Raw genomic sequence first — 178,059 nt, forward strand, 5'->3', positions numbered from 1 at the left:
TGTGAGACTCTTGATACTTTCGCTATCTGATCCGAAGATCAGCTCGCTGCCATCAAGCGCCCACACTTATCGGCTGTTAATTTTTAAAGAGCATTCTGCGAGAAACCTTCTGTTTCTCAGCAGCGCTGCGTTTTCAGCAGCAGAGAAGCGAAATTATGAACCGTCTTTCTTCGCTCGTCAACAACTTTCTGAACTGCTTCGTTGCGACGGCGAGGGGTTCAACTTCGTGTGCGCCGGGGTTCCTACAGCAACCTTCGTCAGCACCGCTTCCCTTTCCTCCCGCGCCGTGTTTCCGTTAGCGCGAAAGAGGCGTGATTCTAAGCACCCGCCCCTGTCCACGCAACCCCTTTGTGAAAATATTTTGAAAAACCCCCGTGCGCTGCCGCGCACGGGGGTTTGAGGTTCGTTGCACCAAGGAGATCCTGCCGGCGACCGACACCCGTCGCCACCGGATCAGCGGTTCTTGAATACCGGCTTCCGCTTCTCGACGAATGCCGCCATCCCTTCCTTCTGATCTTCGGTCGCAAACAGTGAATGGAACAGTCGACGCTCGAAATGAACGCCCTCGGCCAGCGTCGTCTCATACGCACGGTTCACCGACTCCTTGACCATCATGACCGCCGGCAGCGAAAACTCGGCGATCGTCGTCGCCGCGGTAATCGCTTCGTCGAGCAACTTGTCGGCCGGCAGCACGCGCGAAACGAGCCCGGCCCGCTCAGCCTCGGCCGCATCCATGAAGCGCGCGGTCAGGCACATGTCCATCGCCTTCGCCTTCGACACCGCGCGCGGCAGGCGCTGCGTGCCGCCCGCACCCGGCATCACGCCCAGCTTGATTTCGGGCTGGCCGAACTTGGCTGTATCCGCCGCGAAGATGATGTCGCACATCATCGCGAGCTCGCAGCCGCCGCCGAGCGCGAACCCCGCCACGGCAGCAATGATCGGCTTGCGGATCTCGCGGACCGTCTCCCAGTTACGCGTGATGTAGTCGCCGCGGTACACATCCATATAGGAATAGGTGGCCATCATGCCGATGTCGGCCCCGGCCGCGAATGCCTTCCCGCTCCCCGTCACGACGATCGCGCCGATCTCGTCGTCCGCGTCGAACGCTTTCAGCGCAGCGCCCAACTCATCCATCAACGCATCGTTCAGCGCATTGAGCGCCTTCGGGCGGTTGAGCGTGACCAGCCCGACACGCCCCCGGGTCTCCACCAGGATGTTCTCGTAAGACATCTATTTCTCCTCGATCAATGAAATGAGAAACGCCTCGCACACGCGAATAGTTTGATGCTACCATTCTCCGACCAACCGGTCGGTTAATTAATCGATCCAATCCCTCTCAACGTCCATCAGGCTGCCGTCATGACCCATGCACTGTTCACGAAGCACGAAGACACGCTGAAACACGCCCTCGCCGCCATCGAGAGCCGCGGGTACTGGAGCCCGTTCGCGGAGATGCCGAGTCCCAAAGTGTACGGGGAAAGCGCCAACGCGGAAGGTGAAGCGGCGTTCAAAGCACACCTCGGCAACACGTTCGTGCTCGACCAGCCGGCGTCCGGCGGAACCGTCGGCGCGCAGCAGTCGCCGTACGGGATCGCACTCGGCATCCGCTATCCGAAATCGACGCCCGACGAGCTGATTGCAGCCGCGGCCGCTGCCCAGCGGGCATGGCGCGAAGCCGGCCCGAGCGCGTGGATCGGCGTCAGCCTCGAAATCCTTGCGCGGCTGAACCGTGCAAGCTTCGAGATTGCCTACAGCGTGATGCACACCACGGGCCAGGCGTTCATGATGGCGTTCCAGGCCGGCGGCCCGCATGCGCAGGATCGCGCACTCGAAGCGGTCGCCTATGCGTGGGACGAACTGCGTCGCATCCCTGCCGATGCGCACTGGGAAAAGCCGCAAGGCAAGAACCCGCCGCTCGCGATGCACAAGCGCTATACGATCGTCCCGCGCGGCACCGGCCTCGTGCTCGGCTGCTGCACGTTCCCGACCTGGAACGGCTACCCCGGCCTGTTCGCCGACCTGGCGACCGGCAACACGGTGATCGTCAAACCCCACCCGGGTGCGATCCTGCCGCTCGCGATCACGGTTCGCATCGCCCGCGACGTGCTGCGCGAGGCCGGGTTCGATCCGAACGTCGTCACGCTTCTCGCAACCGAACCGAACGACGGCGCCCTCGTCCAGGACCTCGCGCTGCGTCCTGAAATCAAGCTGATCGACTTCACGGGCAGCACGCAAAACGGCACGTGGCTCGAACGCCATGCCCATCAGGCCCAGGTGTATACGGAGAAGGCCGGCGTCAACCAGATCGTGATCGACTCGACCGACGACCTGAAGGCCGCGGCCAAGAACATCGCGTTCTCGTTGGCGCTGTACTCCGGCCAAATGTGCACCGCACCGCAGAACATCTACGTGCCGCGCGACGGCATCCGGACGGCGGACGGCCACGCGAGCTTCGACGAAGTCGCGCAGGCGATCGCCGTGTCCGTGCAGAAGCTGACCGGCGACCCGGCTCGCTCGGTCGAACTGATCGGCGCGATCCAGAACGACGGCGTGACCGCGCGCATCGACGACGCCCGCAAGCTCGGCCGCGTGCTCGCCGACAGCCAGACGCTCCAGCACCCGGCGTTCGCCGACGCGCGCGTGCGCACGCCGCTGGTGCTGCAGCTCGACGTGGCCGACCGCGCGAAATTCACGCAGGAGTGGTTCGGCCCGATCTCGTTCGTGATCGCGACCGACTCGACCGCCCAGTCGCTCGATCTCGCCGGCGAAATCGCCGCGGAGCATGGCGCGCTGACGCTCTCCGTCTACAGCACCGACGAGAAGACCCTCGACGCCGCGCACGATGCGGCGGTGCGTGGCGGCGTCGCGCTGTCGATCAACCTGACGGGTGGTGTGTTCGTCAACCAGTCGGCCGCGTTCTCCGACTTCCACGGCACCGGTGCGAATCCGGCCGCCAACGCGGCGCTGGCCGACCCGGCGTTCGTCGCCAACCGGTTCCGCGTGGTGCAAAGCCGTGTCCATGTTGCGCCGAAGGCAGTGCCCGCGGAAGTCGGCCCGACTGCATAACCCGAATGGCCGACGTGCAAACGCCGCCACATTCCCTACCATGAACGAATCCGCCACCCGGCGGGTTCGTTGCACATCGACACACCCATGACCGACGCCTACATCTGCGACGCGATTCGCACCCCCATCGGCCGCTACGGCGGCGCCCTGAAAGACGTTCGTGCCGACGATCTCGGCGCGGTACCGCTCAAGGCGCTGATCGAACGCAACCAGAACGTCGACTGGTCGGCGATCGATGACGTGATCTATGGCTGCGCGAATCAGGCCGGCGAAGACAACCGCAACGTCGCGCGCATGTCCGCGCTGCTCGCGGGCCTGCCGACCGCCGTGCCGGGCACGACGCTGAACCGGTTGTGCGGCTCGGGCATGGACGCCGTCGGCACGGCCGCGCGCGCGATCAAGGCTGGCGAGGCACGCTTGATGATCGCGGGCGGTGTGGAAAGCATGACGCGTGCGCCGTTCGTGATGGGCAAGGCCACCAGCGCATTCGCGCGCCAGGCCGCCATGTTCGACACGACGATCGGCTGGCGTTTCATCAATCCGCTGATGAAACAGCAATATGGCGTCGATTCGATGCCCGAGACGGCCGAGAACGTCGCGGTCGACTACAACATCAGCCGCGCCGACCAGGATCTGTTCGCGCTGCGCAGCCAGCAGAAGGCCGCGCGTGCGCAGCAGGACGGCACGCTCGCCGCTGAAATCGTCCCGGTCACGATTGCGCAGAAAAAAGGCGACGCGCTCGTCGTATCGCTCGACGAGCATCCGCGCGAAACATCGCTCGAAGCGCTCGCGAAGCTGAAGGGTGTCGTGCGTCCCGACGGCTCGGTAACGGCCGGCAACGCGTCGGGCGTCAACGACGGCGCATGCGCACTGCTGCTCGCCAACGCGGAAGCCGCCGATCAATATGGGCTGCGCCGCCGCGCGCGTGTCGTCGGCATGGCGAGCGCCGGCGTCGAGCCGCGCGTGATGGGTATCGGCCCGGCGCCGGCCACGCAGAAACTGTTGCGCCAGCTCGGCATGACGATCGACCAGTTCGACGTGATCGAGCTGAACGAAGCGTTCGCGTCGCAGGGTCTCGCGGTGCTGCGCATGCTCGGTGTCGCCGACGACGATCCTCGCGTGAACCCGAACGGCGGTGCGATCGCGCTCGGCCATCCGCTCGGCGCCTCGGGTGCGCGGCTCGTGACCACGGCGCTTCACCAACTCGAGCGTACGGGCGGCCGCTTTGCGCTCTGTACGATGTGCATCGGCGTCGGCCAGGGCATCGCGATCGCGATCGAACGCGTGTAACCGACGCGCCGCGCGCCTATAACGAAGTCATGAAGGAGACTCTGCATGTCATATCAGGCGATCCAGCTGGATATCGATCAGGCGGCCCGCGTGGCCACGATCACCCTCAACCGTCCGGACAAGCTGAACAGCTTCACGCGGGCGATGCACCGCGAACTGCAGTCGGCACTCGATGAAGTCGACGCGAGCGGCGCGCGTGCGCTGATCCTGACGGGTGCGGGGCGCGGCTTCTGCGCGGGCCAGGATCTGGCCGACCTCGACTTCACGCCAGGCGCGTCCACCGACCTCGGCACGCTGATCGACGAGCATTTCAATCCGCTGATCCGCCGCCTGCAACGCATGCCGATTCCGGTGATCGCCGCCGTGAACGGCACGGCGGCCGGCGCCGGCGCGAATCTCGCGCTCGCATGCGACATCGTATTTGCCGCGCGCTCGAGCAGTTTCATCCAGGCCTTCGTCAAGATCGGGCTCGTACCCGATTCGGGCGGCACCTGGTTCCTGCCGCAACGCGTCGGCATGGCCCGCGCGCTCGGGCTCGCCCTGACCGGCGACAAGCTCGGCGCCGAACAGGCCGAACAATGGGGCTTGATCTGGCGCGCGGTCGACGACGATGCGCTCGCCGCGTCGGCCCGTCAGGTCGCCAACCAGCTCGCGCAGCAGCCGACGCTCGCGATCGCATCGATCAAGCAGGCGATGCGCGACAGCATGACGAATACGCTCGACCAGCAGCTCGACCTCGAGCGCGACCTGCAGCGCAAGCTCGGCCAGTCGGCCGACTACGCGGAAGGCGTACAGGCGTTCATCGAGAAGCGCGCGCCGCGCTTCGAGGGGCGTTGACATGACCACGTCCACCGACACGCTCGCCCCCGATGCGCTCGCCCGTGCGACGGCGCAGGCGATGTACGATGCGGACGCGTGCAGCCGCGCGTTCGGCATGGAAATCGCCGAAGTGCGCGCCGGCTACGCTCGCCTGCAGATGCGCGTACGGCCGGAATTCCTGAACGGACACCAGACCTGCCACGGCGGCATCATCTTCACCCTCGCCGATTCGACGTTCGCGTTCGCGTGCAACTCGTACAACCTGAATACCGTCGCGGCGGGCTGCTCGATCGAATACCTGCGTCCCGTATACGGCAATGATCTGCTGACAGCCGAGGCGATCGAACAGACGCGCAACGGCCGGTACGGCATCTACGACATCCGCGTCACGAATCAGGCAGGCGAAACGGTCGCCATGTTTCGCGGCAAATCGGCCCAAATCAAGGGCACGGTCCTCCCGGAAGACCGCTGACGCGCACGGCTCGCTCATAACAATCACTGGAGACACGCATGACCACCCCGCTACCGCTCGAGCCGATCGAGACCGCCTCACGCGACGAGTTGACCGCGCTGCAACTCGAACGCCTGAAATGGTCGCTCCGGCATGCGTATGAGCATTCGCCCGTCTATCGCCGCAAATTCGACGAAGCGGGCGTGCATCCCGACGACCTGAAAACGCTCGCGGATCTGTCGCGCTTCCCGTTCACGACCAAAAGCGACCTGCGCGACAGCTATCCGTTCGGGATGTTCGCGGTGCCGCAGGACCAGATCTCGCGCATTCACGCGTCGTCGGGCACGACCGGCAAGCCGACCGTCGTCGGCTACACGGCGCGCGACATCGACACGTGGGCGAATCTCGTCGCGCGCTCGATCCGCGCGGCCGGCGCGCGCCGCGGCGACAAGGTTCACGTCAGCTACGGCTACGGGCTGTTCACGGGCGGGCTCGGCGCGCACTACGGCGCCGAACGCGCGGGGCTGACGGTGATCCCGTTCGGCGGCGGCCAGACCGAGAAGCAGGTGCAGCTGATCCAGGATTTCCGCCCCGACATCATCATGGTGACGCCGAGCTACATGCTGTCGATCGCCGACGAGATCGAGCGCCAGGGCCTCGATCCCGCGCAAAGTTCGCTGCGCATCGGCATCTTCGGCGCGGAACCGTGGACCAACGACATGCGCGTGGCCATCGAGCAGCGCATGGGCATCGATGCGGTCGACATCTACGGGCTGTCCGAAGTGATGGGTCCGGGCGTCGCGTCGGAATGCGTCGAGACCAAGGACGGCCCGACCATCTGGGAAGACTACTTCTATCCGGAAATCATCGATCCCGACACCGGCGAAGTATTGCCGGACGGCCAACTCGGCGAGCTGGTGTTCACGTCGCTGACGAAGGAAGCGCTGCCGATCGTCCGCTACCGGACACGCGACCTCACGCGTCTGCTGCCCGGCACCGCGCGCACGATGCGCAGGATGGAAAAAATCACCGGGCGTTCGGACGACATGATGATCGTGCGGGGCGTCAACGTCTTTCCGACGCAAATCGAGGAACAGCTGCTGAAGCAGCGCGCGCTCGCGCCGCATTATCAGATCGTGCTGACGAAGGAAGGGCCGCTCGACGTGCTGACGCTCAACGTCGAGCCGTGTCCCGAAACGGCCCCCGACACGGCGGCGATCCATGCGGCCAGGCAGGCGCTCGCGCACGACATCAAGTCGCTGATCGGCGTGACGGCCGTGATCAACGTGCTGCCCGTGAACGGGATCGAGCGCTCGGTCGGTAAGGCACGCCGCGTGATCGACAAGCGCAAGGGCTGACATTCGCCGCGGCCCACTCGCCCCGCGAAGCAGCAATCGCGTGCACAAAAAAACAGCCCGAACCGGCCAATAAACCGATCGGGCTGTTTCGTCTCGATGCCCGGCTACACGTGCACGCCGGCACCGCCGCGCATCACGAACATCACGAATTCGGAAACAGCAGCCACATCCGGCCGGTCTGCTTCATCCGCCCGGCCTGATCGCCGGCGTCGTCGCCGAGCCCCCAGAAATAGTCGGCCCGCACGCCGCCCCGGATCGCCGAGCCCGTATCCTGCGCGAACACGAGCCGGTTCATCGGCGTATTCGTCAACGGACGCGTGGTCTGCAGGAACACGGGCGTGCCGAGCGGGATCGACGACGGATCGACCGCGATCGAACGCTCGGGCGTGAGCGGCACGCCGAGCGCGCCGATCGGGCCGTCCGCGCCGCCGTGCGGCGCATCTTCCTTGGTCGGCATGTCACGGAAGAACACGAAGCGCGGATTCGTGTCGAGCAACGCGTCGACGCGAGTCGGGTTCGCCTTCGCCCACGCCTTGATGCCCTGCATCGTCGCCTGTGCAGGCGTCAACTCGCCGCGATCGAGCAGCCACTTGCCGATCGAGCGGTACGGCTGGTTGTTGGTGCCGCCGAAACCGACCCGCATCACCGAACCGTCGTCGAGCAGCACGCGCCCCGAACCCTGCACCTGCAGGAAGAACGCCTCGATCGGATCGTCGACCCACACGAGTTCGTTGCCGTTCAGGATGCCGGCGCGCTCGAGCTGCGCGCGAGCGGGCAGCGCGGCGCCGGCGCGATAGCCTGCCGGCCAGCGGTACAGCGCGTACTGGTAAGGACCGCGACGCACGCGCGAGCCGTGCAGCAGCGGCTCGTAATAGCCGGTCACGAGCCCGTCGAGCGTGCCGTCGGTGTTCGCCAGCTGGAACGGCGTGAAATACGTTTCGAAGAATGCCCGCGCGCCGCTGACGTCGAGTTCGTCGAGGCGATCGGCCGCCGCGCACGCGCGCTGCCACGCCGGCTGGCGCGCGAGCCGCACGCAGTTCTGCCGCAGCGCGGCCGCCGCGCCGATCAGCGAATCGTCCTGCCAGCCGGGCACCTGCTGCCAGGCGACCGGCGTCAGCCGCTTCGCGGCGATCTGCCCCGGCACGATCGCCGTGCCGGTCGGCGGCTTGAGCGTCGACGTCCGCGTCGGCGCGCCGCCGCACGCGGCAAGCAGTGCGGCCGTCGCGGCCGCCGCAATCCAGCCGGCCAGCCGGGACCCAAACCACATACAATGTCCGTTCTTGATGGAAACCGCCATGTCAGATTTTCTCGACCAATATCCGATGCTCATCTTCGCGCTCGAAGCTTTCGTAGCGCTCGCCCTGCTGATCTTCATCGTCGTGTGGACGTCGTCGGGCAGGAAGAAGCATGCCCGCGGCAACGATCGCCAGCCGCGCTGACCGCCCCGCCCGCACGCTCAATGCAGCGTGCGCGGCATGTGCAGCGCAAATTCCTCGACCGGCGCCTCGAACCGCTCGCCGTCCTCCGCCACGCAGAAGTACGCGCCGCGCATCGTGCCGACCGGCGTCGCGATCACGGCCCAGCTCGTGTATTCGAAGTGTTCGCCCGGCTGCAGCAGCGGCTGGTGCCCGACGACGCCGAGCCCCTTCACTTCCTGCACGTGGTTTTCGCTGTCCGTGATGATCCAGTGACGCGCGATCAGCTGCGCCGCGACCTGCCCGGTATTGCGGATGGTCAGCGTGTACGCGAATGCGTATTGACGTCGATCGGGGTCGGATTGTTCCGGCAGGTAGCTGGTTTTCACCGAAACGGTGAACTGATACTGACTCATGATGTTTCCGCTGTAGGTAAGCGCCCGCGCCGATTCGAGCGGCCGGGCCGCGGGCGCGCCGCATTGGTTCGGCATTCTATGCGGAATCGGGCGGCAACCGCACGGCCCGTCGCCGCGCAGCGGGTCGCCGGACGGTAGAATGACGGTTTTGCGCCGCAGCGTCCCCGCTCCCCTGTCATGACTCAATTCCGCATCGCTCCCAGCATCCTGTCGGCCGACTTTGCCCGGCTCGGCGAAGAAGTCCGCAACGTGGTCGCCGCCGGCGCCGACTGGATTCACTTCGACGTGATGGACAACCATTATGTGCCGAACCTGACGATCGGCCCGCTCGTGTGCGAGGCGATCCGCCCGCACGTGCAGGTGCCGATCGACGTCCACCTGATGGTGCGCCCGGTCGACCGGATCGTGCCCGATTTCGCGAAAGCCGGCGCGAACCTGATCAGCTTTCACCCGGAAGGCTCCGACCACATCGATCGTACGCTGTCGCTGATCCGCGATCACGGCTGCAAGGCCGGCCTCGTGTTCAATCCGGCCACGCCGCTGAACTACCTCGACCACGTGATGGACCGCCTCGACTTCGTGCTGCTGATGTCGGTGAACCCCGGCTTCGGCGGCCAGTCGTTCATTCCGGAAACGCTGAACAAGCTGCGGGAAGCGCGTGCCCGCATCGACGCGTACACCGAGCGCACCGGCCGCGAGATCCTGCTCGAGGTGGACGGCGGCGTGAAGGCCGACAACATCGCGGAAATCGCGGCAGCCGGCGCGGACACCTTCGTCGCGGGTTCGGCGATCTTCGGCAAGCCCGACTACCGCGCGGTGATCGACGAGATGCGCGCCGCGCTCGCCACCGTCGAGCGGAGCTGACGCCGTGGCCGATTCCTCGCTGGCGGCTCGGGCACCGGCCGAAGCCGACGGCCCGATCCGTTTCGCGGCGCCGCGCATCGATGCAGCGCTGATCGACCTCGACGGCACGATGGTCGATACGGCCGACGATTTCACGGCCGGGCTGAACGGCATGCTCGCGCAGCTCGGTGCGCCGGCCACGTCGCGCGACGAGGTGATCGGCTACGTCGGCAAGGGCTCCGAGCATCTGATCCAGAGCGTGCTGAAGCCGCGCTTCACGCCCGACGAAGCGCACGCGCGCTTCGACGACGCACTCGCGATCTACCAGACCGAGTACGCAAAGATCAACGGCCGTCACACGCGCCTCTATCCCGAGGTCGCGGCCGGTCTCGACGCGTTGCGCGCGGCCGGCATCCGGCTCGCGTGCGTGACGAACAAGCCGCACCGCTTCGCGGTCGAGCTGCTCGAGCAATACGGGCTGGTCGATCGCTTCGGCATCGTGCTCGGCGGCGACAGCGTCGCGCGCAAGAAGCCCGATCCGCTGCCGATGCTGACGGCCTGCGACGCGCTCGGCGTCGCGCCGGACGCGGCGGTCGCGATCGGCGACTCGGAAAACGACGCGCTGGCGGGCCGTGCGGCCGGCATGGCGACGCTGACGGTGCCGTACGGGTACAACCACGGCAAGGCTATACAAACGATAAATTCGGATGGTATAGTCGATTCGTTGCTGGTCGCAGCACGCGCGATCGCCGCGCACAACGCCGGCCGGCCAACCATCTGATTATTTCTTCCATCCGCATGTTTCTGAATAAAAAACGGAGTCTGAGCAGCATCGACCGGGGAGCCTGGCCCTGGCGTCGCTGGTCGCGCTAACCTCTTCGATGAGGTACGCTGAGGCACGTCTTCAGCGCCGTTTTTTATCTCGCTGCGCATCCGCGCGCCGATCGTCGCACCACCTCGAGTTCCACCGCGCCCGAATGCTTGCGTTCAGGATCGGCCGCAGGCTCGCGACGCTCACGCCCGGAATGCCGGCCGGCAACAGGCACTTCTCGATCGACCGCCCTTTCGCCGACGGCAGCCCGCGCAGCGTCAAGTGATCCCTGGCGCACACCGCCGCTCGTCCCGAACAGGACCGGAACATGACCGAACTCGAATTCCAATCGCTCGCGAACGAAGGCTACAACCGTATCCCGCTGATCGCGGAAGCGCTCGCCGACCTCGAAACACCGCTGTCCCTCTACCTGAAGCTGGCCCAGCCTGAACGTGCGGGCGCCAACTCGTTCCTGCTCGAGTCGGTGGTCGGCGGCGAACGCTTCGGCCGCTATTCGTTCATCGGCCTGCCCGCACGCACGCTGGTGCGCACCCGCAACGGCGTGTCCGAAGTGGTGCGCGACGGCGAGGTCGTCGAGACGCACGACGGCGACCCGTTCGAATTCATCGAGTCGTTCCAGGCGCGCTTCAAGGTCGCGCAGCGCCCGGGCCTGCCGCGCTTCTGCGGCGGCCTCGCCGGCTATTTCGGCTACGACGCGGTGCGCTACATCGAGAAGAAGCTCGCGAACACCGCGCCGCGCGACGATCTCGGCCTGCCCGACATCCAGCTGCTGCTCACCGAAGAAGTCGCGGTGATCGACAACCTCGCCGGCAAGCTCTACCTGATCATCTATGCGGATCCGGCCCAGCCCGAGGCCTATACGAAGGCGAAGCAGCGCCTGCGCGAGCTGAAGCAGCGCCTGCGCACGACCGTGCAGCCGCCCGTCACGTCGGCGAGCGTGCGCACCGAGACGTTCCGCGAATTCAAGAAGGACGACTATCTGGCCGCCGTGCGCCAGGCGAAGGAATACATCGCGGCCGGCGAACTGATGCAGATCCAGGTCGGCCAGCGGCTGACGAAGCCGTACCGCGACAATCCGCTGTCGCTGTATCGCGCGCTGCGCTCGCTGAATCCGTCGCCGTACATGTATTACTACAACTTCGGCGATTTCCACGTGGTCGGCGCGTCGCCGGAAATCCTCGTGCGCCAGGAAAAGCGCGGCGAAGACCAGATCGTCACGATCCGTCCGCTCGCCGGCACGCGCCCGCGCGGCAATACGCCCGAACGCGACGCGGAACTCGCGACCGAACTGCTGAACGATCCGAAGGAAATCGCCGAGCACGTGATGCTGATCGACCTCGCGCGCAACGACGTCGGCCGCATCGCGCAGATCGGCTCGGTGCAGGTCACCGACAAGATGGTGATCGAGAAGTACTCGCACGTGCAGCACATCGTCAGCTCGGTCGAAGGCAAGCTGAAGCCCGGCATGACGAACTACGACGTGCTGCGCGCGACGTTCCCGGCCGGCACGCTGTCCGGCGCGCCGAAGGTGCGCGCGATGGAACTGATCGACGAGCTCGAGCCGGTCAAGCGCGGGCTGTACGGCGGTGCCGTCGGCTACCTGTCGTTCTCGGGCGAAATGGATCTCGCGATCGCGATCCGCACGGGCCTGATCCACAACGGCAACCTGTATGTGCAGGCGGCGGCCGGCGTCGTCGCCGATTCGGTGCCCGAATCCGAATGGCAAGAGACCGAAAACAAGGCGCGCGCGGTGCTGCGTGCGGCCGAACAGGTCCAGGACGGCCTCGATAGCGACTTCTGACCGGAGACTGACCATGCTGCTCATGATCGACAACTACGACTCGTTCACCTACAACCTGGTCCAGTACTTCGGCGAACTGGGCGAGGACGTGCATACGTACCGCAACGACGAAATCACGCTCGACGACATCGCGCGCCTGAACCCCGACGCCATCTGCCTGTCGCCCGGCCCGAGCAACCCGCAACACGCGGGCATCACGCTCGACGTGCTGCGCGAATTCGCGGGCAAGAAGCCCATTCTCGGCGTCTGCCTCGGCCACCAGGCGATCGGCGAAGCGTTCGGCGGCCGCGTGGTGCGCGCGAAGACCATCATGCACGGCAAGGTGAGCCGGATCGAAACCGACTGCCGCGGCGTGTTCGCCGACCTGCCGAAGCATTTCGACGTCACGCGCTACCACTCGCTCGCGATCGAACGCGAGTCGCTGCCCGACTGCCTCGAGGTGTCCGCGTGGACCGACGACGGCGAGATCATGGGCGTGCGCCACAAGACGCTGCCGATCGAAGGCGTGCAGTTCCACCCGGAATCGATCCTCTCCGAGCACGGCCATGCGCTGCTCGAGAATTTCCTGAAGCAGAATCGCGCAGCGGCCCACGCGGCCGCGCCGGCCGCCTGACGGGAGACGCACGATGACGATTACCCCGCAGGAAGCGCTGCAGCGCACGATCGAGCACCGCGAAATCTTCCACGACGAGATGCTGCACCTGATGCGGCTCATCATGCGCGGCGACATGTCGCCCGTGATGGCGGCCGCGATCATCACCGGGCTGCGCGTGAAGAAGGAGACGATCGGCGAGATCGCCGCCGCCGCGACCGTGATGCGCGAATTCGCGAATCACGTCGAGGTGCAGGACAACTCGAACTTCGTCGACATCGTCGGCACGGGCGGTGACGGCTCGCACACGTTCAACATCTCGACCGCGTCGATGTTCATCGCGGCAGCGGCCGGCGCGAAGGTCGCGAAGCACGGCAACCGCGGCGTGTCGAGCAAGTCCGGCAGCGCCGACGTGCTCGACGCGCTCGGCGTGAACATCGACCTGCAGCCCGACCAGGTTGCCGCGTCGATCGCCGAAACCGGCATGGGCTTCATGTTCGCGCCGAACCACCACCCGGCGATGAAGAACATCGCGGCCGTGCGCCGCGAGCTGGGCGTGCGGACGATCTTCAACATTCTCGGCCCGCTGACCAATCCGGCCGGCGCGCCGAACCAGCTGATGGGCGTGTTCCACCCCGACCTCGTCGGCATCCAGGTGCGCGTGATGCAGCGTCTCGGCGCGCAGCACGTGCTGGTGGTGTACGGCAAGGACGGGATGGATGAAGTGTCGCTCGGCGCCGCGACGCTCGTCGGCGAATTGCGCGACGGCCAGGTGCACGAATACGAGATCCATCCGGAGGATTTCGGCCTGCAGATGGTGTCGAACCGCACGCTGAAGGTGGAAAATGCCGAGGAATCGCGCACGATGCTGCTCGGCGCGCTGGACAACCAGCCGGGCGTCGCACGCGAAATCGTTACACTGAACGCGGGCACCGCGCTCTACGCGGCCAATATCGCCGAATCGATCGCGGACGGCATCCAGCTCGCCCGCGAAGCGATCGCGAGCGGCAAGGCGCGCGCGAAGGTCGACGAACTCGTGCGCTTCACGCAGCAGTTCAAGCGCTGACTCCCCTTACGAATCAAGCAGGAACCCACATGAGCGACATTCTCGACCGAATCATCGCCGTCAAGCGCGAAGAAATCGCGGCGGCCATGCGCAGCGCGCCGCTCGAGGCACTGAAACTGGACGCATCGGCGCGCGACCTGCGCGACTTCGTCGGCGCACTGCGCGCGAAGCAGGCGGCCGGCCACGCGGCGGTGATCGCCGAAGTGAAGAAGGCGAGCCCGTCGAAGGGCGTGCTGCGCGAGCATTTCGTGCCGGCCGACATCGCGCGCTCGTATGCGGCCCACGGCGCCGCGTGCCTGTCGGTGCTGACCGACGAGCAGTTCTTCCAGGGCAGCGTCCGCTACCTCGAGGAAGCGCGTGCGGCCTGCACGCTGCCGGTGCTGCGCAAGGACTTCATCGTCGACGCGTACCAGATCCTCGAAGCGCGCGCGATGGGCGCCGATGCGATCCTGCTGATCGCGGCCGCGCTCGACACGCCGCTGATGCAGGACCTCGAGGCGTATGCGCACTCGCTCGGCCTCGCGGTGCTGGTCGAAGTCCACGACCGCGACGAGATGGAACAGGCGCTGACGCTGAAGACACCGCTGCTCGGCATCAACAACCGCAACCTGCGCACGTTCGAGACGACGATCCAGACCACGCTCGACATGCTCGACATGATTCCGCCGGAACGCATCGTCGTGACCGAGTCTGGGATCCTGTCGCGCACCGACGTCGACACGATGCGCGCGGCGAACGTGAACGCGTTCCTCGTCGGCGAAGCGTTCATGCGCGCCGAGCAGCCGGGCGAGGAACTCGCGCGGATGTTCTTCTGATGGCGATCGAAACGGAAATCAAGCTCGCGCTGCCGGCCGGTCAGGCCGATGCCGCGCGGCGCTTTTTCGAGACACTGACCGGCGAAGTCGGCAACGTCATCACGCTCGCGAACGTCTACTACGACACACCCGATCTCGCGCTGGCCCGTTCGAAGAGCGCGGTGCGCGTGCGCCGCACGCCGCATGGCTGGCTGCAGACATTCAAGACGGTCGGCAGCGCGCAAGACGGCCTGCATAGTCGCCATGAATGGGAGTTGCCCGTTGCCGGCGATGCGCTCGAAATCGACGCGCTCGTCGCCGCGTGCGACGTGCCGGACGCTGCCGCCGCCCTGCGCGACGCGGCGCCGGCGCTGCACGCGCTGTTCCGGACGGATTTTTCGCGTACGCTGTGGCGCATCGCAATCGGCGGCGCAACCGTCGAGGCCGCGGTCGACGTCGGCGAGATCGTCGTCCAGACGGAAAACGATACGCGCCGCGAACCGATCAGCGAAATCGAACTCGAACTGATCGACGGCCCGGAAGCGGCGCTCGCGACGCTCGCCGCCGAACTGCAGCAGGCGCTGCCGGGCCTCGTCCCCGAAAACATCAGCAAGGCGCAGCGCGGCTACCGGCTGCGCGCGCAATAAACACGCATCACGCATGGCAACCCGCAAGACTCTCCGCACGCCGCAGCAGGCGTCGCTGTTCGACGATCCCGTGCCGGAAACGGCGCAGGACGATGTTTCCGCCATGGCGCCCGCGCCGGCCGCTGCCGGGCGCAAGCCCGCAAGGAAGGCCGCGGCAGGCGCCCCGGTTTCCGCCGCGCCGCAGCCCGCGCGCCCCGTTGTCGCGAACATTCCTCACCTCGCCGCGCAGTTCGACGCGCTGCCGGCCGCCTGGCGCGACGTGTTGAAACCGTTCACCGACAGCGACGCGTATGCGCCGCTGTGCCGCTTCGTCGACGACGAGCGCGCGGCCGGCAAGACGGTCTACCCGACCGACGTGTTTCGCGCGCTGCGCCTGACGAGCCCGGACGACGTGAAGATCGTGATCCTCGGCCAGGATCCTTACCACGGCGACGATCGCGGCACACCGCAGGCGCACGGCCTGGCGTTCTCGGTGCCGCCGGCCGTCCGCACGCCGCCGTCGCTGCGCAACATCTTCAAGGAAATCGCCGCGAATTTCGGCCACGACACGCCGCGCCACGGCTGTCTCGACACGTGGGCGCGCCAGGGCGTGCTGCTGCTCAACACCGTGTTGACGGTCGAGCGCGGCGCCGCCGCGAGCCATGCGAAGCGCGGCTGGGAGCAATGCACGGACACGCTGATCCACGAACTGGCCAATCGCCATCGCGGACTCGTATTCATGCTGTGGGGCGCGCACGCGCAGGCCAAGCGCGCGCTGTTCGATGCGAGCGCCCACTGCGTTCTCGAGGCGCCGCATCCGTCACCGCTGTCCGCACACCGCGGCTTCCTCGGTTGCCGCCACTTCGCGCTCGCGAACGACTATCTCGTCGAAGCGGGCCGCGAGCCGGTCGACTGGCGCTTGCCGGAAGTGGCCGAAACGCTCGCGTAATCGCGTTCCGCTTTTACCCGCACCACGCAAAACGCCGCGCCCTTTCGGGACGCGGCGTTCTTTCATTCGGCGACGCAACGCGGGCGCGATGCACCCGCGCCGGCGTTACGCGGCAGCGATCGCTTCGCGTGCGCTGGCGAGTGCCGCGCTCTGCGAATCCGGCCCGAGGTTCAGGCCTTCCGCGTGGATGAAGCTCACGTCGGTCAAGCCGATGAAGCCGAGGAACGTGCGCAGGTACGGCGTATGGCTGTCGTTCGGGGTACCGAGGTACTTGCCGCCGCGCGCCGTCACCACGTAAACCTTCTTGCCCTTGATCAGCCCTTCCGGACCGTTCTCGGTGTAGCGGAACGTGACGCCTGCGCGGGCGATCCAGTCGAAATACGCCTTCAGTTGCGACGACACGCCAAAGTTGTACATCGGCGCACCGATCACGATGATGTCGGCGGCTTGCAGTTCGGCGATCAGCGCATCGCTCTTCGCGACGATCGCATTCTGTTCCGCGCTGCGCTGGTCGGCCGGCGTGAAGAATGCGCCGAGTACCGATTCGTCGAGGTGCGGCAGCCCATCGGCCAGCAGGTCGCGAACCACGACGTTGGCGCCAGCGTTCGATTGTTGCAGCTTTGCCGTCAGTTCGTTGGCCAGCAGCGTGGATTGCGCACCTTGCGAGCGCGCCGCGGAATTGATTTGCAGAATGGTCGTCATGTCAGGCTCCAGTTGGGCTGCGCTTCGGTAGCGCGAGTGACGCCATTGTGCGTGGCCGCATCGTCGCGAAAAAGCGGCTCAGGGGCGACGGATTGTTGCACCAGCAGAACAATCGATGGTCGCGCCCCTAAAGCCGCTCGTGCAGGATCAGGCCTTCAGCCACGCTTCCCGGGACTTGCGTGCGGCGGCCGGTTTCGCGTCCGCTGTAAGCCGGTAGCGCATGATCTCAGGCCCGTCCAGCTTCAGCTTCGCGGTCCGCAGCTCGTCGCGGCGGAATGCGTGCACTTCGACCTTGTCGCCCGGCCGGTAGCGCGCGAGCAGCGCGTCGAGATTCGTGCCGGTGACGCGCAGCCCGTCGAGCGCGATCAGCGTGTCGCCGGCCGACAGCCCCGCGCGATGCGCGCCGCCGCCCTCGTACACCGCCGCCAGCGTGCAGTCCGCACCGCCGCGCAGACGCGCGCCGATCGTCGGTTTCGCGGCCGCGCCAGCCGCGACTTCGGGCGCGAGCGTCACGCCGAACGGCGCGAGCAGTTCGGCGAGCGGCAGATCGCGCGTGCCGTGCACGGCGTCGGCGAACAGTCGGCCGAGGGCCACGCCCGTCGCTTCCTCGATCAGCGCCTCGACCTCGTTTTCCTCGACGCCCGCCTGCTTGCCACGATAGAACTCACGGCCGTAGCGCTGCCACAGCAGACGCATCACGTCGTCCAGCGACTTGCGGTCGCGCGTCTGCGCGCGGATCGCGAGATCGAAGGCGAGCGCGACGAGCGAACCCTTCGTGTAATAGCTGACGATCGCGTTGGTCGCGTTCTCGTCCTGGCGGTAATACTTGATCCACGCGTCGAACGAGCTGTCCGCGACGCTTTGCTTCAGGCGCCCCGTGCCGCGCAGCACGCCGCCGACGGTACGGCCGAGCGCCGCGAAATAGTCGTCCTGCGACATCAACCCGCTGCGCACGAGCATCAGGTCGTCGTAATACGACGTGAAGCCCTCGAACAGCCACAGCAGCGATGTGTAGTTCTCCCGCGCGAGGTCGTACGGCACGAACGCGGCCGGCTTGATGCGCTTCACGTTCCACGTGTGGAAATACTCGTGGCTGCACAGGCCGAGATACGTGCGATAGCCTTCCGTCGTTTCCGGCCGGCCCTTCACCGGCAGGTCGGTGCGGTTGCAGATCAGCGCGGTCGACGCACGGTGCTCGAGGCCGCCGTAGCCGTCGCTGACCGCGAGCGTCATGAACACGTAGCGGTCCGTCGGCGCCTTCTTCGATTTCGGCTCGAACAGCGCGATCTGCGCTTCGCACACGCGCTTCAGGTCGGCGCGCAGCCGCTCCATGTCGAGCTGCGTCACGCGCCCGGCGATCACGATGTCGTGCGGCACGCCGTGCGCGTCGAACGTCGCGAGTGCGAATTCGCCGATCGTCACCGGGTGATCGGTGAGTTCGTCATAGTTCGCGGCTCGATATGCGCCGAACCCGTAGCGCCTGGTACCGCGCGCCTCGGGCAACGACGTGCCGACGCGCCACGTGCGGAACGCCGCGCCCGCCGGTTTCGCGATGTCGACTTCGCACGGTGCATCCTCGCGGCCGGCGACGCTCAGGAACACGGCCGTGGCGTTGAAGAAGCCGCCCGATTCGTCGAGATACGCGGAGCGGACCGACAGATCCCACGCGTACACGTCGTAGCGCAGCGTCAGCGTGCCGTTCACTGGCGCCGCCTGCCACGTGTTCTTGTCGGTTTTTGCGATCCGCACCTTGCGGCCCGCGTCGTTGAACGCGGCGAGCGTCACGATGTTGCGCGCGAACTCGCGCACGAGGTAGCTGCCGGGAATCCATACCGGCAGCGAGAAGCGCTGACCTTCGGGATCGGGATCGGTGACCGTCACCGACACTTCGAACAGGTGCGCGGCAAGATCTTTCGGGGCAATCGAATAACGGATCGGCTGGGTCATCGTGGCAATCGGTCGGAAATCGGACGGAATATGGCGGCGGAAACGAAGAGAGGCGCCGGCAGATACCACGGGCGCCCCTCGCTGGCCGGGCCATGCGGCCCGGCGTGCCGGTCGGTTACTTGCTCGACGCGAGCGCCTGGTTCAGCTGATCGGCCGACACCGCGCCCGGCAGGCGACGGCCGTCGGGCAGGAAGATCGTCGGCGTGCCCGTCACGTTCATCCCGCGGCCGAGCGCGAGGTTCTTGTCGAGCGCGCTCGTATCGCAGTTGCCGGCGCCGGACGGTGCGCGATGCTCGAGCATCCAGCCCTCCCAGCTTTTCGCGCGGTCGGTCGCGCACCAGATCGCCTTCGACTTCGTGGTCGAATCGGGCGACAGCACCGGGTACAGGAACGTGTAGACGGTCACGTTGTCGACCGACTGAAGCGTCGTCTCGAGCCGCTTGCAGTACGGGCAGTTCGGGTCGGAGAACACCGCGATCTTGCGTGCGCCGTTGCCCTTGACGACCTTGATCGCGTTCGCGAGCGGCAGGCTCGCGAAGTCGATCTTGTTCAGGTCGGACAGGCGCGCGTCGGTCAGGTTCTTGTGCGTCTTGGTATCGACGAGGTCGCCGAGCAGCACGTAGTCGCCGGCTGCATCGCTATAGATGATCTGCGTGCCGAGGTTGACTTCGTACAGGCCCGCGACCGGCGATTTCGACACGCTCTTGATCGGCGCGTCGCTGCCCAGACGCGCTTGCAGCGTGGCTTTCAACTTGTCGGTGGTCTGGTCGGCCTGCGCGGTGCAGCCAAGCGTCGCCATCGTGACGGCCAGCGCCAGCGACGCGATGCGGATCGTTTTTTTCATCCTGTTGTTCCTTCAGCTCAATCGGAGTGCACGTCACAGTGTACGCCGTAACGGAGCCCTGTCCGACAGGCCGGGCGCGCGAAGGTTCGATCAGCCGAGCGCGGCCGACACGAGCCAGCGCTTCACGAGCGGCTGCGCGCCGACGAACGCCATGCCCGCGTTGCGCACCGCCTTCGCGAACGAGCCGGGCACCGCGAACAGCCGCTGCAGCCCGTCGGTCGCGACCATCAGCGCGCGGATGTCCTCGCGGCGCGAACGCTCGTAGCGGCGCAGCAGCACCGTATCGCCGAGGTTGCGGAAGGATTCCTTGTTCGCGATCGCATCGGCGAGCGCCGCGACGTCGCGCAAGCCGAGATTCATCCCCTGCCCCGCGAGCGGGTGGATCAGGTGTGCGGCATCGCCGACGAGCGCGACGCGCGGGGCGATCAGCTTGTCGACGGTCTGCAGCGCGAGCGGGAAACCGGCGGCCGGCGTCACGCATTCGAGCGTGCCGAGCTGCCCGTGCGATACGCGCTCGACTTCGGCCGCGAGTTGCGCGGGATCGAGCGCGAGCAGTTCGTCCGCGTGCGCGGTGTGCGCGGACCACACGAGCGACACGTGACCATCCGGCAGCGGCAGCAGCGCGATGATTTCGCCGTCGCGGAACCATTGGGTGGCGGTCTCGCGGTGCGGAAGCGATGCCTTGAAGTTCGCGACGACGCCCGTCTGCCGGTAATCGCGCCGCTCGATCCTCGCCCCCATTTGGGAACGCACCCACGAATGCGCGCCGTCCGCGCCGACCACGAGATCCGCTTCGAGCACTTGCCCCGACGACAGCGTGAGCACGGCCGCGTCGTCGCGCACGTCGAAACCTTGTGCGCGCGCATCGAACCACGTGAGGTTCGGCTGGAACCGCAGCGCGGCGTCGAGCGACGTCTCGATCAGCGACGATTCGGCGATCCACGCAAGCTGCGGTACGGACGCCTGGTACGCGGAGAAATGCAGTTCCGCATGGGCGTCGCCGTACACCCGCATGTCGTAGACCGGCGCGAGCCGGCCATGGTCGAGCGCCTGCCAGACCCGCAGCCGCTCCAGCAATGCCTGCGAACTGGACGACAGTGCGTAGATGCGCGTGTCGAACGCGAGATCGGCGGGGCGCGGCGCCGCCGGCTGGGCGAGCAAGGCGGTCTTGTAGCCGGACTGGGTCAGCGCGAGCGCGGCCGTCTTGCCGACGAGCCCGCCGCCGACCACGGCGACGTCGAAGGTGTGGTGGGCAGTCATGGCGGGCATTATAGCCGCGGGGCCAATCCCTTACGCGGCCGGACTTTGCGGGAAATCAGCAGAATCGCGGGCCGGCCCGGCGGCGCGGCGGCCCGTCGCATCGGGTGTTCGGGGGAAGGCCGGAAACCGGGGCGTCGGCACGGTACAATAGCGGCTTCGAACATCGGCCCGCCGCATCGCAGGCGCCGGCCGTCCCTATTTTTCCCGCGCCGCCGCGCTTTGTCCGGCCGCGCCGCCTCACCGGTCCGAAGGATTCCATGAGCCTCAAATGCGGCATCGTCGGCTTGCCCAACGTCGGCAAGTCCACCCTGTTCAATGCGCTGACCAAGGCCGGCATCGCCGCCGAGAACTACCCGTTCTGCACGATCGAGCCGAACGTCGGCATCGTCGAAGTGCCCGACACGCGCCTGAAGGCGCTGTCGGAAATCGTGAAGCCCGAGCGCGTCGTGCCGGCCGTCGTCGAATTCGTCGACATCGCCGGCCTCGTCGCGGGCGCGAGCAAGGGTGAAGGCCTCGGCAACCAGTTCCTCGCGAACATCCGCGAAACCGATGCGATCACGCACGTCGTGCGCTGCTTCGAGGACGACAACGTCATCCACGTCGCCGGCAAGGTCAGCCCGATCGACGACATCGAAGTGATCAACACCGAGCTCGCGCTCGCCGACCTCGCCACCGTCGAGAAGGCGCTCACGCGCTACTCGAAGGCCGCGAAGTCGGGCAACGACAAGGAAGCGGTGAAGCTCGCCGCGGTGCTCGAGAAGGTGCGCGCGCACCTCGATCAGGGCAAGGCCGTGCGCGGCCTCGATCTGTCGGACGAAGAGCAGGCGCTGCTCAAGCCGTTCTGCCTGATCACCGCCAAGCCGGCGATGTACGTCGCGAACGTGAAGGACGACGGCTTCGAGAACAACCCGCACCTCGACGCGGTGCGCAAGTACGCGGAAAGCGAGAATTCGCCGGTGGTCGCGGTGTGTGCGGCGATCGAGGCGGAAATCGCCGATCTCGACGATGCGGACAAGGAAGCGTTCCTCGCCGACATGGGCATGGAAGAGCCTGGCCTCGACCGCGTGATTCGCGCGGGCTTCAAGCTGCTCGGCCTGCAGACCTACTTCACCGCGGGCGTGAAGGAAGTGCGCGCGTGGACGATCCACATCGGCGACACGGCGCCGCAAGCGGCCGGCGTGATCCACACCGACTTCGAGCGCGGCTTCATTCGCGCGCAGACGATCGCGTTCGACGACTTTGTTTCCTACAAGGGCGAACAGGGTGCGAAGGAAGCCGGCAAGATGCGCGCGGAAGGGAAGGAATATGTCGTGCACGACGGGGATGTGATGAACTTCCTGTTCAACGTCTGATACGCGAATCGCGATGCCGTGCGATATGCTCGGCATCGCATGATGTGCATCCGGCACGAAAAGCAAATGGGCCGATTGGCAAACGCCAATCGGCCCATTTTTCATCAAGGTGCCCGCTCCGCGAGCCGAAGGCGAGGACCCTGCCCGCCTTCGGCTCGTCGGTTCATCAGGTCGCCGACACCTGCCGCCCCGCTCCTGCCCGCGCATCACGCCCCCGCTTGTTCACCCATGCGGCAAACAGCACGATCAGCGCCAGCACGGCCGTCGCCCCCACTTCCATCCGGTGTTCCTCGCTGACGAACATCACGGTCAGCGTGCCGCAAATGAACAGGATCACCGCCCACGTGAGCCACGGGAACAGCCACATCCGCAGCGGCAGGTCGGCGCCGCCCGATTCGAGCGTCTTGCGCATCCGCAGCTGCGAGATCGCGATCACGAGATACACGAGCAGCGCGATCGCACCCGACGTCGCCAGCAGGAAGCCGAACACCTGTTCCGGCATCAGGTAGTTGGCGATCACGGTCAGGAAACCGAACGCCGTCGATGCGAGCACGGCCGCACGCGGCGTGCCGGTCGAATCGGTGCGGTGCAGGAACGCGGGCGCGTCCTTGCGCCGGGACAGCGAGAACAGCATCCGCGACGCGGTGTACAGCGCGGAATTCAGGCAGCTCGCGACCGACACGAGCACGATCACGTCGATGATCGCCTTCGCGTTCGGCACGCCGATCAGCTCCATCGCACGCTGATACGAGCCGTGCGTCGGCAGCAGCGGATCGTTCCACGGCACGATGGCCGCGACGACGAGGATCGAGCCGAGATAGAACAGCGTGATCCGCCAGATCACCGAGTTCGTCGCACGCACGATCTGGCGTTGCGGGTTATCCGATTCGGCGGCCGCGATCGTCACGATCTCGGTGCCGAGGAACGAGAACATCGTCGTCAGCATCGCCGCGAGCACCGCGCCGGCGCCGTGCGGCATGAAGCCGTCATGCGCAAACAGGTTCGACACGCCCGACACGGCCGGCGCAGGAACGATGCCGACGATCGCCGCACCGCCGATGCACAGGAACACGACGATCGCGACGACCTTGATCAGCGCGAACCAGAATTCGAATTCGCCGTAGTTCTTGACCGAGAAGAGATTGGTGATCGTCAGCAGCAGCGTGATGCCGAGCGCGAAGATCCAGGTCGCGACGCCGGGGAACCACGCGTTGAGAATGGTCGCGGCGGCCGTCGCCTCGATCGGGATCACGAGCACCCAGAACCACCAGTACAGCCAGCCGATGGTGAAGCCTGCCCAGTGGCCGATCGCGCGATCGGCATAGGTCGAGAACGAACCGCTGTCCGGATGCGCGACGGCCATCTCGCCGAGCATGCGCATCACCAGCACGACCAGCACGCCCGCGATCGCATACGCGAGGATCGAAGCCGGGCCGGCCTCGGCGATCGCGTGGCCGGAGCCGACGAACAAGCCCGCGCCGATGACGCCGGCAATCGACATCATCGTCACGTGACGCTGCTTCAGGCCCGTGCCGAGGCCTGTGTTGCTTCCACTCATATGTCTCTCTCCAAAAAACGGTTCCGGTACGACCGGGGGTCTCGTGAAGGCGGCGCGGGGAGTTGTCGTTGTTGAACCCGGCAGCCCGCCGCGCTTGCGCGGCATGCGGGCAGGAAGCCGGATCGAGCCTGTTTCGGTCGGTGCGCAACGCAGTCTGCGAAGCTGCGGGTGCGATGCGGCACGCGGGGATGCCGGCGCATCGCGTGCGCCCTTTCCGTCGGCTGTCGGTCAGCCGCCTTCGAAGCGAACGAGTGTAAGCATCAAACGGTTCTTCACTAAGAACCAATTGAAGAATTTCGATGGAACCACTTGTTGCATCGATGTGAATCGATGCAACGGTTGGTCCGGTTGGTATCCGCTTGGCGCGCCCGCCGGGATCGGGCAATCGAAGGCGAGGCTGCTCCCCGGTATCGCGGCGGCCCCGTTCCGTCGAAAAGGTTCGTTCGCCGCGCGCAGGCGCCGCCCCGGACGCTCAATTCGCCGCGCCTGGCCCTTCGTCCCGCCATTTGGCCGGCACGATCGCCTGCCATTCTCGCAGAAGGAGATTTTTCACGGCGTCGGGATGCGCGGCCGACAGGCGCACCAGCACGATGGGCCAGCCCGCGTAGTGGTCCGTCACGTAATAGACGTCGGGCTCCGATTCGATCAGCCACGCGCGCTCGTCGGGGCCGACGCCCTTCACGACGAGCGTGTCGCCGTCCTCGCGCAGGCGCGCGAGCATCTTGCCCTTCACCTTGAGTGCGGGCGTGCCGTACGACGTGCCCTCCTCGACACCGCGCCATGCCAGCGCGATCCGTCGAACTTCGTCGAATGTCACGATGCGCCTCCGTCCGTCGATGATCGACGCCCCGCACACCGTAGCGGAAATCGTGGATGACGCCTAGCTGCGAGGTGTCAGGCCGCGCGACCGGTGACGCGTGCCTAGCGGCCGGCCGCGCGCGCCGTCAGCGGCGCGCGTCCGGTAGTGGCGACGATCGCGAACGCAATCGCATTGGCGGCCGCGCTGGCCAGGATCGGCACGAGATAACCGCCGCCCGCGTCGTAGATGAAACCGGCCGCGGCGGGCCCGATCAGCGTGCCGAACGCAACGCTCGTGTACAGCACGCCTATGATCGCGCTCACGTTGCGGCCGCCGAAGTAGTCCATCACGACGGCGGGCAGCACGGCGACCCAGCCGCCGTAGAACACGCCGAACACGAGTGCGAACGCGGCGAGCGTCGCGACGCTCCCGGCGCCGGCCCACGCAACGAGCGCGACGGCCATGCCCGCGAACATCGCGAGCAGCGACGCGCGGCGGCCGAAGCGATCGGCGAGGCCGCCGAGGAAGAACCGTCCTGCCGTGCTGCCGACGCCGATCGCGCCGAGCAGCAGCACGGCCGTCGACGGCGCGACGCCATGATCGAGCGCGTACGGCACGAGGTGCACGAACGGCACGAAGACGCCGAACGAGCACACGAGACACGCCGCGTAGAGGCTCGCGAACGGCCGCGATGCGACGGCCTCGCGCACGGTCGCACCGGCCGGAACCGATGACGCGGCACCCGGCAGCGCATCGCCCCCTTGCTTACGCGCCACATCGCCGTCGGGCAGCAAGCCGCGCCCGCGCGGGTCGTTCTCGATCAGCAGCGACATGCCCGCGCCCACCACCACCGCGATCGCCGCCAACGTGACATACGCGCCTCGCCAGCCGACGTGCGCGATCAGCGCGGACGCGAGCGGCGGCATCACCAGCGTGCCGACGCCGATCCCTGCGACCGCGAGCCCCGACGCGAAGCCGCGCCGCCGCACGAACCAGCGTTGCACGGCCCCGACGGCCGGCACATACGCGCAGCCGACGCCGAAGCCGACACCGAGCCCGTACGCGACATAGACCTGCAGCAGCGTATGCGCGGCACCGGCCGCAGCGAGACCGGCGGCCGTCAGCAACATGCCGGCGACGGCGAGCCGTCGCGAGCCGAAGCGATCGGCAAGCGGGCCGCTGACGATGCCGAAGCCGAAATACAGGAAGCCGGCCAGCGAGAACACGAGCGATATCTGCCCGCGCGACGCGGCGAAATCCCGCTGCAGCGATTCGACGAACGCGCTGAACGTGTACGCACTGCCGAAGCCGACGAACGTGACGGCGAACGCGGCCGCCACCACATACCAGCCGTAGAAGACGCGCGATGCGCGCGGGCCGCTCATGACGATGCTCCTCCCGGGTTCCGCCGGACGCCGCGCGGCGCCCGGATTGCCTGATGGATATAGTTGAACTATGTTGATCGCATCGATCGCCGCAAGTCAGTCGCGGCGAATGCGATCCGATGCGACAACGGTACTCGCGCGTACTCATTGCCTCAAACGATATTTCGTCGGCCTTTCGCTTTAGAAAAACTGAATGAACCGTTCCCGCCTGCCGCCCCTCAACGCGCTGCGTGCGTTCGAGGCGGCGGCCCGCCACCTGTCGGTGAAATCCGCGGCGCAAGAGCTGTCGGTCACGCCCGGCGCGGTGAGCCAGATGATCCGCACGCTCGAGCGCCACCTCGGCGTGCAGCTGTTCGAGCGCGTGAACCGCGGCATCCTGCTGACCGCCGCGGGCCGCGACTACCTGCCGCCCGTGCGCAACGCGTTCCGGCAGATCGCCGACGCGTCGCAGCGCGTGTCGGGGGCCGCCGACAGCGGCGTACTGACGGTGAGCGTCACGCCGTTTTTCGCGTCCGCGTGGCTCGTGCCGCGCCTCGCGCAGTTCCACGACGCGTGCCCGGACATCGACCTGCAGATCGCCACGAGCCATGCGCTCGCCGATTTCTCGCGCGACGGCGTCGACGTCGCGATCCGCCACGGTCTCGGCCGTTACATCGGCTTGTGCAGCGAACGGCTGCTGACGGTGGAGATCGTCGCGCTTGCCGCACCGGCCCTCGTCGCGCGGCTGGGCATGCCGGCCACGCCCGCCGACCTGGCCGGATGGCCGCATCTGCACGACGCGGAGCGCAAGGGCTGGCACATCTGGTTCGACGCGCAGCGAATCGACGATTTCGGTCCGCCGCGCGGCCCCGCGTTCGACGATTCCGGCCTGTTGCTGCAGGCGATTCTCGCCGGCCAGGGCGCGGGCCTGCTGCCCGCGGCGATGGTGCGCGACGAGCTCGCGAGCGGCCGGCTCGTGCAGCTTGCCGACATCGCGTGGCTCGACGACTTCGCGTACTACCTCGTCTATCCGCCGCATCATGCGGAACGCACGAAAGTCGCCGCGTTCCGCCGCTGGATTCTCGAGGCCGCGCAAGCCGACGGCGCGGCATCGATGACCGGCGCCGCGTAGCGTCGCCGCACCTCGGCGCAGCGGCACCGATCTTCGGCCGATCGGCTAACATGCGGCCCGGGATCGACAGCAGATAACAACATCCGGAGAGAGACCATGCCTGCCCAGCTCCGCCGCGCGATGCGCATCGCGACCCTGTCCGCCGCGCTGTTCGCCGCGTGCGTTGCCGCGCCGCCTGCGGCGCACGCGTATCGCGCGTCGCCCGGCCACGGCTACAGCAACGAAGCCGACCTCGACCGGCACGACACGTACCGCAATCGCGACGGCGACACCGTCCATGCGCCGGCCCATTCGAAATCGGGCCGCGTGCCCGAGGGCGCGAGCGCGCGCTGCCGCGACGGCACGTACAGCTTCAGCCGCCATCGGCGCGGCACCTGTTCGGGGCACGGCGGCGTCGCCGCGTGGCTGTGAACGCGGGTCGGCCGAATGGCCGGCGCGGTGCCAGCGGCAGCCGGCGGCGAAGTACAATACGCGCTCGCGCCGCCAACCCGCGGCGACACCGCCACGCCCCGCGCGGCACGCTCCGTACCGAATCACCCGACGCCACGCAGGCCCATGCGCCGCGAGGCAGTCTCAACCCATTCTGACTTTCACACCCAAATGGCCCAATACGTTTTCACGATGAACCGGGTCGGCAAGATCGTGCCGCCCAAGCGCCAGATCCTGAAGGACATCTCGCTGTCGTTCTTTCCCGGCGCGAAGATCGGCGTGCTCGGCCTGAACGGCTCGGGCAAATCGACGCTGATCCGCATCATGGCGGGCGTCGACAAGGACATCGAAGGCGAAGCGACGCCGATGCCGAACCTGAACATCGGCTACCTGCCGCAGGAACCGCAGCTCGACCCGACGAAGACGGTGCGCGAAGCCGTCGAGGAAGGCCTCGGCGACCTGTTCCAGGCGAACAAGAAGCTCGAGGAAATCTACGCCGCGTACGCGGAGCCGGACGCCGACTTCGACGCGCTCGCGGCCGAGCAGGCGAAATACGAAGCGATCCTCGCGTCGAGCGACGGCGGCAGCCCTGAGCAGCAGCTCGAAGTGGCCGCCGACGCGCTGCGCCTGCCCGCGTGGGACGCGAAGATCGAGCACCTGTCGGGCGGCGAAAAGCGCCGCGTCGCGCTGTGCAAGCTGCTGCTCGAGAAGCCGGACATGCTGCTGCTCGACGAGCCGACCAACCACCTCGACGCCGAATCGGTCGACTGGCTCGAGCAGTTCCTGGTGCGCTTCCCGGGCACCGTCGTCGCCGTCACGCACGATCGCTACTTCCTCGACAACGCAGCCGAGTGGATTCTCGAACTCGACCGCGGCCACGGCATTCCGTGGAAGGGCAACTACAGCAGCTGGCTCGACCAGAAGGAAGAGCGCCTGAAGCAGGAAGAAGCATCGGAATCGGCGCGCCAGAAGGCGATCAAGAAGGAACTGGAGTGGGTGCGCCAGAACCCGAAGGGCCGCCAGGCGAAGTCGAAGGCGCGTATCGCGCGCTTCGAGGAGCTGAACAGCCAGGAATACCAGAAGCGCAACGAAACGCAGGAAATCTTCATCCCGGTCGGCGACCGCCTCGGCAATGAAGTGATCGAGTTCAAGAACGTCAGCAAGGCGTTCGGCGATCGCCTGCTGATCGACAACCTGAACCTGAAGATCCCCGCCGGCGCGATCGTCGGCATCATCGGCCCGAACGGCGCCGGCAAGTCGACGCTGTTCCGGATGCTGACCGGCAAGGAACAGCCGGATTCGGGTGAAGTCGTGATGGGCCCGACCGTGAAGCTCGCGTACGTCGACCAGAGCCGCGACGCGCTCGATGGCTCGAAGACGGTGTTCGAGGAAATCTCGGGCGGCGCCGACGTGCTGACGGTCGGCAAGTACGAAACGCCGTCGCGTGCGTACATCGGCCGCTTCAACTTCAAGGGCGGCGACCAGCAGAAGATCGTCGGCAACCTGTCCGGCGGCGAACGCGGCCGCCTGCACCTCGCGAAGACCCTGATCTCCGGCGGCAACGTGCTGCTGCTCGACGAACCGTCGAACGACCTCGACGTCGAAACGCTGCGCGCGCTGGAAGACGCGCTGCTCGAGTTCGCCGGCTCGGTGATGGTGATCTCGCACGATCGCTGGTTCCTCGACCGGATCGCGACGCACATCCTCGCGTTCGAAGGCGATTCGCAGGTCACGTTCTTCGACGGCAACTACCAGGAGTACGAAGCCGACAAGCGTGCACGCCTCGGCGAGGAAGCCGCGAAGCCGAAGCGCCTGCGCTACAAGCCGATCAGCCGCTGAACGGCGCGGCCCGGGCATCCGGCACTGCGGCAACGTGGGCCGGATGCCGAAAGCGGCCGCCACCGGATCGGCAAAACGAAAAAGCGGGCCGCTGGCACGCTTTTTTTATCCGGCTGTCGTTCGGCCGCCTACGCGAGCGCGCCCAGTTCACGCAGGCGCGCCTCGGTCGCGGCCGCGCTCGTGTGATGAATCCCATGCCAGCCGAGCGCCGTCGCGGCCGCCGCGTTCTTCGCGTTATCGTCGATGAACACGAGCTCGTGCGGCGCGATGCCCGGCAGATGCGGATCGATCCGCGCATGCATTTCGCGATAGATCGCCGGATCGGGTTTCACGAGCTTCACGCGGCCCGACACGACGATGTCCTTGAAGCGCCGCAGCACCGAGAAGTTGTCCCATGCATACGGAAAGGTCTGCGCGGACCAGTTGGTCAACCCGAAGAGCGGCATCCCCTGCGCGTCGAGGCGGTCGACGAGCGCGGCGCCTTCGTCGAGCACACCACCGATCATCTCGTGCCAGCGTGCGTAGAACGCGCGGATCAGCGCCTCGTGCTCCGGAAACTTCGCGACGAGCTCGCTCGTTCCCTCGTCGATCGTCTGGCCGCCGTCCTGGCGGATCACCCAGTCCATCGCGCACACGTGCGTGAGGAACCAGCGGCGCTCGGTTTCGTCCGGAATCAGTTGCCGGTACAGATATTCGGGGCTCCAGTCGATCAGCACGCCGCCGAAATCGAACACCACGGCCTTGATCGTCATGCGAACTCCGTTGCAAGCACGTCCGCGAGCGGACGCGGCCGCACCGCGTTGCCCGACAGCGTATTGTTTTCCCAGACGAAGTGATGATGCGCGACGATCTGCGCGGCCGACAGGTGCGTGCGCTCGTTCGTCGTGTGCAGATCGGAGACGACGGTCGTCCGGTAGCCGAGCAGTGCCGCGCGGCGCGCGGCCGAATCGACGCAGAACTCGGTCGCATAGCCGCAGATCAGCACCGAACGGACACCGTGGCCGTCGAGCTGCGCGGCGAGCGGCGTGTCGTGGAACGAATCGCTCACCTGCTTGCGGATGCGCCAGTCGGCGCCTCCGACGATCAGCGCCTCATGCAGTTCCCAGCCGGGCGTGCCGGGCACGATGTCGTCGTCCGCATCGCCGTCGTGCTGCACGAAGCACACGGGCGCGTTGGCCGCGCGCGCCGCTGCCGTCAGCCGGTTGATGCCCGATACGACGTCGTCGAGCCGGTACGCGGGCCTCGCCCGCTGCACCAGCCCGCGCTGCATGTCGATCACGATCACTGCGGTGTCTGCCATCGGTTGCCCTCTCGGTCATGGTCCGGCCGTCGTGCGGCCGGTATCGCGTATTGCGTCAGATCGGCTGCGCGCGCGCGTCGAGCCACGCCTTCGCGTCGCCGCTCACGTGCCGGCCGACACGCTCGCGCACGGTCGCGTGATACGCGTTCAGCCACGCGCGCTCTTCTTCATGCAGCATCTCGACGAGCACGCAGCGCGTGTCGATCGGGCACAACGTGAGCGTCTCGAACGCGAGGAAGTCGCCGAACTCGGTCTGCCCGCCCGCGCGGTTCACGACCAGGTTCTCGATCCGGATGCCCCACTTGCCGGGCCGGTACACGCCCGGCTCGATCGACGTGATCATCCCTTCTTCCATCGCTGTGTGCGGCTCGGCGGGCGCGTAGTGCGAGATGACCTGCGGGCCCTCGTGCACGTTCAGGAAGTAGCCGACGCCGTGGCCGGTGCCGTGGCCGTAGTCGAGCCCGGCCGCCCACATCGGCGCGCGCGCGATCGCATCGAGCATCGGCGAGCGGATGCCGCGCGGGAAGCGTGCGCGCGACAGCGCCATCATCGACCTGAGCACGATCGTGAAATCGCGGCGCTGCAGGTCGCTGAGCGTGCCGACCGGCACGACGCGCGTGATGTCGGTGGTGCCGGTCGTGTACTGGCCGCCCGAATCGACGAGCAGCAGCCCGTCGCCGGCGATCGTCGCGTGCGACGCGGGCGTTGCGCGATAGTGCGGCATCGCGCCGTTCGCGTTGAAGCCGGCGATGGTGGCGAAGCTCGGCGACACGTAGCCGGGGCGCCGTGCGCGCGCGGCCGTGAGTTGCTCGTCGATCGTCAGCTCGGTGATGGTCTCGCGGTTCACCGCCTGCTCGAACCACGCGAAGAATTCGGCAAGCGCGGCGCCGTCGTGCTCCATCGTCACGCGCACGTGCTCGATCTCGGCGGACGTCTTGCGCGACTTCGCGAACGTCGACGGGTTCACCGCCTCGATCAGCTTCACGCCGGCCGGCACGGCCTCGAGCGTGCCGAACGTCACGCGGCGCGGATCGATCAGCAGCGACGCGCCGTCGGGCAGCGCCGCGAGCGACGCGGGCACGGCGTCGTACGCACGGACCTCGACGCCGTCCCGCGCGAGCGACGCGGCCAGCGCCGGCGACACCTTGCCGTCGGCGACGAACAGCGTCGCGCGATCGGCGCCGATCAGCGCGTGCGCGACGAACACGGGATTGAAGTTGACGTCGGCGCCGCGCAGGTTGAACAACCACGCGAGATCGTCGAGCGTCGACACGAAATGCCATTGCGCGCCCTGCGCGTGCATCGCGCGGCGCACTTCGGCGAGCTTGCTCGCGCGCGTCGTGTCGGCCTGCGGCGCCAGGTGCTCGAACACCGCGTCGCCCGGCAGCCCCGGGCGCTCCGGCCAGATCGCGTCGAGCAGGTCGAGATCGGTGCGCAGCGCGATGCCGCGCGCGCTCAGCGCGGCCGTCAGCGCGCGGGCCGCCGTAACGCCGAGCACGGCGCCGTCGACGCCGACCGTCGCACCGGCCGGCACGTTCTGCGCGAGCCAGTCGACGTGGGGCGCGCTCTGCTGCCCGCCCGTCATCTTCATCAGCTGGACGCCCGTGCCGGCGAGTTCGGCCTCGGCCTGCACCCAGTAACGGCTGTCGACCCACAAGCCCGCGAAATCCGCGGTCACGACCAGCGTGCCGACCGAGCCCGTGAAACCGGACAGCCAGCGGCGCGCCTGCCAGCGCTCGGGCAGGTACTCGGACAGGTGCGGATCGGCGGACGGCACGAGATAAGCGGCCAGATCCTCGCGGACCATCGCGCCGCGCAGCAGCGCGAGGCGGGCCGGCACCGGCGAGACTTCGGGGAGACGGGCATTCATGATTTCACCTGAGCGCTTTCGCGACGGGCCGACAGGGCGACCGTCACGGCTACGGCGAGGAACGCGACGCCGGTGCAGACCGGCCATTCGAGCGTTTCGCCATCGTAAAACAGTCCCGAGAGGTTGCCGGCCATGCGCGCGGCGGCGGCCCCCGCGATGCCGACCAGCACCACGATCCACCATGCCGGCCGGCCCGTGCGCCGCATCGGATGCAGCCACCGGCCGAACAGCCCGACGGCCGCTCCCAGGACAAGGATTCCAAACCAGTTCATTCGACGCCTTCTATAAATTCAGATTCGTCCCATAGGCGTGAACGTTGCCAGCGGCTAGCATCGATTCATCCATCGAACCCGAGATCAGCCGGGCGCCGCGAACATTCGAGTGTAGGGGCCGACCCGACGTTATGGCAAGCGCGCACCGGCAGCCGTATTGAAGAAATCCTCATGCGAATCGCCCTGATCGAGCCGGAGGCACGTCATGCTGCGCTCCTGAACCGCCTGCTCTTCGCCGGCGGTCACGTGTGCCACGCGTTCCCGTCCAGCGCGGCGTTCTTCGAGTGGCTCGCCACCGATACCTGCGACATGCTGATCACCGGCAACTGGGCCGGCGATCAGCCCGCGGAGGAAGTCATTCCGCGCGCGCAGGCGATCCTGCCCGGGCTGCCGGCCATCGCCGTGATGCAGTTGCCGCGCGAAAGCGAGGTCGTGTCGTGCCTGCACGCGGGCGCCGACGACTGCCTCGTGCGCCCGGTGAGCGGGCCCGAGCTGCTTGCAAGGGTCAATGCGCTGAGTCGGCGCGCCGGCGTCCGGCGGCCGCCGAATCGCTCCCGAGAAATGTTCGGAGAATACGCATTCGACGCGACCCACAGCCTCGTGCGCTTCGGCGACGCGGTCGTCGCACTCACGCCGAAGGAGTTCCGCTTCGCGCAGCTGCTGTTCGCGAATCTGTCCCGGCCCGTGTCGCGCGCCCATATCCTCGAAACCGTCTGGGCCCGCCGGCGCGACATGAAGTCGCGCACGCTCGACACCCATGCGTCACGGCTGCGCAGCAAGCTACAGCTGCTTCCGGAGCACGGCTACCGGCTTCTGCCGCTCTACGGCTACGGCTATCAGCTCGACCGCGTGCCGATCGAGCCCCCAAATTCGAGGCCACGCCACGCTGATGCCCGGTATGCCGCGAGTGAGGAAATCGCCGAAACGCTATAATATGGGGCTAAACGATAGCCCGCGATATGCAACTCCTCACGATCGGAATCAACCACCACACTGCGCCTGTCGCTCTGCGCGAACGCGTGGCGTTTCCGCTCGAGCAAATCAAGCCGGCTCTCGTCACGTTCAAGAACGTGTTCCTCGGCCCGCACGCGCCCAATGCGCCGGAAGCGGCGATCCTCTCCACCTGCAACCGCACCGAACTCTATTGCGCGACCGACGATCGGGCCGCGCGCGAGGGAGCGATTCGCTGGTTGTCGGAGTACCACCGGATTCCGGTCGACGAACTCGCACCGCACGTCTACGCGTTGCCGCAGTCGGAAGCCGTCCGGCACGCATTCCGCGTCGCGTCGGGCCTCGATTCGATGGTGCTGGGCGAAACGCAGATTCTGGGCCAGATGAAGGACGCAGTACGCACCGCGACGGAAGCCGGCGCACTCGGTACCTATCTGAACCAGTTGTTCCAACGCACGTTCGCCGTCGCGAAGGAAGTGCGCGGCACGACCGAGATCGGCGCGCAATCGGTGTCGATGGCCGCCGCCGCGGTGCGTCTCGCGCAGCGCATCTTCGAAACGGTGTCGGATCAGCGCGTGCTGTTCATCGGCGCCGGCGAGATGATCGAGCTTTGCGCGACGCACTTCGCCGCGCAAAGCCCGCGCGAGCTCGTGATCGCGAACCGCACGGCCGAACGCGGCCAGCGGCTCGCCGAACGCTTCAACGGCCGCGCGATGCCGCTGTCGGACCTGCCCACGCGGATGCACGAGTTCGACATCATCGTGTCGTGCACCGCGTCGACGCTGCCGATCATCGGCCTCGGCGCGGTCGAGCGTGCGGTGAAGGCGCGCCGCCACCGGCCGATCTTCATGGTCGACCTCGCGGTGCCGCGCGACATCGAGCCCGAAGTCGGCAAGCTGAAGGACGTATTCCTCTACACCGTCGACGATCTCGGCGCGATCGTGCGCGAAGGCAACGCATCGCGTCAGGCCGCGGTCGCGCAGGCCGAGACGATCATCGAGACGCGGGTACAGAATTTCATGCAATGGCTCGACACGCGCAGCGTCGTGCCGGTGATTCGTCACATGCATACGCAGGCCGACGCGCTGCGCCGCGCGGAAGTCGAGAAGGCGCAGAAGCTGCTCGCACGCGGCGACGATCCGGCCGCCGTCCTCGAAGCGCTGTCGCAGGCGCTCACCAACAAGCTGATCCACGGCCCGACGAGCGCGCTCAACCGCGTGAACGGCGCCGACCGCGATTCGCTGATCGACCTGATGCGCGGCTTCTACCAGCACGCGCCGCGCTCGAACGACCAGTCCGGCCACTAGCGCCGCCCGGTTGCCCTGCCGCCGGCCGCGCGCCGGCCTATCCTTTCCGAATACCCCTTTTGCCCGGGAGCGCCGCTCCACACCATGAAGACGAGCATGCAACGCAAGCTCGACCAGCTGTCTACCCGGCTGGCCGAACTGAACGACCTGTTGAGCCGTGAAAACGTCACGGCCGACCTCGACCAGTACCGCAGGCTCACGCGCGAACACGCGGAACTCGGCCCGGTCGTCGAGCAGTATGCGCTGTGGCGCCAGTCGCGCAACGACGAGACGGCCGCACAGGAACTGCTCGCCGATGCATCGATGCGCGACTTCGCCGAAGACGAGATTCGCAGCGCACGTGAGCGCATGGTCCGTCTCGAAGCCGAATTGCAGAAGATGCTGCTGCCGAAGGACCCGAACGACGATCGCAACATCTTCCTCGAAATCCGCGCGGGCGCCGGCGGCGACGAATCGGCGCTGTTCGCGGGCGATCTGCTGCGCATGTACCTGCGCTTCGCGGAGCGCCAGCGCTGGCAGGTCGAGATGATGTCGGAAAGCGCGTCGGATCTCGGCGGCTACAAGGAAGCGATCGTGCGGATCGCCGGCCAGGGCGCGTACTCGCGCCTGAAGTTCGAGTCGGGCGGCCATCGCGTGCAACGCGTGCCGGCCACCGAAACGCAGGGGCGCATTCACACGTCCGCCTGCACGGTCGCGGTGATGCCGGAAGCCGACGAGATCGGCGAGGTCGAGATCAATCCGGCCGACCTGCGGATCGACACGTTCCGCGCGTCGGGCGCGGGCGGCCAGCACATCAACAAGACCGATTCGGCGGTGCGCGTCACGCACATCCCGACCGGGATCGTCGTCGAGTGCCAGGACGACCGTTCGCAGCACAAGAACAAGGACCGCGCGCTGAAAGTGCTCGCCGCGCGCATCAAGGACAAGCAGTATCACGAGCAGCACGCGAAGGAAGCGGCGACGCGCAAGAGCCTGATCGGCTCGGGCGACCGCTCGGAACGGATCCGCACGTACAACTTCCCGCAGGGCCGGATGACCGACCACCGGATCAACCTGACGCTGTACCGGCTCGAGGCGCTGATGGACGGCGATCTCGACGAACTGATCGGCGCGCTCGTCACAGAGCACCAGGCCGAACTGCTCGCGTCGCTCGGCGACACCGACTGAGGCCGCGATGCCCGACACCACCGCCGACGATCTGCTGCGCGCGTCGCCGCTCGATGCGGTCGATGCGCGCGTGCTGCTCGCGCACGCGCTCGGCTGGACCCGCACGCAGCTGATCACGCGCGGCGACACCCCGCTCGAGCCCGCGTCGATCGAGCGCTACCGCGCGCTCGAAGCGCGCCGCGTGGCCGGCGAGCCGGTCGCGCAGCTCGTCGGGATGCGCGAATTCTTCGGCCGGCCGTTCGATGTGACGCCCGACGTGCTGATTCCGCGCCCGGAAACCGAACTGCTCGTCGAAGCCGCGCTCGACGCGATCGACGGACGGCCGCATCCGGCCGTGCTCGATCTCGGCACCGGCAGCGGCGCGATCGCCGTGTCGATCGCGGCGGAACGGCCCGACGCACGCGTATGGGCGCTCGACCGGTCGCCGGCGGCGCTCGACGTCGCCCGGCGCAACGCGGACAAGCTGCTCGACGCGCGCCGCCCCGGCGGCCCGCTGCACTGGCTGCAGAGCAACTGGTATGCGGCGCTCGATCCGGCGCTCGCGTTCGACACGATCGTCAGCAACCCGCCGTACATCGCGCAGCAAGATCCGCACCTCGCGCAGGGCGACCTGCGTTTCGAGCCGCGCGGCGCGCTCACCGACGACGCCGACGGCCTGAGCGCGATCCGCACGATCGTCGCAGGCGCCGGCGCTTTCCTGAAACCGGGCGGCACGCTCTGGATCGAGCATGGCTACGACCAGGCCGAAGCCGTGCGCGCGCTACTCGTGTCGCGCGGCTTCGTCGCAGTCGAATCGCTCGCCGATCTGGCCGCGATCGAACGCACGACCGGCGGCCGCCGGCCCGGCTGACGGCCGGCTCGCCCGGTTGAAATCCGCTATCATTTCGATCTAACGCCCCGCAAACGCAAGGTCAGTCATGGACACCCAACAACGTATCAAGCAAATCGTCGACGAAAACCAGGTCGTGCTCTTCATGAAGGGCAACGCGCAATTCCCGATGTGCGGCTTCTCGGGCCGCGCCGTGCAGGTGCTGAAAGCCTGCGGCGTCGACCAGTTCAAGACGGTCAACGTGCTGGAAGACGACGAAATCCGCCAGGGCATCAAGGAATTCTCGAACTGGCCGACCATCCCGCAGCTGTACGTGAAGGGTGAATTCGTCGGCGGCTCGGACATCATGATGGAGATGTACCAGTCGGGCGAACTGCAGCAACTGTTCGCCGCCGCGTAACGCCCCCTTCCCGATGGCATCTCCCAGCGCGCCGCCACGCCGGCTGATCGTCGCGATCACCGGCGCCACCGGCGCGGTGTACGGCGTGCGGCTGCTCGAATTGCTGCGCGCCGCCGGCGGCGTCGAAACGCATCTGCTGGTTTCGAACGCCGGCTGGCTCAATATCCAGCATGAACTGCAGCTGACAAAGGCCGAGGTCGAAAGCCGTGCGGATGTCGTGCATTCGGTGCGCGATGTCGGCGCGACGATCGCGTCGGGCTCGTTCGCGACCGACGGAATGGTGATCGCACCCTGCTCGATGAAGACGCTTGCAAGCGTCGCGCACGGGCTGTCGGACAACCTGATCACGCGCGCGGCCGACGTCACGCTGAAGGAACGCCGCCGTCTCGTGCTGATGGTGCGTGAAACGCCGTTCAACCTCGCGCATCTGCGCAACATGACCGCCGTGACCGAAATGGGCGGCATCGTGTTCCCGCCGCTGCCCGCGTTCTACGCGATGCCGAAGACGATCGAGGAACTCGTCGACCAGACGGTCACGCGCGTACTCGACCTGTTCGCGCTCAGTGCGCCGATGACGACGCCGTGGGCCGGCATCCGGCCCGCATAGTAAGCTGCTCGACTTGGCGCTTTTGCGCCGTTTCTCACGCATCTTCGCCGATTCAGCCGGCTTCCGGCTCGATCCAGCCGCTCCAAGCTCCCGCCTCCCCTCACGCACGCGGAAGCAGCCGCATTAACAACCATAACGATTCAATTAAATTCCGCCCGGCCGATTTATCAATGCGTGGTGCGCGCCTATAGTCACAGGCAAACCCTTTTGCAGGCTCCCCACCATGAATCGCTTGCCTTCGCTTTACCTGTCCCACGGCGCGCCGACGCTGCCGATCGACCCGACGCTGCCATCCGGCGCGTTCACGCACCTCGGTGCCGAATTGCCGCGCCCGCGTGCGGTGCTGATGCTGTCCGCACACTGGGGCACGCAGCAGCCGGTCGCGAGCGTGGCCGCGCATCCGGAAACGATCCACGACTTCCATGGCTTTCCGCGTGCGCTGTACGAGATCCGCTATCCGGCCCCGGGCGCGCCTGAGGTCGCCGAGCGGGCGGCCGCGCTGCTGAACGCGGCCGGCATCGCGACCGCGACGACCGAGCACGGCCTCGACCACGGCGCGTGGGTGCCGATGCTGCTGATGTTCCCGGAGGCCGACGTGCCGGTCGCACAACTGTCGATCCAGCCGCGCGCGGACGCCGCCCATCACTTCGCACTCGGCCGGGCGCTGCGGCCGCTGCGCGACGAAGGCGTGATGGTGATCGGCTCGGGCCAGATCACGCACAACCTGCGCGCCGCGGATTTCGGCGCGGCGCCGGAGGATGCGGACCCGCGCGTCGCGGAGTTCACCGACTGGTTCGAGGCGAAGCTCGCCGCGCGCGATGTCGACGCGCTGCTCGACTATCGCCGCCAGGCACCGCACGCGGTGCTGATGCATCCGACCGACGAACACCTGCTGCCGGTGTTCACCGCGCTGGGTGCGGCCGACGACGACTACCGGCTCGGCATCCAGTCGCTCGGCACGTATCAACGCGTGCTCGCGATGACGAACTACGTGTTCTCGAGCGCGGCCGCCTGAGTCCAGCGGAACCGGCACAACCGGCGCCCCAAACAAAAAGCCCGCCCGAGCATCGCTCGGACGGGCTTTTATGCGCTTTCCGCCACCGCCGATTCCGGTGGCAGGTCAGGCGTCAGACACCGACCCCTTCGAGGATCTCGTCATGCGCTTCGCGCTCGTCGAGATATTGGGTCCGGTAGCCCGTGTTCACGCCCCAGAAGTAGAACACCAGCGAGATCGCCGCGACGATCACCATGTCCCAGCCGTACGGCATCAGACCATGGCCGCCGAACTCCTTGCTGCCGATCAGCGACAGCACGGCCATCGTCGGCAGATACGCGACCAGCCACCATGCGGCCTTCAGGTCGGCGCCCCAGCCGCTCCAGCCGGACTTGGCCTGGAAGAAGAAGTACACCGGCAGCGCGACGATCATCAGCAGGATGATTTCGCCGGTCAGCGGCCACTTCGCCCAGTACAGGATCAGCGACGCGCAGACGAACGCGAACGGCGCGATCAGCTTCATCAGCGGAATCGACAGCGGACGCTCGATGTCGGTCGCCGCGCGGCGCAGCGCCATCAGGCTGATCGGGCCGGTCAGGTACGAAATCACCGTCGCCACCGAGATCACCGCCGCGAGCGAGCTCCAGCCGCGGAAGAAGAACAGGAAGACGAACGACACGAGCAGGTTGAACCACATCGCCTGGCGCGGCACGCCGTAGATCGGATGCACGTTGCCGAACATCTTCGGCATCGTGTTGTTGCGCTCCATCGCGTAGATCATCCGGGTGGTCGTCGCCATGTACGTCGTGCCGGTACCGCTCGGGCTGACGAACGCGTCGACATACAGCAGGATCGCGAGCCAGTTCAGGTTCAGCGCGATCGCGAGTTCCGCGAACGGCGACGAGAAGTTGAAGTGCTCCCAGCCCTTCGCGACGTCGACCGGATTCACCGAGCCGATGTACGCCATCTGCAGCAGCACATAGATCACGAGTGCCAGCAGGATCGACGTGATCACCGCGAACGGCACGCTGCGCGACGGATCGCGCGCTTCGCCGGCCAGGTTCACCGGGCTCTGGAAGCCGTTGAACGCGAACACGATGCCGCTCGTCGAGACTGCGGTCAGCACGGCCGACCAGCCGTACGGCGCGAAGCTCGCGTTCGATGCGGTGCCGAGGTTCTCCGAGTGGAAGCTCGCGAGCATCAGGCCGAGGATCGTGAGGCCGGGGATCAGGAACTTGAAGATCGTGATCGCGGTGTTCGCCCGCGCGAAGGCCTTGACGCCCCAGTAGTTCAGCATGAAATAGATCACGACCAGCACGGCCGACAGCAGCAGGCCTGGTGTCGTCAACTCGCCGTTCACGAACAACGCGTGCGCCCATGGATACGGCCACGTGCTCATGTACTGGATCGACGCTTCCGCCTCGATCGGGATCACCGAGACGATCGCGATCCAGTTCGCCCATGCGCTGATGAAGCCCACCAGCGAACCGTGCGAGTAGCGCGCATAGCGCACCATGCCGCCGGACTCGGGGAACATCGCGCCCAGTTCGGCGTACGTCAGGGCAATCGCGAGAATCACGACCGCGCCGATGATCCATGCGCAGATCGCCGCCGGACCGGCGATCTTCGCGGCCTTCCAGGCACCGAACAGCCAGCCCGAGCCGATAATCGAACCCAGTCCCGTCAGCATCAGTGCAAACGGGCCGATGTTCCGTTGAATAGAACTCTTCACATCCTCTCCTGTGTCTCAAAAAGCGTGGTCGGCCAGCTGTCCGGGATCGGCTCGGACAGCACCGCGCGCGTCATTTTGGGGGAAGGGATTACCCGATCAGGGCAACCCCTCCAGCGGCGCGTAGTTTAACGGTTGCACCTCCAAGATGGCGCCAAAATCGTTCGTCCCCTACAAAAAATTCGCGTCGCTTGCAAGGTTTGTAAACCTGAACTCCGCAATAACCCTGAGTGTATGGAAATCCGGTTGACCGCGTGAGCGATTAGCCGTATAAACAACGTTGCAGGATTTCAAGCGGCGAGTGAATTGGTTCTTTCGTAGTTCGCCCATCAACGGTACTCCGGTTGGTCCTATTACCCCCTTCCTTGATTTTCCGCACCCCATGGGCCTCGGCCCCGTTTTATCTTTTTAGGAATAAGTAACATGGCAACCGGTACCGTCAAGTGGTTCAATGACGCAAAGGGCTTCGGCTTCATTACCCCGGAAGGCGGCGGCGACGATCTGTTCGCGCACTTCTCGGAAATCCGCGTCGAAGGCTTCAAGACGCTGCAAGAAAACCAGAAGGTTGAATTCGAAGTGAAGACGGGCCCGAAGGGTCTGCAAGCTGCGAACATCCGTCCGGTCTAAGTTCGGCGCGATTAATTCGTGTAAAAAAGCCCCGCTTCGGCGGGGCTTTTTGTTTTATGGCGCGGCAGTGATGCTGCCGCTGCCCGTCCGGCTTATCTTCGTTCAGCCGAACAGCCGCTGCGCGTGAATGCCGAGCCCCGTCGCGACGCTCGCGAGGCGATCGCCGAACACCGGCTGCGCGTCCGGGAATGCGCCGGCGAGCGCACCCGACAGAAACGCGAGCCCGGTCGAGCCGCCGGTGAAATACAGCGCGCCGAGGTCGCGCGGCGCAACGCCCGCCAGCCGCACCGTTTCGCGGGCGGCGTCGACGATGCGCGCGGTGTCGTCGACGCTCGCATGGACGAGGCGTTCGGCGTCGAACGCGATCTGCAGATCCTCTTCCACGTCGTTCAGGTCGATCATCGTCTCCCCGCCCGCCGCCACGCCGATCTTCGCCTCTTCCGCGCGTGCCATCAGCGCATGCCCGAGCCGCTGTTCGACCACACGCGTGAGCCGGTCGTACTGCCGCCCGTCCTGGTACAGATGCTTCATCAGCTTCAGCTCGCCCAGCCGCTTCGGCGTGTAGACCGTGTTGATCAGATGCCAGGTCGCCAGGTCGAAGTAGATCCGGTTCGGCAGCTCGCGCCCCTCGGGATCGAGCGCGCGATAGCCGAACGCCGGCAGGATCGCCGCCAGTTCGACGCGGCGGTCGTAATCGGTGCCGGCGACGTGCACGCCGTGGTGCGCGAGCACGTCGTCCTTGCGCTCGAGGCGCGCCATCCGCTCCGGCCCGACCCGCACGAGCGAGAAGTCCGACGTACCGCCGCCGATGTCGGCAACCAGCACGAGCCGTTCGGCCTGCTGGCGCGACTCGTAGTCGAACGCGGCCGCGATCGGTTCGTACTGGAAATGCACGTCGGTGAAACCGACCGAGCGCGCGGCCGCTTCGAGCTGGTCCTGCGCGAGGCGGTCGGCACGCGGATCCTCGTCGACGAAGAACACCGGCCGGCCGAGCACCGCGCGGCCGATCGGCGCGCCCGCGCGTGCCTCGGCCTTGCGCTTCAGGTGCGTCAGGAAGCGCGCGATGATCTCCGTGTACGCCATCGCGCTGCCGTCGCCGAGATCGGTCGTGGTTTCCGCGAGCGGCGAGCCGAGGATGCTCTTCATCGAGCGCATCAGCCGGCCGTCGAAACCGTCGATATACGACGCGAGCGCCGCGCGGCCGTATTCGACCGTCTGCTCGTCGTTGTTGAAGAAGATCGCGGTGGGCAGCGTCAGGTGGTCGCCCTCGACGGGCGCGAGGCGCATTCCATCGCCGTCGGGCAGCGCCACGGCGGAATTGGACGTGCCGAAATCGATCGCGCAGTAAGTCATCGGAAGGTGCCGCAGCATGGCCGGCGCGGAAAACGGAAAGGACGGGCTTTTTAACATGAAGCCCGCCGGATCACAACCGGGGCCGGCCAGCGGTACGGTGCAACCGGCCCGCGGGCGCAGATGGGTGCGCCGGCAGGCGCGTCAGCGGCGACAGGTGCGGTCGGGGGCCAAACGCATCCGCCGCCTGCCCGGGGAATCAGGCTGCCGCTTCGAAACCCTTCTTCCATGCACCCGCATAGACGACCTCGCCGAGCGCATGGCGCGTGCGGGGCGCCTTTTCGCGGTCGCGCAGCACCGGATCGAGCTTGTCGACGTTGCCGTAGTGGCCGAGCGAGATGAGCGCCGGAATGGCGACGTCGGCCGGAATCTCGAACGCGTCGCGGAACGCCTTCGCGTCGAAGCCGCTCATCTGGTGCGCGGCAAGGCCCAGCGCGTGCGCCTGCAGCACCAGCGACATCGCGGCCGCGCCTGCGTCGTACAGCGCGGTCGACGCCGGCTCGCCCTTCGGCGTGAGCGTGTGCGAAGTCACGGCGATCAGCACCGGCGCCGGCGCATTCCACGCCTGGTTGAACGGCACCAGCGTCGCGAATGCGCGCTTGAACGCCGCTTCGTCCCGCGTGCGGTCGAATACGATGAAGCGCCACGGCTGCGCGTTGTACGCGGACGGCGCCCAGCGCGCGGCTTCGAGCACCGCGTGCAGATCGGCGGCGCTGATCGGCTCGTCCGAATACGCGCGCGGGCTCCAGCGGCCCGCGATCAGTTCGTGAATCGAAACAGTGGTGGGAGCAGGTTTGACAGACATGCGGTTCCTCGCTGACATCGATGAAGGGGCGCGAACGCGCGCCGAACCGCAAGCATAACCGCTTGAGCCATCACGCGCCCGATCGTCCCGCGCAATGCAAATCACCGATCCTGCATTGACCGGCCGCCCAACTTCCGTTCGGCCAGGGGAAGCTCCGTCTGCCGTCCCGCCTCGGAACGACGGCTCGGCTTCCTCGACGCGGCCGCACCGGCCGCGCAGCCGCGCACGGGCCGGCCGAAGCGCCGCTCAGGCGGCCTGCGCGGCGGCGCGGGACGGGCCGCGATTGATTCGCAGCACGATCAGCGCGCCGACGATGCAGAGCCCGCCCGAGATCATCGACGCGATCGTATAGGTGCCGAGGCTCGCACGCAGCAACCCTGCGCCGAGCGCCGCGAATGCCGCGCCGAGCTGGTGGCCGGCGACGATCCAGCCGAATACGACCGGCGCCGCGGCCTTGCCGAACACATCGGTGGCGAGCCGCACGGTCGGCGGCACGGTCGCGATCCAGTCGAGCCCGTAGAACATCGCGAACAGCGGCAGCCCGAAGAAATCGATGCCGAACGCATGCGGCAGGTAGATCAGCGACAGCCCGCGCAGCCCGTAGTACCAGAACAGCAGCACGCGGTTGTCGTAGCGGTCGGACAGCCAGCCCGACAGCGTCGTGCCGAACAGGTCGAACACGCCCATCGCGGCGAGCAGCGACGCGCCCTGCACTTCGGTCATCCCGTAGTCGCTGCACATCGCGATCAGGTGCGTGCCGACATAGCCGTTGGTGCTCGCGCCGCAGATGAAGAAGCTGAAGAACAGCAGCCAGAAATCGCGCGAGCGGCTCGCCATCAGCAGCGTGCGGAACGCGACCGCGAGCGGGTTCTCCTTCGTCGCGTCGGGCGCGGCCGGCGCATCGGCCGGCTCGCCGTACGGGCGCAACTGCACGTCCGCCGGCCGCTCGGGCAGGAGGAAGGCAACCAGCGGAATCACGATCGCGGCCGCGACCGCGACGACGAGCACGACCGGCCGCCAGCCGTGGCGCTGCGCGATCGCTGCGAGCATCGGGAGGAACACGAGCTGGCCGGTGGCCGTGCTCGCGGTCAGGATGCCCATCACGAGGCCGCGCCGCGCATGGAACCAGCGCGTGACGAAGGTCGCGGACAGCGTCAACGCGACGACGCCGGTCGAGCAGCCGACCATCAGCCCCCAGATCACGACCATCTGCCAGCTCTGCGTCATCATCGACGACAGCGCGACGCCCGCGCCCATCGTCACCAGCGCGGTCAGGATCGTCGGCCGCAGCCCGAAACGCTGCATCGCCGCGGCCGCGAACGGGCCCGTCAGGCCGTACAGCGCGATGTTCACCGATATCGCCAGCGAAATCGTCGCGCGGCTCCAGCCGAGTTCGCGCTCGAGCGGCACCATGAGCACGCTCGGTGTCGCGCGCGTGCCGGCCGCCGCCAGCAGGATCAGGAAAACCACCGCCGCCGCGAGCCATCCGTAGTGGAAGCGCCCGCCGATTCGTGTCACCGCCCAATTCATGTTGTCGCTCTCCAGTTGCCGGCCCGGCGCCCGCGCGCCCGCCCCGCCTCACCACCAGGCCACCTCCGCCGCACGCTGCATCGGCTGACCCGGGCCGACACTGGCATTTGTCTGTTGATCCGCCCGGCATTGTTACCGCTCGGTCACAAGTGTGTTGCGATCGTAGTTACCAGTCGGTAACATGTCAAGCAATTCCATCACGCAGTCGAGGGTCATCATGTCGGGCATCGAGGCCGTCAACAAGCCGCCGGCACGCCGCACGCGCCGGCCGATCGCCGCGGCCGCGGCGCACGAACATCTGCTGCGCGCCGCCGAGGAGCTGTTTTACAAGGAAGGGGTGCGCGCGGTCGGTGTCGAGGCGGTCGTGGAACTCGCGGGCGTCAACAAGATGAGCCTGTACCGCCAGTTCTCGTCGAAGGACGAGCTGATCCTCGCGTATCTGGAACGGATGGATGCGTGCTTCTTCGCGCGTTTCGATTCGAGCATCGCGAAGCATCCGGGCCAGCCGAAGGCGCAGTTGATCCAGTATTTCGTCGATCTCGCGGAGCGCGCGACGCAGAAGGACTATCGCGGCTGCCCGTTCGTCAACGTCGCGGCCGAATTCCCCGATGCGTCGCACCCGGCGCGCGAGCGGGTCGCGCAGAACAAGGAACAGCTGATGAAGCGGCTCGTCGCATTGTGCGAAAGCGCCGGCGCACGGCAGCCGCAAGCGCTCGCCGATGCGCTCGCGCTGGTGGTCGAAGGCATCTACGCGGCCAGCCAGACGTACCGGCACGGCGAAACGCCGATCGGCACCGCGCCTGCGCTGGTCACGCAGCTGATCGAAGCCGGCTGCGCGTGACGGGCGGCGCACGCCCGAACCCCGCCGATCCGCTCCCGCTACAATGCGGCCCTCGCTGCCGCTTCGCCCGATTGCCTTCGCCATGACCGACACCCGCCCCGACTCGCACGACGACATCCTCGCCGCCACGCGGCACTGGCTCGCGCGCGCGGTGATCGGACTCAATCTGTGCCCGTTCGCGAAGAGCGTCTATGTGAAGGAACAGGTGCGCTATGCGATCAGCGAAGCGACGACGCTCGAAGACGCACTCGCCGACCTCGAAACCGAGCTGCGCGCGCTCGAGGCGGCGGATCCGCAGCAGGTCGACACGACGCTCGTGATCTATCCGCGCGCGTTCGCGGATTTCGTCGACTACAACGATGCGCTGTTCTTCGCCGAGCGGCTCGTGCAGCAGTTGCGGCTCGACGGCGTGCTGCAGATCGCGAGCTTCCATCCCGAATACCGGTTCGAAGGCAGCGAAGCCGACGACATCGAGAACTACACGAACCGCGCGCCGTATCCGATCCTGCACCTGCTGCGCGAGGACAGCATTGCGCGCGCGGTCGACGCGTTTCCGGACGCGTCCGCGATCTACGAGAAAAACCAGGAAACGCTGCGCCGCCTCGGTCACGACGGCTGGCGTGAATGGATGCGCCGGCCGGGCGACGACGTCTGACGCGTCGCACTAAGGGCCGCTACCGCGCGGCCGACGGGCCGCGCGCGTCAGTCGACCGCAGTCGGCCTCAGTCGGCGGCCGGCTCGACGGCCTCGCCTTCCGCCGCCGCGGGCGCCGGCACGAAGAAGCGCTCGTTCAGTTCGGCGAGCCCGAACATGCCGAGGATCTCGTTCAGCCGCTCGCCGGGCTTGCGGCGCGGCAGGTTCTTGTACTGCGCGATGATCAGCTCGTTCTTCATCGAATGCTCCCAGCCGACCAGCTCGGTCACGCTGACCTGGTAGCCGTGCGCCTCGAGTTGCAGACAGCGCAGCACGTTGGTGATCTGGCTGCCGAATTCGCGCGTATGCAGCGGATGCCGCCACACTTCCGTCAGCGCATTCGCGAGCGACTTGCCCTTGTTCCTGCGCAGCACGCCCGCGACCTCCGCCTGGCAGCACGGCACCAGCACGATGTGCCGCGCGCGCTTGGCGAGCGCGAAACGGATCGCGTCGTCGGTCGCCGTGTCGCACGCATGCAGCGCCGTCACGACATCGACCGTTTCGGGCAGCTTCGGCGACGTGATCGAGTCGGCGACCGACAGGTTCAGGAACGACATCCCGCCGAATCCGAGTCGCGCGGCGAGTTCGGCGGAGCGCGTGACGAGCTCTTCGCGCGTCTCGATGCCGTACACGTGCGACGCGAACGCCGGCGTGCCGTGCCCCGGCTGCTGCTTGAAGAACAGGTCGTACAGGATGAAGCCGAGATAGGACTTGCCGGCGCCGTGATCGACGAGCGTGACGGCGCCCTTGTCGGCCTGCACGCTCGCGAGCAGCGGCTCAATGAACTGGAACAGGTGATAGACCTGCTTCAGCTTGCGGCGGCTGTCCTGGTTCAGCTTGCCGTCGCGGGTCAGGATGTGCAGTTCCTTCAACAGCTCGACGGACTGCTCCGGACGGATTTCGTGGGTCTTGTTCGACATCGTGAAGCGGCGCCGGGCCATGGTCGGGTGACCACGGCCCGGCGGCGTGAATTCGTGAGGAATGGCGACAGTTTACCGAAAATGCGCGATCAGGCCCGCGCGCCGAGCCGCCAGAGCGACGTGAGCTCGGCGCGGCGTGCCGCGTGCAGCGGATCGTCCGCGTCGGTCGACTTCGGATGCGCGGGGCGGATGTCTTCGCGGCCGAGCACGACGAGACCGGCTTCATCGATCCATTTCAGCAACGTTTCACGCGGCCGCAGGCCGAGATGCTCGGCGAAATCGGACAGGATCAACCAGCCTTCGCCGCCCGGTTGGAGATGCTCGGCGAGCCCGGCGAGGAAACCGCGCAGCATGCGGCTGTCGGGATCGTAGACCGCGTATTCGATCGGCGCGCTCGGGCGAGCCGGCACCCACGGCGGGTTGCACACGACGAGCGGCGCGCGGCCGGCCGGAAACAGGTCGGCTTCGACGACCTCGACGCGATCGGCATGGCCGAGCCGCGCGATGTTCTCGCGTGCACACGCGAGCGCGCGCGGATCCTGGTCGGTCGCGACGATACGTTCGACGCCGCGCGATGCGAGCACGGCCGCGAGCACGCCGGTGCCGGTGCCGATGTCGAACGCGAGCGACGTCGCCGGCAGCGGCGCACGCGCGACGAGTTCGACGTATTCACCGCGCACCGGCGAGAACACGCCGTAATGCGGATGGATCGGCGCACCGCCGAGCGCCGGAATCGGCACCCCCTTCTTGCGCCATTCGTGCGCGCCGACGAGACCGAGCAGTTCGCGCAGCGACACGACCGACGGCGCGCCGCCCGGCCCGTACGCTTCCTCGCACGCGGCGCGCACGTCGGGCGCGCGGCGCAGCGGGATCGTGTAGTCGGCATCGAGCGGGATCAGCAGCATCCCGAGCGTGCGGGCGCGCTGCGATTGCGCGAGCCGGTGCAGGTTGAATGCGTCGGCGCCGGCCGCGGCCTTCGCCTTCTTCGGCTTGCGTTCGACGCGGCGGGCCATCGCCTGCACGAGCTGGCGCGCATTCTGGAAGTCGCCCTGCCAGACGAGCGCGGTGCCCTCGCATGCGAGGCGGTACGCGGCATCGGCGGTGAGGCGGTCGTCGGCCGGCACGGCGCGCTTCGGCGGCTGCACGCCGGCTTCGGAGCGCCAGCGCACGGCATGTTCGGCGCCGTCGGCGTCGGTCCAGTGGAAAACGGGGAAATCGGTCACGCGAGCTCGGCTACGGTTGGCTTCAGACAGGCGGCGCTACAGGTGCGCGCCGCGCGGACCACACCATACCGCGCTTTGCCCGCGCGGCAAAGCGCGGGCTCCGGCACCGTTCGGCGGCCGCGCCGGCGCATCGCCTACCCGCCCCATCCCGGCGTCGCCGGCATGCGCAACGTGCCCGCGTCGCGGAAATGCACGCTGCCGAGCACACCGCCCGCGAGCCGCCCGCGCAGCGCATACGGCAGCTCGCCGCTGGCCGCCGCGCCAGGCAGGTTCCACGCCTGCCGCGCGGCGGCCAACGCCGAGACCGAAACGGGCACGTCGATCACCGCCTCGCCGAAACGCGGCACGACGCCCGAGCGATCGCTGACGCCGCTCGCGAACGGCGTGCCGTTCAGGTCGAGCGCGACCGAAATGCCGTCGTATTCGATCGGCGCGTCATTCGGGTTCTGCACGCGCAGCTTCAGGCTGAAGCGCATCTCGAGGCCCTGCCCGACCAGCGGGTCGAGCCCGGCGACGGACACGCTCACGGGCTCGCGCGTGAAGCCCGCACAACCGCCGAGCGCGAAGGCGGCGGCGAACAGCAGCAGCGCGGCACGCAGCGGCGCGATAAGGAACAGGGCTCGTGGCATCGGCTAGCCTCCTTGCGGCAATCGATCGACAGGTTGTCGATGCATTGTACCGAGCGTGCCTCCGCCACCCCGGAGTTCGTAGTTTTCGCGCAGCGCCGCGATCGTTAATAGATTAAAACTACGGAAAGCGGCGACTAAACGGAAAGTGAATTAATGCCCGCCTACATTCAATGGCACACGGAAAATTCAATTGAGTCACTTTCTAATTTTTTCGTTTCCTTAACCCAAAACCATCAAGTATATTTACGCATCCTTCGAGCAGGCCGACAAACCTTGATGCCGCATGACGGCGATTTTACGGAACGGCGACACGCCGTCCTTCCGTCCGGCGGCCTGGTACGGCCAGCCCCGTGGGTCGTCGGTTCAAAGGGAATGCCCGCCCGTGCAGGGCGGGCGGCCGCGTGTCGTGCGCGCGAAATCAATTCAGTACAACACGCGCACGGCCATTTTGAACCGGCAAGTTAACCGACATCCGGAAACACAGAGGGGGCAGTAAACGATGATTACCTTCACGTAGTCGACTGACCGTCTTTTCGAATAATCCGTCATTGGCATTTCTCATCGCCGCTGATTAACGGCGAGGGATTGTCTTTGCCGGCGTTTTCGCAGCACTGAACGATTCTTTCAACAATCGAGGTTTCAGTCATGTCGATCAACATTCACAAGATGCGTTATCTACCGCTGGTCGCCGCACTCGTACTCGCCGGTTGCGGCGGCGACGACGGCGGCGTGGGCTCGGCTTCCGCACTCAGCTCGGCCGGCGCGCCGCACTCGGGCTCGGCGCCCGCCGCCAACACGCCGCCGAGTGCCTCCAACGTCGACAAGAGCGTGTCGCCTGTCGAGCTGCCGGACACCGTGGTACCGGTCAACTACCGGCTGTGGTTCCGCCCGAACGACGCGCTGGACGCGTTCGACGGGCGCGCCGACGTCGAAATCAAGGTGCTGAAGCCGGTCAACAACATCGTGATCGCCGGCCACCGGATCAAGTTCACGAACGGCCGCATCACGCTGCAGCCGGGCAACATCCAGCTGATCGCGACGCCGCAGGACAAGGGCGACTTCTACCAGCTGCGCCCCGCCGCCGGCACGATCGCGCCGGGCAACTATTCGCTGCACATGGAGTGGTCGGGCATCATCAACTTCAAGTCGTACGACGATCCGGCCACGCAGACGGGCGGCAGTTGCGGCGACGATCCGTATCCGGGCTGCTCGGCTGCGGAAGGCGTATTCCGCGTCGACCTGAAGGGCACCGACGGCAAGACGAGCGGCGCGATCCTCACGCAGGGCGAAACCAACCTGTCGCGCCAATGGTTCCCGGGCTGGGACGAGCCGGCGTTCCGTCCGACCTATGAAGTGACGGCCGAAGTGCCGCAAAGCTGGCGCGTCGTGTCGAACGCGGCCGAGAAGCCGGCGACCAACGTCGGCGGCGGCTACAAGCTCGTGCAGTTCGAGAAGACCCCGCCGATGCCGTCGTACCTGCTGTTCTTCGGCGGCGGCATGTTCGACACCTACGAGGACGATTTCTCGAGCCCGCTGCCGGGCGGCAAGGGCGGCCTGCACCTGCGCGTGTTCACGCCGCCGGGCATGAGCGACTGGGCGAAGCCCGCGATGGACCGCACCAAGCAGGCGCTCGATTACTACTACCGCTACACGGGCATCCCGCTGCCGCTGACGAAGTTCGATACGGTCGCCGCGAACGACGCGTTCAAGGAGCAGAAGGACCTGAACTTCGGCGGGATGGAGAACTGGGGGTCGATCCTCGAGTTCGCCGACGACATCCTGCCGCAGCCGGGCCAGCCGATGTCGCGTTACGGTAACGAGGTGCTCACGCACGAAGTCGCGCACCAGTGGTTCGGCGACCTTGTCACGACCGACTGGTGGGACAACGTCTGGCTCAACGAGTCGTTCGCGACGTTCTTCGAGACGAAGACGACGATCCAGTTCTTCCCCGACGAGTTCAGCTGGCTCGACCAGGTGAAGAACAAGTACCGCGTGATCAATCGCGACATCGGCCCGAACGCGTTCCCGGTCGCGCCGAACTTCAACGACTGGGCGTCGAACGACTTCGTGCTGAGCGCGAGCGCGTTCACGTACGACAAGGGCGGCCACGTGCTGAAGACGCTCGAGAACTATCTGGGCGAGCAGACGTTGCGCCAGGGCCTGCAGCAGTATCTGGTCGACTACTCGTTCGGCAACGGCACGCCGAAGCGCCTGTGGGATGCGCTGTCGAAGGCGAGCGGCCAGTCGGTCGGCCCGATCGGCGACAGCTACGTGCGCCAGACGGGCGTGCCGCTGATCTCGCTCGACACGCAGTGCGACATGACGAAGAACCAGACGATCGTCACGCTGAAACAGCAGCCGTTCCCGAACAAGAACGCGTATCCGGGCCTGCAATGGACGGTGCCGATCACGCTCGCGTACGGCCAGGGTCTCGCGAAACACACGACGCTCGCGCTGAAGGATACGCAGGCGCAGACGCGGATCGACGGCTGCACGGGCGTGGTCGCGGATCCGAGCGGTCTCGACTACTACGTCGTGAACTACAGCGACGCCGCGTGGAGCGGCCTGCTCACGCAGGTCAACGGCTCGACCGATCCGGTGCTGCTCGCGAACCTGAAGAGCGAGGCCGCGCTGCTCGTCGCGAACAACCTCGCGCCGGCTTCGCGTTCGACGTCGATCGGCTCGGTCGCTTCGCCGGCCGCGATGAAGCTGCGCCAGACGCCGAGCTTCGGCGGCATCGCGCCGACGGCGAAGGAACGTCCGTCGCTGCGCTATCAGGGCATGTTCAAGCCGCGCAAGACGCTGGTTCAGTAACGTTGTCCGGCCGGCCGGTGCCGCGCGGTTCGCGGCGCCGGCCGGCGTTCAAGTCCTCACGTCCTTCGGCAGGCCCCGCATGCGGGGCCTGTTTTTTTGTCGGTATCGTTCGCGCCGCACCGGCAAGGACTAGCTAGCGATCGTCGCGCCGACGAAACGCCCACCATGCGGCGAGCGCGGTAAAGCCCGCGACGAGCAGCACCATCAGCCAGAAGCCGTGCTTGTTCTCGGAGAACGGCACGCCGCCGACGTTCATCCCGAAGAAGCCCGCGACGATGTTGATCGGCAGCGCGATCACGGTGACGAGCGTCAGCGTGAACAGCGTTCGGTTGTTCTGCTCGTCGAGCCGTGAGCCGATCTCTTCCTGCAGCAGCTTGATCCGCTCGTTGAGCCCGGACAGATCGGCGAGTACGAGCGAGAACTCCTCGGTCGACTCGCGCAGCTCCTGCACGTCTTCGGGATGCAGCCACGCGGGCGGTTTCGCGAGCAGCCGGAAGATCGAGCCGGGCTCGGGCGCCAGCATGCGCTGCAGGCGCGTCAACGTGCGGCGCATCGCGCCGAGTTCGACGCGATTCGACGTGAGCCGTTGCGACAGGAAGCGATCCTCGATGCGATCGACGTCGACGCTCGTGCGCCGCATGATCTGGATCAGCAGGTCGGCTTGGTCGTGCAGCAGGTGCACGAGCAGTTCGACCGGCGACCGAAACCGTTCGCCGTCGCGCACGCCCGCGCGCAGCGTGTCGACCGAGCGCAGCGGCTTGAGCCGCGCGGTGACCATGATGCGCCGTTCGACGTGGACGAACAGCGTCGCGATTTCCGACGGCGTCAGTTCGAGGTTGAACATCACGTCGTTGACGATCGCACGCAGTGCGCCGTCCTCCTGCTCGATGCGCGTCGAGCGCGACCCTTCGTGCAGGAATTCGAAGAAGCTGTCGGGCAATCCGAGGTGCGTGCGCATCCAGCGCTCGCTCGCGCCGTGCGCGAGATTGAAGTGCAGCCAGACGAAATCGTCCGAGGCGCTCGCATCGCGCGCGCGGCACGTGCGCAGCCATGCCGCGGCCGCTTCGGCGTCGAGCATCACGCCCGCTCCGCCCGGGACGAAGCGGAATCCGCATACCATGCCGGACGTATCGGCACCGTAAGTCTGTACGATCAGGTCCATCGTGTCGAAGGTCGTGCGGCGCGCGCCGCGCCGCGCATCGCGCATCGCGGCGCCACGCCGGGAAAAGAAACGAAACGTATGCCCGACGGATGTGACGTTCTCGTGACACTGTCACATACGCCCCGTCCCGGCCTCGTCAGCCTATCCCAAAAAGCAATGCGCCGCCCCTTGGGCGGCGCATGTGCGATAAGCGAGCCGGCGCGAAGCCGAAGATTACTGCCGCGGCTCCGACTGCGCGGCGGTCGGGCAGGCCGGATCCTTGCCCCAATGGCCGTCGCAGACGCGCCAGCGGCACAGCTGATCCTCGAAGAAACCGCGCTCCGAGCAATCCTTCACGCGCGATGCGAGCGAACCGCCCGTCGTGGCGGCGGCCTTGGTCGGCACGGCCTGCCCCTTCTGTGCAGCGGCCTTCTTGTCGGCTGGCTTCGTGCGTGCGACGAGCGCGGCGAGCAGATCCGCATCCGGATCGTCCTTGCCGGACGCCTTCGCGCTCGCGGTGCGGGTCGTCGCATCGCGACGCTTCTTCGCCTGCGCGAGCTCGGCCTGCTGTTCCTTGTGATGCTTGCGGGCGTCTGCCTTCGTTTCGGCCTTCGCGTCGGCCTTGCCGCGTGCGGCGATCTTGTCGCCCTTCGCGGTGTCGGCCTTCGCCGTTTTCGTCGCCGCTGCGGCGGCGGCCGTGGCAGCGCCTGCTGTGGCAGCGCCTGCTGTGGCGGCGCCTGCCGTGGCTGCGCCCGATGCATCGTCGGCACCGCTCGCGAGCGCGCGCGACAAGCGGCTGCTGTCCGCGCCCGACGCAGAGGATGCGGACGCAACGGTCTGGGACGCGGCATCGTCATTGACGATCGTCGCGGGTTGCGCGGCGGGCGCGGCCGACCCTGCATTCTGCGCGACCTGCGGGGCGGCACCGCTGGCCGTCTCGACCTTCGCCGGTGCGGGCACGGGCGCGGCGGCCACGACGGCCTGCTCGCCCGATTGCTGCTGCCAGCGCCACGCGCCCCAGCCGCCGACGGCGACCACGAGCGCGACGACGGCCGCGATCGGCCCCTTCAGCGAACGGCGCGGGGCCTCGGCTGGCGGCGTGACACGTCCTTCCAGATTCGCGAGAATGCGCGATTGCTGCGGCCCGCTCCCGCCTGCCGGTTTGGTATCGGACAGCAGGCTGGGCGGGGTTTTCGAATTTGAATTTTCCGGCGCACTCATTCAGCGTCTCATTGAATCCTGGTTTAATTCACCGCGATAATATAGCCCGGCCTCTCAAGGCAGCCTGATTCTAAGAGCAAGCATTGCAAAACACAATCAATTCCAATTTCCGGGGATTTCCTTGATTGCCGTCGCACTCGTCGCCTATTTCGCCCTTGCCGTCGCGGTCGCGGCCCTGTTGCTTTTACCGGGTATCCGTGCGACCGTTTTCGAATCCGTGGCCCAGTTTCACGGCCGCATGACGCGCCGCGCGAACGATCGCGCCGCACGCACGCGCAGTCAAATTGTTAAATCGGCAACCGCGACGCGCGGCGCATTAAGTGGCGTGCAAAATTTACTGGTTCGGCGGCGCTTGATGATTATGGTGTCGGCAGGTATTCTTGCGACGCCGCCATTGGTGGCCATTGCGTTACGCGGTCGGCAATTATTTCAGTACGACGACACGGCGCGCGTGCCCGACGAGAAGATCGCCGCGCTGTTGCAGGGCGAACAACTCGTGCCGCCGCCGCCGTTGCCGCCGGAAGTCTTTGCCACGAAGGAAGTCGAACAGGTGCGGCCGGCGCTGAAGGATGCGAGCCGCGACTGGAACCTGCTGGATCCCGATTTCCGTACGCGTTTGCTGCTGGTCTACAAGATCATGCACGAACAATATGGTTACGAGATGGCGCTGCTGGAAGGTTATCGGAGTCCGGAACGGCAGAACCGGCTCGCGCAGATGGGCACCAACGTGACCAATGCGGCGGCCTTCCAGAGTTATCACCAGTTCGGGCTCGCGACGGACAACGCGTTCCTGCGCGACGGCAAGCTGGTCATTTCCGAGAAAGATCCGTGGGCGATGCGCGGCTACCAGTTGTACGGCCAGGTTGCCGAGCAGGTCGGACTGACCTGGGGCGGCCGATGGAAGATGATGGATCTCGGGCACGTGGAATACCATAAACCCGGTTTTAAACTGGGACGCGGCAGCTAGTCACGGCTGCCGAACAAGAAATAATGAGGGCGGCATGGGGCTTTTTAATCACCCGGCAGGAAACGATTTGGGCGGCGCAATCGATCGGGCATTCCGTTGCACGATTTTTTCAGGCCGCCGCATCCGTTTTAATTCTCACAGCGTCCTTTCGTTATTGCGCGCGCCTTCTCCGATGCCGCGGGCGCATTGATGCCAGCCCCCTTCATCCCGTTTGACAGCATGGCGACACATCGCAGCGCCACCCTTGCCGCTCGGCGCGCCTGCGTCGCCTCACTGAATCGCACCGGAACCTGAACGTCCTATGCAACGCATCCTCAACGTGCTGACTCATCCGCGTACGCTCTCGATTGTCGGGATCGTCGCGCTAGCGGCGATTCTCTTCATCGTCGCCGACATGCTGCAGCTGCCGCTCCTGTGGGCGGCGCTCGCCTTCGCGGCGATCCTCGTGCTGTGGCTCGGCGTCGCGTTGTGGCGCCGCTGGCGCGTGAAGCGCGCGAACCAGCAACTCGGCCAGGTGCTGGAAGAGCAGGCGGAAACCGGCAAGATCGCCGCACCGGCCGCCGCCGCGCTCGCGCCCGACTCGAAGACCGCCGACCTCGACGTGCTGCGCACGCGCCTGTCCGACGCGGTGAAGACGATCAAGACGTCGAAGATCGGCCAGGTATCCGGCGGCTCCGCGCTGTACGAACTGCCGTGGTACATCGTGATCGGCAACCCGGCCGCGGGCAAGAGCAGCGCCGTGCTGAACTCCGGCCTCCAGTTTCCGTTCGCGGACAAGAACAGCGCCGTGATCCACGGCATCGGCGGCACGCGCAACTGCGACTGGTTCTTCACGACCGAGGGGATCCTGCTCGACACGGCCGGCCGCTACTCGGTGCACGAGGAAGACCGCAGCGAATGGCTCGGCTTCCTCGGCCTGCTCAAGCGCTACCGTCCGAAGGCGCCGATCAACGGCATCATCGTCACCGCGAGCATCGCCGAACTCACCGGCAACCGCCCCGAATTTGCGATCAACCTCGCGAAAAACCTCCGTCAGCGCGTTCAGGAGCTGACCGAAAAGCTCGAGGTGTTCGCGCCGGTCTACGTGATGTTCACGAAGGCCGACCTGATCACCGGCTTCACCGAATTCTTCAGCAGCAGCGACAAGCATGAGTACGACCGCGTGTGGGGCGCCACCCTGCCCTACGAGCCGGACGAGAAGCGCGACGTCGTCGCGCTGTTCGACGAGCGCTTCGAGGAGCTGTACGAAGGGCTGAAGGAGATCAGCGTCGCGCAGCTGTCGCTGTCGCGCGGCAACCAGCTGTCGCCGGGTCAGCTGAGCTTCCCGCTCGAATTCTCGACGATCAAGCCGTCGCTGCGCGCGTTCCTCGCGACGCTGTTCGAGAACAACCCGTTCCAGTACAAGCCGATCTTCCGCGGCTTCTACTTCACCAGCGCGCTGCAGGAAGGCGAAACCAACAGCGCCGCCGCGCAGCGCATCGCGCACCGCTTCGGCCTCGACGCAAACGCGCTGCCGAAGCCGCACAGCGCGTTCTCGAAGAACGGCTTCTTCCTGCGCGACCTGTTCTCGAAGGTGATCTTCGCGGACCGCCAGACCGTGCGCCAGTTCGCGAGCCCGACCAAGACCCGGCTGCGCTACGCGACCTTCTTCGGCTTCGTCGCGGCCCTCGCGCTCGCACTCGGCGGCTGGACCTGGTCGACGATCGGCAACCAGCAGCTCGTCGCGAACGTGCAGGCCGACCTCGACAACGTCACGCGCCTTCAGCAGGGCCGCAACGACCTGCAGTCGCGTCTGCAGGCGATGGACATCCTCGAAGACCGGATCGAACAGCTCGAACAGTTCCGCCGCGACAAGCCGGTGTCGGTGTCGCTCGGCCTGTACCAGGGCGACCGTCTCGAGCAGCATCTGCTGACCGAGTACTACAACGGCGTGCGCCAGATCCTGCTCGCGCCGGTCTCGCAGAACCTGGCGTCGTTCATGAAGGACGTGAACGCGCACCCCGAGCAGCTCGTGCCGATGACGCGCCCGCCCGAATCGGGTGCCGTGCAGGGCGGCGCGGTGCCGGTCTCGACGAACCCGCCGGGCGCCGCACCGCCGGCCGGCGCCGCGCAAGGCGCATCCGCCGCAACGGCCGCCGCGCCGCAACAGCCGGCTGCGCCGCAGGGCGGGCTGTACAGCGACGCGTCGCCGACCAACGTGCAGGACGCGTACAACGCGCTGAAGACCTACCTGATGCTGTCCGACAAGCGTCATGTCGAACAGGCGCACCTGACCGACCAGCTCGCCCGCTTCTGGCGCGGCTGGCTCGAGACGAATCGCGGCAACATGCCGCGCGACGAGATGATCAAGAGCGCCGAGCGCATGATCTCGTTCTATCTGTCGCGCGTGACCGACGACGACTGGCCGATGATCGACGCGAACCTCGCGCTCGTCGACCAGACCCGCGAGAACCTGCGCCGCGTCGTGCGCGGCATGCCGGCCCGCCAGCGCGTTTACGAGGAAATCAAGGCCCGCGCGTCGACCCGCTTCGCGCCGATGACCATCGCGCGCATCGTCGGCGACGGCAACCAGGGGCTCGTCGCCGGCAGCTACGCGATTCCGGGCACGTTCACGCGTGAGGCATGGTTCGACTACGTGCAGCCGGCGATCCGCGACGCGGCGACCAAGGAGCTGCAGGCGAAGGACTGGGTGCTGAACACGTCGACGCAGGACGACCTGACGCTGGAAGGCAGCCCCGAGCAGATCCAGAAGACCCTCGTCGGGATGTACAAGACCGAATACGCGCAGCACTGGCAGAAGTTCATGCAGGGCATCGCGGTGCAGGGCTTCAGCAGCTTCGGCCAGGCCGTCGACGGGATGAACCGCCTCGGCGACCCGCAGGATTCGCCGATCCGCAAGATCCTCGAGACCGCGTACGACCAGACGTCGTGGGACAACCCGTCGCTCGCGAACGTGACGATCAAGAAGGCGCAGACGGGTGTCGTGAACTGGGTCAAGCAACTGTTCACGCGCTCGCAGGCCGGCCAGATGGCGGCCGCGAACATCGACATCAACGGCAATCCGGCCGAGGTGCCGATGGGTCCGATCGGCCAGGAGTTCATCGGGCTCGCGCGGATCGTCGCGACGCACGACGGCACGTCGATGCTCAAGGGCTACATGGACTCGCTGTCGAAGGTGCGCACGCGCTTCAACGTGATCAAGAACCAGGGCGACCCCGGCCCCGGCGCGCGCCAGCTGATGCAGCAGACGCTCGACGGCAACGGCTCGGAACTCGCCGATTCGCTGAAGTTCGTCGACGAGCAGATGCTGACCGGCCTCACCGATTCGCAACGCAAGTCGCTGCGTCCGCTGCTGGTGCGCCCGCTGATGCAGGCGTTCTCGGTCGTGATCCAGCCGGCCAGCGCCGAAGTCAACAAGGTGTGGAACGCGCAGGTCTACCAGCCGTTCCAGAGCTCGCTCGCGACGAAGTACCCGTTCGCCGCGAATGCGAAGGTCGAGGCCGGCGCAGGCGAAATCGCGCAGGTGTTCGGCCCGGACGGTGCGATCGCGAAGTTCGTAGGCACGACGCTGGGCCCGCTCGCGGTGCGACGCGGCGACACGCTCGCGGCCCGCACGTGGGGCGACATGGGCATCGGCCTCACGCCTGACTTCACGAACGGCTTCGCGCGCTGGGTCGCCCCGCTCGCCGGCGGCGCCGCAGGCGGCGCGGCCGCGGCGGCCGAACCGCAGACCGTGTTCCAGATCCTGCCGCAGCCGAGCACGGGCACGACGGAATACACGATCGCGATCGACGGCCAGCAACTGCGCTACCGCAACACGCCGCCGCAGTGGACCAATTTCGTGTGGCCGAACCCGCAGGGGTCGCCGGGCGCGACGCTGTCCGCGACGACCTTCGACGGCCGCACGGTGCAGCTCGTCAACGAGCCGGGCCGCTACGGTCTCGAGAAGCTGATCAACTCCGCGCAGCGCAAGCGCCGTCCGGACGGCACCTTCGATCTCACGTGGATCCAGGGCAGCGTGAACGTGTCGGTGACGATGCGTATCATCAGCACGTCGCAGCCGACGGGCGGCGGCGGCGACCAGCCGCAGCAGCAGAGCCTGCGCGGCCTGCAACTGCCGTCGTCGGTCGCCGACGCGAGCGCGGGCGCGGCACAGAACGCGACGCAGGCCGGCAACGGCGCGCCGGCCGCGGCACCGGCCGTCACGGCCGCCACCGCAACGAATGCACAGGGGGCGCAATGACGCAAACCGTTCAGGCGCAGATCGCCTACTTCGGCAAGATTCCGTCGCGCGGCGACTTCGTGAAGAGCCCGCACAATCCGCAGTTGCTGCAGACGCTCGATCGCTGGATCGCGCAGGCGCTCGAACTGCTCGCGGAAGATCCGCGCTGGAAGATCGTCTACGAGGATGCGAAGCCGATGCATTTCGCGTTCCTCGGCTCGCGCAGCAAGCTCGCGATCGCCGGCCACATGGTCGCGAGCCACGACGTGTCGATGCGCCGCTTCCCGTTCCTCGGCGCGACCGCGCTGGAAGTCGACCGGCCGCTCGCGTTCCTCGCGCGCAGCCCGCTCGCGTTCGCGCGGCTGTGGTCGCGCGTCGCCGCGCAGATCCCGCCGCTGCTGGCCAAGGAGGAACCGCCCGGCGCGTTGCAGGCGCTCGGCGACACGCAGGTGCCGATCGACGTCGGCGGCCCCGGCACGTCGCATGACGGCACCTTCAACGACTTCATCGAACACCAGTCGCTGTACGGCCTGCAGCAGATGCTGCTCGAAAGCGGCCATCCGGTCCGGCTGCGCGGGGCGATGCTCGCGCTCGGCTCGCTGTTGCGGCCCGTGATGCAGAGCGGTTCGTCGCACATCGAGCGCGGCCTCACGCTGCCGCTGCCGGTCGATCCGTTCTATCGCAGCCTCGTCGCCGCGTTCTGGCTCGAACTGATCGCTCCGTTCGTCGCGCAGGCCGACTTCGAGCTCGCGATCTTCATCGGCTCGATCGCCGAGCGCGAGCGGTTGATCATCGGCTTCAACGGTGCGTCTTCGAAGACGCTGCTGAGCGTCGTCGACCCGCAGACCTACGCCGCCCACAACATCGACATCGACGATCCCGAGTGGATCGACGCCCATGCGCAAAACGATCATCAGATCAGCAAGCTCGTCAGCTACCTCGACCAACCGCAACTCTCGCTGCGCGTCGCCATCGACGCATTCCGCGAAGCGTTCATCGGAGGCTGACCGGATGCAACGCACGATTCACATCCGCCGCGCGCGCTTGTCGCACTTCTCGCCCTTCGTGGCCGCCCTCGTCGCCGCCGGGCTCATCGGCAGCGGCGCGGCCTATGCGCAGAACACGGGCGGCGCGACCGTCACGCCGGTCGGCAACGGCACGGTCGCGACCGCCGCCCTGCCCGCGAATACCAACCCCGCCGCCGCGCCGGCCGCGGGGTCCGGCACGGTGGTGCACGGCACGGCCGGCACGATCGCGCCGCCCCCCGCGAACGCGACGCCCGGCCAGGTGGTGGCCGGCGGCAAGGTGCCCGACGAGGCGACCAAGGCCGCCGTGTTGCAGAAGCTGCGCGACACCTACGGCGCGGCGAACGTGGTCGACCAGATCGAGGTCGGCGACGTCGCGACGCCGCCGAACTGGAGCGCGAACGTGCAGAAACTGCTCGGCGCGCAGCTCAAGCAGATCAGCAAGGGCCAGTTGAAGATCAACGGCACGCAGATCGAGGTGAAGGGCGAGGTGCACAACGAAGCGCAGCGCCAGCAGCTCGCGAGCGACATGGCGAACACGCTGAACCCGACGTATACGATCAAGAACGGGTTGCGCGTGTCGGCGTCCGAGCAGGGGCTGCTCGACCAGACGCTCGCGAACCGCACGATCGAGTTCGAGACGGGCAGCGCGACGCTCACGCCGCAAGGCAGGCAGATTCTCGATCAGATGGCGGCCGCGTTGTCGAAGTTGCAGAACCGCACGGTCGACATCATCGGCCACACCGACAACTCGGGGAACCGGACGTCGAACATCGCGCTGAGCCAGGCGCGCGCGGATGCGGTGAAGGGGTATCTGATCACGAAGAGCATCCCGCCGCAGCAGATGACGACGACAGGGGTCGGGCCGGATCAGCCTATTGCGCCGAATGATACGGCGGACGGACGGGCGAGGAATCGACGGATCGAGTTTCGGGTGGGGCAGTAGGCGGCGATTCCGCGACATGGCGAACCGGGGCGGGATAGCGGCAGACTCGTTTCGCGGATTGCGCGGGCCCCATCTGCTCCGCTGTATCAACGCGCCGGTCGCCGGGCCGACCGACTACTGAATTCCGCCATATTCCAGTGAAATACGCACTGCGCTGCTTGCGGTCGGCCATTCTTCTGTTCGTCGGTGGGTCCGTCGTGCTGATGGGTGCAGCTGCCGCGATCAATTCGGCCATCCTCGTTCGCGCTCGTGCGTGGCCTCACGTCCCCGCCATTGTCGAGCGATGTGAGGTGTCGCTGCGATATGGCAAATCCGATGTGACATGGGAGGCGCGCGCACTCTTCCGCTACGGCGCGGGCCAGACGCAGCAATACGATACGACGTGGCAGCCTGCCGGGTCGCCGGTGTATTCGCGTTCGGCCGCCTCGAACATCAGCCACGAACAGTTTGTTGCGTTCACGAAGACGTATTGCAACGCGGCCGCGAACGACGGCCTGCGCGTTTCGTCGATGTTTCCGGGTATTGCCCGGCGAAACGACGCGGTGGTGGGCGGGGCGTGGGTACGGGAAATCGGATTCGGTCTGTTCGCTGTGGTCGGCGGGTTGATGTTGTGTGCGGTGGGTATTTCGCTGCTGCCGTGGATTGAGGAGCGCAAAAAGCCGTCGATGAATCGGAAAGCGCGGCGTGCACGGAATCGCGTCAGTGGTTCGTGATCGGGGGACGTGCTGACTGGTTTCGGATCACGCTTCGTCGCCTCGAACGCGTTGCATCGAGAACCTTCTTGCCGATCATTTTCCCCGCTACGAGGGAGGCATTGAGCCGGACGTACGACTTGGTATCCGCGTCGAGATTCGTCCCGGGGCGCGAATAGTAGAGCTGGAACCAGAACTGATTCACGTGACGGTCGATGTCCATGTTGGTGCGGTGCGCATCGAAACGACGCGAGATGTTCGAGTACAGCCTGCTCTCCGGATCGAGTCGAATGGCGTTTCGATCGTTAGCTCCGGCCATGGCTATTGTCCTCACGTGGTGACGGCACCAGCCCCGCAGGAATCGACGGCACCGCTACCGCCTGGAATCGGTTCTGCCCAAGCTCTTTCACAACCGTCGGCGACAGGACGGCGGCTGCCTTCGCGAATGCGCCCGGCTTCCCCTTGCTTGACTGGATGAGTCTCTGCACCTCCGGGTGCGCGTCGAACCGAGGATTTACTAGCAGCGCGTAATACGCGTATTGCTCGAGATCGCCGCGATCGGTGAAGCGGTACTTGATCCACGCTTCCGCAACGGTTCTCGAAATCCGGCGGTGCGACTGGGGGTCATTGTCCTCGTACTTCTTGTCGAGCCGCTTGCCGTATCGCTTCGCCAGATCACGCGACACGTCCACGATCGGCAACCGTGTACTGCCCAGCATCTCGCCAGGAAATGCCAGTTCGACATGACGGTCGGGGTAGAAGTGAACCTCGAGAATGCGCGAACCGATCGAATCCGGCTCCTTGGTCGGCGGCAACGACACGTCCGTCTCCGCCCGCTGTTTCTTCACCTGCTCGCCCGGTCGCCAGTCGTCCGCATCGTAATAGGTCCACTGAACCTTGAAATCAGTGCCCTTCAGCAAGTAACAGCAGGCGATGCTGCCTTCACCTGCCCCAGGTTCAAGATCACCGCCACCGCGTGCCTTGTTGCCAAACTGATCGGTGATCGTGAACCGAACAAGGTTGTACGGCAGGTAGTTCAGCGCCTCGGTTGAAATGCTGGTGTAGATCGGATCGGACTTGCTGCACGCCGCCATCGACACGAACAGCAAGCCTGCCGCTACAACTCGCAACGCGGCAGAGAATGGTCCGCGAGCGGCGCGTGCATCGCGACAGCCCTCCTTCATCGCGAACCCGCCCGCGCTCTCAGGTTTCAAAGCCGTCGCCCACGACTACCTCACGACTGCTCATCAGGCCTCACACCCAGCAGCTCGCGGATATGCGACAGCGACCCGTCGTCCTTCACGACGCTCTCGAGCCACTTGTGCAGCGGCATGTCGGCCCATTCGGCGGCCTTGTCCGCGAGATACGCGACCGGGCTGTGCGGCTCGGTCTGCCGGAAGTAACGCGCGACGGCGCGCAGCTGGTCGACGGCCTGCGCGCGGTTCTGGATACCGGCAATCATTTGCGTCATCGGAGGACGCGGAGCGGTCTGCGACTGCACATGGGTCTCCTGGATGGGGAACGCGTCGCCGAAGCTCGGCTCGAGGCGCTCGGGCTGCGCCTGTGGTGCCGACGGCGCATGCGGCGCGCTGCCCGTATAGCCCTGCTCGCGCGCAAAGCGCTCGGCGAGCCGGTACACGGTCTCGAACGCGTCGCGCGCCTGCCGGAAGCTCGGCGCCGAATCGCCCGCACGTTCGACGAGCCGCTCCTCGAACGCATCGAGCGAGAACTCGAACGCCTTCAGATTCGCGAGCAGCGTCGTGTAGAACGCAATCGGCGTCACGCGCCGCGACGCATCGACCTGCTCGACCGACGGTTTGCCGCGCGCGATGTCGTCCGCGTGTTCGGGGTCGCGCTTCACGGCCTGCGCCACATGCTGCGCGACTTCCCAGTCGAGCGTGGTGAACGCGTTCGACGCGCCTTCCGTCACGGGGATGCCGCGCAGCAGCTCGGCCGTGCGGCCGGACAGCCACGCGACGTTGCCGAGCCGGTATTCGACGTCGTCGCCTTCGGGCAGCGGATGCACCGTGTCCCAATAGTCGCGGCACAGGCCTTCCAGCAGCGCATAGCCTTCGGTGAGGCCGGTGATGCCGTCCTCCAGCGCGAGCGCCTCGGTCAGCCACACGGCGAGCCGCAGGTCCTTGGTGCGCGTGCGCAGCAGCTCGCCCGCGTGATCGACGACGAAGCCCCAGTCGGCCTCCTTGATCTCGGTCACCCACTCGCCCTGGTCGAGCGTCGGATCGTCGTAGCGCCGCGCGTCCTGGATCGCGTCGAATTCGTTCGAGAACAGCAGGTCGTCGCCGCTGGGCGACGCATCGCTGATCGGCGTCAGCAGCTCGGGAAGATTGATCGGCATGGTTCGGTCAGTTCATCAATGCGTGTTGCGCGGCCGTGCTCATTCGACGGTGTAAGCGAATTCGCCAGCCTCGTCCGCGCGCACCGCGATGCGCGCGATGGCCGCACCGTCGGCGATCCGGCCGAGCACGTGGCCCGCGATCTCCGGCAGCAGCGTGCCGTTCAGGATGTGGTCGACGTTGCGGGCGCCCGAGTCGACCTCGGTGCAGCGCGCGAGCACCGCATCGACGAGCGATTCGTCCCACTCGAACGCGGCCTTGTGGTTCGCGTCGATGCGGCGGCGGATCCGTTCGAGCTTCAGCTCGATGATCTCGGCCAGCACGTCGTCGGAAATCGGGTAGTACGGCACGACCTTCATCCGGCCGAGGAACGCGGGCTTGAACGTCTTGTACAGCTGCGGGCGCAGCGCCTCGGCGAGCGCGTCCGGATCGGGCAGCTCCTCGGCCGGCTTGTTCAGGCACGCCTGCATCACCGCGGCCGACCCGACGTTCGACGTCAGGATGATCAGCGTGTTGCGGAAGTCGATCTCGCGCCCTTCGGCGTCATCCATCGTGCCCTTGTCGAACACCTGGAAGAACATCTCGAGCACGTCCGGGTGCGCCTTCTCCACCTCGTCGAGCAGCACGACGGAATACGGGTTGCGGCGCACGGCCTCGGTCAGCACGCCGCCCTCACCGTAGCCGACGTAGCCCGGCGGCGAACCCTTCAGGCCCGACACGCTGTGCGCTTCCTGGTACTCGCTCATGTTGATCGTGACCATCTTGCGCTCGCCGCCGTACAGGATGTCGGCCAGCGCGAGCGCCGTCTCGGTCTTGCCGACGCCCGACGGCCCGACGAACATGAACACGCCGCGCGGCTTGTTCGGATCCTCGAGGTTCGCGGTCGCCGTGCGCACGCGCTGCGCGATCGCATCCAGCGCATGGTCCTGGCCGATCACGCGCGCGCTCAGCAGCGGCTGCAGGTTCAGCACGGTGTCGATCTCGTCCTTCACCATCCGGCCGAGCGGAATGCCGGTCCACGCGGCGACGATCTCGGCGACGACGTGGCCGTCGACCTGCAACGGCACCATCGGCTCGCCGCCCTGCAGCGCGTGCAGCGCCGCGACGCGCTCCGTCAGCTTCTCGCGGGTGGCCGACACGTCGACCGGCTCGCCGTCTTCCGACGGGCCGCGCGCCTTGTCGAGCGTGTCGCGCAGCTCGGTGATCTCGGCGACGATCACGCGCTCGGCTTCATAGCGCGCCTCGTCCTCGGCCAATTGCGCGAGCGCCGTGTCGCGCGCGCCGCGCAGCTCGCCGAGCCGCTCGTCGTGCGACGCGCCGCCCGCCGATTCGCGCTCCAGCGACGCGATTTCCGCGTCGATGCGCTCGATGCGCTTCTTCGTGTCGTCGATCGCCGCCGGCGTCGCGCTGTGCGCGAGCGCGACCTTCGCGCATGCGGTGTCGAGCACGCTGATCGCCTTGTCCGGCAGCTGGCGGCCGCTGATGTAGCGATGCGACAGGCGCACGGCCTCGGTGATCGCGTCGTCCAGGATCCGCACGTTGAAGTGCTTCTCCATCAGCCCGGACATCCCGCGCAGCATCGCGGCCGCGAGCGGCTCGCTCGGCTCCTCGACCTTCACGACCTGGAAACGCCGCGCCAGCGCCGCATCCTTCTCGAAGTACTTCTTGTATTCGCTCCACGTCGTCGCGGCGATCGTGCGCAGCTCGCCGCGCGCGAGCGCGGGCTTCAGCAGGTTCGCCGCGTCGTTCTGGCCGGCCTGGCCGCCCGCGCCGATGATCGTGTGCGCCTCGTCGATGAACAGGATGATCGGGTGCGCGCTCTTCTTCACCTCGTCGATCACGCTCTTCAGACGGTTCTCGAACTCGCCCTTCACGCTCGCGCCGGCCTGCAAGAGGCCCATGTCGAGCACGTGCAGCGCGACGCCGCGCAGCGGCGGCGGCACGTCGTCGGCCGCGATCCGCAACGCGAGACCCTCGACGACCGCCGTTTTGCCGACGCCGGCCTCGCCGGTCATGATCGGGTTGTTCTGGCGGCGGCGCATCAGGATGTCGATCGCCTGGCGGATCTCCGCTTCGCGGCCGATCACCGGGTCGATCTTGCCGTCGCGCGCACGCTGCGTGAGGTTGGTCGTGTACGTGTCGAGCGCGGGCGTCTTCGACGGGGCCGCCGCGGGCGCGGCGCCGTTGGCGGCCGGCGCGACGTCGCCATCTTCCGCATCCGGCTGGCGCGGCTCGGCCTCGCTCGAGCCGCCCATGATCTCGTCGAACTTGTGCTTCAGGTCCGTCACGTTCATTTCCGCGAACTGCGGCGACATGCGCTGCGCGAACTGCGCGAGATCGGGCGCGGTCAGCAGCGCGAGCAGCAGGTGTCCCGAGCGGATGCGGCCGAGCTGCGAATCGAGCGACGCGATCAGCCACGCCTGCTCGAACAGCGCGATCAGATGCACGGAAAACACCGGCGTGCGCGTGTTGCCCGTCTTCAGTCGCGTGAGTTCGCGCTCGAGATCGGCACGCAGCGCATGCGGATCGACGCGGCTCGCGCGCAGTGCGAGCGGCAGGTCGCCCGTCGCTTCATCGAGCAGCGCGAGGAACAGGTGCTCCAGATCGACCTCGTAATGGCCGCGCGCCAGGCACGCGCTCGCCGCACGCTCGGTCGCGTGCCGGCACAGCGGATTCAGTTTCGTGATCAGGGTCTTCAGAGGCGTGCTCATGGCGTCGATCTCAGGTTCGATTGCGTGTTTGTTGTCGTTTGGAATCAGTGAATCACATGCAGTTCGTAGCGGGCGTCCGAGCGGTCGTGGAGCGCGTCGCGCGTGCAGAGGAACGCGTCCCAGCCGAGCCGCGAGCCCGCGCCGAGCACGCTCGCGCCCACCTCGGTGCGCTTCAGCACGAGCTTCACCTCGTATTCGAGCGTGACGCCGGCGAGCAGCGTCAGCATCCGTTCGAGCGCGATGGCGTGCGCGCCGCCGGGCAGGAACGCCTCGTAGTCGCGCTTGGACAGCGGGCCGACGACGATCCGCGCGCGCATGTCGCGCTGCCACACACGTTCGCCGACGAGCGCCGTCGCGCCGAGCACCGCGTTGACCTCGCCAAGCACGCTCAACTGGTCGGGCGGCACGTCGTACCATTTGCCGACGAACTGGTCGATCTTCACCGGCACGCGGAAGTAGTCGGACAGCGCGCGCTGCAGGTACGCGGCCGACATCGGCCGGTGCCGCGCGGCGAGCGCGTAGCCGGCGACGGCCTCGTCGAGCACGCCGCCCGCGCCGGCCGCGAGGTTGTCGCGGATCTCGTCGCTCGGCACGCCGGCGATCGCGAGCAAGAGCGGCAGGTAGCGCTCGTCGCGATCGAGTTCGTAATGGAACGGCAGCCGGTATTTCTTCCACGCCGCGTAGAACAGCGCGGTCGCGCGGTTCGAGAACACGTCGAAGAACGCGCGTGCCGCGTGGTCGCGCTTCAAATGCTCGCGCGCGACGATCTGCTCGGTGTAGTGCAGCGGCAGCGCGCCCTGAGCGCCGAGCAGCCCGAAAAACGCGGGCGTCAGCTCGACGTGACCGAGCTCGCCGGCCGCGAGCGCCGCGCCGCGCTCCTCATCCGAATCGAGCAGCGCGCCGCCGTCGTGGAACGAGCGCGCGCCTTCGATCTCGCTCGGCGGAAAGCCGAGCGACAGCGTGTTGCGGAATTCGATGTGCTGCGCGACGACGTCGCCCTGCCGCCATGCGCCGGGCGCATCGGACGCCTGCCGCGCGAACAGCCCTTCGAGCACGCGCACCGCCTGGAAGAATTCGAAGCGGTGCGGCTCGTCGAGCAGCGCGTCGACTACGCCAGGATCGATTCGCCGGTTCGGGGCTTGCATCGGATGATCTCCTCGCCGGTGCGCTTCGACACCACGACTAGTTGAACGAAACTGTTGAGGTGGACATACAGCCCGAAGAAGCTGTCGAGCACGCGCACGAACGACGCGAGGCTCGCGCCGACGAAGTGCTCCTCGTCGATCGTCAGCCGGATCTCGATGCCGCGCACGAAGGTCGCGAACGGCTTGCCGGGCAGCCACTGCACGGCGCCGCGCTGCTCGACGCCGGCGAGGCCGTCGATCTGGCGCATCGACACGGCGGTGCGCCGCAGGTCGTACAGCGTCAGCATTTCCTTGAGCGGCGCGAGCCCGTGCGCGACCAGCGACACGTGGTTCAGCGCGAGGTGCGACACGAGCCGCCAGTGCGCGGCGCGGCCGCGCTCGAAACGCACGCTCTGGGTCGGGCGCCGCAGCAGCGAGATGCCGCTCGTCTGCGCACCGCCTTCCTGGAACAGGTCGCCGCCTTCGAGGCCGAACGCGAGCATCGACGGCAGGTCGCGGTTCGTGCAGGTGAGGTCGAGGCTCAGCGTGTCGGTCTGCGGCGACGTCGGCTCGAAGTCGATGTCGACGATCGAGATCTCCGTTTCGTATCCGGGGCTTTTCTGCGCGACCCAGTCGTTGCGGCGCGCGAACCAGTAATGGCCGATCCGCGCCGATTCGCCGTGATGCAGCGAATAGAACGGCCGGAACTCGATCACCGATTCCTCATGCGCCTGCTGCCGAACGAGCTTCACCGAATCGATCGAGTACACCTCGTACGCGAACGCCCGGCGCGCTTCGGCGATCACTGGATACGACACCGCGCGGTGCGTGATGCGGATCGGCTCGCCGTGCTGGCGGAACAGGTTGACGATCGGCGTGCAGAACAGCCGGAAATGGCTGGCCGTCAGCAGCTCGAGCAGCCGCGCGACGTGCGAATCGCTGCGCACGTCCTGCAGCACCAGATGCAGCGTCGCGCGCTGGCAGCGGCCGGCCGCGCGCGCGATCGCCGCGACGTCGAAATCGACGAAATCGAACTTGTCGGGGAACGCAAAGTATTCGGTGAGCAGGCGATAGGCGGGGTGCGACTTCGCCGGGTAGTCGATCAGCGCGTCGTCCTCGTCGAAGCCGGCGTGCGCGATCGGCAGCTTGCGCAGCGCGGTCCAGCGGCCGTTGCGTTCGGGCTCGACATACGCGCCGAGCACGTTGACGAACAGGCAGTCGGTCAGCGCGGCGACGAACGACTGTTCGCCGTGCAGGTGCGCGCGCAGCGTCGGCAGCTTCAGCGCGCCGAGATCGAGCTGCGCGGCGAGCGATTCGAACGTGATCGAGATCACGCCCGTCGCGTTGGACGGCAGCACCGTCGCGCTCGGCGCGAGCGCGACCGGCATGTAGCGCGCCTCCGAAATGCGGATCGGCGCGAGCGTCACGTCGTACGCGGTGCGGAACCGGCACTGCACGCCGCGGATCGGACGGCTCTTCAGCTCGGTGCCGCGGTCGATCACGACCGGTTCCGTCTGCTGGCCGGGCGAAGCCGGCGTGAATTGCGCGATCGAGCACGACGGGAACGGCCGCAGGTAGTGCGGATACAGCACTTCCAGCAGCGCTTCGGTGAATTCCGGGTAGTCGTCGTCGAGCTTCTTGTTGATGCGCGCGCCCAGCAGCGCGAACGACTCGATCATCCGCTCGACGTGCGGATCCTCGCAGTGCTCGCCGGACAACGCGAGCCGCGCGGCGATCTTCGGATAGCGTTCGGCGAAATCTCGCGAATAGCGCCGCAAAAACGATAATTCGCGCTCGTAATACGGCAGCAATTCTTCCATCGACGACCCCGAACCTCAATATTTCCTGCCGGACCCTGTTCCTCCACCGGGCGGTCCGGCCCGCTCGGCGGCTTGACTCACAGCATTCTTGCCGCGCGTGTGCGCGTGACCGAATACTGCAGCGTCGACGGCTGCAGCATCGCGTCGAAACTCACCGGCTCCTCGGCCGGATGCACGACGAGCAGCGCCTGGATCGCGAAGTAAAGCGCGTTGGTCGACTGCTCGTTCAGCTCGAACGTCACCTGCACCTGCTGCAATCGCGGCTCGTGGCGCGCAATGGCCTGCTGGATCGACTTGCAGATGAACGCGCGGTCGTAATGACTCGCGAGGCTCAGCCCCGCGAAATCGTTCAGCCCGTAGGTCAGCACCGACTTCTGGCATTCCGGCAGCTCCGCCAGCTCGAGTTCGGTGTGCGCGATACGGGTGTTGAGGATCGCCTCGACGTCGCGGGCGACCGTGTTCTTGAGCTCGTCCAGCGACAATTGCCGCATCGCTGCCGAGGCCGGCAGGTGCGGTTCGTCGTCGAACAGCTTGTCGAGAAAACTGGGTTCGAATCGTTTCATCAGCCGGCTCGCACAGCGAAAACGGCAACGGGACGCAGCGCGCCCCGTTGCCGCAACCGACCTTAGACCGCGTAGGTCTTGTCGTTCTTCGTCAGACTCCAGGCGCCTTGCGTGTTGCCGCCCTGGTTGCCGCCGATCTTCTGCTGGGTTTGCTTCCACTGCACAGCTGCGTACTTCAGCGAGAACGTCTCGAGCGGCAGACCTTCCTCGCGAACGCTCGGGGCGATGCTCGAGATGATCACGTACTTGAGCTTGACTTCCAGATACTGCACGCGCTTGCCTTCACCGTCAGCGCGCGAGAAATGGACCGTCACCTCGTCGAACGTGGTGCCGCCCGAAGCGTGTTGGTACAGCAGCGGGCTCGACGAATCGATTTCCTTCGTGAAAATCATGTCGCCGTGCTCGCAACGCGTCATCGTGTGACCGCCAGCGGTCGATGCGGTTGCCGAACGCGGTTGAACGATCGAGTGATCCCACGATTTCAGCTCGATCCAGCCCTGGTGGTCCTTGTCCGCGGACTCGCCCTTCACCGCGGGACTACCAAACTGCAAGTGCATATGTAACATGGCCCTTCGACTCCCCAAAGAGGTGGTTTTAACGTCCTACCCAGGCGGCCCGCCCGGGCGATTTGCTCGCTTATGAATTTGCCGGTTTGGGCAGATCAGCGACAAGTCGCAGAGAAATCGAGAGTTCGTCGAGCTGAAAGTGCGGGCGCAGGAACGCGACCGAACGATACGAGCCCGGCTTCCCCGGAATCTCTGACACTTGTATGGATGCCTCGCGCAGCGGGAATTGCGCCTTCTGTTCCTGCGATGCGTTGTCGTCGAGCAGGACGTACTGCGAAATCCACCGGTTGAGGAAAGTCTCCACGTTCTGCGCCGATGCGAAGCTGCCGATCTTGTCCCGCATCATCGCCTTCAGGTAGTGCGCGACGCGCGATACCGAGAAGATGTACTGAAGCTGGGCGGACAGGACGGCATTCGCATTCGCGCTGTCGGTGCTGTATTTTTTCGGTTTCTGCACCGATTGCGCGGCGAAGAACGCAGCGTAATCCGAGTTCTTGCAATGAACGAGCGGGATGAAGCCGAGGTCGCTCAGCTCCTTCTCGCGGCGATCGGTGATCGCGATTTCGGTCGGGCACTTCAGCGCGACTTCACCGTCGTCGGTCTTGAACGTGTGGGTCGGCAGATCCTCGACGAGGCCACCGCCTTCGACGCCGCGGATCGCCGCGCACCAGCCGAAGTCGTCGAACGCGGCGGTCAGGCGTGCCGCGAATGCCCATGCCGCATTGCACCACAGGTACTTGTCGTGCTCGGTGCCGTCCACGTCCTCGACGAAGTTGAAGTTCTCCGCGGTCTGGCCGTCCTTCGGATTGAACGGCAGGCGGCCGAGGAAGCGCGGCAGCGTGAGGCCGACGTAGCGCGAATCCTCGGAGTCGCGGAACGACTTCCACTTCGCGTATTCGACCGTGTCGAACACCTTGCCGAGATCGCGCGGCTTGCCGAGGTCGGAGAACGACTCGAGGCCGAGCAGCTCCGGCGACGCCGACGCGATGAACGGCGCGTGCGCGGCGGCCGCGACGTGCGACATCTGCTCGATGAAATACATGTCTTCCGGCTGGCGCGAGATCTCGTAGTCGCCGATCAGCGCACCGAACGGCGAGCCGCCGAACGTGCCGAACTCTTCTTCGTAGACCTTCTTGAACAGCGCGCTCTGGTCGAACTCGCTCGCGCCCTTGAAGTCGCGCACGAGGTCGCGCTTCGGGGCGTGCAGCGCCTTGATCTTGATCGTCTGGCCCGTGTTGCTTTCCTTGACCAGGTAGTCCATCCCGCGCCACGTGCTTTCCAGGCGCTGGAATTCCGGCGCATGCATCACCGCGGACAGCTGCGTGGAGATCAGGCGGTCGAGCTCCGCGACGCGCGCGTCGATCGTCGCCGACAGGTTGTCCGACACGATCACCGTGCCGTCGAGCACCTGGTGCACGAGTTCGCCGATCAGGTCCTTCGCACGCGCATGCTCGGAATCGGATTTCGCGACCTTGCTCTTCTCGACGATGTCGTCGAGCAACGAAGTCCCGGCGGCGTATTCCGCGCCGCTCGCTTGGGCCGCAGCCGTTTGCTGGTTCATCTCAATACTCCGTCGTCATTCGCCGTCTTTGTCGCCGCCCGTGCCCTTCGCGAGCTCCTGCAGCTGCTGCGTGTTCTTCAGCACTTCCGACAGCAGATCCTCGAGCTTGTCGTTGCCGGCGAGCTTGTTGCGCAGGTCGGCGAGCTTCGAACGCGCGTCGAGCAGGCGGCGCAGCGGCTCGACCTGTTCGACGACTTCGTCCGGGCTGAAATCCGACAGCGAACGGAACTTCAGGTCGACCGCGAACTTGCCGCCTTCCGGGCTCAGGCGGTTTTCCACCTGAAACGCGGCGCGCGGCTCGATTGCCTTCATCACGTCGTCGAAGTTGTCGCGGTCGATATTGACGAACTTGCGGTCGCGCAGCTTCGGCTGCTCGATTTCCGACTGGCCCGCCAGATCGCCGACGACCCCGACGACGAACGGCAGTTCCTTCACCTCGATCGCGTCGCCCTTCTCGACCTCGTAGGTCAATTGGACGCGCGGCGGCCGAATTTTCTGCAAGCTTTTCTGAATGCTTTCTTTCTTGGCCATCTCGACGGCTCCCAGGTTAGTTGTGGTTATCGCGTCAGTTGCGGTCAGTTGCGCAGCGCGCTGAATGGATCGGCTCCGCCCTTCTGCCCCGCGGCGGCCTGCGGTGCCGCAGGCGGCGTCGGCGCGGTCGTTGCCGCTTCAGCGGCCGGTGCCGCACCGGCCTTCGGACGATGAACGATACGGCGCGGCGTACGCGCCTTCGTGACGCGTTGCTCCGGCGGGAACAGCGCCGATTCGCCGAGCGTGTCGCGCAGCTGCTTCGCGAGCGCCTGCGCGTCCGACTTCGCGTCGCCCGCGAGCGACGCGTCCTGGCGCAACTCGCCGAGCGACTGCGTCGCGATCCGCAGGCCCGCGACGGCCAGCACGCTCTTCGCCTGGCGGTCGGTCGCGTCACGCTGCAGCGCTTCCTGCGCGGCGACGATCGCCTGGCCATAGTGGTTCTGGGCAAACTGGATCTGCGCGATGCGCGACCACGGCTCCTCGCGCGTCGGATCCGCCTTCGCGAGCTGCTGGTACAAGCCGAGCGCCTTGTCCTGGTCACCCGACTTCGCAACGGCGTCCGCATCGGCCAGCGACTTGTTGAACACCTCGGCAGTCGGCGCCGGCGGCTGGCTCGCGCAACCGGCGATCACGCCGCAAGCCAGCACTACCCCAGAAAGTTTTGCGAAGAGACGGTCTTTCATCTTATATCCACCGGCGCGTGAGTATTAAAATCGTTGAGAATCTGGTTCTTTTGCTTTGCATGAAGCGCGCGGGTATAGTACCGATCAATTTTTCATAATTCAATCGCTGCGTGCAGAGTAATTCCTTTTAAAACCGAGCGCTACCCCTCGAAACGCCTCCGGCAAAGGCCCGGCGGCGGCTTTCCCATCGACCGGAATGCGCAAGTTTTACTTGGCCAGCCAGGCGCCGCCGGGGCGACGGAAAAATTTTCCGGGGGCGCGCTGCGCCGCACGTTTGCTTAATAGTTGAACACCAGATAAGCCGGACAGGCGCGGAGCGCGCGGAAGGCCCGGTAGTTTTGACAGGGGAGTTAAAGGCGGCACGCCGGAAATACGATGAGATCAATGATTCGCTATGCGCTGCCGCTGATTGCCTGCGCGCTCCTGGCCGGATGCGCGGCCGCCCCGTTGCTCGGCTCCGCCGCGAGCGCCGTGCTGCAGGCTGCCGGCGTCGGCAAGCCCGATTTGCCGGATGCCCAGAAGCCCCCGCGCAACATCGGGCTCACGCTCGCCGCCGCGCCCAACCTGAATGCCGCGAACGATCGCAAGCCGCTCGCATTAGTGGTAAGACTCTACGCGCTGAAGGATCCGACGTCGTTCCAGCAAGCGCCGTTCGACGCGTTCACCGATCCGACCAAGGAAAAGGCCGCGCTGGGCGCCGATCTGCTGAACGTGCGTGAAATCACGCTGATTCCGGGCCAGCGCTATATCGCGACCGAAAAGGTATCGCGCGAAGCGCAGGCATTCGGCATCGTCGCGCTGTTCCGCGATCCCGCCATCCAGCGATGGAAACTGACGTTCGACCCGGCGAAGTCGGAGAAATCCGGCATAATCATCGGCCTGCATAATTGCGCGATGACGGTCACCGATGGCTCCGTGATCGCCCCGCAACAAGGGGCGCCTTCGCAACCGCTGAATTTGCTTTCGTCGGTCAGCTGCGGTTAAAGACATGACGCGCGAATGTCAATTAACAAGAGTTAACAATTGGCGAGTTAATTCGGGCATGACCAAATCGATTACATCGCAACGCCACATTAACCGGATTTGACATGAGTTATTCGGCCAAGGTGCTGTGGGGGGAAGGGCTGTTCCTCCGGCCTCAACACTTTCAGCGGCAGGACGCCTACCACGAGGCGCGCCTGTTCGAATCCATCCAGGCGATCCAGCCGTACAACTGGGGCGTGCGCTCGGTGCGCATCGATCGCGATGCGCTCGGCAGCAACGTGCTGCGCGTGGCCGAGCTCGCGCTCGTGTTCCCGGACGGCGCGCTGTATGCCGCGCCGCAGGCCGACGACCTGCCGCCGCCGATCGCGCTCGACACGCTGCCCGACGGCATCAACGAATTCGTGTTCTACCTCGCGCTGCATCCGCTGCGCGAGAACGGCACCAACTACAGTGACGATCCGGCTGCGGGCTTCATGACGCGCTTCGTCAGCGAGCAGACGAGCGTCGCCGACAACTTCACCGACGCCGCCGAAGCCGACATCACGTTCCTGAAGACGCAGGTCAAGCTGATCGCGCACAGCGAGCCGCGCGACCAGCTGCTGTCGGTGCCGCTCGTGCGCGTGCGCCGCACCGCGACGTCCGGCTTCGAGATCGACGACAGCTTCGTGCCGCCGTGCCTCGCGATCGAGGCTTCGCCGATCCTGCACCAGCGGTTGCGCCAGCTGGTCGACGCGCTGCAGGCCAAGGTCAACGCGCTGTACGGCTTTCACCGCGAACCGTCGAAGAACATCATCGAGTTCCGCTCGGGCGACATCGCGTCGTTCTGGCTGCTGCATACCGCGAACGCCGCGTTCGCGACGCTCGCGCACTTGCACCAGCATGCGGCGCTACATCCGGAACGACTGTTCCAGGAACTGCTGCGCCTCGCGGGGCAACTGATGACGTTCTCGAAGGGCTATACGCTCGCCGATCTGCCCGTGTATCGCCATGACGATCCCGGCCCGAGCTTCGCGCGTCTCGACCTGATGCTGCGCGAGCTGCTCGACACCGTGATTTCGACGCGCTACTTCGCGATCACGCTCGACGAGGTGCGTCCGTCGTTCCACCTCGGGCGCCTCGATTCCGGCAAGATCGACGACAAGACCGAGTTCTACCTGGCCGTGTCCGCCGACATGCCGAACGTCGAGCTCATCGATGCCGTGCCGGCCCGCTTCAAGGTCGGTGCGCCTGACGACGTCGACAAGCTCGTGCTGTCGGCGATGCCCGGCGTGCGGCTGTCGTACACGCCGCAGGTGCCGCCCGCGATCCCCGTGCGGCCGGGCGCGTGCTATTTCTCGCTCGATTCGCGCGGCGCGCTGTACGAGCGCATGCTGCAGGCCCAGTCCGCGATGATCTACGCGCCGACTGGCATCAATGACCTGAAATTCGAACTGATCGCGGTCACCTCATGAGCTACGCGCCCTCCCTGTTCGGCGACAACACGCCGGCACCGCTGCAGACTCCGGCGTCGACCGACGCCGCGTTCCAGGCCCGTTCGCTGGTCGACCTGCTGTACGACGGGTTCTTCATGCTGTTCCTGCTCAAGAACGGCCGCGAGCCGGACAGCGCGAGCGAGTTCAGCACGAAGATCCAGGAATTCCTGTCGGATTTCGAGCGCGGCGCGAAGAAGCTGAATATCGCCGCGGAAGACGTGTACGCCGCGAAGTTCGCGTATTGCGCGGCGGTCGATGAAATGGTGCTGTCGTCGCAGTTCAAGATCCGGACCGACTGGGAGCGCCGGCCGCTGCAGCTCGTGCTGTTCGGCGAGCAGCTCGCGGGGGAGAAGTTCTTTCAGTATCTCGAGGAATGCCGCGCGCAGGGCGCGGCGCGGTTGCAGTCGCTCGAGGTGTTTCATATGTGCCTGCTGCTCGGCTTCCAGGGCAAGTATCTGCTCGAGGGGCCGGAGAAGCTGGCTTATCTCACCGCGCGGCTGGGCGACGAGATCGCGCATATGAAAGGCAAGCGCGCGCCGTTCGCGCCGCATTGGCCGCTGCCCGATCAGATCGCGCATCGGTTGAAGCGCGAGGTGCCGGTTTGGGCGATCGGGGCGGTGTTCGCGCTCGTCGCGCTGCTGGGGTTTCTCGGGCTCAATACGTATCTGAAGGACAAGACGCTGCAGGCGTTGGCGCCTTACTCGCAAGTCGTCAAGGTCGGACCGGAGTCTGCGAATTTGACGATTTCGTTGCCTTGAGGGGCTGGTTTCGTTCTGCGCTGATGCTTCATCGAAAAAGGACCGCTCGGCGGTCCTTTTTTACTGTGGCGCATGGCACGTTGCGCGCGTCGTCAGAGCAGGATGAACTCGTCGTTGTCGACGTAGAACACGAATGCATCGAACAATTGCGCGACCGTTGGTTCGTCGACCTGGTCATGGGCGTTGATCACGATGTCCTCTATCGTCGCGCTGTTCAGGGTCACGTGCCAGTCGGGTTGTGTTGCGATCGCGGACGGCGTGGCGGCATCGGAGAACGCGCCCTCTGTCTCAAGCGTCCATGGCATCGGCGGCAGGCAGAGCCATCCGGAGAAATCGCCGGGGTGTTCGAGGATATGCTTCAGCGACGCGGTGGTCGCGGTGATGGTCGACATGGGTAGTGCGTTTGTAACGAGGATGAGTTTTGCTGGGCGCCGCAGTGTCACGTTGGCAGGCCGTCATTATGCCGATTCCGCGACGGGGGAATTGGTCGGGCTTGATCATCCTGCGGCGTGCGAGTGCTGAGGGAAGCGGCTCGCCGACAACACCCTTGGAAGCCCGCCATCTTCTAGCACGTCAAAATCCGAGCAATGTCCTCAAGCTCATCAACAGAAAAATCACTCACCGCCTCAAGAGAAACTCCGTAATCAAGATCAAATTTCACATTGAACGGCTTTCCCATATACTCGCAGCACAAAATATCAGCCTCCGGCAGACGGACCACTTTTTGGAGGGAAATTCCACCCTTTCCCCCGAGCAATGCACTGCGAACGCTCTCGAAATCCAGAGCATCCAAACCTTTCGAATTAAATTTCCGCATCGTTAAGTACCTTATCGCAGTCAAGATCCCCGATCGTCATCTTGTCAACACCGGGCCTCGATCGCGGCAGCCCGATCGGGTCTTTGCTGATGAACTGTCCGTTGCTTGAATCACGCGCCGGTTATAGATCATCTCCCGTTATGCCGCCGTCTCGAATGCTAGTCAATCCGTCGACAAGGTCGCGAGCCAAAGGCTTGATTTCATCTTCTGTGAGCGCGCCAAGCGGCACAACAACGAAGCGTTCGCCTCCTCTGAGATCGAGGGCAAAGCAGTAATCCCCGCCATCCGTACCAATACCCACGAACCCGTGCCCCACGCGCTTCGTGATTGAATACAAGGCATTAAGTTCGACGATCTGCTCGACGGTCCACAGGGCCAGATAGAGGTCACCAACCTCTCCCTCGCCCCCGTCCGACCACAGGAGGAGATCCTTATAGTTCGGTGGAAGCGAAGCGCACAGACTCGTTTCCAGGCTCGCGATGGCCGCCGGTGTGGACGGGGCGTTTCTGTGAAAGCCAGCGCCCAGCAATGTGGTGAAGTCCGTCATTTGATGGCTCCGCGTCGATCGAAGTATTTATCCGCGTTCTTCAAGGCACGCTTGCGGCAAGCATCCGAGATTCCGGCGGGGGCGTGCGGTCCTGATCTCACCTCTCCCCAAGCGTCAAGCCTTTGAGATTCACCAACAGATCGGTAAGGCGTAGCACTCCACATACTGCGGCTCTTTACCTTTACTCCTTACTCCATCTTTTTATATCTATCAATCGAACCCCGTCCATCTCGAAGAAATCGAAATCAACAGCCAAAGACATGTCGGCCGATATAAAAACAAGATCATCCAATATCTCAGTCCAAAATTCGAGCGCTACGTTTAGCAACCCTATCACCCCAACCTTCAGCAAGCCGCAATACTTCCAGTCCTCGTCAATCAGAACATAAAATTCGCGTCCAAAATTTTTAATGAGCGAAAATTCAGAACGAACTTCCTCCACAGGAATGCGCATTATTTCCAGACTAAGTCCAGCACGAATCAGCCTGAACCGCTCTAAAATCGAATCTGTTTCCTCAAGGGAAAGCAATTCTGGACGATCAAGCGATGGAAATAACGCCGCCACCTTGGAAAGGTAAGTGCCGCAAATCTTCTTTCCGTTGGCCCTCCTGAAAAGAAGCTCCTTCCGGTACTCACTTACATGGTTTTCACTCACTGACACCTCCTAATTGGCATTTTTTGGCAGCGGATCGTTCTCCGGTACATAGCGGTCGTACTCTTCCACTCCGGCGCGGTGCCCCCTCAACCGGTTCTGCCACATCTACGCCAGCGGCACAAATGTCCCCGCTCGTAGATTTCGTGTGTCCCCCGCTCACCGTCGCTTTCGTACACCAACGTGTCACCATCCCACCCGAACATCGGCCGCTCGCCGTACGCCTTCGCAATACGGCGACCGAACGTCGACTCCTTCGCGATAGACCGTCTCAAGTGCGGACGTTCTACCGATGTGGTTCGGTGCAACTTCGCCTCATAAGGATGTGTTCCTTCGCGGAGTTACTCGTATTGCTCGCGTTCCCGTCTGATCAATTTTTTGAGGTCCACCGGCGACATGAGTGTCCCGCGATCGCCCGGTGCCGCGAAGACAGCACAAATTCGCTGATCATTCGCCATCCCTGGCAGCCATCGCTCTAGAAAATCCTCTAGGGCAATCGCCTTTGGGCGAAATCCTTGCCATTGATCAGTCGCGCACAACGTTGCGAACGCCTCCTCAGGCCAGAAAGGCACCACCGTCGTCGCGCCGGCGCTGGCCGTGGCCCATCCCTGATCAAAGAGGCTCCAGACAACTTCAGAGTCGGCGACCTTGCGGAGGAAATATTCGCATCGGGATTGCGCATCGAGTCGTAGCACGTTCTCTATCTTCTTTGGATGTGCTGACATTAGTAACTTCCGATTTGATGCTGAGTCTTATGTAGGTGGGCGTAGCGTGGGCTAAGGCTCGCTTTATTTAGCATTGAATTCCTCACATTTACACGTCGCCCCAAACCCACCGCCACTATCGAATGATTTGACTCAGAAAATCACCCTCCACCAATTTCTTACCCCACTTGAAGGTAAAATCTTCCAAAATTACCTCCATCATGGCCACCGCCATCCGATAAAAACAAATACCCAATCCCATCAGACAAAATACCAGTCGTTAATGGAAGCGCCAAATCGAGATCACCGCCGTATATCGAAAGCCGACGCCGAAACCCTTCGATATTGATCGGCGACTGGAGCCAAGCATCGACACCATCAACCTTGGACGCTAAATTTTCATCATCGTCGATTTCTTTACTCATCGCCCTCTCCATTCTTCCACGTTCCAGCACAACACCCTGGCTTTCGCTTCGCTCAGAATCACCTTCACCATAAGCAATCACGACCGCATCAGATCGCCCGTCTCGCGCGCGAAGTTTTCTGTAATGAGTTACAGTGCGCATCTCATAAGGAATAAACACGGATATCCATCGCGCACCGCTCACTTGATCGGAGAACCATGTTGCCGGCACGCTAAAGAGGTGGACCAAAGGCTCCCCGTCAGCGCCAGTTGGCCATTGAATTCCTGAAGGGAGCTTGACGCCGCCGCCGACATATCCATCTCCTGGCGTAGGTCCCTTGTTGCTAAAGATCACTTCGGTATACACAATCGCCACCCCCATATCATTCGCCAAATCAACACTTGAGCCACTTCAAATATGCGACCGAAATCGATTGATTTATCAATTAATGGCTCCCGACATATCCCCAGGTAACGCCCTCAATACGAATCCAATCGCATGAGAATTTCAACGCAACTTGGTTCTTGCAAGAAAACCGAACGGACACCCGATCGTCCATATCCTTTAAATCAATCTCTTCCACGATATTTTTTTGCCCCCATTGGAAAAACGAAAAATTGCACACCCCAACAAACGAAATTCCGATATAAACCTCATCGTAATTCTGCGGCCACCGCGTAGGGTGCTTTGTTGGTTTTTGTCCCGTTGCGAGCCTAATTGATATCCTTGGCTCGTCTCGAGCGACACGAACCTCGGTTAGCTCTGTTCCGACAAGGGAAGGAAATTCTCCATAAATTGAAGTGATCGCCTTGGGATTCATCACTTTCGTTGTCGTATTCATTTCCTGTTTTGATAGTTGCAGCAGTAGTGATCATTCATATGTTCGCGCACCAGATTGCCGACCGCATCGAAGAAAAACTGCACGCGGCTGTATCGATTCACCGCGTCGATCAGCCTGCCGCTCCGATCGTAGGCCAACCGTTTCTCCCTTGTTCTCGCGTTCTGCCAGCTCGAGGGCCGGCCATCACCTCGCCGGCCCTCGAGCCGCTGCCTGACGCGCTACAGTTTGTCTTTTCTTCTTCATCGGCATATCCATGACCTTTACCTCTCATGATATGCCCCGCCCACAAAATGACGGATAGGTCCGCCCCTCCCCTGACCTATTCTTCTGAGTTGAGTTCGGCGACCCATGTTGCAGACATGCTCTAATCGACCGCACGAACTGATCGCTATCCTGCAAATGGAACGATCTTTGAGGTGCCCGCTCCACAAACTCACACCCGACTAGCTTTCCGTCCAGTACAAAGCAAGAACCCGTATATGCCCCGTTCTTAATCCCATAATTCTGCAATGGTGTATCGGGCGGCAACGCCTCCAACTCCGTTATCAAACTAGCTAGTCCAAACGTTTTCAGTTTGAGACTCGCAGTATTGGACTGGCGCGACTTCGCTTGAGCAAGGACAAAAGACGCTCGCTCAACGCGAGGATAGCCAGGAATCTCAACCACATCCGCCGAGATCAGAATGGAATCTAGAGCGTCCTTCCATTCGTTGGCGAACATGTTCGCCAACATCATCGTGATGCGTTCGATTCCGCTCGTCATCGACATCCCTCCCGCGAAACATGCACACCTGTACGGGTACCTGTTTGCAACATTTCTGCCTCAACCATTGATATGCGTCCAGCCCCATGTCCAAGAATCGCCATGCGCAAGCGCTCCCCGCGCCCGGAAAGGACAAAGGCCGATCATGCGACTCCCAACTAAAAGTAGGTCTGAATCTCTGGATACTCGTCCAAGAAAGCTGCACTATGTATGAACTTGTTCAGGTCACCCTGCGTGCTTTTGGCGGCATCTACTATCGCCCGCATTTTCTCTGCGTCGTTCGAATTCACAATCCTGCCGACCAACAGTAGCGGCCACTCCTGTGCGCTCGCGTTTCGGAGAAAGTCTGGAAATTTGATTGCAAGTCGCTCTGCATACAGCTTTGCATCGGCTTTATCAAGGACGACCAAAATTGATTCCTGTATCCCGTAGTCGTCGTCATCGCCAAAAGTATCCAGCAACGTATCTGTAACACGTCCGTCGAGCTGGTCCTGAACATCTCTTGCCAGCTTCACGAACGTCCTCGCGTCTGTCGGATTCTCATAGCGCGTCAACGAAAGCAGGTTATTTCGCCATTGCTCGAATTCGGTTTCGGTCATGGGAAATCCTCTACTTGGTTAAGAATCTACTGATGCCACACATAGCGGCACCGTTGGCCGAGCAGATCGTACGTATGATGTTCGCGCACCAGATTGCCGTCCCAACCACCACTAACAACAAGGGCCGCTCGCGCGGCCCGTTTTTCTTATACCTGTGATTCAAAATACCAAATCAAGAAGTCATTAAATGTGGCCCAGCGAGCTTGGACCCTCCCTTTTATGAAATCATTTAGAACCAGAATATCGAGATCATAGACAGCACCATCGTTCTTGCTGTATAGGTACATCCCTTCACCTTCATCCGAAGTCAAGGCTAGATACTGCTCCGGAATACCATATCGATCCCTTACATACTCTGTTTGGTCCGGAATTGTGGGAATAGACGACCCCTCGATATCAAGCAACTCTGCAACAGGTCGAGGACTTATAAAGCTGCCCCGATATTTAAGATAAAACTAGCCAAAATCAGTACCTGGCGCAACGCCCAGATCCTGAAGCGCCCTAATGACTGTCTTCGGATCACCTCTAGCAATATCTCCCGTAGATCCGGCCAGATACTGGTCGACTGTTGCTGGAATCACAGATTGCATCCTCCATTTTTCGAGGTGTTCGCCTTTGCCGCGTGATCCTGCCAGTATTGCTTTCGATCAATGTCAATCCGCTTGGCTTGAGTCGCTTCAAAAAAGAGAGCTGGGTACCGTATAAAAAAGTATAGGCCTCACACACTGCTTTTCCAGCAGGACATTGATTTGGATATGGAGCATCGAAGGAATACTAATTTGCAACGAGCAATGGAAGGCCGCGCACCATTTATGATGAAAGATTGTGCACCCCAGCAATCAATTGCATCTCCATCAATAAATCGACTCACTGCTCCGCCGCCCTACTTAATTCGATCCCTACAAACCAATCAAGTACTTCGAGACTGCGGGATACTCGTCCATGAATTCGCTAGATTTCAGAAATGAGATAAATCCCGCCCTCTCTTCATCGCTCGACTGCAACACATTTCCCATCAAAAACTCAAAATCCCCGTATTCCGACTCGATCCCTACAAGCGTAACTGCCCATTGTTTTTGCGGAGCTCGTTCAATTATTCCTCTAAGCTCACGAATCAATGCAGGATAAAATATGTGGCGATCGGCTGCCTCCACGACATTTCGAGTTCGCTCTTGAATTCCAAAATCGTCTGCATCCGAGAACGTTCTAAGAAGTTCCACTACGACTTCGTAGCTCATGTTCTCCTCAGCTGCTTTCAATAGCTCTAAGAATTCATCGCATTTTTCTTCGCTTGCGAAATCCGCACAAGCATGTAAGCGGTCACGCCATGGATCAAAAGAAAAATAGGTTTTCTGTCTTTTTAGCATTTCAGATGTGCTTGCACGTCACAGCACTTCCGCCAAGCACTTCGCACAAACTGCAGTAAATAGCCCTATCGCCTTCTCCATCGCATGCTCATCGGTAAACCTGCACATTTCTACCGACTCCCAAATCCCGCCCATACCTCGAAGAACAGACAGGTCCTCCGCCATTCCGTAGCCGGGATATTCCAACTCCTCATAAACCAACGTTATGGGAAAAACGCGCCCCGCGGCGGGCTTCACGCCCGACCGGATCATATCGAGAACGTTTCTGGTTACCAACTCGGCAGGTTGAGAGCCGTGTGTTTCACATATCGCGTGAGCCATATTACCTAACCTTCATTTTAAATCCACGTTGCGTAAGATACCTCGACTGACCCAGCGGTCCCGAGGGAACGGCCTCGCCACCAGCCCGCAACACGTTAGCAACGTGGTCAACGCAGCTATTCGATCTCTCATCATATTGACCCAATTCGCGTCCGATTTGGGACTGCTGATAAGCGATCGCCGCATTGGCGTTGGGAAGTGGCACTTCCGTAGTGTGCAAGACAGGATCGTTAACCATCAGCCTTTCACGTGTCTCGTTTACCACCGTCGTAGTCGTATCGCCCGTGATGACATGATGCGTATGAACGGACGCAGTCGGGCCCTGGACTTCAACCGTATAGTGCCTCGTCGACTACCAGTGTCGTAGCGTCGGATCACTGCTTTACCGGCGCATGGTGTGAGCCCGAGAGGATCGACCCATTCACGATAGGCCTGCAAGCGCCATTTACCGGGTCGCTGAATCCCCAGCGCCCGGAAAGGACAAAGGCCGATCGTGCGACTCCCGACTAAAAGTAGGTCTGAATCTCTGGATACTCGTCCAAGAAGGCTGGGCTATGTATGAACTCGTTCAGGTCACCTTGCGTGCTATTGGCGACATCTACTATCGCCCTCATTTTCTCTGCGTCGTTCGAATTCACAATCCTGCCGACCAACAGTAGCGGCCACTCCTGTGCGCTCGCGTTTCGGATAAGGTCTGGAAACTTGATTGCAAGTCGCTCTGCATACAGCTTTGCATCGGCTTTATCAAGGACGACCAAAATTGATTCCTGTATACCGTAGTCGTCGTCATCGCAAAACGTATCCAACAACGTATCTATAACGCGTCCGTCGAGCTGATCTTGAACATCTCTTGCCAGCTTCACGAACATCCTCGCGTCTGTCGGATTCTCATAGCGCGTCAACGAAAGCAGGTTATTTCGCCATTGCTCGAATTCAGTTTCAGTCATGCGAAGTCCTCTACTTGGTTAAGAATCCACGGCACTTTGAATATGCAAGCATCTCCTGCATAGCTTCGTTGTACTTCTTCGGGTCACCGACCTGCGCAGCGACACGCCGAACATCCCGGATCTCCATCGCCATTGCTCCACGCCAGTTCCCCCCTTCCAGTTGACTCTTGATCAGGGCACGATATTCCTTGCCAGCATTCCCCTGATAGCCATGACTCATCGTCATTTCATGATCTTCAGGAGCCATCTGAATTGCTGGACCTTGGCTACGCGCAAGCGGGCTAACACTGGCGGCGGGCATATGGTGAGATTCAATTCCTGATGCAGTCGTTCCGCCATACGATCCTCCACGGTACGGCCCCGTCCCCTCAGGATTCCCCTTCTTCAAGCAATCACACGGGCAGCGAGCCAGCCCGAGCGGATCAATCCACCCGGTTGGATTGGGCGCGTATTGATAAACGTTGGTCCCCCCTTGGAGCCCTATCGGATCGTTACTGACAAACCGGCCGGTACTCGGATCATAGTACCGGTGCCGGTTATACGAGAGCCCCGTCTCATCATCAACCTGCTGCCCCTGAAACCGCAACGGATTCTTCACCACAATCCCCGCCGCCTTCGACGCCCGCGCAATAACCTCCCGCGCTTCCCCCCAAGCCTTATACGACGCCTCCCACACCACGTCACCATCGCCGTCAGTCAGCAGCTGCGGCGTGCCAATCTGGTCACAGTGATAATAGAACAGCGCCGCGCCGCCTCGCCGCTCCGGCACCTTCTGCAGCGGATCCTCCTCCGGCACATACCGATCGGTACTCTTCCACTCCGGCGTCGCGATCCCCTCGACCGGCTCCGCCACATACTGCGCCAGCGGTACAAACGTCCCCGGCTCGTAGATATAGTGCGTGCCCCGCTCGCCATCGCTCTCGTACGCGAGCGTGTCCCCATCCCACCCGAACACCGTCCGCTCGCCGTTCACTTCCTTCGCAATGCGCCGACCAAACGCGTCATAGAAATACCGCGCCTGACTCTGCCGCGACGTCTCCGCAACCCGCGCGGACAGCAAGCGATTGAACTCATCCCACTCGTATTCCTGCTCGCCCGCCGGCGTACGCTTGCGCATCAGATTCCCGCGCGCGTCGTACTCGAAGTGCATCCCCGCATACGCCTTCAGCAGGTTGCCCAGCACCTTCGGCACCTCGACCGGCAACGTGCTTTCCGGCCGCACCGGGCTCGGACGAGAGGCCGGCGTCTCCGTGGTCCGCACCGGATCGATGATGTTGCTCGCCGGATCGAACGCGAACCGTTCCTTCGCGACCGGACTGATCGCCTCGATCAACCGTCCGACCGGATCGTATCGATAGTCGATCCCGCCCTTGCGGCTATCCTCGATGCGCGACAACTGCCCCGCCGCGTCATAGCGATACCGCCGCTCGGCAAGCGGCGCGGGCGACGTCGACCGTTGAATCGTCTGCTGCAGCACGCGCCCCGCCGGATCGTAATGCGTGCGCTGACCGATCTTGCTCGACAGCACGCGCACCGTCTCGCGATGAAGATCATCGCGCTCGAACTGCACGCGCTCCTCGCCATCGAGCAGCATCCCGTGCACATGGCCGGAACCGTACATCAGCCAGTCGACGGCATGCCCATCCGGCCGCACGGTCCGTCGCCGGTTGCCGAGTTCGTCGTATTCGTGATGCCACACGTAGCTGCGTCGTTCGCCGAACAGATCGTACGCGTGATGCTCGCGCACCAGATTGCCGACCGGATCGAAGAAGAACTGCACGCGGCTGTATCGATTCGCGGCGTCGATCAGCCGGCCGCTCGGGTCGTAGGCAAACCGCTCCTCGCTCTCCCCCGCGACCCGCTTCAGCAGACGGCCGTTTGCGTCGACGTCGATCGCCGTCACGCAACCCGCTTCGTCGACCGAAACAAGGCGGCCGCTGTCTGGATCGTATTGATAGCGCGTCGACTTGCCGTCGAACGCAACTTCCTCGATCAGCCGCCCGGCCGGATCATAGTGGAACTGGTACGTCGCGAAGTTGGCATCGGTCAGCGCACTCAACCGGCCGAGACGGTCGTAGCGATACGCAATCGTCTGGCCGAGCGCATCCGCGCGGCTCGCAATGCGGCCAACCGCATCGTAGCCATATCGCGTCGATCGATTGAGTTGATCCGTATGCCCGAGCATTCGCCCTTCGGCGTCGTACTGCACGTGTTCGACACCGGCCGGCGAGCGAATCTCCGTCAATTGGCCATTCGCACCATAACCGTACGCAACCACGCCACCGGATGCGTCCTTGGTCTCCGTCACGCGGCCAATATCGTCGTACCGCCACTCCGTCTTCTTTCCGGAGCAGTCGGTATAGCTGGTGACCTGGCCCGCCTCGTTGTACTCGAGCGCCTTCGAGCCGCCCTTCGCGTCGGTGATCTGCGTCGGCAATCCCTTGTCGTTGTATTCGTACTTCGTCGAGTGCTCGAGCGGATCGATCTCCTCGACGAGGTTGCCCGCATCGTCGTACTTGCGCTGCCACACGTGTCCGTTCGGATCGACGAGCCGGATCATCTGATCCTTGTCGTCGTATGCCATCTGGACGACGCTGCCGTCCGCAAGCTCATGCTCGACCAGATTGCCGCGCGCGTCGTATTCCCGCCGCTCGATGCTGCCATCCTGGCGGATATGCAGCACCAGATTGTGATGCGCATCGCGCCGGAACCACTCCTGGTTGCCGTCCGGATACACGATCCGGTACACGTAACCATGGATATTGAAGTAGTAGCGCGTCATCTGACCGAGCGCGTCGGTCACATAGGTCAGGCGGATATTCGGGTTCCACGCGAGCCGGAGATCGAGGCTGCCGTCATCGGCATATTCACGGATGCATTTCGCGTCGGCGTTGTCTTCGGCATCCGCGCCATCCCATTCGAGCGTCATCCCGCGGCCGGTGCGGTCGGTGTAGCGCGTCACGAGGTGACGTCGATATTGATACGTCCGCGCATTGCCGTGCCGATCGACCGCGCGCACGAGGTCGCCTGCCGCGTCGTATTCGTAGCTCGCCAGCGTACGGCGTGCACCGTCCTTGAGCACGTGCTCGATCTGCAGGATCCGGCCATGCTTGTCGTGCTCGAACGCGAGCACATTGCCGCTTGCGTCGATGAGGCGCGCCAGGCGATCAAGCGCATCGTAGTCGAGCGTGATCGTATTTCCCGCGCGGTCCTTCTGCATCGCGAGCCGGAACGCGTCGCCGCGGCGCTCGTACACATGCAGCACGGCGTGGCCGTATGCGATCGTCACCCACGTATCGTCGAGCCGCGACAGCGTCAGGTTCTCCGACAGATCGTCGTGCACCGCGCCGGCCGCAAGCGCCGGATACTCGATGCTGCGCCCTTCCGCATCGCGATAGATCCACTGACCGTTCTTGATGTCGATTCGCGTCGTATAGGGGGTAATCCACCGCGCACCCAGTTCGCCGTCGTCATACGCGGAAAGCCGGGAACGGTACGTACGCTCCCAGATGAGCGGCAGCGCGCCCGGCAGGTCGAAATCGACATGCGAGAACGTTTCGTCACCAAACGCGAAATCGATGGATGCGGGCGATGCTCCGACACCGCAAGACTTGCACGCGCTCTTCCCCGGCCCTTCAGACGGTGCTTGCCCGTTGGTTTTCTCCAGCCCCTCCTGTCCGCGCGTCTTCTTCGCCTGGCTCGTCCCCGCCGCCTTGACATCCGCACTCTGCTCATGGAGCTTCGCGCGTGCCTTGACGCGTGCGACAGCCTCCATCAACTGCACGACCAGCCACATCATCTTGCCTTCTTCGCTGCCCGCAAGCGAACGGATCGACGTCGCGATCTTCGGCGCCTCGGTCCGCAGGAATGTCACCGTGCCGCGAAACGGCTCGAGCCATGCATCGGGCGCGAGCGTCGCCATGGTGCCCGCAGTCTTGTTCACGGCCTTCTTCCCGAGCGCCTTGGTGCCTTCGTACGCGAACTGGATGCCGTCGCCGACACGGCTCGGGCTGTACCACGGCCGGGCGTCCGCCAGCTTTTTGGCGAGCTGCTGCTGGCGCCTCAGATTGGCGTTGGCGTCGAAGAGCTGCCCGTGCAGCGCTTTGTCCATGCCCGTCGCCAGCGCGAGCATGATCTCCTCGGCTTTCGATGCGCATCCGTCGAGCAGCTCGACGAGGCCGGCCTTCAGCTTGTTGAGAAAATCCTCGATCTCGGTCGCGCAAGTCGCGTTGATATGCGTGACCAGCACCGAGATGATCGCCGCGCCGAGATTGCTGCGCGTCGCCAGCAATTCGTGACGAACGAGCGCGAGCAGCGGGCGCGCCGACATCCGGAACGGCGCGAGCGTCGGCGGAATCGGAATGATGCCGAGCAGGTTGATCGCGAGGCTCATGTAGTCGAGCACCTGACCGCCGCGCTTCTCGACGATCTCGGCAATATCGCCGAGCGCGTCGACCATCGCCATGATGTTGCCGACGATCGGCACCGCGCCGGCAAAGGTCTTTACATCCTCGAACGTGATGTGGTTGCCGCTGATCCGTCGCAACCACGCATCGAAGCGGTTGCCGCCCGCGGCGACATCCTTGGGGGAAACATCGCTGAGCCAGGTAACGGCCTGTTCCTTCTCGGCGCCCGGTGGAAGTTGTTGTGCCATGTCGTTTTTCGTTCAATTCGTTTTTTTTAGACGGCTGACAAGCCGCCCTCTCAGGATTTCAGCGGTCCGCCAAACCCGGGGGTCGGCAGCTTCATGCCGCCCGCGGCTGACGCCACCGTCGTGGCGCCCTTGCCCGCGATTCCAGTGACGCCGGGCAACGCACCCTGCAGCGCCCCGGACGCGGCATTCGCGGCCGGCGCGGCCAGCGCCGCAAGCCCACCCTGACGCGCGGCCTGCACCATCCCGGCCACCTGCTTCGCTGCACCGCTCAGGCTGGACGCCGTCTGCAACGCGGACACGACGCCCGCCCCACCGAGTGCACTCGCGGCAGCCGGCAATGCGGAACTCGCGAGCCCGCCGAGCGCAGCGCCCGCGCCGCCGCCGCTCGCGAGCCCCATCGCCGCGGTGGTCGCCGCGGGCGCCATTCCCTGCAACTGGCTCGCAAGCTGCCCGCTCGCCGCTGCCTGCGCGGCTTCCGGCGACGGCTCGACCGGCTCTGCCGGCCACTTCGCCTGCTTGAAGTAATTCGCCGGCTGATCCGACTCGCGCGGGTCCTTCCCGAACTCGACGCGCACCGCGCCCGGCGGCAAGCCACTCACGACCGTATAGCCACTGTTGTCGAGCGCGCCCTTCTTCAGCACGGCACCGTTCACGTCTTTTACCGTGAACAACCCGCCCTTCACCGCTTCGCCGTTTACATACTTGTGAATCAGTTCGAGCTGCCCCGGCTGATCCGGCCGCGGGCTCGGCAGCGGATAGCCCATGCTTGCCGGCCCCGCGAACGTATGCGACGCGCCCTTCACGTCCACCGCGCCCGGCGTATGAATCTCGATGTTGCCGCCCTGGATGCGGATATACCCGCCGCCGCTGGTCAACAGAATCCCTTGATCGGCCGCGATCTCGATCCGATCGGTTGCGGACACAACCTTCACCGCCTTCTGCGCGGTCACCTCGACGTTGTCCGACTGCGCCTGGATCTCGACCTTGCCCTTGCCCGCGAACAGCTTCATCCCCGCGTTCTGCACGAACAGGCTCAGCTTCTGCCCGATACTGCCGATCAGCGACTTGCCGGCCGCGACATGCACGCTCTGTCCGCTCGCGACGTTCACGTGATCGTTCGCTGCCATGTGCAGCGACTGCTGCGTCGACATCCCGATCCCGGACGGGCTGCCGAACAGCATCACCGGCTCCTTGAATGCGTTCGCGCTGCCCGTGCCGCCGCCTGCCGTTCGCCCACCCGACGTGCTGCCCGATACGTTGTTCTGCGTTGCGTCGGTGAACGCGCGCATCGTGTCTTGCGCGTCCTTCAGGCTCTCCGCCTGATGCTGCTCGCTCACACCCGACATCGCCTCGACCAGGCTCTCGCCCGTCACGAGCTGCTGCTGCGCTTCCTTCACGTCGAGCGGCTGGCTGTTCGGCGCCTTCGGATGGGTGGTGACGTACAGGCCCTGGCTCGCCCGCACCGCGCCATACGCATCCGAGCGCAGGTCGAACCCGCTGCCCAGATACGAGCCGCGCGAATTGCCGTTCTGATCGATGATGTAGCCCAGATGCAGCAGGCTGTTCGCGCTGCTACTCATCAGCTGCACGCGGTTCTGCCCGGTCGCGTCGTCCATCACGAGCTGGTTGTAGCCGCCGCCCGAATACTCTTTCGACCGGTATCCGGACAGAATCCCGTCGCTGTGCCACTGCGGCTGGTTCGCGCCGTTGTACACGCGCCCGACCGCCAACGGCCGGTCGCAATCGCCGCCGACATAGTCGATCAGCACTTCCTCGCCGATGCGCGGCACATGCACGCCGCCGTAGCCGCCACCGGTATCCGACTGCACCACGCGCACCCAGCACGACGCGTTCTCGTTGCCCGGGTTCAGACGGTCCCACACGAACTGCACGCGGATCCGGTTCAACTCGTCGGTATAGACTTCCTCGCCCTGCGGCCCGACGACGATCGCCGTCTCGAGATGCATCTTCGGCTTCTCGTGTTCGAACGGGCTGCGATACGGCACGCTCACGCGCTGCGCTTCGACTTCGACGAGGTAGAAGCCGACCGAGCCGTCATCATGCGGCACGCGAAACGCGGGATCGGCACCGTAGCCCTCCTGCGCTTGCGTCAATGCTTCGCGCAGGCTGTACGGAAAGTCCGCGCTACTGCTCGCGACAGGCAGGTTGTTCTCGATCCACCACTCGACACCGATCGCCGCGAACTCGCGCTGGTCTGCCGGATCGCGATCGTGCTCGGGATGATCCGACAGCACGAAGCGCCGGCCGGCATCGATCGCGCGCACGCCGCCCGCGCCATGGAAGCGCTTCGCCTGCGACTCCCATTCCTCCATCCTGATCTTCGTCAGATGGTCGCCGCGCGTCTGGTCCAGATACGTGTACGCCCCGGTGTACTCGTAGACTTCGAGCTGATCGGGCAATTCGCCCTGGCCGCCCATCGTCGGCAGCGTCGTGCCCTTCGGGTTCGATGGTTGCGACGGATTCTTGTAGTCGAACGTGCGCGTCGTCCGCGTCACGCTCTGCAGCGTGCGCGTGCCCGACCATTGCGTGAACGCGTCGGCTTCGCTCGCCGCGCCGCCGCGATAGAAGCGCACGGTTTCCGGCGACAGCGACGCGAACGCCTGCAGATTGTCGGTGATCACGAGCGTATGCGACTTGCCGTCGTCGGCCTGCTGCCACGTGCTGTAGAGGCCTTCGCTCTCCATCAGCCTGTGCACGAAATGCCAGTCGGTGTCGTGCTGACGCGTGTATGAACGGCTCGGCAGCGGCTTCGACAGCGCGAACCGAAAATGCCCCTGCGCCTGCGGATGCTGATTCAGCACATCGCTGATGATCTGATCGACGGTCGTGTCGTTCCAGAGGCGCTGGTCGCGACGAAACTTCAGGAAATGGGTGAAATCGGCGAACGTGAGCTGATAAGTCGTGAGCCCGCCGTCGGCGCCTAGGCGGCGCGCGGTATGGACGTAGCCGTTGACCGGCCGGTAGCTGCGATCGCCTTGCTGGATCCACAACGTAACGGGCTGCGCGATCAGTTTTTTGAGTTCCAGATCGCCATCGACCGACAGCACGTCGAGCGTGAATTCGTATGCGCGCCCGATGTGCGAACGGCCGACCGCCCGCTGCACGGTCAGCACGTTGGCCCCCAATGGCGTATCGAGCTTCAGCAGCCGGTCCTGCTGAAGCAACCCGCCGCGCAATGCGGCAATCGTGTTCTGCATGTTCATGGCAACGGCCTTTTCTTCTTGTGACGCGCCCTCGGATGGCGCGCAATGCGATTTCGCTCGCGCGATTTTACAGACAAATTACGGCATGAAAGGAAAAATGGCCCTGATTTAAAAGCGCATTTCTAAACGCATCCCATGCCGCGTCGTCACGCTGCACCGCACCGCCGCCCGCTGAAATCGATTGCAATCAGGGCCAATTCGACTTCCGGCGCGCGCTGGTTGCGAGTAGTGTCTACGTGCCCGTATTCCGGCCCAGCCCGGGCACGCTCGATGCCCGGCGCACCATTACCACATTGAACACTGGAGATCTGCGATGAAACGTTCGAAGTTTCTGCTGTCGGGGCTGCTGCTCGCGTCGGCCCTCGGTTTCACGGCCGTCGCCGCGCACGCGGAAGACCTGCTCGACTCGGTGAAGAAAGCCGGCGTGCTGCGCGTCGGGCTCGAAGGCACGTATCCGCCGTTCAACTCGCGCGGCACCTCGGGTCAGCTCGAGGGCTTCGACGTCGACGTCGCGAATGCGGTCGCCGGCAAGCTCGGCGTGAAGACGCAGTTCATCCCCACCGAATGGAGCGGGATCATCGCGGGGCTGCAGGCCGGCAAGTTCGACGTGATCGTCAACCAGGTCACGATCACGCCGCAGCGCAAGGAAGTGCTCGACTTCAGCCAGCCGTACACGTACTCGGCCGCGCAGCTGATCCAGCGCAAGGACGACACGCGCAACTTCAAGTCGCTCGAGGATTTCAGGGGCAAGAAGCTCGGCGTGACGCTCGGCACCAACTACGACCAGATGGCGCGCAGCGTGCCGGGCATCGAGGTGCAGACGTATCCGGGCGCGCCGGAAAAGCTGCGCGACCTCGCCGCGGGCCGGATCGAGGCGACGCTCGACGACCGCCTGATGCTGCCGTACATGATCAAGACGTCGAACCTGCCGCTGCGCTCGGGCGCGGTGCTCAACGGCGGCAAGCAGGAAATGGCGATCCCGTTCCGCAAGGGCAATCCGAAGTTCGAGAAGGCGATCAACGATGCGCTGGATTCGCTGCGCAAGGACGGCACGTTGAAGAAGATCTCGATGCACTGGTTCGGCAGCGACGTGACGGTGCCGCTCGCGCAGTAAGCGGTTCGCCGCGCTTTCATCCGTCACGTCCTTCGCTGCGGCGAAGGCGTGACGCTCTTCCGCGGGTCTGTTCGTTTTCCCTCAGGCAGCTTCATCGAAGCGCGCGAGCAGCAGCTGTCCAATCGGCGTCAGCGCCGGGCGTGCAGCCACCGCATTCACGCGTACCTGCGTATCGTCGACGAGCCGCTTTTCGACGAGCACGGCGAAAGCCGGGTTCGACGGGTCGACGCTGTCCGGCGCGCGAGCAATGCGCAGCAGCATCGAAAATTCATGTGGACTCAGCATGGTCCGTGTCTCCTGATCGTCCGCGATTCAACTCAATCGGCGTCGATCGTGTTTTCGAATGGAATGGCGCGGTAAATGGTCGGTGCGCTGTCGGGAGCGAGATCCCGGTTGGCCGCTTGCGCGACGCGGGCACGGCGTCGCGTGCGGAGTGCACACGCCCGGATCGCGACGATGGTGCCGCGACGGGAATGTGCAACGTTAGGGGTGCAGCGTGACGCGGGCGTGACAGGGGAAGGGGGCGGAGCGGGGCGTGCTGGTTGGCGGAAATGCCCATAGTGGGAGGCGTACCCTTCAGCGCGACGTGGCAGATGGAGGTGGATTGCGCCGAAAAGAAAAAAGGGGTTACGGAAAAATTCCGTAACCCCTTTTCGGATTTGGTGCCGGCTGCAGGACTCGAACCCGCCACCCGATGATTACAAATCAACTGCTCTACCAGATGAGCTAAGCCGGCGTAAGCGCGAGATTCTACCTCATTTCACGATCTTGAGGCGAGGTCTGCTACCGCCTTTCGAGCCGTCGCCGTCGGTTTTCGGCGGTTCGTCGGCGCCTTCGGACGGCTCCTCGTTCGCGCCGATATCGACGACAGGCGTCAATACGGCAGGCGACTCTTCACGCGACGCCTCGTCGGCCGGCGCGGCATCGTCTTCGAACGCACCCGAATCCGCGCCCTCACCCGCCACCGCATCGACCTGGAACGCCATCCCTTGCCCGTTCTCCCGCGCGTAGATCGCGAGCACGTTGGCCACCGGAATCTCGATCTTGTGCGCCTTCCCGGAGAACCGGGCGGTGAACTCGATCCACTCGTTACCCATCTGCAGCTGGCTCGTCGCCTCGAAGCTGATGTTGAGCACGATCTCGCCGTCACGCACGAACTGACGCGGCACGCGCGTCGAGTTGTCGACCCTCACCGCGATATGCGGCGTGTAACCGTTATCGGTGCACCACTCGTACAGCGCGCGCAGCAGATATGGCTTCGTTGAAATCTCTTGCATCACAATCCTCGAACCCGGAGCGGGCACGCGGCACGCCGCGCCGCCCGCTCCGTCATGCCTTCATTGCATCATCAACGACGCATGACCTTTTCGGACGGCGTCAGTGCTTCGATATAGGCCGGGCGGCTGAAGATCCGCTCGGCATACTTCATCAGCGGCGCGGCGTTCTTCGACAGCTCGATGCCGTAGTGATCCAGACGCCACAGCAGCGGCGCGATCGCGACGTCGAGCATCGAGAACTCCTCGCCGAGCATGTACTTGTTCTTCACGAAGATCGGCGCGAGCTGCGTCAGGCGATCGCGGATCGCGAGGCGCGCCTTCTCGTGATTCTTCTCCGCCGCCTTGCCCTTCTCGTTCTCGAGCGTGCTGACGTGAACGAACAGCTCCTTCTCGAAGTTCAGCAGGAACAGGCGTGCACGTGCGCGCTGCACCGGGTCGGCCGGCATCAGTTGCGGGTGCGGGAAGCGCTCGTCGATGTATTCGTTGATGATGTTCGATTCGTACAGAATCAGGTCGCGCTCGACCAGAATCGGCACCTGACCGTACGGGTTCATCACCGAGATGTCTTCCGGCTTGTTGAACAGGTCGACGTCACGGATCTCGAAATCCATGCCCTTCTCGAACAGCACCAGCCGGCAACGCTGGGAGAACGGGCAAGTTGTGCCGGAATACAGAACCATCATATTTGCGTTTCCTCAAAAAAGCCGAGGGCCGGCACGCGGCGCAACCCCTTTCACGGGTTCCGCCTTGCGCCGGCCCCACGCCGGTCAGGCGTGTTTACTTGATATCTTTCCAGTACGCGGCATTGAGCCGCCAGGCCAGGAAAGTCAGGACACCGAGAAAGATCAGCACCCACACGCCGAGGCGTTTGCGGGTCTGCTGGGCCGGCTCGGACATCCATGTCATATAGGCCACCAGGTCGGCCACCGCAGCGTCATAGTCCGGCGGCGACAACGTCCCCGGCGTGACCTGCTGGAAGCCGACGAGCGTGTGGACCTTCTCGCCCGTCTCCTCGTCCGTCTTGTCTTCGAATTTGGCAGTGCGCTGCCCCTGCAGTTGCCACAATACATGGGGCATGCCGACGTTCTCGAACACCGCGTTGTTCCAGCCGGTCGGCCGCGTATCGTCGCGGTAGAAACTCCGCAGATACGTGTACAGCCAGTCGCGGCCGCGCGCCCGTTCCTCGACCGACAGGTCGGGCGGCAGGGTGCCGAGCCAGTTCTTCGCGTCTTCGGGCCGCATCGCGACGGACATCGTGTTCCCGACCTTGTCGGTCGTGAACAGGAGATTCGTTTCGATCTCCTTCTGGGATATGCCCAGATCCGTCAGACGGTTGTAGCGCATCAGGTTCGCGCTGTGGCAGTTCAGGCAATAGTTTACAAACAATTGCGCGCCGTGCTGAAGCGAAACGAGATTTTCCGTGTTATCGGGCGCCCGGTCGAGCGGAAAATTACCTTCCGCGCGCACGGCCGGCGCCGCCAGCAGCGCCACGGCCGTCGCCCCGATCAGTGCGAGCGTCGAAAGCAGTTTCTTCATGTCGTTCTCTCCTCGCTCACATTAATGGGGCTTGAAGCGCACCCGCTCCGGCGGCTGCTTGAACGTGCCAAGCGGCGTCCAGACGGGCATGCCGAGGAAGAACGCGAAGTAGATCAGCGCGCAGCCCTGCGCAATCAGCGTCGCGACCGGCGATGGCGGCCGTGTGCCGAGGAACGCGAGGGTCAGGAACGCCACGACGAAGATCCCGAGAAACACCTTGTGGAAGAACGGCCGGTACCGGATCGACTTCACCGGGCTGCGGTCGAGCCACGGCAGGAAGAACAGCGTGATCACCGCCGCGCCCATTACGACTACGCCCCAGAACTTCGACTCCGTCAGGAACATGAACACGACGATCGCCGCGGCCAGCACCGGCAGGCCGATCTTCCACTTGCCGCGCGCGCGGACCAGCGCGAGCACGCCGAGCAGCGCGATCACGATCATCAGCACGATCTTGAACGGGTCGGTGGTCGCGCGCAGCATCGCGTAGAACGCGGTGAAGTACCAGACCGGCGCGATCTCCGGCGGCGTCTGCAGCGGGTTCGCCGGCACGAAGTTGTTCGACTCGAGGAAGTAGCCGCCCATCTCCGGCGAGAAGAACACGATCAGCGCGAACACCATCAGGAACACGCAGACCCCGAAGAAGTCGTGCACCGAGTAGTACGGATGGAACGGAATGCCGTCGAGCGGAATACCGTTCGCGTCCTTCTTCGCCTTGATCTCGATGCCGTCCGGGTTGTTCGATCCCACTTCGTGCAGCGCGACGAGGTGCGCGATCACGAGGCCGACCAGCACGAGTGGAATCGCGATCACGTGGAACGCGAAGAAACGGTTCAGCGTGACGTCGGACACCACATAGTCGCCGCGGATCCACAGCGACAGGTCCGGGCCGACGAACGGGATCGCCGAGAACAGGTTGACGATCACCTGCGCACCCCAGAACGACATCTGGCCCCACGGCAGCAGGTAGCCGAAGAATGCCTCGGCCATCAGGCACAGGAAGATCGCGCAGCCGAAGATCCACACGAGCTCGCGCGGCTTGCGATACGACCCGTACATCAGCCCGCGGAACATGTGCAGGTACACGACGACGAAGAACATCGATGCGCCGGTCGAGTGCATGTAGCGGATCAGCCAGCCCCACGGCACCTCGCGCATGATGTATTCGACCGACGCGAACGCGAGCGTCGAGTCGGGCTTGTAGTTCATCGTCAGGAAGATGCCCGTGACGATCTGGTTGACGAGCACCAGCAGCGCGAGGGAGCCGAAGAAGTACCAGAAGTTGAAGTTCTTCGGCGCGTAGTACTCGGAAACGTGCTTCTTCCAGGTGGACGTGAGCGGGAAGCGCTGGTCGATCCAGCCGGTGAGACCTGTGGTGGAGACTTCCTTGTTGTCGACGGCCATCACGCTTCTCCTTTCTCGTCCTTGCCGATCACGAGGGTCGTCGCCGACGTGAACATGTAGGGCGGGATGTCGAGATTCTGAGGCGCCGGCTTGTTCTTGAACACGCGACCGGCGAGGTCGTAGGTCGAACCGTGGCACGGGCACAGGAAACCGCCCGGCCAGTCGTCCGGCAGGTTCGGCTGCGGACCCGGCGTGAAGCGTTGGCTAGGCGTGCAGCCGAGGTGCGTACAGACGGCCATCACGACGAGAATGTTCTTGCGATCGGTCCGCGCGCGATATTCGTTCGCGCAATACGCGGGCAACGGCATCGAATACGGGGATTTCGTGGTCGGATCGGCCACTTCCTTGTCGGCCTTGACCACATCGGCCAGCATCGAATCGGTGCGATTCAGGATCCAGACGGGCTTGCCGCGCCACGGCACCGTCACCATCTCGCCGGGCTTCAGGCTGCTGATGTCGACCTCGACCGGCGCACCGGCCGCTTTCGCTCTCGCGGACGGCGCAAGCGACGCCGCGAAAGGTACAACGGTGGCAACACCTCCCACGCCACCTGCTACGGATGTCGCAATCAGCCAGGTACGGCGGCCGCTGTCGACGCGTTTCTCTTCCTTGTCTCGCATCACACGCCCCACTTCTGAGTTGGATTTTCCGTCACGACTTTCCATTCCGCCGCTAGTTTGCTCGAATGGAGTCGTCATTTACAAGGCCCGGAGATGAAAATCCCTTCGAAGTGATTGATAGTTAAGGGTTTTCCCGCACTATCTGAGCAATTAAATCATCTCACTTTTAAGCACTTGCTACATTGTGAAATTTCGATGCGCTGCCGCAAATCCGTCGTTCAGACCGGATTATGAATATCGATAAAAAGGTGTTCGATATCGAATTCTTCGGACAAGTGGCGCCCCAGCGCCTGGATTCCGTAGCGTTCGGTGGCATGGTGCCCTGCCGCAACGAACGCAACGCCGCTCTCCGCGGCCGCGTGCGTGACGGATTCCGACACCTCGCCGGTTAGGAACACGTCGGCGCCGGCATCGATCGCGGCATCGAAATAGCTTTGCGCGGCGCCGGTGCACCACGCGATGCGGCGCAGTTGCATGTCCGCATCGCCGAGCACGAGCGGCGTGCGGCCGAGCGTGCGCTCGACCTTCGCGACGAAGTGCTCGAGCGTGACGGGCATCGGCAGCGTCGCCATCCAGCCGAGGTCGCCGTCGCCGAAACGCTGATCGCCGATCAGCCCGAGCTTCTGGCCGAGCTGCGCGTTGTTGCCGAGCTCGGGATGCGCGTCGAGCGGCAGGTGGAACGCGAACAGGTTCAGGTCGTTCGCGAGCAGCAGCTTCAGGCGCTGGTACTTGCGGCCCGTGATCTGCGGCGCCTCGTTGCGCCAGAAATAGCCGTGATGGACGAGCACCGCATCCGCCCCCCATTCGAGCGCGGCTTCGAGGAACGCGACCGACGCCGTCACGCCGGTGGCGATCTTCTCGATCTTGCGGCGCCCCTCGACCTGGAGGCCGTTCGGGCAATAGTCCTTGAAGCGCGCGGTTTCAAGGGTATTGTTCAAGTACAATTCAAGTTCGATCCGATCCATATAAACCTCTAATCCATTCAGATGCTTAGACGCTTCTGGCTGTTCTTCGCGCAGGCGGTGACCGTACTGCTCGCGCTGATGTTCATCGTCGTGACGCTCAAGCCGCAATGGCTGCAACGGCAAGGACAGCTCGGCAAGCAGCTCGCCACGCCGATCGTTGCGCTGCGGGAAGTGGCGCCGGGCATTGGCGGCGCGCCGGCGACCACGTCGTACGCGGAGGCCGCGCAAAAGGCGATGCCCGCCGTCGTCAACGTATTCTCCAGCAAGGACGGCTCGCTGCCGCCCGATCCGCGGGCGAAGGATCCGCTGTTCCGCTACTTCTTCGGCGACCGCAACGCGCGCAAGCAGCAGGACGAACCGGCCGCCAACCTCGGCTCCGGCGTCATCGTGAGCCCTGAAGGTTACATTCTAACGAACCAGCACGTCGTGGACGGCGCCGACCAGATCGAAGTCGCGCTCGCCGACGGCCGCACGGCCACCGCGAAGGTGATCGGCAGCGACCCCGAGACCGATCTCGCCGTACTGAAGATCAACATGACGAACCTGCCGACGATCACGCTCGGCCGTTCCGACCAGTCGCGGGTCGGCGACGTCGTCCTCGCGATCGGCAACCCGTTCGGCGTCGGCCAGACGGTCACGATGGGGATCATCAGCGCGCTCGGCCGCAATCACCTCGGCATCAACACGTTCGAGAACTTCATCCAGACCGACGCGCCGATCAACCCCGGCAACTCGGGCGGCGCGCTGGTCGACGTGAACGGCAACCTGCTCGGCATCAACACGGCGATCTATTCGCGCTCGGGCGGCTCGCTCGGCATCGGCTTCGCGATCCCGGTATCGACCGCGCGCACCGTGCTCGAAAGCATCATCACGACCGGCTCGGTCACGCGCGGCTGGATCGGCGTCGAGCCGCAGGACGTCACGCCGGAAATCGCCGAGTCGTTCGGGCTCCAGCAGAAGACGGGCGCGATCGTCGCGGGCGTGCTGCAGGGCGGTCCGGCCGACAAGGCCGGCATCAAGCCGGGCGACATCCTCGTGAGCGTGAATGGCGACGAAATCACCGACACCACCAAACTGCTGAACACCGTCGCGCAGATCAAGCCGGGCACGTCGACCAAGGTGCACGTCGTGCGCAAGGGCAAGGAATTCGACGTGAACGTCGTGATCGGCAAGCGCCCGCCGCCGCCGAAGCAGGCGCTCGACGAACAGGACAGCGACAGCGAGTGACATCCGGCAGGCGGCGCGTCCGCGCCGCTTGCACGCAGCAGCCGGAAACGAAAAACCCCCAAGTGCTGGAATGATGTCCAACGCTTGGGGGTCGACTTAATTCGCGGGCCTTCCGCTTTGCAATGAAGCGCTTTCGTCGCGGTGAAGCCGTGTTCTCGCCGTCACCACCGGCCCTTCCGCCCCCTCGCGCGGCCGCGATGTTGCTTGCCGAAAGGCCGAATCGACGGCAGCCAGCATGCCGGCCACCGCGCACCGTTTCCTGCTCAACTGGCGGCGCCGTTCTCCGGCTCGGGTTCTTCCGTCGTCGGCTTCGGCACGAAGAACCGCGCGGCCAGCAGCCCGACCTCGAACAGCACGATGAGCGGCAGCGCGAGCATCAGCTGCGAGAACACGTCCGGCGGCGTGACGACCGCCGCGACGACGAACGCGCCGACGATCACGTACGGCCGCATTTCCTTCAGCTTCTTCAGCGTCAGCACGCCCATCCGCACGAGCAGCACGACGATGATCGGCACCTCGAACGTGACCCCGAATGCGATGAACATCCCGAGCACGAAGCTCAGGTAGTTGTCGATGTCGGTCGACATCTCGGCGCCGAGCGGCGCGTTGTAGTGCGCCATCACGCGGAAGATCGTCGGGAACACGAGGAAGTACGCGAACGCCATCCCGCACAGGAACAGGAAGTAGCTGCTGCCGACGAGCGGCATGACGAGCTTCTTCTCGTGCTGGTACAGGCCCGGCGCGACGAACGCCCAGATCTGGTACAGCACGATCGGCAACGCGATCACGAGCGCGACGAGCATCGTGACCTTCATCGGCACGAAGAACGAGCCGGTGACGTCGGTCACGATCATCCTGCCGCCCTTCGGCAGGTTTTCCATCAGCGGCCGCGCGAGCAGCCGGAAGATGTCGGGCGCCCAGTACACGAGACCGAGGAACACGACGATCACGGCCAGCCCCGCGCGAATGATGCGGTCGCGAAGCTCGACGAGATGGGAAATGAAGGTTTCTTCCGGGGCGTCGCCCGGGTTCTGCTGGGGGTCGCTCACACCGGCCCTCGGTAGGATTGACGAGCGAGCATGCGCTCGGCTCAGAGAAAGCGCGTCGGCCGGCGCAGGCTGGCCGGCTGGTGGCGCGCGACACGCGCGGCGCCCGACTGCACGTGCGTGCGGCGGGTCGTCGCGCGCTTGTACCAGACAGGCATCGCCGCCTGCTTCACGCGCCAGTTGCGGCGCTTGCGCGCGAGCGCGGCCGTACTGCCGCGCCACGACGGCGCCGCGGGGGTGTCGGAGCCGTACGTGCCGGCATCGACCGAGCCTTCGTTAAGACCGCCGACCGCGGAATGCCACGTGTCGTTCAGTTCCTTCTCGTGCTCGCGCAGGTTGTCGTGAATCGTTGTCTCGACGTTGCGCGCGGCCGACTCGAAATCGGTCTTCATCGTCCGCAGCGCGTCGAGTTCGATTTCGCGCGAGACCTCGGACTTCACGTCGTTGATGTACCGCTGCGCGCGGCCAAACAATGCGCCGGCCGTACGCGCGACGCGCGGCAGGCGCTCGGGGCCGAGCACCACGAGCGCGACGACGCCGATCAGCGCCATCTTCGAAAGACCGAGATCCAGCATCGCGTATGCCTGTCAGCTTGCCGGCGTTACGCCTTGTTCGAGTCGGAACGCGTCGTTTCCTTCGCGTTGACGTCGACCGTGCCCGTGCGCGGCAGTTGCTGCGCGTCCGCCGGTGTCTCGCCTTCCTTCATGCCGTCCTTGAAGCCCTTCACGGCGCTGCCGAGGTCGTTGCCGATGTTGCGCAGCTTCTTCGTACCGAAAACCAGCGCGACGATCAGCAGCACGATCAGCCAGTGCCAAATGCTCAATCCACCCATGATGAAACCTCTCCTCAACCATGCCGCGTGGCGGCGCAAATCGCCGGCGGCACGCCGGCTTCGACTATCGATGCGGGGAAACGCCCCGCTACGTCAACCCATCCGCAGCCACGGGCGCGGACCGGCCAGGATATGCGCGTGCAGGTGGTAGACCTCCTGCCCGCCGCCGGGGCCCGTGTTGATCACCGTGCGAAAACCGGTTTCGCCGCCCGTGTAGGCCACCCCGAGCTGGTCGGCCAGACGCGCGACGAGCAGCATCAGCCGGCCGAGCATCGGCGCATCGGCCTCGCTCGCCGCCGACAGCGTCGGCAGGTGCCGGCGCGGAATCACCAGCACGTGCGTCTCGGCCGCCGGCCGGATGTCGCGAAACGCGACGAATTCGTCGTCCTCGTGCACCTTCTCGCTCGGGATCTCGCCCGCCGCGATCTTGCAGAACAGGCAATTCGGATCGTGACTCATGTTGCTCCTGCGAAACGCCCCGCGCGCCGGTCAGAACCAGGCCTGCGGATCGAGCGTCTTGTTGTCGTTCAGGTACAGCCAACCCTTGATGATACGGTACAGCGTCCAGATCCACGTGACAAACATGATCACGAATCCCACCACCACGAACATCAGCGCGAAGCCGATCACGTAGGCGATCAGCGCGCGCCAGAACGTGCGGATCTGCCACTCGAAATGGTCGGCGTACTGCGTGCCGGCCACGTCGTCGCGCTTCACGTAGTTGATGATGATCGCGATGATGCCGGTCACGCCGCCCGTCAGCCAATGAATCGCGTAGAGGCCGTACAGCACGTGCGTCAGCGTGCGCAAGCCCTTCAACCGCTCGGCGTCCGCTGCGCCCGGCAGCGACGGCGTCGGAAACTCGCTCGGCGTATCGGTCATGATGCTACCCCCGTTAGATGACAATTCTTACAGCTTACCGCACTGTTGCCGGCGCGGCAGGCCGTGAGCCGTCACCCGCCGTTTTCCTCGCGCTCGCGGCGCTTGCGCAGCGCCTTTTCCTCGATGCCCGACAGCCCTTCGCGGCGCTCGAGCTCGCCGATCACGTCGGCCGGGCTCAGGTCGAAATGCGACAGCATCACGAGGCAGTGGAACCACAGATCGGCCACTTCGCCGACCAGCGCCGTCGGCGCGCCGCCCTGGCGCACGTCCTTCGCGGCCAGCACGACTTCGGTCGCTTCTTCGCCGATCTTCTTCAGCACCGCGTCGTCGCCCTTGTGAAACAGGCGCGATACGTACGATTGATCGGGGTCGCCACCCTTGCGGCTATCGATCACGGCCGCGAGGCGCAGCAGCGTGTCTTCGGTCGATTGCGTCATTTGTAGATGTGTTCGGGGTCTTTCAGCACCGGATCGACCGCGACCCAGTCGCCGCCGTCCACCGTGCCTTCGAATTTCTGGAAGAAGCACGAATGCCGGCCGGTGTGGCATGCGATGCCCGACACCTGCTCGACCTTCAGCAGCACGACGTCCTCGTCGCAATCGAGCCGCACCTCGTGCACGTGCTGCACGTGGCCGGACTCTTCGCCCTTGAACCACAGGCGCTTGCGCGAACGCGAATAATAAACCGCGCGCTGCGTTTCGATCGTCTTCGCGAGCGCCTCGCGATTCATCCACGCGAACATCAGCACGTCGTTCGTCGACGCTTCCTGCGCGATCACCGGCACGAGGCCGTTGTCGTCCCAGCGGACCTTGTCGAGCCACGCGGGCAGCGCTTTCGTTTCCGTATTCATCACAGCCTCACCGGAATGCCCTGATCGGACATGAAGCGCTTCGCCTCGCCGACCGTGTGCTCGCCGTAGTGGAAGATGCTCGCGGCCAGCACCGCGTCGGCGCGGCCGTCCTTGATGCCGTCGGCCAGATGCTGCAGCGAGCCGACGCCGCCCGACGCGATCACCGGCACCGGCACCGCGTCCGACACGCCGCGCGTGAGCGCGAGGTCGAAGCCCGACTTCGTGCCGTCGCGGTCCATGCTCGTGAGCAGGATCTCGCCCGCGCCGAGCTCGGCCATCCTGCGCGCCCATTCGATCGCGTCGAGGCCCGTGTTCTTGCGGCCGCCGTGCGTGAACACTTCCCAGCGCGGCGTCTCGCCGTCGGCCGACACGCGCTTCGCGTCGATCGCGACGACGATGCACTGCGAGCCGTATTTATCGGCCGCGTCGCGCACGAGCTGCGGGTTCGCGACCGCCGACGAATTCATGCTGACCTTGTCCGCGCCCGCGTTCAGCAGGCGCCGCACGTCCTCGACGGCGCGCACGCCGCCGCCGACGGTCAGCGGAATGAACACCTGCGACGCGACGGCTTCGATGATCGGCAGGATCAGGTCGCGCTGGTCGGAGGTCGCGGTGATGTCGAGGAACGTGAGTTCGTCGGCGCCCTGGTCGTCATAGCGGCGGGCGATTTCGACGGGGTCGCCGGCATCGCGCAGCTCGACGAAATTGACGCCCTTGACGACGCGCCCGGCGGTCACGTCCAGGCAGGGGATGATGCGTTTAGCTAGAGCCATGATGTTGCGCCAAAGGCCGCGATGGGACGGCCGGTTACGGAAGCCTCGCGCGAGGCTTCCGGTCGGGGCCGCCCGCAGGCAGCCCCGGCGAACGGGACAACCGCGCTTACGCGTTGTCGAGTTCGCCGTTCAGTTCGTCCGCGCGCTTTTGCGCGGCCGCGAAATCGAGATCGCCGGAGTAGATCGCACGGCCGCAGATCACGCCTTCGACGCCGTGCTCTTCCACTTCGCACAGGCTGTCGATGTCCGCGAGGTTCGACAGGCCGCCGCTGGCGATCACCGGAATGCCGACCGCCTGAGCGAGCTTCACGGTCGCCTCGATATTGATGCCCTGCAGCATCCCGTCGCGGCCGATGTCGGTGTAGACGATCGATTCGACGCCGTAGTCCTCGAACTTCAGCGCGAGATCGATCACTTCATGGCCCGTCAGCTTGCTCCAGCCGTCGGTCGCGACCTTGCCGTCCTTCGCATCGAGGCCGACGATGATGTTGCCCGCGAACGCGGTGCACGCATCCCGCAGGAAGCCCGGGTCCTTCACGGCCGCAGTGCCGATGATCACGTAGGACAGGCCGGCGTCGAGATACTTCTCGACCGTCTCGAGGCTGCGGATGCCGCCGCCGAGCTGTACGGGGATTTCGTCGCCGACTTCGTCGAGGATCGCTTCGATCGCGTCGAGGTTCTTCGGCTTGCCGGCGAATGCGCCGTTCAGGTCGACCAGATGCAGCCGCCGGGCGCCGAGATCGACCCACTTGCGGGCCATCGCCGCCGGGTCCTCGGAGAAAATCGTGGCCTGGTCCATATCGCCCTGTTTAAGGCGCACACACTGACCGTCTTTGAGATCGATGGCCGGAATCAGCAGCATAGCAATCGGGTGTCGTCGTGGAAGAAGAAAAGAATCCGGCGCGCACCGGTCGATCCGGTACCGCGCCGCCTCGCTAGTTTAGTACAACTCTTTCGGCGCTTTCGTGTGCGCGCATCGTGCGACAGGCCGTTCCGGCCCGCCGACTGTGGCACGCACGCGACGCTCACGGCTTCCAGTGTACGAAGTTGCGATACAGACGCAACCCGACTTCCGCGCTTTTCTCGGGGTGGAATTGGGTCGCGAAGAGATTGTCCCGCGCGACCGCGGACGTAAACGGCGCGCCATATGCCGTTTCGCCGACCGTGTGTGCCGGGTTGTCCGGCCTCACGTAATAGCTGTGTACGAAGTAAAAATATGCGTCGTCGGGCACGCCGTCCCACAGCGGGTGCGGCTGCGACTGGCGCACGCGGTTCCAGCCCATCTGCGGCACCTTGAAGCGCGAGCCGTCGTCCTGCAGCCGGCCGTCGAGCTCGAAGCGCACGACCTTGCCGGGCAACAGGCCGAGGCCCTTCGTGTCGCCTTCCGCGCTCCAGTCGAACAGCATCTGCTCGCCGACGCACACGCCGAGCAGCGGCTTCGTGCGCGAGGCCTCGATCACCGCGTCCTGCAGCCCCGATTCGCCGAGGCAGCGCATGCAGTCCGGCATCGCGCCCTGGCCGGGCAGCACGACGCGGTCGGCCGCGCGAATCGCGGCCGGCGTGTCGACGATCGCCACGTCGGCGGCCGGTTCGGCCTTCTTGAGCGCCTGCGCGACCGAGCGCAGGTTGCCCATCCCATAATCCACAATCGCAATCGAAGTTTTCATCTCAGTGCAGGCAGTAGCGCCCTCAGTCCGTTGACGATGAATTCCACCGCCAGCGCCGACAGCATCAGACCCATCAGCCGCGTGGCGATGTTGATGCCGGTGCGGCCGATCCAGTTCGCGATCGGCTCGGCGAGCCGCATCGCGACGAAACACAGAAAAGCCAGGGCCGCGCCGATCGCGACCAGCCCGGCCCGCTCATACCAGTGATGCGAGTTCGCCGCATAGATGATCACCGTGCTGATCGAGCCGGGGCCCGTGAGCAGCGGAATCGCCAGCGGCACGACCGCGATGTTGTCCTTCGACTCGGCCTCGTAGCGCTCCTCCGGCGTCGATCGCGTATTGCCGATCTGCGCGTTCAGCATGTTGATCGCCATCAGCAGCATGATGATCCCGCCGCCCACTTCGAGCGAGCCGACCGAAATGCCGAAGAAGTCGATGATCTGCTGCCCGAGCAGCGTCGTCACCGTCATCACGCAGAACACCGACACCGACGCGATCCGGATCGTGCGGCGCCGCTCGCCGTCCGTTTGCTGCGCGGTCAGGCTCAGGAAAAACGGCACCGCGCCGACCGGGTTGATCAGCGCCAGCAGCGAAATGAACGATTTGAGCAGATCCATCGCAAGCCGGCGCGTCGCGCCGAAGCCGTGAGGTTGTCCCGGGCTTGCGCCCGTCCGGAAGGTTAGAGGCTGCCCTTCGTCGACGGAATCTGCCCCGCCGCGCGCTCGTCGAGCTCCACCGCCGCACGCAGCGCCCGGCCGAAGGCCTTGAACACCGTTTCGAGCTGATGGTGCGCGTTGATTCCGCGCAGGTTGTCGATATGCAGCGTGACGCCCGCGTGGTTCACGAACCCGCGGAAGAATTCGATCGACAGGTCGACGTCGAACGTACCGATGCGCGCACGCGTGAACGGCACGTGGAATTCGAGACCCGGCCGGCCCGAGAAGTCGATCACGACGCGCGACAGCGCCTCGTCGAGCGGCACGTACGAATGGCCGTAGCGGCGAATGCCCTTCTTGTCGCCGATCGCCTTCGCGACGGCCTGGCCGAGCGTGATACCGACGTCCTCGACCGTGTGGTGGTCGTCGATATGCGTATCGCCATGCGCTTCGACCTCGAGATCGATCAGACCATGGCGCGCGATCTGATCGAGCATATGGTCGAGAAACGGCACGCCGGTGGCCAGCTTCTGCCGGCCCGTACCGTCGAGATCGAGCTTCACACGGATCTGCGTTTCGCTGGTATTGCGAACGACTTCCGCCACACGCATGGCAATTCCTTGATTGAGTCTGATGTAAATGGGGATTGATCGTCGCGCGCCGCCGCGCCCTGGGCTCAACCGGGCAGCGCGAGTTTCAAGGCAGCCAGCAGGCGCGCGTTTTCGTCGGGAGAACCGACGGTCAGCCGCACGCATTCGGCCAGCAACGGATGCATTTTACTCACGTTTTTGATCAGCACCCGCTCGGTGAGCAGCGCATCGAACACCGCCGCCGCGTCCGGCACGCGCACCAGCAGGAAATTGCCGGCGCTCGGGAACACCGTCGTGCCCGGCAGCGCGGCCACGGCCTGCGCGAGGCGCGCGCGTTCCGCACGCAGTTCGGCCGCCTGCGCATCGAGCACGTCGAGGTGGTCGAGCAGGAAATCGGCGCTCGCCTGGGTCAGCACGTTGATGTTGTACGGCGGGCGCACCTTGTCGAACTCGGTCAGCCAGGTGGGCAGCCCGGCAAGATAGCCGAGGCGGATGCCGGCCAGGCCGAGCTTCGACACCGTGCGCATCACGACGACGTTGTCGAACTCGGCGGCGCGCGGCAGCCATGAGCGCTCCGCGAACGGCTGATACGCCTCGTCGATCACGATCAGGCTGTGTTGCGCGGCCGCGATGATCCGCTCGACGTCGGCTTCGTCGTACAGCGTGCCGGTCGGGTTGTTCGGGTACGCGAGATAGACGAGCGCGGGCCGGTGCTCGGCGATCGCCGCGACCATCGCGTCGGCATCGAGCGTCAGGTCTTCCTTGAGCGGCACGCCGACGAATTCGAGCTGCGCGAACTTCGCGGACAGCTCATACATCACGAAGCCCGGCACCGGCGCGAGCACCTTCGCGCCCGGCTTCGCGCATGCCACCGACATCATGCTGATGATTTCGTCCGAGCCGTTGCCGAGCAGCACGTCGCACGCGGCCGGCACGCCCATCGCGCGGCGCAGCTTGTCGAGCAGCGCGCCCGGGCGCGGCGCCGGGTAGCGGTTCAGCGCGACCTGCGCGAGGCGCTCGCCGAGCGCGGCCGCCAGCGGCGCGGGCAGCGAATACGGATTCTCCATCGCGTCGAGCTTCACGAAGCCGCTCGCGTCGGGCACCGGGTAGCTCGTCATCGCGAGCACGTCGCGGCGGATGATGTCTTGGGGCGTCGTCATGGTCTCAAGCCGGCGTGCTTCGCGCCGGCGTCAAATGGTCTCGGCACGGCGGCGGCTGCCGCCGTGCGCAGGGTCTCCTCGTCGACCGCGGGCCGGTGCGTCGGCACCGGCCGCGGCGCGTGTCACCCCTTCATCCGCAGCTCGGCGCTGCGCGCGTGCGCCTGCAGCCCTTCGCCGTACGCGAGCTCGGATGCGATTTCACCCAGCGTCTGCGCCCCTTCGGCGCTGACCTCGATCAGGCTCGAGCGCTTGATGAAGTCGTACACGCCGAGCGGCGACGAGAAGCGCGCGGTGCGCGACGTCGGCAGCACGTGGTTCGGGCCCGCGCAGTAGTCGCCGAGGCTTTCGCTCGTGTAGCGGCCGAGGAAGATCGCGCCGGCGTGGCGGATCTGCTGGCCCCATTGCTGCGGCTCCAGCGCGGAAATCTCGAGGTGCTCGGGCGCGATGTCGTTCGCGATCCGGCACGCTTCGGCCATGTCGCGCACCTTGATCAGCGCGCCGCGGCCTTCGAGCGACGCACGGATCACCTCGCGGCGCGGCATCGTCGGCAGCAGCTCGTCGATCGCCTTCTCGACGCGCTCGAGGAACGCGGCGTCCGGGCACAGCAGGATCGACTGCGCGAGCTCGTCGTGTTCGGCCTGCGAGAACAGGTCCATCGCGACCCAGCTCGGATCGGTCGTGCCGTCGCACAGCACGAGGATTTCCGACGGGCCGGCGATCATGTCGATGCCGACCGTGCCGAACACGCGGCGCTTCGCCGATGCGACGTACGCATTGCCCGGCCCGCAGATCTTGTCGACCGCCGGCACCGTGGCCGTGCCGTAAGCGAGCGCACCGACCGCCTGCGCGCCGCCGATCGTGAACACGCGATCGACGCCGCCGAGCAGCGCCGCGGCGAGCACGAGCTCGTTCTTCACGCCGTCCGGGGTCGGCACGACCATCACGATCTCGCCGACACCCGCGACCCGCGCGGGAATCGCGTTCATCAGCACCGAAGACGGATAGGCGGCCTTGCCACCCGGCACGTACAGGCCGACGCGGTCGAGCGGCGTGACCTTCTGGCCGAGCACCGTGCCGTCGCTTTCCGTGTACTGCCAGCTATGCGTGCCGCACTCGATCTTCTGCTTCTCGTGGTACGCACGCACGCGTGCGGCGGCCGCTTCCAGCGCCGCGCGCGCCTTCGGCGCGAGGCCGTCGAGCGCCGTCTGCAGCGCGTCCTGCGGCAGTTCGAGCGCGGCGACGCTGCTCGCGTCCAGCCGGTCGAAGCGGTTCGTGTACTCGAGCACCGCGGCGTCGCCGCGCGACTTCACGTCGGCGAGGATCTGCGCGACCGATTGCTCGATCGCTTCGTCCTCGCTCGCCTCGAACGCGAGCAGCGCGCGCAGCGCGGCGCCGAAGCCGTCGCTCGTCGAATCGAGTTTGCGGATGGTGATGGCCATGGGAGTTCCGTTACGGTGATGCGCTCAATTGCCATTCTGCGACGCGCGTTCGAACGCGTCGAGAATCGGCTTGAGCGCCGCGCGCTTCAACTTCAGCGCAGCCTGGTTCACGACGAGGCGCGACGAGATCGCCATGATCTCCTCGACCTCGACCAGATTGTTCGCCTTCAGCGTGCCGCCCGAGCTGACGAGGTCGACGATCGCGTCGGCCAGCCCGACCAGCGGCGCCAGCTCCATCGAGCCGTACAGCTTGATCAGGTCGACGTGCACACCCTTCGCGGCGAAGTGTTCGCGTGCCGTTTCGACGTACTTGGTCGCGACCCGCAGGCGCGCGCCCTGGCGCACCGCGTTCGCGTAGTCGAAGCCGGCCGGCACCGCCACCGACATCCGGCAGCGTGCAATGTTCAGATCGATCGGCTGGTACAGGCCCGAGCCACCGTGCTCGACCAGCACGTCCTTGCCGGCCACGCCGAAATCGGCCGCGCCGTATTCGACATAGGTCGGCACGTCGCTCGCGCGCACGATGATCACGCGCAGGTTCGGATCGGTGGTCGGCAGGATCAGCTTGCGCGACGTTTCCGGATCCTCGGCCACCTGCACGCCGGCGGCGGCCAGCAGCGGCAGGGTTTCCTCGAAAATCCGGCCCTTCGACAGGGCGAGGGTCAGCGGCGCGGTCATGCTTGGCTCCCGGAGAGGCGGCGCACGTTCGCGCCGACGGCGGTCAGTTTGGTTTCCATGCGGTCGTAGCCGCGGTCCAGGTGATAGATGCGGTCGACGAGCGTTTCGCCTTCGGCGCGCAGCCCGGCGATCACGAGGCTCGCCGATGCGCGCAGGTCGGTCGCCATCACGTTCGCGCCGGACAGCTTGTCGACGCCCGTCACGAGCGCCGTGTTGCCGTCGATCGTGATGTTCGCGCCGAGCCGGTTCAGCTCCTGCACGTGCATGAAGCGGTTCTCGAAGATGGTCTCGACGATCTGCGCGGTGCCCGTCGCGACCGAATTGAGGGCCATGAACTGCGCCTGCATGTCGGTCGGGAACGCCGGGTATTCCGACGTGCGGATCGTCACCGCCGACGGGCGGCGGTCCATCCGCACGCGCAGCCAGCTGTCGCCCTCCTCGATCGACACGCCGGCCTCGCGCAGCCTGTCGATCACCGCGTCGAGGATGTGCGGGCGCACGCCCGTCAGCAGCACGTCGCCGCCGGCCGCCGCGACCGCGCACAGGAACGTGCCGGCCTCGATGCGGTCGGGAATCACCGAATGGCGCGCGCCGTGCAGCCGCTCGACGCCCTGGATCACCAGGCGGTCGGTGCCGATGCCGGTGATTTTCGCGCCCATCGCGACCAGCAGGTGTGCGAGATCGCTCACTTCCGGCTCGCGCGCCGCGTTCTCGATCACCGTCTCGCCGTCGGCCAGCGTCGCGGCCATCAGCAGGTTTTCCGTCCCCGTCACCGTGATCATGTCGGTCACGATGCGCGCGCCCTTCAGGCGCTTCGCGCGCGCTTCGATGAAGCCGTGCTCGATGCTGATCTCGGCGCCCATCGCCTGCAGACCCTTGATGTGCTGGTCGACCGGACGCGCGCCGATCGCGCAGCCGCCCGGCAGCGACACCTTCGCCTCGCCGAAGCGCGCGAGCAGCGGCCCGAGCACGAGAATCGACGCGCGCATCGTCTTGACGAGCTCGTACGGCGCGACGAGATTGTCGACGCGCGACGCGTCGAGCTGCACGCGGCAGCCGTCCGTTTCGCTCTTCACGCCCATCTGGTTCAGTACCTTCAGCGTGGTGCGCACGTCCTTCAGGTTCGGCACGTTGTCGAGCTCGACCGGCTCGGCGCTGAGCAGCCCCGCGCACAGGATCGGCAGCGCCGCATTCTTCGCGCCCGACACGACGATCTCGCCCGAAAGCCGGCGACCGCCCTCGACCACCAGCTTGTCCATCCCGTGTCCCTGCGATTCCCCGTTGGCGGCCGGGTGTGCCGTGGCGACGCTCTGGACGGCGTCGCGCTCGTTGACGGTGACTTGCACTCAGTGGTTCCGGTTATGCGTTCTGCCATTCGGCGGGCGTCAGCGTCTTCATGCTGAGCGCGTGGATTTCCTGTTTCATGCGATCGCCGAGCGCCGCATAGACGAGCTGGTGCCGCTGGATCGGCCGCTTGCCTTCGAAGGCCGCCGACACGATCGTCGCGAAGAAATGCTGGCCGTCGCCTTCGACTTCCAGATGAGTGCAGGCGAGACCGCCGGCGATGTATTGCTTGACCTGTTCGGGAGTCGGCAACATGAGGGGGCTCCTGTCGGCGCGCGCCGCCCGGGGGCGGCCGCTGCCTGTCGATATCAATGACGCAGTTTGTAGCCGGTCGCGAGCAGCCGCATCGCGAAGATCGCGAGCAGCACGAAGAAACCGGTGACGATCGCGAGGCTCGCGAGCGGGTTGATGTCGGACGCGCCGAAGAACCCGTAACGGAAGCCGTCGATCATGTAGAAAAACGGGTTGAGACGCGAGATCTCGCGCCACACGGGCGGCAGCGAGTGCGTCGAATAGAACACGCCGGACAGGAACGTCAGCGGCATGATCAGGAAGTTCTGGAACGCGGCGAGCTGATCGAACTTCTCGGCCCAGATCCCGGCGATCAGCCCCAGCGTGCCGAGGATCGCCGAGCCGAGCAGCGCGAATGCGATGATGAACAACGGCGCCGCGAAATGCATCGGGACAAACCAGATCGTCACGACGAACACGCCCGCGCCGACCGCGAGGCCACGCACGACGGACGCGAGCACGTACGCGCCGAAGATGTCGCGGTACGACAGCGGCGGCAGCAGCATGAACACGAGGTTGCCGGTGATCTTCGACTGGATCAGCGATGACGAGCTGTTCGCGAACGCGTTCTGCAGCACGCTCATCATCACGAGGCCGGGCACGAGGAAGCTCACGTACTCGACGCCCGGATACACCTCGACGCGGCCCGAGAGCGCGTGGCCGAAGATCGTCAGATACAGCAGCGCCGTCACGATCGGCGCGCACACCGTCTGGAACGACACCTTCCAGAACCGCAGCAGTTCCTTGTAGAACAGCGTGCGAAACCCGCTTCCCGCCACGACGGCGGGCTCGGGCGTTTGCAGGGAACGGGGCGGTCGCGCCTCGCCGGGCGAATGCAGTTCGCGTGTGGGTTGTTGATTCATGCCAGCCCCTCGATCACCTCGGCCCCGTTCATCACCTGGACGAACACGTCTTCGAGGTCGGCCTTGCGGACCTCGATCTCGTCGAACGTGCAGCCCGCCGCGCGACACTGCGCGAGGATGCGCTCGACATCGTCGTAGTTCGTCAGACGCAGCAGGTGCTCGCCCGGCGCGCGCGCGGCCGGATCGGTCTCCAGCCCTCGCAGCTCGGCGGGCAGCGCGCCCGTCGCGAGCCGCAGGTACAGCTGCAGCCCCGCGAAGCGGCGCAGCAGCGCGTCGGTGCGGTCGAGCGCGACGACTTCACCGCGACGCAGCATCGCGATGCGGTCGCACAGCGACTCGGCTTCCTCGAGGTAATGGGTGGTCAGGACGATCGTGTGACCCTCGCGGTTCAGCCGCGAGATGAATTTCCATAGCGTCTGGCGCAGTTCGACGTCGACGCCGGCGGTCGGCTCGTCGAGCACGATCACGGGCGGGCGATGTACGAGCGCCTGCGCGACCAGCACGCGGCGCTTCATCCCGCCCGACAGCGCGCGCATGTTCGCGTCGGCCTTCTCGGTGAGGTCGAGATTGGCCATCACTTCGTCGATCCAGTCGTCGTTGCGGCGCAGCCCGAAATAGCCGGACTGGATCCGCAGCGTCTCGCGAACGGTGAAGAACGGGTCGAACACGAGCTCCTGCGGCACGACGCCGAGCGCGCGGCGCGCACCGCGGAAGTCCTTGACGACGTCGTGGCCGAGCACGGAGATACTGCCTTCATCGGCCCGGGCGAGCCCGGCGAGGATACTGATGAGCGTGGTCTTGCCTGCGCCGTTCGGGCCGAGCAGACCAAAAAACTCGCCTTCCTCGACCGACAGGCTGACGCCCTTGAGCGCCTGAAGCGATTTGTAGCGCTTCTTGACGTGACGGATTTCTATGGCTGACATGACTGTGCGCGACGCCAAGGCCGCGACGCCTATTCTGTGCTTGCTGCGGATGAAAATGGGGGCCGGACGCCGATTGGCTGCCCCGCAAAACGCTTGATTATAGGGCAAACCGGCTGGAGAGGCCGGCGCTGAAGGCGCGCGGCCTGAAGCGTGCGCGCGCCGGCTGGCGCGGCAGGCTTCGATCGGACAGGGTCAATGTCGCCCGGTGCCTTCGATGAGCGCGTCGACGCCGTAGGCGTTCGCGAGGCTGGCGAGCTTCGGGGGGAGATTGAGGATGTCGAGGATCGCGCCGCGGGCTTTCGCGGCGCGTTGCCATGCGAGCAGCACGGCGAGCGCGGACGAGTCGAACTGCGTCAGCGCCGCGCAATCGACGGCGGTGGCGCCCGCGTCGATACGCGCGAGACCGTCCGCGAGCGCGGACTTCGCGCTCGCGACGGTCAGCGAGGAGCCGGCCGCGAAGCCGCTCACGAAGCTTGCTTGCCCGCGGCAAGTTCCTGGTTGCGCTGCGTCAGGAACTTGATCAGGCCGTCCACGCCGCTTTGCTGGATCTTCTCGTTGAACTGCTGCTGGTACGTCTGGATCAGCCACGCGCCGAGCACGTTCAGGTCATACACCTTCCAGCCGTTGGACGTCTTGTACAGGCGGTAGTCGATCTGGACCGGCTGGCCGTTGTTCAGCGCGACCGTCTTCACGACGACGTCGGTGTCGGCCGGATCGGCGCGGAACGGCGGGTACTGGATTTGTTGATCCGGCTTCAGCTGCGCGAGCGCGCCCGAATACGTGCGGATCAGCAACAGCTTGAACTGCTCCTGAATCTGCTGCTGCTGCTCGGCCGACGCCGCGCGCCAGTTACGGCCCATCGCGAGCTGCGTGGTGCGACGGAAATCCGTGTACGGCAGGATGTCCTTGTTGACGATCGTGATGATGCGGTTGGTGTCGCCCTGCTTGATCGTCTGCTGCTTGACCTCGTCGAGCACCTGCTGGGTCGCCGTCTTGATCAGCGCCTGCGGGTTCGACTGGTCGACTTGCGCGTGAGCTGCGCTGCCGAACGAGAACAGCGCCGCGAAAACGGGAATCAGGAACAGTTTTTTCATCATAGTGACCTGCATGAAGAGTCGATGCGGAGGTTGGAGCCGGTAGCTTACGCGCAAGTTCGCGAACGCTACCGACTGAATCGTTTCCGGCTGTAACGAATGTAAATGGGTCAGTGCAGCCGGATGCTCGGGAAGCGGAACCCGCCCGGCGACGGCGGCGCCACCTGCATCGCCGGCACGTTCGTTTCGCTGGCCGGGTTCGGCGCTTCGGGCGTGCCCGACGCCGGTGCGGGCGCCGCCGCGCCCGATGCGCCCGCCGGCGCCGTCGCGCCACCCACCGCCGCCGCGCCCGCCGTACCGGCCGCGCCGGCTGCCGCCGGTGCCGCGCCGTCGTCCGGCAGCTCGTACTTCGGCAGCGCGTCGTTGCTCGACGTCGCGGCGGCCTCGCCGCGCGCGTTGCTGATCAGCATCTGGCGGCGTTGCAGGTACGCGTTGCGTACGAACGAGTACTTGTCGAGCGCCGCGGCATCCAGCACGTCGCCCGCGCCGAGCAGGTTCGCGCGCGTGTTGACGAGGTTCACGCCGAACAGGCCCCAGCTCAGGCCGTCCGGCTTCACGTAGGTGAGCGGGTTGCCGACGTAGTCGACGCCGAGGCCGGCCGTGTCGCGCAGCGTGCTCGGGCCGAGCAGCGGCAGCACGAGGTACGGGCCCGACGGCATGCCGTAGCGGCCCATCGTGATCCCGAAGTCGGCCGTGTGCTTCGGCAGTTTCGCGATCGTCGCGACGTCGAACAGGCCGCCGACGCCGAACACCGTGTTGATCACGACGCGCATGATGTCGCCGACGCCGTCCGCGATCCGCAGCTGCACGATGTTGTTCGCCGCGATGTAGACGTCGCCGATGTTCGAGAAGAAGTTCGTCACGCTGTCGCGCACCGGCTGCGGCACCACGTACTGGTAGCCCTTCGCGACCGGCTTCAGCGCATACGTGTCGACCGTGTCGTTGAACTTGTACATCGACCGGTTGAAACCTTCGAGCGGATCGCCCTTGGTCGGCGTCTGTACGGTCGCGCAACCGCTCAACGCGGCGACTGCCGCCACTGCGAGCGCGGCGTGCCTGATGCGGATCGTCTGCATGGTCATTCCCTCTTGTCTTTCTCTCGTGTGGTTATTGGGCGGCCGAGCCGGCCACCGCGGACGCCGGCACCGCGACCGGTGCGGGCGCGGCCGGTGCTGCCGGTGCAGCCGATGCGCCGGATGCCGGCTTCGCGCCGCCCGCGTCGGCCGCCTTGCTGTACAGGAACTGGCCGATCAGATTCTCGAGCACGATCGCCGACTGCGTCATCGTGATCGTATCGCCCGACTTCAGCATTTCGGTGTCACCGCCCGGATCGAGGCCGATGTACTGCTCGCCGAGCAGGCCGGACGTCAGGATCTTCGCCGACGAATCCTTCGGGAACTGGTATTGGCCGTCGACGTCGATCGTCACGAGCGCCTGATACGTATTGCTGTCGAAGCCGATCGCCTTCACACGGCCGACCACGACGCCCGCGCTCTTCACGGCCGCGCGCGGCTTCAGGCCGCCGATGTTGTCGAATTTCATCCGCACCGAGTAGGTCGGCTGAAAGGACAGCGAGCTCATGTTGCCGACCTTGAGCGCCAGGAACAGCACCGCAAGGAAGCCCACCACCACGAACAGGCCGACCCAGAAGTCGAGAGCAGTCTTTTTCATCGTCATCCCAAAATTTGGCTTGGCTGAGGCTTAGCTGAACATCAGCGCGGTCAGCAGGAAATCGAGGCCGAGTACGGCGAGCGACGCGAATACGACCGTCTTGGTCGTCGCGCGCGACACGCCCTCGGGCGTGGGCTTCGCTTCATACCCTTGAAACAGTGCAATGAAGGTCACGGCGAACCCGAACACGATGCTCTTGATCACGCCGTTGCCGACGTCGGCCCACACCTGGACCCCGCCCTGCATCTGCGACCAGAACGCGCCCGGATCGACGCCGATCAGCACGACGCCGACGAAATACCCGCCGAGCACGCCGACCGCGTTGAAGATCGCGGCGAGCAGCGGCATCGCGATGATGCCGGCCCACAGGCGCGGCGCGATCACCGTCTTGATCGGGTCGACGGCCATCATCTCGAGCGCGGTGAGCTGCTCGCCGGCCTTCATCAGGCCGATCTCGGCCGTGAGCGACGTGCCCGCGCGGCCCGCGAACAGCAGCGCGGTCACGACCGGGCCGAGCTCGCGCACGAGCGACAGCGCGACCAGCAGGCCGAGCGCCTGCTCGGACCCGTAGCGGTTCAGCGTGTAGTAGCCCTGCAGGCCGAGCACGAAGCCGACGAACAGGCCCGACACGGCAATGATCACGAACGAATAGTTGCCCAGGAAGTGGATCTGCTTCGTGACGAGCCGCGGCCGGCGCAGCAGCGGAAAGAATTCCAGCACGAGGCGCACGAACAGCCGCGTGCCGTAGCCCGCGCGCTCGAGGCCGCCGATGACGTAACGTCCGATCGCGCTGATCATGCGCGCCCTCCGCCGAGCCCGAAATCCGCTGCCAGCGGCGGGCTCGTGTAATGAAATTTGAACGGGCCGTCCGGCGCGCCGTCGATGAACTGCCGCACGCTCGGCTCGGTGGACGCGCGCAGCTCGGCGGGCGTCCCCTGCGCGAGCACGCCGCCGTTGGCCAGAAAATACACGTAATCGGCGATCGCGAAGGATTCCGGCACATCGTGCGTGACGAGGATCGACGTTGCGCCGAGCGCCTGGTTCAGCGTGCGGATCAGGTTCGCGGTGATGCCGAGCGAGATCGGATCGAGGCCCGCGAACGGCTCGTCGTACATGATGAGCTGCGGATCGAGCGCGATCGCGCGCGCGAGCGCGATACGGCGCGCCATCCCGCCCGACACCTCGGAGGGCATCAGGTCGCGCGCGCCGCGCAGCCCGACCGCATTGAGCTTCATCAGCACGAGGTCGCGGACCAGGTCTTCGGGCAGGTCGGTGTGTTCGCGCAGCGCGAACGCGACATTCTCGAACACCGACATGTCGGTGAACAGCGCGCCGAATTGAAACAGCATGCCCATCTTGCGGCGCAGCGCGTACAGGCCGTCGCGCGTCTGCGCGCCGACGTCGGCGCCGTCGAACAGCACCTGGCCGCGGCTTGCACGCACGAGGCCGCCGATCAGGCGCAGCACGGTCGTCTTGCCGCAGCCCGACCCGCCCATGACAGCGACGACCTGGCCGCGCCCGAAGCGCAGGTTCAGGTTCGACAGGACGAGGCGCTCGCCATAGCCAAAGTCGACGTCGCGAAGTTCCAGCAGAGTCTCGGTAGGAGTGGGGCTCACGGAGCGGACAGTCCTTTAACGCAGAACGCCGAATTATAGGGCCTGCATTGGAATGATGTCGTGACGCCGTTCCGGGCCCTGCGGTCAATGATTGTCAAATTGTCGGGCAAAACATTGCTGCAACGCAACAACCGCCGCCCGATAATCGCTAGCGCCCGTGATCGCACTGACGACCGCGACGCTGCCGACGCCCGTCGCGAGCACGTCGGGCAACGCGTCGAGGCCCACGCCGCCGATCGCGACGAGCGGCGCCCGCGCCTCCGCGAAGCGCGCATAGCGGGCGATCCGCGCGAGTCCCTGCGGCGGCGCCGCAACCGCCTTGGTCGCGGTCGCGTACACGGGGCCGAGCGCGAGATAGCTCGGGCGCCCGTGCAACGCCCGCAACATTTCGTAATAGCCGTGGCTCGACAGGCCGAGCCGCAGGCCGGCGTGCGCGATCGCGGCCAGATCGGCCGTCTCCAGGTCTTCCTGGCCCAGATGTACGCCGTACGCCCCCTCTTCTACCGCGATCTGCCAGTGATCGTTGATGAACACGCGCGCATCGGGATAGCGGCGCCCGGCCGCGACCGCACGCGCGATTTCGCCGCGCAACGCGGCAGGGTCCGCGCCTTTCACGCGCAGCTGCACGGTCCGCGCGCCGCAATCGAGCACGCGCTCGACCCATTCGGCGTCGGGGACGACCGGATACAGGCCGAGTTGCGCGGGGCACGGCGGGAATGCGGGCTCCGGCGCGGCGGCCAGGCCGGCGACGCGCGGAAATCGCGCGGCGTCGACCGGCCACGCATCCGCGCCGCGCGTTTCGTCGCCGTCACGCCACGCGAGTGCCAGCACCAGCGCATCGATCGGCGCGAAACCGCAATCGAGGAATGCGGCGAGTGCCGCGATCCAGTCGTCGCCGAGCGGATGCGCGGCTTCCAGCGCATGGCGCACGCCCGCGGCATGCAACGTCGCGCCGTGCTCGTCGAACTCGATCGCGACCGCATCCGGCGCCGCGGGGCGCGATGCGGCCGACACGCGCGCCTGCGCGGCACGATCGCCGGCCGACACGATCAGCACGTCGCCGTCGACCGGCACGTCGGGCGCCGCGACGCACAGCCGCCACGGCGTCGTGCCGGCCAGCCAGTCGCCCAGGCGGGCGCGAATCCGCTCGGCCGCTTCGGCCAGCTCGTCGGCCGGTGGCCAGAACGCATCGGCGAAACGCGCGCTCATGCGCCGCCTCCGTCCTGGTGCCAGAACGGCATCCCGACGACCGGCGTGCTCGCGTGCGCGGTCTCGCGCGCATCCATCGGCCCGGCGAGGTAGGCCGCACGGCCGGCCTCGACACCCTGCGCGAATGCACGCGCCATGATCTCCGGATGCGTGGCCTGCGATACGGCGGTGTTCAGCAGCACGCCGTCGAAGCCCCATTCCATCACCTGGCACGCATGCGACGGCACGCCGAGCCCGGCGTCGACGATCAGCGGCACGTCCGGCAGCCGCTCGCGCAGCACGCGCAGCCCGTACGGGTTCACGACGCCCTTGCCGGTGCCGATCGGCGCGCCCCACGGCATCAGCGCCTCGCAGCCTACGTCGAGCAGGCGCCGGCCGATCACGAGATCCTCGGTGCAGTACGGCAGCACCTTGAAGCCGTCCTTGACCAGTTGCGCGGCCGCCTCGATCAGCCCGACCGGGTCGGGCTGCAGCGTGTAGTCGTCGCCGATCAGCTCGAGCTTGATCCAGTCGGTCTCGAAGACCTCGCGCGCCATGTGCGCCGTCGTCACCGCCTCGGCGACGGTCTGGCAACCGGCCGTGTTCGGCAGCAGCGGCACCGCGTGACGCTTGAGCAGGTCGAAGAAGCCGGCTTCGGCGGTGCCGCCCGTCATCTGGCGGCGCAGCGCGACCGTCACCATTCCCGGACGCGACGCGGCGATCGAATCGGACAGCGACTGCAGCGACGGATAGCGCGACGTGCCGAGCAGCACGCGGCTTGCGAAGGTTTCGCCGTACAGCGTCAGCGCGTCGGCGGAAGTGAGGGACGTCATGTCGTTTTCCTGGAAGAGCGGGGGCGAACCGGCGGCGCTCAGCCGCCCGCGACGGGGTGCACCACGTCGAGCTTGTCGCCCGTCGCGAGCGCGCGCGCCGCATGCTGCGTGCGCGCGACGAAATTGCCGTTCAGCGCGACCGCGTACGGCGGACGCGCGCCGAACGCGACGAGCGCGTCGGCCACCGTCGCGCCGTCGGGCAGCGTCAGGGTCTGTTGGTTGATCTGGATATCCATGAGGCTTGATCGAATTCGGTCGGCGGCGCGCATCAGGCCGGCTGGCGCGCGTCGTCGCGGTGATGAAGGAGCGCCGGCCAGCGCGCGGCATCGCGCCACGCGGTGAACGCATCGGCATCGGCGAACGCGCCGCCGAGCGCGGCCTGCGCGAACGCGACCGCCGCATGCGCGACTTCCGGCGCGATCATGAAGCCGTGCCGGTACAGGCCGTTGACGGCGAGCGTCGTCGCGCCGTCCCAGATCACCGCCGGGCGGTGGTCGGGCAGCGTCGGGCGGCACTGCGCATTGAGTTCGAGGATGCGCGCCTCGCCGAACGCCGGGTGCACGGAGAACGCCGCGCTCAGCAGTTCGAGCGCGGAGCGCACGCTGACGGGCGACATGTCCTCGCCCTCCACCTCGGTCGCGCCGATCACGTACAGGTCGTCCTGCTTCGGCGCGATGTACAGCGGATAGCGCGGATGCAACAGCCGCACGGGCCGCGTGAGCCCGATGCCCGGCGCGCGCACCCGCGCGACTTCGCCGCGGATGCCGCGCAGCGCGGGCAGCGCGGCTTTCGCGCCGAGGCCGCGGCAATCGATCGTGAAATGTGCGTCGGGCCGGTTCGCGTCGTCGATCGTCGCGTGCCAGTGCAGCTCGACGCCGCGCTGCGCGAGGCCCGCCGCCAGCGCGCGCAGCGCCTGCCGGTTGTCGAGCTGCCCTTCGCGCGGCAGCAGCAGGCCGCGCGCGAAGCGCCCCGCGAGCGCGGGCTCGGCCGCGTCGACCTGCGCGCCGGCCAGCGTGACGAAACCGCCGTCGAACAGCTCGGCCGGCGCGTTCGCGCGCACGCGCCGCTCGAACAGCGGCGCCTCCGCCCGATCCGCGTGATGCCAGACGACGAGCGTGCCGTGATGCTGGAAGAACACCGGTTCGGGCAGCTCCGCGAGCCATTGCGGCCAGCGCGCGAGCGACGCGGCGCCGAGCTCGGTGATCAGCAGCTCGGCGCTCGCCGCCTCGGCGAGCGGCGCGAGCATCGCGGCCGCGATCCACGCGGCCGACTGCTCGCCGTCCGGGCCGCCGCGCTCGTACAGCGCGACGCGATGCCCGTCGCCCGCGAGCCGCCAGGCGATCAGCCGGCCGACGAGGCCGCCGCCGAGCACCGCGAAATCCGGCCGGGAAGCGTGGACGTTCATCGCGCACCCTCCCCGCGAACCGCGCGGGCTCGTGCGACGGACGTCGACGCGCGCGCGCCGTCCCGTGCCAACGCACGCGACAGCGGATCGGGAACAGCGCAAAAGACTGAAGATTGAGCGGTCATCATTCCTTCCGTAACGCGCAAAGCGCGTACCCAAAAGGACGAAACCGGCAGCAAAGGCCGGCCGGGCGGGACTCGGGCGCTGACCATGTGGGATGGCGGCCAGCGCGGCCCGGCGGGATCAGAAACTTCCCTCGCCGGTATTACCCGGATCGGGTGCGAAGGGTCTTTCTCAGCCTCGCCGCGTCGCCCGGAATTAACCGTCGGCCGCGCTCGAAGCACCCCTGTTTCGTCGTCGGCCATTAGACCATAAAAGCGGAAAGCGCCGCAAACTGTCCCCCTTGCGGCAAATTCGCCGTCGCGCCGCGCCGCTCTGGCACAATGCCCGCAGGCCGGCCGCGCGAGCGGCCGGTTGCCGCGTCACCGCCGGCCCTTAAGCGCCGTTTAAGACGCGCGGGCGACCATCCGTGCGCCCGCCGTCAGTCGGCGCCGCGCCCCGGCATGCCTTATCGCGGCGCGCGCCCGGCTTCGCCCGGCCCGCGCGCCGGCTACTCATCAGGAAGCACATGACCCAATCGATCGATCCCGTCCGCTCCGCCTCAGACGCGCCGCAGGACGAGCGCCCGGTATCCGCATGGAGCCTCATCAAGCCCTACTGGGTGTCGTCCGAATGGAAAACCGCGTGGGGGCTGCTCGTCACGATCATCGTGATCAATCTCTGCGTCGTCTGGATCAACGTCAAGCTGAACAAGTGGAACGCGCAGTTCTACAACGCACTGCAGTCGAAGGACGTCCACGACTTCCCGAACCTGCTGATGCAGTTCTCGGCACTCGCGTTCGGCTTCATCATCCTCGCGGTGTACGGCCGCTACCTGCGGCAGATGCTCGGGTTCCGCTGGCGCCAGTGGCTCACTGACCGCTTTCTCGGCCAGTGGCTCGGCGATCGCGCGTTCTACCGGATCGAACGCGACCGCCTCGCCGACAACCCCGACCAGCGGATCACCGACGACCTCCAGTCGTTCGCGACGACGACGCTCGCGCTGTCGCTCGATCTCCTGTCGACGGTCGTCACGCTCGTGTCGTTCATTACGATCCTGTGGTCGCTCGCCGGCGCGCTGACGCTCTCGCTCGGCGCGACGCCGATCACGATCCCCGGCTACATGGTGTGGGCGGCCGCGTTGTACGCGGTGGTCGGCTCGCTGATCATCCAGAAGGTCGGCCACCCGCTCGTGTCGATCAACTACCAGCAGCAGCGCGTCGAGGCCGATTTCCGCTTCGGGCTCATTCGTGTGCGCGAGAACGCCGAGCAGATCGCGTTCTACGACGGCGAGAAAACCGAGACCCGCAACGCGCAGGGCCTGTTCATGCGCATTCGCGACAACTGGTGGCGCGTGATGAAGTACACGAAGCGCCTCACGTTCGTGCTGAGCTTCTACGGGCAGATCGCGATCATCTTCCCGCTCGTCGTCGCCGCGCCGCGCTATTTCGCGGGTGCGTTCTCGTTCGGCGTGCTGATGCAGATCTCGTCCGCGTTCGGCACCGTCAGCGATTCGTTCTCGTGGTTCATCAACAGTTACTCGACCCTCGTCGAATGGCGCGCAACCGTCAACCGTCTGCGCGAATTCAAGCGCGTGATGGGGACGTCGCACCTGAAGGAAAGCCTGTCGCCGGCAACCGAGCACGGCGGCATCAACCTGCACTACGTCGATGCCGCGAAGCTGTCCACATCGTCGCTGACGCTCGCGCTGCCGAACGGCACCGCGCTCGCGAACATCGGCAACCTGACGATCGAACCCGGCTCCCGCTGGCTCGTGATCGGCAAGTCGGGTTCCGGCAAGAGCACGTTCATGCGCGCGCTTGCGGGCCTGTGGCCGTTCGGCGACGGCGCGATCGACGCGCCGGTCGGCGCGCGGATGATGTTCGTGCCGCAGACGAGCTACTTGCCGATCGGCACGCTGAAGGCCGCGCTCACCTATCCGGCCGCGCCCGACGCGTTCACCGACGACGCGTGCCGCGACGCGCTGCGCGCGTGCCGCCTCGAAGACTACGTCGGGCGCCTCGACGAGACCGGCCACTGGACGCGCGTGCTGTCGCCCGGCGAACAGCAGCGTCTCGCCGGCGCGCGCGTGCTGTTGCACAAGCCGGACTTCCTGTTCCTCGACGAAGCGACGAGCGCGCTCGACGCGGACAACGAAGCACGGCTCTATCACCTGTTCGCCGAACGGCTGCCGAAGGCCGCGATCGTCAGCATCGCCCACCGCGAGTCGCTGGCCGCGTTCCACGTCGGCATGATCAACGTCGAGCGCGTGACCGATACCGACAAGGTCGCCGCGTAAGCGCAAAAACAAAAGGCCGGCGCACACCGCGCCGGCCTTCTCTCGTTCGTCCTCCCCTCTTCCCGCTACGCCCGCCCGATCGGCACCGACACGATCGGCACATGCGACACACCGTCGTGCGACAGCCGGCTTTCGAACAGCGTCAGCGCGACGAAGCGCACCGCGACCGGCCGACCGGTCGCGCCGCCGTGCGCGGGCTGTCCGTCGGCATCGCGCGGCAGCCGCGCGAGCGTCACATGCGGCCGGAACGGCCGGCGGTCGGCCGGCACGCCCAGCTCGCGCAACAGCACGGATAAATCGGCATTCAGCGCCGTACAGGCGGGATCGGCGGCGAGTTCCGCGACGATCAGCCGCGCGCGCGGCAGGCTCGGCCACCACGCGATCCGCTCGACCCGCTGCAACGGCAGCGCATGCGCGCTCGCGAGCGCCGGCAACCGCTCGGCCAGCGCGTCGCACCGCGCACGTTCGATCGCGCCGATGAACGCAAGCGTTACGTGCAGTTGCGCGGGCAGCGTGCGCCGTGCGCCGCGCGTGACCGGCAGCGCGTGCAGCGCGTCGCGCGATGCCGAATCGGGCATCAGCGCGACGAACGCACGGAGCCGGTCGCCGTTCATGACTCGCGCACCGCGACGCGGGCTTCGGCCACCACGTCGTTCACCGCATCGCCTGAAGCCGGACGCAGCGGCAGCGGGCCGTGCTCGCCCCACACGTCGGCCGGCAGCACGCGTGCGAGCTCGGGAATCGTGTTGCGCGTGAACACCGGTTCGGCAATGCCCTGCGCGCGCTGGTGGCGATAGTCGCGCCACGAGGCATGCGCATACTTGCCGAGCGCGAGAATCGCGACCAGGTTGATGATCGCCATCAGCCCCATGCTCGTATCGGCCATCGCCCACACCAGCGGCAGTTGCCCGACGCTGCCGAACATCACCATCCCCAGCACCGCGATGCGGAACAGCGGCAGCACGCCGCGCCGCTTCGTGATGAACTCGACGTTGCCTTCCGCATACGCGTAGTTGCCGATCACCGACGAGTACGCGAAAAAGAAGATCGCGACGGCCATGTAGATGCTGCCCCAACCGCCGACGTGGCTCGCGATCGCGCGCTGCGTGAGCGCCGCGCCTTCCATGCCGGTGCCGAGTTCGTACTGGCCCGACAGCAGGATCACGAACGCGGTCGCGCTGCAGATCACGATCGTGTCGACGAACACGCCGAGCATCTGGATCAACCCCTGCACGACCGGATGCCGCACGCTCGCGGTCGCGGCCGCGTTCGGCGCGCTACCCATGCCGGCTTCGTTCGAGAACAGCCCGCGTTTCACGCCCATCGCGACTGCCTGGCTGACCGCATAGCCGGTCAGGCCGCCCGCCGCCTGCTCGAGCCCGAATGCGCTCTTCACGATCAGCGCGAGCACGCCCGGCACCAGCGCCGCGTGGGTCGCGACCGCGTAGACGGCCAGCGCGAGGTAGCCGATCGCCATCACCGGCACGATCACCTGCGCGACCGACGCGATGCGACGAATGCCGCCGAAGATGAGCGGCGCGGTGAGCAACACGAGGCCGAGGCCGACCGTCTCGCGGCCCCAGCCGAACGACGTGTGAAATGCATCGGCGATCGCATTGGCCTGCACCGCGTTGAACACGAAGCCGAACGCGAGGATCAGCGACAGCGAGAACAGCACGCCGAAGCCGCGCGAGCGCAGGCCTGTCTGGATGTAGTAAGCGGGGCCGCCGCGATAGCTGCCGTCCGGATGCGACACCTTGAAGATCTGCGCGAGCGTCGCCTCGACGAACGCGGACGACATGCCGACGAGCGCCGTCATCCACATCCAGAAGATCGCGCCCGGCCCGCCGACCGTCAGCGCGACCGCGACACCCGCGATGTTGCCGGTGCCCACGCGGCTCGCGAGGCCGGTCGCGAACGCCTGGAACGACGAGATGCTGCCCGGCTCGCCCTTGCTGCCGACCAGCTTCATGCTGAGGAACAGCGCCTTCAGCTGGATCATCCGGAACCGCAGCGTGAACCACGCGCCCACGCCGAGCAGCAGCGCGATCAGCACGTAGTTCCACAGCACACCGTTGACGGCATCGATCAGCCCTTGCACGAATGCTTCCATCCAGAATCCTTGTAAACGGGTAAGTCATATTCGGCGGTCGCGCGAACGCTGCCGGTGGGGCGACATGATATGACAGTTTCCAAGGATTATTACAAAACGAAAGGAAGCGGAATCGGGGAAAATCAACGTCATTGATGTGATCAGGTTAGGCGACGCTTCGGGGAGATGATGAGGAGTCGGAGCCGCCGCAAACCCGCACGGCCGGGGGGCATCGACGGCCGACGCCTGCGACACCTCCAGGCGCCGGCCATAAAAAAACCGGGCGCCCTTTCGGACGCCCGGCTGGTACGGCAGTGGCCCACGAACCGCGCTTATCGCGGCAGGTTCGAATGCCCCATCAGATACGCGTCGACCGAGCGCGCGCACTGGCGGCCTTCGCGGATCGCCCAGACGACGAGCGACTGGCCGCGGCGCATGTCGCCGGCCGCGAACACCTTGTCGACCGACGTGTAGTACGAGCGATCGCCTTCGGTTGCCGCACGCGCGTTGCCGCGCGCATCCTTCGCGACGCCGAACGCCTCGAGCACGGTGGCTGCCGGCTGCGTGAAGCCCATCGCGAGCAGCACCAGGTCGGCCTTCATTTCGAACTCGGAGCCCGGCACTTCCTGCATCTTGCCGTCCTTCCATTCGACGCGCACCGCGATCAGCTTCTCGACCTTGCCGTTCTTGCCTTCGAGACGCTTCGTCGCGACCGCCCAGTCACGCTCGCAACCTTCTTCGTGCGACGACGACGTGCGCAGCTTGATCGGCCAGTACGGCCACACGAGCGGCTTGTTTTCCTCTTCCGGCGGCTGCGGCAGCAGCTCGAACTGCGTGACCTGCTTCGCGCCGTGACGGTTCGACGTGCCGACGCAGTCCGAACCCGTATCGCCGCCGCCGATCACGATCACGTGCTTGCCCTTCGCGAGCAGCTGGTCGACGAGCTTGTCGCCCGCGTTCACGCGGTTCTGCTGCGGCAGGAAGTCCATCGCGAAATGGACGCCGGCGAGCTCGCGGCCCGGCACCGGCAGGTCGCGCGGCGTTTCCGAACCGCCCGCGATCACGACCGCGTCGAATTCTTCCTTCAGCTGCTCCGGCGAAATGGTTTCCTTCGCGAGGCTGCCGATCGACTCGGGCAGCGGATCCTTGCCGATGAACACGCTGGTGCGGAACGTCACGCCTTCCGCTTCCATCTGGCGCATGCGGCGATCGATCAGCCACTTCTCGAGCTTGAAGTCGGGGATCCCGTAACGCAGCAGGCCGCCGATGCGATCGTTCTTCTCGAACACCGTCACGTCGTGGCCCGCACGCGCGAGCTGCTGCGCGACGGCGAGGCCCGCGGGGCCCGAACCGACGACCGCGACCGTCTTGCCGGTCTTGTGCTCGGGCGGCAGCGGCTTCACCCAGCCTTCCGCCCAGGCCTTGTCGATGATCGCGTGCTCGATCGACTTGATGCCGACCGGATCGTCGTTGATGCCGAGCGTGCACGCCGCCTCGCACGGCGCCGGGCAGATGCGGCCCGTGAACTCGGGGAAGTTGTTGGTCGAATGCAGAACTTCGATCGCATGCTGCCAGTCCTGGCGATAAACGAGATCGTTGAAGTCCGGGATGATGTTGTTGACCGGGCAGCCGTTGTTGCAGAACGGGATGCCGCAATCCATGCAGCGCGCGCCCTGGACCTTCGCGTCCGCGTCGGTCAGCGCCGCGACGAATTCCTTGTAATGCTTCACGCGCGTGAGCGGTGCTTCGTACGCCTCGTGGCGGCGTTCGAACTCCAGAAAACCGGTTGCCTTGCCCATAAGGTGCTCTTCTGTTCGGTGTATCGGGTGGGGGAGCCGCGCGCGGCAGTCATGCGCGCGCGGCATTCGCTATGTCGTTCGTCGCTCAGGCGGCCAGCACTTCCTTCGCCGCCTTCTTCGCACCGATCTCGCCCAGCGCGCGCTTGTATTCGTGCGGGAACACCTTCACGAACTGGCGGCGCGCCGCGTCCCAGTTTTCCAGCAGCGACTTCGCGCGCGGCGAACCCGTGAACTGGAAATGACGCTCGACGAGCCCCTTCAGCAGCGCTTCGTCCGTCATGCCTGCATGCCAGAGCGCGCGGTCGACCGTACGCTCCTGCTCGGCCTGCTGCAGCACCGGATCGAGTGCGACCATCGACTTGTTGCACTTCGCCGCGAACGTGCCTTCCGGATCGTAGATGTACGCGAGACCGCCCGACATGCCGGCCGCGAAGTTGCGCCCGGTTTCGCCGAGCACGACGACCGTGCCGCCCGTCATGTATTCGCAACCGTGGTCGCCCGTGCCTTCGACGACCGCCGTCGCACCCGAGTTGCGCACGCAGAAACGCTCGCCCGCGACGCCGCGGAAGAACGCCTCACCTTCGATCGCGCCGTACATCACCGTGTTGCCGCAGATGATGTTTTCCTCGGACTTGCCGCGGAAGTCGTTGGTCGGACGGATGATGATCCGGCCGCCCGACAGGCCCTTGCCGACATAGTCGTTGCCGTCGCCGACGAGGTCGAGCGTCACGCCCTTCGCGAGGAACGCGCCGAAGCTCTGGCCGGCCGTGCCCTTCAGCTGGATGTGCACCGCGTCGTCGGCCAGGCCGTCGTGGCCGTGCTTCTTCGCGATCACGCCCGACAGCATCGCGCCGACGGTACGGTTCACGTTGCGCACCGGCTGGATGAACGACACATGCTCGCCGCTCTCGATCGCGGCCTTCGCCTTCTCGATCAGCACGTGGTCGAGCGCGCGCTCGAGGCCGTGATCCTGCACGTCGACGTGACGCCGCGCGACTTCCTCGCACTCCTCCGGCTGGTAGAACACGCGCGAGAAGTCGAGGCCCTTCGCCTTCCAGTGCTCGACGCCCTTGCGCGTATCGAGCAGGTCGGCGCGGCCGATCAGGTCGTCGAACTTCGCGATGCCGAGCTGCGCCATGATCTCGCGCACTTCTTCAGCGACGAAGAAGAAGTAGTTCACGACGTGCTCGGGCTGGCCCTTGAACTTCGCGCGCAGCACCGGATCCTGCGTCGCGACGCCGACCGGGCACGTGTTCAGGTGGCACTTGCGCATCATGATGCAGCCTTCGACGACGAGCGGTGCCGTCGCGAAGCCGAATTCGTCTGCGCCGAGCAGCGCGCCGATCACGACGTCGCGGCCCGTCTTCATCTGACCGTCGGCCTGCACGCGAATCCGGCCACGCAGGCGGTTCAGCACCAGCGTCTGCTGCGTTTCGGCCAGGCCGAGTTCCCACGGCGTGCCCGCATGCTTGACCGACGACAGCGGCGATGCGCCCGTGCCGCCGTCGTGGCCCGCGATCACGACGTGATCGGCCTTCGCCTTCGCGACACCGGCCGCGACCGTGCCGACGCCGACTTCCGACACGAGCTTCACCGAGATGCTCGAGCTCGGGTTCACGTTCTTCAGGTCGTGGATCAGCTGCGCCAGATCCTCGATCGAGTAGATGTCGTGGTGCGGCGGCGGCGAGATCAGGCCGACGCCCGGCACCGAGTAGCGCAGCTTGCCGATGTATTCCGACACCTTGTGGCCCGGCAGCTGGCCGCCTTCGCCCGGCTTCGCACCCTGCGCCATCTTGATCTGGATCTGATCGGCCGATGCGAGGTACTCGGCGGTGACGCCGAAGCGGCCCGACGCGACCTGCTTGATCTTCGAGCGCAGCGAATCGCCGTCCTTCAGCGCAATGTCGCTGACGATCTCGTCGCCGATCACCGACTTCAGCGTCTCGCCCGACTTGATCGGAATGCCGCGCAGCTCGTTGCGATAACGCTTCTCGTCCTCGCCGCCTTCGCCGGTGTTCGACTTGCCGCCGATCCGGTTCATCGCGATCGCGAGCGTCGCGTGGGCTTCGGTGCTGATCGAACCGAGCGACATCGCGCCCGTCGCGAAGCGCTTGACGATGTCCTTCGCCGACTCGACGTCGTCGATCGGGATCGCCTTGGTCGGCTCGACCTTGAACTCGAACAGGCCGCGGAACGTCATGTGACGCTTGGTCTGATCGTTGATCAGGTGCGCGTATTCCTTGTACGTCTGGTACGAGTTGCTGCGCGTCGCGTGCTGGAGCTTCGCGATCGAGTCCGGCGTCCACATGTGGTCTTCGCCGCGCACGCGGTACGCGTACTCGCCGCCCGCGTCGAGCATGTCGCGCAGGACCGGGTTGTCGCCGAACGCATCGCGGTGCAGGCGGATCGCTTCTTCCGCGACTTCGAACAGGCCGATGCCGCCGACCTTCGACGCCGTGCCCTTGAAGTACTTCTCGACGAGGTCGCTCGACAGGCCGAGCGCTTCGAAGATCTGCGCGCCGGTGTACGACATGTACGTCGAGATGCCCATCTTCGACATCACCTTCTGCAGACCCTTGCCGACCGCCTTCGTGAAGTTGTAGACGGCCTTCTCCGGCGACAGGTCGCCCGGCAGGCCTTCGGCCATCTGCGCGAGCGTTTCCATCGCGAGGTACGGGTGCACGGCTTCCGCGCCGTAGCCCGCGAGCAGCGCGAAATGGTGCGTCTCACGTGCCGAGCCCGTCTCGACGACGAGGCCCGTGCTCGTGCGCAGCCCTTGCTGGACGAGGTGCGTGTGGATCGCCGACGTGGCGAGCAGCGCCGGAATCGCGACGTGCTCGGCGTCCGTCTTGCGGTCCGACACGATCAGCATGTTGTAGCCCGACTTGACCGCGTCGACGGCTTCCGCGCACAGCGACGCGAGGCGTGCCTCGATGCCTTCCTTGCCCCATGCGACCGGGTAGCAGATGTTCAGCTCGTATGCGCTGAACTTGCCGCCCGTGTACTGGTCGATCGCGCGGATCTTCGCGATGTCCTTGAAGTCGAGCACCGGCTGCGACACTTCGAGACGCATCGGCGGGTTGATGTTGTTCGTGTCGAGCAGGTTCGGCTTCGGGCCGATGAACGACACGAGCGACATGACCATGTTTTCGCGGATCGGGTCGATCGGCGGGTTCGTGACCTGCGCGAACAGCTGCTTGAAGTAGTGATAGAGCGTCTTGTTCTTGTTCGACATCACCGCGAGCGGCGAGTCGTTGCCCATCGAACCGACGGCCTCCTCGCCCTGCTGCGCCATCGGCGCCATCAGGAACTTCAGGTCTTCCTGCGTATAGCCGAACGCCTGCTGGCGGTCGAGCAGCGCGGCGCCCTGCGTGCGGCCGGCCGCGACGTCCTCGGCCTTCGGCTCGATCTCGTCGAGCTTGATGCGCACGGCGTCGATCCAGCTCTTGTACGGCTTCGCGTTCGCGAGGTTGTCCTTGAGCTCCTTGTCGTCGATGATGCGGCCGTGTTCCATGTCGATCAGGAACATCTTGCCCGGCTGCAGGCGCCACTTCTTGACGATCTTCGATTCGGGGATCGGCAGCGTGCCGGCTTCCGACGCCATGATGACGAGGTCGTCGTCCGTGACGATGTAGCGCGCCGGGCGCAGGCCGTTACGGTCGAGCGTCGCGCCGATCTGGCGGCCGTCGGTGAACGCGATCGCGGCGGGGCCGTCCCACGGCTCCATCATCGCGGCGTGGTATTCGTAGAACGCGCGGCGGTTGTCGTCCATCAGCGTGTGCTGTTCCCACGCTTCCGGAATCATCATCATCACCGCGTGCACGAGCGGGTAGCCGGCCATCACCAGCAGTTCGAGACAGTTGTCGAACGACGCGGTGTCCGACTGGCCCGGGTAGATCAGCGGCCAGAGCTTCGGGAGGTCGTCGCCGAGCACGTGCGATGCGATCGCGCCGGTACGCGCGTTCAGCCAGTTCACGTTGCCCTTCACGGTGTTGATCTCGCCGTTGTGCGCGATCATCCGGTACGGGTGAGCGAGTTCCCAAGCCGGGAACGTGTTGGTCGAGAAGCGCTGGTGCACGAGCGCGAGCGCCGACACGACGCGCGCGTCCTGCAGGTCGCGGTAATACACGCCGACCTGGCCTGCCAGCAGCAGCCCCTTGTAGACGACCGTGCGCGCCGACATCGACGGCACGAAGTATTCCTTGCCGTGCTTGAGCTTCAGCGCCTGGATGCGGTGGCTCGCGGTCTTGCGGATCACGTACAGCTTCCGCTCGAGCGCGTCCGTCACCATGATGTCCTTGCCGCGGCCGATGAAGATCTGGCGGATCAGCGGCTCGCTCGCCTTTACCGTCGGCGAGATCGGCATCGCATGGTCGACCGGCACGTCGCGCCAGCCGAGCACGACCTGCCCCTCGGCCCGCACCGTCCGCTCGAGCTCCTGCTCGCACGCGAGACGCGATGCGTTTTCCTTCGGCAGGAAGATCATCCCGACCCCGTATTCGCCGGCCGGCGGCAGCGTCACGTCCTGCTTCGACATTTCCTCGCGATAGAACGCGTCCGGAATCTGGATCAGGATGCCGGCGCCGTCGCCCATCAGCGGATCGGCACCGACGGCGCCGCGGTGATCGAGGTTCTCGAGGATCTTCAGACCCTGCTGAATGATCTCGTGGCTCTTCTTGCCCTTGATGTGAGCGACGAAGCCGACGCCGCAGGCGTCGTGTTCGTTTTGCGGGTCGTACAGACCTTGTGCGGCGGGCACCGCGGCGAGCGGCTTCTGGTGGTCGTTCATGGGGACACCGTCGTAAAGGGGGCCTAGAGGGCCGTTGAACCATTTTTTGTTGCCGTCGATCCCGCTCCCGACGGGAGACGGCACGGCCGACAGTGGTTGGGCGAGCTTCACCCGGGCCACCGGAATTCGGAATATACGCGACGAATCAAAGGAATAGCAACAAAAACCGCTTGATCGAACCCCAATTAAAGCCGCGCGCTGATCTGGTGCTGTTTTATTGGGGCCGTATCGTTTTGGTGCAAAAAGAAGCGGCGCCCGCGGCGCCGCCTCGTTATCCGCCTGTCCCGCGCTATTGCTGGATGGGCGGCGTGTTTTCACGCACCTTTCTGGGGCGTCCGCGCGGCAGCGGCGACACGCGACGGTTCGCGGTGCGGGCCGCCCACTCGCGGTAATTCTCGCCGCCGAGCACCCAGCCCTTCAGCGTCGCTTGTTGAAGCTGATCGGCCTGCCGCTCGTCGAGCGGCTGTTCGCACAGCTCCTTGTACGCACGCTGCCGGTCGAACGGCGTGTTGCCGAGCGCCCAGTAGAGCGGATGGTCGGTGATCAGGCTGTCGACGGTGAGCCCGACGTGGTGCCGGTAGCTCGACCAGCGATAGGCGTCGGGCGTCGCAACCAGCTGCGCGCGCACCGGGCTCATCTCGACCACGCGGCTCGCGAGCAGGAAATAGCGCTCGCCTTCGATCACGGTCGCCCGATAGCGGCCTTCCCACAGGGTGCCGCGACGCGAATAACGCCGGTTGAAATGCGCGACGTAGCGGCGGCCGACCGCCTGCATCGCCTTCGGCAGGCTCGCCTCGTCGCTCGGCGTCACGAGGAGCTGCACCTGACGCGGGAGCAGCACATAGGCATGCACCGAAAGATGGTGATCGCGTGCCGCGGCCTTCAGGCAATCGATGAAGAGTTCGTAGTCCTGGTCGTCGACGAACGCGGGTTGCTGATCCAGGCCGCGCAGTATCACGTGCTGCGGCTGGTCGGGAACGTAGAGTCGTGCTAACCGTGCCATGCTGAATGTCCGTTTGAACGCGTTAGGAAATACCCGAAGGTCCGAAAGTGCGCACCTGCGTAGAATGCCTGTCCCTACGGGGCGCGGAAGCGTACGGTCGTGCGAATCCTAGGGAGAAAGCTCTAACTTGCGAGCTTGTTTGGTTTTAAACGCAGTCGTCATAATGAGCACGCCTTTGATCGGAGGAGACACAATGAAACGAAAACTGGCCATTACGGGGGCCGCAGCGCTCGCATTCGCATTTGCGGGCGGCCCGGCACACGCACAATCCGCAGGTGACTTCTACGTCAGCACCGGCTGGCTGCACCTGTCACCGCAGGACAGCAGCGACCCGCTGTTCGTCTACCGCGTCGGCGGCACGCCCATCAACCAATCGATTCCCAACACGGGCGCCGGCATCAACGACGCCGATACGCTCGGCCTCGCCGCGGGCTACTTCGTTACCGACCACATCTCCACCGAGCTCGTCATGGGGATACCGCCGAAGTTCGACATCACCGGCAAGGGTCGGTTCGAAAACTTCGGCGTACTCGGCCGTGCGTACCAGTGGAGCCCCGCCCTGTTGCTTCGCTACCACTTCAACGACGCCAACGCGAAGTTCCGTCCGTATCTCGGCGTCGGCGCGACGTATGTCTGGTTCACCGGCGCAAAGATCACGAACAGCAGCTTCGAGAACGGCGTGCTCGGCGGCCCGACCAGCGCCACGACCAGCAACCAGTGGGCGCCCGTGCTCAACGCCGGCTTCACGTACAACTTCACGAAACACTGGTTCGGGGGCCTGTCGATCTCGTACATCCCGGTCAGCGTGACCGCCACCTTCACGACGGCCCGCAGAACGCCGGTCGGCACCCTGACCGAAACGTCGAAAGCGAAGATCTCGCTGAACCCGATCGTCACGTACCTGAACGTCGGCTACCGCTTCTAAGCGTAGTCGAATATTTGGGGAATGGTTAATCCTGCTGCAATTTGTAGCGGATTTTTCCCGACGTAACGTCTCCACGATGCAAAACGCCCCGGCGGGAATCCCGCCGGGGCGTCGTTTTTTCGCGTCACGCAGGTTCCCGGACAGAATTTTGCCCGGGGTAAGCGGCGCTATACGAGGTCGTCGAGTGCTGTCGGGCCGATCAGGTCGATCCGGTCCGTGCAGACCGCGTCGACGCCCCAGCGCACGAGTTCGCGCGCCCGGGCGAGGTCGTTGACCGTGTAGACCAGGATGCGCAGCCCGGCCGCCTTGATCGCCCGCACGAGCGGTTCGTCGAGCCGTTTGTGGTCTGCATGCAACGAAACGCAGCCGAGCGCCCCGACGACCTGCGCGTGCCAGTCGTCCGGCACGGCTTCGTAGAGCATCCCGCGCGGCAGCGCCGGCACGGTCGCGCGCGCCTGTTGCAGCGCATCGAACGAAAACGACGACAGCAGCGGCGGCACCGCGGCATCGCGCCAGTACGCCGCCGTGTCGGCCGCCACGCGCTGCCCGGTTTCGCGCTCGCGGCCCGGGCACGGCTTGATCTCGACGTTCGCCGCCAGCCCGTGCGCGATGCAGCGCGCCGCCGCCGCCTCGAGCGTCGGCATCCGCTCGCCCGCGAAGCGCGCGTCGAACCACGCGCCCGCGTCGAGCGCGGCCAGCGCCGCATAACGCATGCCCGCCGCCGGCCCGCTACCGTTCGACGTGCGGTCGACCGTGTCGTCGTGCAGCAGGAACGTCACGTCGTCGGCGGACAGCTTCGCGTCGAACTCGACCATCCGGTGCCCGCGCCGCGCGCCCTCGTCGAGCGCGGCGAGCGTGTTCTCCGGCGCGAGCGTGCCGCCGCCGCGATGGGCGACCACGCGCGGATAGGGCCAGTCGGTACGGGAAGTCATCGTGCGCCTCGCAGCGGGTTCGTCAGGGTCAGCCGGCGCGCTTGCCGGTCTCGGGATCGAAGAAATGCAGCCGGTGCGCGGGCAGCGCGGCGCCCAGCGCCGTGCCGCGCGCGGGACGATCCGCGTGCGGCAGGCGTACCACGACGTCGTGGTTGCCCCAGCGGCCGTGCGCGAGGTTGTCCGCGCCGAGCAGCTCGCACGAATCGACTGGCAACGATGCCTGCGCGACGCCCGGCTGCGGCGTCATGTGCTCCGGGCGCACGCCGAGCACCCAGTCGCGCCCGGTGGCGATCGTGGTGCCGATGCCGGGCGCGCCGGCGACCGGCAGCGCCGGGCCACCGCCCGCGACCGCAAAGGTCGCGCCATCCTCGGACAGCCGGCCATGCATCAGGTTCATCGCCGGCGAGCCGATGAAGCCCGCAACGAACACCGTCTCCGGCTTCTCGTACACGTCGACCGGCGCGCCGATCTGCTCCGCATAGCCGCGGTTCATCACGATCACGCGCTGCGCGAGCGTCATCGCCTCGATCTGGTCGTGCGTCACGTACACGCTCGTCGTCGCGAGCCGCGCATGCAGCCGCTGGATCTCGAGCCGCATCTGCACGCGCAGCTTCGCATCGAGGTTCGACAGCGGCTCGTCGAACAGGAACACCGACGGCTCGCGCACGATCGCACGCCCCATCGCGACGCGCTGCCGCTGGCCGCCCGACAGTTCGCGCGGGCGCCGCGCGAGCAGCGGCTCGAGTTCGAGGATCTTCGCGGCCGCGGCCACCCGCGAGTCGATCGTCGCGCGCTCGATGCCGCGAATCTTCAGCCCGTAGCCCATGTTCTGCGCGACCGTCATGTGCGGATAGAGCGCGTAGTTCTGGAACACCATCGCGATGTCGCGATCCTTCGGCTCCAGCGCGTTGACCACGCGGTCGCCGATCGCGATCTCGCCGTCCGTCACCGTCTCGAGCCCCGCGATCATCCGCAGCAGCGTCGACTTGCCGCAGCCCGACGGGCCCACCAGCACGACGAATTCGCCGTCGGCGATTTCCACGTCGATGCCGTGCAGCACGTGCTGCTTGCCGTCGTAGGATTTCCTGACGCCCTTCAAGCTCAGCGCAGCCATACTTGGTCTTTCTCCCGGTTGCCGTCCGTGGTTCACTTCTCGGAATCGACGAGGCCGCGCACGAACCAGCGCTGCATCGCCAGCACGACGACGAGCGGCGGAATCATCGCCAGCAGCGTCGCCGCCATCACGTATTGCCATTCGGTCGCGGCGTCGCCGCTCGCGATCATCGTCTTGATGCCCACCACCGCCGTCGACAGCGACGCCTCCGTCGTGATCAGGATCGGCCACAGATACTGGTTCCAGCCGTAGATGAAGGTGATCACGAACAGCGCCGCGATGGTCGTCTTCGACAGCGGCAGCACGACGTCCCAGAAGAAGCGCATCGGCCCCGCGCCGTCGATGCGCGCGGCGTCCATCAGCTCGTCGGGCAGCGTCATGAAGAACTGGCGGAACAGGAATGTCGCCGTCGCCGACGCGATCAGCGGCAGCGTGAGCCCCGCGTAGGCGTTCGTCAGGTGCAGCGTCGACACCACCTGCACGGTCGGGAAGATCCGCACCTCGACCGGCAGCATCAGCGTGATGAAGATCAGCCAGAACGCCGTGTTGCGGAACGGGAAGCGGAAATAGACGATCGCGTACGCGGACAGGATCGACACCGCGATCTTGCCGACCGCGATCCCGAGCGCCATCACGAAGCTGTTGACGAGCAGCCGGCCGAACGGCGCGGTCGTGCCGCCGCTGCCGTGCCCCCAGATGTACGCGATGTTCTCCAGCAGGTGCGTGCTCGGCACCAGCGACAGCGGGATCGTGAACACTTCCTGCGCGTTCATCGTCGCCGCGCAGAATGCGACGTAGACGGGGAACACGATCGCCACGACGCCCGCGATCAGCACCGCGTGGCAGAACAGGTCGAAACCCTTGCGATTTTCGATCATGCGTATTGCACCCTGCGTTCGACGAAGCGGAACTGGATCACCGTGAGCCCGACGACGATGATCATCAGCACGACCGACTGCGCGCCCGAACTGCCGATGTCGAGCCCCTGGAAGCCTTCCGTGAAGATCTTGTAGATCAGCGTCTTGGTGCTTTGCGCGGGGCCGCCCGCGGTGGCCGCGTCGATCACCGGGAACGTGTCGAAGAACGCGTAGACGAGGTTCACGACGAGCAGGAAGAAACTCGTCGGCGACAGCAGCGGCAGCACGATGTTGAAGAAACGCCGCACCGGCCCGGCACCGTCGATCGCCGCCGCCTCGATCAGCGAGCGCGGAATCGCCTGCAGCCCCGCATAGAAGAACAGGAAGTTGTAGCTCACCTGCTTCCACACCGACGCGAGCACGACGAGGAACATCGCCTGGCTGCCGTTCAACGCGTGATTCCAGACAATGCCGCCCTTTGCGAGCGCATAGGTGACGAGGCCGATGCTCGGGTTGAACAGGAACGCCCACAGCACGGCGGCGATCGTCGGCGCGACCGCATACGGCCAGATCAGCAGCGTGCGGTACACGCGCGCGCCGCGGATCACGCGGTCGGCGCACGCGGCGAGCAGCAGCGACACGACGAGCCCGCTGACCGTGACGAGCGCGCTGAACACCAGTGTCGTGCGGAACGAGTCGAGGTACAGCGGATCGGCGAACAGGTGCGCGAAATTCGCGAAGCCGACGAATTCGCTCGACGTGCCGAACGCATCCTGCATCTGCGTCGACTGCCACAGCGCGACGCCGGCCGGCCACAGGAAGAACACGGCGGTAATCGCGAGCTGCGGCGCGATCAGCAGGTACGGCAGCAGGCTCGCGCCGAAACGGGAACGGGATTGCATCGCGGGCATCCGGTCAGGCGAAACGGAAAGGGAACCGCGCCGCCGGCCCGCGCGCATGCGCGAGGCGGCGGCCGGCGGCACGGACGCGATGCGGGATCAGCCGCCCGACTTCTCGAAGCGGCGCAGCAGCTCGTCGCCGCGCGAGGCGGCCGAGTCGAGCGCGTCCTTCGGCGACTTCTTCTGCGCCCAGACCTGCTCCAGCTCTTCGTCGACGACCGTGCGGATCTGCGGCATGTTGCCCAGACGCAGCCCCTTCGTGTAGGGCAGCGGCGGCTTGTTCAACATCTGCTTGATCGCGGTTTCCGCGCTCGGGTTCTTCGCATAGAAGCCCTGCTGGCGCGTGAGGTCGTACGCGGCCGTCGTGACCGGCAGGTAGCCCGTTTCCTGGTGCCACTTCGCGGCGACCGGCGGCGAGGCGAGGAACGCGAGGAATTTCGCGACGCCCTTGTAGGTCGCCGGATCCTTGCCGGCCAGCACCCACAGGCTCGCGCCGCCGATGATCGCGTTCTGCGGTGCGCCCTTCACGTTCGCGTCGTACGGCATCATGCCCGTGCCGTAGCTGAACTTCGCGAATTTCTGCACGTTCGCGAGCGCACCCGACGACGTCGTCAGGATCCCGCAGTCGCCGCTGTAGAACTTCGCCGACGCTTCGTCCTTGCGGCCCGCGTACGTGAACGTGCCGTCCTTCTGCATCTGCTGCAGGAACGCGATGTGGGCGATCTGCTGCGGCTTGTTGAATTCGAGCACCGCGTCGGCGCCGTCGAAGCCGTTGTTGCGGCTCGCGAACGGCAGCGCGTGCCACACGCTGTAGTTCTCGAGCTGGATCCAGCCCTGCCAGCCGGTCGTGAAGCCGCAGGTCATCCCGGACTTGCGCAGCTTCTCCGCAGCGGCCTGCACGTCCGCCCACGTCTTCGGCGGCTGGTTCGGATCGAGCCCGGCCTTCTTGAACGCGTCCTTGTTGTAGTACAGCACCGGCGTCGAGCTGTTGAACGGCATCGACACGAGATGGCCCGTCTTCGCATCGCTGTAGTAGCTCGCGATGGTCGGCACGAACGCCTTTTCGTCGAGCGGCACGCCGGCCTGCTTGAACACGTCGTAGACGGGCACGACGGCCTTCTTCGCCTGCATCATCGTCGCGGTGCCGACTTCATAGACCTGGAGGATCGCCGGCGCGTTACCGCTGCGATAGGCGGCAATGCCCGCCGCGAGCGCCTGGTCGTAAGTGCCCTTGAAGACCGGCACGATCTTGTAGTCGCTCTGCGATGCGTTGAACTGCGTGGCGAGCTCGTTTACGCGCTCGCCGAGCGCCGACTCCATCGCATGCCAGAACTGGATCTCCGTCGCGGCGAACGCCGCATGCTGCACACCGAACATCAGCGCGCCGCCAAGCGCGATCGAGCGAATCGTGGTCCCCGCAGGCTTCTTCTTCATCGACCTCTCCTATGAAAACGTTACCAACAGCGTGTGCAACATTCCCGTCGCCATTGAACCGGCGAAGTCTAGTGATCGTTTGTGACAGTCAGTTGTCGTTGACGACGAACAGGCGCTGGTATTCCTTCAGCGCGAAGCGGTCGGTCATGCCGGCGATGTAGTGCCCGACGAGGCGCGGCTGCTGCGCTTCGTCGTCCGACTGGTACGGCGGCGGCAGCAGGCGCGGATCGTCGATGAACGCGTCGAACAGCCCGGTGACGACGCGCTGCGCCTTGTTCGCCATGCGCATCACCTTGTAGTGGCGGTACAGGTTCTTGAACAGGAAACGCTTGAGGGCGGCGGCCTGCGCGGCGACCGCTTCGCTGTGCGCGACGAGCGGCGGCGCCGCACGCACGTCGTCGAGCGACGCGGGCGCGACGCGCATGAGATTGCGCGTGGTCTCGTCGATCAGGTCGACGATCAGCGTGTTGATGATGCGGCGCACCGTCTCGTGCACGAGGCGGCGGCCTTCGAGATGCGGGAATTCCGCCAGCGCGGCCTCGTAGTGGCGCTGCCAGAGCTCGACTTCGGCGAGCTGCCCGATCGTGATCAGGCCCGAGCGCAGGCCGTCGTCGACGTCATGGTTGTTGTAGGCGATTTCGTCCGCGATGTTCGCGAGTTGCGCCTCCAGCGACGGCTGGCGCCCTTGCAGGAACCGTTCGCCGAGCGCGCCGAGCTTGCGCGCATTCTCGCGCGAGCAGTGCTTGAGGATGCCTTCGCGCGTCTCGAAACACAGGTTCAGGCCGTTGAACGCGCCGTAATGCTCCTCGAGCTCGTCGACGACGGCCAGGCTCTGCAGGTTGTGCTCGAAGCCGCCGTGCTCGCGCATGCATGCATTCAGCGCGTCCTGCCCGGCATGGCCGAACGGCGTATGGCCGAGATCGTGCGCGAGCGAGATCGCTTCGACGAGATCCTCGTTCAGGCGCAGGTTGCGCGCGACCGAGCGCGCGATCTGCGCGACTTCGAGGCTGTGCGTGAGGCGGGTGCGGAACAGGTCGCCTTCGTGATTGACGAAGACCTGCGTCTTGTATTCGAGCCGGCGAAACGCGGTCGAATGAACGATGCGGTCGCGGTCGCGCTGGAATTCGGTGCGCGCCGCCGGCGGCGTTTCCGGATGGCGGCGGCCGCGCGACTGCGACGCGTGGGCGGCATACGGAGCGAGATGGGCTTCCAGCGCCGCCAGCGTCGGCGGCTCGACCAGCGTCGCGACGGATGCGCGGCCGGCCTCGGGCAGTTTGCTGCTGGATGTCTCGCTCACGTCTGCTCCATGTCAGTGGCGCCGGGGCATCCGGGGCGCCGTTACCGGGTCGTCTGCGCCAGTGTAGCGAACACCGCTTCGTCGGGCGCCTGGGTGATCAGCGTATCGCCGAATCGCTTCAGCAGGATGAACTTGATCGCGCCGGCTTCGGCCTTCTTGTCGACACGCATCAGGTCCATGTAGCGCGCATCGCCGAGTGCCGGCCCGCGCACCGGCAAGTGCGCGGCGGCAATCACGGCATCGAGCCGCTGCCGCGATGCTTCGTCGAGGAGGCCGAGCCGCACCGACAGGTCGGCCGCCATCACCATCCCGCAGCCGACCGCTTCGCCGTGCAGCCATTCGCCGTAGCCGAGCCCGGCCTCGATCGCATGGCCGAACGTATGGCCGAAGTTCAGGATCGCGCGCAGGCCGCCTTCGCGCTCGTCGGCCGCGACCACGCTCGCCTTGATCTCGCACGAGCGCTTCACCGCATGCGCGAGCGCGGCCGGCTCGCGGCGGTTCAGCGCGTCGACGTTCACTTCGATCCAGTCGAAGAATGCCGCATCGGCGATCGCGCCCGTCTTGATGACCTCGGCCACGCCGGCCGCCAGCTCGCGATCGGGCAGCGTGGTCAGCGCGCCGATATCGGCGATCACCGCCTGCGGCTGATAGAACGCGCCGATCATGTTCTTGCCGAGCGGATGGTTGATGCCGGTCTTGCCGCCGACCGACGAATCGACCTGCGACAGCAGCGTCGTCGGCACCTGGATGAACGGCACGCCGCGCATGTAGCATGCGGCGGCGAAGCCGGTCATGTCGCCGATTACGCCGCCGCCGAGTGCGACGAGCGTCGTCTTGCGGTCGGCGCGCTCGGTCAGCAGGCCGTCGAAGATCAGGTTCAGCGTTTCCCAGTTCTTGTAGGCCTCGCCGTCCGGCAGCACGACCGTCGATACGCGCTTGCCGAGCGGCGCGAGCGCCGCGCGCAGCGCGTCGCCGTAGAGCGGATCGACCGTCGTGTTCGTGACGATCGTGACCGACGAACCGGTGATATGAGGGGCGAACAGTTCGGTGCGGCCGATCAGGCCGGCACCAATGTGAATCGGGTAGGCGCGCTCGCCCAGGTCGACGTTGACGGTAATCATGCTTGTAGCGGCTTGGCGATGACGCCTGCGAGTTCGAGTTGCATCAGCACCATGTTGACGAGGCCGTTGACCGACGGACGGCCGGTCTCGATGATGAAGTCCGCGCATTCGCGGTACAGCGGGTCGCGCACTTCGTAGAGCGCTTCGAGACGCGCCTTCGGGTCGCCGGTCTGCAACAGCGGGCGGTTCTTGTCCTTGCGCGTGCGCAGCCACAGATCGTGCGGATTGGCGCGCAGATAGATGACGATGCCGTGGCCTTTCAGGCAATCGCGATTTTCGGCGCGCAGCACCGCGCCGCCGCCCGTCGCGAGCACGATGTTCTCGCGCTGCGTGAGATCGGCGATCACCTGCGATTCGCGGTCGCGAAAGCCGGCCTCGCCCTCCATCTCGAAGATCACCGGAATGCGCGCACCCGTGCGAGCCTCGATTTCGTGGTCGGAGTCGAAGAACGTCCTGTCGAGCCGGCGCGCGACCGCACGGCCCACGGTGGTCTTACCCGCTCCCATAAGGCCGACGAAAAATACGTTTGCGTGTGGGTCCCGCGCTTGCAACGGCTTCCTCTGCTTGAATCTGCTGGTGTGTGGCGCAGCTTACTGGCAAAGCGGCTGCCTTGTCGAGCCTGCGCCACCGGCTTCCGGCCCCCTTTTTCCCGCGTCCGCATCGCCCGCGCCGGACGTCTCGCACTGCGTGCCGACGACCGTCGGCGTGATGAAGACGACCAGTTCGCTGCGCTGGTCGCGCCGCGCGCGGTGCCGGAAAAGCGCGCCCAGTACCGGTATTTTGCCCAAGAGCGGCACCCGCGTCACATCATCCCGGTTCAACTGCTCGTAAATCCCGCCGATCGCGACCGTCCCGCCGTTTTCGACCTCCACGCGCGTCTGGACGTGCTTCGTATGAATCGCCGGGCCGGCCGCGGTCGGCTCGCCGATGCTGTCCTTCGTCACGTCGAGGTCGAGCACGACGCGCCCGTCGGGTGTGATCTGCGGCTCGACCTCGAGCTTCAGCGTCGCGCGGCGGAACTGCACGCCGCTCACGCCGTTGCCGACCTTGGCCTGATACGGCAGCTCCGAGCCCTGTTCGACGATCGCCTTCACGCGGTCGGCCGTGACCACGCGCGGGCTCGAGACGATCTGGCCCCGCCCCTGTGCCTCGAGCGCGCTCAGCTCGACGTCGAGCACGCGGCTGAGCGGCGCGGCGAACAGTGTGAAGCCGGCCGTCGCCGCCTCGAAGCCGCCGAGCGGCCGCGCGGCGAGGTCGAGCGCGTTGCGCGTGTCGGTCGCGGATGCCGCGCCGTCGGCCGTGGGCGCCCGTCCCTGCGCGCGCAACGCGATGCGAGCGCCGAGGTTACGCGAGAAGCCCTGTTCGCCTTCGACGATGCGCGCCTCGATCCGCACCTGTCGCGACGGCCGGTCGATCGCGTCGATCAGCCCCGCGATCTGCGCGAGGCGCGGCGCAAGATCGGTGACGAACAGCAGGTTCGTGCGCGGATCGGCCGCCGCGGCGCCGCGTTTCGACAGCAGGCGCTGGCCGGTCGCACCGGCCAGCAGCCGCTGCACGTCCAGCGCACGCGGGTAATGCAGCGCGAAGGTCCGGCTCGCGAGCGGCTCCAGCTCGGCCGCACGGGCGTGCGTTTCGAAGCGCTCGCGCTCGCGCGCGGCGAGTTCGGCCGCCGGCGTGACCCAGATCACGTTGCCGCGCCTCGACATGGCCAGCCCGTGTGTGTCGAGCAACGTATCGAACGCATCGCGCCAGCGGACATTGTTCAGACGTAACGTCACGGTGCCGCGCACCTGTTCGCCGACGATGATGTTGAGCCCGGTGAATCGTGCAAGCGCATCGAATGCGGCCGCGAGCCCGGCGCCTTGCAGATTCAGCGAGATCCGCCGCCCGTCGTCCGCATCGCCGGGGTGCCGCGCCGCGGCGTCGCTCATGCGCGTCGGCGGTGGCAACGGGATCGGCGGCCCTTCCAGCAACGGTACCGGCGCGGTCGTGCCTGCCCGAACGGCTGCACGCGCGGCCTGATCGAACGGCTGTGGGCCGTCCTGTGTGGATGCGGCACCATTCATGCCGTCCGCGCCATCGAGCGCGCCCTGCGGCAGCGGTGTGTCCTCGACAGACGCTGGCATCGATGCGATCGACCAGCCGGCCGGCGGCAAAGGGGGCAACGGCGGCAAAGGCGGTAGCGCCGCGTGTGCCGTGGCCACGCATGATGCGACCTGGAATGCGATCGCCCACCATCCGTATTTCGTCATGGACGACCTCCGTCGTCCATGACGAACCGGCGCGCGCCATCGGCCGTCGCAAGCGTCACGGCGTCGGCATCGACGCGCATTAGCCGCGCGGCCCCAAGCGCTTCACCCCGCGCAACGGTCGCGAATCCGCCGTCACCGGCGTCGAACAACGCGAGCCCGGCGCGCGCGTCGCGAATGGTGCCGGCCAGACGCGGCACCGCATCGTCATCTACCGTGAGCGACCCCGCGCCGCCGAATGGATCGTCGCCTGACGCACCGGCGAGCATGGGCGCCGCGCCACCCGGCAAACGGGCTCCCGGGAGCGCCGGAAATACGTCGATCGTCATGTCGACCCGCGCCGTGGGCGGTTTTCGCTCGATATGCAGGACCGACGGCACCACCAACGCGGGCAAACCAGCCAGCCCACCCATCAGTCGCAGCAGCGCCGGAAAGCCGCCGTCCGCGACGATCCGCACCGTGCGCCGGCCATCCGGTGCCGCGTCGTCCGCGCGCTGCGGTTCGATCGACACGATCCGCAGTCCGCTCGCTCCGGCCAGGTCGGCCAGCTCCAGCATCAGCGCGGGCCACGCCGGCGCACGCGTCGCGCTGACATTGCGCCCGGCAGCCGAGCCCGGGGCCGGGTCGTGCCTTTGCGTGGCGGCGAGTGCCCGCTGGGTGTCGGCGGCACGCGCCTGTGCCGTTGCCAGCAACGCGCGACTGCGCGCGAGCCCGCTCCAGTCGCCTGCATCCATCAGATGAATGCCGCCCAGCAGCACGGACACGAATGCCACCACGCAGCCGACGGCGTGCGCGGTGGCCGGCGATACCCGCGTCACGCGGCCGAGCGCCCCGGCAACGCCTGGCACGGACCTATGCACGATCGCCGTCATGCGCCGCCTCCCGCTGCGCCTTGCGGCGACGCGTCGTGCCAGCGCACCTGTACGGAAAACCGGAACGGCGCGGCTGAAGCCGTGACCGGCGTGGCCGAAGCCTGTGTCAGCTCTCCGATATCGAATCGCCAGTCGCGCTGCTCGGCCGCGATCCGCGCGAGCCAGCGCGCGGCCGCCCGGTAACTCGTCGCGCGCGCGTCGAGCACGGCGCCGGACGAAGTCGTGCGCAATGCGTCGAGCCGCACGGTGTCGTCGCGCACCTGCGCCAGCGTCGCGAGCAGCCCGGTGGCACGCCGGTAAGGCGCGGCAAGCACGACCGACCGCGCATCGCGTTGCGCGAGGTCGGCGGCCGCGCCGGCGGCACGCCGGACGGCCGCGACCTTGGGCTCCAATTGCCGCAGTTGCGCCTCCACACGCGCACGCTCGGCATCCACGCCCCATCTCCACACAGTCTGCGCGCCCGTCCACACGCAGGCCCCGAATACGCCGAGCAGGATCGCTGCTCCGCACTGCGTGGCACGGCGGCGCCGCAACGCGTGCGCCAGCCGCTCACGGTACGGCAGCAGATTGAAGCCGCCGAGCGCGGCGTGGCCGACGATGGTCCGCCCGAACCCCGTATCGGCCATCATTCCCACACCCCGCGTAGCGCCAGCCCGACCGCGAGGGCAAATGCCGCAGCGTCCGGCACACCGCCGGGCTCGCCCGGCAGCCCGTTCCATCCCGTGCAGTCGAACGGCACCGCCGCCACCCCGAGTGCATCTCCGATGTCGGCGACCGACGTACCGCAGCGGGCGATGCAGCGCGCGTCGCCGGCCACGAGCACGCAGCGCACCGGCCCGAATACGCACTGCCGCAATGCGTCGGGGAGCGCCGCCTGCACGTCGCCGGATACCGCGAGCACAGGTGCGGCGACCGGGCCGTCGACCCGCCAGCCGCGCACACCCGTGTCGCTGAACCAGATTGCGGCGTACGGGCCGTGCGCGTCGAGCTCGAACTGCGCGGCATGGCGCAATGCGCGCAGCGCGGCGGCCGACTCGCCGTCAACGGCCGTCAGGTCGATGCCGGCCTGCGCGGCCACGTCGATCCGCCGCTCGAGCAAGGCCTGCGGCGCCACGGCGACCGCGATCTCGCCCGAATGCGCGCCGTCTTCCTGCCGCCAGTCAAACGCGAAACTGTCCGGCGCCAGCCCCGAGATGCGTTCGGCCGCCTGCCGGGCGGCGTGGGCGACGTCCTCGCGCCCGGCAAGGTCGAGCGTTGCCGTGCGCATCTCGTCGTCGCGCAGCGCCATCACGCCATGCGCGCCGCAGCGTACGCCTGCCGCCGACAGCCGCGACACGGCTGCCGCCAATGCCCGTGCGACCGCGGCCCAGCGCGCGTCCTCCGGCCCGTCCGCGACTCCCACCGGCTCCCGCTCGAGCCCTTCGACCCGCACATCCGCGCCCCGGCCACGCCGGCTCAGCACGGCTACTCTCACCTCGTCCGCCCCGACGTCGATGCCCGTCGAACGGTGCCTGCCCGGCGCGAACCGCGCCGCCCATCGTGCTGTCATCCCAGCCTCCCGCGCTCGTTGCGGCCCACGCCGCGTTTCCGATGCCTGATTCTGCAAAGCGGCGCGTGCCCGCGACAGTCGGCCGGACGGCCAGGCATGGCGCGCGGCGGCCGCGCGGACGTTATGCTGGCGGCACCGCGATGCGCCGCTTTTCGCCGGCCACCCGTCGCGTCAGGGCCGGTCTTACCGGGCAGCTATAATCGCGGGACTGTTTTCCGGTATGCCTATGCAATCCACGTCTCCTACGTCCCCGCCTCCCCCGCCGGAGCCGAAGAAACGGCCCTGGTGGCAGAAAGCCCTGATCGGCGTCGCCGCGATGTGCGTGGCCCTCGTCGTGGCCGGCGGCCTCGTGCTTGGCTACGCGCTCGTCGTCGCGTGGCCGAACATGCCGTCGCTCGACGCGCTGACCGACTATCGTCCGAAGGTACCGCTGCGCATCTACACGTCCGATCACGTGCTGATCGGCGAATTCGGCGAGGAACGCCGCGACATCGTCCATTTCAAGGAGGTGCCCGACTCGCTCAAGAAGGCGATCCTCGCGATCGAGGACGCGCGCTTCTACGATCACGGCGGCGTCGACCTCACCGGCATCGCCCGCGCGGGTTTCGTCGCGCTGACGAACGGCCATGCGTCGCAGGGCGCGAGCACGATCACGATGCAGGTCGCGCGCAACTTCTTCCTGTCGAGCGAGAAGACCTACACGCGCAAGATCTACGAGATGCTGCTCGCGTACCGCATCGAGCGCGCGCTGACGAAGGATCAGATTCTCGAGGTCTACATGAATCAGATCTATCTCGGCCAGCGTGCGTACGGCTTCGCGAGCGCCGCGCGCGTGTATTTCGGCAAGGACCTGAAGGACATCACGCTCGCCGAAGCGGCGATGCTCGCGGGGCTGCCGAAGGCGCCGTCCGCGTATAACCCGGTCGTCAACCCGAAGCGCGCGAAGGTCCGCCAGGAATACATCCTGCAGCGGATGCTCGAGCTGAACTTCATCACGCGCGAGCAGTACGACGAGGCTGCCGCGCAGCCGCTCGTCGTCAAGGGCGCGGGCCGCGAGTTCAGCGTGCACGCCGAGTACGTCGCGGAAATGGTCCGGCAGATGATGTATGCGCAGTACCGCGAGGAAACCTACACGCGCGGCTTCAACGTCGTCACGACGATCGATTCCGCCGACCAGCAGGTCGCGTACACCGCGCTGCGCAAGGGCATCATGGATTACGAGCGCCGCCACGGCTATCGCGGGCCGGAAGGCTTCATCGAGCTGCCGGCCGGCGCCGACGATCGCGAACAGGCGATCGACGACGCGCTGCTCGAGCATCCCGACAACGGCGAACTGATCGCGGCGGTCGTCACCGCAGCCACCCCGCGCCAGATCACGGTGGCCTTCATCGACGGCAGCACCGCGACGATCGAAGGCGACAACCTGCGCTTCGCGTCGAGCGCGCTGTCGGCCAACGCGCAGCCGAACCGCCGCATCCGCCCGGGCGCGATCGTCCGTGTCGTGAAGAACGACGCCGGCAAGTGGTCGATCACGCAGTTGCCGCAGGTCGAGGGCGCGTTCATCTCGATCGTCCCGCAAGACGGCGCGATCCGCTCGCTCGTCGGCGGCTTCGACTACAACAAGAACAAGTTCAACCACGTCACGCAGGCGTGGCGGCAACCGGGTTCGTCGTTCAAGCCGTTCATCTACTCGGCGTCGCTCGACAAGGGCCTCGGGCCGGCCACGGTGATCAACGACGGCCCGCTGTATTTCAGCGCCGCGGAAACCGGCGGCCAGCCGTGGGAACCGAAGAACTACGGCGGCGGCTTCGAAGGTCCGATGTCGATGCGCACCGCGCTGCAGCGCTCGCGCAACCTCGTGTCGATCCGGATCCTGAACCAGATCGGCACGAAGTACGCGCAGCAGTACATCACGCGCTTCGGCTTCGACGCCGACCGCCATCCGGCCTACCTGCCGATGGCGCTCGGGGCGGGCCAGGTCACGCCGCTGCAGATGGCCGGCGCGTACTCGGTGTTCGCGAACGGCGGCTTCCGCGTGAACCCGTATCTGATTGCCGAAGTGACCGATCCGAACGGCGCGATCGTCGCACGCGCGCAGCCGCTCATCGCCGAGCAGAACGCGCCGCGCGCGATCGACGCACGCAACGCGTACGTGACGAACAGCCTGCTGCAGAGCGTCGCGCAGCGCGGCACCGGCGCACGCACCAACGTGCTGAAGCGCACCGACCTCGCGGGCAAGACCGGTACGACGAACGACTCGCACGACGCGTGGTTCGCCGGCTACCAGCACACGCTCGCGGCGATCGCGTGGATCGGCTACGACAACCCGCGCAGCCTCGGCGATCGCGAAACCGGCGGCGGCCTGTCGCTGCCGGTGTGGATCGAATACATGGGTGCGGCGTTGAAGGGCGTGCCGGAGTTCAAGCCGACGATGCCGGACGACGTCCAGTCGATCGGCGGCGAGCTGTACTTCACCGAGTTCACGCCGGGGCACGGCTTCGTGTCGACGGTCGGCGTGCCGCAGGCGCCGGCGGTGCAGGACACCGAGGAACCGGTGCCGCACGTCGACGAGCAGGAAAAGCAGGACATCATGAACCTGTTCCGCGGCCACTGACGAACGGCCCGGCCATGAAAAAAGCGCCCCGCTGGGGCGCTTTTTCTTTGTGCAGTGATCCGACGTATCGGCGCCCGACGGGCGAGCGTCGTTACGCGCGGAACGTGATCGGCAGGCCGGCCTGCTGCGTCGCGTAGTCGGTGAGCGCCGAGAAGAACTCGGTGCCGGTGCGCGTATCGCGCCATTCGCCGTCGACGAAACGGTAATGGAATCCGCCCGCCTTCGCGGCGATCCACAGCTCCTTCATCGGCGGCTGCAGGTTGATGATGATCTTCGAGCCGTTCTCGAACGTGAGCGTCAGCACGCTGCCGTTGCGCTCCAGATCGATGTCGTGATCGCCGTCGTTCGCGGCGTCCACGGTACGTTCGACGGACGCCAGCACAGCCTCGGCACGGGCCAGGTATTCAGTATCGGACATGCTAAACTCTATCGGTTAAATAATTGCTCAGGGACGATCATGCGAGTCGTTTTCCGGATGAGCGCGATTGTAGCGGCTTTGGCGATTCTTGCCGGCTGCGGGCAACGCGGTCCGCTCTATCTGCCTACCGTGCCCCCGTTGCCGGCGAAGCCCATCCAGCAGCAGGACACGCCGCCGTCGGACGTCAAGCCGACCGATGAAAACGCGTCCGACAGTATTCCCGATTCTTCTGGCACGCCGCTCACGCTGTCGCCCGAGCTGTCGAGCAGTGCGCCGAAGCCCGCCACGCCGGCATCAAGCCCGGCCGCCGCGCAGTAGTCGCGCGCCGCCGCCGCGGTTTCTCTCGCGCCCCAAGGCGATGACTTCCGGTCATCGCCTTTTGTTTTTTTCAGGCCCGCACGTCAGGTACGGACGCGCCGCCAGCCCCATGCAAGCAACCGCCAGCCCAGCAGCACCGCGACGATCGTCGCGTAGAGCTTCGGCTGCGCGAGATCGTGCTTGCCGGCCCGCATCCACCAGAAATGCAGCACGCCGAACAGCGCGATCGCATAGATCGCGCGATGCAGCGTAGCCCAGCGACGGCCGAGCCGGCGCACCATCGCACGCGGCGATGTCACGGCCAGCGGAATCAGCAGCACGAATGCAGCGAAGCCGACCGTGATGAACGGACGCTTGCCGACATCCTTCAGGATCGCGAACACGTCGAACCACTTGTCGAACCACAGGTACGTCGTGAAATGCAGCGTCGCATAAAAGAACGCAAACAGGCCGATCATCCGGCGAAAACGCAACAACGCGGGAACGCTCGTCACGTGCCGAAGCGGCGTGATGGCGAGCGTGATGCAGAGCATGACCAGCGTCCAGAGGCCCGTCGAACGCGTGATGAATTCGATCGGGTTCGCACCGAGCCGGTCGGTCAGCCCGAACAGCACGAGTCGCGCGAGCGGATAGAGGCCGGCTGCAAAAACCAGGACCTTGGCGGGCACCAGCCAGCGCGGCGGCGTCGTGCGCACGGCGCCGGCCCGGGAGCTGCCCGCGGCTGCCGTGCGCGTGCCCGACGCGCGCACCGGCTCCAGTGTCGAAGGAGGCATGTCGTTTCTCACCGTCGCGCTCAGAAATTCTTTTTCAGATCCATGCCCTGATACATCGACGCGACGAGATCGCCGTAGCCGTTGAACATCAGCGTCTTGCGCTTCGGCGTGAAGAAGCCGTCCTCGCCGATCCGGCGCTCGGTCGCCTGGCTCCAGCGCGGGTGGTCGACGTTCGGATTCACGTTCGAATAGAAACCGTATTCGTTCGACGCATACGTGTTCCAGCTCGTCTTCGGCTGCTTGTCGACGAAGCGGATCTTCACGAGCGACTTCGCGCTCTTGAAGCCGTACTTCCACGGCACGACGATGCGCACCGGCGCGCCGTTCTGGTTCGGCAGCACCTGACCGTAGACGCCCATCGTCAGCAGCGTCAGCGGATTCATCGCCTCGTCCATCCGCAGCCCTTCCGAGTACGGCCAGTCGAGCACCGGCGTCGACAACCCCGGCATCTGCGACGGATCGGCCAGCGTGATGAACTGCACGTATTTCGCGTTGCCGGTCGGCTGCACGCGCTTGATCAGCTCGGACAGCGGCACGCCGATCCACGGAATCACCATCGACCAACCCTCGACGCAGCGCAGCCGGTACACGCGCTCCTCGAGCGGCGCGAGCTTCAGCAGTTCGTCGAGATCGAACACTTTCGGATGCAGCACCTCGCCCTCGACGCTCACGCGCCACGGGCGCGGCCGCAACGTGCCCGCGTTCTGCGCCGGGTCGCCCTTGTCCGTGCCGAATTCGTAGTAGTTGTTGTAGGACGTGATGTCCTTGAACGGCGTCACCTTGTCGGCCGCGACGAACTTCGGGTTGGTTTTCGCCGCGAGCTTCGCGGCCCGCGCGTCGGGCGACGCATACGCGGCGAACGCCGCGCCGCTGCCGCCCAGCAATCCGCCCGCCGCCGCCAGGCCGGCGGCTTGCAATACGCGCCGCCGGTTCTCGAACACCGCGCGCGGCGTAATCTGGCTCTGCGCGATATCACCGCCGGTCAGTACGGTGTGCAAAGGGGTTTTGATCCACATCGTGCTGCTCCTCCTGCATGCGCGGCGCGCACGCTTCATCAGCGTTCGACCCGGCCGACCATGCGCCGTTCGATGGCCGGGCCAGCCGCCCGTTACAAAACAAAACCGCCGGGCACGCAGTGCGCCGGCGGTCTTTTGTCGGACCAGCGTCGGAAATCTTACAGCTTGCCGTAGCTGTGCAGCCCGGACAGGAACATGTTGACGCCGAGGAACGCGAACGTCGTCACGAGCAGGCCCGTCAGCGCCCACCAGGCGGCGACCGCGCCGCGCAGGCCCTTCATCAGGCGCATGTGCAGCCAGGCCGCGTAGTTGAGCCACACGATCAGCGCCCAGGTTTCCTTCGGGTCCCAGCTCCAGTAGCCGCCCCATGCTTCGGCGGCCCAGAGCGCGCCGAGGATCGTCGCGATCGTGAAGAACGCGAAGCCGACCGCGATTGACTTGTACATCACGTCGTCGAGCACCTCGAGCGTCGGCAGGCGATCGGCGAGCACGCCGCGCTCCTTCATCAGGTACGCGACCGACACCATCGCCGACAGCGCGAAGCTGCCGTAGCCGATGAAGTTCGCCGGCACGTGGATCTTCATCCACCAGCTCTGCAGCGCCGGCACGAGCGGCTGGATCTGCTGCGCATCGCGCGCGACCGAGTACCACATCAGGAAACCGACGGCCGCGCTGATGACCAGCAGCACGAACGCGCCGAGTGCACGCGTGCCGTAGTGGCCTTCGTAATAGAGATAAAGCAGCGCGGTGATCAGGCTGAACAGCACGAACACTTCATAGAGGTTCGATACGGGGATATGCCCGACGTCGGCCCCGATCAGGTAGGACTCGTACCAGCGCACCATCAGGCCGGTGAAGCCCATCAGCACGGCGACCCATGTGAGCTTCTGGCCGATCGCGGAGCCCGACTCCGAGCGTGCGAGCAAGCCGATCCAGTAGAAGATCGTCGCGAGCACGAACAGCGCGCTCATCCACAGGATCGCGGACTGGCTCGACAGGAAGTACTTGAGGAAGAACGCCGAATCGGCGCGCGCGAGATCGCCCTGGTAGATCTGGATCGACAGCAGCGACAGCACCGCGATCGACGCCATCATCAGCCGGGCGGGCTTCCAGCGCCAGCCGAGCACGACAAGCGCCGGCACCGTGCCGATCATCACCGCCTTGTCGTAGTAATTCATGTGTTCGTTGTAGTGCACGAACGCATAGCCCGCGCCGACCACCAGCGCCAGCGCGAACAACCAGTCGATGATCGACAGGCGGGCGAGGAACGGACGGTCGTCGAACAACGGCGCCGGATTCGAGGCCTGGACCGGCCCCGAGCGGGAAGAGGAAACTTGAGTGAGATCCATGATGTTACCGGGTGGAGTTCTCGGAATCGGAATCGGAACCGCCGCCGGCGGGCGGACGGGTAGTCGCTGCCGCGCCTGTGGGCGCGGCGTCGCGCGGTGCGGCGCGCAAGGCGGCGCCGGCCGCGTCGCGCGTCTGCACGAATTCTTTCTCGAAATCGAAGGTCTTGCGGGCCGTGGACATCGCCATCACCACATCGACGCCCGAACCGGCATCCTTGAGCCAGAACCAGAGGCGCCGCTCGCGCACGTAGAACATCGAGAAGATGCCGGCGACCAACAGCAGGCTGCCAAGATACACCAGATTCTTGCCAGGTGCGCGCGTCAACTGAAATACCGAAGCTTGCACCTGCTTGAAGGAGTCAAGCTGCAAATAGACCGGCGATCCATACAAAAAGCTGTCCGATAGCGCATTGATCGCGTTCTGCACGAAGCGGATCGTGTCGGTGCCCTGCTGGGCGGCCGGCTCGCCGGCGCGCTCGCGCGCGATCTGCCAGACCTCCCACATCGAGCCCTCGAGCATGCGCAGCAGCAGGCTCGCCGCCTTTTCCTGCTCGGCCTTCGGCACCGACCGGTCGATGAACGTCGCCACCGCCTGGAAGCCGCCGATCGGCTGGCCGTCGGCACCGCGCCCCACGCTGTCGTCGCTCGCCGCGAAGAGGGTCAGCACCTTGAAGGCGCTGTCCTGCAGACGGCCGCGCAGCGACGCTTCGGTCGTCGGCAGCGAACGCTGCGCGAAACGCGCGGCGGCGTCGGCGCGCACGGCCGGATCCTCGAGCGCGGCGCGCAGGCGCATCCATTCGCCGATCGAATCCTGGCTGTCGGCCGGAATCCGCATGTAGCGGAACGGATCGTTCGGGCTCCCGCGCACGCCGGCGAGGAACACGCGCGTGCCGCCCATGTCGACGGGCAGCATGTAGTTGTTGAACTCGCGCGCCTGGCCGTCCTTGCCGCGAATCTTGTACTGCACCGACGGGCCGATGTTGTGGAGCTGCATCGGCTTCGACGTCTTCGCGCCCGAGCCGAGCCGCTCGTCGAACACCTCCTTCAGCGACTCCGTCTTCGCGACGCCGCGCACGTCCGGCTTGCCGTTCGCGTCGGCCATGTTTTCGACGTTGATCGCACGGAAGTCGGAGAACTCGATCGTGTCGCCGTCGCTGCCCGGCATCTGCAGCGGCGCCGTACTGCCGATCGTGCCCTTTACCGCGAAGGACTTCGCGTTGTCGCCCGTCATCGGGTAGGCCGTCATCTGCATCTGCGAGCCGCCGTCCTGGAAGCTCGACTGGTAGATCGACACGCCCTTGTACGTGAATGGCTTGTTGACCTCGACGCGCGCCGGGATCTTCTGGCCCGTCTCGCGATCGATCACGACGATGTCGCTCGCGAACAGCTTCGGCATCCCCGTCGTGTAGTAGTCGACGATGAACTTGTTGAGCTGGATGGAGAACGGCAGGTCCTGGATCAGCGAGCCGCTCGGCTGGTTCAGGATCGCGGTCGACACGAACTGGCCTTCCGGCACCCACGCGTAGCCGCGGAACGTCGGGTTCGACGTGGACAGCCGGTGGTCGGGCGAGATCTCGCTGATCGTCGCGCTCGTGTTGACGGGACTCTTGCCGAACATCCGCATCTGGAATTTGATCGGCAGGTTGCTGTCGAGCAGGCCGCCGATACAGATCACGACGATCGCGAGGTGCGCGGAGATGTAGCCCCACTTCGTCAGCGCGCCGCGCTTCGCGGAGATCAGCGTCGCGCCGTCGGTTTCGCGCACGACATGCTTGTAGCCGGCCTTCGCGACGAACGTGGCAAGCGTGGCCGCGACGGTCGCACGCGTGCCGGACGCCGTGTATTCGGCCTTGTGATGGAACGCGCGCAGGCTGCCTTCGCGGACCTTGTCCTTCCAGCTCTTCGCATCGGCGAGCATCTTCGGCGCGTTGCGGATCACGCACAGCGAGATCGACGTGACGAGGAAGATCAGGATCAGCATGAACCACCACGCGCTGTACACGTTGTACAGGCCCAGCGAGCGGAAGATGTCCGCCCAGAACGGGCCGAACTGGTTCACGTAATTCGGATACGGGTCATCCTGGGTCAGGACCGTGCCGATGATGCTCGCGATCGACAACACCACCAGCAGCGCGATCGCGAAGCGCATCGAGCTCACCAGCTCGATCGCGCGCCTGGACGCACTTTGACCCGACTTCGACTGCAACCCCGACGTGGTAACGCTCATTCAAACTCCGACTTTGGGGGAAACAGCCCCCACGCTCACTTTGTTCGCTGCCCCGGAAGGGGCGTCAGCACTCCCGGGGCGGCCCGGCGAATGCCGACAAAAAAGGGCGAGGCCACCGCGATCGCGCGGCGCCCCACCCTTTTCTTGTTCTGACTCCGGCCGCCCTTCGGGCGCCGGTCATTCCATTCGCGACGGCCCGTTCAACGCAGGCCCGCGATGTAATCCGCGACGGCCTTGATCTCGTTGTCCGACAGACGCGATGCGATCTGATGCATCGCCTCGTTGTTGTTGCGCGCGCCGGCGCCCTGCTGGAACGCGGTCAACTGGGCAACCGTGTAATCGGCCCACTGCCCCGACAGACGCGGGTACTGGACCGGCAGCCCCTGCCCCGTCGGCCCGTGACAGCTCGCGCAGGCGGGGACACCCTTTTCCGCGATGCCGCCGCGATAGATCTTCTGGCCGATCGGCACGGTCGCCGCATCGCGCGCGGTGCCGAGCTTCGTTGCCTGCGAGCCGTAATAGGCGGCGACGTTGCGCATGTCGTCCGCACTCAACGCGCTCGCGAACCCAACCATCACCGGATTGGTCCGCGCCGGCCCCTTCGCGCCCGACTGGGTCTTGAAGTCGTTCAACTGCTTGACCAGATATTCGGGATGCTGGCCGGCGAGCTTCGGGAAACTGCCCGACGCGCTGTTGCCGTCGGCGCCGTGACACGACGCACACACCTGCCCGGCAATCGCCTTGCCGCGGTCCAGATCCGGCTTTGCCGCATCCGCCGCGTTTGCCTCCGCTACGAAACCTACGAACCCTGCTGCAACCTGAAGCACCATCAGAGACTTGCACAGTCGATTCATTCGCACACCCTGTTTCGTCTTGTGGGAATTTGAGGTTCTGCAAAAAACGACGTCGACCAGTCTACCGCAGAAGCTACATAAAAGCGCGAGGCAGGCGCCCGCAACTCTTCGGCAAAACCGGCGTATTGTACAATATCGCGCTGAAAGCTCCCGCGCCTATCGGGGCTACCCCGCCTCCACCCCAGCGGCTCGCGCCGCCCCGTCCCACCGGTTCCCCATGGCCTTTTTGCTCCATCAAGCCCGCTTCTATACGACCGTCAATCATCTGCGCGACCTGCCGCCGACGGTCCAGCCGGAAATCGCGTTCGCGGGCCGCTCGAATGCCGGCAAATCGACGGCGATCAACGTGCTGTGCAACCAGAAGCGGCTCGCCTTCGCGTCGAAGACGCCCGGCCGCACGCAGCACATCAACTACTTCTCCGTCGGCCCGGCCGCCGAGCCCGTCGCGAACCTCGTCGACCTGCCCGGCTATGGCTATGCGGAAGTGCCGGGAGCCGCGAAGGCCCACTGGGAAATGCTGCTGTCGTCGTACCTCGCGACCCGTTCGCAGCTGTGCGGCCTGATCCTGATGATGGATTCGCGCCGTCCGCTGACCGATCTCGACCGCCGGATGATCGAGTGGTTCGTGCCGACCGGCAAGCCGATCCACACGCTGCTGACGAAGTGCGACAAATTGACGCGACAGGAAAGCATCAATGCGCTGCGTAACACGCAAAAGGGGCTCGACGCGTACCGCGACCAGGGCGTGAAGGGCAAGCTGACCGTCCAGCTGTTCTCGGCGCTGAAGCGCACCGGGCTGGATGAGGCGCACGAACTGATCGAGAGCTGGCTGCGACCGTCCGTCGCCGACGAAAAAAGCGAGCCTGTAGCACAATGAGCGGGCAACGCGCGGCCAGGATTGGCTGTGCGCACCTGACGGCACCTGCGGATTCGGCCGGCTCATAAAAAAACCCGCCGTCGAACGGCGGGTCAAACAGCCTAATCGAATAACGACAGGCACCCGCTCAGGGAGGAGAAGCGGGGAGCAACACGCGACGCGTGCCGCTCGATCGCTATCATATACCAACGGTCTCGAAAATGACCTAAGGGTTCCGTAAGGTTCTTCTTGCCCTGATTTCTGCCAAATCGCCATGAGCTTCCATCCGCTTCATCGTCCGCGCCGGATGCGCCGCGACGACTTCTCCCGCCGCCTGATGCGCGAAAACCGCCTGACCACCGACGACCTGATCTATCCGGTGTTCGTCGTCGAAGGCACCAACGAACGCCAGCCCATACCGTCGATGCCCGGCGTCGAACGCGTGTCGGTCGATCTGCTGATGCAGGTTGCCGAGCAGTGCGTCGAACTCGGCGTGCCCGTGCTGTCGCTGTTCCCGGCCATCGAGCCGTCGCTGAAAACGCCCGACGGCCGCGAAGCGGCCAATCCGGAAGGCCTGATCCCGCGCGCGGTGCGCGAGCTGAAGAAGCGCTTCCCCGAGCTCGGCGTGCTGACCGACGTCGCGCTCGATCCGTACACGAGCCACGGCCAGGACGGCGTGCTCGACGAAAACGGCTACGTGATCAACGACGACACGATCGAGATCCTCGTCGATCAGGCGCGCGCGCAGGCGGAAGCCGGGGTCGACATCGTCGCGCCGTCGGACATGATGGACGGCCGTATCGGCGCGGTCCGCGAAATGCTGGAAAGCGACGGCCACATCCATACGCGCATCATGGCCTACTCGGCCAAGTTCGCGTCGGCGTTCTACGGCCCGTTCCGCGATGCGGTCGGCTCGGCGTCCAATCTGGGCAAGGGCAACAAGATGACCTACCAGATGGATCCGGCGAACAGCGACGAAGCGCTGCGCGAAGTCCGCCTCGACATCGACGAAGGCGCCGACATGGTGATGGTCAAGCCCGGCATGCCGTATCTCGACATCGTGCGCCGCGTGAAGGACGAGTTCCGCTTCCCCACCTACGTGTACCAGGTGAGCGGTGAATACGCGATGCTGAAGGCCGCCGCGATGAACGGCTGGCTCGACCACGACAAGGTCGTGCTCGAATCGCTGCTCGCGTTCAAGCGCGCGGGCGCCGATGGCGTGCTCACGTACTTCGCGCTCGATGCCGCGCGTCTGCTGAAAGCGCAGCGCTGAGCCGCGCGCCGGCAGGCACAATGAAAAACGGCGGGACACTTCGGTGTCCCGCCGTTTTTCATTGGTAGTCCGGTCGACGCAAAGGCCGCCGGTGCACGCGGACGAGCGCGTTACACCGTCGGTACCGCTGCGCGATCGAGGCTGCGCAGGAATGTGTCGGCCGCCTGATAGCCGACCACGCGGCCGATTTCGTGGCCGTTGCGATCGAAGAAGATGATGCCCGGCGGCCCGAACAGGTTGAAGCGCTTGAGCAGCGCCTGGTCGTCCGGATTGTTCGCGGTGACGTCCGCACGCACCAGATGAAGCTGCGCGAGCCGCGCCTGCACGCGCGAATCCGTGAACGTCAGATGCTCCATCTCCTTGCAGCTCACGCACCAGTCGGCGTAGAAATCGAGCATCACGGGCCGGCCCGAGGTCTTCAGCAACGTATCGAGCTCGCCACTGGAGCGCACCGATGCGAACGCAGGCCCCTGCTGTGCGGCCGCCGCTGCATCGCCCGACGCAGCCGTGCGCGCCGCGAGGACGGCCAGCGGCTTCACGGGGTCGTTGGAACCAGCCGCGAGACCGACGAGCAGCGTCGCGGCCCAGATCGCGAGCGCCGCACCGAGACCGCGGCCGAGACGGCGCCAGATCGACGCGGCGCCGGCATGCGGCGTGAACAGGCCGAGCGCCGCGGCAGCAACCAGCAGCCACAACGCGGCGAGAACCATCTTCAGGCCGCCCGCGAGCACCGGCCACACGATCCACAGCGCGGCGGCGAGCAGCACGATGCCGAAGAACACCTTGACGCTGTCCATCCATGCGCCCGCGCGCGGCAACACCGTACCCGCGCCGATGCCGACCACGAGCAGCGGCACGCCGAGCCCCAGCCCCATCGCGAACAGCGCGGCGCCGCCGAGCAACGCATTGCCGGTATGCGCGATGAACGCGAGCACCGCAAACAGCGGCGCCGTCATGCATGCGCCGACGACCAGCGCCGACAACGCGCCCATCGCGGCGACGGCGATGAAGTGGCCGCCCTGGCGGGCGCTCGATGCTTCGGCCGCGCCGTTCTGCCAGCGCTCGGGCAGCGCGATGTCCTTGCCGGAAATCAGCGATACCGCGAATGCGGTGAGGAGCACGCCGAACGCGCCGAGCACCCACGGGTTCTGCAGCCACGCACCGAGGCTCTGGCCGACCAGCGCGGCAGCGATGCCGAGCACCGTATAAACGAGCGCCATGCCGACCACGTAGGTAAGCGACAGCGCAAAGCCGCGCGCATGCGTCGCGCGCGTGCCCTGACCGATGATGATCGCGGATACGATCGGAATCATCGGATACGAGCAGGGCAGCAGACTCAGCACGACGCCCGCGACGAAATACAGCGCGACGATCGTGAAGAAGCCGTGCCCCTCGAGCAGCGACTGCGCGAAATCCGCGCTCGTGACCTTGTCGAACCAGTTGCCCGAAGCCGTCGCGCCACCGGCCGGCGCGCTCGCGCCCAGCGCCGCGCCGTCGACCTTCACGACATGCTCGGCAGGCGGATAGCAGATCCCTTCGTCGGCACACCCTTGCGACGTCACCGCGAGCTCGAACGGCCCCGCCGCCTGCTTGACCGGCACGTGAATCACGACCTCGTCGCGATAGGTCTCGACTTCCTTCTGGAACGTCTGGTCGAACTTCACGTGTCCGGGCGGGAATGTCGGGGCGCCGAGCGTCGCCTGCCCGCTCTTCACCGCGAACGCGAACCGCTCGCGGTACAGGTAGTAGCCGTTGGCGACCTTGAAGCGGACGTCCACCTGCCCCGGCGATTCACTCGCGCTGAACTTGAACGCCACCGACGGATCGAGAAAATCGTCGGCCGCACGCGCGACCGACAGGCAGCCCAGCGCGAAAAAGAACGACAACAGGATCGCGAGGAATCGCGGTGCGCGCATGCGCACGGAAAGCGCCATACCGTTAAACATGAAATAGACGTTGAGTTTCGCTGGTCACCCACTGGCCGTACCCGGCCGAGGCCGTCGCCTGCCATGAGACGATTTCCGGCGTCTCGTACGGATGATGCGCGAGAATAAATCGCTCCAGTTCGAGCGAGCGCACGGGGCTCGTCTTGAACAGCAACTGGATCTCGTCGGCCGTTTCGACCTTTCCCTGCCAGTGATAGCGCGACTTGATCGCACCGAGCTCCGACACGCATGCGGCCAGCCGCGCGTCGAGCGCACCGTCGGCGAGCGCTGCGGCCGTCGCCGCATCCGGCACCGTCGTCAGCATCAACACCACCACCATACGCCCTCCTGGCTGGTTTACCGGCTTTCGCCGCCCGCGATCGCGCGAGTACCCGCGCCGACCGTCCCGTATCGTAGCGCAGCGCGCGCGACGCTGCCGGCACGGGGCTGCGACAATCGATCGCAGCCAGTCGGCCGCCAAAAACAAAAAGGGCCAAGCAATTGCTCGGCCCCTTTCAGATACTGCTGCGTACGGGAAGCTTACTCAGCTTCTTGCACGGTTTCCGTTTCGTCGACTTCCGGACGATCGAGCAGCTCGACCAGTGCCATCGGTGCGTTGTCGCCAACGCGGAAGCCGAACTTCAGCACGCGCAGGTAGCCGCCCGGACGGTTCGCGAAACGCGGACCGAGCACGTCGAACAGCTTCGCCACCGAGTCACGATCGCGCAGGCGGTTGAACGCCAGGCGACGGTTTGCCAGCGACGGCTTCTTGCCGAGCGTGATCAGCGGCTCGACGACTTTACGGAGTTCCTTCGCCTTCGGCAGCGTCGTCTTGATGACTTCGTGCTCGATCAGCGAGTTGGACATGTTACGGAGCATAGCCAGACGGTGGCTGCTCGTGCGGTTCAGTTTCCGCAGACCATGACGATGGCGCATTTCAGTTTCCTTGATTCAAAGTTTTGATCCAGCTCTTCTATCGCACCGCTGGGGTGCACGGGCCGGTAACGAAAAAAGCAAGATGCGGATCTTAAAGGAAAATCCGCATCTTTGCCAACTACAGCAACAACCGGGCTTACTTGTCGAGACCAGCCGGCGGCCAGTTTTCGAGCTTCATGCCCAGCGTGAGACCGCGCGAAGCGAGCACTTCCTTGATCTCGTTGAGCGACTTGCGACCGAGGTTCGGCGTCTTCAGCAGCTCGTTTTCCGTGCGCTGGATCAGGTCGCCGATGTAGTAGATGTTCTCGGCCTTCAGACAGTTCGCCGAACGAACCGTCAACTCGAGATCATCCACCGGACGCAGCAGGATCGGATCGATCTGCGGCGCGCGCGACGGTGCTTCGGCAGCCGTTTCCGTGCCTTCCAGTGCCGCGAACACGGACAGCTGGTCGACCAGGATGCGGGCCGATTGACGGATCGCCTCTTCCGGGGTGATCACGCCGCTCGTCTCGATGTTCATCACGAGCTTGTCGAGGTCGGTACGCTGCTCGACACGTGCGCTTTCAACGGCATAGCTCACGCGGCGAACCGGCGAGAACGATGCGTCGAGGACGATGCGACCGATGATCTTGGCCGTGTCTTCGCCGTAGCGACGGACGTTGCCGGGCACGTAGCCGCGACCCTTTTCGATCTTGATCTGAACGTCGAGCTTGCCGCCCTTCGACAGGTGTGCGATCACGTGATTCGGGTTGATGACTTCGCAATCGTGCGCCAGCTCGATATCGCCGGCCGTCACGACGCCTTCGCCTTCCTTGCGCAGGGTAACCGTCACTTCGTCACGGTTGTGCAGCTTGAACACCACACCCTTCAGGTTCAGCAGCAGGTTGACGACGTCCTCTTGCACGCCATCAAGCGTCGAGTACTCGTGCACCACGCCCGCGATCGTGACTTCGGTCGGCGCGTAGCCAACCATCGACGACAGCAGCACGCGGCGAAGCGCATTGCCCAAGGTGTGGCCGTAACCGCGTTCGAACGGTTCCATGACCACCCTCGCGTGGTTCTCGCCAAGCGATTCCACGGCGATGATCTTGGGTTTCAGCAAACTGGTTTGCATGGGCTTTCCTTTTCAATACCCTCGGCTCGTTACACCGATAAGGCTGACCGGTAACAACCAGAAAATAAACAGCCGAGGCCCCCCCTTGCGAAACGCAATCGGGGTACCTCGGCCGTCAATCGGATTAACGCGAATACAATTCGACGATCAGGCTTTCGTTGATGTCGCCTGCGATGTCAGCGCGTTCCGGCATTTGCTTGAACGTGCCTTCGAACTTCTTCGCATCGACTGCAACCCAGCTCGGCATGCCGCCTTGCTCGGCCAGCGACAGCGCTTCGACGATACGCGCCTGCTTCTTCGCCTTTTCGCGGATCGCGACGATGTCACCCGCCTTCACTTGCTGCGACGGCACGTTCGCGACGACGCCGTTCACGGTGATCGACTTGTGGCTCACGAGCTGACGCGCTTCAGCGCGGGTCGAGCCGAAGCCCATGCGATACACGACGTTGTCGAGACGCGACTCGAGCAGTTGCAGCAGGTTTTCACCCGTGTTGCCCTTGCGGCGGTCGGCTTCAGCGAAGTAGCGGCGGAACTGACGCTCCAGCACGCCGTAAATACGCTTGACCTTCTGCTTTTCGCGCAGCTGCGTACCATAGTCGGACGTGCGTGCGCCCGAGGTACGGCCGTGCTGACCCGGCTTGCTGTCGAGCTTGCACTTGTCGGCGAGCGAGCGGCGCGCGCTCTTCAGGAACAGGTCGGTGCCTTCACGGCGGGACAGCTTGGCCTTGGGGCCGATATAACGTGCCACGTTGCATTCCTTTATCAATCAGTCACGCGGATCGCAATCCGCGCTAGTTCGCGCCCTTTGGGGCGAACGGTGGGCTTAGTCAATCAAAAAAGCAACGCCCGTCGACGCTACGCGGCGACAGGCAAATGCGCCAGCACGAACGTGCCAGCAGCATTCTTAGATGCGACGGCGCTTCGGCGGACGGCAGCCGTTGTGCGGAATCGGGGTGACATCCGAAATCGCGGTGATCTTGATGCCGAGGCCATGCAGTGCGCGCACTGCCGACTCACGACCCGGGCCAGGGCCCTTGATCCGCACTTCCAGATTCTTCACGCCGTATTCCATCGCCACGCGACCGGCCGACTCAGCAGCAACCTGAGCAGCGAACGGCGTCGACTTCCGCGAGCCCTTGAAGCCCTGGCCGCCCGACGTCGCCCATGCCAGTGCATTGCCCTGGCGATCGGTGATCGTGATGATCGTGTTGTTGAACGACGCGTGAACGTGCACCACGCCTTCAGCGACGTTCTTCTTAACCTTCTTGCGAACGCGTTGCGCCGCGGTATTCGAAGCCTTAGCCATTACGTTTTCCTGTAACTGTCAGTTCCGCTTACTTCTTCAGCGCTTGCGCTGCACGACGCGGGCCCTTACGGGTACGTGCGTTCGTACGCGTACGCTGACCGCGCATCGGCAGGCCCTTGCGATGACGGACACCACGGTAGCAACCGAGGTCCATCAGGCGCTTGATGTTCATCGTCACTTCACGGCGCAGATCGCCTTCGACGATGAACTTGCCCACTTCTTCACGCAGCTTTTCGAGGTCTGCGTCGGTCAGGTCCTTGACCTTCTTCGAGAATTCCACGCCAGCTGCCGAGCAGATGCTGCGCGAGCGCGTGCGGCCGATACCGAAGATTGCCGTCAGGCCGATCTCGGTATGCTGGTGATTCGGGATGTTAACCCCTGCGATACGAGCCATTGTTTTTCCTCAAACAAAAAGCGCAAACAAACGCGCGGTCAGCCTTGGCGCTGCTTGTGGCGCGGATCCGAGCTGCAGATCACGCGAACGACGCCTTTGCGCTTGATGATCTTGCAATTGCGGCAAATGCGCTTAACCGATGCCATCACTTTCATGATAATACCCTTTTTTCAAATCACTTCGCCCGGAACACGATCCGCGCACGAGACAGATCGTAAGGCGTCAATTCAACCGTGACCTTGTCGCCCGGCAGGATGCGGATGTAGTGCATCCGCATCTTCCCGGAGATATGCCCCAACACGACATGGCCGTTTTCCAGCTTCACGCGGAAGGTAGCATTCGGAAGGTTTTCAATCACCTCACCCTGCATCTGGATTACATCGTCTTTGGCCATAGTCCTGAATTAACGCATTGGGATGTTGCCGCCCTTGAAGTTTGCCTTCTTGAGCAGCGACTCATACTGTTGCGACATAACGTACGACTGCACCTGCGCCATGAAGTCCATCGTGACGACGACAATGATCAGCAGCGACGTTCCACCAAAATAAAACGGCACGTTCCAGCGCAGCACCAGGAATTCCGGCAGCAGACACACGAAGACGATGTAGATCGCACCAGCCAGCGTCAGACGCGTGAGGATGCGGTCGATGTATCGTGCGGTCTGATCGCCCGGACGAATACCCGGAACAAACGCCCCGCTCTTCTTCAGGTTGTCCGCGGTTTCCCTGCTGTTGAACACCAGTGCGGTGTAGAAGAAGCAGAAAAACACGATTGCCAGCGTGTACAGCAGCACATAGACCGGCTGACCCGGCTTCAGCGCCTCCGCGACGTTATGCAACGTGTTGGAGATCCAGCTCCCCGTCGGCTGACCCGTGCTGAACCAGCCGAGAATCGTGGCCGGAAACAGGATGATCGACGATGCGAAGATCGGCGGAATCACGCCCGACATGTTCAGCTTCAGCGGCAAGTGCGACGACTGTCCACCGTAGATCTTGTTGCCGACCTGGCGCTTCGCGTAGTTCACGAGGATCTTGCGCTGACCGCGTTCGATGAACACGACCAGGTAAGTCACCGCGGCAATCAGAACGACGATGATGATCGCCGAAATGATGCTCATCGAACCCGTACGCACCAGCTCGAACAGCCCACCGACGGCATTCGGGAACCCTGCTGCGATCCCGCCGAAGATGATGATCGAGATGCCGTTGCCCAGACCACGCTCGGTGATCTGCTCACCCAGCCACATCAGGAACATCGTGCCGGTAACCAACGTCACAACCGTCGTCAGTCGGAACAGCATGCCGGGGTCGATCACGAGGCCAGGCTGGTTTTCCAGCGCAGCCGCGATACCGAACGCCTGGAAGGTCGCGAGCACCACGGTGAAATACCGCGTGTACTGCGTGATCTTCCGTTGCCCTGCCTGCCCTTCCTTCTTCAGCGCCTCGAGCTGCGGCGAGACGATCGCCAGCAACTGCATGATGATCGACGCCGAGATGTACGGCATGATCCCCAGCGCAAAGATCGTGAAGCGGGAAAGCGCACCACCCGAGAACATGTTGAACATGCCCAGGATGCCGCCCGCCTGGCTCTGGAACAGCTTCGCCAGTTGATCCGGATCGATGCCCGGCACGGGGATGTGCGCGCCGATGCGATAGACGATCAGCGCCAGGAGCAGGAACATCGCTCGCCGACGCAGATCGCCGAATTTCGCCGTGCTTCGACCGGGTTTTGCAAGACTCGGGCTGTTAGCCAAGTACCTTCTCCGATGAATGCAAGTAACGACGCGCTACGCGTGTCACTCGGCGAACGAACCGCCAGCCGCTTCGATCGCAGCGCGCGCACCCTTGGTGGCACCGAGACCCTTCACGACGATCTTGCGCTTCAGTTCGCCCGTCGCGATGATCTTTGCGCTCTTCGTCAGCTCGCCGACCAGGCCGGCTTGCTTCAGTGCGAGCAGATCGATCTCATCGACCGGCAGCTTCTCGAGGTCGCCCAGGCGCACTTCACCGACGAATTCCTTCGTCAGCGACGTGAAGCCGCGCTTCGGCAGACGACGTTGCAGCGGCATCTGACCGCCTTCGAAACCGACTTTGTGGAAGCCGCCCGAACGCGATTTCTGACCCTTGTGACCACGGCCAGCCGTCTTGCCGAGGCCCGAACCGATGCCACGGCCGACGCGACGCTTGGCGTGCTTGGCGCCAGCGGCCGGCTTCAGGTTATTCAATTCCATATCAACTCCTTGATCCGTAGGGCCGCTTACGCGATGACCTTAACGAGGTACGAGACCTTGTTGATCATGCCGCGGACCGCCGGCGTGTCCTGCAGCTCGCTAACCGAGTTGAGTCGGCGCAGGCCCAGGCCACGCACGGTCGCGCGGTGCGATTCGCGGGTCCCGATCAGGCTCTTAACGAGCTGAACCTTGACAGTTTTTTCAGACATGGTGACCACCCGGGCTTAGCCCAAAATATCTTCGACGGACTTGCCGCGCTTCGCCGCGATGTCTGCCGGGGTCGACTGCTTGCGCAGACCGTCCAGCGTGGCGCGAACGAGGTTGTACGGGTTCGTCGAACCGTGGCTCTTCGCCACGACGTTCTGAACGCCCATCACGTCGAACACTGCGCGCATCGGGCCGCCGGCGATCACGCCCGTACCTGCCTTCGCCGGAGCGAGGAGGACAGCGGATGCGCCATGCTTGCCGTGCACTTCGTGCTGCAGCGTGCCGTTCTTGAGGGGCACCTTGAACATGTTGCGGCGAGCTTGTTCCATTGCCTTCTGGACAGCGACCGGCACTTCCTTCGCCTTGCCCTTGCCCATACCGATGCGGCCATCGCCGTCGCCAACCACGGTCAGTGCGGCGAAGCCGAGAATACGGCCACCCTTCACGACCTTGGTCACGCGGTTGACCGAAATCATCTTTTCGCGAAGGCCGTCGTCGCGCTCGTCAGCCTGAACTTTCGCTTGCATCTTTGCCATGACGAATTCCTTCCTTAGAACTTGAGCCCAGCTTCGCGAGCTGCCTCAGCCAGCGCCTTGACGCGGCCATGGTAGCGGAAGCCCGAGCGGTCGAAGGCGACGGATTCGATGCCGGCGGCCTTTGCCTTCTCGGCAATACGCTTGCCGATCAGCGTCGCAGCATTAACGTTGCCACCCTTGCCCGACTTGTCGGCCAGTTCGGCGCGCACTTCTGCTTCGAGCGTCGACGCGCTGGCGAGCACCTTGGTGCCGCACGGCGAGAACACTTGAGCGTAGATGTGCGTGTTCGTGCGATGCACGGCGAGACGCGCGACCTGCAGCTCAGCGATCTTGATACGCGTCTGGCGAGCGCGGCGCAGGCGAGATTGAGTCTTATCCATGATTGCGCACCCTTACTTCTTCTTCGTTTCTTTGAGGATCACAACCTCGTCGGAATAGCGCACGCCCTTGCCCTTGTAGGGCTCCGGCGGACGGTAACCGCGAACTTCCGCAGCTACTTGACCGACTTGTTGCTTGTTGATCCCCTTGATCACGATTTCGGTTTGCGTCGGGGTTTCAGCCTTGACGCCTTCCGGCATCTGGTGCACCACCGGGTGCGAGAAACCCAGCGACAGGTTCAGCTTGTCGCCTTGCGCCTGCGCACGATAACCGACGCCAACCAGCGTCAGCTTGCGCTCGAAACCCTTGGTCACGCCTTGCACGGCATTCGCGATGATCGCGCGCATCGTGCCCGACAGTGCATTTGCTTCGCGGCTTTCGTCGACCGGCGACAGATTCAGCGTGCCGTCGTTGTTCGCCACGTTCACGAGCGGATTGATCGCTTGCGTGATGGTGCCCAGCGGGCCCTTGACGGTGATTGCACCGTCGGCCAGCTTGACTTCCGCGCCTTGCAGCGCGATCGGGCTTTTACCTACTCGAGACATGTTTCTCTCTCCTCGGCTTTAAGCGACGTAGCAGATGACTTCGCCGCCGACGCCGGTAGCGCGCGCCTTGCGATCAGTCATCACGCCCTTCGGCGTCGACACGATTGCCACGCCCAGGCCGTTCATGACCTGGGGAATGTCGTTGCGGCCGCGGTACACGCGCAGACCAGGCTTCGACACGCGCTCGAGGCGTTCGATGACCGGGCGACCTGCGTAGTACTTCAGCGCGATATTCAGTTCGGACTTCGCACCTTCCGCCTTGACGGCGAAATCGTCGATATAACCTTCGTCCTTCAGGACTTGCGCGATTGCAACCTTGACCTTCGACGAGGGCATCGCGACCGATACCTTCTCGACCATCTGCGCGTTGCGGATGCGAGTCAGCATATCGGCGATAGGATCACTCATGCTCATTTACGTTTCTCCTATTACCAGCTCGCCTTGGTCAGGCCAGGAATCTCGCCACGGAATGCGATTTCACGAATCTTGTTACGCGCGAGGCCGAATTTACGGAACGTGCCACGCGGACGGCCCGTGATCGCGCAGCGGTTACGCTGGCGAGTCGGGTTTGCGTTGCGGGGCAGTTGCTGCAGCTCCAGGCGTGCTTCGTAGCGCTCTTCTTCCGACTTGCTTTGGTCTTCGACGATCGCCTTCAGCGCTTCGCGCTTTGCTGCGAACTTCGCGACCAGGCGGGCGCGCTTCTTTTCACGTTCGATCAGTGCCAGTTTAGCCACGGTAACCTCAGTTTCTGAACGGGAACTTGAAGCTGGCGAGCAGTGCCTTTGCTTCGTCGTCGGTCTTCGCAGTGGTCGTGATGCTGATGTTCAGCCCACGCAGTGCGTCGATCTTGTCGTAGTCGATTTCGGGGAAAATGATCTGCTCTTTCACACCGATGTTGTAGTTGCCACGGCCATCGAAAGCACGACCCGACACGCCGCGGAAGTCACGCACGCGGGGCAGGGCGACGGTCACGAAACGGTCGAGGAATTCGTACATCGCACGGCCGCGCAGCGTCACCATCGCGCCAATCGGATAACCTTGGCGGATCTTGAAGCCTGCGATTGCCTTGCGTGCCTTCGTGACGACCGGCTTCTGGCCGGCGATCTTCGTGAGGTCGCCAACGGCGTTCTCGATGATCTTCTTGTCAGCGATCGCTTCGCCAAGACCCATGTTCAGCGTGATCTTGGTGATGCGCGGCACTTCCATGACCGACTTGTAACCGAACTTCTCGATCAGGCCGGGCACAACCTTTTCTTTGTAAAACTCTTGAAAACGAGCCATTTTTTACTCCGCTGCGTCAGGCGCTCAGTACGGCACCGGTCGTCTTCAGGAAGCGAACTTTCTTGCCTTCCTCGACCTTGATGCCAACACGCGACGCCTTGCCATTCGCGTCGACCAGTGCGACGTTCGAAATATGCAGGGGCATCGTCTTCGCTTCCACGCCGCCCGTCGTACCCTTCATCGGGTTCGGCTTCACATGCTTCTTGACGAGGTTGATACCTTCAACCGTCACATGTTCAGCACCGACAGCCAGCACGACGCCGCGCTTGCCCTTGTCCTTACCAGTGACGACGATAACTTCGTCACCTTTGCGAATCTTGTTCATCGCGACTCCTTACAGCACTTCCGGCGCCAGCGAAACGATCTTCATGAATCGTTCGCTACGCAGCTCACGCGTCACCGGCCCGAAAATGCGGGTGCCGATCGGCTCAAGCTTGTTATTCAAAAGCACAGCGGCGTTGCCGTCGAACTTGATCAGCGAGCCGTCTTGACGGCGAACACCCTTGGCGGTGCGGACCACCACGGCGTTGTAGATTTCGCCTTTCTTCACGCGCCCGCGCGGCGTTGCTTCTTTGACGGTCACCTTGATGATGTCGCCAATGCCGGCATAACGACGCTTCGAGCCGCCGAGCACCTTGATGCACATGACTTCACGCGCACCCGTGTTGTCGGCTACTTCGAGCCGAGATTCGGTCTGGATCATGGTTTGTCTTTCCCAACTTAATCCGGATGCACCACCATGATGCATTCGGTCAGTCTTGGTCCCGTCAGCCAATCGGCTGCTTGGGTTGGAACAGCAGCGACGGCAAACGAAACCCGCCATCGCAATTCGGTGAATCTTTCGGACAGGCTGGCGCCAGTCCGCTTCCCCCACCAACTTCGCCCGCGACGGGGCTCCCATAAAGAGGGAAGACCAGGATTATAACAAATAATCCTGGTCACGCAAGCAAAAACTTTGCGATTTCAAGCACTTCGTGGAGAAGTGCCTGTTACTGCCTACTGCACGGACCCGCTTAGATCACGCGAGCCGCTTCGACGAGGCGCGACACCGTCCAGGCCTTCGTCTTCGAAACAGGACGGGTTTCCTGGATTTCGACGAGATCGCCTTCGTTGCAGGTGTTCGCTTCATCATGCGCGTGGTACTTCTTCGAGCGCACGACATACTTGCCGTAGATCGGGTGCTTGACGCGGTGCTCGATCAGCACGGTGACGGTCTTGTCCATCTTGTTGCTGACGACCCGACCGACCAGCGTCCGCTTCAGCGAGGTTTTCACGCTATCGTTCATTTCTGGTTCGCCTTCTGAGTCATGACGGTCCGCACACGTGCGATGTCGCGACGAACCTTCTTCAGCTGGCTCGTGTTCGTGAGCTGCTGGGTCGCGAGTTGCATGCGCAGGCCGAATTGCGCCTTCAGCAGGTCCGCCAGCTCCTTGTTGAGCGCGGCCTGGTCTTTCTGGAGAAGTTCGGAAGCCTTCATGTTTTCTCCTTAGGCGCCGAGCTGGCGCACGATGAATGCCGTCTTCAGCGGCAGCTTGGCTGCAGCCAGACGGAACGCTTCGCGTGCCAGTTCTTCGGTTACGCCGTCCATTTCATAGAGCATCTTGCCCGGCTGGATCTCTGCGACGTAGTACTCCGGGTTACCCTTACCGTTACCCATACGCACTTCGGCCGGCTTCTGCGAAATCGGCTTGTCCGGGAAGATCCGGATCCAGATACGACCGCCACGCTTGATGTGACGCGTCATTGCACGACGCGCCGCTTCAATTTGACGTGCGGTCAAACGACCGCGACCGATCGCCTTCAGGCCGAAATCACCGAACGACACTGCGTTGCCGCGCGTCGCCTTGCCGGTGTTACGACCCTTCTGCTCTTTACGATACTTTCTGCGTTTCGGTTGCAGCATCGTTATTCTCCAGTCTTGCCGTCTTCGGGCTTGCCGGCGCCACGGCGCGGTGCGCCACGGCGAGCACCCGGAGCGCCGCCTTCGCCGTCACGGCGCGGACGACGGTCGCCCGGACGCGCATTGCGACGCGGACGCTTGTCTTCGGCTACTTCTTCGACCACCGGCGCATCGTTGCGGCCGAGCGTGTCGCCCTTGTATACCCAAACCTTGACACCGATGATGCCGTAGGTCGTCTTCGCTTCCGAAGTCGCGTAGTCGATATCGGCACGCAGCGTGTGAAGCGGCACGCGACCTTCGCGATACCACTCCGTACGAGCGATTTCGATACCGTTCAGACGGCCTGCGCTCATGATCTTGATGCCTTGGGCACCCAGACGCATCGCGTTCTGCATCGCACGCTTCATCGCGCGACGGAACATGATCCGGCGCTCGAGCTGTTGCGTGATCGAGTCAGCGATCAGTTGCGCATCGGTTTCCGGCTTGCGGATCTCTTCGATGTTGACGTGAACCGGCACGCCCATGCGGCGTTGCAGTTCCGTCTTCAGCTGTTCGATATCCTCGCCCTTCTTGCCGATGACGACGCCCGGACGCGAGCTGTAAATCGTGATGCGCGCGTTCTTTGCCGGACGCTCGATGACGACCCGACCGACCGAAGCGTTCTTCAGCTTCTTCTTCAGGTACTCACGAACACCGATGTCTTCCTGCAGCATCGCCGCGAAATTGTTGTTGTTCGCGTACCAACGCGAAGCCCAATTGCGGCTGACAGCCAGGCGGAAGCCAGTCGGATGAATTTTCTGTCCCATCGTATGGCTCCTTAATTCCCGACCGTCACAGTGATGTGACAGGATTGCTTCTCGATGCGGTTACCGCGGCCCTTGGCGCGCGCGGTGAAACGCTTGAGCGATGCAGCCTTGTCGACGTAGATGCTCTTGATCTTGAGCTCGTCGATATCAGCGCCTTCGTTGTGCTCCGCATTCGCGATTGCCGACAGCACAACCTTCTTCACGATGCCAGCCGCCTTCTTCGGCGAGAACGTCAGGACGTTCAGCGCCTTGTCGACCGGCAAACCGCGGATCTGGTCAGCCACAAGGCGCGTTTTTTGCGCCGAGATGCGGGCACCGCGATGAATTGCTTTCACTTCCATCTTGATTGCCCCTTATTTCTTGGCCTTCTTGTCGGCCGCGTGACCCTTGAACGTACGGGTCAGTGCGAACTCGCCAAGCTTGTGGCCGACCATGTTTTCCGAGATGTACACCGGAACGTGTTGACGGCCGTTGTGAACAGCGATCGTCAGGCCGATGAAATCCGGCAGAATCGTCGAGCGACGCGACCAGGTCTTGATCGGCTTTTTGTCGCGCGAAGCTGCAGCCGCCTCAACTTTCTTCAGCAAATGGGCGTCGCAGAACGGACCTTTTTTTACAGAACGTGCCATTGCCTACTCCTTAACGCTTGTGACGGCGCTGAACGATCATCGTCGTCGTGCGCTTGTTGCTGCGGGTGCGATAACCCTTAGCCGGCGTACCCCACGGGCTCACCGGGTCGCGACCTGCAGCCGTCTTGCCCTCACCACCACCGTGCGGGTGATCAACCGGGTTCATCGCAACGCCGCGCACCGTCGGGCGGATACCGCGCCAGCGGTTCGCGCCAGCCTTGCCGATCTGGCGCAGGCTATGCTCTTCGTTGCCGACTTCACCGATCGTTGCACGGCACTCGATGTGCACGCGGCGGATTTCGCCCGAACGCAGACGAACCTGCGCGTAGACGCCTTCGCGTGCCAGCAGCATGGCCGACGTGCCAGCCGAACGCGCCATTTGCGCGCCCTTGCCCGGCAGCATCTCGATGCAGTGGATCGTCGTACCGACCGGAATGTTGCGGATCGGCAGCGTGTTGCCTGCACGGATCGGCGCTTCCGAACCCGACATCAGCTGTTGGCCGACGGTCAGGCCCTTCGGGGCGATGATGTAGCGACGCTCGCCGTCTGCGTAGAGCACCAGCGCGATGTTCGCGCTACGGTTCGGGTCGTACTCGAGACGCTCGACCTTTGCCGGGATGCCATCCTTCGTGCGACGGAAATCGACGATACGATAGTGCTGCTTGTGACCACCACCCTTGTGACGCGTGGTGATACGGCCGTTGTTGTTACGGCCGGCGGTCGAGCTCTGCGAGTCGAGCAGTGCCGCGAACGGCTTGCCCTGGTGCAGATTCTTGTTGACCACCTTGACCATCGCGCGGCGACCCGGCGAAGTCGGTTTAACTTTCACGATTGCCATGATTACTTGGCCTCCGCTTCAAAGTTGATTTCCTGGCCGGGCTTCAGGCAAACGTACGCCTTCTTCACGTCCTTGCGGCGACCCATCGAACGGCCGAAACGCTTTTGCTTGCCCTTCTGGACCAGCACGTTGACCGAATCAACTTCAACCTTGAACAGCAGCTCGACAGCCGCCTTCACTTCCTGCTTCGTGGCATCCGGTGCGACTTCGAACACGACTTGCTCGTTCTTGTCGGCAACCAGCGTCGCCTTTTCCGAGATCACCGGTGCGAGCAGGACCTGCATCAAACGATGATCGTTTTTGCGAATCTCGCTCATGACAGCAACTCCTCGATCTGGGCGACCGCAGCCTTCGTGACCAGCACTTTCTTGAAGTAGATCAGCGACAGCGGGTCAGCGTAGCGCGGCTCGACAATCGCCACGTGCGGCAGGTTGCGCGAAGCCAGGTACAGGTTCTCGTCGACCGTATCCGTAATGATCAGCACGGAGTCGAGACCCATGGTCTTGAATTTGTCAGCCAGCAGCTTGGTCTTCGGCGCTTCGAGGATGATGTCCTCGACGACCGACAGACGGCCTTCACGGGCCAGCTGCGAGAAGATCGAGCAGAGACCTGCGCGATGCATCTTCTTGTTGACCTTGTGCGAGAAGTTTTCTTCCGGCGAGTTCGGGAAGATGCGACCACCGCCACGCCACAGCGGGCTCGACGACATACCGGCACGAGCGCGACCCGTACCCTTCTGACGCCACGGCTTCTTGGTGGTGTGCTTGACTTGCTCACGGTCCTTCTGTGCGCGGTTACCCTGGCGAGCATTCGCCTGGTACGCGACGACGACCTGGTGGATCAGCGCTTCGTTGTAGTCACGACCGAACACGACGTCCGACGCGTTGACCACTGCACCTTCCTGACCATTTTCGTTCAGGAGCTTGAGTTCCATTATTTCGCCCCCTTGGTCTTGACGGCCGGCGTCACGAAAACCTTGCCGCCCTTCGCGCCCGGAATCGCGCCCTTGACGAGCAGCAGCTTGCGCTCTGCGTCGATACGAGCGATTTCGAGGTTCTGCACCGTCACCGTAACGTCACCGAGGTGACCCGTCATGCGCTTACCCGGGAAAACACGACCCGGATCCTGCGCCATACCGATCGAGCCCGGCACGTTGTGCGAGCGCGAGTTACCGTGCGTGGCACGGCCGGAGGAGAAGTTGTAACGCTTGATCGTACCGGCGTAGCCCTTACCGATCGACACGCCTTGCACGTCGACCTTCTGGCCTACTTCGAAAAGATCGGCACCGACAACGGCGCCATTCGACAGCTCGGCTGCCTTGGCCGCGTCAATGCGGAATTCCTTGAGGATTTCACCGGCTTCGACACCGGCTTTGGCGAGATGACCTGCCAGCGGCTTCGTCACGCGCGATGCGCGGCGGGAGCCGAATGCAACCTGCACGGCCGTGTAGCCGTCGGTTTCAACAGTCTTGATCTGCGTCACGCGGTTGTCCGACACGTCCAGCACGGTGACGGGAATCGAATCCCCTTCAGCCGTGAAGATACGGGTCATGCCAACCTTGCGACCTACGAGTCCAAGGCTCATCATTTTCTCCATTCCCGACTGCGATTGGTCGGGGCTGATTTACAAAATGCCGGGCACGCAAGGCCCAACTTTTTTATGCGAATACGCGAAAAGCCAAGCATTATAGCCCGACTTCACGATTTCCGCAAGCAATCAAAGACTTAGCGCCACCCGACAAGCCGGTTGGCGCTGAAAGCCTTACTGCAGCTTGATTTCCACGTCGACGCCAGCCGGCAGATCGAGCTTCATCAGCGCGTCAACCGTCTTGTCGGTCGGATCGACGATGTCCATCAGGCGCTGGTGGGTACGGATTTCGAGCTGATCGCGCGACGTCTTGTTGACGTGCGGCGAACGCAGGATGTCAAAACGCTGGATGCGCGTCGGCAGCGGCACCGGGCCACGGACGATTGCACCAGTCCGCTTCGCGGTATCGACGATCTCGGCAGCCGATTGATCGATCAAACGGTAGTCGAAAGCCTTCAGGCGAATGCGGATTTTCTGTTGCTGCATGACGATTCCTTGAAAAGAGCGAGGCGATGTTGCATCGCCGGACACTAAAAGAACGCGAAACCTGTTGCCTGCGGGGAGCGAGGCGACACGTCCCGAACGGTACTTCCACTGCTAAGCCCGCGATTCTACACGAAAATTCGCAGCGGTGGTGGGCGTTTGTCAATACCGCGACGCGCGCCACAAAGACAAAACCGGGTGCCAGATCAGACTGGACACCCGGTTTCGACGGTACAACTGCGTACCGTGGAATCGCGGACCCCGGAGGGATCCGCGGATCGTCGATCTTACTCGATGATCTTGGCGACGACGCCGGCGCCGACGGTACGGCCACCTTCGCGGATTGCGAAGCGCAGACCTTCTTCCATCGCGATCGGAGCGATCAGCTTCACCGTGATCGACACGTTGTC

Annotated in this window: 184 protein-coding genes, 1 tRNA gene, 2 pseudogenes and 1 riboswitch; of the genes and pseudogenes, 46 read left to right on the forward strand and 141 right to left on the reverse strand. The window is 65.2% G+C overall.

Annotated elements, in window-relative coordinates:
* A partial coding sequence (locus ABIC50_RS30210) for a hypothetical protein (RefSeq protein WP_354168527.1) occupies nt 1-400 on the forward strand: 400 nt, incomplete at its 5' end.
* A gap of 53 nt (nt 401-453) precedes the next feature.
* On the opposite strand, the gene ABIC50_RS30215 is transcribed toward ABIC50_RS30210, so the two are convergent.
* Complete coding sequence (locus ABIC50_RS30215; RefSeq protein WP_354168529.1) at nt 454-1,230, reverse strand: enoyl-CoA hydratase; 777 nt, start codon at nt 1,228-1,230, stop codon at nt 454-456.
* Between the two features lie 129 nt (nt 1,231-1,359).
* Between ABIC50_RS30215 and paaN the strand changes: the two genes are divergently transcribed.
* From paaN to paaK, 5 genes are all read left to right on the forward strand, one after another.
* Nucleotides 1,360-3,066, forward strand: coding sequence for a phenylacetic acid degradation protein PaaN (paaN, locus tag ABIC50_RS30220; protein ID WP_354168530.1), 1,707 nt, complete (start codon nt 1,360-1,362; stop codon nt 3,064-3,066).
* Between the two features lie 87 nt (nt 3,067-3,153).
* Nucleotides 3,154-4,356: a 3-oxoadipyl-CoA thiolase gene (pcaF, locus tag ABIC50_RS30225; RefSeq protein ID WP_175697161.1), complete on the forward strand. Its 1,203-nt coding sequence runs from the start codon at nt 3,154-3,156 to the stop codon at nt 4,354-4,356.
* 45 nt (nt 4,357-4,401) lie between these two features.
* Nucleotides 4,402-5,193, forward strand: coding sequence for a 2-(1,2-epoxy-1,2-dihydrophenyl)acetyl-CoA isomerase PaaG (gene paaG / locus ABIC50_RS30230; protein ID WP_105834575.1), 792 nt, complete (start codon nt 4,402-4,404; stop codon nt 5,191-5,193).
* Nucleotide 5,194: 1 nt separating this feature from the next.
* Nucleotides 5,195-5,647 carry a hydroxyphenylacetyl-CoA thioesterase PaaI gene (paaI, locus tag ABIC50_RS30235; protein WP_138848293.1) on the forward strand — a complete coding sequence of 151 codons (453 nt, stop codon included), beginning with the start codon at nt 5,195-5,197 and terminating at the stop codon, nt 5,645-5,647.
* Nucleotides 5,648-5,685: 38 nt separating this feature from the next.
* A complete protein-coding gene (gene paaK, locus ABIC50_RS30240) occupies nt 5,686-6,984 on the forward strand; it encodes a phenylacetate--CoA ligase PaaK (RefSeq protein ID WP_354168532.1) in 1,299 nt (432 codons plus the stop codon).
* Nucleotides 6,985-7,126: 142 nt separating this feature from the next.
* On the opposite strand, the gene mltA is transcribed toward paaK, so the two are convergent.
* Entirely contained in the window at nt 7,127-8,251 is a 1,125-nt protein-coding gene (gene mltA, locus ABIC50_RS30245; RefSeq protein ID WP_354168534.1) for a murein transglycosylase A, read from the reverse strand.
* A gap of 28 nt (nt 8,252-8,279) precedes the next feature.
* Here mltA and ABIC50_RS30250 point away from each other — a divergent pair, with 28 nt between their 5' ends.
* A complete protein-coding gene (locus ABIC50_RS30250; RefSeq protein ID WP_006758475.1) occupies nt 8,280-8,423 on the forward strand; it encodes a hypothetical protein in 144 nt (47 codons plus the stop codon).
* A gap of 17 nt (nt 8,424-8,440) precedes the next feature.
* On the opposite strand, the gene apaG is transcribed toward ABIC50_RS30250, so the two are convergent.
* Entirely contained in the window at nt 8,441-8,815 is a 375-nt protein-coding gene (apaG, locus tag ABIC50_RS30255; RefSeq protein WP_011655875.1) for a Co2+/Mg2+ efflux facilitator ApaG/CorD, read from the reverse strand.
* Between the two features lie 177 nt (nt 8,816-8,992).
* On the opposite strand from apaG, the gene rpe reads away from it, so the two are divergent.
* The 8 genes from rpe to ABIC50_RS30295 all read left to right on the forward strand — a co-directional run bounded on the left by rpe (nt 8,993) and on the right by ABIC50_RS30295 (nt 16,318).
* Nucleotides 8,993-9,679 carry a ribulose-phosphate 3-epimerase gene (gene rpe, locus ABIC50_RS30260; RefSeq protein WP_105834578.1) on the forward strand — a complete coding sequence of 229 codons (687 nt, stop codon included), beginning with the start codon at nt 8,993-8,995 and terminating at the stop codon, nt 9,677-9,679.
* Nucleotides 9,680-9,683: 4 nt separating this feature from the next.
* Nucleotides 9,684-10,439 carry a phosphoglycolate phosphatase gene (locus tag ABIC50_RS30265; protein WP_354168536.1) on the forward strand — a complete coding sequence of 252 codons (756 nt, stop codon included), beginning with the start codon at nt 9,684-9,686 and terminating at the stop codon, nt 10,437-10,439.
* A 358-nt stretch (nt 10,440-10,797) separates the two neighbouring features.
* On the forward strand, nt 10,798-12,291 hold the full coding sequence (gene trpE / locus ABIC50_RS30270) for an anthranilate synthase component I (protein ID WP_126227096.1): 1,494 nt from the start codon (nt 10,798-10,800) through the stop codon (nt 12,289-12,291).
* A 13-nt stretch (nt 12,292-12,304) separates the two neighbouring features.
* The gene (locus ABIC50_RS30275) at nt 12,305-12,904 is read left to right on the forward strand and encodes an aminodeoxychorismate/anthranilate synthase component II (protein WP_011655872.1); all 600 of its coding nucleotides are present in this window, start codon (nt 12,305-12,307) and stop codon (nt 12,902-12,904) included.
* 13 nt (nt 12,905-12,917) lie between these two features.
* Nucleotides 12,918-13,949, forward strand: a complete 1,032-nt coding sequence (trpD, locus tag ABIC50_RS30280) for an anthranilate phosphoribosyltransferase (RefSeq protein ID WP_012363010.1) — start codon at nt 12,918-12,920, stop codon at nt 13,947-13,949.
* 29 nt (nt 13,950-13,978) lie between these two features.
* On the forward strand, nt 13,979-14,764 hold the full coding sequence (gene trpC, locus ABIC50_RS30285; protein WP_354168538.1) for an indole-3-glycerol phosphate synthase TrpC: 786 nt from the start codon (nt 13,979-13,981) through the stop codon (nt 14,762-14,764).
* The gene (locus ABIC50_RS30290; RefSeq protein ID WP_212086469.1) at nt 14,764-15,390 is read left to right on the forward strand and encodes a CYTH domain-containing protein; all 627 of its coding nucleotides are present in this window, start codon (nt 14,764-14,766) and stop codon (nt 15,388-15,390) included. Before trpC ends, ABIC50_RS30290 begins: the two co-directional genes overlap by 1 nt.
* Nucleotides 15,391-15,403: 13 nt before the next feature.
* Entirely contained in the window at nt 15,404-16,318 is a 915-nt protein-coding gene (locus ABIC50_RS30295; RefSeq protein ID WP_175724028.1) for a uracil-DNA glycosylase, read from the forward strand.
* Nucleotides 16,319-16,423: 105 nt separating this feature from the next.
* On the opposite strand, the gene ABIC50_RS30300 is transcribed toward ABIC50_RS30295, so the two are convergent.
* From ABIC50_RS30300 to ABIC50_RS30315, 4 genes are all read right to left on the reverse strand, one after another.
* A complete protein-coding gene (locus ABIC50_RS30300) occupies nt 16,424-17,020 on the reverse strand; it encodes an FMN-dependent NADH-azoreductase (protein ID WP_011655867.1) in 597 nt (198 codons plus the stop codon).
* A gap of 147 nt (nt 17,021-17,167) precedes the next feature.
* A complete protein-coding gene (locus tag ABIC50_RS30305) occupies nt 17,168-18,967 on the reverse strand; it encodes a M61 family metallopeptidase (protein WP_354168540.1) in 1,800 nt (599 codons plus the stop codon).
* Nucleotides 18,968-19,082: 115 nt separating this feature from the next.
* Nucleotides 19,083-19,811 carry a DsbC family protein gene (locus tag ABIC50_RS30310; protein WP_012363004.1) on the reverse strand — a complete coding sequence of 243 codons (729 nt, stop codon included), beginning with the start codon at nt 19,809-19,811 and terminating at the stop codon, nt 19,083-19,085.
* A 90-nt stretch (nt 19,812-19,901) separates the two neighbouring features.
* Complete coding sequence (locus ABIC50_RS30315; protein ID WP_011655865.1) at nt 19,902-21,080, reverse strand: UbiH/UbiF family hydroxylase; 1,179 nt, start codon at nt 21,078-21,080, stop codon at nt 19,902-19,904.
* A gap of 248 nt (nt 21,081-21,328) precedes the next feature.
* On the opposite strand from ABIC50_RS30315, the gene ychF reads away from it, so the two are divergent.
* A complete protein-coding gene (gene ychF, locus ABIC50_RS30320; protein WP_011655864.1) occupies nt 21,329-22,423 on the forward strand; it encodes a redox-regulated ATPase YchF in 1,095 nt (364 codons plus the stop codon).
* Nucleotides 22,424-22,589: 166 nt separating this feature from the next.
* On the opposite strand, the gene gabP is transcribed toward ychF, so the two are convergent.
* The 3 genes from gabP to ABIC50_RS30335 form a co-directional block, all read right to left on the reverse strand.
* Entirely contained in the window at nt 22,590-23,981 is a 1,392-nt protein-coding gene (gabP, locus tag ABIC50_RS30325) for a GABA permease (RefSeq protein ID WP_354168542.1), read from the reverse strand.
* A gap of 472 nt (nt 23,982-24,453) precedes the next feature.
* Nucleotides 24,454-24,798: an MmcQ/YjbR family DNA-binding protein gene (locus ABIC50_RS30330; protein ID WP_126227087.1), complete on the reverse strand. Its 345-nt coding sequence runs from the start codon at nt 24,796-24,798 to the stop codon at nt 24,454-24,456.
* Nucleotides 24,799-24,902: 104 nt separating this feature from the next.
* Nucleotides 24,903-26,165, reverse strand: coding sequence for an MFS transporter (locus ABIC50_RS30335; RefSeq protein ID WP_354168543.1), 1,263 nt, complete (start codon nt 26,163-26,165; stop codon nt 24,903-24,905).
* 193 nt (nt 26,166-26,358) lie between these two features.
* On the opposite strand from ABIC50_RS30335, the gene gcvA reads away from it, so the two are divergent.
* From gcvA to ettA, 3 genes are all read left to right on the forward strand, one after another.
* Complete coding sequence (gene gcvA / locus ABIC50_RS30340) at nt 26,359-27,276, forward strand: transcriptional regulator GcvA (RefSeq protein ID WP_354168544.1); 918 nt, start codon at nt 26,359-26,361, stop codon at nt 27,274-27,276.
* 96 nt (nt 27,277-27,372) lie between these two features.
* Entirely contained in the window at nt 27,373-27,687 is a 315-nt protein-coding gene (locus ABIC50_RS30345) for a DUF3761 domain-containing protein (protein ID WP_165750809.1), read from the forward strand.
* 189 nt (nt 27,688-27,876) lie between these two features.
* Nucleotides 27,877-29,544: an energy-dependent translational throttle protein EttA gene (ettA, locus tag ABIC50_RS30350; protein ID WP_006752677.1), complete on the forward strand. Its 1,668-nt coding sequence runs from the start codon at nt 27,877-27,879 to the stop codon at nt 29,542-29,544.
* 128 nt (nt 29,545-29,672) lie between these two features.
* On the opposite strand, the gene ABIC50_RS30355 is transcribed toward ettA, so the two are convergent.
* The 4 genes from ABIC50_RS30355 to ABIC50_RS30370 are packed head-to-tail and all read right to left on the reverse strand — an operon-like array spanning nt 29,673 to nt 32,986.
* The gene (locus ABIC50_RS30355; protein ID WP_354168545.1) at nt 29,673-30,296 is read right to left on the reverse strand and encodes an HAD family hydrolase; all 624 of its coding nucleotides are present in this window, start codon (nt 30,294-30,296) and stop codon (nt 29,673-29,675) included.
* Nucleotides 30,293-30,844 (reverse strand): cysteine hydrolase family protein, encoded by a 552-nt coding sequence (locus ABIC50_RS30360; protein ID WP_229061501.1) that lies wholly within the window; start codon nt 30,842-30,844, stop codon nt 30,293-30,295. The genes ABIC50_RS30355 and ABIC50_RS30360 overlap by 4 nt, the downstream gene beginning before the upstream one ends.
* Before the next feature lie 55 nt (nt 30,845-30,899).
* Nucleotides 30,900-32,714, reverse strand: coding sequence for an aminopeptidase P family protein (locus ABIC50_RS30365; protein WP_354168546.1), 1,815 nt, complete (start codon nt 32,712-32,714; stop codon nt 30,900-30,902).
* Nucleotides 32,711-32,986, reverse strand: coding sequence for a hypothetical protein (locus ABIC50_RS30370; protein ID WP_006755625.1), 276 nt, complete (start codon nt 32,984-32,986; stop codon nt 32,711-32,713). Before ABIC50_RS30370 ends, ABIC50_RS30365 begins: the two co-directional genes overlap by 4 nt.
* A gap of 171 nt (nt 32,987-33,157) precedes the next feature.
* Here ABIC50_RS30370 and ABIC50_RS30375 point away from each other — a divergent pair, with 171 nt between their 5' ends.
* The 7 genes from ABIC50_RS30375 to ABIC50_RS30405 all read left to right on the forward strand — a co-directional run bounded on the left by ABIC50_RS30375 (nt 33,158) and on the right by ABIC50_RS30405 (nt 39,262).
* Nucleotides 33,158-33,919, forward strand: coding sequence for a response regulator transcription factor (locus ABIC50_RS30375; protein WP_011655852.1), 762 nt, complete (start codon nt 33,158-33,160; stop codon nt 33,917-33,919).
* Nucleotides 33,920-33,945: 26 nt separating this feature from the next.
* Nucleotides 33,946-35,244, forward strand: a complete 1,299-nt coding sequence (hemA, locus tag ABIC50_RS30380) for a glutamyl-tRNA reductase (protein ID WP_012362992.1) — start codon at nt 33,946-33,948, stop codon at nt 35,242-35,244.
* Nucleotides 35,245-35,328: 84 nt separating this feature from the next.
* Nucleotides 35,329-36,411 carry a peptide chain release factor 1 gene (prfA, locus tag ABIC50_RS30385; RefSeq protein ID WP_354168547.1) on the forward strand — a complete coding sequence of 361 codons (1,083 nt, stop codon included), beginning with the start codon at nt 35,329-35,331 and terminating at the stop codon, nt 36,409-36,411.
* 7 nt (nt 36,412-36,418) lie between these two features.
* Complete coding sequence (prmC, locus tag ABIC50_RS30390; protein ID WP_354168549.1) at nt 36,419-37,261, forward strand: peptide chain release factor N(5)-glutamine methyltransferase; 843 nt, start codon at nt 36,419-36,421, stop codon at nt 37,259-37,261.
* 67 nt (nt 37,262-37,328) lie between these two features.
* Nucleotides 37,329-37,640, forward strand: a complete 312-nt coding sequence (gene grxD, locus ABIC50_RS30395; RefSeq protein ID WP_006753626.1) for a Grx4 family monothiol glutaredoxin — start codon at nt 37,329-37,331, stop codon at nt 37,638-37,640.
* Between the two features lie 13 nt (nt 37,641-37,653).
* The gene (locus ABIC50_RS30400) at nt 37,654-38,247 is read left to right on the forward strand and encodes a UbiX family flavin prenyltransferase (protein ID WP_354168550.1); all 594 of its coding nucleotides are present in this window, start codon (nt 37,654-37,656) and stop codon (nt 38,245-38,247) included.
* Nucleotides 38,248-38,470: 223 nt separating this feature from the next.
* Nucleotides 38,471-39,262 carry a DODA-type extradiol aromatic ring-opening family dioxygenase gene (locus ABIC50_RS30405; RefSeq protein WP_175676560.1) on the forward strand — a complete coding sequence of 264 codons (792 nt, stop codon included), beginning with the start codon at nt 38,471-38,473 and terminating at the stop codon, nt 39,260-39,262.
* Nucleotides 39,263-39,374: 112 nt separating this feature from the next.
* Here the strand turns inward: ABIC50_RS30405 and ABIC50_RS30410 are convergent, their stop codons facing one another.
* Nucleotides 39,375-40,973, reverse strand: a complete 1,599-nt coding sequence (locus ABIC50_RS30410; protein ID WP_011655847.1) for an APC family permease — start codon at nt 40,971-40,973, stop codon at nt 39,375-39,377.
* Between the two features lie 420 nt (nt 40,974-41,393).
* Between ABIC50_RS30410 and ABIC50_RS30415 the strand changes: the two genes are divergently transcribed.
* Nucleotides 41,394-41,597: a cold-shock protein gene (locus tag ABIC50_RS30415; RefSeq protein WP_006477070.1), complete on the forward strand. Its 204-nt coding sequence runs from the start codon at nt 41,394-41,396 to the stop codon at nt 41,595-41,597.
* A 102-nt stretch (nt 41,598-41,699) separates the two neighbouring features.
* Here the strand turns inward: ABIC50_RS30415 and ABIC50_RS30420 are convergent, their stop codons facing one another.
* From ABIC50_RS30420 to ABIC50_RS30430, 3 genes are all read right to left on the reverse strand, one after another.
* Entirely contained in the window at nt 41,700-42,950 is a 1,251-nt protein-coding gene (locus ABIC50_RS30420; protein WP_165750826.1) for an Hsp70 family protein, read from the reverse strand.
* A gap of 196 nt (nt 42,951-43,146) precedes the next feature.
* Nucleotides 43,147-43,752 carry a nitroreductase family protein gene (locus ABIC50_RS30425; RefSeq protein WP_175665981.1) on the reverse strand — a complete coding sequence of 202 codons (606 nt, stop codon included), beginning with the start codon at nt 43,750-43,752 and terminating at the stop codon, nt 43,147-43,149.
* Between the two features lie 246 nt (nt 43,753-43,998).
* Entirely contained in the window at nt 43,999-45,282 is a 1,284-nt protein-coding gene (locus ABIC50_RS30430; protein WP_105834596.1) for an MFS transporter, read from the reverse strand.
* A gap of 217 nt (nt 45,283-45,499) precedes the next feature.
* Here ABIC50_RS30430 and ABIC50_RS30435 point away from each other — a divergent pair, with 217 nt between their 5' ends.
* Complete coding sequence (locus ABIC50_RS30435) at nt 45,500-46,123, forward strand: TetR/AcrR family transcriptional regulator (protein WP_354168619.1); 624 nt, start codon at nt 45,500-45,502, stop codon at nt 46,121-46,123.
* Nucleotides 46,124-46,205: 82 nt separating this feature from the next.
* On the forward strand, nt 46,206-46,778 hold the full coding sequence (locus ABIC50_RS30440; RefSeq protein ID WP_175697139.1) for a DUF1415 domain-containing protein: 573 nt from the start codon (nt 46,206-46,208) through the stop codon (nt 46,776-46,778).
* Nucleotides 46,779-46,845: 67 nt separating this feature from the next.
* On the opposite strand, the gene ABIC50_RS30445 is transcribed toward ABIC50_RS30440, so the two are convergent.
* The 3 genes from ABIC50_RS30445 to ABIC50_RS30455 all read right to left on the reverse strand — a co-directional run bounded on the left by ABIC50_RS30445 (nt 46,846) and on the right by ABIC50_RS30455 (nt 49,588).
* Entirely contained in the window at nt 46,846-47,736 is an 891-nt protein-coding gene (locus tag ABIC50_RS30445) for a class I SAM-dependent methyltransferase (RefSeq protein WP_354168552.1), read from the reverse strand.
* Nucleotides 47,737-47,825: 89 nt separating this feature from the next.
* A complete protein-coding gene (locus tag ABIC50_RS30450) occupies nt 47,826-48,959 on the reverse strand; it encodes a methyltransferase (protein ID WP_354168554.1) in 1,134 nt (377 codons plus the stop codon).
* Between the two features lie 134 nt (nt 48,960-49,093).
* Nucleotides 49,094-49,588: an LEA/WHy family protein gene (locus ABIC50_RS30455; RefSeq protein ID WP_354168556.1), complete on the reverse strand. Its 495-nt coding sequence runs from the start codon at nt 49,586-49,588 to the stop codon at nt 49,094-49,096.
* A 645-nt stretch (nt 49,589-50,233) separates the two neighbouring features.
* On the opposite strand from ABIC50_RS30455, the gene ABIC50_RS30460 reads away from it, so the two are divergent.
* Complete coding sequence (locus ABIC50_RS30460; RefSeq protein ID WP_175657406.1) at nt 50,234-52,402, forward strand: M1 family metallopeptidase; 2,169 nt, start codon at nt 50,234-50,236, stop codon at nt 52,400-52,402.
* 133 nt (nt 52,403-52,535) lie between these two features.
* Here the strand turns inward: ABIC50_RS30460 and ABIC50_RS30465 are convergent, their stop codons facing one another.
* A complete protein-coding gene (locus ABIC50_RS30465) occupies nt 52,536-53,564 on the reverse strand; it encodes a transporter (protein WP_011655835.1) in 1,029 nt (342 codons plus the stop codon).
* 213 nt (nt 53,565-53,777) lie between these two features.
* Nucleotides 53,778-54,764, reverse strand: coding sequence for a phage tail protein (locus ABIC50_RS30470; protein WP_354168558.1), 987 nt, complete (start codon nt 54,762-54,764; stop codon nt 53,778-53,780).
* Nucleotides 54,765-54,885: 121 nt separating this feature from the next.
* On the opposite strand from ABIC50_RS30470, the gene ABIC50_RS30475 reads away from it, so the two are divergent.
* From ABIC50_RS30475 to ABIC50_RS30495, 5 genes are all read left to right on the forward strand, one after another.
* Nucleotides 54,886-55,731, forward strand: coding sequence for a M15 family metallopeptidase (locus tag ABIC50_RS30475; RefSeq protein WP_041491077.1), 846 nt, complete (start codon nt 54,886-54,888; stop codon nt 55,729-55,731).
* Nucleotides 55,732-56,032: 301 nt separating this feature from the next.
* Nucleotides 56,033-59,974, forward strand: a complete 3,942-nt coding sequence (tssM, locus tag ABIC50_RS30480) for a type VI secretion system membrane subunit TssM (protein WP_165750795.1) — start codon at nt 56,033-56,035, stop codon at nt 59,972-59,974.
* Nucleotides 59,971-60,960, forward strand: a complete 990-nt coding sequence (gene tagF / locus ABIC50_RS30485; RefSeq protein ID WP_006755789.1) for a type VI secretion system-associated protein TagF — start codon at nt 59,971-59,973, stop codon at nt 60,958-60,960. The genes tssM and tagF overlap by 4 nt, the downstream gene beginning before the upstream one ends.
* 4 nt (nt 60,961-60,964) lie before the next feature.
* The gene (locus tag ABIC50_RS30490) at nt 60,965-61,924 is read left to right on the forward strand and encodes an OmpA family protein (RefSeq protein WP_212072660.1); all 960 of its coding nucleotides are present in this window, start codon (nt 60,965-60,967) and stop codon (nt 61,922-61,924) included.
* Between the two features lie 137 nt (nt 61,925-62,061).
* Nucleotides 62,062-62,637 (forward strand): hypothetical protein, encoded by a 576-nt coding sequence (locus ABIC50_RS30495; protein ID WP_354168560.1) that lies wholly within the window; start codon nt 62,062-62,064, stop codon nt 62,635-62,637.
* Here the strand turns inward: ABIC50_RS30495 and ABIC50_RS30500 are convergent.
* From ABIC50_RS30500 to ABIC50_RS30550, 11 genes are all read right to left on the reverse strand, one after another.
* Nucleotides 62,624-62,935 carry a hypothetical protein gene (locus ABIC50_RS30500; protein WP_354168561.1) on the reverse strand — a complete coding sequence of 104 codons (312 nt, stop codon included), beginning with the start codon at nt 62,933-62,935 and terminating at the stop codon, nt 62,624-62,626. The genes ABIC50_RS30495 and ABIC50_RS30500 overlap by 14 nt on opposite strands.
* Nucleotides 62,922-63,800 carry a DUF3304 domain-containing protein gene (locus tag ABIC50_RS30505; protein ID WP_354168621.1) on the reverse strand — a complete coding sequence of 293 codons (879 nt, stop codon included), beginning with the start codon at nt 63,798-63,800 and terminating at the stop codon, nt 62,922-62,924. Before ABIC50_RS30505 ends, ABIC50_RS30500 begins: the two co-directional genes overlap by 14 nt.
* 50 nt (nt 63,801-63,850) lie before the next feature.
* Nucleotides 63,851-64,972: a type VI secretion system protein TssA gene (gene tssA, locus ABIC50_RS30510; RefSeq protein WP_011655827.1), complete on the reverse strand. Its 1,122-nt coding sequence runs from the start codon at nt 64,970-64,972 to the stop codon at nt 63,851-63,853.
* A gap of 39 nt (nt 64,973-65,011) precedes the next feature.
* Nucleotides 65,012-67,681, reverse strand: coding sequence for a type VI secretion system ATPase TssH (gene tssH / locus ABIC50_RS30515; RefSeq protein ID WP_354168563.1), 2,670 nt, complete (start codon nt 67,679-67,681; stop codon nt 65,012-65,014).
* Between the two features lie 44 nt (nt 67,682-67,725).
* Nucleotides 67,726-68,826, reverse strand: coding sequence for a type VI secretion system baseplate subunit TssG (gene tssG, locus ABIC50_RS30520; RefSeq protein ID WP_175703956.1), 1,101 nt, complete (start codon nt 68,824-68,826; stop codon nt 67,726-67,728).
* Complete coding sequence (tssF, locus tag ABIC50_RS30525) at nt 68,790-70,625, reverse strand: type VI secretion system baseplate subunit TssF (protein WP_105834610.1); 1,836 nt, start codon at nt 70,623-70,625, stop codon at nt 68,790-68,792. The genes tssG and tssF overlap by 37 nt, the downstream gene beginning before the upstream one ends.
* Before the next feature lie 77 nt (nt 70,626-70,702).
* Entirely contained in the window at nt 70,703-71,188 is a 486-nt protein-coding gene (tssE, locus tag ABIC50_RS30530; protein WP_105834611.1) for a type VI secretion system baseplate subunit TssE, read from the reverse strand.
* Between the two features lie 62 nt (nt 71,189-71,250).
* On the reverse strand, nt 71,251-71,754 hold the full coding sequence (locus ABIC50_RS30535) for an Hcp family type VI secretion system effector (RefSeq protein WP_006477093.1): 504 nt from the start codon (nt 71,752-71,754) through the stop codon (nt 71,251-71,253).
* Nucleotides 71,755-71,824: 70 nt separating this feature from the next.
* The gene (tssC, locus tag ABIC50_RS30540) at nt 71,825-73,315 is read right to left on the reverse strand and encodes a type VI secretion system contractile sheath large subunit (RefSeq protein ID WP_006751237.1); all 1,491 of its coding nucleotides are present in this window, start codon (nt 73,313-73,315) and stop codon (nt 71,825-71,827) included.
* Nucleotides 73,316-73,330: 15 nt separating this feature from the next.
* Nucleotides 73,331-73,846: a type VI secretion system contractile sheath small subunit gene (tssB, locus tag ABIC50_RS30545; RefSeq protein ID WP_006751238.1), complete on the reverse strand. Its 516-nt coding sequence runs from the start codon at nt 73,844-73,846 to the stop codon at nt 73,331-73,333.
* Nucleotides 73,847-73,890: 44 nt separating this feature from the next.
* Nucleotides 73,891-74,529, reverse strand: a complete 639-nt coding sequence (locus ABIC50_RS30550; RefSeq protein WP_011655822.1) for a tetratricopeptide repeat protein — start codon at nt 74,527-74,529, stop codon at nt 73,891-73,893.
* Nucleotides 74,530-74,904: 375 nt separating this feature from the next.
* On the opposite strand from ABIC50_RS30550, the gene tssJ reads away from it, so the two are divergent.
* The 3 genes from tssJ to icmH all read left to right on the forward strand — a co-directional run bounded on the left by tssJ (nt 74,905) and on the right by icmH (nt 77,743).
* Nucleotides 74,905-75,513, forward strand: a complete 609-nt coding sequence (gene tssJ, locus ABIC50_RS30555; protein ID WP_011655821.1) for a type VI secretion system lipoprotein TssJ — start codon at nt 74,905-74,907, stop codon at nt 75,511-75,513.
* 104 nt (nt 75,514-75,617) lie between these two features.
* The gene (gene tssK / locus ABIC50_RS30560) at nt 75,618-76,964 is read left to right on the forward strand and encodes a type VI secretion system baseplate subunit TssK (protein ID WP_006751241.1); all 1,347 of its coding nucleotides are present in this window, start codon (nt 75,618-75,620) and stop codon (nt 76,962-76,964) included.
* A complete protein-coding gene (icmH, locus tag ABIC50_RS30565; protein ID WP_126227064.1) occupies nt 76,961-77,743 on the forward strand; it encodes a type IVB secretion system protein IcmH/DotU in 783 nt (260 codons plus the stop codon). Before tssK ends, icmH begins: the two co-directional genes overlap by 4 nt.
* A gap of 92 nt (nt 77,744-77,835) precedes the next feature.
* Here icmH and ABIC50_RS30570 read toward each other — a convergent pair whose 3' ends face one another.
* The 15 genes and pseudogenes from ABIC50_RS30570 to ABIC50_RS30635 form a co-directional block, all read right to left on the reverse strand.
* Nucleotides 77,836-78,135 (reverse strand): DUF7716 domain-containing protein, encoded by a 300-nt coding sequence (locus ABIC50_RS30570; RefSeq protein WP_354168565.1) that lies wholly within the window; start codon nt 78,133-78,135, stop codon nt 77,836-77,838.
* 173 nt (nt 78,136-78,308) lie between these two features.
* Nucleotides 78,309-78,536, reverse strand: coding sequence for a hypothetical protein (locus ABIC50_RS30575; RefSeq protein ID WP_244101695.1), 228 nt, complete (start codon nt 78,534-78,536; stop codon nt 78,309-78,311).
* Between the two features lie 145 nt (nt 78,537-78,681).
* Nucleotides 78,682-79,107: an SMI1/KNR4 family protein gene (locus ABIC50_RS30580; RefSeq protein ID WP_012362955.1), complete on the reverse strand. Its 426-nt coding sequence runs from the start codon at nt 79,105-79,107 to the stop codon at nt 78,682-78,684.
* Between the two features lie 181 nt (nt 79,108-79,288).
* On the reverse strand, nt 79,289-79,762 hold the full coding sequence (locus ABIC50_RS30585) for a hypothetical protein (protein WP_354168567.1): 474 nt from the start codon (nt 79,760-79,762) through the stop codon (nt 79,289-79,291).
* A 21-nt stretch (nt 79,763-79,783) separates the two neighbouring features.
* Nucleotides 79,784-80,004: pseudogene (locus ABIC50_RS34050) on the reverse strand (RHS repeat-associated core domain-containing protein); the annotation flags it as partial.
* Between the two features lie 96 nt (nt 80,005-80,100).
* Nucleotides 80,101-80,484 carry a DUF2750 domain-containing protein gene (locus tag ABIC50_RS30590; RefSeq protein ID WP_354168568.1) on the reverse strand — a complete coding sequence of 128 codons (384 nt, stop codon included), beginning with the start codon at nt 80,482-80,484 and terminating at the stop codon, nt 80,101-80,103.
* 158 nt (nt 80,485-80,642) lie between these two features.
* Nucleotides 80,643-81,248, reverse strand: coding sequence for a hypothetical protein (locus ABIC50_RS30595; RefSeq protein ID WP_354168570.1), 606 nt, complete (start codon nt 81,246-81,248; stop codon nt 80,643-80,645).
* 64 nt (nt 81,249-81,312) lie between these two features.
* Nucleotides 81,313-81,708, reverse strand: a complete 396-nt coding sequence (locus ABIC50_RS30600) for an immunity 50 family protein (protein ID WP_354168572.1) — start codon at nt 81,706-81,708, stop codon at nt 81,313-81,315.
* Nucleotides 81,705-81,845: a hypothetical protein gene (locus ABIC50_RS30605; protein ID WP_354168574.1), complete on the reverse strand. Its 141-nt coding sequence runs from the start codon at nt 81,843-81,845 to the stop codon at nt 81,705-81,707. Before ABIC50_RS30605 ends, ABIC50_RS30600 begins: the two co-directional genes overlap by 4 nt.
* 783 nt (nt 81,846-82,628) lie before the next feature.
* On the reverse strand, nt 82,629-83,069 hold the full coding sequence (locus ABIC50_RS30610; RefSeq protein WP_354168575.1) for a hypothetical protein: 441 nt from the start codon (nt 83,067-83,069) through the stop codon (nt 82,629-82,631).
* 146 nt (nt 83,070-83,215) lie between these two features.
* A pseudogene (locus ABIC50_RS30615) lies at nt 83,216-83,512 on the reverse strand (hypothetical protein); the annotation flags it as partial.
* Between the two features lie 456 nt (nt 83,513-83,968).
* Nucleotides 83,969-84,436, reverse strand: coding sequence for a hypothetical protein (locus ABIC50_RS30620; RefSeq protein ID WP_354168577.1), 468 nt, complete (start codon nt 84,434-84,436; stop codon nt 83,969-83,971).
* An 827-nt stretch (nt 84,437-85,263) separates the two neighbouring features.
* Nucleotides 85,264-85,704, reverse strand: a complete 441-nt coding sequence (locus tag ABIC50_RS30625; protein ID WP_354168578.1) for a hypothetical protein — start codon at nt 85,702-85,704, stop codon at nt 85,264-85,266.
* Nucleotides 85,705-85,714: 10 nt separating this feature from the next.
* Nucleotides 85,715-90,358: an RHS repeat-associated core domain-containing protein gene (locus ABIC50_RS30630; RefSeq protein WP_354168580.1), complete on the reverse strand. Its 4,644-nt coding sequence runs from the start codon at nt 90,356-90,358 to the stop codon at nt 85,715-85,717.
* A 50-nt stretch (nt 90,359-90,408) separates the two neighbouring features.
* Entirely contained in the window at nt 90,409-93,582 is a 3,174-nt protein-coding gene (locus tag ABIC50_RS30635) for a type VI secretion system Vgr family protein (RefSeq protein ID WP_354168582.1), read from the reverse strand.
* 313 nt (nt 93,583-93,895) lie between these two features.
* Here ABIC50_RS30635 and ABIC50_RS30640 point away from each other — a divergent pair, with 313 nt between their 5' ends.
* Nucleotides 93,896-94,696 (forward strand): transporter substrate-binding domain-containing protein, encoded by an 801-nt coding sequence (locus tag ABIC50_RS30640; protein ID WP_229080103.1) that lies wholly within the window; start codon nt 93,896-93,898, stop codon nt 94,694-94,696.
* Nucleotides 94,697-94,777: 81 nt separating this feature from the next.
* On the opposite strand, the gene ABIC50_RS30645 is transcribed toward ABIC50_RS30640, so the two are convergent.
* From ABIC50_RS30645 to ABIC50_RS30680, 8 genes are all read right to left on the reverse strand, one after another.
* Nucleotides 94,778-94,981, reverse strand: coding sequence for a hypothetical protein (locus ABIC50_RS30645; RefSeq protein ID WP_006757125.1), 204 nt, complete (start codon nt 94,979-94,981; stop codon nt 94,778-94,780).
* A 375-nt stretch (nt 94,982-95,356) separates the two neighbouring features.
* Nucleotides 95,357-95,432, reverse strand: a tRNA-Thr gene (locus ABIC50_RS30650).
* Between the two features lie 19 nt (nt 95,433-95,451).
* Nucleotides 95,452-95,973 carry a ClpXP protease specificity-enhancing factor gene (locus ABIC50_RS30655; protein ID WP_011655809.1) on the reverse strand — a complete coding sequence of 174 codons (522 nt, stop codon included), beginning with the start codon at nt 95,971-95,973 and terminating at the stop codon, nt 95,452-95,454.
* A 71-nt stretch (nt 95,974-96,044) separates the two neighbouring features.
* A complete protein-coding gene (locus tag ABIC50_RS30660) occupies nt 96,045-96,656 on the reverse strand; it encodes a glutathione S-transferase N-terminal domain-containing protein (RefSeq protein ID WP_006400565.1) in 612 nt (203 codons plus the stop codon).
* Nucleotides 96,657-96,750: 94 nt separating this feature from the next.
* A complete protein-coding gene (locus ABIC50_RS30665; RefSeq protein WP_105834623.1) occupies nt 96,751-97,509 on the reverse strand; it encodes a cytochrome c1 in 759 nt (252 codons plus the stop codon).
* A 21-nt stretch (nt 97,510-97,530) separates the two neighbouring features.
* A complete protein-coding gene (locus ABIC50_RS30670) occupies nt 97,531-98,913 on the reverse strand; it encodes a cytochrome b (protein ID WP_175670256.1) in 1,383 nt (460 codons plus the stop codon).
* Nucleotides 98,913-99,533 carry a ubiquinol-cytochrome c reductase iron-sulfur subunit gene (petA, locus tag ABIC50_RS30675; RefSeq protein ID WP_006751790.1) on the reverse strand — a complete coding sequence of 207 codons (621 nt, stop codon included), beginning with the start codon at nt 99,531-99,533 and terminating at the stop codon, nt 98,913-98,915. Before petA ends, ABIC50_RS30670 begins: the two co-directional genes overlap by 1 nt.
* Nucleotides 99,534-99,751: 218 nt before the next feature.
* Nucleotides 99,752-100,498 carry a Nif3-like dinuclear metal center hexameric protein gene (locus tag ABIC50_RS30680; RefSeq protein ID WP_011655806.1) on the reverse strand — a complete coding sequence of 249 codons (747 nt, stop codon included), beginning with the start codon at nt 100,496-100,498 and terminating at the stop codon, nt 99,752-99,754.
* Nucleotides 100,499-100,519: 21 nt separating this feature from the next.
* On the opposite strand from ABIC50_RS30680, the gene ABIC50_RS30685 reads away from it, so the two are divergent.
* The gene (locus tag ABIC50_RS30685) at nt 100,520-101,725 is read left to right on the forward strand and encodes a Do family serine endopeptidase (protein WP_006751792.1); all 1,206 of its coding nucleotides are present in this window, start codon (nt 100,520-100,522) and stop codon (nt 101,723-101,725) included.
* Between the two features lie 263 nt (nt 101,726-101,988).
* Here the strand turns inward: ABIC50_RS30685 and tatC are convergent, their stop codons facing one another.
* The 29 genes from tatC to ABIC50_RS30830 all read right to left on the reverse strand — a co-directional run bounded on the left by tatC (nt 101,989) and on the right by ABIC50_RS30830 (nt 123,526).
* Nucleotides 101,989-102,774, reverse strand: a complete 786-nt coding sequence (gene tatC, locus ABIC50_RS30690; RefSeq protein ID WP_006751793.1) for a twin-arginine translocase subunit TatC — start codon at nt 102,772-102,774, stop codon at nt 101,989-101,991.
* 41 nt (nt 102,775-102,815) lie between these two features.
* Nucleotides 102,816-103,346: a Sec-independent protein translocase protein TatB gene (gene tatB / locus ABIC50_RS30695; protein WP_006751794.1), complete on the reverse strand. Its 531-nt coding sequence runs from the start codon at nt 103,344-103,346 to the stop codon at nt 102,816-102,818.
* A 26-nt stretch (nt 103,347-103,372) separates the two neighbouring features.
* Nucleotides 103,373-103,603, reverse strand: a complete 231-nt coding sequence (gene tatA, locus ABIC50_RS30700) for a Sec-independent protein translocase subunit TatA (RefSeq protein ID WP_006751795.1) — start codon at nt 103,601-103,603, stop codon at nt 103,373-103,375.
* 93 nt (nt 103,604-103,696) lie between these two features.
* The gene (locus tag ABIC50_RS30705) at nt 103,697-104,062 is read right to left on the reverse strand and encodes a histidine triad nucleotide-binding protein (RefSeq protein WP_006757064.1); all 366 of its coding nucleotides are present in this window, start codon (nt 104,060-104,062) and stop codon (nt 103,697-103,699) included.
* Nucleotides 104,063-104,092: 30 nt separating this feature from the next.
* Nucleotides 104,093-104,485 carry a DUF4870 family protein gene (locus ABIC50_RS30710; protein WP_011655805.1) on the reverse strand — a complete coding sequence of 131 codons (393 nt, stop codon included), beginning with the start codon at nt 104,483-104,485 and terminating at the stop codon, nt 104,093-104,095.
* A 71-nt stretch (nt 104,486-104,556) separates the two neighbouring features.
* The gene (locus ABIC50_RS30715; RefSeq protein ID WP_006751798.1) at nt 104,557-104,922 is read right to left on the reverse strand and encodes a phosphoribosyl-ATP diphosphatase; all 366 of its coding nucleotides are present in this window, start codon (nt 104,920-104,922) and stop codon (nt 104,557-104,559) included.
* Nucleotides 104,919-105,335 (reverse strand): phosphoribosyl-AMP cyclohydrolase, encoded by a 417-nt coding sequence (gene hisI, locus ABIC50_RS30720; RefSeq protein WP_006751799.1) that lies wholly within the window; start codon nt 105,333-105,335, stop codon nt 104,919-104,921. The genes ABIC50_RS30715 and hisI overlap by 4 nt, the downstream gene beginning before the upstream one ends.
* Nucleotides 105,335-106,108, reverse strand: coding sequence for an imidazole glycerol phosphate synthase subunit HisF (gene hisF / locus ABIC50_RS30725; protein ID WP_012362933.1), 774 nt, complete (start codon nt 106,106-106,108; stop codon nt 105,335-105,337). The genes hisI and hisF overlap by 1 nt, the downstream gene beginning before the upstream one ends.
* 106 nt (nt 106,109-106,214) lie before the next feature.
* Nucleotides 106,215-106,970 carry a 1-(5-phosphoribosyl)-5-[(5-phosphoribosylamino)methylideneamino]imidazole-4-carboxamide isomerase gene (gene hisA / locus ABIC50_RS30730; protein WP_006751801.1) on the reverse strand — a complete coding sequence of 252 codons (756 nt, stop codon included), beginning with the start codon at nt 106,968-106,970 and terminating at the stop codon, nt 106,215-106,217.
* Nucleotides 106,971-107,133: 163 nt separating this feature from the next.
* Entirely contained in the window at nt 107,134-107,775 is a 642-nt protein-coding gene (hisH, locus tag ABIC50_RS30735) for an imidazole glycerol phosphate synthase subunit HisH (RefSeq protein WP_006757059.1), read from the reverse strand.
* Nucleotides 107,772-108,392, reverse strand: a complete 621-nt coding sequence (locus ABIC50_RS30740) for a YchE family NAAT transporter (RefSeq protein WP_006751803.1) — start codon at nt 108,390-108,392, stop codon at nt 107,772-107,774. The genes hisH and ABIC50_RS30740 overlap by 4 nt, the downstream gene beginning before the upstream one ends.
* 62 nt (nt 108,393-108,454) lie before the next feature.
* Nucleotides 108,455-109,042: an imidazoleglycerol-phosphate dehydratase HisB gene (gene hisB / locus ABIC50_RS30745; RefSeq protein WP_006751804.1), complete on the reverse strand. Its 588-nt coding sequence runs from the start codon at nt 109,040-109,042 to the stop codon at nt 108,455-108,457.
* Between the two features lie 65 nt (nt 109,043-109,107).
* A complete protein-coding gene (gene hisC / locus ABIC50_RS30750) occupies nt 109,108-110,181 on the reverse strand; it encodes a histidinol-phosphate transaminase (RefSeq protein WP_354168584.1) in 1,074 nt (357 codons plus the stop codon).
* A 122-nt stretch (nt 110,182-110,303) separates the two neighbouring features.
* On the reverse strand, nt 110,304-111,620 hold the full coding sequence (hisD, locus tag ABIC50_RS30755) for a histidinol dehydrogenase (RefSeq protein WP_229061428.1): 1,317 nt from the start codon (nt 111,618-111,620) through the stop codon (nt 110,304-110,306).
* A 24-nt stretch (nt 111,621-111,644) separates the two neighbouring features.
* Nucleotides 111,645-112,298: an ATP phosphoribosyltransferase gene (hisG, locus tag ABIC50_RS30760; protein WP_006751807.1), complete on the reverse strand. Its 654-nt coding sequence runs from the start codon at nt 112,296-112,298 to the stop codon at nt 111,645-111,647.
* Nucleotides 112,295-113,557: a UDP-N-acetylglucosamine 1-carboxyvinyltransferase gene (murA, locus tag ABIC50_RS30765; RefSeq protein ID WP_494179057.1), complete on the reverse strand. Its 1,263-nt coding sequence runs from the start codon at nt 113,555-113,557 to the stop codon at nt 112,295-112,297. Before murA ends, hisG begins: the two co-directional genes overlap by 4 nt.
* Before the next feature lie 100 nt (nt 113,558-113,657).
* A complete protein-coding gene (locus tag ABIC50_RS30770; RefSeq protein WP_006477131.1) occupies nt 113,658-113,897 on the reverse strand; it encodes a BolA family protein in 240 nt (79 codons plus the stop codon).
* Nucleotides 113,898-113,950: 53 nt separating this feature from the next.
* A complete protein-coding gene (locus ABIC50_RS30775) occupies nt 113,951-114,796 on the reverse strand; it encodes an ABC transporter permease (RefSeq protein ID WP_471685878.1) in 846 nt (281 codons plus the stop codon).
* Nucleotides 114,793-115,719, reverse strand: a complete 927-nt coding sequence (locus tag ABIC50_RS30780; RefSeq protein ID WP_012362928.1) for an ABC transporter ATP-binding protein — start codon at nt 115,717-115,719, stop codon at nt 114,793-114,795. The genes ABIC50_RS30775 and ABIC50_RS30780 overlap by 4 nt, the downstream gene beginning before the upstream one ends.
* Nucleotides 115,720-115,911: 192 nt before the next feature.
* Nucleotides 115,912-116,187, reverse strand: coding sequence for an STAS domain-containing protein (locus tag ABIC50_RS30785; protein ID WP_175657379.1), 276 nt, complete (start codon nt 116,185-116,187; stop codon nt 115,912-115,914).
* Entirely contained in the window at nt 116,184-116,813 is a 630-nt protein-coding gene (locus ABIC50_RS30790) for an MlaC/ttg2D family ABC transporter substrate-binding protein (protein ID WP_105834661.1), read from the reverse strand. Before ABIC50_RS30790 ends, ABIC50_RS30785 begins: the two co-directional genes overlap by 4 nt.
* Nucleotides 116,814-116,923: 110 nt before the next feature.
* Nucleotides 116,924-117,889, reverse strand: a complete 966-nt coding sequence (locus ABIC50_RS30795; RefSeq protein WP_126228775.1) for an MlaA family lipoprotein — start codon at nt 117,887-117,889, stop codon at nt 116,924-116,926.
* A gap of 31 nt (nt 117,890-117,920) precedes the next feature.
* The gene (mlaD, locus tag ABIC50_RS30800; protein ID WP_105834630.1) at nt 117,921-118,490 is read right to left on the reverse strand and encodes an outer membrane lipid asymmetry maintenance protein MlaD; all 570 of its coding nucleotides are present in this window, start codon (nt 118,488-118,490) and stop codon (nt 117,921-117,923) included.
* A 24-nt stretch (nt 118,491-118,514) separates the two neighbouring features.
* Nucleotides 118,515-119,282 carry a lipid asymmetry maintenance ABC transporter permease subunit MlaE gene (mlaE, locus tag ABIC50_RS30805; RefSeq protein WP_011655796.1) on the reverse strand — a complete coding sequence of 256 codons (768 nt, stop codon included), beginning with the start codon at nt 119,280-119,282 and terminating at the stop codon, nt 118,515-118,517.
* A complete protein-coding gene (locus tag ABIC50_RS30810) occupies nt 119,279-120,100 on the reverse strand; it encodes an ABC transporter ATP-binding protein (RefSeq protein WP_011655795.1) in 822 nt (273 codons plus the stop codon). Before ABIC50_RS30810 ends, mlaE begins: the two co-directional genes overlap by 4 nt.
* Before the next feature lie 84 nt (nt 120,101-120,184).
* Entirely contained in the window at nt 120,185-121,309 is a 1,125-nt protein-coding gene (thiE, locus tag ABIC50_RS30815) for a thiamine phosphate synthase (RefSeq protein WP_354168588.1), read from the reverse strand.
* Nucleotides 121,306-122,121: a thiazole synthase gene (locus tag ABIC50_RS30820; protein WP_006755423.1), complete on the reverse strand. Its 816-nt coding sequence runs from the start codon at nt 122,119-122,121 to the stop codon at nt 121,306-121,308. The genes thiE and ABIC50_RS30820 overlap by 4 nt, the downstream gene beginning before the upstream one ends.
* A gap of 38 nt (nt 122,122-122,159) precedes the next feature.
* Nucleotides 122,160-122,357, reverse strand: a complete 198-nt coding sequence (thiS, locus tag ABIC50_RS30825; protein WP_006762101.1) for a sulfur carrier protein ThiS — start codon at nt 122,355-122,357, stop codon at nt 122,160-122,162.
* 32 nt (nt 122,358-122,389) lie between these two features.
* Complete coding sequence (locus ABIC50_RS30830) at nt 122,390-123,526, reverse strand: FAD-dependent oxidoreductase (protein ID WP_175753209.1); 1,137 nt, start codon at nt 123,524-123,526, stop codon at nt 122,390-122,392.
* Nucleotides 123,527-123,760: 234 nt separating this feature from the next.
* Nucleotides 123,761-123,884, reverse strand: a riboswitch (TPP riboswitch).
* Between the two features lie 270 nt (nt 123,885-124,154).
* Between ABIC50_RS30830 and ABIC50_RS30835 the strand changes: the two genes are divergently transcribed.
* A complete protein-coding gene (locus tag ABIC50_RS30835) occupies nt 124,155-125,924 on the forward strand; it encodes an ABC transporter ATP-binding protein/permease (RefSeq protein WP_354168590.1) in 1,770 nt (589 codons plus the stop codon).
* A 65-nt stretch (nt 125,925-125,989) separates the two neighbouring features.
* On the opposite strand, the gene thpR is transcribed toward ABIC50_RS30835, so the two are convergent.
* From thpR to ABIC50_RS30860, 5 genes are all read right to left on the reverse strand, one after another.
* The gene (thpR, locus tag ABIC50_RS30840; RefSeq protein WP_354168592.1) at nt 125,990-126,538 is read right to left on the reverse strand and encodes an RNA 2',3'-cyclic phosphodiesterase; all 549 of its coding nucleotides are present in this window, start codon (nt 126,536-126,538) and stop codon (nt 125,990-125,992) included.
* Nucleotides 126,535-128,037, reverse strand: coding sequence for an alanine/glycine:cation symporter family protein (locus ABIC50_RS30845; RefSeq protein ID WP_354168594.1), 1,503 nt, complete (start codon nt 128,035-128,037; stop codon nt 126,535-126,537). Before ABIC50_RS30845 ends, thpR begins: the two co-directional genes overlap by 4 nt.
* A 311-nt stretch (nt 128,038-128,348) precedes the next feature.
* On the reverse strand, nt 128,349-129,815 hold the full coding sequence (locus ABIC50_RS30850; RefSeq protein ID WP_354168595.1) for a glutamate synthase subunit beta: 1,467 nt from the start codon (nt 129,813-129,815) through the stop codon (nt 128,349-128,351).
* Nucleotides 129,816-129,900: 85 nt separating this feature from the next.
* Nucleotides 129,901-134,604, reverse strand: coding sequence for a glutamate synthase-related protein (locus ABIC50_RS30855; protein WP_354168597.1), 4,704 nt, complete (start codon nt 134,602-134,604; stop codon nt 129,901-129,903).
* Between the two features lie 289 nt (nt 134,605-134,893).
* Nucleotides 134,894-135,607 carry a transposase gene (locus ABIC50_RS30860; RefSeq protein ID WP_006752972.1) on the reverse strand — a complete coding sequence of 238 codons (714 nt, stop codon included), beginning with the start codon at nt 135,605-135,607 and terminating at the stop codon, nt 134,894-134,896.
* A 193-nt stretch (nt 135,608-135,800) separates the two neighbouring features.
* Here ABIC50_RS30860 and ABIC50_RS30865 point away from each other — a divergent pair, with 193 nt between their 5' ends.
* Entirely contained in the window at nt 135,801-136,532 is a 732-nt protein-coding gene (locus ABIC50_RS30865) for an OmpW/AlkL family protein (protein WP_011655784.1), read from the forward strand.
* 167 nt (nt 136,533-136,699) lie between these two features.
* Here ABIC50_RS30865 and ugpQ read toward each other — a convergent pair whose 3' ends face one another.
* From ugpQ to ABIC50_RS30925, 12 genes are all read right to left on the reverse strand, one after another.
* Nucleotides 136,700-137,464: a glycerophosphodiester phosphodiesterase gene (ugpQ, locus tag ABIC50_RS30870; protein ID WP_354168599.1), complete on the reverse strand. Its 765-nt coding sequence runs from the start codon at nt 137,462-137,464 to the stop codon at nt 136,700-136,702.
* 28 nt (nt 137,465-137,492) lie between these two features.
* Nucleotides 137,493-138,578, reverse strand: a complete 1,086-nt coding sequence (locus tag ABIC50_RS30875) for a sn-glycerol-3-phosphate import ATP-binding protein UgpC (RefSeq protein WP_105834637.1) — start codon at nt 138,576-138,578, stop codon at nt 137,493-137,495.
* A 32-nt stretch (nt 138,579-138,610) separates the two neighbouring features.
* A complete protein-coding gene (gene ugpE / locus ABIC50_RS30880) occupies nt 138,611-139,456 on the reverse strand; it encodes a sn-glycerol-3-phosphate ABC transporter permease UgpE (RefSeq protein ID WP_012362912.1) in 846 nt (281 codons plus the stop codon).
* Nucleotides 139,453-140,337, reverse strand: coding sequence for a sn-glycerol-3-phosphate ABC transporter permease UgpA (ugpA, locus tag ABIC50_RS30885; protein ID WP_354168601.1), 885 nt, complete (start codon nt 140,335-140,337; stop codon nt 139,453-139,455). The genes ugpE and ugpA overlap by 4 nt, the downstream gene beginning before the upstream one ends.
* Before the next feature lie 96 nt (nt 140,338-140,433).
* Nucleotides 140,434-141,768 carry a sn-glycerol-3-phosphate ABC transporter substrate-binding protein UgpB gene (ugpB, locus tag ABIC50_RS30890; protein WP_175700517.1) on the reverse strand — a complete coding sequence of 445 codons (1,335 nt, stop codon included), beginning with the start codon at nt 141,766-141,768 and terminating at the stop codon, nt 140,434-140,436.
* A gap of 88 nt (nt 141,769-141,856) precedes the next feature.
* Entirely contained in the window at nt 141,857-143,041 is a 1,185-nt protein-coding gene (locus ABIC50_RS30895) for a deoxyguanosinetriphosphate triphosphohydrolase (RefSeq protein WP_354168623.1), read from the reverse strand.
* A gap of 65 nt (nt 143,042-143,106) precedes the next feature.
* The gene (gene aroB, locus ABIC50_RS30900; protein ID WP_354168602.1) at nt 143,107-144,186 is read right to left on the reverse strand and encodes a 3-dehydroquinate synthase; all 1,080 of its coding nucleotides are present in this window, start codon (nt 144,184-144,186) and stop codon (nt 143,107-143,109) included.
* A complete protein-coding gene (locus ABIC50_RS30905; RefSeq protein WP_011655776.1) occupies nt 144,183-144,737 on the reverse strand; it encodes a shikimate kinase in 555 nt (184 codons plus the stop codon). The genes aroB and ABIC50_RS30905 overlap by 4 nt, the downstream gene beginning before the upstream one ends.
* 39 nt (nt 144,738-144,776) lie before the next feature.
* Nucleotides 144,777-146,438 carry a type IV pilus secretin PilQ gene (locus tag ABIC50_RS30910; RefSeq protein WP_354168604.1) on the reverse strand — a complete coding sequence of 554 codons (1,662 nt, stop codon included), beginning with the start codon at nt 146,436-146,438 and terminating at the stop codon, nt 144,777-144,779.
* On the reverse strand, nt 146,435-147,307 hold the full coding sequence (locus ABIC50_RS30915) for a pilus assembly protein (RefSeq protein WP_354168605.1): 873 nt from the start codon (nt 147,305-147,307) through the stop codon (nt 146,435-146,437). The genes ABIC50_RS30910 and ABIC50_RS30915 overlap by 4 nt, the downstream gene beginning before the upstream one ends.
* On the reverse strand, nt 147,304-147,936 hold the full coding sequence (locus tag ABIC50_RS30920) for a PilN family protein (RefSeq protein ID WP_354168607.1): 633 nt from the start codon (nt 147,934-147,936) through the stop codon (nt 147,304-147,306). The genes ABIC50_RS30915 and ABIC50_RS30920 overlap by 4 nt, the downstream gene beginning before the upstream one ends.
* The gene (locus ABIC50_RS30925) at nt 147,933-148,856 is read right to left on the reverse strand and encodes a competence protein ComA (protein ID WP_354168609.1); all 924 of its coding nucleotides are present in this window, start codon (nt 148,854-148,856) and stop codon (nt 147,933-147,935) included. The genes ABIC50_RS30920 and ABIC50_RS30925 overlap by 4 nt, the downstream gene beginning before the upstream one ends.
* Nucleotides 148,857-149,082: 226 nt before the next feature.
* Between ABIC50_RS30925 and ABIC50_RS30930 the strand changes: the two genes are divergently transcribed.
* Nucleotides 149,083-151,470, forward strand: coding sequence for a penicillin-binding protein 1A (locus tag ABIC50_RS30930; RefSeq protein WP_175697101.1), 2,388 nt, complete (start codon nt 149,083-149,085; stop codon nt 151,468-151,470).
* A 91-nt stretch (nt 151,471-151,561) separates the two neighbouring features.
* On the opposite strand, the gene cyaY is transcribed toward ABIC50_RS30930, so the two are convergent.
* A complete protein-coding gene (gene cyaY, locus ABIC50_RS30935; protein ID WP_006758798.1) occupies nt 151,562-151,888 on the reverse strand; it encodes an iron donor protein CyaY in 327 nt (108 codons plus the stop codon).
* A gap of 39 nt (nt 151,889-151,927) precedes the next feature.
* Between cyaY and lptM the strand changes: the two genes are divergently transcribed.
* Nucleotides 151,928-152,206 (forward strand): LPS translocon maturation chaperone LptM, encoded by a 279-nt coding sequence (lptM, locus tag ABIC50_RS30940; RefSeq protein WP_354168610.1) that lies wholly within the window; start codon nt 151,928-151,930, stop codon nt 152,204-152,206.
* Nucleotides 152,207-152,289: 83 nt separating this feature from the next.
* Here the strand turns inward: lptM and msrQ are convergent, their stop codons facing one another.
* From msrQ to ABIC50_RS30965, 5 genes are all read right to left on the reverse strand, one after another.
* Entirely contained in the window at nt 152,290-152,979 is a 690-nt protein-coding gene (msrQ, locus tag ABIC50_RS30945; RefSeq protein WP_354168612.1) for a protein-methionine-sulfoxide reductase heme-binding subunit MsrQ, read from the reverse strand.
* 20 nt (nt 152,980-152,999) lie between these two features.
* Nucleotides 153,000-153,995, reverse strand: coding sequence for a protein-methionine-sulfoxide reductase catalytic subunit MsrP (gene msrP, locus ABIC50_RS30950; RefSeq protein ID WP_354168614.1), 996 nt, complete (start codon nt 153,993-153,995; stop codon nt 153,000-153,002).
* A gap of 158 nt (nt 153,996-154,153) precedes the next feature.
* The gene (gene ccsB, locus ABIC50_RS30955) at nt 154,154-155,344 is read right to left on the reverse strand and encodes a c-type cytochrome biogenesis protein CcsB (RefSeq protein ID WP_105834648.1); all 1,191 of its coding nucleotides are present in this window, start codon (nt 155,342-155,344) and stop codon (nt 154,154-154,156) included.
* A gap of 4 nt (nt 155,345-155,348) precedes the next feature.
* Nucleotides 155,349-157,571, reverse strand: coding sequence for a cytochrome c biogenesis protein ResB (locus ABIC50_RS30960; protein ID WP_354168616.1), 2,223 nt, complete (start codon nt 157,569-157,571; stop codon nt 155,349-155,351).
* Between the two features lie 200 nt (nt 157,572-157,771).
* Nucleotides 157,772-158,425 carry a c-type cytochrome gene (locus tag ABIC50_RS30965; RefSeq protein WP_006758792.1) on the reverse strand — a complete coding sequence of 218 codons (654 nt, stop codon included), beginning with the start codon at nt 158,423-158,425 and terminating at the stop codon, nt 157,772-157,774.
* Between the two features lie 217 nt (nt 158,426-158,642).
* On the opposite strand from ABIC50_RS30965, the gene yihA reads away from it, so the two are divergent.
* Together yihA and hemB are read left to right on the forward strand one after the other, a co-directional pair.
* A complete protein-coding gene (gene yihA / locus ABIC50_RS30970) occupies nt 158,643-159,302 on the forward strand; it encodes a ribosome biogenesis GTP-binding protein YihA/YsxC (protein WP_006752938.1) in 660 nt (219 codons plus the stop codon).
* Nucleotides 159,303-159,555: 253 nt separating this feature from the next.
* Nucleotides 159,556-160,554 (forward strand): porphobilinogen synthase, encoded by a 999-nt coding sequence (gene hemB / locus ABIC50_RS30975; protein WP_011655765.1) that lies wholly within the window; start codon nt 159,556-159,558, stop codon nt 160,552-160,554.
* Between the two features lie 110 nt (nt 160,555-160,664).
* On the opposite strand, the gene dsbD is transcribed toward hemB, so the two are convergent.
* The 32 genes from dsbD to ABIC50_RS31135 all read right to left on the reverse strand — a co-directional run.
* Nucleotides 160,665-162,500, reverse strand: a complete 1,836-nt coding sequence (dsbD, locus tag ABIC50_RS30980; RefSeq protein WP_354168618.1) for a protein-disulfide reductase DsbD — start codon at nt 162,498-162,500, stop codon at nt 160,665-160,667.
* A complete protein-coding gene (cutA, locus tag ABIC50_RS30985) occupies nt 162,493-162,819 on the reverse strand; it encodes a divalent-cation tolerance protein CutA (protein WP_011655763.1) in 327 nt (108 codons plus the stop codon). Before cutA ends, dsbD begins: the two co-directional genes overlap by 8 nt.
* A gap of 200 nt (nt 162,820-163,019) precedes the next feature.
* A complete protein-coding gene (gene rplQ / locus ABIC50_RS30990; protein ID WP_027788579.1) occupies nt 163,020-163,415 on the reverse strand; it encodes a 50S ribosomal protein L17 in 396 nt (131 codons plus the stop codon).
* A gap of 136 nt (nt 163,416-163,551) precedes the next feature.
* Nucleotides 163,552-164,529, reverse strand: coding sequence for a DNA-directed RNA polymerase subunit alpha (locus ABIC50_RS30995; RefSeq protein WP_006477176.1), 978 nt, complete (start codon nt 164,527-164,529; stop codon nt 163,552-163,554).
* A gap of 124 nt (nt 164,530-164,653) precedes the next feature.
* Nucleotides 164,654-165,277, reverse strand: a complete 624-nt coding sequence (gene rpsD, locus ABIC50_RS31000; protein WP_006752934.1) for a 30S ribosomal protein S4 — start codon at nt 165,275-165,277, stop codon at nt 164,654-164,656.
* A gap of 156 nt (nt 165,278-165,433) precedes the next feature.
* A complete protein-coding gene (rpsK, locus tag ABIC50_RS31005; protein ID WP_004197937.1) occupies nt 165,434-165,835 on the reverse strand; it encodes a 30S ribosomal protein S11 in 402 nt (133 codons plus the stop codon).
* Nucleotides 165,836-165,863: 28 nt separating this feature from the next.
* The gene (rpsM, locus tag ABIC50_RS31010; protein ID WP_006752933.1) at nt 165,864-166,229 is read right to left on the reverse strand and encodes a 30S ribosomal protein S13; all 366 of its coding nucleotides are present in this window, start codon (nt 166,227-166,229) and stop codon (nt 165,864-165,866) included.
* 38 nt (nt 166,230-166,267) lie between these two features.
* The gene (rpmJ, locus tag ABIC50_RS31015; protein ID WP_004199844.1) at nt 166,268-166,384 is read right to left on the reverse strand and encodes a 50S ribosomal protein L36; all 117 of its coding nucleotides are present in this window, start codon (nt 166,382-166,384) and stop codon (nt 166,268-166,270) included.
* 20 nt (nt 166,385-166,404) lie between these two features.
* Complete coding sequence (gene infA / locus ABIC50_RS31020; RefSeq protein ID WP_004521905.1) at nt 166,405-166,623, reverse strand: translation initiation factor IF-1; 219 nt, start codon at nt 166,621-166,623, stop codon at nt 166,405-166,407.
* 9 nt (nt 166,624-166,632) lie between these two features.
* Nucleotides 166,633-167,982: a preprotein translocase subunit SecY gene (gene secY, locus ABIC50_RS31025; protein ID WP_011655761.1), complete on the reverse strand. Its 1,350-nt coding sequence runs from the start codon at nt 167,980-167,982 to the stop codon at nt 166,633-166,635.
* A 42-nt stretch (nt 167,983-168,024) separates the two neighbouring features.
* Entirely contained in the window at nt 168,025-168,459 is a 435-nt protein-coding gene (gene rplO, locus ABIC50_RS31030) for a 50S ribosomal protein L15 (protein ID WP_006482880.1), read from the reverse strand.
* Between the two features lie 26 nt (nt 168,460-168,485).
* Nucleotides 168,486-168,668 (reverse strand): 50S ribosomal protein L30, encoded by a 183-nt coding sequence (rpmD, locus tag ABIC50_RS31035; RefSeq protein WP_006400644.1) that lies wholly within the window; start codon nt 168,666-168,668, stop codon nt 168,486-168,488.
* A 15-nt stretch (nt 168,669-168,683) separates the two neighbouring features.
* Nucleotides 168,684-169,202, reverse strand: a complete 519-nt coding sequence (rpsE, locus tag ABIC50_RS31040; protein WP_006752931.1) for a 30S ribosomal protein S5 — start codon at nt 169,200-169,202, stop codon at nt 168,684-168,686.
* A gap of 14 nt (nt 169,203-169,216) precedes the next feature.
* Nucleotides 169,217-169,582: a 50S ribosomal protein L18 gene (rplR, locus tag ABIC50_RS31045; protein WP_006477183.1), complete on the reverse strand. Its 366-nt coding sequence runs from the start codon at nt 169,580-169,582 to the stop codon at nt 169,217-169,219.
* 12 nt (nt 169,583-169,594) lie between these two features.
* Nucleotides 169,595-170,125: a 50S ribosomal protein L6 gene (gene rplF / locus ABIC50_RS31050; RefSeq protein WP_006752930.1), complete on the reverse strand. Its 531-nt coding sequence runs from the start codon at nt 170,123-170,125 to the stop codon at nt 169,595-169,597.
* Nucleotides 170,126-170,143: 18 nt separating this feature from the next.
* On the reverse strand, nt 170,144-170,539 hold the full coding sequence (gene rpsH, locus ABIC50_RS31055; protein WP_006477185.1) for a 30S ribosomal protein S8: 396 nt from the start codon (nt 170,537-170,539) through the stop codon (nt 170,144-170,146).
* Nucleotides 170,540-170,553: 14 nt separating this feature from the next.
* Nucleotides 170,554-170,859: a 30S ribosomal protein S14 gene (gene rpsN, locus ABIC50_RS31060; RefSeq protein ID WP_006482884.1), complete on the reverse strand. Its 306-nt coding sequence runs from the start codon at nt 170,857-170,859 to the stop codon at nt 170,554-170,556.
* 7 nt (nt 170,860-170,866) lie between these two features.
* Complete coding sequence (gene rplE, locus ABIC50_RS31065) at nt 170,867-171,406, reverse strand: 50S ribosomal protein L5 (RefSeq protein ID WP_006482882.1); 540 nt, start codon at nt 171,404-171,406, stop codon at nt 170,867-170,869.
* Nucleotides 171,407-171,422: 16 nt separating this feature from the next.
* Nucleotides 171,423-171,731, reverse strand: a complete 309-nt coding sequence (gene rplX / locus ABIC50_RS31070; protein WP_006477187.1) for a 50S ribosomal protein L24 — start codon at nt 171,729-171,731, stop codon at nt 171,423-171,425.
* 9 nt (nt 171,732-171,740) lie between these two features.
* Nucleotides 171,741-172,109, reverse strand: a complete 369-nt coding sequence (gene rplN, locus ABIC50_RS31075; RefSeq protein ID WP_006752929.1) for a 50S ribosomal protein L14 — start codon at nt 172,107-172,109, stop codon at nt 171,741-171,743.
* 310 nt (nt 172,110-172,419) lie between these two features.
* Entirely contained in the window at nt 172,420-172,692 is a 273-nt protein-coding gene (gene rpsQ / locus ABIC50_RS31080) for a 30S ribosomal protein S17 (RefSeq protein ID WP_006752928.1), read from the reverse strand.
* The gene (gene rpmC, locus ABIC50_RS31085) at nt 172,689-172,883 is read right to left on the reverse strand and encodes a 50S ribosomal protein L29 (protein WP_006400652.1); all 195 of its coding nucleotides are present in this window, start codon (nt 172,881-172,883) and stop codon (nt 172,689-172,691) included. Before rpmC ends, rpsQ begins: the two co-directional genes overlap by 4 nt.
* A 9-nt stretch (nt 172,884-172,892) precedes the next feature.
* The gene (gene rplP / locus ABIC50_RS31090) at nt 172,893-173,309 is read right to left on the reverse strand and encodes a 50S ribosomal protein L16 (protein WP_006752927.1); all 417 of its coding nucleotides are present in this window, start codon (nt 173,307-173,309) and stop codon (nt 172,893-172,895) included.
* A gap of 2 nt (nt 173,310-173,311) precedes the next feature.
* Entirely contained in the window at nt 173,312-174,112 is an 801-nt protein-coding gene (gene rpsC, locus ABIC50_RS31095) for a 30S ribosomal protein S3 (protein ID WP_006482899.1), read from the reverse strand.
* Nucleotides 174,113-174,123: 11 nt separating this feature from the next.
* Nucleotides 174,124-174,453 (reverse strand): 50S ribosomal protein L22, encoded by a 330-nt coding sequence (gene rplV / locus ABIC50_RS31100; RefSeq protein ID WP_004199272.1) that lies wholly within the window; start codon nt 174,451-174,453, stop codon nt 174,124-174,126.
* 12 nt (nt 174,454-174,465) lie between these two features.
* Nucleotides 174,466-174,741, reverse strand: coding sequence for a 30S ribosomal protein S19 (gene rpsS, locus ABIC50_RS31105; RefSeq protein ID WP_004199273.1), 276 nt, complete (start codon nt 174,739-174,741; stop codon nt 174,466-174,468).
* Between the two features lie 10 nt (nt 174,742-174,751).
* Complete coding sequence (gene rplB, locus ABIC50_RS31110; protein WP_006482900.1) at nt 174,752-175,579, reverse strand: 50S ribosomal protein L2; 828 nt, start codon at nt 175,577-175,579, stop codon at nt 174,752-174,754.
* 2 nt (nt 175,580-175,581) lie between these two features.
* Nucleotides 175,582-175,896, reverse strand: coding sequence for a 50S ribosomal protein L23 (gene rplW, locus ABIC50_RS31115; RefSeq protein WP_004199275.1), 315 nt, complete (start codon nt 175,894-175,896; stop codon nt 175,582-175,584).
* Entirely contained in the window at nt 175,893-176,513 is a 621-nt protein-coding gene (rplD, locus tag ABIC50_RS31120; protein WP_006477192.1) for a 50S ribosomal protein L4, read from the reverse strand. The genes rplW and rplD overlap by 4 nt, the downstream gene beginning before the upstream one ends.
* On the reverse strand, nt 176,513-177,163 hold the full coding sequence (gene rplC, locus ABIC50_RS31125; protein ID WP_006752926.1) for a 50S ribosomal protein L3: 651 nt from the start codon (nt 177,161-177,163) through the stop codon (nt 176,513-176,515). The genes rplD and rplC overlap by 1 nt, the downstream gene beginning before the upstream one ends.
* A gap of 177 nt (nt 177,164-177,340) precedes the next feature.
* Complete coding sequence (gene rpsJ / locus ABIC50_RS31130) at nt 177,341-177,652, reverse strand: 30S ribosomal protein S10 (RefSeq protein WP_004199280.1); 312 nt, start codon at nt 177,650-177,652, stop codon at nt 177,341-177,343.
* Between the two features lie 284 nt (nt 177,653-177,936).
* The coding region (locus tag ABIC50_RS31135; RefSeq protein WP_074987834.1) for an EF-Tu C-terminal domain-related protein at nt 177,937-178,059 on the reverse strand (123 nt) is incomplete at its 5' end.

Origin of the sequence: Burkholderia sp. 567 (assembly GCF_040545115.1) — a bacterium.
GTDB classification, from domain to species: domain Bacteria; phylum Pseudomonadota; class Gammaproteobacteria; order Burkholderiales; family Burkholderiaceae; genus Burkholderia; species Burkholderia ambifaria.

What these genes read in the sequence shown, in the direction of transcription:
- ABIC50_RS30215 (WP_354168529.1), bottom strand. Translation starts at nt 1,230, where the DNA reads ATGTCTTACGAGAACATCCTGGTGGAGACCCGGGGGCGTGTCGGGCTG.
- paaN (WP_354168530.1), top strand. Translation starts at nt 1,360, where the DNA reads ATGACCCATGCACTGTTCACGAAGCACGAAGACACGCTGAAACACGCC.
- pcaF (WP_175697161.1), top strand. Translation starts at nt 3,154, where the DNA reads ATGACCGACGCCTACATCTGCGACGCGATTCGCACCCCCATCGGCCGC.
- paaG (WP_105834575.1), top strand. Translation starts at nt 4,402, where the DNA reads ATGTCATATCAGGCGATCCAGCTGGATATCGATCAGGCGGCCCGCGTG.
- paaI (WP_138848293.1), top strand. Translation starts at nt 5,195, where the DNA reads ATGACCACGTCCACCGACACGCTCGCCCCCGATGCGCTCGCCCGTGCG.
- paaK (WP_354168532.1), top strand. Translation starts at nt 5,686, where the DNA reads ATGACCACCCCGCTACCGCTCGAGCCGATCGAGACCGCCTCACGCGAC.
- mltA (WP_354168534.1), bottom strand. Translation starts at nt 8,251, where the DNA reads ATGTGGTTTGGGTCCCGGCTGGCCGGCTGGATTGCGGCGGCCGCGACG.
- ABIC50_RS30250 (WP_006758475.1), top strand. Translation starts at nt 8,280, where the DNA reads ATGTCAGATTTTCTCGACCAATATCCGATGCTCATCTTCGCGCTCGAA.
- apaG (WP_011655875.1), bottom strand. Translation starts at nt 8,815, where the DNA reads ATGAGTCAGTATCAGTTCACCGTTTCGGTGAAAACCAGCTACCTGCCG.
- rpe (WP_105834578.1), top strand. Translation starts at nt 8,993, where the DNA reads ATGACTCAATTCCGCATCGCTCCCAGCATCCTGTCGGCCGACTTTGCC.
- trpE (WP_126227096.1), top strand. Translation starts at nt 10,798, where the DNA reads ATGACCGAACTCGAATTCCAATCGCTCGCGAACGAAGGCTACAACCGT.
- ABIC50_RS30275 (WP_011655872.1), top strand. Translation starts at nt 12,305, where the DNA reads ATGCTGCTCATGATCGACAACTACGACTCGTTCACCTACAACCTGGTC.
- trpD (WP_012363010.1), top strand. Translation starts at nt 12,918, where the DNA reads ATGACGATTACCCCGCAGGAAGCGCTGCAGCGCACGATCGAGCACCGC.
- trpC (WP_354168538.1), top strand. Translation starts at nt 13,979, where the DNA reads ATGAGCGACATTCTCGACCGAATCATCGCCGTCAAGCGCGAAGAAATC.
- ABIC50_RS30290 (WP_212086469.1), top strand. Translation starts at nt 14,764, where the DNA reads ATGGCGATCGAAACGGAAATCAAGCTCGCGCTGCCGGCCGGTCAGGCC.
- ABIC50_RS30295 (WP_175724028.1), top strand. Translation starts at nt 15,404, where the DNA reads ATGGCAACCCGCAAGACTCTCCGCACGCCGCAGCAGGCGTCGCTGTTC.
- ABIC50_RS30300 (WP_011655867.1), bottom strand. Translation starts at nt 17,020, where the DNA reads ATGACGACCATTCTGCAAATCAATTCCGCGGCGCGCTCGCAAGGTGCG.
- ABIC50_RS30305 (WP_354168540.1), bottom strand. Translation starts at nt 18,967, where the DNA reads ATGACCCAGCCGATCCGTTATTCGATTGCCCCGAAAGATCTTGCCGCG.
- ABIC50_RS30310 (WP_012363004.1), bottom strand. Translation starts at nt 19,811, where the DNA reads ATGAAAAAAACGATCCGCATCGCGTCGCTGGCGCTGGCCGTCACGATG.
- ABIC50_RS30315 (WP_011655865.1), bottom strand. Translation starts at nt 21,080, where the DNA reads ATGCCCGCCATGACTGCCCACCACACCTTCGACGTCGCCGTGGTCGGC.
- ychF (WP_011655864.1), top strand. Translation starts at nt 21,329, where the DNA reads ATGAGCCTCAAATGCGGCATCGTCGGCTTGCCCAACGTCGGCAAGTCC.
- gabP (WP_354168542.1), bottom strand. Translation starts at nt 23,981, where the DNA reads ATGAGTGGAAGCAACACAGGCCTCGGCACGGGCCTGAAGCAGCGTCAC.
- ABIC50_RS30335 (WP_354168543.1), bottom strand. Translation starts at nt 26,165, where the DNA reads ATGAGCGGCCCGCGCGCATCGCGCGTCTTCTACGGCTGGTATGTGGTG.
- gcvA (WP_354168544.1), top strand. Translation starts at nt 26,359, where the DNA reads ATGAACCGTTCCCGCCTGCCGCCCCTCAACGCGCTGCGTGCGTTCGAG.
- ABIC50_RS30345 (WP_165750809.1), top strand. Translation starts at nt 27,373, where the DNA reads ATGCCTGCCCAGCTCCGCCGCGCGATGCGCATCGCGACCCTGTCCGCC.
- ettA (WP_006752677.1), top strand. Translation starts at nt 27,877, where the DNA reads ATGGCCCAATACGTTTTCACGATGAACCGGGTCGGCAAGATCGTGCCG.
- ABIC50_RS30355 (WP_354168545.1), bottom strand. Translation starts at nt 30,296, where the DNA reads ATGACGATCAAGGCCGTGGTGTTCGATTTCGGCGGCGTGCTGATCGAC.
- ABIC50_RS30360 (WP_229061501.1), bottom strand. Translation starts at nt 30,844, where the DNA reads ATGGCAGACACCGCAGTGATCGTGATCGACATGCAGCGCGGGCTGGTG.
- ABIC50_RS30365 (WP_354168546.1), bottom strand. Translation starts at nt 32,714, where the DNA reads ATGAATGCCCGTCTCCCCGAAGTCTCGCCGGTGCCGGCCCGCCTCGCG.
- ABIC50_RS30370 (WP_006755625.1), bottom strand. Translation starts at nt 32,986, where the DNA reads ATGAACTGGTTTGGAATCCTTGTCCTGGGAGCGGCCGTCGGGCTGTTC.
- ABIC50_RS30375 (WP_011655852.1), top strand. Translation starts at nt 33,158, where the DNA reads ATGCGAATCGCCCTGATCGAGCCGGAGGCACGTCATGCTGCGCTCCTG.
- hemA (WP_012362992.1), top strand. Translation starts at nt 33,946, where the DNA reads ATGCAACTCCTCACGATCGGAATCAACCACCACACTGCGCCTGTCGCT.
- prfA (WP_354168547.1), top strand. Translation starts at nt 35,329, where the DNA reads ATGAAGACGAGCATGCAACGCAAGCTCGACCAGCTGTCTACCCGGCTG.
- prmC (WP_354168549.1), top strand. Translation starts at nt 36,419, where the DNA reads ATGCCCGACACCACCGCCGACGATCTGCTGCGCGCGTCGCCGCTCGAT.
- grxD (WP_006753626.1), top strand. Translation starts at nt 37,329, where the DNA reads ATGGACACCCAACAACGTATCAAGCAAATCGTCGACGAAAACCAGGTC.
- ABIC50_RS30400 (WP_354168550.1), top strand. Translation starts at nt 37,654, where the DNA reads ATGGCATCTCCCAGCGCGCCGCCACGCCGGCTGATCGTCGCGATCACC.
- ABIC50_RS30405 (WP_175676560.1), top strand. Translation starts at nt 38,471, where the DNA reads ATGAATCGCTTGCCTTCGCTTTACCTGTCCCACGGCGCGCCGACGCTG.
- ABIC50_RS30415 (WP_006477070.1), top strand. Translation starts at nt 41,394, where the DNA reads ATGGCAACCGGTACCGTCAAGTGGTTCAATGACGCAAAGGGCTTCGGC.
- ABIC50_RS30420 (WP_165750826.1), bottom strand. Translation starts at nt 42,950, where the DNA reads ATGACTTACTGCGCGATCGATTTCGGCACGTCCAATTCCGCCGTGGCG.
- ABIC50_RS30425 (WP_175665981.1), bottom strand. Translation starts at nt 43,752, where the DNA reads ATGTCTGTCAAACCTGCTCCCACCACTGTTTCGATTCACGAACTGATC.
- ABIC50_RS30430 (WP_105834596.1), bottom strand. Translation starts at nt 45,282, where the DNA reads ATGAATTGGGCGGTGACACGAATCGGCGGGCGCTTCCACTACGGATGG.
- ABIC50_RS30435 (WP_354168619.1), top strand. Translation starts at nt 45,500, where the DNA reads ATGTCGGGCATCGAGGCCGTCAACAAGCCGCCGGCACGCCGCACGCGC.
- ABIC50_RS30440 (WP_175697139.1), top strand. Translation starts at nt 46,206, where the DNA reads ATGACCGACACCCGCCCCGACTCGCACGACGACATCCTCGCCGCCACG.
- ABIC50_RS30445 (WP_354168552.1), bottom strand. Translation starts at nt 47,736, where the DNA reads ATGTCGAACAAGACCCACGAAATCCGTCCGGAGCAGTCCGTCGAGCTG.
- ABIC50_RS30455 (WP_354168556.1), bottom strand. Translation starts at nt 49,588, where the DNA reads ATGCCACGAGCCCTGTTCCTTATCGCGCCGCTGCGTGCCGCGCTGCTG.
- ABIC50_RS30460 (WP_175657406.1), top strand. Translation starts at nt 50,234, where the DNA reads ATGTCGATCAACATTCACAAGATGCGTTATCTACCGCTGGTCGCCGCA.
- ABIC50_RS30465 (WP_011655835.1), bottom strand. Translation starts at nt 53,564, where the DNA reads ATGGACCTGATCGTACAGACTTACGGTGCCGATACGTCCGGCATGGTA.
- ABIC50_RS30470 (WP_354168558.1), bottom strand. Translation starts at nt 54,764, where the DNA reads ATGAGTGCGCCGGAAAATTCAAATTCGAAAACCCCGCCCAGCCTGCTG.
- tssM (WP_165750795.1), top strand. Translation starts at nt 56,033, where the DNA reads ATGCAACGCATCCTCAACGTGCTGACTCATCCGCGTACGCTCTCGATT.
- tagF (WP_006755789.1), top strand. Translation starts at nt 59,971, where the DNA reads ATGACGCAAACCGTTCAGGCGCAGATCGCCTACTTCGGCAAGATTCCG.
- ABIC50_RS30490 (WP_212072660.1), top strand. Translation starts at nt 60,965, where the DNA reads ATGCAACGCACGATTCACATCCGCCGCGCGCGCTTGTCGCACTTCTCG.
- ABIC50_RS30500 (WP_354168561.1), bottom strand. Translation starts at nt 62,935, where the DNA reads ATGGCCGGAGCTAACGATCGAAACGCCATTCGACTCGATCCGGAGAGC.
- ABIC50_RS30505 (WP_354168621.1), bottom strand. Translation starts at nt 63,800, where the DNA reads ATGAAGGAGGGCTGTCGCGATGCACGCGCCGCTCGCGGACCATTCTCT.
- tssA (WP_011655827.1), bottom strand. Translation starts at nt 64,972, where the DNA reads ATGCCGATCAATCTTCCCGAGCTGCTGACGCCGATCAGCGATGCGTCG.
- tssH (WP_354168563.1), bottom strand. Translation starts at nt 67,681, where the DNA reads ATGAGCACGCCTCTGAAGACCCTGATCACGAAACTGAATCCGCTGTGC.
- tssG (WP_175703956.1), bottom strand. Translation starts at nt 68,826, where the DNA reads ATGCAAGCCCCGAACCGGCGAATCGATCCTGGCGTAGTCGACGCGCTG.
- tssF (WP_105834610.1), bottom strand. Translation starts at nt 70,625, where the DNA reads ATGGAAGAATTGCTGCCGTATTACGAGCGCGAATTATCGTTTTTGCGG.
- tssE (WP_105834611.1), bottom strand. Translation starts at nt 71,188, where the DNA reads ATGAAACGATTCGAACCCAGTTTTCTCGACAAGCTGTTCGACGACGAA.
- ABIC50_RS30535 (WP_006477093.1), bottom strand. Translation starts at nt 71,754, where the DNA reads ATGTTACATATGCACTTGCAGTTTGGTAGTCCCGCGGTGAAGGGCGAG.
- tssC (WP_006751237.1), bottom strand. Translation starts at nt 73,315, where the DNA reads ATGAACCAGCAAACGGCTGCGGCCCAAGCGAGCGGCGCGGAATACGCC.
- tssB (WP_006751238.1), bottom strand. Translation starts at nt 73,846, where the DNA reads ATGGCCAAGAAAGAAAGCATTCAGAAAAGCTTGCAGAAAATTCGGCCG.
- ABIC50_RS30550 (WP_011655822.1), bottom strand. Translation starts at nt 74,529, where the DNA reads ATGAAAGACCGTCTCTTCGCAAAACTTTCTGGGGTAGTGCTGGCTTGC.
- tssJ (WP_011655821.1), top strand. Translation starts at nt 74,905, where the DNA reads ATGAGATCAATGATTCGCTATGCGCTGCCGCTGATTGCCTGCGCGCTC.
- tssK (WP_006751241.1), top strand. Translation starts at nt 75,618, where the DNA reads ATGAGTTATTCGGCCAAGGTGCTGTGGGGGGAAGGGCTGTTCCTCCGG.
- icmH (WP_126227064.1), top strand. Translation starts at nt 76,961, where the DNA reads ATGAGCTACGCGCCCTCCCTGTTCGGCGACAACACGCCGGCACCGCTG.
- ABIC50_RS30570 (WP_354168565.1), bottom strand. Translation starts at nt 78,135, where the DNA reads ATGTCGACCATCACCGCGACCACCGCGTCGCTGAAGCATATCCTCGAA.
- ABIC50_RS30580 (WP_012362955.1), bottom strand. Translation starts at nt 79,107, where the DNA reads ATGACGGACTTCACCACATTGCTGGGCGCTGGCTTTCACAGAAACGCC.
- ABIC50_RS30590 (WP_354168568.1), bottom strand. Translation starts at nt 80,484, where the DNA reads ATGTCAGCACATCCAAAGAAGATAGAGAACGTGCTACGACTCGATGCG.
- ABIC50_RS30595 (WP_354168570.1), bottom strand. Translation starts at nt 81,248, where the DNA reads ATGGGGGTGGCGATTGTGTATACCGAAGTGATCTTTAGCAACAAGGGA.
- ABIC50_RS30600 (WP_354168572.1), bottom strand. Translation starts at nt 81,708, where the DNA reads ATGAATACGACAACGAAAGTGATGAATCCCAAGGCGATCACTTCAATT.
- ABIC50_RS30610 (WP_354168575.1), bottom strand. Translation starts at nt 83,069, where the DNA reads ATGACCGAAACCGAATTCGAGCAATGGCGAAATAACCTGCTTTCGTTG.
- ABIC50_RS30620 (WP_354168577.1), bottom strand. Translation starts at nt 84,436, where the DNA reads ATGCTAAAAAGACAGAAAACCTATTTTTCTTTTGATCCATGGCGTGAC.
- ABIC50_RS30625 (WP_354168578.1), bottom strand. Translation starts at nt 85,704, where the DNA reads ATGACTGAAACTGAATTCGAGCAATGGCGAAATAACCTGCTTTCGTTG.
- ABIC50_RS30630 (WP_354168580.1), bottom strand. Translation starts at nt 90,358, where the DNA reads ATGGCACAACAACTTCCACCGGGCGCCGAGAAGGAACAGGCCGTTACC.
- ABIC50_RS30635 (WP_354168582.1), bottom strand. Translation starts at nt 93,582, where the DNA reads ATGAACATGCAGAACACGATTGCCGCATTGCGCGGCGGGTTGCTTCAG.
- ABIC50_RS30640 (WP_229080103.1), top strand. Translation starts at nt 93,896, where the DNA reads ATGAAACGTTCGAAGTTTCTGCTGTCGGGGCTGCTGCTCGCGTCGGCC.
- ABIC50_RS30645 (WP_006757125.1), bottom strand. Translation starts at nt 94,981, where the DNA reads ATGCTGAGTCCACATGAATTTTCGATGCTGCTGCGCATTGCTCGCGCG.
- ABIC50_RS30655 (WP_011655809.1), bottom strand. Translation starts at nt 95,973, where the DNA reads ATGCAAGAGATTTCAACGAAGCCATATCTGCTGCGCGCGCTGTACGAG.
- ABIC50_RS30660 (WP_006400565.1), bottom strand. Translation starts at nt 96,656, where the DNA reads ATGATGGTTCTGTATTCCGGCACAACTTGCCCGTTCTCCCAGCGTTGC.
- ABIC50_RS30665 (WP_105834623.1), bottom strand. Translation starts at nt 97,509, where the DNA reads ATGAAGAAACTGCTTTCGACGCTCGCACTGATCGGGGCGACGGCCGTG.
- ABIC50_RS30670 (WP_175670256.1), bottom strand. Translation starts at nt 98,913, where the DNA reads ATGGCCGTCGACAACAAGGAAGTCTCCACCACAGGTCTCACCGGCTGG.
- petA (WP_006751790.1), bottom strand. Translation starts at nt 99,533, where the DNA reads ATGCGAGACAAGGAAGAGAAACGCGTCGACAGCGGCCGCCGTACCTGG.
- ABIC50_RS30680 (WP_011655806.1), bottom strand. Translation starts at nt 100,498, where the DNA reads ATGGATCGGATCGAACTTGAATTGTACTTGAACAATACCCTTGAAACC.
- ABIC50_RS30685 (WP_006751792.1), top strand. Translation starts at nt 100,520, where the DNA reads ATGCTTAGACGCTTCTGGCTGTTCTTCGCGCAGGCGGTGACCGTACTG.
- tatB (WP_006751794.1), bottom strand. Translation starts at nt 103,346, where the DNA reads ATGCTGGATCTCGGTCTTTCGAAGATGGCGCTGATCGGCGTCGTCGCG.
- tatA (WP_006751795.1), bottom strand. Translation starts at nt 103,603, where the DNA reads ATGGGTGGATTGAGCATTTGGCACTGGCTGATCGTGCTGCTGATCGTC.
- ABIC50_RS30705 (WP_006757064.1), bottom strand. Translation starts at nt 104,062, where the DNA reads ATGAGTCACGATCCGAATTGCCTGTTCTGCAAGATCGCGGCGGGCGAG.
- ABIC50_RS30710 (WP_011655805.1), bottom strand. Translation starts at nt 104,485, where the DNA reads ATGACCGATACGCCGAGCGAGTTTCCGACGCCGTCGCTGCCGGGCGCA.
- ABIC50_RS30715 (WP_006751798.1), bottom strand. Translation starts at nt 104,922, where the DNA reads ATGACGCAATCGACCGAAGACACGCTGCTGCGCCTCGCGGCCGTGATC.
- hisI (WP_006751799.1), bottom strand. Translation starts at nt 105,335, where the DNA reads ATGAATACGGAAACGAAAGCGCTGCCCGCGTGGCTCGACAAGGTCCGC.
- hisF (WP_012362933.1), bottom strand. Translation starts at nt 106,108, where the DNA reads ATGGCTCTAGCTAAACGCATCATCCCCTGCCTGGACGTGACCGCCGGG.
- hisA (WP_006751801.1), bottom strand. Translation starts at nt 106,970, where the DNA reads ATGCTGCTGATTCCGGCCATCGATCTCAAAGACGGTCAGTGTGTGCGC.
- hisH (WP_006757059.1), bottom strand. Translation starts at nt 107,775, where the DNA reads ATGAAAACTTCGATTGCGATTGTGGATTATGGGATGGGCAACCTGCGC.
- ABIC50_RS30740 (WP_006751803.1), bottom strand. Translation starts at nt 108,392, where the DNA reads ATGGATCTGCTCAAATCGTTCATTTCGCTGCTGGCGCTGATCAACCCG.
- hisB (WP_006751804.1), bottom strand. Translation starts at nt 109,042, where the DNA reads ATGCGTGTGGCGGAAGTCGTTCGCAATACCAGCGAAACGCAGATCCGT.
- hisC (WP_354168584.1), bottom strand. Translation starts at nt 110,181, where the DNA reads ATGACGACGCCCCAAGACATCATCCGCCGCGACGTGCTCGCGATGACG.
- hisD (WP_229061428.1), bottom strand. Translation starts at nt 111,620, where the DNA reads ATGGCCATCACCATCCGCAAACTCGATTCGACGAGCGACGGCTTCGGC.
- hisG (WP_006751807.1), bottom strand. Translation starts at nt 112,298, where the DNA reads ATGACCGCGCCGCTGACCCTCGCCCTGTCGAAGGGCCGGATTTTCGAG.
- murA (WP_494179057.1), bottom strand. Translation starts at nt 113,557, where the DNA reads ATGGACAAGCTGGTGGTCGAGGGCGGTCGCCGGCTTTCGGGCGAGATC.
- ABIC50_RS30770 (WP_006477131.1), bottom strand. Translation starts at nt 113,897, where the DNA reads ATGTTGCCGACTCCCGAACAGGTCAAGCAATACATCGCCGGCGGTCTC.
- ABIC50_RS30775 (WP_471685878.1), bottom strand. Translation starts at nt 114,796, where the DNA reads ATGAATCAACAACCCACACGCGAACTGCATTCGCCCGGCGAGGCGCGA.
- ABIC50_RS30780 (WP_012362928.1), bottom strand. Translation starts at nt 115,719, where the DNA reads ATGTCAGCCATAGAAATCCGTCACGTCAAGAAGCGCTACAAATCGCTT.
- ABIC50_RS30790 (WP_105834661.1), bottom strand. Translation starts at nt 116,813, where the DNA reads ATGAAAAAACTGTTCCTGATTCCCGTTTTCGCGGCGCTGTTCTCGTTC.
- ABIC50_RS30795 (WP_126228775.1), bottom strand. Translation starts at nt 117,889, where the DNA reads ATGCAGACGATCCGCATCAGGCACGCCGCGCTCGCAGTGGCGGCAGTC.
- mlaD (WP_105834630.1), bottom strand. Translation starts at nt 118,490, where the DNA reads ATGACGATGAAAAAGACTGCTCTCGACTTCTGGGTCGGCCTGTTCGTG.
- mlaE (WP_011655796.1), bottom strand. Translation starts at nt 119,282, where the DNA reads ATGATCAGCGCGATCGGACGTTACGTCATCGGCGGCCTCGAGCGCGCG.
- thiE (WP_354168588.1), bottom strand. Translation starts at nt 121,309, where the DNA reads ATGAGCGCGCGTTTCGCCGATGCGTTCTGGCCACCGGCCGACGAGCTG.
- ABIC50_RS30820 (WP_006755423.1), bottom strand. Translation starts at nt 122,121, where the DNA reads ATGACGTCCCTCACTTCCGCCGACGCGCTGACGCTGTACGGCGAAACC.
- thiS (WP_006762101.1), bottom strand. Translation starts at nt 122,357, where the DNA reads ATGGATATCCAGATCAACCAACAGACCCTGACGCTGCCCGACGGCGCG.
- ABIC50_RS30830 (WP_175753209.1), bottom strand. Translation starts at nt 123,526, where the DNA reads ATGAACGTCCACGCTTCCCGGCCGGATTTCGCGGTGCTCGGCGGCGGC.
- ABIC50_RS30835 (WP_354168590.1), top strand. Translation starts at nt 124,155, where the DNA reads ATGACCCAATCGATCGATCCCGTCCGCTCCGCCTCAGACGCGCCGCAG.
- thpR (WP_354168592.1), bottom strand. Translation starts at nt 126,538, where the DNA reads ATGAACGGCGACCGGCTCCGTGCGTTCGTCGCGCTGATGCCCGATTCG.
- ABIC50_RS30845 (WP_354168594.1), bottom strand. Translation starts at nt 128,037, where the DNA reads ATGGAAGCATTCGTGCAAGGGCTGATCGATGCCGTCAACGGTGTGCTG.
- ABIC50_RS30850 (WP_354168595.1), bottom strand. Translation starts at nt 129,815, where the DNA reads ATGGGCAAGGCAACCGGTTTTCTGGAGTTCGAACGCCGCCACGAGGCG.
- ABIC50_RS30855 (WP_354168597.1), bottom strand. Translation starts at nt 134,604, where the DNA reads ATGAACGACCACCAGAAGCCGCTCGCCGCGGTGCCCGCCGCACAAGGT.
- ABIC50_RS30860 (WP_006752972.1), bottom strand. Translation starts at nt 135,607, where the DNA reads ATGGCACGGTTAGCACGACTCTACGTTCCCGACCAGCCGCAGCACGTG.
- ABIC50_RS30865 (WP_011655784.1), top strand. Translation starts at nt 135,801, where the DNA reads ATGAAACGAAAACTGGCCATTACGGGGGCCGCAGCGCTCGCATTCGCA.
- ugpQ (WP_354168599.1), bottom strand. Translation starts at nt 137,464, where the DNA reads ATGACTTCCCGTACCGACTGGCCCTATCCGCGCGTGGTCGCCCATCGC.
- ABIC50_RS30875 (WP_105834637.1), bottom strand. Translation starts at nt 138,578, where the DNA reads ATGGCTGCGCTGAGCTTGAAGGGCGTCAGGAAATCCTACGACGGCAAG.
- ugpE (WP_012362912.1), bottom strand. Translation starts at nt 139,456, where the DNA reads ATGATCGAAAATCGCAAGGGTTTCGACCTGTTCTGCCACGCGGTGCTG.
- ugpA (WP_354168601.1), bottom strand. Translation starts at nt 140,337, where the DNA reads ATGCAATCCCGTTCCCGTTTCGGCGCGAGCCTGCTGCCGTACCTGCTG.
- ugpB (WP_175700517.1), bottom strand. Translation starts at nt 141,768, where the DNA reads ATGAAGAAGAAGCCTGCGGGGACCACGATTCGCTCGATCGCGCTTGGC.
- aroB (WP_354168602.1), bottom strand. Translation starts at nt 144,186, where the DNA reads ATGATTACCGTCAACGTCGACCTGGGCGAGCGCGCCTACCCGATTCAC.
- ABIC50_RS30910 (WP_354168604.1), bottom strand. Translation starts at nt 146,438, where the DNA reads ATGACGAAATACGGATGGTGGGCGATCGCATTCCAGGTCGCATCATGC.
- ABIC50_RS30915 (WP_354168605.1), bottom strand. Translation starts at nt 147,307, where the DNA reads ATGACGGCGATCGTGCATAGGTCCGTGCCAGGCGTTGCCGGGGCGCTC.
- ABIC50_RS30920 (WP_354168607.1), bottom strand. Translation starts at nt 147,936, where the DNA reads ATGATGGCCGATACGGGGTTCGGGCGGACCATCGTCGGCCACGCCGCG.
- ABIC50_RS30925 (WP_354168609.1), bottom strand. Translation starts at nt 148,856, where the DNA reads ATGACAGCACGATGGGCGGCGCGGTTCGCGCCGGGCAGGCACCGTTCG.
- ABIC50_RS30930 (WP_175697101.1), top strand. Translation starts at nt 149,083, where the DNA reads ATGCAATCCACGTCTCCTACGTCCCCGCCTCCCCCGCCGGAGCCGAAG.
- cyaY (WP_006758798.1), bottom strand. Translation starts at nt 151,888, where the DNA reads ATGTCCGATACTGAATACCTGGCCCGTGCCGAGGCTGTGCTGGCGTCC.
- lptM (WP_354168610.1), top strand. Translation starts at nt 151,928, where the DNA reads ATGCGAGTCGTTTTCCGGATGAGCGCGATTGTAGCGGCTTTGGCGATT.
- msrQ (WP_354168612.1), bottom strand. Translation starts at nt 152,979, where the DNA reads ATGCCTCCTTCGACACTGGAGCCGGTGCGCGCGTCGGGCACGCGCACG.
- msrP (WP_354168614.1), bottom strand. Translation starts at nt 153,995, where the DNA reads ATGTGGATCAAAACCCCTTTGCACACCGTACTGACCGGCGGTGATATC.
- ccsB (WP_105834648.1), bottom strand. Translation starts at nt 155,344, where the DNA reads ATGGATCTCACTCAAGTTTCCTCTTCCCGCTCGGGGCCGGTCCAGGCC.
- ABIC50_RS30960 (WP_354168616.1), bottom strand. Translation starts at nt 157,571, where the DNA reads ATGAGCGTTACCACGTCGGGGTTGCAGTCGAAGTCGGGTCAAAGTGCG.
- ABIC50_RS30965 (WP_006758792.1), bottom strand. Translation starts at nt 158,425, where the DNA reads ATGAATCGACTGTGCAAGTCTCTGATGGTGCTTCAGGTTGCAGCAGGG.
- yihA (WP_006752938.1), top strand. Translation starts at nt 158,643, where the DNA reads ATGGCCTTTTTGCTCCATCAAGCCCGCTTCTATACGACCGTCAATCAT.
- hemB (WP_011655765.1), top strand. Translation starts at nt 159,556, where the DNA reads ATGAGCTTCCATCCGCTTCATCGTCCGCGCCGGATGCGCCGCGACGAC.
- dsbD (WP_354168618.1), bottom strand. Translation starts at nt 162,500, where the DNA reads ATGTTTAACGGTATGGCGCTTTCCGTGCGCATGCGCGCACCGCGATTC.
- cutA (WP_011655763.1), bottom strand. Translation starts at nt 162,819, where the DNA reads ATGGTGGTGGTGTTGATGCTGACGACGGTGCCGGATGCGGCGACGGCC.
- rplQ (WP_027788579.1), bottom strand. Translation starts at nt 163,415, where the DNA reads ATGCGCCATCGTCATGGTCTGCGGAAACTGAACCGCACGAGCAGCCAC.
- ABIC50_RS30995 (WP_006477176.1), bottom strand. Translation starts at nt 164,529, where the DNA reads ATGCAAACCAGTTTGCTGAAACCCAAGATCATCGCCGTGGAATCGCTT.
- rpsK (WP_004197937.1), bottom strand. Translation starts at nt 165,835, where the DNA reads ATGGCTAAGGCTTCGAATACCGCGGCGCAACGCGTTCGCAAGAAGGTT.
- rpsM (WP_006752933.1), bottom strand. Translation starts at nt 166,229, where the DNA reads ATGGCTCGTATCGCAGGGGTTAACATCCCGAATCACCAGCATACCGAG.
- rpmJ (WP_004199844.1), bottom strand. Translation starts at nt 166,384, where the DNA reads ATGAAAGTGATGGCATCGGTTAAGCGCATTTGCCGCAATTGCAAGATC.
- infA (WP_004521905.1), bottom strand. Translation starts at nt 166,623, where the DNA reads ATGGCCAAAGACGATGTAATCCAGATGCAGGGTGAGGTGATTGAAAAC.
- rplO (WP_006482880.1), bottom strand. Translation starts at nt 168,459, where the DNA reads ATGGAATTGAATAACCTGAAGCCGGCCGCTGGCGCCAAGCACGCCAAG.
- rpmD (WP_006400644.1), bottom strand. Translation starts at nt 168,668, where the DNA reads ATGTCTGAAAAAACTGTCAAGGTTCAGCTCGTTAAGAGCCTGATCGGG.
- rpsE (WP_006752931.1), bottom strand. Translation starts at nt 169,202, where the DNA reads ATGGCAAAGATGCAAGCGAAAGTTCAGGCTGACGAGCGCGACGACGGC.
- rplR (WP_006477183.1), bottom strand. Translation starts at nt 169,582, where the DNA reads ATGGATAAGACTCAATCTCGCCTGCGCCGCGCTCGCCAGACGCGTATC.
- rplF (WP_006752930.1), bottom strand. Translation starts at nt 170,125, where the DNA reads ATGTCTCGAGTAGGTAAAAGCCCGATCGCGCTGCAAGGCGCGGAAGTC.
- rpsH (WP_006477185.1), bottom strand. Translation starts at nt 170,539, where the DNA reads ATGAGCATGAGTGATCCTATCGCCGATATGCTGACTCGCATCCGCAAC.
- rplE (WP_006482882.1), bottom strand. Translation starts at nt 171,406, where the DNA reads ATGGCTCGTTTTCAAGAGTTTTACAAAGAAAAGGTTGTGCCCGGCCTG.
- rplX (WP_006477187.1), bottom strand. Translation starts at nt 171,731, where the DNA reads ATGAACAAGATTCGCAAAGGTGACGAAGTTATCGTCGTCACTGGTAAG.
- rplN (WP_006752929.1), bottom strand. Translation starts at nt 172,109, where the DNA reads ATGATCCAGACCGAATCTCGGCTCGAAGTAGCCGACAACACGGGTGCG.
- rpsQ (WP_006752928.1), bottom strand. Translation starts at nt 172,692, where the DNA reads ATGAACGATAGCGTGAAAACCTCGCTGAAGCGGACGCTGGTCGGTCGG.
- rpmC (WP_006400652.1), bottom strand. Translation starts at nt 172,883, where the DNA reads ATGAAGGCTTCCGAACTTCTCCAGAAAGACCAGGCCGCGCTCAACAAG.
- rplP (WP_006752927.1), bottom strand. Translation starts at nt 173,309, where the DNA reads ATGCTGCAACCGAAACGCAGAAAGTATCGTAAAGAGCAGAAGGGTCGT.
- rpsC (WP_006482899.1), bottom strand. Translation starts at nt 174,112, where the DNA reads ATGGGACAGAAAATTCATCCGACTGGCTTCCGCCTGGCTGTCAGCCGC.
- rplV (WP_004199272.1), bottom strand. Translation starts at nt 174,453, where the DNA reads ATGGAAGTGAAAGCAATTCATCGCGGTGCCCGCATCTCGGCGCAAAAA.
- rpsS (WP_004199273.1), bottom strand. Translation starts at nt 174,741, where the DNA reads ATGGCACGTTCTGTAAAAAAAGGTCCGTTCTGCGACGCCCATTTGCTG.
- rplB (WP_006482900.1), bottom strand. Translation starts at nt 175,579, where the DNA reads ATGGCAATCGTGAAAGTTAAACCGACTTCGCCGGGTCGCCGCGCGATG.
- rplW (WP_004199275.1), bottom strand. Translation starts at nt 175,896, where the DNA reads ATGAGCGAGATTCGCAAAAACGATCATCGTTTGATGCAGGTCCTGCTC.
- rplD (WP_006477192.1), bottom strand. Translation starts at nt 176,513, where the DNA reads ATGGAACTCAAGCTCCTGAACGAAAATGGTCAGGAAGGTGCAGTGGTC.
- rplC (WP_006752926.1), bottom strand. Translation starts at nt 177,163, where the DNA reads ATGAGCCTTGGACTCGTAGGTCGCAAGGTTGGCATGACCCGTATCTTC.
- rpsJ (WP_004199280.1), bottom strand. Translation starts at nt 177,652, where the DNA reads ATGCAGCAACAGAAAATCCGCATTCGCCTGAAGGCTTTCGACTACCGT.